Below are 230,686 nucleotides of genomic sequence, written 5' to 3' on the forward strand. Positions count from 1 at the left end.
TACTCATCCGTTCGGCTGGTTGCCGATGCTGTCGTCGGTGCTCGGTTCAGCGACGTTGGTGCGCAGCGCCGCGGGTGGTCGCGGTCTGGTGTACGCGGTGATCCGCCGCGAAGACATCGGAGATTTGCGCTCCGAGGAAATCGAGAGTGTCGTCGACATCGTGCGGACCACAGCGGAAGCCGAGGTTGCCGCGGTTCTGAAGGAGTCGGACACCGGCAGTTGGTCGATATCGTTGCGCGCGAAGACCGATGTCGACGTCTCCGCTGTTGCGGAGAGTCTTGGTGGCGGTGGTCATCGACTCTCTGCGGGCTACACCTCGACCGATTCGAGTGAGCAGACGGTTGCAGCGTTGATTGCCGCATTAGGGTGAGGGTCCGATCGTGACCGCATCCGACAGCGCTGCGACAAAGTCCGGCGCGGATGTCGACGTGACCGGCCGTCGCATCTTCGGGTTGGCGTTGCCCGCGTTGGGTGTGCTGGCAGCAGAGCCGCTCTATCTCCTGTTCGACATCGCGGTCGTGGGTCGGCTCGGAGCTCTTCCGTTGGCGGGTCTGGCGGTGGGCGGGCTCATCCTGTCGTTGGTGAGTACTCAGTTGACGTTCCTGTCGTACGGAACGACGGCTCGTGCCGCTCGACTGCATGGCGCAGGTCGCGATCGCGAGGCGATCGGTGAGGGTGTTCAGGCAACCTGGTTGGCGTTGGCCATCGGGTTGTTGTTGGTGGCAGTGGTGCAGGCGGTTGCCGGGCCGTTGACGTCGGCGGTGGCGGGCGGTTCCGATATCGCGGATGCGGCAGAGAGTTGGCTGCGCATCGCGGTGCTGGGTGTGCCGCTCATTCTGGTAGCCCTCGCCGGCAACGGCTGGATGCGAGGCCTGCAGAACACAATCCGTCCGCTGCGCTTCGTTCTTGTGGGACTGGGGATTTCGGCAGTTCTGTGCCCGATCCTGGTTCACGGACTGTGGGGTGCGCCGCGCCTCGAGCTCGAAGGTTCGGCAGTCGCGAATCTTGTCGGTCAGAGTATCTCCGGGATTATGTTCGCGTGGGCATTGTTCCGTGAACCCGTCTCGGCCAGACCACGTGTGTCGATCATGCGCGCGCAGATGGTCATGGGCCGCGATCTGATTCTGCGCAGCCTCGCATTTCAAGCCTGTTTCGTATCGGCTGCGGCGGTTGCGTCGCGATTCGGAGCAGCAGTGGTGGGTGCGCATCAGGTGGTTCTGCAGTTGTGGAACCTGGTTGCGCTGCTTCTCGATTCATTGGCAATAGCCGCGCAGACGCTCATCGGGGCCGCATTGGGCGGCGGATTTGCGGCCGCTGCCAAGAAAATGGCGTGGCGGATCACAGTGTGGTCGACGGTCTTCGCAGTGCTGTTGGCCGTGGTGTTCGCCGCCGGGCATTCGGTGATTCCACAACTGTTCACCGCTGACGACGACGTGCTTGCGCAGATGTCGATCGCCTGGTGGTTCTTTGTCGCGATCATGCCGGTGGCGGGCATCGTGTTTGCGCTAGACGGAGTTCTCCTCGGAGCCGGTGATGTCGCCTTCATGAGAAATGCCACCATGGCGTGTGCGGTGATCGGATTTCTGCCGGCGATCTGGATGTCGCTGGCCTTCGACTGGGGGTTGGCCGGAATCTGGGCGGGCCTGACCGTGTTTGTCGTACTGCGGATGATTGCGGTGTCGTGGCGTGCGCTTTCGGGCAAGTGGGCTGTGACGGGAACCGAGACAACTGCGCATGCAGTCGAGCGTTCAAGTGAGGAAGCTGAGGGATCGTGGCAGCAAAGCTGATGGCAGTGAGCGACATTCATGTCGGTCACAACGGCAACAAGCCGATGACGGAGGAACTGTTCCCGGATTCGCCGGACGATTGGTTGATCCTGGCCGGCGACGTATCGGAGAAGACCGACGACATTCGCTGGGCGCTCACGCTCCTGCGCTCCCGCTTCGCGAAGGTCATCTGGATTCCCGGAAACCACGAACTGTGGACGACGGCCAAGGACCCGGTACAGATTCACGGCGCTCCGCGCTACGAGTATCTGGTCAACATGTGCCGCGAGATCGACGTCATCACGCCGGAGGATCCGTTCCCGGTGTGGGAGGGCGAAGACGGTCCGGTGACCCTCGTGCCGATGTTCCTGCTCTACGACTACTCGTTCCTGCCCGTCGGGGCGCGAGACAAGGAACACGGGCTCGAGATCGCGCGGGACAAGAACGTCGTCGCCACCGACGAGTTTCTGCTGTCGTCGCAGCCGTACGCAACCCGCGACGCGTGGTGCCGTGCCCGTATCGCGTACACGCAGGAGCGTCTGGACGCGTTGCCCGAAGGCACGAAGACCGTGCTGATCAATCACTTTCCGTTGGTTCGTCAACCAACGGACGTGCTCATCTATCCGGAATTTGCGCTGTGGTGCGGTACGACGCTGACCGCGGACTGGCATGTGAAATACAACGCCGTGTGTTCGGTCTACGGGCACCTGCATATTCCGCGGACCACCTACTACGACGGCGTCCGCTTCGAGGAAGTGTCGCTCGGATATCCACGAGAGTGGCGTCGGCGCGGCCTGCCGGAGAAACTGTTGCGGCAGATTCTGCCGGTGCCGGAGTATCCGCCGGGAACGCTCAACAAATGGGGCGGCCACTTCAAGGTGACGCCGGAGCAGGAAGCCGAAGTCGAGCGTATGCGCTCGGGTCGCTAGAAAGGCACGACACGTGATCGAACAGATTCTGCCCGGCGGCATCGCCATTGCCGAGGCGTTCGAGGATCCGCCGGGGCTGCTCCCGCATCCCAGCGAAGAGGCGCTGATCGGCCGCGCGGTGGAGAAGCGTCGTCGTGAATTCGTGACGACGCGCAATCTCGCCCGCACCGCGATGGGGAAATTGGGTGTCCCGGCGGCCCCCGTCATGCGCGGGGAGCGGGGAGCGCCGTTGTGGCCGAAAGGTGTTGTCGGCAGCCTTGCACACTGCGACGGATATCGCGGCGCGGTGCTGGCGTACTCGATGCAGGTCCGTTCACTGGGGATCGACGCCGAACCCCACGGACCTCTGCCGGACGGGGTGCTTCCGGCCGTCAGTATCGAGGACGAGCGAACCTGGCTGGGCGAGCAGGCCGGCGACGGTCCAGTTCACTGGGATCGAATCCTGTTCTGCGCCAAAGAAGCCACGTACAAGGCGTGGTTCCCGCTCACACAGCGGTGGTTGGGGTTCGAGGACGCACACATCACGTTCGAATCCGACTCGGATACGTCTGGCACGTTCCGCTCGAAGTTGTTGGTCCCGGGAGAGACGACGTCCGGTGCGCCGCTCACCGAATTCGACGGCAGGTGGATGGTCTCCGACGGGCTGATCCTGACGGCAATTTCGGTGCAGTGAGTCCGGCTGGCAGAATCGATACACGTGTCAGCTCGCGAAAAGCCTTCCTCCGGACTTGTCGGCGCCGGAATCCTGATCGTCGACAAAGAAGCAGGCCTCACCAGCCATGACGTAGTGGCCCGGTGCCGCAAGCTGTTGAATACCCGCAAGGTCGGGCACGCGGGAACGCTTGATCCGATGGCAACGGGTGTGCTGGTTCTCGGTGTGGAGCGTGCCACCAAACTGCTCGGCCTCTTGGCACTGACCACCAAGGCGTATTCGGCGACCATCCGGTTGGGGGCGTCGACGACTACCGACGACGCGGAAGGCGACGTGCTCACCACGGCAGACGCGTCGGCCGTGACGGACGAGGAGATCGCCGCAGTCGTGGCGACGCTGACCGGTGACATCGAGCAGATCCCGGCCAGCGTCAGCGCGATCAAGGTGGACGGTCAGCGGGCTCATGCTTTGGTGCGGGCCGGCGAAACAGTCGAGCTCGCCGCGCGCCCGGTGACGGTCTCGACCTTCGAGATACTTGCCCGGCGCAACATCGAGGGCGGATTTGTCGATCTAGACGTCGACGTGGAGTGCTCGTCGGGAACGTACATTCGCTCGCTGGCGCGTGATCTCGGGCGGGCGTTGGGCGTCGGCGGACATCTGACGTCACTGCGTCGTACGCGCGTCGGACCGTTCACTCTCGAACATGCACGCACACTCGAGGATCTTGCCGAGGCGCCCGGCGTGAGTCTCGACATCGATCAGGCAGCCCAGACTGCGTTCCCGCACCGCCAGATCACGGCGGCGGAGGCGGAAGCCATCAGTCAGGGGCGTTGGCTCGAACCGATCGGGCTCAAAGGCATCTACGCGGCCATCGAACCTGGCGGCCATACGATTGCTCTGCTGCAGGAAAAGGGAAAGCGTGCCAGTTCGGTGATGGTCGTGCGTCCTGCGACTCTGCGTCAGGATCAGTAGTACGTCAGGATCGGTAGTACATCAGGGCTGGGTTAATCAGACCAGCCAGATGGCTTGGGCGACAGGGCTTCCCAGATCTATACAGTCCGGACTGTCGCCCAGGCGCACAGACACGGTGCCGGCAAAATCGCGACGCTCCTCCACGGTGATCTCGACGTCGAGGGTGACGCCGACGGAATCGAAGTAGCGAAGCATCTCGGGATCGGAGTCGGAAATACGCGCAACCCGCCCGCGCTCACCGTTCGCGAAATCGCTGAGTTGGCGTGCCGGGGGAGTGGGAATCGACCCGTCGGCGGCCGGGATGGGGTCGCCGTGCGGATCGCGTTCGGGGAAGCCGAGTTTGGCATCGATGCGCGAGATCATCAGGTCGGAGACGGCGTGCTCGAGAATTTCGGCTTCGTCGTGGACCTCGTCCCAGCCGTAGCCGAGTTCGTGAACGAGATACGTTTCGAGCAGTCGGTGGCGTCGCACCATGGAGACAGCCGCCGCACGGCCGGTGTCCGTCAATGCGATCGATCCGTACCGGGCGTGATCGACCAGGCCCTGATCGGACAGTTTGCGAATCGCTTCGGACACCGTGGACGCGGAGACGCCCATCTTCTCGGACAGCAGCTTCGTGGAGATGCGTTCGAGTGACCACTCCTGAATGGTCCAGATCACCTTCAGGTAGTCCTGCGCGACCGAGGACAGCGCCAGGGTGTCGATCGATCCGTCCGGGTTGGAATTCGTGTCGCCGGATTCGGCGACACCTTCCGGCGCGGAGTGTGTATCGGAGGGTCCAGTCTTGTGAGCTGCCACGACACTTAGCTTAGGCTACGAATTCGGGAAGTTCCGTACCTGCGACGTCGTGCATGGGCATCGGCACCCGGGGTCCGACCGTCGCGTGGTGTCGGGGTCCGACCGAAACTACCGGCGGTGCGCCCCGTAGGCTGCCTTTCGTGCTGAGGTGGCGTGGTCTCGACGAAGTTCCGGCCGATTGGGGTCGTTGTGTACTCACTATCGGTGTGTTCGACGGTGTGCACCGTGGGCATGCCCAATTGATTGCACGGGCAGTAGCCGCTGCGCGCGAGCGTGGGGTTCCCAGTGTGCTCATGACGTTCGATCCGCACCCCATGGAGGTTGTGCGACCGGGGAGTCATCCGGCTCAGTTGACGACGTTGGCGCGTCGTGCGGAGCTGGCCGAGGAATTGGGTATCGACGTCTTCTGCGTCATGCCGTTCACCGCGGATTTCATGAAGCTGACTCCGGAGCGGTACGTCCACGAAATTCTGGTGGAGCGCTTGCACGTTGCCGAGGTCGTCGTGGGTGACAACTTCACGTTCGGCAAGAAAGCCCTGGGTAACGTCGATCTGCTTCGTGAAATGGGCGATCGATTCGGATTTGCCGTCGACGGCGTCCAATTGCTCGCCGAGCATGCAGTGACGTTCTCGTCGACCTACATTCGCTCGTGCGTCGACGCCGGCGACATGGCTGCGGCTACCGAGGCGCTCGGTCGGCCGCATCGCGTCGAAGGTGTTGTGGTGCACGGCGACAAGCGCGGCCGTGAACTCGGATTTCCGACGGCAAATGTTGCGCCTCCGGTGTTCTCGGCAATTCCGGCCGACGGCGTCTACGCGGCGTGGTTCAGCGTTCTGGGGGCCGACGAGGAGTTGGGCACGCTCGTACCGGGAAAGCGGTACAAAGCGGCGGTGTCTGTCGGTACCAATCCGACGTTCTCCGGTCGCACTCGCACCGTCGAGGCTTTTGTTCTCGACGCCGACGCCGACCTGTACGGACAGCATGTTGCCGTCGACCTGGTGGCGCGGATCCGCGGTATGGAGAAATTCGATTCCATCGAGTCGTTGATCGCGGAAATGAATCGCGATGTCGAGCGCGCCCGCGAAATCCTGGACAGTGATTCGCAGCAGAGCGTCGGCTGACGCCTGGCGGCAGAGTGTCGGCTGACACACTTGCGGTCGACCGGTAAATCGATCGCAACGGTCCTGGTAGAATCTCCTCTCGATGCGTGCTGCGGTTTGCGGCGGCCGCGTCCGATCTAGTTCCTTTCACGCAAACGTCATCACAGGAGTGAATCAAGTGGCATTGACCACGGAAGAAAAGAAGGCCGTTCTCGGCGAGTACGGCTTGCACGAGACCGACACGGGATCACCCGAAGCTCAGGTGGCAATGCTCACCAAGCGCATCACCGATCTCACCGAGCACCTCAAGACCCACAAGCATGACCACCACTCGCGTCGTGGACTGCTCTTGATGGTTGGTCGTCGTCGTCGTCTGCTCAAGTACGTGGCAAAGACGGACGTCGCTCGTTACCGTGCGCTCATCGAGCGCCTCGGCCTGCGTCGCTAGATTTTTCTCACGACGCTGATCGAAAGCAACACGGCAGGCTTCGGTTTGCCGAACACTCCGTTAGCCGGCGAAGCCACGCATATACTGGGCTTCGCTGGCTTTCGGCGTTAGCTGCCGCAAGGCAGTTTCCGCTGTCGGCGCTATGCACAGTTGTCTAGACGCAGTTGTCTATACGCAGTTGTGCAGTGCGCAGTCAGCACACCGTATGCATCAGAGAACGTGGTGTCGGTTGTCGGTAGTGGTTCTCCGGACCGGGCAAATGCCCTGTGGTTCCGGCGAACTTCGATCGACGGCCGCCCCGAACGTCAGTGACGTCCCGAAGCAGAGACCAGTTCGCACGTAGGAACTTCTGCAATTCAAGAGGGGGACGTCCCTCGGTGCGCAGTTTCCACCAGGAGGGTGGGAACGCCCGCGCGGGTACGGCGAAGACGAGAGGGAAGTGAAGATAAAAAGATGACAGAGAATTCTGTAGTAGAGGTCGACGAAGGCGTGTTCGAATCCACCGCCGTGATCGACAACGGGTCCTTCGGTACCCGCACCATCCGTTTCGAGACCGGACGCCTTGCTCAGCAGGCCGCCGGTGCCGTCGTTGCCTACCTGGACGACGAGACCATGCTGCTGTCCGCCACGAGCGCCAGCAAGCACCCCAAGGAGCATTTCGACTTCTTCCCCCTGACGGTGGACGTCGAAGAGCGCATGTACGCGGCGGGCCGTATCCCCGGCTCGTTCTTCCGTCGTGAGGGACGCCCCTCCACGGACGCGATCCTGACCTGCCGCCTCATCGACCGGCCGCTGCGTCCGTCGTTCGTCGACGGTCTCCGTAACGAGATCCAGGTCGTCGTCACGGTCATGAGCCTCAACCCGCAGGATCTGTACGACGTCGTGGCTATCAATGCCGCATCCGCGTCGACGCAGATCGCGGGCCTGCCGTTCTCCGGACCCGTTGGTGGCGTGCGTGTTGCACTCATCGTCTCCGAGGACAACAAGGCCGGCCAGTGGGTTGCATTCCCGACGGTCGATCAGCTCGAGAACGCCGTCTTCGACATGGTCGTCGCCGGCCGCGTCGTGTCCGGCAGCGGTGACAACGCCGACGTCGCGATCATGATGGTCGAGGCCGAGGCCACCGACAACGTCATCGCGAAGATCGCCGACGGCGCTCAGGCTCCCACCGAGACCATCGTCGCCGAAGGCCTCGAGGCTGCCAAGCCGTTCATCGCACGCCTGTGCGCAGCGCAGGCAGCACTGGCATCCAAGGCTGCAAAGCCCACGGGTGACTACCCGGTCTTCCCGGCGTACCAGGACGACGTTTTTGCTGCCGTCGAGGCTGCTGCGTCCGAAAAGCTCAATGCCGCACTGACAATCGCCGGCAAGCAGGAACGTGACGACAAGACCGACGAGGTCAAGGTCGAGGTTCTCGAGCAGGTTGCACCGAACTTCGAAGGCCGCGAGAAGGAACTGGGAGCAGCGTTCCGCTCGCTCACCAAGAAGCTGGTTCGCCAGCGCATCCTGCGCGATCAGTTCCGCATCGACGGCCGCGGCGTCACGGACATCCGTTCGCTGTCCGCCGAGGTTGCGATCATCCCGCGCGCACACGGCAGCGCACTGTTCGAGCGCGGCGAGACCCAGATCCTGGGTGTCACCACACTCGACATGGTGAAGATGGCTCAGCAGGTCGACTCGCTCGGCCCCGAGACCAGCAAGCGCTACATGCACCACTACAACTTCCCGCCGTACTCCACCGGTGAGACGGGTCGCGTCGGTTCGCCGAAGCGTCGCGAAATCGGTCACGGTGCTCTCGCTGAGCGCGCTCTCATGCCGGTTCTGCCCAGCGTCGAAGAGTTCCCGTACGCGATTCGCCAGGTCTCCGAGGCTCTGAGCTCCAACGGTTCCACCTCGATGGGCTCGGTGTGTGCTTCCACGCTCGCACTGCTCAACGCCGGTGTGCCGCTGAAGGCTCCGGTTGCCGGTATCGCCATGGGCCTCGTCTCCGACCAGGTCGACGGCGAAACCCGTTACGTGGCACTGACGGACATCCTCGGCGCCGAAGATGCTTTCGGTGACATGGACTTCAAGGTTGCCGGTACCAAGGACTTCGTCACGGCTCTGCAGCTGGACACGAAGCTCGACGGCATCCCGTCCAAGGTCCTCGCGGGCGCACTCGCGCAGGCCAAGGATGCTCGCACCACGATCCTCGAGGTCATGGCCGAGGCCATCGACACCCCGGACGAGATGAGCCCGTTTGCGCCTCGCGTGACGGCCATCAAGGTCCCGGTCGACAAGATCGGCGAGGTCATCGGCCCCAAGGGCAAGATGATCAACTCCATCACCGAGCAGACCGGTGCCAACATCTCCATCGAAGACGACGGCACCGTGTTCGTCGGCGCCACCGATGGACCGTCTGCACAGGCCGCGATCGACATGATCAACGCCATTGCCAACCCGCAGCTCCCCAAGGTCGGCGAGCGGTTCCTGGGCACGGTCGTCAAGACCACCGCCTTCGGTGCCTTCGTTTCGCTCCTGCCGGGTCGCGACGGACTGGTGCACATTTCCAAGCTGGGCAGCGGCAAGCGTATTGCCAAGGTCGAAGACGTGGTCAACGTCGGATCCAAGATCCGTGTCGAGATCGCCGACATCGACGCTCGCGGCAAGATCTCGCTGATCCCCGTGGAAGAGGGCAACGACGACGCTGCCGCTCCGGCTGCTGAAGAGGCTGCTTCCGAGTAGCACTACTTCTCGGTTTGTTCGATGCGGCCCCGCGCGGATTTCCGTGCGGGGCCGCATCTGTACTGTCTGTAGACACATACTTTCCGGACCTGATCATTCTCCGCACCGAGGACTGCTGAACTTTTTCATGGCCAAGACCCCAGGCAAGACCACTGCCAAGACATCCGGCACGACAACTGCCAAGAATGCTGCGAAGAAGACGCGCAGCCGTAGTGCTGCACTCGCAACACCGATCGACGCTCTTCCCGAATCCGGTGTTCAGCGGACAGTTCTGCCTGGCGGACTCCGAGTCGTCACCGAGTTCATTCCGGGTGTGCGCAGTGCGTCTGTCGGCGTCTGGGTGGGTGTCGGATCGCGCGACGAGCAGCCCAGCGTTGCCGGCGCGGCCCATTTCCTCGAGCACCTGCTCTTCAAGTCGACTCCGTCGCGTACGGCGCTCGACATCGCTCAGGTCATGGACGGGGTGGGCGGCGAACTCAACGCCTTCACGTCCAAGGAGCACACGTGCTTCTACGCGCACGTGATCGACGAGGATCTGTCGATGGCGGTTGATCTTGTCGCCGATGTCGTTCTGCGCGGCCGGTGCCGGTCGGCAGATGTCGATGTCGAACGGCAGGTCGTCCTCGAAGAGATCGCGATGCGCGACGACGATCCGGAAGATCTCCTCGGTGATGCCTTTCTGACGGCTCTGTTCGGTGATCATCCGGTGGGTCGTCCCATCATCGGTAGCGTGGATTCCATCGAGTCGATGTCCCGCAATCAGTTGCATTCCTTCCATGTGCGTCGGTACACGCCGCAACGGATGGTTCTCGCGGTTGCCGGAAATGTCGATCACAAGCAGGTGGTGACGTTGGCGAAGCGCGCATTTGCCGGTCACCTCGAGCGTGGTGTGAAGCCGGCTCCGCGCCGTGAGGGAACTCTGCGTCTGCGCACGATGCCGGAACTGAGTTTGACGCACCGCGACAGCGAACAGGTTCATCTTGCGCTCGGTGTGCGGGCTTTCGGCCGTCACGAAGGTCATCGGTGGGCGCTGTCGGTGCTCAATACAGCGGTGGGCGGCGGCTTGAGTTCGCGTCTGTTCCAAGAGATTCGGGAACAGCGTGGTTTGGCGTATTCCGTGTACTCCGGAGTGGACACATTTGCGGACACGGGTGCGTTCTCGGTGTACGCGGGCTGTCAGCCGGAGAACTTGGGCGAAGTCACCACGGTGATCCGCGAGGTTCTCGCTCAGGTGGCGGCCGGTGGTATCACGGATGCGGAAATCGCGCGATCCAAGGGCGCTCTTCGGGGCAGTCTCGTTCTCTCGCTTGAAGATTCAGGTTCGCGGATGAACCGCATCGGCCGTAGTGAATTGAACTACGGCAATCACCGCAGCGTCGCGCAGACTTTGGCGTCCATCGACGCCGTCACCGCGGAAGAAGTTCTCGAGGTGGCGCAGACACTGCTGACAAGGCCGTTTGCCGCCGCAGTCGTGGGTCCGTACAAGCGTGTCCGGGATCTGCCGGCGTCAGTGCGTGGGATTGTTCGATAGTCGATAACTAGCGAAATCAGGGTGCGCAGTTGAAGATTCGCGGAGCAGTTCTCGAAGAAATCGGGCGGAGCCGGCCGTACGCGTCGTCGATGCCGATTACCGTGTCGGAACTCGAACTTGATGCTCCCGGGCCCGGTGAGATCCTCGTGAGGATCGAGGCAGCCGGACTGTGTCACTCGGATCTCTCCGTCGTGGACGGTAATCGTGTCCGCCCCGTGCCGATGCTGCTGGGGCACGAAGCTGCCGGTCGGATCGAGCACGTCGGTGACGGCGTCGAGGATCTGCGGGTGGGGGATCGTGTTGTCATGACCTTCCTGCCTCGGTGCGGCGAGTGCGCCGGCTGCGCAACCGACGGCCGGATGCCGTGCGCGGTGGGCAGCGCGGCAAACAACGACGGCAGTCTTCTCGGCGGTGCGCACCGATTGCGGCGCGACGGTGCGAGCGTCAAGCATCATCTCGGAGTGTCCGGATTTGCGACGCACGCGGTCGTGAATGCCAAGTCGGTGGTGGCCGTGGACGACGACGTACCGCCGGATGTTGCGGCCGTGCTGGGTTGCGCGGTGCTGACCGGTGGCGGTGCACTACTCAATGCGGCAAAGCCCCGTCCTACCGACACTGTGATGGTTGTCGGTTTGGGCGGCGTCGGTATGGCGGCAATTCTGACTGCCCGAGCATTGGGTGTCGCGACGGTCATCGGTGTCGACGCGCTCGAGTCGAAGCTGGCTCAGGCCCTGGAGTTGGGTGCGACCGAGGTCTTCACGCCGTCCGGATTGTCCGAAAGTGGGGTCCGTGCGGACATAGTAGTGGAAGCGGCCGGTAATGCGCGGGCGTTCGAAACCGCAGTGGCCGCCACGGCTGCGGGTGGCACTACGGTGACGGTGGGTCTGCCCGCGCCCGACGCGCGCTCGTCGATTTCGCCACTCGGACTGGTCGCGGAAGCTCGGACCGTCATCGGCAGCTATCTCGGATCGGCAGTGCCGGTCCGAGACATCCCGATCTACGCGCAATTGTGGCGCGACGGACGGCTGCCGGTAGAGAAGCTCATCTCGTCACGAATCGAGTTGGCCGACATCAATTCGGGGATGGACGAACTGGCGGACGGGAAAGCAATCCGACAGGTCATTATTTTCGGTTCAGAGTAGGGCTGAGCAGGGATTTTGTCGATCGAGAGCTCGCGCTTTGCTCCCGATTCCGGTACTCGCAGCCCTGGCACATCGTTAACCGATGTAACGCTTCTTCCGAACTGGACGACTACTCGAATGACGTTGCGTGACGCCCCGGGGGTCGGTCGTACGTTTTCCGAAAGTGGATTGGGGAGAAAATATGCCGGTTCGTGGGTTCTTGTCACGACATCGAATACTTGCGGGCGCACTGGCGCCTGCAGCGCTCGGCGTTGCAGCGCTGGTAGCTGTAGCGGTAGCAGTGGACGCACCGCAGTCCAGCACGATCGAGACGCAACTGACGTCGTCGGTCACCGAATGCCACGACATGGTGAGCATCGCAGTTGCCGGTCGGCACGACACACCGGACGCGAACACGGTCAAGATGCTGCTCGGCGCAGACGGAAAGCCGCTTCCCGCCGCACTGTCGGGTGACTACACGAGCGACCGCGTCGATCAGGTGATCAACCCGGCCGGTTCGGTCAACACGACCAAGCCCGACTCTTATGCGGCTGTCTATATCGCCTACCCGGCAAACATGGCGTCGTACGAGGATGCCGTTGCTGCCGGCGCGGCAAACACCCAGTCCGTCATGAGCGCGATCGCGAAGGAATGCCCCAAGACGCAGTTCTCGATCGTCGGGTACAGCGAGGGCGCTGACGTCGTCCGCCGTGTTGCCATGGACATCGGCAACCAGGAGAACAATGAGTTCGGGGTAGAGGCGGACAAGGTTGTCGGCGTGGTCCTGCTCGCGGACGCAGGGCGTCTGGCCGGCGACGGCACATTCATCGGTGCTGCCAATCCGTTCACGAACCCGGATAACTTCGATACGAAGTATCAGACCGGAACGTTGGCGACACCAGGTCAGGGCGTTCTCCCCGACACTGCGGGCAGCTTCGGCAAGTTGAACGGCAAGGTCGCCTCGTTCTGTTCCGACGGTGACTTCACGTGCTCGGCTCCGAGCAATATTTCGCTCCTGCTCCTGGCTGCGAACGTCGGCCGTCAGTTGAACATCGACGATCTCGAATCCCAGGGACTCACCCCGACCACCGGCATCAATGTTGCGGTTGTGCTCGGCCAGATCGTCTTCGAGGCATTCAACGACATTTCATCCAACCCTGATTGGATGCAGAGCGACGAGACCTTCCTCCAGGTGATGCTGAAGGTATCGGATCCGGACTACAAGCCGGGTACCACCACCACGGTTACCACGGTGGCCGACGAAGACACGATCACCGCTGAGAAGGTGTCTCCGCTGGCGTACCTGCCGCAGAAGCTCTTCAAGGAGATCGTCGGACTGATCGCCACCAACCAGAACACGATCCCGGTGATCATGAGTGATCCGTACCAGATGACGCTCGGTCCGGACGTCGGACATCACTTCGACTACTGGCGCGACGCCGACGCCGCGAACGGCAAGCCGTTGACTTCAGCGCAGTACGCGGCAGCGTGGCTCACGTATCTCGCGCAGCAGGCCAAGGACGGCAAGCCCGTCGATACGACGGCCAAGCCCACAGCAGTAGAGCTTGCCGCTGCCGTCGACGCGTACATGGCTGACGACACTGCAGAAGGCGATGTTGCTGCAGCCGAAGGCACCGAGGGTCAGGCTCCTGCCGGCACCACGGGTTCGACGGATTCCGCAACCGCGCCGGGAACGTCTCCGGTTGCTCCTGCCGCAGGAGATGCTTCCGCGACGTCAGGTGCGGTCGCAACGCCGACCGAATCGGTAGTTCCCACCACGGGCGCAGCAGTCTCGAGCGCTCCGACATCGGAGACAGCGACTTCGGATGCGGCGGCCGCTACCACCACTACGGTGACGTCCACGACGACGACCACAACCAAACCGTCGACTCCGGGCCAGTAACCCTTTCTCGGCAAGCATCAGGCTGCGATCCGCGTGTACACGCGGATCGCAGCCTTTTTCATGTTTCTATGCCCGGGACTGCCCAGCTCGACTCTGTTGCCCGGTTCTCCACTCTGTTGCCTGGGTGATGTGGCGCTTATCGTGGAATGCACGTTCCCTTCACGTGTGAATTGCGGGCCAGCCGTGCATGAACTGTCAATTGCCCAGAGTGTGGTCGATGCCGTGTGCGAGAAGGCCGGGGCGAGACGGGTATGCGGTGTCCGACTCGAAGTGGGACGACTGTGTGCGGTTGTGCCCGATTCGTTGTTGTTCTGCTTCGACGTCGTGACGGCGGGTACTCGGGCCGAAGGCGCGAGTCTGCGCATCGACGAGATTGCGACGAGTGTGCGTTGCCATGAGTGCGGTGAGGTTTTCTCGCCGCCGGACATGATCCTGCTCTGCCCCTGTGGCAGCGCCGACGTCGAGATCCTTGCGGGGCGTGAACTACGGATACTGTCGATGGAAGTGAGCTGATCATGTGCGCAACGTGCGGCTGCGGCGAGGGCGCGGGGGTGCGAATCTCCGGTGAATCGGAGCACAGTGAATTGGGGCACGGTCACGAGCACCCGCACGATCATGAGCACCCGCACGATCATGAGCACCCGCACAGTCATTCGCCCAGCACAACCGTTGTTCTGGAACAGCAGGTGCTGGCGAAGAACGACGACATTGCCACCCGTAATCGCGAGTGGATGCGGCGGCGCGCGATTGCCGCGCTCAATGTCATGAGTTCGCCGGGTGCGGGTAAGACAACGTTGCTGGTTCGCACGATCAACGACTTGCGTGGCCGGTTTCCGATTGCCGTTATCGAGGGGGACCAGGAGACTGCGCTCGATGCCGAGAGAATTCGGTCGACGGGATCTCCTGTTGTCCAAGTGAATACGGGCGCCGGTTGCCATCTGGACGCCGAAATGATCGATCGGGCGATTACCGTCAACCGCCCGCCCGACGGTTCGCTTCTCTTGATCGAAAATGTGGGAAATCTAGTGTGTCCCGCGCTTTTTGACCTCGGCGAGGAAGGCAAGGTTGTCCTAATTTCTACGCCGGAAGGCGCCGACAAGCCAATGAAGTATCCGCATATCTTTACCGCCGCGGACCTTGTCATTGTCAACAAGATCGATTTGCTTCCCTATGTGGATTTTGATGTCGAAGAATGTATCCGTCAGGCAAAATCGTTGAATCCTGCTGTGCGCGTTGTGGTTTTGTCGGCGACAACGGGTGAGGGTTTGTCGCAGTGGTATGACTGGATCGATACTCGCATGGCGCTTTCCTGAGTTGTCGTTGACAACTGATCTGCTCGGGTACTTAATGAAATGAGTGGGTGCCACGTTGCGGGCCGAATATCGGCTCGGGTGGTGTTCGATACCGGCGGCAGGAATCCGGTGGAACCAGACCCGGTGTAGCAAGTGGTGCCGTCGCACACGTGAAAGCGGCTGATATGAATACTCGGAATGCGACTGCGGACACCGCAGCAGCGAAGGCGGAAGAAACTCTCATCCATGTTTTGTGGATCAACGCCGGGCTCAGTTGTGACGGCGATTCGGTGGCGTTGACCGCGGCCACGCAACCAAGCATCGAAGAGATTGCACTCGGTGCGCTGCCCGGCTTGCCACAGGTTGCGGTGCATTGGCCACTGATCGACTTCGAATGTGGGCCGGAGGGTGGTGCCGACGATTTCCTGGAATGGTTCTGGAAAGCCGATCGGGGTGAACTCGAACCGTTTGTCCTTGTTGTCGAGGGGTCGATCCCGAACGAGAAACTGCACGACGAGGGTTACTGGTGCGGATTCGGCAACAATCGGGAAACGGGTCAACCGGTTACCACCAGTGAGTGGTTGGACAGGTTGGCGCCCAAAGCGACTGCGGTTGTTGCCGTTGGTACCTGCGCGACGTACGGCGGTATTCACGCCATGGCGGGAAATCCGACCGGAGCGATGGGTGTACCGGACTATCTGGGATGGACGTGGAAATCCAAGGCGGGCATCCCGATCGTGTGTGTGCCGGGATGCCCGATCCAGCCGGACAATCTGTCCGAGACACTGACGTACCTGTTGTACATGGCAACCGATCAGGCGCCGATGATTCCGCTCGACGAATCGTTGCGGCCGCAATGGCTGTTCGGTGCGACGGTGCACGAGGGCTGCGATCGCGGTGGCTACTACGAGCAAGGAGAGTTTGCCACCGAATACGGTTCACCCAAGTGCATCGTGAAACTGGGCTGTTGGGGTCCTGTCGTGAAATGCAATGTGCCCAAACGTGGTTGGATCAACGGAGTGGGTGGATGCCCCAATGTGGGCGGCATCTGCATTGGGTGCACCATGCCGGGGTTCCCGGACAAATTCATGCCCTTCATGGACGAACCGCCAGGCGGCAAGCTCTCGTCCACCGCTGTGGGTATGTACGGCAGCGTGATTCACAGCCTGCGCCGGATCACCGGTCACACTTTGGACAAGGAACCGCATTGGCGCGAACGAGGTTCGAAGTTGCTCACCGGCGCCACGCGTACGTGGTGAACGACTCGCGAAACATCGACCTCGCGTTACATCGATACTGGGAGGCACTGACATGACGGCCATCGTTCCCGAACCCACCTCCACCGCAGATCGTGACGGTCTGGTGGAGATGGCGTGGGATCCCATCACCCGCATCGTCGGAAGTCTGGGCATCTACACCAAGATCGACTTCGCGAACCGGGAGGTCGTGGAATGCCACAGCACGTCGTCGATCTTCCGTGGCTATTCCCTGTTCATGAAGGGGAAAGACCCGCGCGACGCGCATTTCATCACCAGTCGAATCTGCGGGATTTGCGGCGACAACCACGCGACGTGCTCGTGCTACACCCAGAACATGGCGTACGGAGTCAAACCGCCACATCTGGGCGAGTGGATCGTCAATCTCGGCGAAGCAGCAGAATACATGTTCGACCACAACATCTTTCAGGAGAATCTTGTTGCGGTCGACTACTGCGAGAAGATGGTGTCCGAGACCAATCCCGGTGTCCTGGCGCAGGCTGAGAACACCCGCTGCCGGCACGAGGATCAGCACGGTTACCGCACCATCGCCGACATCATGCGCACCCTCAATCCGTTCACCGGCGAGTTCTACCGTGAGGCCCTTCAGGTTTCGCGTTCCACCCGTGAAATGTTCTGTCTGATGGAGGGACGTCACGTCCACCCGTCGACGCTCTATCCGGGCGGCGTCGGCACAGTGGCCACCATCGAACTGATGACCGACTACATGACGCGGTTGATGCGCTACGTCGAGTTCATGAAGAAGGTCGTGCCCATGCACGACGATCTGTTCGATTTTTTCTACGAAGCCCTGCCCGGCTACGAGAAGGTAGGTCTGCGTCGAACACTGCTCGGTTGTTGGGGGTCGTTCCAGGATCCGGAAGTCTGCAATTTCGAGTACAAGGACATGACGGAGTGGGGACGCAAGATGTTTGTGACCCCCGGCGTCGTGGTCGACGGCAAACTGGTCACAACCGATCTGGTCGACATCAATCTCGGTATCCGAATCATGCTGGGCTCTTCGTATTACGAGGACTGGAAAGACCAGGAGATGTTCGTCAAGACCGACCCACTCGGTAATACGGTGGATCGGCGTCACCCGTGGAACCAGCACACCAATCCCCATCCTCAGAAGCGTGATCTGGAGGACAAGTACAGCTGGGTGATGTCGCCTCGATGGTTCGACGGAAAAGACAATCTTGCTCTCGACACCGGCGGCGGTGCGCTCGCCCGCCTGTGGAGCACGGCGCTGGCGGGGTTGGTCGACATCGGCTACGTCAAGTCAACCGGACACAGCGTGCAGATCAATCTGCCCAAGACTGCATTGAAGGGTCCGGTCAGCCTCGAGTGGAACATCCCCGAACACGGGAGCAACACGCTCGAAAGGAATCGTGCACGTACGTATTTCCAGGCCTACGCGGCTGCGTCCGCACTACATTTTGCGGAGAAGGCCTTGGTGGAGATTCGTGCCGGCCGAACCAAGACGTGGGAATCCTTCGAAGTTCCGGACGAGGGTATCGGCTGTGGCTTCACCGAAGCCGTCCGCGGAGTTCTCTCCCACCACATGGTGATTCGGGACGGCAAGATTGCGAACTACCACCCGTACCCGCCAACTCCGTGGAACGCGAGCCCACGAGACAGCTACGGCACCCCCGGACCGTACGAGGATGCGGTGCAAGGTCAGCCGATCTTCGAGGAGAACGATCGGGACCATTTCAAGGGTATCGACATCATGCGCACAGTCCGCAGTTTCGACCCCTGCCTGCCGTGTGGCGTGCACATGTATCTCGGTGGGGGTAAGACCATCGAGAAACTGCATTCGCCGACACAATCCGTGACGGGGGAGTAGCCCGTGGAGCACGGTGAGAACGAGAGCGGTGCGCCGCCGGGTGACTATTGGCGAGGAGCGGGCGAACGCATCGAAACGCTGTTGCAGGCCAGCGCAGGTGGCGGGCCGGTAGCACGTGATCGTGCCGAGCAACTGGTGCGCGAAGTGGTGCAACTTTACGGCGCGGCTCTCGAACGCACTGTGCAGCTTGCAGACTCCGCGATGATCGATGCGATGACTCGCGACGATCTGATCTCGAGTCTTCTGCTTGTGCATGGTCTGCATCCGCACGACGTGGAGACCCGTATACGCACCGCACTGGACAGCGTGCGACCGTACCTCGGCTCGCACGGCGGCGACGTCGAATTGATCGACGTATCCGGTGGTGTGGTGCGATTGCGGTTGCTCGGTAGCTGCAACAGTTGTCCGTCGTCATCCGTCACCCTCGAATCGGCGGTGCAGGACGCCGTGACGGCCGCGGCGCCCGAGACGAGCGGCATCGAGGTCGAGACCCCGACAGAACACGAGCCGAAAGCTGGTGTGATTTCAGCGGAATCGCTGTTCTCGCACATCCATCACGACACCGCCAGTCACTGGATCGGGGTGCCGGAGTTTGCCGAGGTCGGCGAAGGTGACGTGGCAGGCTTTCGTGTCGAAGGCGCAGATCTGTTGGTATGCAGGCTCGGCGACACGTTGTACGCCTACCGCGACCACTGTCCGGTCTGTGATCGGTCGATGGCGGGGGCGGTGCTGGAGCGCATGATGGGACGACCCGCGAGCAGTGGGGTGGTGTTGACCTGTCCGACCTGCGGAACTCACTACGACGTTCGCACTGCGGGCGCGCGTGTCGGTGCCGGTGTTGACGACGGGGCAGAACACCTTGCTCCGCTACCGCTCTTACCTCGCGACGGGGTCCTGTCGGTGGCGGTGCCAGGGAGTGCTGCGCCGGGCAATTCGACACCGGGCAATTCGACACCGGGCAATTCGACACCGGGCAATTCAACGCCGGGCAGCTCGTCGGCAGACGTTCAGGTATCGGTGATGTAGTGGCAAAATCCACTGTGGGAGAGGTTCTCACGAGAATAGCGTCGGCGCGATCGGTGCCAACCGGCCCGCGCTGCGAGATGTGCGCGGTCGATATCGGCGACGACCATCAGCACGTCGTGGATGTCTCGGTGCGAAGCCTGATGTGCGTCTGTCGACCGTGTTACCTGCTGTTTGCCCCCGTAGACGCTGATCTGCGATACAAGGCAGTTCCGGACCGCTACGAGGAACTCGACGATTTCGAACTGGGTCCGGGCCGATGGGAATCGCTGGAGATTCCGGTGAATCTGGCGTTCTTCTTCCGCAATTCCGTGTTGGACAAATTCATCGCATTTTATCCCGGTCCGGCCGGGGCCACGGAATCGGAACTGCCCATCGATGCTTTCGAGGCAGTGCTGCGCGAGAATCCGCGATCGAGCACCATGCGAGCAGACGTCGAAGCCTTGATCGTTCACATTGTTCCGGGAGAGCAAGTTCCTCGATGTTTCATCGTGCCGATCGACGCCTGCTACGAGTTGGTAGGGCGATTGCGGAAGGTGTGGCGCGGTTTCGACGGCGGGCAGGATGCACACGCCGAGATCACGGAGTTCTTTCGCACGGTCGAGAAGCGGGGATCGCGATGACCGCATTGGAGTTCTCCGTCGTGGACATCGTGGTCGACCCGTACGCGGTGACCCCCAATCTCATAGTGAAACTGAAGATCTCGGAGTCGACCGGAACACCCGTCCGGGCGCTGGCTGTTCGAGCGCAGGTTCGGATCGAACCTCACAGACGTCCGTACTCCGCCGCGGAAGAAGAAGCGCTGCTCGATTTGTTCGGTCGGCGTGAACGGTGGTCGAGCACTCTGCGAACCTTCCTGTGGATGGAATGCTCGACGGTGGTCCAGGGGTTCTCCGGAGTCACCGTCGCCGACCTGCCTATGCCGTGTACGTACGACGTGGCGGTGACCGCCTCCAAGTACATGCATGCCCTGCAGGACGGCACGGTGCCGGTAGTCGTGCTACTGAGCGGCACCGTCTTCACCGACGGCAGTCGCGGATTCTCGGTCGAGCAAATTCCTTGGGACAGATCGGCGTCGTACGACATGCCCGTGGACACGTGGAAGCGCATGGTCGAGACGCATTACCCGGGTTCGGGTTGGGTACGCCTCGATCATGACACCATTGCCGAACTCACCCGATTCAAAGCCGCACACGGCTACACGGACCTGGAATCCACGGTCGGCGCGCTCCTGGCGGGAAGCGAGGTGCCGCAATGACACACACGGGTGTCGACCATGACGTTCGGGCCGTAGCCGACGCCATCCTGTACGAGGGGTACTTGCTCTACCCGTACCGGGCGAACTCGGGAAAGAACCAGTCGCGGTGGCAGTTCGGTGTGCTCGGACCACCGGGTGCAGCAGAGTTGGGTGTCGGTGAGGAATCAGGGATGTCGGCGCAAGTTGTCGTGGCAGCCGATGCCGGCGACCTACGTGTGACATTGCGGTTTCTCCACCTACAGCGCAGGACAGTCCAGCGGCGTGTCGATTCGGATGGCTGGGAGTCGATGCACCACGTGACTTCCGGTGACCAAGAATGGATTTCGTGGGACGAAGCAATTGAATGTGAGATCGAGTCGGGTCCGCACCGCCTCGCGAACCTGAGCGAGACGCGAAGCCTGGCTTTCGAGGTTCCCGCCTTTTCCGAAATCGAACCGATCCTGGATGCGGAGGGCGCATCCATCGGTCGGATTGTGCGCACACGGGTCGCGCTGTCAGGCGTCGTTGATCTTCAGGCCGCGCCGGGTAGATCGGATCAGGTTGTGCTGTCGATAGAGGTTCGAAACACCACCGAGATCGTGACCGTCGACAAACAATCGGCGCCGGCGTATTCGATGCTCGGGGCGCATGTGATCGCGGTGTGCGACACACCGTCGTTCATCTCGCTTTTCAGCGTGAACGATTTCGGTGTGAACGACGAGGAGGCACACGAGTACCCGTTGATTCAGGATCGTTGCTATCCGGTGCTAGCAGGTACCCCGATTCCGGAGTTGCCTGACCGCTCGACCACGGTGCTGGTATCGCCGATCATTCTCTACGACTTTCCCGTGATCGCCGGGCAGAGCGAAGGATCGCTGTTCGATTCCACCGAAATCGACGAGATCCTGTCGCTGCGCATTCTGACGATGACAGACGAGGAGAAAGCGCAGGCGCGGGCGACGGATCCGAAAGCAGCCGAGATCATCGATCGTTGCGAGGCCCTGACCCCTGAAGGTTTTGCCGACCTTCACGGAGTGCTTCGTGATCCTCATGCCGGGCAGGAAAACGGGCCGGGAAACGCGGCACCCATGCTTCCCGAGGTACCCGACGGGGTCGACTGGTGGTCGCCCGAGGCCGATACGACGGTGGCACCGCGAATCGACGGAATCTTGGTGGGCGGGGTGCGGATAGCCGGGGGAAGCACGGTGCGCTTACATCCGTCGCGGCGCGCCGACGCTCAGGACCTGTTTTTCGACGGCAGGCTCGCGCGCGTCGCCACCATCCACGAGGACGTGGACGGCGACATTCACGTGGGTGTGACGATTCTCGACGATCCCGCCGCGGACCTGCACAACTGGTACGGCCGCTATCTGTATTTTGCTCCGGACGAGGTGGAACCGGTGCCCGCAGTCCAGACGCAGAGAGCGCAGACACAGAGTTATCGAGAGGAGAACACACTATGAAGGGCATGGGAATGCTGTCGACGGTACTTCTCGGCGCTACAGCGATCGCTGCCGCGGTCGTGTTGGTGGTGTCGATGCCGGATATTCAGCGGTACTTGCGGATGCGAAAGATGTAGTCACGCATGCGCGTTCTGGTTGCGGGTGTCGGAAACATCTTCCTCGGAGACGACGGGTTCGGATCCGAGGTTGTGCGGGCGCTACAACGAGAACAACTGCCGGAGGGAGTGCAGTTGGTGGACTACGGAATTCGAGGCGTGCACCTGGCCTATGACCTTCTGGAACCGTGGGAGGCCTTGGTACTGATCGACGCGCTGCCGCCAAGCGGGAAACCCGGCGCGGTCGAGGTGTACGAGCTGGAGGCCGAAACCGGTGACGGCACTATTTCTTCCGGCACTGTTTCTTCCAGCGCTGTTGAATCCGGTACGGCAAGTCTCGATGCGCATTCGTTGGATCCGAACTCCGTGTTCGCCAGTTTGCGGGCTCTTGGTGGAACACCGCCGCGAACGTTTGTTGTCGGTGCACATGTCGAATCGGTGGAGGAAGGGATTGGATTGACACCAGTTGTTCAGGACGCGGTGACCGGCGCCGCGTCGGTGGTTCTCGGTCTCGTCGGGTCGATGGCGGCAGATGCCGCGACCGCTGATCAGGGGGCATGAACCATGTGCCTCGGTATCCCTGGACGCGTCGTGGCGCTGCTCGACGGATACGGCGGGCAGCTCGCGCTCGTCGACGTGGAAGGTGCGACCCGCAAGGTCAATATCGGAATGCTCGACGAGAATACCGTCGGCGCTGGTGACTGGGTTGTCATCCACATGGGCTTTGCTGTCGAGAAGGTGGACGCGAAGGGTGCCGCCGAGGCGCTGGCGGGCCTCGAATTGATGGGTCGATCGCGCCCTGCGGATGAGGGCGAGCCATGATCACCGCCATCCGACTACAGATCCAGGGAGTGGTTCAAGGAGTTGGATTCAGGCCGTTCGTGTATTCGCTCGCAACCGAATTGGGGTTGACGGGCACAGTGGGGAACTCGCCCTGTGGAGTGGTGATCGACCTGGAGGGTGAAGATCTGGCGCTCGCGGAGTTCGCGACGGAACTGCAGGTGCGCCGGCCGCCGTTGGCCAGGATCGACTCGGTGGAGTGTGAGCCGGCCCAGGCGTGCGGGCGGTCCGGGTTTCGGATCGTGGACACGGACACGACGACCGCTGGGCGGACGTTGGCACCGCCTGATGTCGCGACCTGCGACGATTGCCTCCGTGACATGGTCGATCCTGGGAACAGGCGGTATCGGCATCCGTTCGTCACGTGCACCAACTGCGGTCCGCGGTTCACGATAATCGAAGAACTTCCGTACGACCGGGCAGCGACAACGATGCACGGGTTTCCGATGTGTTCGGAATGCGCAGCCGAGTATGCCGATCCCGGTGATCGGCGCTTTCACGCTCAGCCGATTGCGTGCCCGCAGTGTGGTCCGACCCTGGCTTTTGTTGATACAGATGCAGATACAGATGCAGATGCCGAAGTCGTGACCGGCGAGAATGCTGTGCAACGGGCGCGAGAGTTGTTGCGCGCCGGAAAGATTGTTGCTGTCAAAGGCATCGGGGGGTATCACCTGGCCTGCGATGCAGGAAACGAATCGGCAGTGCACGAATTGCGACAACGCAAGCATCGCCCTGGTAAGCCGCTTGCGGTGATGGTGCGAGAGATGAATAGCGCGCACGCGGTTGGGCGGATCAACGAGGCGCAGTCGCAGGCTCTGACCGAATGCTCGCGCCCGATCGTGCTGGTGGACAAGGCGTCGACATACGACCTTGCGCCTTCGGTGGCTCCGGGAATTCCGGATATCGGAATCATGCTGGCGTACAACCCGATCCAGAACCTCCTGCTCGGCCTTCCCGGTGATGCGGCCGGGCCGACAGTGCTGGTGATGACGTCGGCAAATCTCGGCGGTGAACCAATCCTGTTCCGAGGCAGTGATCTGGTGAGGGTATCCGAGCTTGCGGACGGGGTTCTCACCCACGATCGCCCTATCCGGGTGCCGTGCGACGATTCGGTTCTCCGTGTAGTCGATGGTCGCCGAGTGATGCTTCGCCGCTCCCGTGGGTATGCGCCGCTGCCGATTGAACTGCCGTTGGACGTGGCACCGATTCTGGCGGTGGGCGCAGATCTGAAGAACACCTTTGTGATGGCGGACGGAAGATCCGCCTGGCCGAGTCAACACATCGGGGACATGGGCGATGTTGCAGTGCTGGACGGTTTTACGGCGGCGCAGACGCACTTCGAATCGATTACCGGCGTCACCCCGAGTCAGGTTGTGTGCGACGAACACCCCAGATATCACTCGTCGGCGTGGGCGAGAAAGCATGCGGCGGGGCGGCCGGTGCGAACCGTGGGCCACCATCACGCGCATATCGCCGCGGTGATGGGCGAGAACGGCTGCGACGGCGCCGAGCCGGTCATCGGAATGGCCTTCGACGGAACAGGCTACGGAGCAGACGGTTCGGTATGGGGCGGGGAGATGCTGCTCGCAACGTACAAAGGTTTCCGTCGTCTTGCGCATCTCGGTTACATAGCCTTGCCGGGTGGTGACGCCGGAGTGGAACGGCCGTACCGAATGGCGCTGTCGCATCTGCGTTCGGCGGGAATCGGCTGGGACAGTGACCTTCCGCCGGTTGCTGCCTGCTCGGCGCGCGAACGTTCCGTCCTCGATCATCAGTTGGAGACGGGCTTCGGCTGTGTGGAGACATCGAGTATGGGACGGCTGTTCGACGCCGTCGCCGCACTTGCCGGTGTCCGCCAAAGTGTGGCGTACGAGGCGCAGGCAGCAATCGAATTGGAAGGTGTGACTCGGGGAATCGACTGCGGTAGTGAGTACTACATTTTCGGCGAACGCGAAGATACCGTCGGGGCGTGGATTGCGGATCCGGGTCCGGTCATACGTTCCGTGGTTGCGGACCTACGCGATGGTGTGTCGGCAGGTGTGATCGGTGCGCGTTTTCACGAGGGCGTTGCGCGTTTGGTGGTGACCTGGGCCCAAGCAGCGCGCGCTGCGGCCGGCGTTGACGACGTTGCCTTGAGCGGAGGGGTCTTCCAGAATCCGTTACTCCTGGCGCGGACGCGGGTATTGCTGTCGGACGCCGGTTTCCGCCCGCTGACGCACCACGAATTGCCACCGAACGACGGTGGTCTTGCGTACGGCCAAGTGCTGGTCGGGAGTTCGCTATGAGGTCAGGAGGGTAGCCATGTGTTTAGCCGTACCGGGACGTATCGAATCGCTCGAGGATCGTGACGGAACCACGATGTCCATCGTCAACTTCGGGGGAGTCCGCAAAGAGGTATGCCTCGAGTACATTCCCGGCGCCGCGGTCGGAGAGTACGTCGTTGTCCACGTCGGCTTCGCAATTCAGAGGCTCGACGAGGAATCAGCACAACGCACACTTGCGGAGTTCGAGCACCTCGGCGTGCTCGACGAGGAATTCGGCGACGGATTTGCTCGCGCAGCAAAGGCTCTGGGAGTCGATCAGAAGGAGAATCAATCATGAAGTATCTGGACGAATTCTCCGACCCTGAGTTGGCCGGCAAATTACTCGATCAGATTCGAACACTCGCCACTCGTCGATGGGCGATCATGGAAGTCTGTGGTGGTCAGACACATTCGATCATTCGACACGGAATTGACCAATTGCTTCCCGAGCAGATCGAGATGATTCACGGGCCGGGATGCCCGGTCTGTGTCACGCCGCTGGAGATCATCGACAAAGCGCTCGAGATCGCTGCACGCCCGGATGTGATCTTCTGCTCGTTCGGTGACATGTTGCGCGTGCCGGGTAGTGCGTCGGATCTCTTTCGGATCAAGAGCGCTGGTGGTGATGTGCGCGTCGTCTATTCGCCGCTCGATGCGCTGACCATCGCGAAGGAGAATCCGGATCGGGAGGTTGTGTTCTTCGGGATCGGGTTCGAAACTACCGCGCCCGCAAACGCGATGACCGTGTATCAGGCAAACCGACTGGGCATCAAGAACTTCTCGTTGCTCGTCTCCCACGTTCTCGTCCCGCCGGCGATGGCGGCGATCATGGACTCCCCGGAGTGCCGGGTGCAGGCGTTTCTCGCCGCAGGTCATGTGTGCAGTGTGATGGGAACTTCGGAGTACCCCGCACTGGCGCAGAAGTACCGGGTTCCTATCGTCGTCACGGGTTTCGAACCCCTCGATCTGCTCGAGGGCATCAGAAAGACCGTGCTGCAGTTGGAAACCGGCAGATACGAAGTGGAGAACGCCTATGCGCGGGCTGTGACAGCCCAGGGCAACGTCGCCGCCAAGGCGATGCTCGACGACGTGTTCGCGGTATCCGACCGGACCTGGCGCGGCATCGGTCCCATCCCGGACAGTGGGTGGCAGTTGGCGCCGAAGTATGCGGAATTCGATGCGGAACAACGGTTCTCGGTTACCGATATTCATACCGACGAGTCGTCGGTCTGCCGTTCCGGGGAAGTGCTCCAAGGCTTGATCAAGCCGAACGAGTGCGCTGCCTTCGGAAAGGAGTGCACGCCGCGCAATCCGTTGGGGGCCACGATGGTGTCGTCCGAGGGCGCGTGCGCCGCCTACTACCTGTACCGACGCTTGGAATTGCAGGAGGCGGGTCATGGGAGCTGACAACAGCGCGGTGGTAGATCCGGGGGCGTGGGTCTGTCCGTTGCCGCTCCGCGATTCGCCGAACATCGTCATGGGGCACGGCGGCGGTGGAGCGATGTCCGCCGAGCTGATCGAGCATCTGTTCCTCCCGGCATTCGGCGACGCGGCCGACGCGGAACTCGGCGATTCCGCTGTGCTCGACATCGGCGGTGTTCGGGTGGCGTTCTCGACGGACTCGTACGTGGTCAAACCGATGGTGTTTCCGGGTGGAAACATCGGCGATCTGGCAGTCAACGGCACGGTCAACGACCTCGCTATGGCAGGCGCACAGCCACTGGCAATGTCGACCGCCTTCATTCTCGAGGAGGGAACACCGCTCGCCGATATAGCGACGGTGGCGGCGACACTGGGCGACGCGGCTCGCCTAGCGGGAGTTCGACTGGTGACAGGCGACACCAAGGTGGTCGACGCCGGTCACGGCGACGGAGTTTTCGTCAATACTGCGGGCATCGGCATCGTTCCCGCCGGCGTCGACATCCGGCCGACCCGGGCCGAAGTCGGTGATGCCGTGATCGTCAGTGGTGACATCGGAGTTCACGGCGTGGCGGTGATGAGTTGCCGTGAGGGCCTGGAGTTCGGCACCGAGGTGCGCAGCGACTGTGCCGCACTGAACGGCCTGGTAGCCGCCATGATCGCCACCGGCGTGGACATCCACGTCCTTCGCGATCCGACGCGCGGCGGGGTTGCGGCCACGCTCAACGAGATTGCCCAGGCGTCGAATATCGGGGTTGCGCTCGTGGAACGGAACCTGCCGATTCCCGACGCCGTTCGGGATGCCTGTGGGTTGTTGGGCTTGGATCCGCTGTACGTGGCCAACGAAGGCAAACTGGTTGCGTTTGTAGCGCCCGGCGACGTCGACCGCGTGCTGGACGCCATGCGTGGACACTCACTGGGTGTCGGTGCAACGGTGATCGGGGAGTGCGTGCGTGCGCATGCCGGAATGGTGGTTGCCCGAACCGCGCTGGGTGGCAACAGGGTAGTGGATCTCCCTGCCGGTGAACAGCTTCCGCGGATCTGTTGATGACCGGCGTTCACGTGGCCGGCCCGGCACTGTTTGCGAGGTACGCGTATCCGCCGAACGAATTGGGCTATTGCGGGGCTGATGATGCGTCGGCGCTGTTGCGTCAGGCGACGGGAACGGTCACCGATCAGGACCGCAGCCGGGCGCAACAATTCGACGGTGCGTGGCCGTATCTCGCGGCGCTGGCCCGGGGAGTGGGTGTCGACGATCCACTCGATCCGCGAGTGATCGAGGCTTACTGGTTGGGTGGGCCACTGCTGGATTCGGTGAATTCGGAACAGTTGGTGGCGCATCTCCGACGCGAATTCGGGAAGCGCAACGACACGGGATTGCTCTCGGATCTGGATGGCCGCGATCGTGCTCTTGCGCATCACAGTTTCCATGTTCTAGTCGTGTATCCGTGGGCGCGGCTTCTTCGGAAACACGGTGCGGTGCCACTTTCAGTCCTGCAGAACTGCCGAATCAGGTGGGGGGAAGTGCGCGAAGTAGGCGACGAGTATGCGGAGGTGATGTCGTCGCCGCTCGTATTCGACGGTAACCAACTCCTCCGCGGCCCCGAGGCGGTTGAACCCGTGCGGTGGAATGTCGACGGCATTCCGCTTGGTCCCGATCCTGTGCGAGGGACCTTGGTGGCTCTGCACTGGGATTGGCTGTGCGACACCATTTCGGTGACGCAAGCCGGTGCCTTGGATCTTGCCGAAGAGTCAGCGCTCGAGATCGTCAACCTGCGGCTACGGGCGCGCGAAGTCTAGTCGCGTGGTGGTTTGTTCCGGTGGCGGATCAACTCGCCTGGAATGTCCAGAATTTCCTATTCGCTGTTTCGGCTCGTAACTTTGTCCTGGAGTCGTCCGTGTCACGGGGCCGAGACGGCATCCAGGAAGGGACTGTTCGGTATGCGCACCGGCATCAGAGATCTACGACCTTCAGAGTCCACTGAGCCAGGCAATCGCGTTGACCGGCAGTTTCCCACTCGATGGTCCACGCTCGGTGTTGTTGTCCTGGTATCCGTCGCGGCGACGGTTTTGCTGTTCACGACCGTGAATCCGCGGACGCCGTTGACCGGTTTGTTCATGGGTGGTGTCGATCTGGACGTGTACCGCGATGGCGCCCGTCGCGCGATGTCAGATCTCCCGCTCTATACCGAACCTGTCATCCATGACCTTCTCTACACCTACACGCCGTTCTCGACGTTGATGTTCGTGCCGTTCGGCTTCCTGCCGGGTGGGGCCGACAAGTACATCTGGATGGGATTCAACGTCGTTCTGCTCGTCGCGATCATTGCGCTGTGCTGGCGAATGCTCGGATATCGCATCGACCGCACCATCGTTGTGGCCTCGGCCTTGTTGGCGGCTGCATCCGTATTCTTCGAACCAGTGCGGTCGACGCTGTACTTCGGACAGATCAATCTCGTGCTGATGGCACTTGTGCTCTGGGACGCCTCGCGCGGTGAGCAGAGCCGTCTCAAAGGCATCGGCGTCGGCATTGCGGCCGGGATCAAACTGACCCCCGCGTACTTCGTGCTCTACTACCTTGCTCTCCGGCAGTGGCGCGCCGCAGCGGTTGCCACCATGACGATCGCCGCGACCGTCGGGGTGAGTTGGGCCGTGCTGCCGAAGGATTCGTGGCAGTACTGGAGTGAGACGTTCTTCGACTCCACGCGCATTGCCGACGAAGGTCACGCTGCAAACCAGTCACTGCGCGGGGCACTCACACGGATTATCGGTGGACCCGCACCTACCTGGTTGTGGTTGCTTCTCGCAGTGGTGATCGTCGCCGCGAGTATGTGGGTAGTGGCGCGTCTGCATCGGTCCGGAGAGAATCTGCTTTCGGTCACCGTTGCCGGTTTCACGGCAGTTGTGGTCTCGCCGTTCTCGTGGAGCCATCACTGGGTGTGGTTTGTTCCACTGCTTGTCTGGTGTGTGCACCGAGCTCTGACAAACGCGTGGTGGTGGCTGGGCGTGGTGGCGCTGTTCGGTGTTGCGGGATCGTGGGCGTATCAATTCCCGGGCAGGTTGGTTGTCGGGTTCTATCTGTTCCCGGGAACGTGGGTGCCCTGGAACGTTGTTGTGAACCTTTACCTCTTGGTCTATCTGGCGGTCCTCGCTGTTGCCGCCGTTGTTGCCATTCGCTCGACTCGGGATGGTGCGCAGAACCTTGCACTCGCCGAGACCGTGCAGGCACCCGACGTAGGAATTGTCGCTCCCGTGCCCAAACCTACTGGCGAGATTCCCGCCTGATTCTCCCCTGATGTGAGGCGATGCGCATGGGTGTTGGCTTCGCATCGTCTGGCTGGTGATGCGAAGCTTGCACACGGTCTGTGCTTCCGGCTGAGCCGGTTTCAGTCTCGGTGGATGGGGCCTTGGCAGGTGGTGGAGCGTCGGCGTCGCTGTTTCGGGTCGATCGCGGCCGGTGGGATGAACCACGGTTTGTGATCGGAACCCATTTTGATTTCCCAGATTCCGCGGAACCCGCTGGTGCTGTGCATCAACGTGTGGTGGCTCCGACAGAGCAAAGCGAGGTTGTCCATGATCGTCAAACCGCCTGTTGACCACGGTTTTATATGGTGTGCGTCGCACCAGGCCGGTACGGCATCGCAGTTGGGGAAGGCGCAGCCTTTGTCTCGGGCGATCAGCGCGATGCGTTGTTCGGCTGTGACGAGGCGTTTGAGTGGTGTCGCATCCAGCGGTGCGCCCTTGCCGTCCATCAAGACGGTCGAGAGCATGCAATCACACGCGAGCATCCGGGCTTTACTCACACTCAGCGGGCCCATCCACGGCATGTAGCCGACATCGAGATCCTCGAAATCGGGTTCATCGTAGTCTGCTCGTTTGGTGGCGCATTCACGATGCTCCGCAAGGTCTTTCGCGGTGATATGCACATTCACATGCGGACGCTGACCACCATCCACCCCGGTAACAGCATTATCCAAATATCGTCGAATCAACTCCGTGAACGCATCGGCGGTACGTTTAGCGGCCGACCGCTGATCCGGAGTCCCGTCCGCCGCCGGTTTCGGCATCGACAGACCCGACAGCGCAGACAGGAGCATTTCACCGGTCAACGCGTCGAAATCGCCCTTGATCACGACCCGACCATTCAATGTCGGCGCGATCCGTAACGCATTCAGGTCGTTATCCTCGCCAGGCGGGGGCTCGTCGGATTCAAAGATCCGCTCCAAAACAGCAATCGCGTACCGCACCTTGACAGTCGTAGCCTCTACCCCGGATGCGGCGGCGAGAAGTGTTTTCAGGCTTGGCATTAATGCGATGTCCGGCATCCCCTTTGGTGGGGATTCGCAGAACGCGGCGATCAATGCCGCATCGTCGAGTGAGAGGTCACCCGCTTCGAATTGCGCAGCAATATCGGGGAACGATCGCAGTGCGGCACCGAGGGCGGCGATCTTGTTGCCGGCCGAGTTCTGCAGCATCGTATTGGCCGCCAACCACCGACCGACACCTCGGTAGCAGAGCACTTGCTCGTCGGGATTTAGTGCTAACTCGTCGACTGCGGCAACCCGAATCGCTTCCAGCCGAAGAATTTCCGCCGATGCAGTGACGGCCACGTCCCGAACCTCGGACGGACGTAACTGCCACAACCTGCCGCGCACACCCACAGCCGAACCGGCTACAACATCCCCCACCGCAATTGAATCGCTAACTATGGTCATCAAGGCCTCCCCACCCGTGACCTAATTATACTCGAACGTCTATTCGAATCAAGGGATATATCGGGCACATTTGGCCCAGGGTGCTATGTCGACGTGGTCAATGATTTGAGACGAATGATGTTCGCATTCAAGAGTGTTGGCAGCAGTTTCGGTCAGTCCAACGACGCACACGCGGTGCACCATGGCCGACCATCGACACCGTCGATTCGATGTGACGGATCGATGCGCGCGGCAAGAATGCAGCTCTCGTTGTCGTGGTAGACATCGAGATCGGAAGGAACCGTCGAGTGAAACGCCGGGACCTTCATGTGCACCTCCGTTGTGGCTCGTCAGGATTCGAGCCGAATCTGTTAATGGTCCCACTGCCGGGATCGTTTCGCTCGGCGCACGACGCGAGCCGTCGGGTGCTTTCCCTCACTGGGGTTGTGATGTGTGATCCCTCCCTCTGTCTCGGGGGATCGGCACACGCGGAACTTCAGGTCTCATTCGGACAATTGCATTGAGAGGCATAGGGAGTGAGCATGGACGACGACGTCCTCACAGGTGTTTTCGCCTCGGTCACTATTTTCGCTTCGGTCATGTTGAGAGATATTCCGAGTGTGCGGCCGTGCTGTTCTCGCGTACTAGGTAGGTCATTGACTAGTTAATATCTGTCAGCCCCTCCGGGGAGGTTAGTGTGGCGGTTAGACCTGCGAAGAGGATATCGAGGCCCCGTTCGAGTTCGGCGGCGCCGTCATAGGACGCAAGAACCTGTGCGAGAGCACGAACCCGCGGGAATTCGCCGATTGGTAGCCGATGTAGCCCCAGTCGCAGCACGTTGTCGGTTTCGTCTGGCCGTTCTACACGCTCCTGCAGTTCTTCTAGGACATGTCCGACAAGAAACCCGAACAGGGCCCGGTAGACGCGCAACGCGTCGGTGGCATTGAAACCCGTTCGGTTGAGCAAATTCAGGATGTCTTCGAGTGGACGCAGGGTTCCTAGCGGTCGCATTCCTAGGGGCGTCGCAAGGGGGCGGGTGACCAGCAAAGGGACCACGTGAGGATGCGCCAGCGTCAACTGACGAAAGTCCCGGGCGATCGAGCGAAGCTGGGTGATCCAGTCGCTTGTGTCGTCGGGGTCGACGACAAGCTGCTCGAGGACTTTCTCGGCGACTCCGTCGAGGAGCGCCGCTTTGTTGGGTGCATGACGGTACAGAGTCATCGGATCCCGTCCGAGTGCTTTTCCGAGTCGTCGCATAGAGAGTCCGTCGATGCCGTCGCGGTCGAGGATCTCGAGTGCGGACACAAGAATTCGCTCCTTGGTGAGCGCCTCACCGTCTGAATCGTCGCCGGAACCCGTGCTGCGATGTGCAGGGGGCTTCGCCATCGCGGTCTCCTTTCGACTACCCACCACTGTAGGCCGAAAGTGTAGATATACAGCGTTGACAGCCGAGGAGATGCGGCGTTCACTGGATAGTGGAATTGGGGTTAGAAGATGCGTTCGGGCTTGGAAGATGACATGTGGCGCCCCCGAATCCGCCGACGACGCGGTGTGCCTGCGCATTGCGTCAACCACGAAATCAGGTAATTACCATGATCATTCTCGGTATCATCCTCGCCATTGTCGGCGTAATCATCAGTGTCCCCGTTCTGTTGTACGTCGGGATCGCACTCGTCGTCATCGGAGCGGTGATGGAGATCATGGGCTCGACGGGCCACGCAGTTGCCGGTCGACGCCATTACTACTGAGTATCCGTTAGGTACGGCGCCGTCATGACCTCGGCGCCTGCGGTAACTCACTGAAGAAACACACTGATGGCAATCTCGGATATCAAAGAATACGCACACCTCGCCGCAGCAGACGTCGAGTCACTCGGTGACGAACTGAACAGCATCCGGCGTACAGTCACGGAATCGCTCGGCGAAGCAGACGCCTCCTACATCCGCCGCGCCATCGCTTTTCAGCGTGTGCTCGAAGTCTTTGCGCGGCTGACTATCCACGGCGGCAGGACAAGATCCGCGTGGATAGTCGGAGCTACGACTCTCGGGGTAGCCAAGACTATCGAGAACATGGAGATCGGGCACAACGTCTCGCATGGTCAGTGGGACTGGATGAACGACCCTGAAATCCACTCCGGTACATGGGAATGGGACATGGTCGGACTCTCCTCACAGTGGCGCTACTCTCACAACTATCGCCACCACATGTTCAGCAACGTCGTCGGGGTGGACGACGACCTCGGCTACGGCGTGCTCCGCATCACGCGGGACCAGCCGTGGCAGCCGGTAAATCTCCTGCAGCCGATCCGGAATCTGTTGCTGGCAGCCATGTTCGAATGGGGGATAGCCCTGCACAGTCTGTACTCCGAACAAGGAAACGCCCGTACCGACTCGGAAAAGTCTGCTGAAACCCGAGCGCTAGTCGGTAAGATCGCCCGCCAAGTGGGCAAGGACTACCTGTTGTTTCCCGCCCTCAGCGGACGTCGCTGGCGACGAACTCTGACGGCGAACTTGTCCGCCAACCTGCTGCGGAATGTGTGGTCGTACGTGGTGATTTTCTGTGGTCATTTCCCCGATGGCGCCGAGAAATTCACGCTGGCGGAACTCGAGAACGAGACCCGGGCGGAATGGTATCTGCGGCAGATGCTCGGCGCAGCCAATTTCCGTGCCGGCGCAGTGATGGCGTTCCTGAGTGGCAACCTCTGCTACCAAATCGAGCATCACCTATTTCCGGACCTCCCCAGCAACCGCTACGCGGAGATCTCCATCAAGGTCCGCGCACTGTGTGAAAAATACGATCTGCCCTACACTACTGGTTCCCTTGTGCGGCAGTATCTTTTGACCCTACGAACCATTCACAAACTGTCTCTGCCTGACCGGTTTCTTCTTGCGACGTCCGACGACGCCCCTGAGACTGCGTCCGAACTCAAGTTCCGCACTACCGTGTCAAAGCCCGAGAGTTCGGCTCGAAACCCTCGGGTTGGGCTGCGAAGCGCGCTGCGATCGTCGCCTGGCAACCGTTGGGTACATGGACGGAGAAGCGCGCTTTTCAACGGCGTGACCACAGCCCTTGGCGTCGGCTTTTTTCGGAAGCGCCAGCAGATTCTCCGTAGGAGTCGCACGACAGCGTGACGGACCGCCTGAGGATTGGCACTCCAGGTCACCTTGTTGGGTCGCTTCCGGGGCGCGGTTGCCTCGGGGATCGCCGTCGCCTCGGGGATCGCCGTCGCGGTGGAAGGACCGCTCGCCGGGCGTTTCACGAGGCGTTCGCGCCCGAGCCCTGGTTTCCCGGTGGCTTGAACGCGCAATTCGCGTGAAATTGCGGACCGGACACTCGGATTCCTCTGCGAGGGAACGTCGTACCCGTTGCGGACGCCGAAGGCGTCGTTGCCGACACTCCGAAAATTCGACGCGGAATCGTCCCGGAACCGAGGGCTGAAGCGGGCGGCGCTAGGCTGAACAAATGCGCGGAGAGTACAAAGTTCCAGGCGGCAAGCTAGTTGCCGTCGATGTCGAGGTCGAGGACGGGCAGCTGTCCCACGTCGCAGTTTCCGGTGATTTTTTCCTCGAACCGGACAGTGCGCTGGACGACATCAACGGAGCGCTGACGGGCATGCCGGCAGATGCCAATGTCGAACAGCTCGCGGATGCCATCATCGCCACCCTCGACGAGTCTGTGTCGATGATCGGGTTCACCGCGGAGTCGGTTGGCATCGCGATCCGCCGCGCCCTCGGTCACGCCACCAGTTGGGCGGACCACACGTTCGACGTCATTCCGCCCGTGGTCCTCGATCCTGCGATGCACGTGGCGTTGGACGAGGTCATCGCGCGGGAGGTGGCGTCCGGTGTGCGTCCCCCCACTTTGCGTTTCTGGGACTGGGATTCGCCGCTGGTCGTGATCGGCTCGTTCCAATCCGTACGCAATGAGGTCGACTCGGAGGCCGCTGCGCGCCACGGTATCGGTGTTGTGCGCCGAATCTCAGGCGGCGGTGCGATGTTCATGGAGCCGGGCAACTGCATCACGTACTCGTTGGTGGTGCCCGCGTCGCTGGTGGAGGGACTGAGTTTCGAACGGTCGTACGCCTTCCTGGACCAGTGGGTGATGGGCGCACTTGCCGAAGTCGGAATCACCGCGCGCTACGTGCCACTCAACGACATTGCTTCGGACAAGGGCAAGATCGCGGGCGCCGCGCAGAAGCGGTTCGCCGACGGGACGGTTGTGCATCACGTGACCATGGCCTACGACATCGACGCGGAGAAGATGGTGCAGGTTCTGCGAATCGGCCGAGAGAAGATGTCCGACAAGGGAACCAAGAGTGCGGCCAAGCGGGTAGACCCGCTCCGCTCCCAGACCGGAATGACGCGCGCTGCGATCCTGACTTCGTTCGAGAATTACTTCCGATCGCAGCACGACACTCGCACCAGTGCGTACACCGAATCGGAACTCGCACAGGCACGTGAGCTGGTGGAGACCAAGTTCAACACCGAGAAGTGGACGCACCGCGTGCCGTAGGGTGCGTCCACCAAACCCGTGTGTCTAGCAAACCCGTGTGTCTAGCAAAGCTGGGGTGTCTAGCTCGAGTTATGCAGTGTGAGGAGCGGGTTGCTCCGCAGCGGATGGCGTGACGCCCGCCGCGGCACTGCGACGCGTCACGGTGAATGTTGCAGCGACGCACAGAATTGCGATGACGAAGCACGCCAACGTGTACCAGAGATTCCCGATCGGGTCTCCATTGCTGGTGGAACCGTCGACGGCACCGAAGAACTCAGGTAATGCCGTCGCCCAGAGAAATGCGAAGATGCACAGGTACACCACGCTGTAGTACTGGACAAACTTGTTGGTGTACGGGGGAGCGTCTGACGGTTGCGAGCGCAACCGCGTCCATTGGCGGACGAGAAGCACAATCGCAACAACTGTGAGAACCGCCAGTTCTGCGGCGTAGAGGAACCCGCGGAGGGTGTCGCTGCCCGCGCCGAATACCGTCGCGGGTATCGGCAGGATGAAAGTGCCCAATGATGCCAGGACGCCGATGACGATTGTGCGCCAGACCAATTGGAGTCCGGTGAAGTGTTTGCCGCTGTCGACGTGTCGGCCGACGAAGAATTGGACGCAGAACGCCAGCGACATCGGCCACAAGGCTGCGAACACAACCACGCTCGGCAGCGGAACAGCATCGAACATCGGTTGGTTGATCGGGTTTTCCGTCGACCATTCCCACCAGCGAAGCTGCGGTCCGAGGTGGTCGAAGATCTCGTAGAACGCGTGGTGGACGAAGCCTACGCAGACCGCGCCGGCGAGCACACCGTAGCGGCGGAAAACGCCCAGCATCTTGACGATTTCGAAGGCCAGCGTCGCCATAAGCGGATAGATTGCGATGATGTAGAGGGGGAGTCTGCCCCACAGGAAATCTACGGTGAACACGTTGTGCGCAAACATCGTATCCACGTGCTGTTCGATTCCGAATGCCGCGGGAAAGTACAGCGGCGGTTCGATGATGAAGAGATAGGCCGTGGCGCCGAACCAGAGCACGAGGTTGGTGGGATCGCCGGCTCGACGCAAACGCACTATCGCGAGAATCAGCGCGAGCACCGAGCCGATGATGATGGTCCACTCGAGGGCTGGCAGGGTCCAGTTCTCCAGCCCGAATGGGTTGCGGAACTCGACCAGTCCGCCCGCTTCTGCGCAGGAGAAGCCGAGCTCTGTAGCGAGTTGATCGAAGGTGGGTGAACAGAGGTCAGCCATCAGTCGACCGCCCTGCGGTAGTCGATTCAGCGCTGTTCGATTCAGCTGTGTACCAGCGTGTTACGTCGTAGCCGGCTTCGAAACGTTTGAACCATACGTCGGCCAAGGCGGGCAGATTCTCGTTGGCAGGGTTGTGTTTGGGCAATTGGCTGCGGATGACACCCTTCAAGGCAGTGAGTTGCTCGCCGAGTGGCAAGACGTCGAACGCGCGAGACATCGGGCCGTTGTCCTGCGCTTCGAGCATCGGCAATCGCTTGCGTAGAAACTGCATGTTGCGGTACGAAGCGAACATCGCCATTGCGTCGACCTGCCGATCTTCCAGGGGCACATGCTTGTTGAAGCCCAGCGAGGCCAGTCGGATCACCTTCATGACGTGCTGGAAGATCGACGGTGCCATGCGCATTCGGTAGAGATCGCTGCCGACAACGGAGTCGAAGATGATGAGCGCGGAACTCCGGTGTTCGACTTCCTCGACGAAGTGCCAGATGAACAGCGAAGCAACCCGGTCGTCTCCGGGGCGGAAGAGTGCTGATTCGTTGTCGAGCATCAGTTTGAATACCGAGGTGAAGGTGGCTTCGAGGTCAGCGGTATACGCCAGTCGGTAGTTCAACGATTTCTCTGCCGTGAGCTTGTCGAACTCTCCGATAACTTCGTCGAGAGTTTCCTGCAGGCCCGGATATCGCCTGATCAGACCCTTGACGTGCTGACGATGCGCCGAAGAGTGCTGCCCCTCTTGCCGCATGAACGCGTCGGCTTCCTCGGCGACTGCTCGATCCTTCAATAACGGTTTTGTCTGCAGGATGAGCTTGACGATCATTTTTTCGAAACCGATGGCCAGGAACGAGACGGCATTTGCCATGCTCGAGAAGGCTGGGTTCTCTTCGTTCCACAGGAAGGGGACGTCGTAGTCCTCGAATGCAAAATTCATCTTTCGGACGTGTAGATCAGTCACTTCTCGAAACCTCGTCTTTCCGGAGGAGCGGGTAGGTGGCCACCTGGATGCACCGAAAGCCACGCATTTATTGTGACCATACACAAATCGACTGTTGTGTATGGTCACAATTCCGTGATGCGCACAGAATTGGTCTGGACGGGCAGTGTTAGCCTGGGTTTCTCGATTCGAGTGAGGAATGCACGCAGTGGCGCGAAGACGTGGGTGGGGCGGAAATCCGCCAGTCGACGATGACGACGCAACTCATCGAATCGTCACCGCAGCAGTCGATTTGATCGGACAAACCGGTTCGGCAATCAGCATCGCCGATATTGCGGAGTCGCTGGGCGTGATCCGTCAGACGGTGTATCGGTACTTTCCCAACTCGGATGCACTGATGCGCGCAGCGGCAATCGCATCGGTCGCCGGATTTCTCGATCGGCTCACCGCACATGTGAGCGGCATCGAAGATCCCGTGGACGCGATGACCGAGGGCGTTGTCTACACGCTGACCGAGGTCCGCAGAATCCCGCATCTCGGCATCTTGCTGACGGGAACGTATTCGAATCTTCACCCCGACGGTCTTACATCTGACGAGGCTCAGGCCTTCGGCATCGCGATGATCAACCGCTTCGACGTTGACTGGGAGCAATACGGGTACGACGACGCGGCGCTTCGCGAACTCGTCGAGTACGTCCTGCGCACCATGCAGTCGTTTTTCATCTCTCCAGGCAATCCGCCGCGGAGCGACGACGAACTACGGCGATACCTGCGCCGCTGGATGGGCGCCGGGATCACTGCCCAATCAAAGTCCTGAACAACCACATTCTCAGATGACGGTCAGGACGATCGCTCCGGCGCACGCGATAACGACGATGGTGATAGCCATCAGATCGGCTCGACGCGGGCGCTTCGGGTAGGCGGCGATCAAGCCGGTTCCGCCGCGTGCGGAGATAGCCTCACCCATTTCGGCAGACCTGCGGATCGCCACCGACATCGTTGTCGTGATCAGATCGATGATCGTGTTGTCGGACGCGCTGTGCACGACACCCTTAGGCCGGAGCCTGCGAGCAGCGGCGAGGGTGACCATTTCTTCGATCAGAAGAGGGAGTGAGCGAATGCAGAGCGCTGCCGTTATTGCCCACTCGTCCACCGGGATTCGTAGGAACCGTAGCGGTCGGCCCAAAGTCGCCAGTGCCGGAGCGACATCGCTCATCGATGTGGTCCACGCCAACATCAGTGAGGCGCACAGCAATACGATTCCGAAGGTGACTGCCCGAAGGTAGAGATACACCGCGTCGAGACCGATGGGGAGATTGACCAGGGCTCCGCCCAGGAGCAAGAGCCCGATCCACCACGGTGGCCGCGGGATTGCCGTCGGAGGAATATGGCCGATCGCAGCGGTGACGACCAGCAGTCCGGTAATCACGGCAATGGACGGCCACGACGGTGCAATCACCATGACCAGGCTGATGAGCACCACGGCAATGATCTTCGTGCCCGCCCACAGTCGGTGGATCGGTGACGTAGTGGGAACTTCGCGCAGGAGTGTAGTCATCGCCGGGTCTCCTCCAGGGTGACGGGGTTTTCGGTCAGGACACCGTCAGCGAGATGAATTGTCCTGCTGCACACACTGTCCATGCCGTCGACGTCATGTGAGATCACAACCAGCGCGGTGCCGTTGCGCCTGATCCAGGTCAGGACGTTCATGATGGCAGCGCGCCCGGGCGGGTCGAGGCCGGCGAGTGGTTCGTCGAGAATAAGCATTTGGGGTTGGCGGACGAGCAGACCGGCGAGCACCACTCTGCGCATCTGCCCGCCGCTGAGTTGATCGATGCTGCGACTGGCGATGCGGCGGTCGAGCCCGACGGCGTCGAGTGCCCAGGAAACCTGAGTGGAGCCGATTTCGGGCCCGCCTGCGGCTTCGATGTCTTCTGACACTGTTCGACGTTGCAGTTGCAGTCGCGAGTGCTGGAACGTCAGGCCCACCGAACCCACCTGGCGGGCAATAGGTTTGCCGTCGAACAATGCCGTGCCGGACGTGGGGACCGTCAATCCGGCCATGATCCAGGCCAGCGTGGACTTTCCGGAGCCGTTGCCGCCCAGTACCAATACGCCGTCACCTGAGCCGATGGTCAGATTGACGTCGGACAACGCGGTACGCGACCACGGAGTGCGATTGTTGTAGGTGTGCGAGAGATTCTCGATCTCGAGGAGAGCTTTGGTGCTGGGCTGCCAGTAGGCGGGTGAAGCCGGCTGTCCGGTGCCGACCATCCAACCCGGCTCGTGCTCGATCTGCCGACCGTTCTGCAGCTGGACAACGCGGTCGGCGCGGCGAGTGTCTGCCTGATGATGGGTGACCAGGACAACCGCCATGTTGTGGCGACGGGGGAGAGTTGCCAACAGTTCCACCAGTTCTTCGCGTCCGGTGCGATCGACCATCGCGGTAGCTTCGTCGGCGATGAGCAACGCGGGACGACGAGCGAGGGCAGCGGCGACGGCCAGACGCTGCATCTCGCCACCCGAGAGTGACGACGTTTCACGCATCGCCATTCCGCCCAGTCCGACCTCGGTCAAGAGTGCCTCGATGTCCGGAAGGTGCTCGGGTTGTAGGCCCCACACCACGTCGTCGGCGACGCGGGTTCCGAGAATCTGGCTTTCGGGTCGCTGCAGGACCACCGCTGTACCGCCGTGGTGTCCGAGGCCTGCGGCGCCGGGTCGCACCAGGAGGCCGCTCGACGGTGCCCGACCAGCGAGAAGGCGCGTCAGAGTCGATTTTCCGGAACCGTTGTGGCCGACGACGGTGACAAATTCGCCGCGGTCGATCGAGAAGTTGATGTCCGTCAAGGCCGGTGACGGTGAACCCGGGTAGGTGAAGCCGACGTGTTCGAGTGTCAGCGGCAGCGGGTTGATCGTCCGGTCGTCTGGCGTCGTTGCCAGCGGATCCACCGTGGGCAGTGCAGCCAACCGATCGAGAACGGCGCCGAGAACAAAGTAGGAGACGACGGTACTGATGATTATGCCCAGCGTGGCGGACGCGGCAATCCAGATCCACCAGTAGTCGATGACGGCTCCGATGCTGCTTTCGATCCCTTCCGCGATCCCAACCAAAGACGGAGATCTTTTGAGAATTGCCGCGACACCGCGAACTGTGTTGTCGAGTGAATCCAACAAGAGGTTTCGCAGCGGCGAGAGAATGAGCAGTAGAACTATGGAGAAGAGGGACAGGAGCGGCCCGACAACACACGCCGCCAGTAGCGCGGAAAGGAATCCGCGTCCCCGCCTTTTCACATTGCCGATAATTCCGCCCAGCAGGGCGCAGAGTGCAACCGCAGAGGCAGAACCCGAACCGGCGGCAACAAACGCGACCGCAGTGGCAGCAACGCCGGACGCGACGACAGCGCGGATCCGGAACCGTTGAGCAACGATGCCCATCGGAACAGCGGCAACAAGATGGAGTGCACTTGCCAGAGGAATAACTGTCGCGATGACGGAAAGAGCGACCGTGAATCCAGCCATCACGGCACCGGTCGCCACCTCGAGTGGACGCAAGTTGCCGGTTGGCTGAATTTCTGGGCGGTTGCTCACCAACTCCAGTGTGCCAGTCGTGACGAAACTCCTGTTGCACTGATGGTGAGCCCATCTGCCCGGTTGCGTAGGCTTTACCTCACAACAATGCATCGGACGGAGCGTGGAAGACGTGAGTGCAGCACCCATCAGGGTTGGGGTTCTGGGAGCCAAGGGCAAGGTCGGCCAGGCAATCTGCGCAGCAGTCGAGGCTGCAGCTGATCTGGAACTGGTTGCGCAGGTAGATACCGGCGATCCGATCGAGACGTTTGTCGACACCCGCACTCAGGTCGTGGTCGACTTCACACATCCCGATGTCGTGATGGGAAACCTGGAGTTTCTCGTAGCCAATCGCATTCACGCCGTGGTCGGCACCACGGGCTTCGACGAGAGCCGCCTTGCCGCGGTGCAGTCGTGGGTCGACGCCCAGCCCACCACCGGCGTACTGATCGCCCCCAACTTCGCGATCGGCGCTGTGCTGTCGATGCGCTTCGCGGCCGCTGCGGCCCGGTACTTCGATTCGGTCGAAGTTATCGAACTGCATCATCCCTACAAGGCTGACGCCCCGTCGGGCACCGCGTACCGAACGGCGGCGATGATCGCAGCGGCACGCGCCGCAGCTGGTGTCGGCCCGAGTCCGGACGCCACGACCACCGAACTCGACGGTGCCCGCGGCGCCGACGTCGACGGTGTTCGCGTGCATTCGGTGCGCATGGCCGGGATGGTTGCACACCAGGAAGTCATTCTGGGCACGCAGGGCGAGACACTCACCATCCGTCACGATTCCATCGACCGAACCTCGTTCGTCCCTGGAGTGCTGCTCGGTGTTCGCGAGATCGCGGCCCGTCCCGGACTCACCGTTGGTATCGATTCGTTCCTGGATTTGTGAGCACTACAGACTTGTGAGCACTACGAACATGAACAACAAGACCACCCGCACACTCATCTTGATCACGGCGATCTGCATTGCCCTTGCCGTGTACTTCGTGCTGCTCGGTCAACGCGGAATCCAGCTCATCCAAGATGGGGGCGGCGCGGCTATCGGCCTGGGAATCGGTGTGCTCATCCTGCCGTTCCTCGGGCTGTGGCTGGTAATTGCGACACTGCGGGCGGGATTCACCCACCAGCGCCTGGCTCAGCAGATCCACGACGAAGGTTTGGCCGTCGACGCGTCGACGCTCCCGAAACTGCCGTCGGGCCGGATCGAACGTGCTGCCGCCGACGAGTTGTTCGCGAAGATCAAGGTCGATTGGGAAGCTGATCCCGACAACTGGAAGCAGAACTTCCGTCTCGCGCGCGCCTACGATTACGCGGGTGACCGGAGCCGTGCCCGCGAAACCATGCGCCGGGCAGTGGAATTGGAACGACGCGAGCGCGGCAAGTAGACCCGTCTACTCCGGAACGGTGGTGGGGGACGCCGGATCCGGAGTGGTGGGATCGAACGGCGGCGGGTTGTCGGGGTTGAAGATCGACGGCGGAATCGAGCACGTAGCTCCCACTTCGGGATACGTTGCGGGATTGAGCCGAAGTGCCGAGATGAACTGATCGATTCGGATGTCGGAGGCCTGGTCGAGTTTGAGCTGATGTCCCCACGACTGCAACGAGATCGGTGCGTCGAGCGTCGGATACGGAGACATCAGCATGTGGCTGGTTCCACTGACCCGTTCGGCGAGGACGTCGATATCGCCGGCGGAAATAAGATCAGGGTTGTACGTGATCCAGACCGCGCCGTGTTCGAGTGAATGAACAGCATTCTCAGTCCGGATTGCTTGCGGATACACAACTCCGGTGCACTTAGCCCACACCCCGTCGTGCCGACCGCCGAACGGTGGCGAATATGTGTATGCCACACGTTCATTGGGTCCGACGTGCAGCGCCGCCGGGTATTCGACAATCGCAACACCGTCGATGGCTTCCGACGGATCGGGGTTTTCGATGCTCGGAACAAACGAATCGGGGCGCGGCGTGCCGTCGAGGGTGTTCGCGCACCCACCTGTCACAACGACAGCTGTGCAGGCAAACGCAGCGCCGATTGCCCGAATTCGTGTATTCACTCAGCGATGATAGCGGGTGTCGATCGTCGAGAATTACGCAGCGACAACCGCTCACGCCCAACTGTAGAAGAACCCACGGTCCCGGTTGATCCCCAAAAGAGTGGTTGACAGGCAGATCCCTTCCTTGACGAACGCACCCAAGCGGCCGGAGACGACCAGCCTCGCTGAGACATCGGAGCGGGTAATGCGCTGAAACACCGCCTGCGAGCGTCCAAGACTGATGCACTGCCCGACGAACTTGGGAATTACCGGAGTCGGCATTGAACCCTGGAGTCTGAGTTCGACGGTTTCCGCGGCGTGAACTCCCAGAGGAATCGCAGCCTGGCAGCTCATTCGTAGAGAAAGATCACTGATCACCATTGCATCGCCCGCGCCCACGATGTTGGGGTGCGTCGTGCATTCCAGGTGTCGGTTGACCTGCAACCGGCCACGGCCGTCGACGGGTAGCCCACTGTGGCGTGCGAGTTCCGGGACGCCGAATTCCGTGGCGAGTACAGCACAATCGGTCGCGATGGTGCGACCGTCGTCAAGCGTGCACGACTTCTCGTCGATACGTACTACGCGCGATCCGGTGACAATGCGGATGTCGAAAGCCATCAGTGCCCCGGCGATACGTGATCTGGCCTTCTTTGAAAGCTCCGGGGCGATCTCGCTTCCCGTGACCAATGTGGTTCGACCCGTGCGATTCTCGGCCAATTCTGCCGCAGTCTCGATTCCGGTAAGTCCACCACCGACGACGGTGATCGCGGCATCGGTGGGTAGTGTCGTCAGCCTCGATTTCAGACGAACGGCGTCCTCGTATTCGGAGACTGCGAAACCGTGGGTGGCAGCACCGGCAATTGTGCTGCCTGTGTGGTGGCTTCCCGGGGCGTAGACAAGATAGTCGTAGGGGAGTGTGTCTCCGTCTTCGAGAATGAGATGGTTTGTGGCAGTGTCGATTCTGGTCGCTGTTGCGATGACGAGGGTTGCCTGCGGTGGCAGCGCCGCTTCCAGCGGAACCGTCACGTCGTAATTGCCGGCGATCATCTGATGCAGGCGAATTCGTTGTACCAAATGCTTCCTCGGATTTACGACGGTCACCGTGATGTCAGTCGGTTTGTGCAGCAGTCGTTTTGCTGCCATGACCCCTGCATAACCAGCGCCGACGATAACAACGTGCGCACCCATGGTTCCCCGTTTCGCCACTTGCCATGCGAGCCAAGATCTTGTTCGGCGACACTACAAAGGAAGCATTAGGTAGCGCTATGGTGAGCGACACATTTCTCCAGATCTGTGTGCCACATCTCCATAATTGATTGTGCCTGAGGCTACGAACCCGTCGAACCTAGCGATCCGGCTGAGCCGCCTGCCTCGGCAAGGGCGGTCGCCCCGCGAAGGATGAGCAGCGGCGGTAACGGACCCTGATAGGCCTCGGATCCGCTGATCAGATCGCCGTCGTTGTTGAACGTGATTGCCTCGCCCTGTGGCTCGTTCGGGAGGGGAACTCGAACAGCTTTGGTGGACAGGGCTTTCACTACGTCGCCGTCCGGTGCTGAATACAGGTAGACGTCGGTGTAGGTGCGCAGAGCGACGACGGTGCCGTCGTCGCTGACCGCGCCGCCAGTGACGGCCATTGTTCCCGCTCCGTTAACCGGGCCGCCCGGAGTGGTGGTCGGGGAGAATTGCAGGTGCCCGACCTTGTTCAGTTGTGTCGGAACTGTGGTGCTCAGGTCATGCACACTCTGGTTACCGACAGGGGTGTAGACATCGCTCGATCCGAGATAGTCCTTCGTCACGATGACAGGGAGTCCGTCGTTCGAGATGAGTAATGTTTCGGCGTCATGGGCGCCGTCCGGATATGTCAGCACACGTGGCGTGGCCGCTTCGGCACCGGTCGGATCGAACCCGATCAATGCGACGGATGGACGGACCTTGTTGTTGTCCCCGATGTCGGCAAGCCACAGGATCCCGTCAGGAGTGGAATCGAGATCTTCGACGTCGTATGTCGGAGTCCCCACCGGTATCCAGCGAGTGACCTGGCAGGTCGGATCGAGTTCGGCAACGCGGTCGTCGGCGCCGCTGTCGCCGAGTGCGTACATTCCGGCGCCCGTGTCTGCCAACCCGGACAGCTCTGTGAGACCGGTGTCAGTCGGGGTGCACAACACCTCGAAGGTTGGAGATACTTGCTGGGCAGTCGCGGTTCCGAACTGAATGCCGGTGACGAGAGCGGTCACTGCGCCGGCGATGATCGCGGCGCGGCAGGTCGACGCGTGTTGTCGATTCACAGGTGATCCTCCAGGCGAGAGGCCAAGGGACAAATTCGGACGTAGTACCCAAAAGGGTACTGAACGACCGACCTGTTGGTATCAAAATGAGTCTATCGACTGGAAGCGGGTCACTAGTCGGCTATTTCTTCGGTCAGGTCGAATGCACTGAGAATGGTCCGGAACTTGGTACTCGTTTCACGCAATTCCGTCTCGGGATCCGACGACGCAACTATTCCGCCACCTGCATAGGCCTTCGCCGACAGGCCGTCGGCCGCGATCTCAGCGCATCGGATGGCAACCATCCATTCTCCGTCTCCGGTCCGGTCGCACCACCCGATGGCGCCTGCGTAGAAACCGCGATCGTTCTCGGTCTCGGTGATGTGATCGCGAGCGGCATCGGTCGGCGTGCCGCAGATTGCCGGCGTGGGGTGGAGCGCGAGCGCGAGCTCGAGTGCCGTTATTTTCGGGTCGGCCAGTACGCCTTCGATTTTGGTTCCGAGGTGCCAGAGTTGAGGCGTGCGAAGTAGTTCGGGGGTGCTTGGCGCTGAGAATGATCGGCACAGCGGTGCGAGAACCGCGCTGATCGAATCGACGACAAATTTGTGCTCGGACAAATCCTTGGTGGATGCCAGGAGTTCCTGGGCGTGTTCTTCGTCGCGCTTCGAATCAGGTTGTCGTGCAATCGAACCCGCGAGCGGGTGACAGGTGACGATGTCTCCGCGACGTTCGATCAGGACTTCCGGCGTCGAACCGACCAAGGCTCGTCCGCGGTATTTCCCACCGGCGGGAGATAGGTCGACGCAGAACCCGTTGTGCGAGTGATCGAGCTCGATCAATTTCCTCGTCAGTGCAGTGGGCGAGATCGGCGATTCGGTTTCGATCGCGAGCGTGCGTGCAAGAACAACTTTGTCCAATTCGCCCGCCCGCAGTCGCGTGATCGCACCGCGGACTCGTCGGGTGTGCTCGAGGTGGCTCGGTTCGAATCCGGCAACTTCGGCAGGAGGAAGATCAACCGCGCCGGAGTGATGTAGATCACCCCGAATTCGGGTGAAACTGAGCGGCGCGGTCAGTGCGCACGGGGTTGACGGAGCGAACGGAATGGCGCCGACGACTGAGTCGATCCGCCCGGTCTTGAGTGCCTCCACGGCGTCGAATGCCGAGTCGAATTCTTCCACAACGCCGGAGGTTTGAACCGAGGTCTGCCTGCGGGAGAGCAGGAAAACTGAATCCGCCCCGTTGTCGGTTCGGTTGGTGTGCAACGGGTATTCGGCGACTTCGGCCAGTGCAAACATGGACGCCCTTCCAGATTGTCCGGAACTATTGCTATGTTGAGGCTAGCCTTAGTTGGGCGAGAATTGTGTGTCCAGTTCCCAGTTGGGTACTAACGTACCAATATGGTTAGGCTGACCTAAAGTTCAATTTTCGTACCAGGCGAGGAGACCGATGAGCAGCAGTGTGGACCGAGCCAGGATCGTGCGTGACGTCGCCGAAGTTCTGTCGATGAGGGTAGAACAACTCGGCGACGACACGGATCTGACCGATGAAGGCCTGGACTCGGTGCGGCTCATGATGCTGGTCGAACAATGGCGCGCGGACGGCGCGGATGCGGATTTTGCCGAGTTGGCGGAAGAGCAGACCATTAACGCCTGGGTTGAGGTTCTCTGCCCGCAGTAAGAGTCGTCGTATTCTCGTGGGCGTGAAGACTTTGTTGGTAGTTCACCATTCGCCCTCGCCTGCGACGCATGAACTGCTTGATGCCGTGCTGGCCGGCGCCCGTGATCCGGAGATCGAGGGCGTCGAGGTTATCGCGGTCCCGGCATTGGCGGCGACGGTGCCCGATGTACTCGGTGCTGACGGCTATATTTTCGGAACTACCGCGAACTTCGGCTATATGTCCGGAGCACTGAAGTATTTTTTCGATACCACGTATTACCAGTGCTTGGGCGCTGTTTCGGAGCGTCCGTACGGATTGTGGGTTCACGGAAACAATGACACTGCCGGCGCTGTGTCGTCGGTGCGGGCACTTGCAACCGGTCTGGGGCTGGTTCCGGTGGCCGCCCCACTCGAAGTGATTGTGCCCGTGGACAAATCCGTCCGTGAGCAGTGCTACGAGCTGGGTGGAACCGTCGCTGCCACGGTGATGGGCTGACGCGTTCTATTTTCAGCTTTTTTGTTATCGAGGCCAATCCCACATTTTGATACAACAACGGCTCGGCTCGAAATGAAGTAGTTGCTACTTCAATAAGATTCGGCATTTCACCTGCGGTAATGGATGGAATACGTCCGCTAGGCGCAAGTTGTGAAAATTGTCGTGAATGAATCTTCCACTTTGCCGCATATTTAGTTTAGGCTGCCCAAAATGAGGTTAGGCCACCCTTGCGTGGCATGTCCACGGCGAAGGGATCAGTGTGAGCGTTTTTCCAGGTTCGAACTCCATCGAGGCGAGCGAAAATTTGCTTGCATTGACAGGAGCTCAGCTCGGAATCTGGAACGCGCAGAGACTTGATCCGGAATCGCGGAGTTATCTCGTCGGCGAGGTGCTGGAGATTACCGGCGACGACGCTATCGACACCGCACTGCTGTCGGATGCCATCAGAGCGACGATCGGCGAGGCCGAGACCATGCGGCTGCGCATGATCGAGACGCCGGACGGGCCTCGTCAGATTATTTCCGACGCTCCCGTGGGGGATATCCCCGTTGTCGACCTGCGGGCGGAGCGCGACCCCGTTGCGGTTGCGCATGCTCTTGTCGACGCCGAACGTGGTCGGGCGTCGGAGTTCTGCCGGGCGATGGTGGAACGCCCGCTGTACACGTACTCGCTGATCAGACTCACAGATCGCGAAGTCTGGTGCATCCAGCTCTATCACCACCTGATCGTCGACGGATACAGCGCCGCAATGATCTCGCGTCGAGTGGCCGACCACTACACCGCACGCAAGCGCGGAAGTGACATAGCGCCAACACGATTCGGCTCGATCGAACAGCTGATTGCCGAGGACGAGGAATACCGCGGCGGTGAGCAGTTTGCCGAGGACCGGGACTACTGGCGTGACGCCCTGACTCCGTTGCCGGCGTTGGACGGTCGAGGTAAGCAGGTTGCCGGGCCCGCAGAGCGCACAATTGCGGTCCGCAGCGTGATGTCTGCCGACACCCTGACCCAACTCAAGGCAGTAGCTGCCAGGACCGGGACAACCTGGGCCGAAGGCCTCATCGCCTGTTATGGAGCCTTCCTGCACCGTCTGCTGGGCGAGTCGGATGTGGTCATCGCGATGCCGCTCATGGCCAGGGTCGGGCGCACGGCACTCCGGACTCCTGCGATGGCCGTCAATGTGCTGCCATTGCGCCTGACGGTCCGCAGCGGTGACCGACTCGGTGACCTGAGCCGGCAGGTCGCGGCGTCGATGAAGGGTATGCGTGCCCATCAGCGTTACCGCGGAGAGAACCTGGCCCGCGATCTCGCGGTGGCCGGCAGTGGCGCGTTGCTTCACGGAATCGGTATCAATCTCAAGGCATTCGACTTCGCCTTGGATTTCGCAGGCGGTGTGGGCGTGCTGCGTAACGTTGCGGGTGGACCGCCTGAGGACCTCGGCTTGACCGTCACTCCGATTGCAGACGGTGAAGTGCTCCTCGGGTTCGAGGTGGACGCTCGCACCAACACTCGGGAATCGGTGGAACGACGGCTAGCGGGATTTGTCAGCATCATCGACGCGATGGTGGGGGAGAACGACCCGGCCGTCGGGCAGGTGGACATACTTTCCGCGGCCGAGAGCGACCGACTCCTGGTCGACCGCGGCAGCGCGCCGACCGCCGAACCGATCGACCACGTCGTGGATGTGTTCGATCGTGTTGTCGCCCAACAGTTCGAGGCGACTGTCCTCGTGTGCGGCGACGACCGTTTGACCGGCGGCGAGTTGGGCGCTCGGGTGTACCGTCTGGCTCGCGCGTTGCGAGCCCGCGGCGTCGGACCCGACGACATTGTCGGGATCGCACTGCCGCGTACGGCGGACATGGTTGTCGTGCTTCTTGCGGCGCTTGAAGCCGGCGGCGCCTACGTCGCACTTGATCCGGAGCATCCGGTGGAGCGGCTGCGGGTTCTGATCGACGATGCGAAACCGAAGGTTCTGCTCACCACAGATGCTCTGGCGGAGCAGCTTTCGGGGGATTCCCGGCCGGATCCATTGGCCGTGGACTCCGAATCGCTGCGAGACGAACTCGCGGATTACTCCGATCGTCCTCTCGCCGCGAGTGAACTGGCTGCCTCGCGCCACGCGGACCACCTTGCTTACGTCATCTACACGTCCGGATCGACCGGGACACCGAAAGGTGTTCTGGTGCGCAGCGGCGGCCTCGCGCATTTGCTGCATCACCACAGTGCAACGATCTACCGTGACGCCGCGAATCGAGTGGGCGAGCGCCAACTGCACACTGCTCATACGGCGTCGTTTGCCTTCGATGCATCGCTCGACCAACTGCTGTGGCTCCTGTGTGGTCATCGCGTACACGTGTACGACGAAGAGCTTCAGAAGGACGCAGACGCACTGGTTTCCGCGTTCGCGCGTGATCGGATCGACGTCGTCGACACCACGCCGTCGATGGCTACGGCACTGGTCGAGCATGGATTGCTGACCGGCGCGCACCCGCTTGCCTTGTTGGTTGTCGGCGGTGAAGCGGCGCCGCCCGCGCTCTGGGACGCCATCATCGCCGCGAACGTGCCGGCCCAGAACCTGTACGGACCCACGGAAGCGACCGTCGACGCGATTGCTACTGCCGTTCAAGGCGCCGAACCCCGAATTGGCTACCCGCTCGCGGGAACCCGCGCGTATCTCCTCGACAGTGCGTTGAAGCCGGTGGCGGACGGCGAGCGCGGGGAGCTCTATCTGGCCGGCCCTCAGTTGGCCAGGGGATACCTCGGGCGGGAAGCCGCGACGTCCGAGAGATTTGTCGCAGACCCCTTCGGTGCTCCCGGTGATCGCATGTACCGGGCCGGCGACCTTGCCCGTTGGGTACCGGGGCGCGGATACGAGTTCATCGGCCGCGGTGACAAGCAGGTCAAGATTCGTGGTCATCGCATCGAACTCAGTGAGGTCGAAGCGATTCTGGGTAGCGTGCCCGGCATCGGCGGTGCTGCCGCCGTTATCCGCACGGACGGCGGACGGCCGAGTTTGGTCGGCTACGTCGTGGCAGTGGCCGGTGCCACTCTGCCGCCGCAGGACGAATTACGCCGTGATCTTGCGACCCGGGTGCCGGATCATCTGGTGCCGTCAGTTGTCGTAGTGTTGTCTGAACTTCCCGTCACTGTCAACGGGAAACTCGATCGTGCGGCGCTACCCGCTCCGATTCTGGAATCGGAAGGACGCGCAGCATCCACGCCGCGTGAGCAGATTCTCTGCGCTGTTGTCGCAGAAGTTCTGGGACGAGAACGAGTTGGTGTCGACGAGGACTTCTTCGGTCTCGGCGGCGACAGCATCACTGCGATCAGCGTCAGTAGTCGGCTACGTGCCCGCGGAGTGATCGTTGCTCCGAAAGAACTTCTGGCGCAGCGCGATTTGGGGACCATCGCAGCGGCAGCCCGTGAGGTGGACGAGGACGATAATCGTGTTGCTGCAGTAGTCGATGTTGCGACGGGCATGGTCATCGCGCCACCGATTGTGCGCGCACTGACCGACAAGAACCTCACAGACGAGTCGATTGCGGGCTATGCACAGTGGACAGCCGTGCGCCTCGACGAGGTGGTCGCGTTCGACGACATCCGATCAGGGGTCCAGACGATCATCGATCGTCACGATGCATTGCGACTTCTGCTGCGACGGGGATCCGACGGCGGCACTACCGAATTGATCGTTCGCGATTCCGGAGCGGTGGTCGCAGAGGGGCTCGTCGGTGAAATAGCCGGAAGCGGTGACGCTGAACTGATCCGGCGCACCGCCGAAGAATCCGCGGCGCAACTCGATCCGCGCGCGGGCAACCTCCTGCGCGTCGTGTTGCTGCGAACCCCCACCGATCAGCCTGATCAGTTGATCGTCATTGCGCACCACTTGATAGTCGACGGCGTTTCCTGGCGAATTCTGCTACCCGACCTGCACGAGGCAACCGATGCTGCGCGCGAACGCCGATCTGCCAAGCTCGGCGCCTCAGGAAGTTCGTGGCGTCGACACGCGGGCCTGCTCGCGGAGTTCGGGGCCGCTGGCACACTGCGATCAGAACTCGACTACTGGAAATCGGCTGCCGGCATTTCGGTAACCGGCGGCGCGCACACTGCACCGATCGGCGCTCGTCGACTCGATCCCGCGACAGATACCGTCAGCACCGCGGCTCGCACCGTAACCGTGGCGTCGGCTGCAGTGACCGAAGCGGTCCTGACCAGGCTTCCTGCGGCGTACCGGGCGCGGGTGGACGAACTCTTGCTGGCAGCGTTGATGTTGGCGGTCCGGTCGTGGCAGAACAGCCGTGGGCAGGAACTGGGTGATGCGCAGACAGTGACGGTCGAAGGACACGGGCGTGATCCGCTGACCGACGACACCGACTTCGCCGGGACGGTCGGCTGGTTCACCAGCGAGTTCCCCGTATCGGTTCCCACCGACGCGATCTCGAGCCGCGACGCACTTGCCGACGCTCTGAGCGGCGGAGCGGCGGCCGGGGCATTGCTGCGTAGCGTCAAGGAGTCGAAGCGTGCTGTTCCGGGCGGTGGCGTCGGCTACGGTGTGCTGCGCTACCTGGATCCTGTTGCAGCGCCGGAATTCTCCGATGTTGTTTGTCCTGAACTGTTGCTCAATTATTTGGGGCGCTTCCCGTCGTTGCCGGGGACCGGGTGGAGGTTACCCGAGCAGGACGCGTTCTCCGTGATCGAACCGGCATCCAAGGCGATGTCGGAAGTACTGGCGCTCAATGCGTTTGTGCGCGAGGACGGCGACCCCCAGCTTGCTGTCGAGTGGACGGCAGCGAGTCAGGTGCTGGGCGCCGCGGCCGTCGATGAACTGCAGAGGCATTGGGACCAGGCTCTCGCGGCGCTCACCGCGCATGCGGCGCTCTGTGCCGGTGGATTGACCCCCTCCGATTGCTCGGCTGATTGGGTCGATCAGGACGGCATCGACGAACTGGAGTCGGTTCACGGCCCACTCGCCGATCTTCTCCCGTTGTCCCCGTTGCAGGAAGGTTTGCTGTTCCACGCTGTTCGTGACGGCGTTGCCGACGTCTACACCCTCACCGCTCGATTTGATCTCACCGGTCCACTGGACGATGCGCGACTGGCCGACGCATTCGAGACGGTGATCGACCGGCACCCGAACCTGCGCGCCGCGTTCCACTACGAACAGTTCGATCGGCCGGTACAGGCAATTCCGCGTTCGGCCAAGGTCTCCTGGAGATCGGTCGATCTGTCAGCGGTGCCGAAGACGGCGGCGCTGCGGTCGGCGCAGCGGTTGGAGGACGAGGCTGCCGAGCACATCTTCGACGTCGGAAGGCCACCGCTGTTGCGCGCCCTCCTGATTCGGCTACCCGGTGACGTCCATCGGTTGATCCTCAATGCACATCACCTGCTCACCGACGGCTGGTCGACTCCCATCGTCCTGCGCGAGTTGATGAACGTCTATCACGACGGTGATGCTGGTCTGCCGGCGCCGACTCCGTACCGGGACTACCTGGCGTGGATCGCCGACCGTGACGAGGATGCGCAGCGGGCAGCGTGGAGCGAGCGTCTGCGTGGGCTGACCTCTCCGACGCTCGTGGCAGATGGGCGACCGGAACGAGGCGTGCCGGTGCAGGTCCCGGTTCCACTGTCGGAATCGGACGCCGCAGCGTTGATCGAACTCGGACGCGTCCGCGGTTTGACTGTCAACACTCTGGTCCAAGGGGCCTGGGCTGCAGTCCTTGCCGAGCTGACGGGGCAGTGGGACATTGTTTTCGGAGCCACAGTCTCCGGTCGGCCCGCAGATCTTTCCGGTGTGGAAGCAATGGTCGGATTGTTCAGCAACACGATTCCCGCGCGGCTCGACATTGTTGCCGACGTGCCTCTTCTCGACCAGTTTGCCGGTCTGCAGAACGCACAATTCGATATCCAGGACATCGAGCACGCGAGCCTCGCGGAGATCGAGCGAATCGCGGGAATCGGGCAGCTGTTCGACACTCTTCTCGTATTCGAGAATTTCCCGAATTCCGGAGCCGGTCAGCCCAGTTCGCACGAGCTGCGAGTCAGCAGCTTCACGAACCGTGGTGTCACGCACTACCCGATGACGCTGATGGCGCCGCCGAGCCTGGGCCTTGATCTTGTGCTCTATCACGATCCGGCTGCCATTCCCGCAGCAATCGCTGCGCGGGTGGTGACGCGGTTGGGTGAGATTCTGACCAGTGTTGTCCATTCGCCGTCGTTGCCAGCGGGGGACCTCCTTGATGTCGTGAAGCGCGCGCCGGTGCGCAGACCTTCCGCGCCGCCGATTGTGTCGGACGAGGTTGCTCCCCGCGTCGTCGACCCTGTCGTCGTGGATGTGTTGTGCCGTTGCGCTGCAACGGTGTTGGATCTTCCTGTGGTGAGTCCGGCCGACAACTTCTTTGCGCTCGGCGGCCATTCACTGACCGCCATGCGCCTGGTGGGAAGCCTGCGCAAGTTGGGCTTGCGGGTGTCGGTATCGGATGTGTTCGATACGCCGACCCCGTTGGGGCTGGCCGCAGTCGCGCGGATTGACAACGTAAAGTTTGTCGGGCTCGAGCAGGGCTCGGCTGTGACACCCGCTGTGGACGTCGTCGAGGTTCAGAGCGAGGTAGGGCGTAGCAGTGCAGCGCCGGGAAATCCTGACGACGAACGGTATTGGGTTCAGGCGCTCGGTGACCTGCCACTCGAAATGGAACTTCCGTACGATCGAACGCCATCTGCGGCATACCGCGCCCACACGTATATTCGGCACCTGGGCGTGACCGTCGACCGCGATTCGGTGCTGCTCGCCGCTGTAGCCACCACACTGAGTACCTTCGGCGCGGGACGCGACTTCGCTGTCGAGTTGGTGGACGCCGAAGCGGAGTCGATCATTCGGGTCGACCTGAGTGGCCGACCGACCTTTGCCCAGATCGTGGACCGCGTCGAGGATGCCATATCCGGCGCCCGCGCCCATAGTGATGTGAGTGTCGATCGACTCGCCAACCTCCTGGGTCGCTCGCGGGTGAGTCTGTGTGCCGCTCGCGTGGGTCGTACGGGTGAGGCTGTCGTCGATCTCGAGTTCAGCCGCGCAGGCTCCGAGGTTCACCTGACCGTCAACGCCGAGGTATTCGACGGATCGACCGCTGATGCGCTACTCGACACCGTGATGTCGGTACTCGAACACGGTGCTCGATGCGCGGATGTTGCTGTCGCCGAATTGCTACCGACAGGCGCTCATCCGCATGACGACCCGCCGCGGCGGCTCGAGGCTCCCGCCGGAATTTCGATCCAGTTCGAGCGGAACGTCGCCGCGGCGCCCGATATGGTCGCGCTGGTCTCCGGCGAGTCGACGCTTACCTACCGCCAATTGTCCCGACGAGTAGACGCCTTGGCGCGCGAACTTGTTGCCGCCGGTGCTGGGCCGGAGCAGGTAGTTGCCGTTGCCCTGGACCGATCCGCGGATCTGGTGGCAGGACTGCTGGCGGTGCTGCGCATCGGTGCGGCATACCTACCACTCGATCTCGATTACCCGGTCGAGCGGCTCGAATTCATGATCGAGGACGCGGCGCCTGTCTGCGTTCTGACGAGTTCGGATGCCGCAGGGCAACTTCCGTCGAGTACCCCGGCGGTGGTGCTCGTGGACGGCGCACTGACGGGTTCGGATGTTGTCCTTGCAGATCCACGACCGGCCGGCGAGCACCTTGCCTACGTCATTCACACCTCGGGTTCGACGGGCCGACCCAAGGGCGTGATGGTCAGCACCGCCAATCTCGCGGCATTCGCGGAGACCGTGATCGGCGATCATTGGATCAGGCCAGGTGATCGCATTGTTGCGGTGACCACGGTGTCGTTCGACATCGCCGCGCTGGAACTGTTGTGTCCGCTGGCAGCCGGTGCCACCGTTGTCCTTGCCGACCGCGGAACTGTCCGTGATCCGGATGCCCTGCTGGACTTGATCACGCGAAGCGGCGCCACCGTCATGCAGGCAACTCCGTCGCTGTGGCGAGTTGTCACGGAGCACGAGCATGCCTACCGACTTCGGCAGGTTCGAGCGTTGGTGGGAGGAGAAGCACTCCCACAGGATTTGGCAGACGATCTCGTGACATTCTGCGCCTCGGTGCGCAACGTGTACGGACCCACGGAAGCGACTGTGTGGGCGACGTCGGCGGTACTCGAACATGATGATCGGGTCACAATCGGGCGCCCGTGGACCGACGTCCACGTACGGGTGCTCGACGACGATCTGCGGAACGTTCCGGAAGGTGTTGCCGGCGAACTGTATCTGGGCGGTACGCAGGTTGTTCGTGGATACCTGAACCGGCCGGATCTGACGGTGGCCAGATTTGTGGCGGATCCGAGTGTGCCGGGTGCCCGCCTGTACCGCACGGGTGATCTGGTTCGGCGCAGGAACGGTGTCTTGCACTTCCTGCGGCGGGCAGACGATCAGGTGAAGGTCCGCGGATTCCGTATCGAACTCGGTGAGGTCGAGGGCGCTCTCTGCGCGGTGAGTGGCGTATCCCGCGCCGCAGCCACGGTCCGCCTGGACGCCGCCGGCATCGGAAGTCTGCACGGATATGTTGTGGCCGAAGCAGGTACCGGCCTCGATTCGGGCCTGGTTCGTAAGGAAGTTGCGTTGCTGCTTCCCGAACACATGGTGCCGCAGACACTTACGGTGTTGGACGCGCTTCCGCTGACGCTCAACGGAAAAGTCGACCGCAAGGCGCTTCCCGAAACGGCGCCGGAACGGTTGCGCCGGCCGTTGGTGACCGTCGACTCCGATCGGCGGGCACGACTCGACATCCTCAGCCCCGGTTGGTGGGATGTGTTGCCTCTCGGTCCGTTGCAGGAAGGCATGTACTTCCAATCGGTACTCGACGGCGCCGGCGGAACTGACGTCTATCACATGCAGCCGCGGTTCGAGTTCTCAGCGGAAGCCGATGTCGACGTGTCCGCGCTGCGTGCGGCGGGAGATGCACTTCTGCGTCGTTACCCGAACCTACGTGCCGGCTTCACTCACGCGGGGTTCGACGCACCGGTTCAGTTTGTTCCGCAGGCAGCCCGCATGCCGTTCCGAGAAGTTGATCTGAGCGACACCTCGGTCGGCCAGATCGACAGTGCAGTACGGGCACTCGACGAAGCAGAGTTCGCCACCGTTTTCGACCTGAACGCTCCACCGTTGATCCGAATGGTGCTCGCGTGGTTGCCCGGCGGCGGCGCGCACCTCGTCTTCACCCAGCACCACCTGCTGACCGACGGTTGGTCACAAACGCTGATGTACGCGGAACTGTTTGCGCTGTACGAATATGCTCGTTCGAACGGCACAGATCCGGTCCACCTGGATTCGGCGTTGGAAACTCCGGCAGATTTCCGTGATCACCTGCGCTGGATCGCCGAGGCAGATCGCCCGGAGGCGCTTGCATCGTGGAAGAGTTATCTGGCCGACCTCGAACAGCCGACTCTCGTCGGCGGTACCGGCTCAGGCGGTAGTGCGCCGCTTCCGGTGTTCACCCGAGTTGTTTTGGACCAGAGCATCAGTCGTGACGTGCGGGACCTTGCCCGCAAGACAGGTGTGACTCTGTCCACGGTTGTCTCCACGGCGTGGGGCCTGGCGCTGCGCGCGGTGACCGGTCGCGACGACGTGGTCTTCGGTTCGACGGTGTCAGGGCGCACGCCTGAGGTGGACGGCGCCGACCGGATGGTGGGTTTGGCGCTCAACACCATTCCGGTGCGCATGAATGTCCGGCCGGGGGAGCGGATTTCCGACCTGCTCGGACGATTGTTCCGCGAGCAGGGATCACTGCTCGAGCATCACCACGTGGGGCTCGGCGACGTTCAACGCGCTGCCGGATTTGCCGCACTGTTCGACACGCTCTACGTATTCCGCAATACCCCCCGCGATGAGCAGGCACGCCAGGACACGTTCGGGCGCAGCGGAATCGTCGGATTCGACGCGGTAGACGGCACCCACTACGCACTCACACTGGACGTTGATCCGGGTGTAGGCGACGCGTCGATGGCCCTTGTTCTCGAGAACCGACCGGACCTGGTTCCGGACGACGTGGCGCACGACGTTCTGGCTCGAACCGAATCCATCCTCGAACTGATGGCACGTTTCGATGCGGCGACGGTGGCCGACACGGCTGTTCCGCGTGCACAGACGCCCACCGAGTTCATGTCGCAGCGCGTCACGATGCCCCTTCCCGGCGAGCCCGGCGGCAGCGTAGACGCGTTGCTGCGAGAACGCGCGAGCGCAACACCTGACGACACAGCACTCGTATTCGGCGACGTCACATTGAGCGCCGCGCAGATGAACATGCGAGTTGATCGGCTGGCGCGAATACTGGCGTCGTCCGGTTCGGGTCCGTCCAGCGTCGTTGCGCTCGCACTTCCGCGTACAGCGGATCACGTCGTGGCGATCTTTGCCGTCATGCGAACCGGAGCTGCTTACCTTCCGCTGGATCTGGCGCATCCCACTGCCAGGCTGCAGGAGCTGATCGAAGACAGCAATGCTGCCGTGGTGATCACTACGGCCGATCAACGCGATCTCATCGCTGCCGAGGGGCGGACAAGCATTGTCATCGACCTGCCGAATGTCGCTGACATCCTTGACGGCCGCGTAGGCGCACCCACTGTTGCCGATGCAGCTGTAGGCGGTCCGACATCGGCGGATCAGCCTGCATACGTGATCTACACGTCCGGCAGCACCGGAAAGCCCAAGGGCGTTGTGGTGGGCCACCGCGGACTGACCACGATGTACCACAACCACAAGGTCGAAATCTTCACGCCGGCCGAGAACAGTGCTGCGGGGCGACGCTTGCGCATCGCGCACACGGTGTCGTTCTCGTTCGACATGTCGTGGGAAGAGCTGTTCTGGCTCCTCGCCGGCCACGAGGTCCATGTGATCGACGAGCAGGCGCGGCTCGATCCCGTGTCGTTGGTCAAGCACTACCAGTCCGTCGGCATCGATGTAGTGAACGTGACGCCCTCGTACGCACGGGAATTGATGGCGGCCGGACTTCTCGACGGTGATCACACTCCGGCGCTGGTCATGCTCGGCGGCGAAGCAGTTCCCGCGGAACTGTGGTCGCGACTGCGAGATCAGGACGGCGTCGACGGCTATGACCTGTACGGACCCACCGAGTTCACGATCAATGCGATGGGCTCGCCGGTTCGGGCAAGCGCCACTCCGTGCTTGGGCCGGCCGATTCTCAATGCGTCGGCGCGGGTGCTTGATTCAGGCCTGCGCGAAGTCCCGATTGGCGCCGCGGGGGAGTTGTACATGTCCGGTGACGGAACAGCACTGGGCTACCTCGATCGGACTGCACTGACGTCGTCGGTGTTTGTCGCGGACCCGTTCAGTATCGGCGGGCGCATGTACCGGACCGGCGACGTAGTGCGCCGACGACGCGACGGAGAACTCGAATATCTCGGACGCGCAGACCATCAGGTGAAGATCCGAGGAATCCGGATCGAGTTGGGAGAAGTGGAATCTGCACTGGCAGCGTGCCCAGGAGTGCTTCGCGCCGCGGCAACCGTTCGGCGTGACAACGGCGCGGCTCCACGGCTGGTCGGCTATGTGATACCTGAAACAGGTTGTGTGCCGGTAGATCTCCGATCCGCACTGCGGGAACGTGTACCAGCGCATCTGGTTCCGTCGGATATTGTCACGGTCGATTCGATTCCACTGACACCGAACGGAAAGCTGGACCGGGCGGCGTTGCCCGCGCCGCCGACGAGGGCTGCGGCACGCGAGCCCCGAACGGAGACCGAAAGGCAACTGTGCCAGGTCTTTGCGCGTGTTCTCGGTGTCGACGGCGTCGATCCGGAAGAGAGCTTCTTCGACCTCGGTGGAGACTCGTTGCGCGCCATGCGATTGGTGGGGGAAGTGGAACACGAACTCGGAATCGGAGTCGGCGTGGGAACGCTGATGGCACGGCCGAGCGTTGCCGAACTTGCCGCCCATATTGCAGACTGTCCACCTGACATGGACTTGCGCCGTGATCACCTGGTGTCGCTCCGGGCCGAAGGCGCCGCCGAACCGTTGTTCTGTGTTCACCCGGCCGGTGGATTCGCGTGGCCCTTCGCTCCGCTGGCCGGTGTGCTCGAGGCTGACCGTCCGGTGTTGGGCCTGCAGTTGCCGACCCTCACGGGCGAAACCCTCGCGGCTACGAACGTGGATCAACTGGCCTCGATGTACGTCGAGACGATTCGCAGTGTGCAGCCAGACGGTCCCTATCACCTTCTCGGATACTCGTTCGGTGGCAACGTCGTTCACTCGATGGCGGCTCAACTGGTGACAGCGGGATACACGGTAGCGTTCACCGGGCTGATCGACACGCACCCGCTCGGAACGTCGCCACGTGAACACCTGGAAGACCGCGGCGCTGAACCCGATTTGGCCGCAGCCTTGCCGCCGGAGCTCCTCGCGCAAGCGCCCGCCCTGGTGGAGTTGGTGCACGCCGGGTTTGATGCCACTCGTTCACTGGCGTCCGGTTCGGTTGACCCGAATTACGCTGGGTCAGTTACTCTGATCACCGCCGACGCGGGTGTGTCCGGAGAAGTGCTGGCCGATCGCTGGCGCAGAATCCGGGGCGACCAGGAACTTTCAGTCCACCACCTACCGTTCGACCACGCCGGATTGGTGACCCCAGCCGGATGGGCGGCAATTGCGCCACTGCTCGACAGTCATCTGTCGCAGCCCACAAACCACACAGTTGGAAACACAATGGGAGTTGAATGATGAAGTCCACACCGCCCTTCGCGATTCGGAGTTGGCGACGATTCGTCGCGATTGCGGGCCTGTTGATCGTCGCCCTCGTCGCGATGATCGGATGCAGCAGCGCGTCCTCGGACGAGCCTGCCAAGGCAGATGAACCTACGACGCGCGTCATCGAAACCGAGAAGGGTTCCGTCACCGTACCGGCGTCGGCCGAACGCATCGTAGTGCTCAGCGGTGGCCTCGCCGGTTACCTGTACGCGCTCGACGCGCCTGTAGTTGCAACCGACACACGCGTTTTGGGTGTCACGAACCTCGACGGCGGCTTCCCGCCGGCCTGGTCGGACGCCGCAAAGGCTCAGGGCACCAAGGAATTGCCTGCCGGTGAGCAGCTCAGTGTCGAAGCTGTCGCGGCAGCTGCGCCCGACCTCATCATCGGTGGTGGACAGGGTGTCACTTCGGTGCAGGCTGAGGAACTCTACGACCAGCTCACCGCAATCGCACCGACCGTCTTGGTCCCCAGGACCGTTGCCGCGTGGGACAAGCAGCTCGAGATCGTCGCCGACGCAGCCGGCCGCTCCGACCAGGTCCCTGCCCTGATGGATGCCTACAACGCGAAGGTCAAAGAGGTCAAGGGCAAGATCAAGGTCCCCGAGGGCAACGTCGTCTACATCCTCTCGCTCGCGAACAACAAGCCGTACCTCGTTCCGCCGACGGCAGCTCTGCCCGCCATGCTCGCTGAACTCGGATTCAAGGCCGACGACGTCATGACGAAGGCCGGAAACCCGCAGCTCTTCGGTTCGGGTGACTCGTTCGAGGTCAGTCCGGAATTGCTGTCGCAGGTTGCCGATGCTCCTGTCGCGTTTGTCATTCCGGTGTCCGGTCGCCCGATGGCCGAACTTGCCACCGATCCGCTGTACTCGCAGCTGCCGTCCTTCCAGACCGGAAAGACGTTCGAGCTCCCCGCCACCAGCTACCGTCCTGACTACGACGGCGCAATGGCAACGCTCGACCTGATTGGTCAGACCTTCGGATGACCCGACTCGGTGGGCTGGTGATCGATATATCACCATTGCGGACCAGCCGTCCCTTCCGGTACGCGTTCTCCGCACGAATGATCTCGCTTCTCGGGATCGGATTACTTGTCGTAGCCGTTCCCGCGCAGACGTACCAGCTCACCAAGTCGACCTTGCAGGTTGCCGGAGTATCCACGGCGATGGCCATCGCCATGTTCGTCGGCAGTCTGTTCGGTGGGGTGCTCGCCGATCGATACGATCGGCGACGCACTATCCAACTTGCCCGCAGCGCTGCGGGTCTCGGTTTTGTGATCCTCGGGTGCAACGCCCTGCTTCCGGATCCGTCGATGTGGGTCATCTATGTCGCAGCGGCGATCGACGGCTTGGCCGGCGGTGTCAGTAGCTCGGCATTGATGGCCTTGATGCCGGCGCTGCTGCCTCGCGAGAAGATGGCGGCTGCCGGCGCACTGGTGGCGTTGACCACCGATGTCGGGACGATGATCTCCCCGGCAATCGCCGGCGTGATCATCGCTTCCGGCGGGATCCCGGTGACGTACTTCGTCGCTGCAGCGGCCACGGCGGGCACGGTCACTCTCTTCCAGGCCGTCGGACCGACGCCGGCACCCGGAACCAACCACGAAAGCCCGGTACGCGCTCTTGTCACGGGGGTGAAGTTCGCGGGAACCCACACCGTGATCCGGGGAATCCTGATCAGTGGATTGCTGGTCATGTTCGTCAGTGGTCCGATGGTCCTGCTTCCCGCCTTTGTCGACGACGTACTCGGCGGTGGCCCGACGATGCTGGGTCTGCTGTACGCGGCACCGGCAGTGGGCGCAGTGATCGGTTCGCTGACCAGCGGGTGGACCGGGCGCGTTCACCGCAGCGGCGCAGCCATGCTGATATCGGTGGCGCTCATGCCACTCGGCTTGGTGATTCTCGGGGCTTCGGGGGCGGCATTCCTCGCCTTCCTCGGCCTCGCCGGATTCGGGCTCGGCCGAGCCCTCAACGACATCTTGCGATTTGCCGTTCTGCAGCAGAACACCCCGGACGAATTGCGTGGACGCGTATCGAGTCTGTGGATGGTGCAGGCAGTTACGGGTACTGCGATCGGGTCCATGGCAGCGGGATTCCTCGGGCAGTGGCTCGAACCGGGAACTGCGTTGCTGGCCCTGGGTCTCGCAGGCCTGGCGTTGGGATTGATACTCCTTGCAACCTTGGGTTCGGTGCGGCGGGTAACTTCGGAGGTAATCGTGCTCGATCGCCCCGAAACTGCGGTGCAGGATATTGCGGTGCGGGAAAAGGAAGGTAGTTCATGAATCGAGGAGACCACCTCGCGACCATCGCCGATGTGCTGGCGGGAACCAGTGGCGCAAAAGTGCCGTACCCCATCGGCATTCGTGAGCTCGAGGTTGTTCGTAGCACCATGGTCGGATCGGGGTTGTTGCGGTTGACGTTGGGTGGACCCGAACTCGACGGGTTCGAGTCGCATGCCCCGGATGAACATGTGCGGCTGGTCTACCCGAACGCGGACGGAACGCTTCGTCTACCCGAGCGCGAGGGAGACATGCTGAAATGGCCGAGGCCGCTGCCTGTCTCGCGTGAATACACCGTGCGTCGCTACGACGCGGACTTGGCGGAGCTGGACATCGACTTCGCGCTGCACGAGGGCGGCTTCGCCTCCGATTGGGCGCAAGCTGTGACGCCGGGAACTCGCATTCATGTGGCGGGGCCGCCCGGTGGGGTCATCGTGCCGTGGACGTACGACCGGTACCTCCTCGCGGGCGACATCACGGCGCTGCCGGCGATCGCCCGATGGCTCGAGATGCTGCCGGAAGCTGCAGCCGGGTGGGCGTTCATCGAAATCGCCGACGCTTCACAGGAAATCGAGTTGGCTGTTCCCGAAGGTGTCGAAGTCCGGTGGTTGCATCGCGGTGATGTCCCAGCGGGACATTCCGATCTGCTCGAGCAGGCAGTACGAAGCGTCACCGTGGCCGAGGGCGAACGCGTCTACGCTTGGATTTCCGGGGAAGCCACCAGCCTCAAGCCGCTTCGCAAGATTGTTCGCGACGATCTGAAGTTGGACAAGGGCGACTACCTGATCACGGGTTACTGGAAGCGCGGCGTCGCCGATTTCGACGAGGACGACGAAGACTGAACCGAGAAAGGCGTCCCCGCGGGGACGCCTTTCTCCGGTTTTCAGAAGAACGTATGGACCGATCCCACGACTCGATAGTTCGTATCGACCTCGGGAATCAGTGACCACTTGTCGAACGTGGTGCATGGGTGCGAGATCCCGCACCCCAGGAGATCACCTACCTGCAAGTCGAAATCCGCCGGCAGGTCGACGTACGCGTGCTGGTCGTTGAGGGCAGTGATTGTCAGTTTCCGAGCCGGTTGATTGGAGCCGTCGCGCCGTCGCAGGAGGACTTTGGGAAAGCCGGCGTCGGAACCCACGTCGCGACGACCGAAGCCCAGAATCGCACGGCCTGGCTCCGGTAGCGAGAGCACAACACCCCAGACCTCGGCAGCTGCCCGCAAGGTGCGTGGACCATCTGCCCAGGGAGAGGTATCGGCGTAGAGGCCGTGATCGTGAGTGACGTAGCAACCACTGCGCAGTACAACGCGCACACCGTTGCTCGCTGCCCAGCGGCCGGCGAATTCGCGGACAACCAGATCGTGGAATGCGCTGCCGCCGAAGGTGACCAGGGGGAGCGGTGCTCTCGGGGAGGTGTTCTCGAACAGGTTCTCTGCCAGGCAGATTTCGGTGAACACCCGCGCGGATGCGAGATACGAATCGACGGAGATGCGGCGGGCAGCAACCGAAGCGCCCGGCATCATGCCCTCGAATCCTTCGACTCCGGTGAGGACTAGAGACTGCGCGTGTGACGCTGCGCGGGCAACGTCGAGAGCCTGATCGAGTGTGCGCGTCCCGGCGCGTCCATTGTCGTATCCGAGCTCGACGAGAACTCTGATGCTGCTGTTCGGTGAGACTCTTGCGATCAACCTTTCCATCAGCTGGATGCTCTCGACGGAGTCGACCAGGGTGGCGACGAAGAATTCGGGATCATTTTTCTGCTCGTCACAGATCCATCGAATACCCGCTGGGTCGAGTACTTGGCTCGCGATGATGATGGACTCGACGCCGAACTCGCGGAGAATGCGGGCCTGCGCAACAGTTGCCGCGGTCATTCCCCACGCGCCGGCGCCCAGTTGTCGGCGAACCAACTCCGGACTCATCGTGGTCTTGGCGTGAGGTGCCAGGTCTACGTCGTGGTCGGCACAGAACTGCGCCATGACAGCGACATTGTGTGAGATCGCTTCACGATTGAGCGTCATCAGCGGAAATGGCAGGTCGCCGTCGAGAGCGGAAATTCCCAGACTCGCGAGGTCGGAGCTACGCAAACCTTGGAGGTCGGCTCCGAAGGCTTTGTGCTCCCAACTGATCGGTGGGTTGGTGTGGTCGGTCATACCGTCGATGTTCATGAGTGAAAGACCTTCTTTTCCGGTCACGAGCGGCGAATTGGTCGACCCGGCAGTGCATCCTCGACAAGGATGCCTCCATCTACGACGGGTATTCCTCCGACCAGTACCCGGCTGATTCCACTGGAAGGCCTCGTACCGTCGACGTAGGTGGCGTTGTCGGTAATTCTAGCGGGGTCGAAAATGACGATGTCGGCGTCATTGCCTGGGCTGATGCGGCCCTTGGACGACATTGCGGGAACTGACTCCTCCAGAATTTGTGCGGGGATCAGTGAGCAACGCGCGATGGTTTCCGACAGCGACAGTAGTCGGCGCTCGCGGTACAGCGTGCGGATTGCACGTGCGTAGGTACCCGCGCCGCGCGGATGGCCGAGCGCAGTCGGGGGCAGCGGCCACCGCAGTGCATCGGCCGGAGTGCGCCTCGGCCAGGTCAGTGGCATGGCGTCGCTGGCTATTGCAGATCGATCGAAAGTCATTGCCCGTTCCAGGATCTCGCGTGTGGGATCCTCGTTCTCGTCGAGGAACTCGACGAGAACCAAAGCGCCGGGGTCGGTGGCACGCAAATGCTCCAGCTGCTTGCGGTCCGCGATACGTTCACCGGTGGGCACGAATGTCAGCGATCGTGGTGTCAGATTCATCAGGTGCAGCTTGTCTGGATCGAGAAACGCAGCTCCGACGGCAGTCGACCCGGAACCGTACGGATACGCCTCCGTCGTGACGCGCGATCCGGCCGCCTGGACCTGCGCCACCACCGACAGCGCATGGTCGACGTGCGCACCCGAGGTGCTGTTGACGTGGCAGTAGTGCATATGTGCGCCGGTTTCGGCTGCAGCACGGGCGATTTCGGCGGCGCCATCCACCGGGCTCGACGGATCCATCGAAATGAGCGGGCGTGCATGGGTATAGGTAGGCACACCCGCTCGGGCGGCGAGTGCCGCGACCTGCAGGTACTCGGTAGGATCGGATTTCGGAGCGTAGCCGACCACGACACCGATACCGAGAGCTCCTGCGGCAAGATCATTTTCGAGGAGCTCGAGAATGTGTGAGCGCTGGGACAGCGTCGGCTCGCCCTGCCAGCTCGGTGCACCGAGGTGATGCAGAAGTGTTCTGATATCACCGTCGGGATCGGCGCCGGCGAGCTCGATCATGCGGGCGTGTGCCCACGATGTTGCGTAACCGTAGTTGATCGGGCGTCCTTCGGACGCTGCTCGCGCGTACGCCTTCGCGACGGGTATGACGCCGGCCTCCAGTTCGAGGGCCGTAGTGACGCCGTCCATCGCCTGCAGTCGTTGTTCGGCGATTTCCTGTCCGTGGCTATGCATGTCGATGAATCCGGGGCAGATCACCTGACCCGTCACATCGATCGTCTGGAGGGCTTCGATCGTGTCGTGGCCCCATGCGGAAACCGTGCCGTCGGTGATCGCGATGCTGCGGACCTCGTCGATACCCGTTGCCGGATCGACCACGCGGCCGCCGGTGAACACGATGTCGTGGACCTGCATAAGCGTTGCACTCCTGTCGTCGGTCGCTAGTGTCCCGATGGTTTCACGGGCGCCGCTGCGGATTCTGGTGTGAACGTCCCAAATGGAGGCGTGCTCACCGTTCGACAGAACAAGATTCTGACGCGCACGAGTGTGAAGGTGAGGGGGATCGACCAACACGGCTGATTCGGATTTGATGGAGGGCACGAATGCACGTCTATATTTCGGTGGACATGGAGGGTATCGCGGGTATCGCGACGCTCGATCAGACGGTTCGCGGTGGTAGCGGATATTCGCGGGCACAGGCGCTCATGACCGCCGAGGCCAATGCTGCAATTGCCGGCGCGTTCGACGCCGGCGCGACAAGCGTCCTGGTCAACGACAGCCATGGAACGATGGACAACCTGATTCATGCTGATCTGGATCCTCGGGCTCGGGTGATTTTCGGTTCTCCGAAGTTGCAGTGCATGGCCGAGGGTTTGACGTCGGATCACGACATTGCACTTTTTGTGGGCTATCACGCGCCTGCGGGTGGGCCCGGCGTTCTGGCTCACACCTTCTCGAGTTTGTTCGCTGACGTTCGACTCGACGGTAAGTCGGTGTCCGAGACCGATGTCAACACTCTGTATGCAGCGACGCAAGGTGTTCCGGTAGGTCTGGTGACCGGCGACGACATCATCTGTGGGCTGGTGGACGCAGCTTCGCCGACGACGGAGACGGTGGAGGTGAAGAAGGCGCATGGTTGGTCGGCCACGAACTCGCTGCCCCCGTCCCTCGCGTGCGAGCACATCCGGGCAGGGGCGGAACGTGCGGTACGCAAGGCCGACACGCTGAAACCCGTTGCGCTCCGGGATGAATGGACGCTCGAGATCGTTCACCCCACGACTACCGCTGCCGAACTCGCGGAGGCTGTACCAGGTTCGAGGAGGATCGCGGACCGCACCATCGCGCACACACTGGGCAGTGTCGACGACATACTCGGTTTGATCACGGTCAACTCACGATTGGCATCGGTCGGGGTCCAGACGATCGTGACGGTTGCCAGTCGTACCTGAGACCGTGGCGAACCTGGGAATGCGGCGAACCTGCGAATTTGGTGACGTACGACGAATTCGAGTCGGAAGGACAGTAGTCCTGCACAAGATCTGCAGGGGTCAGTTCAGCCAGGCTTGACGGTAGTAGTCGATGGCAGTGACAGGAGTACCTGAGAGTGGACAAGAAGACAATGGTGGCGGACTTGGCCGCGTTGGTGAACGCCGAGTCACCGAGCTCGGATCTCGCAGCGGTCGACGCCTGTGCGGACGTGGTGGCCGAGATCGGGGAACGCCATCTCGGAGGTGCGCCGGAACGCATTCGTATCGACGGACGGCAACACTTGCGGTGGTCGTTCGGCGGCGAGCCGAAGGTCATGCTTCTGGGTCATTTCGATACAGTCTGGCCGCTCGGAACACTCGCAGAATTACCCTGGTCGGTCACCGGCAGCATCGCCACCGGACCCGGAGTCTTCGACATGAAGGCCGGCATCGTCCAGCTCTTTCATGCGCTTGCATCTCTCCCGTCGCTCGACGGGGTAGTCGTGCTCCTCAACTCCGACGAAGAGATCGGCTCGCCGACCTCGCGCGCACTGATCGAGGAGCAAGCGCGTCAGGTCGACGCGGTGCTGGTTCTCGAAGCCGCTGCCGATGGTGCGGTGAAGACCGCCAGGAAGGGCATGTCGCTGTACTGCCTTGATATCGAGGGACGCGCGGCGCACGCCGGTCTGGAACCGGAGCGGGGTGTCAACGCTGTCGTGGAACTCGCGCATCAGATTCTGGCTGTGGCAGCACTCGCGGATCCGGCGGCGGGAACGTCGGTGGTTCCCACAGTGATCAGCGGCGGCACCACAACCAATACCGTTGCAGCGCAGTCGCAACTGTGGTGTGACGTTCGGATGTGGTCCGTGAAGGAACAGGAGCGCATCGATCGTTCGATCCGCGAGTTGGCACCGGTACTGGCCGGAAGCCGAATTTCGGTGACCGGAGGACCCAACCGCGGCCCACTCGAGGCCGTGTCGTCGGAAAAGCTGTACTTTCTCGCCCATCAGATCAGTAGCGAGAGCGGGCTGGGGATGCTGCGCGACTGCGCGGTCGGCGGTGCCTCGGACGGAAACTTCACCGCTGCCGTCGGAACCCCCACGTTGGACGGCCTCGGTGCTGTCGGAGGTGGCGCCCACGCAGTTACCGAACACGTGGAGATAGATCAGATGATCCCGCGCGCCACGTTGTTGGCCGGTGTGGTGGCCCGCGTCCTGGAGGGAGGACTGTGACGATGACATCGCCGAACAATGTCCAGCGCCAGAGCGTTCGACTAGCCGGAGGTGTTGTGCCTTCGCGGATGCGGCACGCGATCAGCCAAGCTGAGCACGCCGCTCTCCTTGCGGGCGTCACTGTCGACACCGTCACCGGTCATGCCGAGTTGGAACAGGTATTCGGCCTGTTCGAGAAGGTATGGCAGCCGGAGAACGGAAATCCGCCCGTGCACCGGGACATGATGAAGGCGCTTTCTCACTCCGGTAATTACGTGGCCGGCGCTTTTCGTGGCGGAGACCTGATCGGTGGGTCGGTCGCATTCTTCGAGGAACCGCAGCACCGTTCGTTGCACTCTCACATCACGGGAATCCTACCGACCGTCCAGAACGGCCACATCGGCCTGGCACTGAAACTGTTCCAGCGGGCGTGGGCGCTGGAACGGGGAATTCTTCACGTGCGGTGGACTTTCGATCCCCTCGTTGCGCGCAACGCCTACTTCAACGTCTCGAAACTCGGCGCCTTCCCGATCGAGTATCTGCCGCGCTTCTACGCGCCGATGAACGACAGTCTCAATGGAGGCGCAGACAGCGACAGGTTGCTGATCGACTGGGCAATCGGCAGTAGCAAGGTTTCCGATGTGGTCTCCGGCGTGGGCAAGATCCCGACTCCCGAGTCCTTGGGGGCGAGTGAACTGCTGTCCGTCTCGGCTGCCGGTCTGCCCTTGCTGACGCCGACCGAGAATCGATTTGTCACCGTGGCCACGCCGAATGACGTTTATGCACTGCGTAAGTCAGACCCGGCAGCGGCGAACGATTGGCGACTGGCAGTTCGCGAGGCTCTCGGTGGCGTGCTCGCCGAGAACGGGGTGGTTGTCGCCGTCACCCGGACCGGGAAGTACGTCCTCGATCGTGCGCCGGGAGCAGAATGCGCCAGCGGTTGCGTCGGGATGGAGCGGCTGTGAAAAATCACTATGACACACTTCCTTCAGCGGACGAAGGAGTGATTGACGTGGGCACCGTGCGACCTCGCATCAGTTTGGTGCGGCTTCTCGAAGACGTGGGAACAACGGTGCTGAACCCGGTTGTCGGTGATCCTCAGTCGATGGACGAGGTTTCGTCGGTAGTCATTCACGATCCCGACGACGAATCGCCGTCGACATCAGACTCGATGGTATTGCTCGTCGGGATCAGCGGCGGTGAACGTATCGCGGAATTCGTCGTCGATCTTGCCGAGCGTGGTGTCAAGGTGGTGGTCGCGCGTGTCGGCACTGACCTGAGCACTGTGGACCGGGAGGCCATCGAATCCTCGGGAGCGGTCGTGCTGGCGCTGGCCAGGGGAGTCTCGTGGGTTCAGCTGACAAGCCTGCTCCATTCGGTGTTGGCAGCGCGCAACGAAGTCGGCCACATACATTCTCGTGGCGGCGGCCCGGCGGGGGATCTGTTTTCGTTCGCCAACGCCGTCAGCGCACTCCTGGACGCGCCGATCACGATCGAGGACAGAAGCTCACGGGTCATTGCGTTCTCCGGTCGTCAGGAGGAAGGTGACGGTCCGCGTATCGCGACCGTGCTGGAGCGGCAGGTCCCTGATCAGTACATTCGAGTACTCGAAGAGGCGGGGGTATTCGACCGGCTCTATCGCAGCGACGAACCGGTGTGGGTGCCGGCGGAGACCCTCGGTACCAAGATGGGACGTATCGCAGTGTCCATTCGGGCCGGCGACGAGTTCCTCGGTTCCATGTGGGTGGCACTCACCGCACCGCTGTCGGAAGACCGAACGCGCGCGTTGCTCGATTCGACAGGGTTGATCGCGTTGCAGATGTTGCGGCTACGCGGCGGCGCCGACGCCGAGCGGCGACTGCGCGCAGACCTGATCGCGACACTACTCGACGGCGGGTCCGGTGCGGTCGACGCGATGAATCGTCTCGGCCTCGGGAACGGTCCCGCACTCGTAATGGCCTTGGGCCGAAGGTCTTTCGAAGTATCCTCGAAACCGGATGACGCCGCCCAGGTTGTGCGGCTGACCGACGCTCTGGCCATGCACCTCGGTGCCGTCCACTCGCAGTCGGCGGCTGCCCTCGTCAACGGAACCGGCTACGCGGTGCTGTCGGTACGCGGACATTCCCCCGCAGAAGCCGAGCTACAGGCGTTCCGCGTGGCCTCGGATTTCCTGGACCGCACGGGAGCGTCCGGCGACACGATCATCGGGATCGGCCGCGTGGTGACCAGGCCGGCCCAGTTGAGCCGATCGAAGCGCGACGCCGAACACGCCCTCGAAGTGTTGTTGGCAGGACGAGCGTCGGGCAGCGTTGCTACTTTCAGCAGCGTCCACGTTGACGCCATTCTGTTGGAGATCGCGTCGGAGGCCGCAGCCGAAGGATTCTCGGACCTCGGACCCATCGAGGCGATCGCCAGTCACGACGCCGCGCACGCGACCTCGTTCGTCGACACCCTCGACGCGTGGCTCAACGCATTCGGTGACGTCGGTGACGCTGCGGCGTCATTGCACGTGCATCCCAACACTTTTCGGTATCGACTCAGCAAGCTGAAGGGTATGGCTGCGCTGGATCTCGATGATCCGGACGTTCGCTTCCGGTTGATGGTGCATCTTCGTCTGCGCGGACCGCGCTAGTTTTCAGCCGAAAAATGCGGGTCGCGTTGAATTCTCAGCGCGACCCGCATTCTTTGCATCAGCTGTTGTTACGGAGTGCTTCGACGGCGATACGGCCGACAGTTCCGATCGAGGCGTCGATTTTCGGTGCCCGTTTGGTGAGTTCGTGCGACTTGGTGAAGACGCCGACGGCGTAACGCTTGCCGTCCGGGTACGACACGACACCGGCTTCGTTTCGTACCAGTCCCAGGGTGCCGGTCTTGGCGGCGACAGTGACCTCGTCGGGGAAACCGGAAGAAAGGCGGTGCGGCCAGACCTGCTTGCTCATGATCGTTCGGACCTCGTCGCAGGCCGATGCCGGTCCGGCTTCGTCGCGCCAGATTGCAGCCAGCAACGCGGTGATCTCACGAGGAGTGCTCGAATTGGTGCGGGCCGGATCCATGACGGAAATCGTTCGAAGAATTTCGATCTCGGGGTATTCGAGCAAGGTACCTGCGTCGACCCCGAGATCTTCGTAGACCGTCTTGAACAAGCCGCGGCAGTCGCGGACCAGGTTGGTCTTCTCCAGACCCAGACCGCGCAGCGTCGAAACGATGTTGTCGAGTCCGAGTCGGTGGTAGATGAAGTCGGTGGCGGCGTTGTCGCTGAAGCTCATCATGAGCAGAGCGAGGTCTCGCCAGCTGGCGGTGACGTCATCGGCACAGCCGCCGACACCGATGCCACCCGAGCGGAACTCGGCGGTCACCGTGGCGTGCTCGGTCGGATCAAGGGTGCCGGCCGCTACCGCGCGGGCGTATTCGAGGACAACGGGAATCTTGAAAACGGAGGCGAGGATGACACCGTCGTCAGCGCCGTAGCCGAACTCCTCGCCGGAATCGATGTCACGTGCGTGCACGAACGCATCGGTCTTCGCTTCGGCCAGAACAGCAGTGATCTCCTGCTGTGCGCTGTCAACGTGGGTGGCAGTGTCGGTCATTCGAGGGGCCTTTCGTCGGTGTCCGTAGATTTGAGGATAGTGAGCTCGCGAAGTCCGGTCTTGTACGAATCAACGAAGCTTGGCGCTGAGTTCAGTGGTGATCTACGGACCGAAGTGCTGATCTACGGACTGAAAAGGTCCTCGACTACTTCGAGAAAAAGCCGGAGCGCGAGGTTCGGATTGTCTTCTCGGAATGCGAGACCGACCGTCAGATACATTGGCGGACCCTCGATCTCGCACATGTGAACTCCGGGAACCCGGTAGGTTGCGGCGCGTCCAGCGGGCATTGGCGCTACTCCGACACCGGCCGCTACCGCGTGCAGTACCTGCTCGTCATCGGCCTCGCGGCGGACCACATCCGGACCCCGTGTGGGCCAGAACATCTCGACGATAGCGTCGTACATGCCGGGACCGTTCGCCCGGGGCCAGAACACCACCCGCTCGTCGGCCAGTTGTGCCAGGTCGACTGCATCGAGTGCGGAGAACGGATGCCCGGACGGTACCGCGAGTAGGAGTCGCTCACGATCGAGAATCCGAACCGTCAGCTGCGACTGGTCGACCGGCGGCCTCACCACCGCGATGTCCACGGCGCCATCGGTGGCAAGCGCCGTGTTCCGGGTGGTGTAGCCGCGGTGCTCGGTGATCGCGACCCTGGGGTACTTGGCGCGAAATTGGTTGACTGCCAGTGCAACTGCACCGCCTGCCCAGGACCGTGTGTGGGCGATGCGCAGTTCGCCCTCGGACCCGAGCGCGGCGGCTCGGATCCGTTCTACGGCTCGGTCAGCTGATTCGAGTAGGAATTTGGCTTCGCGAACCGCGACGATTCCGGGATCGGTCAAGCTGATTCTGGGCCCTCGTCGATCGAATAGCACTACGCCGATCTCGCGTTCGAGCACTTTGATCTGCTGGCTCAGCGCAGATTGTGCAACATGGAGCTCAGCGGCCGCGCGTGTGAAGTTCAGGTGGTCGGCGATTGCCACCAGATATCGCGCCCGTTGCAGGTTCACGCTGTAACTATAAGTGAAGGTGATCGAATAAGCGGGAATGTGACTTGGACTTTCGTGTGTGCGCTGAGGCATGCTCGGTGCTGATCGGCCCGCTGTCGAAATTGGATGGGTCGAATCCCTCGCGGACCCCACCTGGCAGAAGACTCCCACGTGTACCTGCTGATCACGGTCATCGAATCACGTTAGGAAACAGCATGGACTACGACTTCACGATTACCGGGGGAACGGTCATCGACGGAACCGGATCACCACGACGAACGGCGGATGTGGCCATCGTGGGAGATCGGATCGCGGCGATCGGTCCGGGTCCGTTCTCCGCCGCCGAGACCATCGACGCGACCGGGTGCATTGTGACTCCCGGCTTCATCGACCTGCACTCGCACGCCGACTTCACTCTTCTCGGCCACCCCGGCGCCGAAACTCAACTGGCACAGGGCGTCACGACGCTCGTGACCGGAAATTGCGGGCTGTCGCCGTTCCCGGTGCCCGCCGCCGGGCAGGCAGAGGCTGCGTGGTCCGACGCCCGCGGGTTCGGTGCCGCGGTCACCGCCGCACGCCCAGCTGTCAACGTGGGCTTGCAGCTAGGGCACAACACGCTGCGGGTTGCGGTGATCGGTGACGAGGATCGGCCTCCGACGGCGGCCGAACTCGAGCAGATGTGCGCGATCATTTCCGAATCTGCGAGCGCGCCCGGCGTCGTCGGCTTCTCGACCGGCCTCATCTATATCCCCGGCCTTTTTGCCGAGTCCGACGAATTGCGCACTCTGGTGGCAGTCGCCGCGACCGCGGGATTGTTGTACTCGACGCACATGCGCAACGAAACGTCTGAATTGGCGGCTGCAGTCGAGGAAGCCATCGAGACCGCGGAGCGAGTCGGCGCCCGCTTGCAGATTTCGCATCTGAAGGCAATGGGACCGGAGAACTGGGGGTCAGTCCACCGCGCTCTGGAACTGATCGATCAAGCCCGGATACGCGGAGTGGACGTCACCGCAGATGTGTACCCGTACACCGCGTCGAGCACGGAACTGTCCTCGAGGCTGGCGAGATGGGCAGTCGACGGTGGCGTCTCGGCGCTGCTGGAACGGCTTGCGGACCCGGAGACCCGGATACGTATCGCAGACGAGTTGAGGTCGAGATTCGGCCGGGATATCGACCCGGCCGGCGTCGTGATCGCGGCTCTGTCCGGCGGCGAGTTCCACCGTTACATCGGGCACTCACTCTCCGAGATCGGCGCGGACCGGGGCACCGACGCCGCCGACGCGGCCCTTGATGTACTTGCTGCACATCAGGGTTCGGTGAGCATCGTGAATCACGCGATGAGTGAGGACGACATGCGGTCGGTGCTGACGCATCCGCAGGTATCCGTCGCCAGCGATGGCGCGATGCTCGCCCCGGACGGTCCCGGTCGCCCGCATCCACGCAGCTTCGGTACCTTCGCCCGAGTGCTCGGCCGGTATGTCCGCGACGAGCGCACTCTGACGTTCGAGGACGCTGTCCGGAAAATGACCTCGCTACCGGCATCTCGAATCGGTGTGACCGACCGCGGTATTCTCGCGCCTTCCGCGGCCGCGGACGTGGTGGTCCTCGACCCCGACACAATCGAGGACACTTCGACCTTCGATGCACCCTGGCAGCTCGCCCGCGGTGTACGCGGCGTGTTCGTGAACGGAATACCCACTGTGATCGGCGGAGACTTCACCGGCCGCCGCGGCGGGCGTCTCCTGGAGAGGAACACAGCGTGAGCACATCGACTACGACGCTCGTCGACGAACTCGCTCGCATCGTCGGATCGGCCCACGTCTTGACAGATCGCGACACGGTCGCGGGCTATGTCACCGACTGGACAGGGCACTGGCACGGCGCCACCGCCGCGGTGGTCAGGCCCGCTGATACCGGGCAGGTCTCGGCGGTACTCGCCTGTTGTCACCGCGCCGGCGTTGCCGTGGTGCCGCAGGGCGGCAACACCGGGCTTGTCGGTGGGTCGGTTCCGATGCGAGGTGAGGTGGTGCTCAGCACGACCCGTCTCGCTGCGATCGAGGAAATCGACGAGGTCGGTCGTACGCTGGCCGCCGGCGCAGGCGTCACCGTCGCGCGGGCGCAGCAGGCCGTCCGCGAACACGGGTTGGATCTCGGTGTCGATCTGGCCTCGCGTGATACCGCGACGCTCGGTGGGATTGTCTCCACCAACGCGGGCGGGGTGCGAATGATCAAGTACGGCAACACTCGATCACGGCTTCTCGGCGTCGAAGCGGTTCTCTCCGACGGCCGGGTGCTCACCAGATGGAAGGCCTTGACCAAGGACAATGTCGGCTATGATCTGCCGGGTCTGCTGACCGGCGCCGAGGGCACGCTCGCTGTTGTCACCCGTGTCCTGATGCGTCTGGTAGTTCCGGCCGCTGCGACTCAGGTCGTGATGATCGGGGTCGACTCGGTAGGGGCCGGTCTGGAGCTGATCCACAGGCTCGAGCGCGCGGGACTCACTCTCGAAGCTGCCGAGTTGATGACTCGCGCAGGTATCGGTCTCGTCCGGAAGCATCGGCAGTTGCGGCCGCCGCTCGACGCGGATGCGCCGTTCTACGTCCTCGTCGAGGTGTCCGGATCGGCGGGGGCGCAGTCGCTCCTGCTCGGCGTGCTCGCCGAAGCCGACGGCATGGTGCGCGACGCCGTCGTCGAGACTGGGCCGGCAACAAAGCTCTGGCAGTACCGTGAGAATCACACCGAATCGGTCAGTGCCGAATCATCCACCCCACCAGTGAAATTGGATATTTCGACCCCGCTGCGAGAAATCGAACCCTTCCTCGGGACCTTGACCGCAGGGCTTGCCGTCTCTTTTCCCAGTGTCTACCCGATTTGTTTCGGGCACATCGCCGATGGCAACATCCATGTCAATCTGCTCGACGTAGCGGACCACCAACGAGATGCCGTTACCGACTTCGTGCTTCGCTTGGTTACCCGACACGACGGCAGCATCAGTGCCGAACACGGAGTGGGCCGCGCGAAGGCTCCCTGGATCACACTCGGGCGAAGCGACGTGGACCTCGACCTCATGGCCTCGATCCGCACCGCGCTGGATCCGGCAGGCCTGCTCAACCCGCACATCCTCTCGGGATCATCTGACTCCGAGGGTAATTCAGCGATACAGCTCGAACGAGAGGTTGCCCGATGACTGGCACAACGACCTGGACCGACCGCATGCGGGATCTCCGCCTGACACTGCCACCGGTTGCGACACCGGCCGGCGCCTACGTGCCGGCTGTGCGCAGCGGGACCCTGGTTTATACGTCAGGGCAGTTGCCACTGGTAGGCGGCGTCAGCACCTGTACCGGCAAGGTGGGCGAGGACGTTTCGGTCGACGACGCCGTCGCGGCTGCGCGGTTGTGCGCACTCAACGGGCTTGCCGCGGTCGACATGCTCGTCGGCCTCGATCGCGTCGTCCGGGTAGTCAAGATCGTCGGCTTTGTCGCGTCCGGTCGTGGGTTCACCCTGCAACCGCAGGTCATCAACGGCGCCTCTGACCTGCTCAACGAAGTTTTCGGTGAGGCCGGTCGGCACGCACGCTCCGCGGTCGGGCTGGCCGAACTGCCCCGTGGTTGCGCCGTCGAGGTCGAATTCGTCTTCGAAATCGACGTCGACGGACTCTCGTAGCTGCATGCACGAGCACCCGCTGGTGCGTAGCGACGAGATTGTAGGAAGGTGGCGTAATCTCCGAGTGAGCGTGCAACAAGAGGGGGATCTCCGATGACGAAGCGAATCCTGAACGTGGTCACCAATGTCGGACACTACGATGATCCGTCACACGAGACCGGATTGTGGCTCTCCGAACTCACCCACGCCTGGCAGGTTTTCGAAGACCACGGCTTCGAGCAGACACTCGTCAGCCCTCGCGGTGGGGAAGTGCCCTTGGAGCCGCGATCTCTGAAATTTCCCAACTACGACAAGACCGCAAAAGCCTGGCGAGCGGACCCGGCGCGAATGGCTCTCCTCGAGACCACCGCCAGCCCGGATCAGATCGACTCGGCGCACTACGACGCCATCTTCTTCACCGGCGGTCACGCCGTGATGTACGACTTCCCCGACAGCGACGGCCTGCAGCGCGTCACCCGAGAAATCTTCGAGCGCGGAGGAATCGTCGCCTCTGTATGTCACGGCTACTGCGGACTCCTCAACACCACCCTCTCCGACGGCACGTACCTCGTAGCCGGACGACGTGTCACCGGATTTGCATGGCTCGAGGAAGTCCTCGCCCGGGTCGACAAGCTCGTCCCCTATAACGCCGAAGAAGAAATGAAGAAGCGTGGCGCACTGTACGAGAAGGCCCGATTGCCCTTCGTTTCCTACGCCGTCATCGACGGTAACCTCGTCACGGGCCAGAATCCGGGATCAGCAAAAGAGACGGCTCACAAAGTTGCAGGCCTTCTGTAACCTCTTGTATTCCACAATCGTTCGAGTGTCGCTTTCCTGAGGTCGGGCTCGTCGAATCGCACCATTTTCGGGTGCAAGTTCGGTGCAATCGACCAGGACGTGACTGCAACGAGGCTGAGATCATGGACTGATGGTTTTTCCGGACAGATTTTGTGAGACGTCCTGCGCCACAAAGTGGATCGCATCCACGCCATTGACTTCACGATCGAAGGAGTTCGACCAGTGACCGAATTGCCCAAGGACCTACTTGTCGCCCCGAAGTGGCAGGCACGCCTCGACGAACTGGCGCAGAAGCACTCGGTGCCGGGCGCCCAAGTGGGTGTGATCGCGCTCGGCGGCGACGGAACTGCGGATATCCGCGTGATCACTACCGGGCTGACCAGCTTGAACACACGCGTCGACGTCGATGCCGACACGCTGTTCCAGTACGGATCCGCGACCAAGATCTGGACGACAACTCTGATCATGCAGCTCGTCGACGAGGGCAAGCTGACGCTGGACACTCTGGTGGTGGAGGTCCTACCGGAGTTCACGATCGAAGACCCGTCCAACACGAAGGAAATCACGATCCGCCAGTTGCTGACGCACACCAGCGGCATCGACGGCGACCTGTTCAACGACACCGGCGACGGCGACGACTGTGTCGAGAAGTACGTCGACGAACTCGCGACCGCGATCAGCGTGACCAAGCCCGGCGGCCATCTGAGCTACAGCAACGCCGGCTTCGCAGTGGCCGGCCGCATCGTCGAGGTACTCCGTGAGATGACGTGGGACGACGCATTGGTGGAATACCTCTGGAAGCCACTCGGATTGACCCACATCATCACCAAGGCCAAGGATGCCCCGCTGTTCCGCACTGCCGTCGGCCACGTGGCAAACCCCGATCGGACGTCACCGGACACGGTTGTTCCGACGAAGCAGTGGCTGCTCCCACGCGGCATCGGACCGGCGGGCATCATCATCGGCTCCGTCAGCTCTCTGCTGACCTTCGGCGCTGCACACATGCGTGACGGCCTGGCTCTGACGGGCGAGCGCATCCTGTCCGAAGAATCCGCACGCCTCATGCGAACCCCGCAATTCGACCTGACAGCGGTGTCGAGCGTAGACCAGGCCTGGGGGCTGGGGTGGATTCTGTCCGACTGGGGCGGAGTGACATCCGCGCAGCACGGCGGCGCGACGATCGGCCAGATCACCCGATTCCACACGTTCCCCGAACTCGGCCTCGCCATGGCCGTCGTCACGAACGCACGTGGCGGCGGTGCCCTGGCTCACGACATCGAGAAGGAGATCGCTGCGGAGTTCGGCCTCGTTCTCCCCGAGCCGAAGCCCGAATCGGATGCGGCAGACATCGATCTGTCACCGATTCTCGGGACCTATGAATCGACAACCGTGCGAATCGAACTCACGCGCCGCGAAGAAGGCGGATTCCAGGTCCAGAACTTCGCCAAGGTGGAGATCGACGGTGAGCCCCCCGCGGCGCCCACCAAGGTCGTGCCGTTGTCCGGTTCCAGGTTTGCGGTCAGCAACGAGAGTGCCTCGGGCGAGATGGCTCACCTCACGATCGATGGTGAGGAATATTTGTACATGACAAGGCTTTTCAAGAAGATCTCGGAATAGCTGCGGTGAGATGATTCTCTCCGCTGAATGAAATCTCGGGCAGGTCGAGGGCGACGAGGGCCCTCGACCTGCCCGCACTACTTTCTCGAGGACAACTCATGCTGAAACCTCTCGCTCCTTTTCCGAATGTGAATCATCCTGCTGCACTTGATGCGTATGGTCTTGCCCCGGTTATCGACGGTCACAACGATCTGGCCTGGGCCGCTCGTGAGACTGCAGGATATTCGGTGGAAAACCTCGAGAAGGATTCCATCTTCCAAACAGACATCGACAAGCTCGGGCGCGGGGGAGTCGGTGCGCAGTTCTGGTCGGTGTACGCGCCGTGCGACATGACCGAACCCGAGGCAGTTCAGTACACCCTCGAACAGATCGACTACGTGTACCGGATGATCGAGCAGTATCCGGATACATTCGAATTCGCGCGAACCGGTGACGACGTGCGGCGTATCTGGAGCGAGGGCAAGGTCGCGTCGCTGATCGGCGCGGAAGGTGGCCACAGCATCGGCAGTTCCCTCGGCGTCTTGAGAATGATGGCGCGCCTTGGCCTTCGGTACCTGACACTCACTCACAACGACAACACCGGCTGGGCGGACTCCGCGACGGATTCTCGAGTTCACGGCGGTCTCACCGACTTCGGCCGGGAGATCGTACGAGAAATGAACCGGCTCGGCGTACTCGTCGACTTGTCGCACGTCTCGGTGGAGACCATGCGCGATGCCGTCGAGACGTCGTCGGCACCAGTGATCTTCAGTCATTCGTCCTGCTCGCAGCTGTGCGGGCACCCACGTAACGTTCCCGACGACGTCATGCGGTTGCTCGCTGCCAACGGCGGCGTGATCATGATCGCGTTTGTCCCCATGTTCCTGTCGGCCGAATACAACGAGTGGTTCACGGGCGGGCGTGTCGGCGATCGGCCGGCGATGACGGTCGACCATCTTGCTGATCACGTCGAACACGCCAGGCTGGTTGCCGGGATCGATCACATCGGCTTGGGCAGTGATTACGATGGATTCGACGACTTTCCGGACGGCATGCAGGACGTGTCGGGATTCGCCGTGTTGATCGACCGTCTCGCTGAGCGCGGTTGGTCTGCCGACGACTTGGCAAAGCTGATGGGCAACAACGTGTTGCGTGTGCTCGACCAGACCAGTGCGGCCTCGGTATCGAGCCTTTCCTAGTACCCGACTCCTAGTACCCGACGAAAACGAAGATGAGGATGAGAATGAAGAATATCCGAACTGTTGCGCTGAAAGCTCTTGCTTCACTGTCCGTAGTTCTGGTTGTACTTGTGTCGGTTGCGCTTGTATTCAACGCCGGTACCAGCAAGGCCAACGTCCCGAGCGGGGAAGCGGGCAACCAGTTCGTATCCGTCGACGGGAAGAACATGAGCGTGTCTGTTCGGGGGAACGGAGATCAGACCATCGTGCTCCTTCCCGGGTTCGGGACCTCCGCACCGATTCTCGATTTCACACCGCTGATCGACGAACTCGCGCCTGACTACCGGGTTGTTGCGATCGAACCCTTCGGCTACGGATACAGCGACGCAACGGACAAGGACCGCACCACGGAGAACATCGTCGAAGAGATACACGCGGCTGTGCAGTCTCTGGGGATCGATCGGTACATCCTCATGGGGCACTCCATCGCAGGAATCTATGCGCTGGACTACACCGAGAAGTACCGCGACGAGGTCACCGCGTTCGTGGGAATCGACAGCAGTGTGCCGGGGCAGCCGAACATGGACACGAAGTTTCCGATCGGAGCATTCAGAGTGGCAAAGCAATTGGGCCTCTCCGACGTTCTGGCGAAGTTCGCGGGTAACGAAGAATCAGACGCGTACCTCGATGACGCGGAAAAAGAAGAAATGAGCCGTCTGGTCGCGAAGAACAACTTCAGCGACACGTATCTCAACGAGATGGACCATCTTTCCACCAACTTCGCTGCGTCGATCGGCAAGACGTTCCCGGCCGATCTTCCGATTCTGTTGTTTGCCGTACAGAATTCGAAGGTCCAGGGTTGGACAGAGTTGCACGAAGGGCAAGCAGCTTCCGTCGATCATGGTGAGTTGGTGCTGCTGGACGGGGACCACTACCTGCACCACACCAAGTCGAAGGAGATCGGCGAACACGTCACGTTGTTCCTCGGCGAACTCGACTAGGTTCACCGGCAGTCGAGGTGGATTCACGGCACACGGTGAGCGGTGTTGGTCAGCACTACCTGACCAGCCCGACTCCGTAGGCGAAGATCACCGCGTGCACGCGGTTACGCAAATCGAGTTTGGTCAGGATGTTGCCGACGTGAGTCTTGACGGTGACCTCCGCGACCACCAACCTGTCTGCGATCTCGGTGTTGGACAGCCCGGTTGCCATCGCGAGCAATACTTCTCGCTCACGCGGGGTGAGTTGCCCGAGAGCGGCATCCGCTGACACTGTCTCGCCTCCCACCGCCGGCAGGCGAGGAGCGCAGACGTCGAGTAGTGACCGCGTCGCTCGCGGCGACACGACGGCGTCACCGCTCGCCACGGAACGGATTGCCCGCTCCAACTCGTCGACCATAACGTCCTTGAGAATGAATCCGCTTGCGCCGGCTCGCAACGCCGAGAACGCGTACTCGTCGAGGTCGAAGGTAGTCAGGACGAGTACCCGCGCCGACGCGTCGCGGGTCATTATCTGCCGCGTAGCCTCGATGCCGTCGAGGCCGGGCATTCGAATGTCCATGAGGATCACGTCCGGGTTCAGCTCGGCTGACAACCGAACAGCTTCGACCCCGTCCTGAGCCTCGCCGACGATGTCGATCTCGTCGGTCTCCTCCAGAATCATGCGAAACCCGGCGCGAATCAGAGCCTGGTCGTCAACCAACAGCACACGGATCCTGCTCACGGGGCATCCTCTACTCGAGTAGTGACGGGGAGGTGGGCGTGGATTCGCCAACCACCGGCGGAATCCGGACCGGCATTCACCGTGCCACCGTAAACTGCAGCTCGCTCCCGCATACCAATCACGCCGTGACCGGCGGTTTCGGCGCTGACACCCGAAGTGGCAGCGCCGTCGTCACGCACGTCTACCGTCACCGCGTCAGTCCCATAAGAGATGCCGATACGGACACTGCTGGCGTCCACGGAATGTTTGAGTGTGTTGGTCAGCGCTTCCTGCACGATGCGGTACACCGCCAACTCCGCGCTCGGCGGCAACGCGTCGGGAGCGCCTGTGACAGTGACATCGACATTCAAGCCCGTCTTTCGGACCCGCTCGAGCAGGGAGTCGATCTCCGCCACACCTGGCTGCGGCGAACGCTCCTGCGGTGCGGTTTCGGTGCGGAGCACTCCGAGCAGTCGTCGAATCTCCGTCAAGGTCTGCCTGCCTGTCGCCGATACCTGACGCATCGCTTCGCCGGCCCGCACCGGTTCGCGAGCCTGTTTCATCGCGGCTCCCTCCGAGAGAGTCACCATGACCAGAAGGCTGTGTGCCACAACGTCATGCATTTCCCGGGCGATCCGGGTCCGCTCCTCGGCCGCAGCGATCACAGCCTGCTGGTCACGCTCACGTTCCAACTGTTGTGCTCGTCCGACCAGCACGTCCAAGGAGTTTCGTCGGTGCCGCACGTACACGCCCAACAGTAGGGCTGCCACCACCGGCCCGGTCAGCAGAACGAGCATCTCCGTCCAATGCAGGTCGCGCGGCCATCGAATCGACGCCAGCAGCACACCGAACTCCATGACCACGCCGGCGAGGACTGCCACGCGCATCGGGTATCGACTGGCCACGGTATACAGGTAGACCAACAGAGTGATGTCGGCCGCCAACTCGAGGCCGACGATCCACTGAACCAGCGCGACTGCGGCAGAAAAAGCGAACGTGGACAACGGGAATCGTCGACGCCAGATCAGGGGTACCACCAGCAGTACGCTCAACAACAGATAGCCGAAGAACGACGATCCGGAATGCCGGGCGTGGTAAATCATTTGAGGGAGCGCCCACAAGCCCATGACCAGGGCGAGCGCCGCGTCGGTTCTCGTGGGATGGCGACCGATCAATGTCTTCACCGTCAGGTAGGCCGACGGGAGCCGACCGGACATTGCAGCTCGCGGTGCGTCGGAGATCCACTCACGCCACCAGGTGAGTACGCGGTCGGTCATGTCAGGCTCCCTTCAGCGACGCTCAGAGCAGTCCACCGTCGAAGAAGCCTACGAGGGCCGGGCCCGGATCGGCCGCGGTACCCATGTTGGCTAACGCTGTGACACCGGTGGCCAGCATCAGGAGAACCGACAGGATGCTGAACGAACCCAACACTCGCCTGGCCCGCCGATCTGCCGAATCCGTACGAACATACTTCCGTAGCAGCAGGGCACTCGAGCAGAGAAAGATGACAGCTACCACGGCCGCGATCACCGCCATCACCGCGTGGTACCACCCGAAATCGCTGTTCATCATGTCGATGACAGGCGAGGTTCGACCGGCAGCCAGTTGTGCTCGCACGTCGGAGAGAGTCGCTGCGAGGTCACCTTCGGCACCGCTCATGGGCAGCAAGGACAGCAGAGAGGAGAAGGGGGCCAGCGCGCCCTGAATATTGGCCATCAGAACCAAACCCGAGAATGCCGCGACCGTCGTGACCGAAACGCCGAACACCATAACGGCGCTGCGCCTACCGACTCCGACAGCGCCTGTATGGGAATAGGACTTCCACAGTCGCATCCCGAGCGGCACGGTCACGGCCAACAGCAGTGCCGCGATCACGGCCTTGGCGATGTGGAAGCGAGACCAGTAGTCGACCGCGCTCTCCAGTTGCGGCGGAAGTTCGGCGCTACCCAGATTCCAGTACTCGGCGAACCCGTCGCCGAGGGTGCGGGTGAGGCTCTCCTCGTCGAAGGTGTTGCCCGCCAAGAAGGTCGGAGCGGCGAACAGGGCGATGACGAGAACGGCGGAAAGAACGCCGAGGGAATGTACGGAGAGGCCTGCGGATCGCAGTGGGGATACGGTGAGATGCACGGAAATACCTTCCATCGAGCGTGGATGTGGCGGCTCGTCGGCCTGTGCACCAAGCCTAGAAATCTGCGCTCTCGCACACATCGGGCAACGGGAGGAACTTCCCCTCGGATCGGTCTCCGCCTTTAGTCGGAGATCCTCCACCTCACGAAGGAACACCGAGCCAACAGAAACAGCCACCTCCACCAGGTGACGGTGGAGATGGCTGTCGATGAAACTGTGAAATTTACAGAATCTCGGTTCCGACGGTGAAGCGATCCATGACGCCCTCACGTGGAGTCACACCGAAGCCGGGTCCCTGCGGCACGGCGATGTGGCCATCCTCGATCACAAATGGTTCGGTGATGTCTTCCTTGTAGAAGCGGTCGGACGCCGAGATGTCGCCGGGCAGCGTGAAGCCGTCCAGGGCAGCGAGAGCGGTGTTGGCCGCGCGGCCGATGCCGGTCTCGAGCATTCCGCCGCACCACACCGCAATACCGTGGGCGGAGGCGAGATCATGGATGCGCTTGGCTTCCAGGTATCCGCCGACGCGGCTCGGCTTGATGTTGATGACCGAAGCGGCGCCGAGTGTGATGGCGTCGGCGGCGTCCTTTGCCGACTCGACCGACTCGTCGAGGCAGATCGGAGTCGAGAGGGTCTGTGCGAGCTTGGCGTGCTGCACCAGGTCGTCCTCGGCCAGTGGTTGCTCGATGAGGAGCAGTGCAAATTCGTCCAGGCGGCGCAGCAGTTGTGCGTCGACGAGGGTGTACGCGGCGTTCGCGTCGACCTGCAAGGGGACGTCGTAGCCGAACTCCTTGCGCACTGCTGCTACGGGTTCGATGTCCCAGCCCGGCTTGATCTTCAGCTTGATGCGCACGTAACCCTGCGACAGATAGTTGTCGACGGTTTCGAGCAACTGCGGAATGCTGTCCTGGATACCGACGGATACGCCGGACGGAACCCGCGTGCGAGTGGCGCCGAGGTACCGAGCGAACGACTGTCCGCGAGCACGCAATTCCGCGTCGAGGATGGCCATTTCGATGGCCGACTTCGACATCTGATGACCCACGATGGGATGAAGCACGCTGCCGACGGTCTCGGCGGTGAGCGGCTGATCCGACTGCGACTTACGCAGCGTGGGAACAAGATACTCGCGCAGCATCGCCCGCGCCCCGGCGGTGTACTCCGAGTTGTAGTACGGATCGCTCAGCGAACCGCACTCGCCCCAGCCGACAGTCTCGACCGGGCCGTTGGGACCGTCGGTGGTGCCGCTCACCTTCAGGACGAGGGTGTTGCGCTCGAGCTGGGTGCTGAAGGACGTGGTGAAGGGGGAGACGAGAGGGATGCGCAGCTCGCGCAATTCGACGGACTCAATGTGCATGGACTTGCTCTTCTCCGGTTGTCTCGCAGATTCTTGTGAACATGTAATAGCCGCTCGGGTCGAAGCCGGTCGATTGCCATTCCTTCGAGGCGATCAGTGGCTCGAGGTACTCGCGAAGCGCGTGTCGCCAGGCAAATGCGCAGGCGCGGTCGACCGTTCTCAGACGCTCGATGTCTCGGGGTATTCCGACTGCAATGTCGATGCTGTCAGGTGGGATCGGGAGCATCCGAGGTGCTCCGTCCTCGGTGGGTTGGAGCACCTTGAATGTATCATCCACGGCCACAGCAGAACTCGGGTCTGCGTCGGCCTCGAGATTCCAGCTGACGAGCATGCGATCGCTGGCATCACCGGCATTGATGCCGTCCGCCATGGAACCGTAGAAATCCGGATTGTATTCTGCCGGTTGGGCACCGAGGCGTTGGATGTTGAAGTAGGCGTTTCGGGCGACGAGTGGATCGAACGTCCAGCGGATCGTCCTGACGCCGCGCTCGATGCACCAGTCTCGCTGATGATGCTTCAGAGCCCGGCCGATTCCCTTGCCAGCATGCCCCGGTAGAACTCCGGCGATGTGCGAGTGCAGGACCTCGCCGAGAGGCTCGACAAAGAATCCGACGCATCCGCCGATCATCTGACCGTCGGAAAAGGCTCCCACGACGTAATGTCCGCCGTGATGAAGTGCAACCAGCATTGCCGTGCCGAAATGGGCCGGTCCGGGACTGGTAGCCCAGATCTCGTCGAAAATTGCAGAGAGATCGGCTATTTCGCGATTGTCGACCAGTTCTCGAAATTCAATCGCAGTGCTTCTCGACACAAGTGCCCCCTTCACGTGTCACGGTCACGCCGCCGATGGAACCGATCACCTCGGCGAGAAGTTCGCCCGAAAGTGCGTCCATTGCGCCCCCGTTGGTTATCAGGACGGCAGAGATGCCGCGTGACGGGAGCAGCCAACTGATGCCCAGTGAATCGGCCGCCGCGTCACTGATTTCGAGGCATCCGTCGATCATGGCCAGATGGTTGGATCGTTGGAGCAGAACCGAGTCACCACTCTGGCCTCGGAGAACTTTGTCGATCGACTCCCTCTGGAACAATGCGTCACGAGTAGCCGCGGCGCCGGTGGTGATCACAGTGCGCTCGAAACCACTGCGAGTGGTGGTCACAATCCCCAACGAGGCACCGGCAACACCGTATTTCTCGGCGAGGGTGTCGAGGCGGTACTGCCAGTAGTCGGGGTCGACTGCCATCCGTGCAGGGGTCGGCGACAGGTGCCGCTCGATCCAGGCGACCAGACGCCGGCTGTAGTCCGACCGGTGTGACGGCCGGCCGGTGGAGACAAACGCGTGCGAGGCATCGGGGTAGACGACGAGTTCGGTGTCCACACCCGCGAGGCGCAGACCGGCGAACCACTGCTCGGCCTGGTTGACCGGGCATCGGACGTCGTTGCCGCCGTGGAGTACCAGCGTCGGTGTGGTTACCTCGGCGACTCGCCCGAGAGGTGAGATTTCCCGTATGCGAGGAGAACTGGAGTCGAATTCGACTGTCTGCAGCAGTATTCCCTCGTCGGAGGGACCGGCGGTATTCGCGATGTCGCACACGAGTCCACCGGCAACCGCGACGGCAAATCGGTCGGTGACGGACGTCAGCGCGCACGTCATGAATCCGCCGTAGCTGTAGCCGGTGAGTGCAAGCTGCTTCGGATCGGCGATACCCTCGGCGACAAGAGTGCCGACAGGTTCGAGTAGGTCGGCTCGGTCCAGCTCACCCCATCCGTCATGGACGCCGTCGAGGAACGAATTTCCGTAGCCGTCGCTCCCGCGCGGATTGAGAGTCAGCACTGTGTATCCGAGGCGCACCAAGTCCGCGTGGTACGCATGTGTCAAGGTCAGAGTGCCGGTCCAGGCATTGTGTGGTCCGCCGTGTACATCGAGTACCAACGGGCCTGCACTTGTGAGGCTCGGGTCACGCAGGATCCAGCCCTGAACGCGGGTTCCGTCACTGATGTCGAACCAGCGTTCGGTTGCCACGGGAAATGCGACCGACGATGTCAGCGTCGTGTTCACATCGGTGACCGTGTCGACGGACCGAGTATCGAGGTCCACGACAGCAATCTCGCCGAACGATGTTGCCGTTGACAGCGCGACCACAGCATGACCCGCAGTCAGAGCGAAGCCGGAAACAACTGTTTGCCCTCCGGCGAGGATCGGCACAACAGTGCCCGTCTCGAAATCGACCTTGTGAAGTTCGGTGGAACCGTAGTTTCGAACGCAGAACACAACGTGGCCGTCAGCAGTGAAATACGGTGCCCCGCCAGGATATCCGGCAAAGCCAGGCATCACGTTGCGGTCGAGATCCGCAGTAAGGCTGCGATCCGCCACTCGCAGGTCACGGTGGAGTACGAGAAGCTCGTTGTTGTGGACGATCGGAGAATGCCAGCCGACCGCGACGACGGCACCGCCATCGGGCGTCCATGCGAGGGGGCCGCAGATTCCCCGCGCGTGACCGAGCCTGCTCGGAGTGCCGAGACGATCGGCCAGCGAAATGGTCCAGGCCGAGCTGGCCCGAGTGACGTCGGCGTCGTCGTCGATCCTTGCGGTGAAGGCCAATTCGGTGCCCTCGTGGTTGTACACCGGATTCGATGCGTCCCAGTCGCCGTCGGTGAGCCGGCGAAGTGAACCCTCGACCAGATCGAGTTCGAACAGGTGCGAACGAACACTGCCCCGGACGCCGGCGCCGGCGCCGTCGACCTTGTAGCGCAGTCGTCGAGTCACCAGCGGGCGAGACGATCCGGTAGCAGTGCGGTCGACCGGCGCGCTGAAGGCGACCCGTGCGCCGTCGGGGGAGAACACGGGCGCACCGGCGCCGAGCGGAAGCTGCACTGCCGTGGTCAACTGGGTCGCCGCCCCACCGGCCGCGTCGATCTCCCACAGTTGCGGCGTGCCCGCGGAATCCGGCCGAACGAATATCAACTGCGTCGACTTCGGATGCCAGACCGGAGAGGTGTCCGATGGGCCTGCCGTGAGCTGCTGTCGGGGTGAAGCCAGCCAGATCGAGCGGTCGTTGGTGTCTTCGACCGGATTCGACTCGGTACGTACATAAGCGATGCGGCCCGAAGTGGATACGGCGACATCGCCAGGTGTGATCACCGATGCGTAATCCTCGATCGTCGCCGAGCGGCGCGACTGTGCACGCTGCTCGACGACCGGCGATTCGAGGGATATCAGCCTTTTCAGCATTGTCTGTGTTGTTTGCGTTGTCTGTGTTGTCTGCGTTGTCATCGGAACATCGGCTCTCCGAATTGCGGAATCGCGGACAACAACTTGGCGGTGTACGCCTCTCGAGGCGAATCGATCACGTCGAGAATCGGCCCGTGTTCGACGATCTCGCCGCCGAGCATGACTGCGACGTGGTCACAGACGTAGCGGATCACCGCGAGATTGTGACTGACGAAGAGAACCGTCAGACCCAGCTGTTTCTGTAGATCCACCAACAGATTCAGGACTGCGCCCTGCACGGAAACATCCAGCGCAGAGGTGATCTCGTCGGCGAGCAGCACGGAGGGCGCAGCGGCGAGCGCCCTGGCCAGTGCGACGCGCTGACGCTGCCCACCGGACAACGAACCCGGGTAGTCGTGGGCCTTCTCCGTCGGGAGTTGGACCGTGGTGAGCAACCGGGCCACCTCGGTGTCCCGCGCCGAACGGCTGCGCTTGGTCTTGTCGCGGCGTTCGGTGGAGCGCAGCGCCTCGGCCAGGGACTGGCCGATTGTCATGCGGGGGTCCAGGCAGGAGTAGGGATCTTGGAACACCATCTGAATTGTGTGCCGGAGGCGTGCCGTCGCCCCGCGGGCATGTGCAACATCGACGCCGTCGAGGAGTATCTGCCCGGAACTCGGCTCGGCCAGACCGACCGTAGCCCGTGCGAGAGTGGACTTTCCGGAACCGGATTCACCCACCAGTCCGACTATCGACCCCGAAGGGATGTCGAGGTTGATGTTCTTGACGGCGTGGAATCGTGTGTTGCCGTTTCCGAGATGGACGTTGACGTCGCGAAATTCCAGCCTGCTCATCGGATCTCCTCTGCGGCGGTAACCAGCTCTTCCAGTTCGGCGTCCAGGTTGTTCGCCGATGTACCGAGGTTTTCGACCTGCCAGGCCTCGTCGACGGTGGCGAGCGGCTTGTCACGATCGGTGGTCATCGTGGGGACGGCGGCGATGAGCGCACGGGTATACGGGTGCTGTGAGCGTCCGGCAACCAGATCGTCCACGGAAATGTCCTCGACGATGTTTCCGGCGAACATGACCAGGACGCGCGTGCACATTCCGGTGATGACGGCCATGTCGTGCGAGATGAGAAGGATTGCGGCACCGGTCTCTTCGCGAACGTCGTGCAGCAATCCCAGAACCTCGCGCTGGACGGTCACGTCGAGTGCGGTGGTGGGTTCGTCCGCGATGATCAGTGCGGGCTTGCCCATCAGACCCATGGCGATCATGGCGCGCTGACGCATACCGCCGGAGAACTCGTGCGGGTACTGCTTCGCCCGGCGGGGAGCGTCAGGGATCTTCACTGCGGTGAGACGGTCGACGGCAGCCTTCTTGGCTTCGGCCTTGCTCATTCCCTCGTGCAGCCAGCCGATCTCCGCGACCTGGTACCCGACCTTGAGGGACGGGTTCATCGAGGACATGGGGTCCTGGAACACCATGGACATCCGAGTTCCGAGTTGGCGGGCGATCTTGCGTGCGGCAGAACCTTCCGGCCGCTGTCCGTCCTTCATCAGGACGGTGCCGTCGAATTCGATCAGACCCGCGTCGACGACCGTCGGGTGATCGGTCAGCTGCGAGATCGCCATGCAGCTGAGCGACTTTCCGGAACCGGATTCGCCGACGATACCGACGGTTTCACCGCGGTGGACTGTGAAGCTGATGTTGTCGACAGGTCGACGCCATACGTTGCCCGCAGGAACCGCGACGGACATGTTCCGGACGGTGAGAACAGCGTTGTCGTCCACCGGAGCCGACTGTGCTGCACCTTCGGGCGGAGTGGAGGTGAACGCGCTCGTGGCCTTGTTGATCGGGTTCCACTTGGGGAGCTTGCTGCTGATCGGGCTGCGAACACCCGAGCCGCGGGCGATGGCCTCACCGACCAACGTGAAGGTCAGGCCGGAGAGCACGACGGCAATACCGGGTGCCAGTGCGGTGGCGGGGTTGACGAAGATCTTCGACAGACCCTCGTTGAGCATCCGACCCCAGTCGAAGGCCGGCGGCTGGATCCCCAGGCCGAGGAAGGACAGGCCGGCGAAGACGACGAGTCCGCTGCCGACGGAGATGCTGGCGTTGACGATGAGCGGTTCGCGGATATTGGGGAGGATGTGCCGGAACAGCAAGCCCGGCTTGGTGACTCCGAGGATACGTGCAGCGTCGATGAAGTCGCGGCCGTTCACCGAGGAGGACAGTGCGTAAGTCAGCCGGGCGAACGGTGACGCCATGGCAAGACCGATCGCTATCACGGCGCTACCGGAGCCCTGTCCGAGCACGACCAGCAGGAAGATGGCGAGGAGCAGTCCGGGAAAGGCGATGGCGAAGTTGAGGAACGCCACGACGAACCGACCGATCCAGCGGGGAGCGAGCAGCGGGAGTGTTCCGAGGAACAAGCCCAATGCGACGCCGAGGCCTACGGCGCTCAGTGCCATGAGGACGGACAACCGTGCCGCGGTCATGGTGCGGGCGAAGACGTCTCGTCCACCGGCATCGGTGCCGAAGATGTGTTCGGAACTCGGGCCCTGGGAGAGCGCCTTGGGGTTGCCGACGACAGCGGCGTCGCCCCAGATGATCGGTCCGAAGATCACCAGTGCGATCAGGGCTGTCAGAAAGGTGAGAGCCAGCATTCCCAGGGGTGTACGGAAAGTCTGGACCAGCCAGTGCCGGCGAGGAGGCGTCGTTGCGGCCGTTTCGACCGTAGGTGAGGTGCTCACTCAGTTCTCCCGGATGGTGGATCGTGGGTCGATCAGAGCGAGCACCACGTCGACGATGAAATTGATGAGGAGGACGATGCTGCCGTAGATCACGACCAGTGTCTGGGCCAGTGGATAGTCCTTCTCGGTGATGGCCTTGACCAAGGCCAAACCCATTCCCGGCCAAGCGAAGATGCTTTCGATGAGAACAGTTCCGGCGATCAGGCCGCCCAACAGGAGACCGGCCAGCGTCAGCGTGGAGGTCAGGAGATTGGGCATTGCGTGACGGAAGTACATGCGCGCCGCGGACATTCGTTTGGCGCGTGCCGTGCGGATGTAATCCATGTCCAACACGCTGAGAGCCTCGGCGCGCACGATGCGCGACATGGAGGCAATGGCGCCGATGGACATGGCGGCAACGGGGAGGATGTAGCTTTCCGGTCCGCCCCGTCCGGCGACCGGAAGGATCGGGAACGTGACGGCGAACAGGTAGACCAGGGCCGTGCCGAACATGAACTCCGGGATGACGGCGACGGTGCCCGACGTTGCGGTGTAACCGATTTCGACTCCGCGGCGACGACCGCCCCGGGTCAATGCCGCGAAGATGAGCCCGATCGGGATACCGATGACCAGCACGGTGACGACCGTGAGGAAGGCCAGTTCGAGTGTGGCGGGCAACCGGGTCCCGATCACCTCGAGGACCGGAGTCCTCAAGGTGATCGAGTCACCCGGATTGCCACTGAGTAGACCACCGATGAAACGGAAGTACTGCTGGTAGAGCGGAAGGTCGTAACCGAGTTGCGACCTGGTCGACTCGACAAGCTCGACCGGGGCGTTGAGTCCCAGAGCCAACCGGACGGGATCGCCCGGAATCAGCTGGAGCATCAGGAAGGCAGCCGTCACCAGCGCCCAGAGAGAGACCACGAACGTGCCTAGGCGGCGCAGAAGGTATGCAGGCCAGCTGCCTGACTCGAATAGCTTCTTTCGAGCCGAAGGTGCCGCTTGTGGTGTCGCGGCTTCAATTGTTTGACTCATGGGCTGTCTTTCCGAGGGGCGGGATGCTGGGACGGTGAATCGGCCTACTGGTAGACGCGCAGTGCGGACCCGATGTAGGTCTTACCGAAGGCGAGTCCGGACTTGGAGAAGTAGGTGTTGTTGACCGAGTTCGCGAACGGCACGGCGTCGACCGACTTGACGATCTCGGACTCGGCCGCTGCCCAGGCATCACACGCTGCGTCTCCGGTCAGGTTGGTAGCCTTGGCTGCGCCTGCTTCGTATGCGGCATTGCTGATCTCGGAGAAGTTCTTGCCCGCCGCCGGAACCGGTCCGGTGAAGAAGCTGGCGAACGCGCTGGGCAAGGTGTTGTTGATCTGAATCCAGCCGATGTCCCAGGCAGAGTTGTCCTTGCCGCTGACCATAACGTCGATGATCTTGTTGGAGTCGCCGCCGGTCACCTCGACCACTGCGCCGAGGGAATTCCACGCGGTCTGTGCCATCTCGACTGCTGCATTGCGCGAGTCGTCGACGCCGTCGTAGTACATGCGGAGCTTGAGGGCGGTGCCGTCCTTGCTGCGCTTGCCGTCGGAGCCGGCAGTCCAGCCTGCTGCGTCCAGGGTCGCCTTGGCAGCATCGAGGTCGGACTCCGGAAGGTTGCCTTCCACCGAGTCGTAGATGCAGGCGCGGGGTTCGAGGGCAACGAAGCTGGTCGCGCGGACGCCCTGTCCGGCGGTGAGAACCTGAGTGATGTCGTCGAGATCGACAGCCTGAACCAGAGCCTTACGCACGGCGGGGTCGCTGGTTGCGTTACCGGCGATGTGGTTGAAGTACATCTGACCGACCGGAACTGGACGCTCTACGACGGTCAGATTGGCGGAGTCGACACGGGCCTTGTCCGGTCCGCTGATCGGTGCTGCGTTGATTTCGCCGTTCAGCAGCTGGTTTGCCGCGGTGCTCACGTTCGGAATCATCGACGCGATCACCGTTTTGGGGACGCCCGGTGTTTCCGAGGTGGTGTCGTCCGGGCCCCAGGTGTAGCCGTCGCGGCGTTCGAATGTGTAGTGGTCGTTGGGAACGACCTCGGTGACCTTGAACATGCCGGTGCCGAGTGAAGCCTTGTTCGCGGCGGTCGGATCCTTCAAGGCGGCGTCGCAGACGATGGGCAGCCGGGAGAGGTTCAGGAGCAGGAACGGGCTGGGCGCCGGGGTGGTCACCGTGACCGTACGGGTCGCGAGGTCGGCCGTGGCCGTTGCTGTCGACGGCACGGTGGTGCCGCGCATCTGCGAGCTGTTGGCGGGGTCCGCGACGAAGTTGACGTTGTCGGCGACGGTCTGAGCGGTCAGGGTGGACCCGTCCGTACAGGTCACACCGTCACGAATGGTAAAGGTCGCCGACGTGGGCGTCTCTTCCCACTTTTCTGCGAGCCACGGTCCGACGACACTGGTTTCGGGGTCCTGGAAGACCAGGTAGTCGTACGCCAGCTTCGAGATCTCCGCAGTGGCCGTCGAAGCTGCCATGATCGGGTTGAGTGCGCCGGGGTCGGCTTGAAGTCCGAACCGGAACGTGCCGTCCGTGACGGGATCGCCACCACCGGAGCCGCCTGCAGTGGTACTCCCGGAGCCACAAGCGGACAACACGAGCGCGAGCCCGGCGACTGCCGCAAGGGTGGGATAGGACCGGTGTTTCATAGTGCCTCCGTGAACGTGCGTGGGCCCGAGAGAATCGGTTGGACGCGGGTTGACTTACTGACTGCTAAATCTTCACGACAGGCGTGACTTGTGTCTCGGCCGATTCTCAAGAAAATCAAGCCACTTTTCGTCCAGTCCCACCAAACCCGGCCGATGGTCTGCGGCGGTTGCCTGGTCGCTGGGGTCACGCATCTACAGGTCTCGAGAGTTATTGCAGAGACGTTGACGGTACTGGAGGACTAGACGATTCAGTACCTCAGGTTGAGTATCCCTGCACCGCAAACCGATGTGCAGAGGTGAGAATGCTGTTGAGATGTGAAAGTGCATTTCGACAACAATAGAAGGAAAGCCGCCCGCCCCGCGCTGGGGACAGTTGCCTCGCCAGTATGAGCATATCGCTGGCCTTGATACCACGCGATCCGGATAGGATTGAGCCACAGTCGATTACGGAGCAATGAAGCGTCAACGATCGCCGTAACCGGCCGTTCGGGTTGACGACGATTCGGGTTTGGTGGCACTCGACAAAAAATGGGTGGATCTTTTTGAGGATCGGCTGAGACACGTGTCACGCCGGCTGTCAAGATTTGGTAGGCACCGGTCGGTGGCAGACTGATCGGACCGCGTCTTCTGAACAAAGCTTGACGACAACGTTTTACACAATTTCGATCTTTTCCAAAAGCAGTTCCTCCGATTCGAAGGGCATACATGACCGACCGACCTCCTGTCCCCGACGACCGTCACCCCAGGTCTATCCCGACTGAAGAAGCAGCAACACAGAACGCCGGCGAAATCGAGGAATCAAAGATGCAAGAACAGTTGCAGGAACTGGTCGACCAGTGGCGGATCGAGGCGGACATCCCCGGCGTGTCGGTCGGCATCGTGCACGGTGACAAGGACATCGTCGTCACCAGCGGTATCGAGAGCGTCGAGACTCAACTTCCGGTCACCGACAAGACCATGTTCATGATCGGTTCCACCACAAAGGTTTTCGCCTCGACTGCTGCCATGGCACTCGTCGAGGACGGCTTGCTCGACCTCGACACCCCGGTGATCGAATACGTACCCGAGCTTGTCCTCGCCGATGAAGAAGCCACCCGCACAGTCACGATGCGCCACCTCCTCACCCACACCGGCGGATTCACCGGCGACGCCAGCCTCTCGGCAGGCTGGGGCGAAGATGCACTGGGGCACTCGGTTTCACGACTCGATGAGCTGCGGCAAGAATTCCCGGTCGGTGAGGTCTTCTCGTACAGCAACTCCGGTTTTGTTCTCGCCGGGCACGTCTTGGCCAAGATCAGCGGGCTGACTTTCGAAGAGTTGGTCAAACAGCGAGTCCTGGAACCACTCGACATGAAGGATTCGGCCTTCCTACCCTGGGACGTGATGACTCATCGGTTTGCACTCGGCCACTACATTCGCGACGGTGTCCCGTTCATTTCCAACGAAACCGGACTTGATCGCGGTATGACGCCCTGCGGCGGTATGTGGTCCTCGGTGCGGGATCAACTGGTCTGGGCGCGCTACGCACTGTCCGGTGAACACCCCGGAGAGGGCCGGCCGCTCGACGAGTCCACCCGGTTGCTGATGCAGGCGCCGCAGCGGCCGGCAGCGATGATGTTCGAAGAGGTCGGTCTGGGATGGCTGCTGACCAGATACGGCAGCACACAGGTAGTCCGTCACGGCGGAAACGTCAGCAATCTCCAGGTCTCGGAGTTCATGACGGTTCCCGAAAGGAACTTCGCCGTCACCGTGCTGACCAATGCGCTCGGTGGAGGAATCGCCAAGAAGATTGTCGATTGGTCCATGAGCAACATCGCGGAACTTCCCACGCCCGTGTCCCTCGACCTGGTGGACCTCACTCCCGCTGCGGTCGACGCGGTTCTGGGCAAGTATCAGGCCGGATCCCTGACAATGACGGTCGCCCCTGGTGACGAGGGAATCGGCATCCGGATGGGGGGCGCACAGGATCTGGGCGAGTACGAGGACATCGTCTGGCCGCCGGCGATCCCGATTGCCTTCGTCAACGGCAGCAACTTCGCGGCTCGTGCGGACACCACCCGGGCGTTGGGACGCTTCGTCACCGACGACACCGGACGCGCTGTGATGCTGGAATTCGGTGGCCGTACCGCCAAACGGGTGGCGTAGGCGAGTTCACGCAGGCCAATTCCATTCAGGCCAATTCCATTGTGGAACAATCCGATTGTTTCGGCGGAAGCGGGTAGCGTGGAGGATGCCGAGGGCACATCGAACATGCGCTGCCACGCCATGTCGTCCTCGGTGTCCACATCGGTCGGAAGTCGAACGGCCGAGAACGGAGAACCGTCATGGCTTCGAACCCGACTGATATGTCGAATTCCGCCGACGTTTCTCGGTCGCATGCCTCGCAGCAGGTAGCGGGATCGACAGACTCGGCGCCATCCTGCCCGGCCTGTGGGCACAGTCTGGATTCCCACGATGCGCTCGGAATTCGATTCTGCGGCGTGACCTCGGACCGGAACCTCGACCGAAAGTGCATCTGCCCCGAGGAACATGCGAGCACGCATCACTACACCCGGTACTGAATAAACGGCTACTCGGCTGTTGGGTTTGCGCGTGAAAACACAGCGACCAAGAAACCGGAATCGTCGGTGAACGGTCGCAGATCCCACGTGGAGAGCAGCAGATCAACCGCAAGCCCGCTGTCTGAGGCGTCGGCCAGGAAGTCCGAGAATTCGTAATCGCGGCCGGCGCCGAAACCGATGACGACTCGGCCGGTCGGACCGAGGTGGCGGGCAAAGCCGGCGAGCACTGTCTTCCTGGTGGACGGTGCGAGGAAGGCCATCACGTTGCCGGCGCAGACAATGACGTCGAAATCGGCCGCAATCCCGCGTGATGGCAGATCCAATTCGGCGAGGTCTCCCACAAGCCACGTCGGGCCCGGGTAGTCCTCCTGCGCCGCAGCGATCAGCACCGGGTCGACGTCAATACCGACAACCTCGTGACCGGCTTTGTGCAGGTGACCACCCAGTCGGCCGGGTCCACACCCCGCGTCGAGAACGCGACCGCCGCGGCCGAGCATTGCATCGATCAGTCGGGCCTCACCGACGATGTCGTTTCCCTCTGCCGCCATCGTGCGGAACCGCTCCACATAGCGCGACGAATGTGTCGGGTCAGCCGCGGTGATCTCTTCCCACTGGCTGGGGGTGCGCTCGCTGGGAGTCGGTGTAGTCATCTCCGGATGGTACCGAGAGATCAACCGGTCCCGGTCAGCGGCGCGGGGTCAGTGTCAGCGGACCACACGGGGTCAGTGTCAGCGGACCACCAGGTCGTGGTCGGTGGCGCTGAGGGTGATTGCCGCAATGTGCCGCTCGCGCATCCAGTCCCGAACGAACGCGTCCAGGGCGGGATTGGATCCGCGGGCTGCGTACGCGTCTTCGGGGATCTCGATCGCCCCGACGAGGTGGCGTGGATTGTCGTCGAGGCCGGGTCCGCGGGGTGTCATCCGGAGCCCGTCGGCGGTGTGCAGAATGACCGGTATACCAGTGCCGTCCGGTGCGGTCACCGTCGCTGTCCGGGTGGTGGCGACCGGGTCGAAGTGGTCCACGTCCAGTCGGTAACCGGACGGCTGTGCCTGCTGGCCGATCGCATCCAGCATGCGCGGGTCAAGCACCGTGTACGGAAATCCGATGTCGATCAGGGTCTGACCGTCGATGACGCCGTCGCGGGCCGGCAGGGTAGTGGACAAGTGCCAGGGGGCGGCTGGGGCCAGAGTGTCGGTAGAGCGGTTGGTCGACGCATTGTCGATCGGCGAGCCGAGGAAGGCCGCACCGGTCGGTGTGAACTCCCACGCGCCGCCAACGAGATCCTTGTGCCAGAAACCGGATTCGGCATCGCGGCGGCCCTCCACCCGCAATTCGCGCCGATTCGGCCCGGGGCCGAGGGAGTGCACGCTGATCGCGGACGTGATCTCGCCGGGAATCTTGGGTTGGTACACCCAATCCGGGGCCGGCAGCTGGATCGCGGCGGTGCTGCGGTCGAGCGTCTCGACGACGAGGTTGGGTGCGCTCGGCTTGTCCGACTGGTCATCCCAGCTGTAGCGGAAGAATATCGAGTCCGATCCCGAGGAGTCGAAATCGAAGGTGCGGGTGTACATGTCGCCGTACTTGTTCATCACGAACGTGGTCGATCCGGCCGCCGACAGCGATTCGGCCTGGAACCGTCCGCCGAGCGGCCCGCCGATCTCGTAGCTGTCGTCGTTCGGCAGCCACGGGTCCGCGTAAGTGATGCGGCTGCCGTCCCCGGTCAATGCGGGGAGCATCGTCATCTTGCCGAATCCTACGAAGTGGATTCGTCCCGCGATGTCCGCGAACGTCTGGGTGTCCCACGGCGACGACACACTCAGTGCCCATCCATTCGGCCGATCACCTGGCAGTTGCCGGCCCGGGCCGGCCCACAGGGGTGCTCCCCACGCGGACGTCCAGTTCCGCACCAGCGGATGCTGAGACGCGTTGTCCATCGTGTAGATCCAGCCGTTGTCGTCGACCGCGACGAGTTCGTCGTCGTCCAGCGATATCCCGACAAGTCGGCCGCGCAGGCACTCTGGCATCGGTACGAAACGCCAGGGCTCGGCCGTCGGCGCACCGGCATCCCGCGGCCGGGTGAGCAGGTCGTGGCCTACGAGCGCGAAGTCCCAGAACCTGTTGAATTGGGTGGTCGGCGTGCGAACCTCGACAGACACCGGGGCGGCTTCGCCGGTGAATACCGGCAGGAGGTCCAACCCCGCGCGGCCCCCACCGGAAGGCGCCCCAGGCGGCAGCTGCGCGGTCCCGAACGGTACACAGCCGGCCGGTGCGGTCGTCGTGGGCGTGGCCGCGGCGAGCGGGGTGGGCAACAGCAGAGCTGCGGCGACGAGGATGCCGACGCGTAGCAGTCGCGGTCGGTACGGGTGCAGGTTTCCACGGCTGGCGTCGTTCACTGTCCGAGTCTCGCACGATTCTGCGCGTCGACCGCGCTGATGGGCGATGTTCGGCGTTCGCCGCTCAGGATGCCGACCGTCAGGAGGAGCAGCGCCAGGACGTACGACGCCATGATCCAGATATCGGTGGGCTCTGGCTGCCACTTGTCTGCCTGGCCGAGCAGAATGACGGCGTCCGAGAAGAGGAAGAGCGCGCCACCCAATCCGGTGATCTTGTTGTAAGCCAACGACGTTGCCGCAGTTCCGACCAGGATTGCGGCGTAGATCGGGACGGGAATCTGGAGATCGCCCAGGCCGGACCAGGTGTAGACGACAAGGACGACAGCCGCGGCTACGTAGGCGAGGAGAACCCACGGGTTCTTACGGATCCCGTGCAATGCACCGCGGGAGATGAAGAATCGGATGAAGCAGATATGGCCGATCGCGAATGCTGCCATCCCGACGATGAAGGTGGCGTCCCAGAGGAGAAACAGATCACCGAAGGCGCACGCGACAAGTGCAGCGGCAATGATCTTCGGTCCGTGGTCCGCGAGAACCCAGGCGGCCAAGAGGGGAGCGAGCATTACTTTGGTGATGCCGTCCCAAGGCGCCACGTCAGCGCCGTTGAGGATGAGGTGCGCGGCGGCAACAATCGCGAAGGCGATGAACAACGGATTCCGCACGATGAGTTTCTCCACTGTCATCGATCCACCGTATCGGGAGTTAACGGACGAACTCCGCTGCACGCTCGGCAAGGTCGAGTGCCGGCTGCGGCAAGACTCCGAGAATCAGGGTGACTCCGGCGCCGAGGCCGATGACACTGCTGGTGAGCGCACTCGGAACAACGACGGTGGGGGCGTCGTCCACAGGATCGGTGAAGAACATCAACACGATGACCCGCACGTAGAAGTACGCCGCAATTGCGCTGCACAGAACACCCACAATCACGAGCGGGGCGGCGCCGCCCTCCGCGGCGGCTTGGAACACCGCGAACTTGCCGATGAAACCACTGGTCAAGGGAATCCCGGCAAAGGTCAGAAGGAACAGGGCGAACACCACGCCGATCAACGGGGAGCGTCGACCCAATCCCGCCCAGCGGTTCAGTGTGGCAACTTCGCCGTCAGCATCACGCACCAGAGTGACAACGGCAAACGCGCCCAGGGTACTGAATCCGTAGGCGAGGAGGTAGAACATCGTCGCGGACAGACCCGCATCCGAGTCGGCGACCACTCCCGTCAGGATGAAACCGGTGTGCGCAATAGCCGAGTACGCCAGCATTCGCTTCATGTCGGTTTGCGTGAGGGCGACAACCGATCCGACAACCATCGTTGCGATCGCAACGCCCCACATCAGTGGACGCCAATTCACGTACTCGTTGGGCAGCGCTACGTAGAAGACTCGCAGGATGGCCCCGAAGCCGGCGATTTTGGTGGCGGTTGCCATGAAACTGGTGATGGGGGTGGGTGCGCCCTGATACACGTCGGGAATCCACGAATGGAAGGGCACTGCACCGACTTTGAACAACAGGCCCACGGCGAGCAGTGCGGTGCCGAGCCACAGGAAGGAGTCGTTCTCCGTTCCGATCCGCGCCGCGTCGGCGATACCGGAGAGTGTGACCGTGCCGGCGTAGCCGTAGAGCAGGGCGATGCCGAAGACGAAAAACGCCGACGAGAATGCGCCGAGCAGAAAGTATTTCATTGCGGCTTCCTGCGACAGGAGACGGCGTCGTCGCGCCAATCCGCACAGCAAGTACAACGGAAGCGAGAAGACCTCGAGCGCAACAAACATCGTGAGGAGGTCGTTGGAAGCGGGGAAGAGGAGCATTCCGCCCACCGCAAACAGGGTCAGTGGGAACACTTCTGTCTGTGCAACACCGGCTTTGGTTGCTTCTTGTTCGGCAACGCTGCCGGGAACGCTCGACGCTTGAGGCGTGAAACTCCCCAGTGCGTCGTCGTGATTCTCTGCTGGCACGGTATCGCCTGATCCGCGTTCGCCGATCAGCAACACGGCCGGAATCGCAACGAGCAGAATCGTGCCCTGCAGAAACAGTGTGGGACCGTCGACGGCGACAGATCCGGCCATGGCCAGTGATCGGGTGCCCGCGAGCGCGATGACAGCCACAAATGCTGCAGCCAATCCGCCGATACCGAGAACCAATTGAACGGGGTAGCGCACCGCGCGAGGTGCAAAGGCTTCGACCAACACTCCGACCACCGCGACCCCGAACACGATCAGCATCGGTGAGAGCAAGCCGTATTCGACACTTGTGGAATGGGTTGCCGGCTCCGCGAGGAGAGTCAATCCGTCGAAGGAACTCATGGGTGGGCACCTTCCTCGGCGTGGGGATCGGCGATCACGGGTGTGGGCACTTCATCGACAACGGTGTGGTTGACCGCCGGTGTGATGATGTCGAGAGCAGGTTTGGGATAGATGCCCAGAAAGAGCAGGAGCGCAATCAACGGCGCCACCACGACAAGTTCACGGCGCACCAAATCCCGGATCTTGTCGGAGCCTTCCTTCTCGGGACCACCCATCACCCGTTGGTAGAGCCACAGGATGTAGATCGCGGACAAGACCAGTGCACTTGTCGCGACAATGGCAGCGACGTGATAGCGCGTGTACGTGCCGATCAGGACCAGGAATTCGCTGATGAACGGCGCCAGGCCGGGAAGCGAGAGAGTGGCTAGCCCCGCAATCAGGAAGGTGCCGGCCAGAACGGGCGCAACTTTCTGCACACCGCCGTACGCCGCGATGGCCCGTGTACCACGCTGCGAGACAAGGAAACCCGCGATCAGGAACAGGGCAGCCGTCGAGATTCCGTGGTTGACCATGTACAGAGCCGACCCGGCCTGGCTCTGACTGGTCATCGCGAAGATTCCGAGAATGATGAACCCGAAGTGCGAAATCGATGTGTAGGCGATCAGGCGCATGATGTCGGTCTGCCCGATCGCGAGAATCGCGCCGTAGACGATGCCGATCACGGCGAGCGTGATGATCCACGGTGCAAACGTCGCCGACGACTCCGGAAACAGTTGCAGGCAGTAGCGAATCATCGCGAAGGTGCCCACCTTGTCGACGACGGCCATCATCAGAACAGCCGTCGACGGTGTGGACTCCACCGCCGAATCAGGCAGCCAGCTGTGCAACGGCCACAGCGGTGCCTTGACGGCAAACGCAAACATGAAGCCCAGGAACAACGCGTTGAGGACGCCGGGTCCGACCCCCAGGTCGCCGTTCGCGGCCGCGGCGGCGATGGCTTGGAAGTCGAAAGTTCCTGAGGTGAAGGGACTTTCCGCACGAGCGGTCACAACGTAGAGGCCAACGACCGCTGCCAGCATGACCAACCCGCCGAGCAGGTTGTACAGCAGGAATTTGACGGCTGCACGCGAGCGGTTGGCGCCACCGAAACCGCCGATCAGGAAGTACATCGGTATCAGCATCGCCTCGAAGAAAATGTAGAACAGCAGAACGTCGAGCGCGCTGAACGAGAGCAGCACCATCGACTCGACTACGAGGATCAACGCAAAGTACGTGTGCGGCAGTCGTCGTGGTGGCTCGTCTGAGGTCTCTGAGGTCTCTGGGGTCTCCGACGGCACCGCGGGGACGTCGTTCCAGCCGGCAATCAGCAGCAGCGGCACCAGAACGGCCGTCAATAGAACGAGAACCAGCGCGATGCCGTCAAGCCCCAGGCTGTAGCTGGCCCCGAATGCGGGTATCCAACTGTGCCTTTCGACGAATTGGAACTGCTGCCCGCCGCGGTCGAACGTGATGCCGAGAACTACAGCGATCACGAGGACACCCAACGACACTGCAAGCGCAACGGATTTGGCGACATGAGACATCCGGGCCGGAAGCGCGACCACCACGGCGGCGCCAACCAGGGGGAGTAGCCACAAGATCGTCAGAGCGGGGAAACCGGTGTTTGCCACAGTTTCGTTCACCAGATTTTCGGTCACCACAGTGTCACCGCCATCATCGTCGCGACCACCAGCGCTGCACCCACGAACATCACCAGGGCGTAGGAGCGTACAAAGCCTGTCTGCAGCTTGCGCACCAGGGCAGAGATTCCGCTGACCGCCCCGGCAAAGCCGTTGACCGCGCCGTCGATGCCTTTGGTGTCGACTACCGCCAGAGTCTGGGTGAGTTGCTGTCCGGGCCTCATGAACACCGCTTCGTTGAATGCGTCGCCGTACAGATCACGACGGGCCGCGGTGGTCAGCGCCGATACGGTTGTCGGCGCCTCCACCGGGATCTCCCGAGTTGCATACTCGCGATAGGCAACTCCGACGCCCAGCGCGACCACGACCAGTGCCATCAGGGTGATGCTCCACGCGGGTATCGGCGGCTCCACGTGATGGGCCCCGACAACGGGTTCGAGCCAGTTCTGCAAGCTGGAGCCGATGGTCAGGAGTATGCCGGCGCCGACGGATCCCACCGCGAGCACAATCATCGGAGACGTCATCACCGAAGGGGATTCGTGTGGATTCTGGTTGTCCCACCGAGGTTTACCGAAGAACGTCATGAGCATCACGCGGGTCATGTAGAACGCGGTGAGCGCGGCGCCCAGCAACGTGACCACGCCGAGGACTATGCCCTTGACCCCGCCCTCTCCGATGGCAACCTCGATGATCTTGTCCTTGGAGAAGAAGCCCGCGAACGGTGGAACACCGATGATGGCAAGGTAGCCGAGTCCGAAGGTGACAAACGTCAACGGCATGAATGCGCGCAGTCCGCCGTAGCGCCGCATGTCGGTTTCGTCGTTCATCGCGTGCATGACCGAACCGGCGCCGAGGAAGAGGCCGGCCTTGAAGAATCCGTGGGTGATGAGATGCAGGATCGCGAACGCGTATCCGGCGGGTCCCAAACCGGCTGCGAGAACCATGTATCCGATCTGACTCATGGTCGACGCGGCGAGGGCTTTCTTGATGTCGTCCTTCGCGCAACCGATGATCGCGCCGAACAGGAGCGTGACCGCGCCGACGATCACCACCACCGTTTGGGCGTCGGGTGCCAGGTCGAAGATCGGATTGGAACGCACGATCAGGTAGACACCCGCAGTGACCATGGTTGCCGCGTGGATCAGCGCCGACACGGGAGTGGGGCCTTCCATCGCGTCGCCCAGCCAGGACTGCAACGGCACCTGAGCGGACTTCGCGCACGCCGCGAGCAACAGCATGAGGCCGATCGCCGTCAGAACTCCTTCACTTGCCCCCGAAGCGTTGCCGAAGACCGTGGTGAACGACAGGGATCCGAAAGTGTTGAACATCAACATCATTGCGATCATCAGGCCGATATCGCCGACTCGGTTGACCACAAACGCCTTTTTGGCCGCGGTTGCTGCTGTCGGCTTGTGCTGCCAGAAGCCGATGAGCAGGTACGACGCCAATCCGACGCCTTCCCAGCCGACGTACAGGCCGAGGAAATTGTCGGCGAGGACCAGGAGCAGCATCGCCGCCAGGAACAGGTTGAGGTAGGCAAAGAACTTGCGTCGCTCGGGGTCGTGGTCCATGTACCCGACCGAATAGATGTGGATCAGCGAGCCCACGCCGGTGATGAGGAGGACAAAGCACATGGAGAGTTGGTCCAGTTCGAGGCCGAACTGGACCTGCAGACTGTCAACGGGTACCCAGCTGAACAGGTGATCGTTGATGCTCCGATCGGCGGTGTCGCGGCCGAGCATGCTGACGAAGAACACCACTCCGACGGCAAACGACGCCAGCGCCATGACACACGCGAACAGATGCCCCCACGCGTTGGTGCGACGACCGGCAAGGAGTAGGACGGCTGCGCCGCACAGCGGCAGTGCAGGCAGTAACCAGATGGCGGACGTGATTCCTCCTGACATATCAGTACTTCAGCAGGTCTACGTCGTCGACGGATACAGAACGCCGAGATCGGAAGATAATCATGATGATTGCCAGGCCCACAACCACTTCCGCAGCGGCGACAACCATCGTGAAGAAGGCAAAGATCTGGCCGTCGAGGTTGCCGTGCATCCGCGCGAACGTGACAAACGCGAGGTTGGCGGCGTTGAGCATCAGCTCGATGCACATGAACACGACAATGGCGTTGCGTCGTAGGAGAACTCCGGCCGCGCCGATAGTGAACAGCAGAACCGACAGATACAGATAGTTCTCGGGATTCATCGATTGTTCTCCTCTCTGCTTGCCTGATCCTGCGCGCGCGGCGTGAGGGCGCTCGAGACCGAGATGTCCGACGGCGAACCGTCGGGAAGCCGCGCCGGTATGTCGACAGCGTTGTTCCGGGCGTAGACGCCGGGACTTGGAAGTGGTGTGGCCGAGCCTTTTTCGGGATTGTTCTCGTCGCTGCCCAAATACTTGAAACGCTGTTGTGAGAGTTCGCGTTGACTCATCGACGCCGCGATCTTCTCCCGATGTGCCAGCATCATCGCGCCCAGTGTGGCCGTGATCAGCAGCGCGCCGGTCAACTCGAAAGCCCAGACGTAGCGAATGAAAATCAGATCCGCGAGCGCATCGATGTTGCCCTGCTCCAGGTTGGTGAACCCGGTGAATCCCGAGATCGACGCGTTGCCGAGTCCGCCGATCAACAGCAGACCGAAACCGAGACCGATCACTATTGCGCTGATACGTTGCCCCCGCAAGGTTTCGACCAGTGAATCCGAGGAGTCCACGCCAACCAGCATCAGGACGAACAGGAACAGCATCATCACCGCACCCGTGTACACGACAACCTGAACAACTCCGAGGAACAAGGCGCCTTGAACTATGTAGAACACGGCCAGGATGATCATCGTCATCGCCAGGAACAGCGCTGAATACACAGCTTTCGGGGCCGCAACAACTCCGAGCGCGCTGATCACGGCGAGAGTGCCGAGAATCCAGAACTGCACGGCCTCACCCGTCGACGTCGACGTCAGTGTCTCCTGTGCGAGAACCGTCAGTGTTCCTTGTGCAACAACGTCAGTGGTGAGCGCGCCGATCATTGTTCCGGCTCCTGACCGGCCGCTGTGATATCGCCGCGGTAGTAGTCGTCCTGGGTGGTTCCCGGGCGCAACGCGTGCGGGGGCGCATCCATGTCGGGCTTCAGGGGGGCGAGCAATCGGTCCTTCTCGTAGATCAAACCGGCGCGATTGTCATCTGCCATCTCGTATTCGTTGGTCATGGTCAGCGCGCGGGTAGGGCATGCCTCCACACACAGACCGCAACCGATGCACCGTAAGTAGTTGATCTGGTACACCCGGCCGTACCGTTCGCCGGGGGAGTAGCGCTCGTCTTCGGTGTTGTCCGCGCCTTCGACGTAGATCGCATCGGCGGGGCACGCCCACGCGCAGAGTTCGCAACCGATGCATTTCTCGAGTCCGTCGGCATACCGATTAAGTTGATGGCGACCGTGATAACCCGGCGCAGTCGGCCGCTTCTCTTCCGGGTAGAACTCGGTTTCCGGCTTCTTGAACATTGTCGAGAGAGTCACGCCGAATCCGGCAAGGGGTCCGAGGAATTCAGGCATGGGAGTCCTCCGATGTTTCGGTGGGTACAACTGTTTCAGTGGATGCACTCCTGGTTCGGCTGAATGCGGAAACCGTTTGCCCGGGCATCGGCGGAACGGGGAAGCCGCCGGCCATGGCATTGAAATGTGCGGGCGTTGCAGGTGGTTGCTCGAGGTCGCGTCGACGGCCCCGGTAGAGACCGCCCAGTGCAACAAGAAGAACGCCGCCCAGAACCACGCCGACGCACAGCAGCACCAGCCAGGTGTTGTAACCCGCGTTGCGGAAGGCACGGACCGAGGCGATTGCCATGACCCACAACAAGGCTGCCGGAATGAGGATCTTCCATCCCAGATTCATGAACTGGTCGTAGCGCAACCTGGGAAGTGTGCTGCGGAGCCAGATGAAGACGAAGAGGAAGAACCAGACCTTGGCAACGAACCACAGCACCGGCCACCACCCCGAATTTGCGCCGTCCCAGAGATTGAACGGGAACGGTGCGTGCCAGCCACCGAGGAAAAGCGTGGTGGCGAGGGCCGAGACCGTCACCATGTTCACGTATTCCGCGAGCATGAACATCGCGAATTTGAGTGACGAGTACTCGGTGTGGAATCCGCCCACCAGTTCGCCTTCAGCTTCGGGCAGATCGAACGGTGCACGGTTGGTTTCACCGACCATGGCAACCACGTAGATGAGGAACGAGGGCAGGAGCAGGAAGACGTACCAGGATCCTTCCTGGGCGCTGACGATTCCGGACGTGGACATGGTTCCGGCGTAAAGGAATACGGCGGCAAACGACAAGCCCATCGCCACTTCGTACGAGATGACCTGCGCCGTCGATCGAAGAGCGCCGAGCAGCGGATAGGTCGATCCGGACGACCACCCGGCAAGAACAATTCCGTACACCCCCACGGAGGTGACGGCGAGGATGTACAGAACGCCGACGGGAAGGTCCGTGAGTTGCAGCGGCGACCACGTTCCGAAGATCGATACTTCGGGGCCGAACGGGACGACCGCAAACGCCATGAACGCGGGAACGACGGCGATAATCGGAGCCAGCATGTAAATCGGTTTGTCGACGTCGGACGGTGTGATGCCTTCCTTCAGAGCCAATTTCACGCCGTCGGCCAGGCTCTGCAGCAATCCACGCGGGCCCACCCGGTTAGGGCCGACACGCATCTGCATTCGGGCCATGACCTTGCGCTCGACATAGATCGCGATCAGCGTCGTGAGCAACAAGAACACGAAAATCACCAAGGCTTTGGCGATCACCAGCCACAGCGGATCGTGCCCGAACGCCGAAAGGTCCACGGGTTCAGCGATATGCGTGACGGTGCTCATTGCGGTACCTGATTCGAGATCGTGACTGTGTCACCCGGAGATACTCCCAGCGTTCGGTTGACCTCGCTGCCGGTCGAATTGAGGGGGAGCCAGACAACCCGCGGCGGAAGATCTGCAATGACCAGCGGCAACGTGATCGTTCCACGATCCGAGCTGACCGATACCGGTTGGCCGTCCGATGCTCCGATTTCCTCGGCGGTATCCGCGCACAGTCGCACAACGGGTGAGTGGGCTGTTCCGGCCAGGTTGGGATCACCGTCCTGAAGTCGCCCTCGGTCGAGGAGCAGGTGCCAACTCGCCAGGACGGCTTGACCGGGTTGCGGTTCGGGACGGACCGGCGCGGGCGAGTGAGGTGCGGGAACCCGCTTGCCCGACCATGTTCCGAGCGCCCGGATCTCGGCCCGCGCGGCATCGGCGTCGGGCAGTCCGAGATCGATACCCATCTCCGCTGCAATCGCCTGGAGGACGCGCTGATCGGGCATCACACCGGTAGTGCGCAGTGCGGTCTCGAAAGGACGTTCGCGGCCCTCCCAATTAAGAAATGTGCCCGGTTTCTCGGCGACGGGCGAGACCGGGAACACCACATCGGCCAGTTCGGTGACGCTGCTGTGCCGAATCTCGAGGCTGACGACAAAGCCTGCGGATTGGACGGCGGTGCGGGCCGCGTCGGTGTCCGGCATGTCGGCAAGATCGACCCCACCGACCAGCAGGGCGCTCAGCGGCGAGTCCGATCCCAACATCTGTTGTGCACTCAGTCCGTGCTCGGCGGGAAGTTCCGCCGACCAGATCGAGGAAATATCCTCTCGTGCAGCAGAATCGGATGTCGGTCTGCCGCCGGGAAGTAGACCCGGCACAGCGCCGGCGTCGAGGGCGGCTCGATCTCCGGCGCGACGCGGAATCCACGCGAGCTGGGCACCGGTGATGTCAGCCAATTGCAGTGCTGCCGACAGTCCGCCGTCGATTGCGCCCAGTCTTTCGCCGACCAGAATGACTGCGCCGGGTTGTCGCAGAAGCCGGCCGACCTCGCTGGTGGGATCACCCAGTGAATCCAGAAGGACGGGCTCATCACCTGGTGCCGCGCGCAGCAGTGTGCCTGCCATTTTCTCCAGTCCGCGGGTGGTAAACGGAGCGAGAGACAGAATCCGCGTCCGGTGCGTCCGCGCAGCCTTGCGGAGGCGGAGGAAGACGATGGGTGACTCTTCCTCCGGTTCGAGTGCCACGAGAAGGGCGACCGGGGCGGCCTCTAGGTCCGCGTATGTGACAGATTCATCGAGTGAACGTCCGGCCACCTTAGCGCCGAGAAACGCGGACTCCTCCGCAGACTGTGCGCGAATCCGGAAGTCGATATTGTTGGTACCCAGCGCGATACGCGCAAACTTACTGTAGGCGTACGCGTCTTCCAGCGTCGATCGTCCACCCACGAGCACACCAGCATCGCCACGCGATTCGGCGAACTTTCGGGCCACCAGGTCGAGTGCGAATGGCCACGACGCGGGAACCAGTGCACCCTCACGGTCGCGAATCAGGGGAGTGGTGATGCGATCACGTTGCGTTGCATAGGAGAAGGCGAATCGGCCCTTGTCGCAGTTCCATTCTTCGTTGACGTCCGGATCGTCCCCGGCGAGACGCCGCAGTACCTTTCCGCGGCGATGATCGGTCCGTTGGGCACATCCGTCGGCGCAGTGTTCGCAGACACTCGGACTGGACACCAGATCGAAGGGGCGAGCACGGAAGCGATACGACGTGTTGGTGAGAGCGCCAACCGGGCAGACCTGAATGGTGTTTCCGGAGAAGTACGACTCGAAAGGTTCGTTGGCATAGATTCCGACCTGCTGCAACGCGCCGCGCTCGAGGAGATCGATGAACGGGTCGCCGGCGATCTGCTGCGAAAACCGGGTGCACCGCGCGCACAGAACACACCGTTCCCGATCGAGCAGAACTTCGGACGAGAGGGGAATCGGCTTGGGGTACGTCCGCTTCTCCTCGCCGAACCGTGATTCCGTCCGGCCCGTCGACATCGCCTGATTCTGCAGCGGACACTCGCCGCCCTTGTCGCATACCGGGCAGTCGAGAGGGTGATTGATGAGGAGTAGTTCCATCACTCCGCGCTGAGCCTTCTCGGCAACGGGCGAGGTGAGTTGGGTGTTGACCACCATGCCGTCCGCGACCGTCGTGGTGCAGGATGCAAGCGGCTTGCGCTGGCCCTCGACCTCGACGATGCATTGGCGGCAGGCACCCACCGGATCGAGCAGCGGATGATCGCAGAATCGGGGAATGACGGTACCGATCATTTCGGCGGCGCGAATGATCAACGTGCCCTTGGGAACTTGGACGGTGGTGCCGTCGATGGTGAGAGTGACGAGATCTGTTGGCACCGCGTCGCCGGTCTCCACATCAGCCGCTGCAGTCATGAGGTATACGCTCCTGTCGCCAGAACGGACCGCGCGGGATCGAACGGGCAGCCGTCTTGATCGAAATGCTGCAGATACTCGTCGCGGAAGTACTTCAGCGACGACATGATCGGGCTTGTCGCACCGTCACCCAAGGCGCAGAAGGACTTTCCGAGAATGGTGTCGGAGATGTCGAGCAGTTTCGCCAGGTCGGACTCTGTGCCGCCACCACTTTCGAGGCGACGCAGAATCTGTACGAGCCAGTACGTGCCTTCGCGACAAGGCGTGCATTTTCCGCACGATTCGTGGGCGTAGAACTCTGTCCACCGCAGCACCGCCCGGACAACGCACGTGGTGTCGTCGAAGATCTGCAGAGCCTTGGTCCCCAGCATCGATCCGGCGGCGCCGACACCCTCGTAATCCAGTGGAACGTCCAGGTGTTCATCGGTGAAGATCGGTGTCGACGAACCGCCGGGAGTCCAGAACTTGAGAGTGTGGCCCTCCCGGACGCCGCCCGCGTAACCGAGCAGCTCGCGCAACGTGATGCCGAGAGGCGCCTCGTACTGCCCGGGAGTCGTCACATGGCCGGATAACGAGTACAGCGTGAATCCGGGCGATTTTTCCGTGCCCATCGACTTGAACCATTCAGGGCCACCCCGGACGATGGCCGGGACGCTCGCGATGGATTCGACGTTGTTGACCACTGTCGGGCACGCATACAGGCCCGCCACGGCCGGAAACGGTGGACGCAATCGCGGTTGCCCGCGGCGGCCTTCCAACGAATCGAGCAACGCGGTTTCCTCACCGCAGATGTACGCACCCGCGCCCGCATGCACCACCAGATCGAGGTCGAAACCGCTGCCCTGGATATCGCGCCCCAGGTAACCGGCCGCGTAGGCCTCCGACACGGCAGTCTGTAGGCGTCGTAGCACCGGGACAACCTCGCCGCGTACGTAGATGAACGCCTTGGCTGCGCGAATTGCGTACGCCGCGATGATGACTCCCTCGACCAAGGTGTGGGGAGTTGCCATCATCAACGGCATGTCCTTGCACGTACCCGGTTCGGACTCGTCGGCATTGACCACGAGGTAGTGCGGCTTGTTGTCGCCCTGCGGAATGAAACTCCACTTCAAACCGGTAGGGAATCCGGCGCCACCACGGCCACGGAGGCCCGCGTCCTTGACGGTTGCGATCACGTCGTCGGCTGTGCCCGCGAGTGCCTTGCGCAACCCCTGATAACCGTCGTGCCGCAGATAGGCGTCGAGAGTCCACGAATTGGGTTCGTCCCAGTACCGACTCAGTACAGGCGCAAGTGCCATGTCATTTCCCTTCGCCGGAGCTGGGATCGTCTGTGGACTCCGCCGCGGCCACTCGCAGTCCTGCGACACTGGCGGCGCCGCTGGTCTGAGCCTCGGCTGCTTCGACGCGAGAATCAGCGAAACCGGCCAGGGTGCGGGCGGTTTCGCGGAACGAACACAGCGTGGCGCCGCGGCTGGGAGTGACACGTTCGCCGCCACGGAGTGCATCGACCAACGTGCGTGCCGACTCCGGAGTCTGATTGTCGAAGAACTCCCAATTCACCATCACCACCGGTGCGTAGTCGCAGGCGGCATTGCACTCGATGTGTTCGAGAGTGACCTTGCCGTCCGACGTGGAGAGTGAATGTGACGCTTCGTCACGGGAGCCCGCCGATTCGAGGTGCTCCTCGAGAGCCTCGAAGATGGCGTCGCCGCCCATGACCGCGCACAGAGTGTTGGTGCAGACGCCCACCAGATACTCACCGGTGGGTCCGCGTCGATACATGGAGTAGAAGGTGGACACAGCGGCGACTTCGGCGCCGGTCAACCCGAGTTTGCGTGAACAGAAGTCGATTCCGGCCGGCGTGATGTAGCCGTCTTCGGATTGCACAAGATGCAGCAGCGGCAGCAGAGCGGACCTGCTGGTAATGGTCCCTTGGCCTGCCGAATCGTCACGGTATCGCGCAATGACGGCCTCGGCGTCGGCGTCGAGTCGCGCCAGGACATCGGCGGGGTAGCTGCTTCGAGCCCCTGGCCGCACCAACTGCGTCGGCTCGTCGGGCCGTGGACCGAGTTCGAGGAAGACGCGGGTACCACCGTTCGTCGTGGAGTCTGTCATCGGTCCACTCCGCCCATGACTGGATCGATGCTGGCCACCGACGCGATCACATCGGACACCATGCCTCCCTCGCACATTGCTGCCACCGCTTGGAGATTCGTGAACGACGGATCCCGGAAATGGACGCGGTAAGGACGGGTGCCGCCGTCGGACACCATGTGGACGCCGAGTTCTCCGCGCGGTGACTCGACAGCGGTGTACACCTGACCGGCCGGAACGCGGATACCCTCGGTCACCAACTTGAAGTGGTGGATGAGGCCTTCCATCGACGACTCCATGATCTTGCCGACGTGCTTCTGTGAATTGCCGAGCCCGTCCGCACCCACCTGGAGATCTGCCGGCCACGCAATCTTGCGGTCGTCGACCATGATCGGCCCCGGCGTCAGCTTGTCGAGGCATTGTTCGACGATCTTCAGGGACTCCTTCATCTCTTCCACCCGAATGAAGTACCTTCCGTAACAATCGGACCCGGTATGCGTGATGACGTCGAACTCGTAGTTCTCGTAACCGCAGTAGGGCTGCGCCCGACGCTGATCGTGGGGGAGTCCCGTTGCCCGAAGAATCGGACCGGTGATGCCGAGCGCCATGCATCCGGTGAGGTCCAGATACCCGATGCCGCTGGTGCGCGCTTTCCAGATCGTGTTGTCGGTGAGCATCAACTCCATGTCGCGCAAGCGATTCGGCAAAACCTTCAGTAGTTCGCGGATCTTCGGGATCGCGCCGGCGGGGAGGTCCTGAGCCAGTCCGCCCGGACGGATGAACGCGTGATTCATCCGAAGTCCGGTGATGGTCTCGAAGACGTCGAGAATCAGTTCGCGCTCGCGGAACCCGAACAACATAGCGGTGACCGCGCCCAACTCCATGCCGCCCGTAGCCAACGCAACAAGGTGCGAGGAGATCCGGTTGAGTTCCATCAACATCACGCGCACAACGGTGGCGCGTTCCGGTACGTCCTCGGTGATGCCGAGCAGCTTCTCGACGCCCAGGCAGTACGCGGTTTCGTTGAAGAACGGCGACAGGTAATCCATGCGGGTCACGAAAGTGACGCCCTGAGTCCAGTTCCGGTACTCGAGGTTCTTCTCGATTCCGGTGTGCAGGTAGCCGATTCCGCATCTCGCCTCGATGACCGTCTCGCCCTCGATTTCGAGAATAAGACGGAGAACGCCGTGCGTTGACGGGTGCTGCGGACCCATGTTGACGACGATGCGTTCGGCACCGGCATCGGATCGACCCGCTGCCGCCGCGGCGACAATCTGGTCCCAGTCCTGTCCCGAGGCGGTGTAGACCGTCTCCTGCGATGGTGTGTCAGCCGTGTTGTTCATCAGATGTACGACCTGCGCTCGTCGGGTGGCGGGATATGTGCTCCCTTGTATTCGACGGGGATTCCGCCCAGCGGGTAGTCCTTGCGCTGGGGGTGGCCCCGCCAGTCGTCCGGCATCTCGATGCGAGTAAGCGACGGATGGCCGTCGAAGATGATGCCGAAGAAGTCGTAGGTTTCGCGCTCGTGCCAGTCGTTGGCCGGGTAGGTGCCCACCAGTGAGGGGATGTGCGGATCGGCATCCGGTACAGACACCTCCAACCGGATACGTCGATTGTGGGTGATCGACGAGAACGGATACACCGCGTGCAGTTCGCGACCGGCGTCCTCGGGGTAGTGAACGCCGTTGACTCCGAGACACAATTCGAACCGCAAGTCCGGTTCGTCGCGAAGACGGCGCGCCACCTGGGGCAGGTACGAACGTTCGATGTGCAGCGTCATCTCGTCGCGGAAGATCACCACCTTCTCGACCGCATCGTCGAAGGCAGTTCCGTTGTCTGCCAGTGCGGCCGACAATCCGTCCGCGACCTCGTCGAAATATCCGCCGTATGGCCGTGTCGCGGCGTCCGGTGCAACGGCGGCGCGAGCCAACCGGTTGTATCCGGAGGTGTCGCCGCTGCCACGGGCGCCGAACATTCCGCGGCGGTCGAAGGGTTCCCCGGTCATCGCAGCAGCCCTTTGATGTCGATCAGGGGAGTGGACGCCAGAGCGGCGCGCTCGGCGGCAGCGCGCGCTTCTTCGCGGTTGACGCCCAGTGGCATGTCCTGAATCTTTTTGTGCAGTTCGATAATTGCGTTGAGCAGCATCTCCGGACGTGGCGGGCATCCAGGCAAGTAGATGTCGACCGGCACGATGTGATCGACGCCCTGGACTATCGCGTAGTTGTTGAACATTCCGCCCGACGACGCGCAGACACCCATGGAGAGCACCCATTTGGGTTCAGCCATCTGGTCGTACACCTGCCGCAGCACCGGCGCCATCTTCTGACTGACCCGGCCGGCGACAATCATCAGGTCTGCCTGCCGCGGCGACGCGCGGAACGCCTCCATACCGAAGCGCGCCAAGTCGAATCGCCCGGATGTGGTCGACATCATCTCGATGGCACAACAGGCAAGTCCGAACGTTGCCGGCCACAGCGACCCTTTGCGAAAGTACCCGGCCAGGCCCTCGACAGTTGTCAGGAGAAAACCGCTTGGAAGCTTTTCTTCAAGACCCATATTCGACTCGATTCGGTCGTAAGCGTTTTCGTCGTGTGAGAAATCAGGTCAATCCCAACTCAATCCGCCTCGTCTCCACTCGTATGCGTACGCAACCGAGACATTGACGATGAACAAACCCATGGCTGCCAATCCGAACAAACCGAGCGAATCGAAATGGACTGCCCAGGGATAGAGGAAGACGATTTCGATATCGAAGATGATGAACAGCATGGCTGTCAGATAGAACTTGACGGGAAACCGTCCACCACCGGCGGCGCGGGGTGCCGGTTCGATGCCACACTCGTAGGCTTCGAGTTTCGCGCGGTTGTATCGGCGGGGCCCGACGACAGAGGCAAGGACGACGGACACCACGGCAAAGGCCATCGCGATGGCACCCAGAACGAGAATTGGCACATACGCGTTCATGTCCGCACCGAACCCCTCTCCGTTTAGCGTGACGCCGGTGAATGGCGCTGCCCCAGAAGACTCTGCTGTTCCTGCCAGATCGATACTGCCAGCATCTCGCCGATCGTGTGACCTGTGACACTTACCCTAGGTGGTGCCCCCGACATTGGGGCTGATTTTCGAACTGCGGAGTTTTGCTCCCGAGATGCCGAAGTGCTCGCCGCCGCAACGGAAACTGTGTGCCCGTAACCGATCAGAGGTTCAGGCGAACGCGGAGCAAACGAATGACAGCCGACGCCAGTTCGATCGGGTCCAGCGGTTGGGAAACGGCAGCTTCTGCCCGTGACCACGACGCGAGCCACGCGTCATCGGGTCGACCGGTCAGAATCACGATCGGCGGGCAGTCGGCGATCTCGTCTTTGAGCTGCTTCGCGACGCCCATGCCCCCGGCGGGGCTGGCCTCGCCGTCGAGAATGGCGAGGTCGATGCCACCGCGGTCGAGTCGATCGATCACCACCGGTGCGGTGGCCACCTCGACGTAATCGATCGACGGGAGATCAGGATGCGGGCGCTCGCCGAGAGCGAGGCGGACCTGTTCGCGCGTGTGGGCGTCGTCGCTGAAGACGAGTACACGCACGGTCGGTGGGGTGCGAGGAGGAGCTGCCGCGTCGGACACGAGGCCGACGTTACCCCGCGACTATCCACCGCGGCGGTGAATCCTGAACTTCACCAAGGACTTTCCGTCCAACGCGATGATCGCCGGGCGCCCGTGAAAAGCCGCAACCCTCGCGTCCGGGCTGGCCGGAGGCGAGGGTTGCGTGCGAATGCTACTGGCGCTCAGAAATTTTCGACGAACTTCGTCAATCCCTTGCTCGCGGTCTCGAGTGCAGTCTTCTGAGCCTTCTTCACCAGGAATCCCGGCAGCGGGATCTTGGGGTCGATGGTCAGTTCGAAACTGATCTTGGTTCCGCCATCGGTCGGGGTCAGGGTGTACGAGCCGTCCTGCTGGTTTTGCTGCCCGCTCTCGACGAGCGTCCAGCTCACCTTCTCGTCGCCGTCGAAGGTGTAGTCCACAACCTGCTCGTCGTTGATACCGAGAATCGACACGGCCATCCGGACGCGATGCGGCCGACCGTCGTCATGCGTGGTTTCGATCGTGATCTTCTTGTGCGCCGACGACCATTCGGGCAACCGGTCCACCGCCGCTACCGCTGCCATGACCGTGGCCGGATCGGCCTTGATCTCGAATTCCTTGACGCCCGAAACGGCCATACGACTTACTCCTCCATGCCTGACGGCAACAATCTTGTGGACTTGCTCGGACGCAATTAGATCAGTCCATGCCGTTCTTACGCATCTGATCCCGCAAAGCGCCTTGCACAGCTTGCGACACCCATGAATTCAAGGAGACGCCGTTCTGATTTGCAGCTTCTTCGGCGCGGGCCTTGATCTGCTCCATCATGCGCAGGGTGACCCGGCTGATATCGCCGCTGACGTCGTCGAACGAGTAGGTGGATTCCTTGACGCCCTCCTCGGTGGTCGAATCCTTCGATACCTTCTGGACGTCGACCAGAATGTTGTTGCCGTCGAGATGGACCTTGACGTCGCGGTCCGCGATCTCGGCGCCGATTTCCTTGGCGAGCTCGGTTGCCGCGGCCAGCAGAACGAGGCGTATCGACGGTTCCATGGCCGCCGCGAGTGACGCCGCGATGCGACGGGTGTGGTCGTCGCCGAGTTCGGCTGCAGTGACGAGGTCATCGTGCAGCTTTGCGGTGTACTCCGAAATATCCATGACACCACAGTGACGTCAAATCTGACGTCAGTCAAGGTGTCATCTGGTGTCAGAGCTGCCCAGGTGGTTTCTGCCTATAGAGTTGCCGCGCAGCAAGGCCGGAAGCGTCCGGTTGGCCTGATCAGGTTTTCGAGGAGTAGTAGTGCCGCACACGGTGTCACTGAAAGTGCAGATGGTGGCTAAGTCCGAGTTCTTCCCGCCCGACGACATCGACTGGGAAACCGATGCCGACGGCGGTGAGGCACTTGCGGAATTCGCCGGACGCGCCTGCTACCAGAGTTGGTCCAAGCCCAACCCGCGCACAGCCACTAATGCCGGATACATTCGCCATCTCCTCGAAGTCGGGCACTCGTCCGTCCTTGAACATGCGACCGTCAGCTTCTACATCACCGGGATCTCGCGCTCCTGCACCCACGAATTGATCCGTCACCGCCACTTCTCCTACTCACAACTCTCTCAGCGGTTCGTCCGGGAGAACGATGCCAACGTCGTCGTCCCACCGGCCGTCGAAGGTGACCCGGAACTCGAAGCGTTGTTCCTGGCTGCGACCGAGGAAAGTCGACGGGCATACGGCGAACTGCTCGCAGCGCTGGAAGGAAAACTGCAATCCGTCCCCGGCGCGCCGGTGCGCGGGAAGCAAGCGCGTCAGGCCGCCCGCTCGGTCCTGCCCAACGCCACGGAAACTCGACTCGTCGTCAGCGGAAACTACCGCGCCTGGCGACACTTCGTGGATATGCGTGCGACCGAACATGCGGACGTCGAGATCAGGCGCGTCGCGATCGAGTGCTTACGGCAACTTCAAACCGCCGCACCAAATGTGTTCGGAGACTACGAGATTGTGCGCAGAAGTGACGGATCGGAAGTTGCCGTCAGCTCGTTCGCTGCCGAGTGAAGTAACGTTCGCGACTCGACGGAAGACTCGTGTGCAGAAGTAAGCGACTGACCGGGTAACCTTCTGACCATGACCTACGGTGATTCCGCTTCTCTCGTCGAGCGTCCGTTCGGCACCATTTCCGTTGCGATGGTGACCCCGTTCACTGCCGACGGGAAGTTGGACGTCGACACGGGTGTGCGCCTCGCAGCCCATCTCGTCGACAACGGCTGCGACGGCCTTGTCCTTGCCGGCACAACCGGTGAGTCTCCGACCACCACCGAATCGGAGAAGCTCGACCTGCTCCGCGCGGTGATCGACGCCGTTGGTGACCGCGCCAAGATCGTTGCCGGAGCCGGCAGCAACGACACTGCACACAGTGTCGAACTCGCCCGCGACGCGGCCCGCGTCGGCGCTCACGGCCTCCTTGTTGTCACTCCGTACTACTCACGTCCCCCGCAGGCCGGGCTCTACGCGCATTTCACTGCAGTTGCCGACGCCACCGACCTGCCCGTCATGCTCTACGACATTCCGCCCCGCTCCGTTGTCCCCATCGAGACGGAGACAATCCGTCGCCTTGCCGAGCATCCCCGCATCAAGGCCGTCAAAGACGCCAAGGGTGATCTCAACGCGGGTGCAGAATTGATCGGCACCACCGAACTTCAGTTCTTCTCCGGCGACGACCCGTTGAACCTTCCGTGGCTGGCAGTCGGAGCCACCGGCTTCGTCAGCGTCATCGGACACCTGGTTCCTGGTCGGTTGCGTGAGCTTCACACCGCATTTGTCACCGGCGATATCGCCCGTGCCCGCGAAATAAACCTCAGTTTGATCCCTGTGATCCGTTCCGTCGCCCGCTTGGGTGGCGTCAGCGCGTCGAAGGCGGGTCTGCGACTCATCGGTATCGATGTCGGAGAACCGCGCCTTCCGCAGGTTGCACCCACTAAAGAGCAGATCGACGGTTTGGCCGCCGATCTGCATGCGGCAGGAGTTCTGTAAATGACCCGTCCCCCCCGACGTCGTAGCGCCAGTCGCCAAGCCGGACCGCCCACGGTTCCGGCACCCGAATCAGCTACGCCGGCGACCCCGCCGGCAGCCCCGGCTCCGGTAGCAGCTGAGCCTGCCGCCGCGGCGTCGGCCCCGAAGAAGGCTGCAACGCAAAAAGCTGCAACACAAAAAGCCGCACCCCAGAAATCGGCGACACAAAACGCTGCACCGCAAAAGCAAGCTCGTAAGAGCGCAGCAGGCAACCGCCCGTCGGCCGGCAAGTCCGGTAACACGCGGTCCGCGAACAAGCGTCCCGAGAACCGTCCGCAGCTGGACCCGACCGCGCGTCTGGGCATGCCGCCCAAGGCGCCGGCCAGCGGACTTCGTGTTGTTGCACTGGGCGGTATCGGCGAAATCGGCCGAAACATGACCGTCTTCGAGCACAAGGGCAAGTTGCTGATCGTCGACTGCGGCGTTCTCTTCCCCGAGGACCAGCAGCCCGGCGTCGACCTCATCCTCCCGGACTTCCGCTACATCGAAGACCGTATGGACGACGTCGAAGCCGTCATCCTCACGCACGGTCACGAAGACCACATCGGCGCACTGCCGTTCCTGTTGCGTCTGCGCGCAGACATTCCCGTCATCGGTGCCAAGTTCACACTCGCGCTTGTGGCAGCGAAGTGCCGTGAGCATCGCCTGCGCCCCAACCTCGTCGAGGTTGTGGAAGGCGACTCCACCACGCACGGTCCGTTCGACTGCGAGTACTTCGCCGTCAACCACTCCATCCCCGACGCGCTGGCCATTGCCATCCGCACCGACGCCGGCGTTGTACTGCACACCGGTGACATCAAGCTCGATCAGCTTCCGCTCGACGGGCGTCTGACCGACCTCGCCGGATTCTCCCGGCTCGGTGACGAGGGCGTCGACTTGTTCCTCGTCGACTCCACCAATGCCGAGGTGCCGGGATTCGTCACTCCCGAACGCGAAATCGGCGGCGTGCTCGACAACGTCATCGGCAAGGCCAAGCAGCGCGTCATCGTGGCGTCGTTCGCCAGCCACGTGCACCGCATCCAGCAGGTTGTCGACGTAGCGGCACGGTACAACCGTCGCATTGTGTTCGTCGGCCGGTCCATGGTGCGGAACATGCAGATCGCCCAGGATCTCGGCTACCTGCGGGTGCCAGACGGTCTTGTCGTCGACATCGACACCGCAGCCACACTTCCCGACGATCGACTGGTTCTCATCTCCACGGGTTCGCAGGGCGAGCCGCTCGCAGCGCTCTCGCGGATGGCTCGCGGTGAGCATCGCCAGATCAACATTCGTGCAAACGACCTCGTCGTTCTCGCGTCTTCGCTGATCCCGGGCAACGAGAACTCCGTTTTTGCCGTGGTCAACGGCTTGGCCAAGCGTGGCGCCACCGTCGTCACTCAGCAAAGCGCCAAGGTCCACGTGTCGGGTCACGCGTCGGCCGGTGAGCTGCTGTATCTGTACAACGCGGTTCGCCCCACCAATGCCATGCCTGTGCACGGTGAATGGCGCCACCTGCGTGCCAACGCCGCACTGGCGAAGGCAACGGGTGTTCCGGAGGAGCGCATCGTGCTGGCCGAGGACGGCGTTGTCGTCGACATGGTCGACGGTCTCGCCGAGATCGTCGGACGAGTTCCGGTCGGACACGTCTACGTCGACGGTCTTTCCGTCGGCGATGTCGGCGAGCCGACGCTCTCGGATCGTCTGGTGCTCGGTGAGGGCGGCTTCATTGCCATCACCATCGTCATCAACGAGTCGACAGGCCGTGCGGTCAGCACTCCCGAGGTGTCCGGACGCGGATTCTCCGACGACCCGACCGCGCTCAAGGACGCTGCACAACTCGTGGAAGCGGATCTCCTGCGCCTCGCGGGCGAAGGAATCACCGACACACATCGCATCGCCCAGTCGGTGCGTCGCGTGGTCGGCCGTTGGGTTGCGGACAAGTACCGTCGTCGCCCGATGATCATTCCGACGGTTATCGCGGTTTCCTGAGCGACTTTTCGCGGTCCGCGGGACGCAGTCGCGTACGTTGGCGAAGGTGACCTTCGCACATGACGAACGACTCGCCCTGGTGGACAGCATGGTCGAATACGGCCCGGACGCTCCCACGCTGTGCGGGGAGTGGACGAACCGTGACCTCGCAGCACATCTGATCGTCCGGGAGCGGCGTCTCGACGCCGCTCCCGGAATCATGATCAGTGCCTTGGCCGGGCACACGGAGAGCGTCCGAAAAGCAGCCGCATCGCGCCCGTGGGAAGACTTACTGCACGACGTCCGCAGCGGGCCGCCACAGTGGTCGCCGATGTACTGGCTCGATTCTCAGGTCAACACCACCGAAATGTTCGTCCATCACGAGGATGTGCGTCGGGCGCATCAGCATTGGGTGGCCAGGCCGCTGCCACAAGCTCGTCAAACCGAGTTGTGGAAGTACGCACGCCAAGTGGCCAAGCTGGGGTACCGGAAGGCCGCCGTCGAAGTGATCTTCGAGTTGCCGTCGGGTGAAAGTGCCGTTGTGCACAAAGCGGATACGCGGACGGTAGTTCTGCAGGGGGAGCCGGCCGAGTTGTTGCTGCACGCTTTCGGACGCAGCGAAGTGTTGATCGAAGCCAAGGGCGAACTGGCCGACGTCCAATCCGTCATGGGCTTGGATCGCGGTTTCTGATTCGGCGCGCGGGCCCGTCCGGGAGGCGTAGTGAACATCACGATTCGCACGTATGAACGGTGTTGCTGGTGTTGCGGATGGTCCGGATGGGGTTGCACCGACTAGCCTGAACGTCATGGCAGGTAAGTCGAGCGCCCGAGGATCCGGTACAGGTTCGAGTACAAGCACGTCCGCGTCCAGGGCATCGACCAGGTCGTCAGCGTCAACTCCCGCGGCAAAGTCGCGAACACGAACAGTCTCCACCCCCCGCAATGTCACGACGGCGTCGCACGCCGGTGGCCGCGCGGGAGCGGGTAAGGGAGCCAAATCCACCCCGCGGAAAGCACCGGCGAAGAAGGCAGCACCCCGGAAGGCGTCCGGTGCGTCTTCGGCCGCGCGTCGTCCGGTCGCAAAATCGAAGCAGAGTGCAAGCCCGCTCGATGTAGTCGGCAAAGGCATCGCGGCCGGGTGGTCGCTGGCCGCGCGCGGCGTCGGCGCAACCACTCGCACGGTGAGCAAAGTCGGCGATATCGAGGCCGGACACCGACGTGACGGAATTGCCCTCGGGCTCATTGCTTTCAGTGTTGTCGTCGCGGGCAGTGTGTGGTTCGCGGCAGGTGGTCCGATCGGCGGCGGAATCGAGACGGCGGTTCGCGCGGTGTTCGGCGCTGTGTCTGCCGTACTGCCTATCTTGTGTGTCGGTATCGCAATCCTGCTGATGCGCACGGAACCACGTCCCGAGATCCGAACCCGTCTCATCATGGGTTCGCTGTTGGTGGGGCTACCCGCGCTGGGCTTGTGGCACATCGGTTCCGGTGCGCAGACAACTGCGGACACCCGTGAAATCGGAGCCGGATTCGTCGGCTCTGTAGTCGGCGGACCATTGACTAACGGTCTGACGGCGTGGCTGTCGGTTCCGTTGCTCGTGATCGCCGTCGGCTTCGGAATCTTGTTATTGACCGGAACCACCCTGCGCCAGGTCCCTGGCAAGTTTCAGTCGTTCTTCGGATCCCCGTCCGGCGACGACGACGAATTCGAGGACTACGGTAGCGAATTCGACGACGACAGCTACGGTCGCGACTACGGCGGAAGCTCGTACGAATCATCGGAGTTCGACGCCGACGGTTATCCCGTGGACACGTACGCGGAGCCTCCGCTGCAGCCGTCCAAGCGGTCCAGCCGCCGCGCGCCGATCGACAATTACCCGACGGACGAATTCCAGTCCGGCGACAAGAAGACCGAGATCCTCGACCTGTGGTCAGCGGATCCCGAGGAGGCTTCCCCGGTAGCAGACGACACCGCCGCGGCCGCGGAAGTACCGGTCGTCGAAAAGCCGGTCGCCCGGACCAGACCTGCCGCGCGATCGGTTCCGGTGGCGAAGCCGGTACCCAAGCCCGAACCGGAACCCGAAGAGGCCGAAAGCTTTGTCACGGATCGTGTGACGGACGGCGATTACAACCTGCCACCCACGTCGCTGCTGATCGACGGCGATCCGCCGAAACTGCGCAGTTCCGCGAACGACGCGATGATCGAGGCGATCAGCGAGGTTCTCGAACAGTTCAAGATCGATGCTGCGGTCACCGGATTCACACGCGGCCCGACAGTGACGCGATACGAAGTGGAACTCGGCCCCGGCGTCAAGGTCGAGAAGATCACCGCACTCGCGCGAAACATCGCGTACGCGGTGGCCACCGACAACGTGCGTCTTCTCGCCCCGATTCCGGGCAAGTCGGCTGTGGGCATCGAGGTGCCCAACTCGGACCGCGAACTGGTCCGCTTGGCTGATGTGCTGACGGCGCCGAGTATGCGGCGCGAACACCACCCGCTCGTGATCGGACTCGGCAAGGACATCGAGGGCGACTTCGTCCATGCGAACCTCGCGAAGATGCCGCACTTGCTGGTCGCCGGTTCCACTGGATCGGGTAAGTCGAGCTTCGTGAACTCGATGCTGGTGTCGCTGCTGACCCGTGCGACTCCCGACGAAGTGCGCATGATCCTGATCGACCCCAAGATGGTCGAGCTGACGCCGTACGAGGGCATACCGCACTTGATCACGCCCATCATCACCCAGCCGAAGAAGGCGGCGGCCGCGCTTGCCTGGCTGGTCGAGGAGATGGAGCAGCGATACCAGGATATGCAGGTCAACCGGGTTCGCCACATCGACGATTTCAACTCGAAGGTGAAATCCGGCGAGATCACCGCCCCGCTGGGCAGTGAACGGATCTATCGACCTTATCCGTACATCCTGGCGATCGTCGACGAGCTGGCAGACCTCATGATGACCGCTCCGCGCGACGTCGAAGAGGCCATCGTGCGCATTACGCAGAAGGCGCGTGCCGCGGGAATTCACTTGGTGCTCGCGACGCAGCGTCCGTCCGTCGACGTTGTCACCGGGCTTATCAAGACGAACGTGCCGTCCCGATTGGCGTTCGCGACGTCGTCCCTGACCGACTCGCGAGTCATCCTCGATCAGCCGGGAGCCGAGAAGCTCATCGGTATGGGTGACGGACTGTTCCTTCCCATGGGTGCCGGTAAGCCGACGCGTATGCAGGGCGCATTCATCACGGACGAAGAAATCACTGCGGTCGTGGATTTTGCCAAGAACCAGGCAGAACCCGAATACACCGAAGGGGTCACCGCCGCGAAGGCCGGCGAGAAGAAGGACGTCGACCCCGACATCGGGGACGACATGGACGTGCTGCTGCAAGCTGTCGAATTGGTGGTGACAAGCCAATTCGGTTCCACATCGATGCTGCAACGCAAACTGCGCGTCGGGTTCGCGAAGGCCGGGCGACTCATCGACCTCATGGAGAACCGTGGAATCGTGGGGCCGAGTGAAGGGTCCAAGGCTCGCGAGGTGCTCGTGAAGCCCGACGAGTTGGACGGATTGCTGTGGTCTATTCGCGGCGGCGATCCGGAGGACAGTTCATCCGACGACTAGTGACGGGGGTCGGCGGGTAACCGTCGGCAGACGACCGGAGGTTGCTCGTGCATGTGACACCGTTGACGTGGGTTATCACGATAGTGGTGATACTCGGCCTGTTTGTCTTCGATTTCTTCGCGCACGTCCGGACGCCTCATGCACCGACATTTCGTGAGTCGGCATTCTGGTCGACGGTCTACATCTCGATCGCGATAATTTTCGGTCTGATCGTGATGTGGATCTGGGGGACGACGTACGGCGGCGAATACTTTGCCGGCTACGTCACGGAGAAGGCGCTGTCGGTCGACAACCTGTTTGTGTTTGTCATCATCATGTCGACGTTTGCGGTGCCGCCCCAGTACCAGCAGAAGGTCCTGCTGATCGGCATTGTGCTCGCATTGGTGATGCGAGGGATTTTCATCGCGGTGGGCGCTGCGGCAATCAATGCCTACAGCTGGGTGTTCTACCTCTTCGGAGCTTTCCTGATCTACACCGCATACACGTTGGTCCGCGACCACGGGCATGAGAAGGAAGCCGAAGAGAAACGAGACAGCCGCATCATCAGCATCGTGAAGCGGGTGCTGCCCACCACCGAGGAGTACGACGGCGACAAATTGGTCACCAGGATCGACGGGAAGCGTGTTGTCACGCCGTTGATGCTGGCGCTCATCGCAATCGGATTTGCGGACGTGCTGTTCGCGCTGGATTCCATCCCGGCAATCTACGGTCTGACCCAGGAACCGTATATCGTGTTCGCCGCCAACGCCTTTGCGTTGATGGGCCTACGCCAACTGTATTTCCTCATCGGCGGACTGCTCGAACGACTGGTCTACCTCTCGTACGGGTTGTCGATCATCCTCGCGTTCATCGGCGTCAAGTTGGTACTGCACGCACTGCACGAGAACACGCTGCCGTTTGTCAACGGTGGGGAACACGTCAGCGTGCCCGAGATTTCGACGGCGTTGTCGCTGTCCGTCATCATCGGCGTGTTGGCCGTAACCACGGTCGCGAGCCTGTTGAAGACCCGCGACCGGGCTTGAGTCGGTCAGGCCAACTGACCCAGCACCGGTACCCACTCGGTGATCCGGACATTCGCGACCAGGTCGGCTTTGGCAAACGGATCGTGCGTGAACAGAAGCGCCACGGTGTCGGCGTCCGCCGTGTCGACGATGATGAGTGCTCCCGAGCCGTCGGCGAACGGGCCGGACGACACCACGATGTCACGCTCCAGAAGATCGCCGAGCCACGCTCGATGATCGGGGCGAAGGGCGTCGCGTTCGGCGTTCGTTTCGGGATCGTAGGTGTATTCGACGAGGAACAACGACATCGGGACCGCTTTCGGGATGTGAGTGACCAGATCAGAGCGTCAGAAGCATACGGGTATTTCCGAGGGTGTTGGGTTTGACGTAACTGAGATCGAGGAACTCGGCGACACCGGCATCGTATGACCGGCACATCTCGGTGTAGACCTCGGCAGTGACCGGAGTTCCCTCGATTTCGACAAACCCGTGGCGATGGAAGAAGTCGGTTTCGAAGGTCAACACGAACAACCGCTCCAATTCCAGTTCACGAGCAACCTCGATCAGTTTGTCGACGACCTGGAAGCCGGCACCTTGCCCCTTGACGGTGGGATCTACTGCCACAGTGCGAATCTCGCCGAGGTCAGCCCACAGGACGTGCATCGCCCCGCAACCAAGGATTTGGCCGTCCTTTTCGGCAACCCAGAACTCCTGCACAGCCTCGTACAACGTCACCAGGTTCTTTTCGAGCAGGATTTTGCCGGCATAGATGTCGATGAGGCGTTTGATTTCCGGGACATCGGATGTTCGTGCCCGCCGCACGATCAAGTGGCTCTCGGTATCGTTCGATGCGGTGGAAGTCATGTGGTGCACATTAGTCAATGGGTCTACCGATATTCTGAGTCGCGTGCCTGTCCGCTCCACGAAATACCCCGCCCGCCCGGTTACCGTCCGGGTTCGGCCCGTCTTCCGCGCGGTGATCCGATGAGTTCCCCGCGTGACCAAGCAGATGCCCATCGGGCTGCTGTAGGGCCGGGAGGAACCCCGGCGGACAAACCCGTCCCACTGTTCAACATCGCGAACATCTTGACGATGATTCGGATCGTTCTTGTTCCGGTCTTTCTCGTCGTGCTTTTTGTCGACCACGGTCAGACAACGTCGTGGCGTTTGGGCGCGATGGCGATCTTCATCGTCGCGGCGGTGACCGACCGGATCGACGGCCAGCTGGCCAGGAAATACGGTCTGGTCACCGACTTCGGCAAGTTGATGGATCCCATCGCGGACAAGGCACTGATCGGTGCTGCGCTTATCGGGTTGTCGATGCTCGGTGATCTGTCGTGGTGGGTGACCGGGGTGATCATCGCCCGCGAACTCGGAATCACACTGCTCCGTTTTGCGGTGCTCCGTCATGCTGTGATTCCCGCCGGCAAGGGCGGCAAGCTCAAGACGCTCGTCCAGGCCGTAGCGATCGGTTTCTACCTGTGCCCCTTGCCGAGCGGCTGGGACGTGGTCAGCTGGCTCCTGATGGCCGCGGCGGTTGTGCTGACCGTCGTCACCGGCCTCGAATATGTCGTGCAAGCCATCAGATTGCGTGCCGGCGTCCGGTTCGCCGAACGAGACGGACACTGACCTGTGCGCGATCCGCTGCTGGGCCTCGGTGTCGCCGAGTTGGTGGCCGCGTTGGCGGTTGCGGGGGAGAGCGTCGCTGCTGCGGAGTCGCTGACTGCCGGTCTGTTCACGGCTGCGGTGGCATCGGTTCCTGGATCGAGCCAAGTCCTGCGCGGCGGCCTCGTGGTGTACGCAACCGATCTGAAAGCGACGCTGGCGGGCGTAGACCCAGTCGAGTTGGCGCTCGACGGCCCGGTGTCAGCATCGACGGCGATTGCTCTGGCCGACGGTGCCCGCACTCGATGTGTCGCCGATTGGGGCGTCGGATTGACCGGTGTGGCGGGGCCGACCGAACAGGACGGGAACCCCGTCGGCACTGTTTTCCTGGGGATTGCCGGGCCCGACGGAACTCTGTGTGAGCGTCTGTCGTTGACAGGAGAGCGGTGGGAGATTCGAATCGCTGCAGTCGCGGCAGCCGTGTCGCGGTTATGTGATCGTGTTGAAGAGCGCCGGGCACGATAGGCTCGGGAACCAATCGGTCGAGTTCGGACGTTGACTGTTGTGAAGGTGTGCAACAGCCAAGGTGTCACGGCGGTATCGATGTGGTCAGTGACGGTGCGGACCTGTGAGATGACAGGCCCGGCACGACGGATGAAGGAGGAGCGAGATGGCGCTGCTATTGCGTGAGGCAATCGGTGACAGTCTCCGGCGTACGCGCGTTTCGCAGAGTCGCACGCTACGTGAGGTGTCGAACAGTGCGCGCGTGAGCTTGGGCTACCTGTCCGAGGTGGAACGTGGACGCAAGGAAGCGTCGAGTGAACTGCTGGCCGCGATTTGCGATGCGCTTGCCGTACCGCTGTCCGACGTGTTGGTCGACGTCAGCGAAACTCTGGCCACCAAGAAGTCCAACTCCGGGCTCGGTCGTCCGGTCTCCGGTGCCGCGGCAGCCGGTGCAACTGCTGCTGTGTCGGCGCAGGTGTCTGGTTCGCCGTCCATCGCCCGGGATACCCGAGTGGTGATTCCGGCGCCCAACGCGCGCAGTTTGGCTGCTGCGTAGCTACTGGCCGGTTGAACCCGATAGATTCTGTAGATATACCGGTATGGCAGTGCAGGGTCAGGGCAGTTGGAGCGCAGCCCTGATGTATTGGTGAGTTTCGGTGTGCGACGGTCGTTCACCGGGTCGCGTAGCGCGCGGCGCATCAGATGGAGGCAGGATCAAACCCATGGCTAATCCTTTCGTCAAGGGCTGGAAGTACCTGATGGCGCTCTTCAATTCGAAGATCGACGAGAACGCCGACCCGAAGATCCAGATCCAGCAGGCGATCGAGGACGCGCAGCGTCAGCACCAGGCGCTCTCGCAGCAGGCCGCGTCGGTGATCGGTAACCAGCGTCAGCTTGAAATGAAGCTCAGCCGTCAGCTCGACGAGGTCGAAAAGCTCAACGCCAACGCGCGTCAGGCCGTCAACCTCGCTGATCAGGCCGCCGCTGCCGGCGACAACGACAAGGCGATCCAGTACACGAATGCCGCTGAGGCTTTTGCCGCTCAGCTCGTCACCGCCGAGCAGGGTGTCGAAGATCTCAAGGCCCTGCATGATCAGTCTTTGCAGGCTGCCGCGCAGGCGAAGAAGGCCGTCGAACAGAACGCGATGACGCTTCAGGCCAAGGTTGCCGAGCGCACGAAGCTGCTCAGCCAGCTCGAGCAGGCCAAGATGCAGGAACGTGTCAGCGAGTCGCTGCGATCCATGGACAGCACGCTGTCGGCACCCGGCAACACGCCCAGCCTCGACGCCGTTCGCGACAAGATCGAGCGTCGCTACGCCAATGCCCTCGGTTCGGCCGAACTTGCCCAGAACTCTGTTCAGGGTCGGATGATGGAGGTCCAGCAGGCTTCCGTGCAGATGGCCGGGCACAGCCGACTCGAGCAGATTCGTGCGTCCATGAAGGGCGAGGCATTGCCCTCCGGTGGGTCGCAAGCTGGGACGCAAGCGGCACCGGCGCCCACATCCATCGAAAAGCAGCCGCCTGCTGCCGGAACAACCGGGCAGTAGAAAAGACGGTCTGCAGTTTCCAGAGATATACGATTCGACACACTGATGTTTTCTTCACGAGGTGGCCGGCCTGAGCGAGAGCCCAGGTCGGCCGCTCCTGTTTCCATGTCCGGCGCATTCGGCGCTCTGGGCCGTACTGCGGATTCGCTCCGCGAAGTGACGGCGTCCGCCGCCGAGGCAGCACGGCGGTGGCAGGATCCGCGGGCGAAGTTCGAGCGCAAACGAGCCCGTGCGAGGCGACGGGCTCAGCGCTGGGGTTTCATCTCCGGCGGAACCGTGATCGGCACTGCCGGGCTTGCGGTGGCGTCGGCGCCGGACTGGTCCGTTGTTGTCGCCGGTGGGGGAGCCGCACTGTTCGCGGTACCCGCCGTTGTTGCAGTCGGGCGCTACCGGTCGATGAATGCCGGGCCGCCGCCCGCTCCGATCCGGCGGCGACTGCCACCGTCGTCGTCGCAGGCATTTATTCCGATGTCGCGACTGGTCGGGGCAGAAACGTCGCTGTTCGAAATTCTTGGTGTGCTGCGGCGTGCAGACACCATCGATCCCGGCGAACTCGACGAGATCACTGTTACCGCGGATTCCGCATTGCGTGCGATGTTCGCGGTGTCGTCCGACATCGCGTCGATGGAACGGGCCGTGACATCGACCCCCAAGGTTGCCGAGACACTCGAACCGACTATCGCGGGCGCGGTACGTGAGCTACATGCCGGACTCGGTCAGTACGAGGATCTGGTCAATGCGGCCGCCACTTTGACGGCGCCGCATACTCCGTCCGCCCTGGTGGGATTCAACCGTGAGCTGTCGGCTCTGCATTCGGCTGCGGAGCGTCTGTCCAGCCTGGCCGACGCGATCGGTGAGGTTGACGAAATCACTCGGAAGTATCGCTGAACTGGTTCGGGTTCAGTCGTCGGCTCCACGCGCAGCCAGTGCCTCACCCATAGCGTCGGCGGTCATGAGGGTTCCGATGATGACGGGAACGGCAAAAGACCGAAGCGAGAAACCGAGTCCGCGAGCTTTCCGGGCTTCGGACACCTGAGTGATGACCTCGAACATCAACGGGATGCACCGGATGGTCATGGCCAGTAGCAGCGCGATTCTCTCGGGATTGACCCCGAAGCGGCGAAGCGGAGTGAGGAAGGCCGTGATCGCGTCGAGCATTTCCGAGATTCGGGTTGTCAGACCCATGAGCGCGGCGAGTGCGATCGAGAGAATCAGAACTCCGCACACTACCGCCGCGCGCTCCCACCCGGCGACGAGAATCTGGAAGCCGCCGATGAACAAGAGCATCCACAGCGCCGGGCGTAGATGGGCGATCGCGGTGCGCAGCGGAATCCGCGCGGCCACGTAGAGCGCAACGACAACAATCGTGGGTGGCACCAATTGCCAAGGGCTGCGCACGAATACCGACACCGCGACAATCGCGACGATGAGCGCGAGAAGTTTGTAGCCCGGTCGGGCCCGATGCAGGATCGAGGTTCCGGGGCGGTAGTGGCCGAGTGTCGTCACGAGACGAGGGAACGGTAGAAGTCGACCGAATCCGCCGGCGCACCGTCGGCAACCACACCTCCGCGATCGATCACCAGAACCCGGTCGAACGAGGCGAGCAGATCAAGTTGGTGGGTGACCACGATCAACTGCTGTTCGAGCGAAGCGAAGACAGAGCTGATGAGCTGTGAGTTACGCAGGTCGAGCAACGTCGTCGGCTCGTCTGCCACCAGTACCTTCGGCTCGGTCACCATGATTGCGGCGAGAGCAAGAAGTTGTTTCTGACCACCGGAGAGTTGATGGGTGGGATGGTCGCTGTGTGACGCCAGTCCGAAGCGCTCGAGAACGGACGTGACTTTCCTGGCTCGTTCAGCCTTGCCCAATCCGCTTCTCCGTAGCGAAAACTCGATGTCCTCGGCGACGGTGGGCATGACAATCTGATGATTGGGATCAGTGAAGACAAAGCCGACGTGCTTGCGTACGTCGCGCCCCTTCTTGGCGGTATCCAAACCGTCGATACGCACGGAACCTGTTGCCGGAATCACCAATCCGTTGATCATGCGGGCAAGCGTCGACTTGCCGCTGCCGTTTGCGCCGACGATCCCGATACGCTGCTCTGTCAGGACCAGGTCGACACGATCGAGCACGGTGCGTTCGCCGAAACTGTGTCCGACGCCTTCGAAGATAATCTCGCTCATCGAAGGATCAGTTCGCCGCTACTGTTTTTGCGCGGGCGGCGACGCTGTCACGTAGCAGCGCCGGGTACGCACGATGGACCTGAGCCGCGACTACCGCGGTGACAACGGCTTTGGCGGCGTCGAGGGGGATGAACGCTGCGTTGGCGGTCCACGCGGCAAGGAAGGTCATATGTCCCCGGATCATCATGCCGACGATGCCGAACAGGTAGAGAACAACAACACCGCCGAGAAGGTTGATGCCGATTCCGGGAATGATTCTGTACTTCGGGAGCATCTTCGTGGTCAGCCATCCGATGACAAACGCCGCCGGTATCCAGCCGATCAAGAACCCGGCAGTGGGACTCGACAGCGCAAACAACGCAGTCCGCCCGCCGGCGAGGACCGGCAGTCCGACCAGGCCGAGTGCGATCACGGTCAGTACCGCCAATACCGCCTTACGAGGCCCGAGGAGCGCGCCGGCCATCATCACACCGAGTGACTGAAGGGTGATCGGCACACCGGAGATCCCGATGTTGATCGCCCCCGGCAGACCCAATGCGATGATGAGGGCCGCGAACACTGCAATATGCGCGAGATCGCGGGCCGGAATTCGGGTGGTAGACACGGCGAACGTGCTCCTTAGGGCGTACTGGATGGAACTTCGCGAGTCTACGTCAGCGCCGCGGCGCGGCGGTTTGGATGCATGCCCAGTCTGATCATGGTTGATCAGGGTGAACCCTGATCTTTACCTGATCTTGCCGATGAGCTGCTGCTTTGTCCGGCTGAACGTGTCAGGCTGGTCTCACGGGCAGTCCCGGATACGAAGTTACGGCAAGCGGAGGTACGTCATGTTCTGGAAAATCGTGTTGGCTGTGGTCCTCGTGTGGATCGCGCTCGCAGTGGTCGGGGCCTTGATCAAGGGTCTGTTCTGGATTCTGGTGGTCGGCGCGCTGGGTGTCGGCATCTACTTCCTGGTGAAGGCGATGTCGGGCAACGATGAAAACTCACCCGTGTCCCGGATGTGACAGGCACAATCGTCCGGTATGGAACCATTCCCCGAGGACTGGCAGCGTGCGATTGTGGTCGTTGCCCATCCCGATGACATTGAGTACGGAGCGGCTGCTGCGGTAGCCCGATGGACCGATCAAGGCAAGGACGTCAGATACGTACTCGCGACGAGCGGGGAAGCGGGGATCGCGGGACTGCCACCGGAGGAGTCCGGGCCCGTCCGGGAGGAAGAAGAGCGTCGTAGCGCCGCTGCGGTCGGAGTGACCGAGGTGGAGTTCCTTGGTTTTCCGGATGGTCGGCTGACAGCCGGACTCGAACTGCGATCGGTGTTGGCGGCCGTGATCAGGCGTCACCAACCGGAACTGGTGGTGACGATGAACTTCTCGAACACCTGGGGTCCTGGTTATCTCAACAGTGCCGATCATCGAGCGTTGGGAATCAGTGTCCTCGACGCGACCTCGGATGCGGCCAACGAGTGGATCTTTCCGGAACTGTCGGACGGCCCGGAACCGTGGACCGGAGTTCGGTGGGTTGCTGTGAGTTCGATGACACCGACCCACGGCGTCGATGTGAGCACCACGGTGGCGCGCGCGGTGGATTCCCTCGCAGAGCATTCGCGGTATCTGGCGGCACTGAGTGACGTTCCGGTTCGTGAGCAGGCGCAGGCTCAGATCGACATGGTGTCGGGGCGGATACCTGGCTTCGCGGCCGACCGAGCAGTCGGGTTCGAGTTGTACTATTTCTGATAGTCGGAACACGCGGTGTCCTAGTCGCACTGCTCGGCGGCACGTCAGGTAGCGTGTTACACACGATGGCAATCCGTAACGCAGATGATCAAGTCCTGGCGCGAAAGGGCGACGGTCAGCGCACTCCAAACCTCGCGATCGACAATCTCATTCTTGATGCCGCCCGATCGTGCGTGCTCGATTTCGGTATGCAGCGCACCACGTTGGCCGAGATCGCTCGACGCGCCGGTGTTTCTCGGCCGACTGTCTACCGTCGTTGGCCAGACACGCGGGCTGTAGTCGCCGACCTCCTGACACGCGAAATTCGCGCGGTCCTCCCTGAAATAGAGACGACCGGTTCGGCGCGGGACCTACTTCTCGCTGCTCTGGTGGACGTTGTCGCCGAGATTCGTGATCATCCGCTGTTCGTGAAGATTCGATCGACCGACCAGGAATTGCTGACCACCTACATCGTGGATCGAATTGGTGCCAGCCAGAAGTCGATCCTCGATTTGATCACGGTTGTGGTCACTGCCGGGCAGCAAGACGGATCGATCCGTCACGGAAATACCGACGAGATAGCGTCGATGTTGTTGCTGATGGCACAGTCGGTGGTGTTCTCGGCCCCGACACTGCAGGAGCGACTCTCCGCCGACGCAGCAGTGCAGCAGTTGAGAATTGCGGTCGCGGCGTACCTGACGCCGACTGCGGGAACCGACGGATAGCGTCATGGCCGACAGTGATCGCACTGCACCGAATGCCGATCCGTCGGCGCTCAACGCCGCCCGTCGGACCCGCGAATGGGATGAACTCTCCGGCGGAAGTTCCGTGGACCTTCTGGTCATCGGCGGCGGAATCACCGGTGTCGGTGTGGCATTGGACGCCGTGACGCGTGGCCTGAGCGTGGTGTTGGTGGACAAGCACGACCTGGCCTTCGGCACCAGTCGGTGGAGCTCGAAGCTCGCTCACGGCGGACTTCGGTATCTTGCGTCGGGAAATATCGGTATCGCCCGTGAGAGTGCGGTCGAACGCGGAATTCTCATGACGCGCACCGCGCCGCATCTCGTGCGGGCGATGCCGCAACTCGTACCGTTGCTACCGCAGACGTCGTTCTTCGGAAAGTCCTTGGTACGGACCGGATTTACTGCCGGTGACGTATTGCGGGCAACAGCTCGGACACCGTCGTCGGTATTGCCTCGCTCGCGCGCAGTGAGCGCGTCTCGGGCACGGGAGTTGGTGCCGGCAGTGCGGCAGGCCGACCTTCGCGGTGCGCTGACGGCCTACGACGGTCAGTTGATCGACGACGCTCGGCTGGTTGTGAATATCGCCCGCACAGCGGCGTCCTTCGGTGCTCGGATTCTGACCAGGGTGGGTGCCTACGAGGTTTCCGGTACGTCCGCGACACTGCGGGACGAGTTGACCGGAACCGAGTTCCTGTTGCGTGCCCGGACAGTAGTGAACGCGACGGGCGTGTGGGCAGATCAGGTGGATCCCAGCATCACCCTGCGACCGAGCCGCGGCACGCATCTGGTGCTCGACGCGAAATCGCTGGGCAATCCCACTGCGGCCCTGACGGTTCCGATTCCAGGTGAGACCAATCGATTTGTCTTTGCGTTGCCGGCGCAACTTGGCCGGATCTATCTCGGCTTGACCGACGAAGCGGCGCCCGGGCCGGTTCCCGATGTGCCGCAAGCGTCGGATGCGGAAGTGGATTTCCTTCTCGCTACGGTGAATACGGCTTTGGAAGTTCCGTTGACCCGGGCCGATGTGCTTGGTACTTTTGCCGGTTTGCGACCGTTGCTGGACACCGGCGGGGGAGCGACTGCCGACCTGTCCCGTAATCATGCGGTGGTCCGGTCGGCGACCGATGTGATCACCGTTGTCGGTGGCAAGCTCACGACGTACCGCAAGATGGCGGAAGACGCCGTCGACTGCGCCGTCGAAGCCGGCGGATTGAACGCGGGTCCGTGCCGAACGCGCAACGTGCCGTTGGTCGGTGCCGCATCGCGCGCTGTGTTGGACAAAGTTCGAGCGCCCGCCGGATTGGTGGCGCGGTACGGCACCGAAGCCGAAGCGATTGCCGGGGTGGGCGGTGACGGACTTCGGCAGGTGGCCGGTCTGGATATCTGCGCCGCCGAACTCGCCTTTGCCGTCTCTCACGAGGGGGCGCTCGACGCGTCCGACATCCTGGACCGTCGGACGCGGATCGGCCTGGTGGCTTCCGACCGTGAACGTGCGTTGCCGGAGGCGGAGCGGGCATTCCGGGCGGTATGACCCGTCGTTGTGGCGTGTGACACGCTGATGCGGTGCGAGTAGCCGTTGTTGCCGGGCCGGACCCGGGTCATGCTTTTCCCGCAATAGCGTTGTCACTGGCGCTGATCGCCGCGGGCGACGAGCCGATTCTGTTCACCGGGTCGAGATGGGTGGAGAAGGCACGCGCCGCGGGAGTGAACACCGAACCTCTCAAAGGGTTGGCGCCGAGGCCCGGTGACGACGACCTTGACGCCGGCGCGCGGATTCATTCGCGAGCGGCATACATCTCGACGGAACTTCTCCCCGATCTCAAAGCAGTAGCCCCGGATCTGGTGGTCTCGGACATCCTCACTGCCGGAGGCGGATTGGCGGCCGAGCGGCTGGGAATTCCGTGGGTCGAGCTCTCGCCCCATCCGCTGTATTTGCCGTCCCGGGGCCTGCCGCCCATCGGTAGTGGGTTGGCTCCCGGCGTCGGGCTGCGCGGCCGCCTGCGTGACACCGTGATGCGAGCGGCAACGGGTCGTTCGATCAAGCAGGGGTTGGCCCAGCGATCCGACGCGCGCGTCGGGGTCGGGCTCCCCGCAGTGGATCCAGGTCCTCATGCGCGATTGATCGCGACGATTCCTGCGTTGGAAGTTCCGCGGCCGGACTGGCCTGCCCACGCACACGTCGTCGGTCCGTTGTTGTGGGAACCGACAACGGAGACACTGGAGGCGCCGCGTGGTTCGCAGCCGTTGGTCATGGTGGCGCCGTCTACCGCGCACACCGGTGCGGTGGGAATGCTCGAGCAAACCGTCGACGGTTTGGACGGGGCCGGGCTGCGACTGATCGCGTCGGTTCTGGACGGTTCGGACGCTCGGTATCCGGACTGGGTTCGTGCGGGGCTCGGCCGTCAGGATGTGATGCTGCGCGATGCTTCGGTTCTGGTGTGCGGAGGTGGGCACGGAATGCTGGCCAAAGCTCTGTCGGCCGGCGTACCGACGGTGATTGTTCCCGGCGGCGGCGATCAGTGGGAGTTGGCGAATCGTGCTGCTCGCGCCGGTAGTGCGGTGATCGTGCGACCGGCTGATGCCGGGTCCATCAGGGACGCCGTGCTGCGGGTTCTCTCCGAGCGCAGCTTCGCGGAAGCGGCCGGCGCTGCCGCGGCGACGGCTACGGACGTCCGCGACCCGGTGGCGGTGTGTCGGGAAGTCGTGGCCGGGGTAGCGGCGGCCTGACCTGTACGGAGTGTGCACAGCTGCCTGTGTGGACTACCGTGGCGCCCGTGCGATTGACCGAGTTTCACGAATTGGTACGAGAAGAGTTCGGGCAGGTGCGAGGTGACTCGATGCTGCTCGACCACGTCATCCTGAGTCTTGGCGGACTGACGGCCGCAGAGGCTATCGAGGCAGGCCAGGACCCCCGCGAGGTGTGGCGTGCGTTGTGCGCGGAATTCGACGTGCCGCCGTCGCGTCGCTAGTTTATTTCGGTAATGTGCGATCCTTACCTGTGTTTCGAACAGATGTTCGTCTATGCTGAGTGTGTTCGGTGGTAACTGCCGCTTCCGCAATGCAGGGTTCGGGTAGTTCGACACGACGAATCAAAAGTTTGTCGGTAGCCGGATCTACTCTGATCGCAACATCACTGAAGAGACTTGAGAATGGGGATCACGATGGCACCACAGGCACCAGATCGGGACAAGGCGCTCGACCTCGCGTTGGCGCAGATCGACAAGAATTTCGGCAAGGGTTCGGTGATGCGCTTGGGTGAAGGCGTCCGCCAGCCCATCGCGGTGATCCCCACGGGTTCCATCGCACTCGATGTCGCGCTGGGCATCGGCGGGTTGCCTCGTGGTCGAGTCGTCGAGATCTACGGCCCGGAATCTTCGGGTAAGACCACTGTTGCACTGCACGCGGTTGCCAATGCGCAGGCCAACGGCGGCATCGCTGCATTCATCGACGCGGAGCACGCACTCGATCCGGATTACGCGGCCAAGTTGGGTGTTGATACCGACGCACTGCTGGTCTCCCAGCCCGATACCGGTGAGCAGGCGCTCGAGATCACCGACATGTTGATCCGCTCCGGCGCTCTCGACATCATCGTCGTCGACTCCGTGGCCGCACTTGTTCCCCGCGCCGAAATCGAAGGCGAAATGGGAGACAGCCACGTCGGTCTCCAGGCTCGTCTGATGAGCCAGGCACTGCGAAAGATCACCGGTGCCATGAACAACTCGGGCACCACCGTTATCTTCATCAACCAGCTTCGCGAGAAGATCGGTGTGATGTTCGGTTCACCCGAAACCACCACCGGTGGTAAGGCATTGAAGTTCTACGCGTCGGTCCGTCTGGACATTCGCCGCATCGAGACGCTCAAGGACGGCACCGACGCAGTCGGTAACCGTACCCGCGTCAAGGTGGTCAAGAACAAGGTCGCTCCGCCGTTCAAGCAGGCCGAGTTCGACATCCTCTACGGCCAGGGCATCAGCAAGGAAGGCTCGCTCATCGACATGGGTGTCGAGCACGGGTTCATCCGCAAGTCCGGCTCCTGGTACACCTATGAAGGCGACCAGTTGGGCCAGGGCAAGGAGAATGCTCGAAAGTTCTTGCTGGAGAACACCGACATCCGTGACGAGATCGAGAAGAAGATCAAGGAAAAGCTGGGTATCGGTGCTGATGTCACCGCTACCGATGAAGCACCCGCCGATTTCTGAGCCCTGTCATGGAGTACATCGACGATGACGGTGGCGGCGACACCGGTTATCGACGGTCTCGCTCGCGGTCCGATCGGACAGGGAGCCGTGGTGGCAGCGACCAGCACGGTGAAGGCAGACAGCACGGTGGACGCAGGCAGCGTGGTGAAGGTGCCCGCGCTGAAGGCGGCACGGAGGCGCAGGCAAAAGATGCTTGCCTGCGCCTCCTGACAGACCGCGCGCGCAGTCGGTCCGAGTTGGAGAAGAAGCTGATCAGTCGGGGATTCGAGACCGACATTATTACCCGGACGCTCGACCGTCTCCAGGAGATCGGTCTCATCGACGACGCGGATTTTGCCAACCAGTGGGTGCATTCGCGTCATACCTATTCCGGCAAGGGCAAGAAGGCGTTGGCCGTCGAGCTTCGACTCAAGGGTGTCGATCAGGACGTGGCAACAGAAGCGTTGTCGCAGATCGAGCCAGAAGACGAGCGCGAGCGCGCAGCAGATCTTGTTCGAAAGAAGTTGCGCAACAAGCCGGTTGACGATCGCGACAAGGTGATGCGACGGCTGGTGGCGATGCTTGCGCGCAAGGGCTACTCGGCGAGCATGTCGTACGAGGTCGTCAAAGCCGAGATGGCTGCCGCAGAGTCGTAGGCAATGCAGAGTCATAGGCAACAAAAACGTGAAGCGGGGTGCGTCACCGAACTCGGTGACACACCCCGCTTCACGTTTCAGTGGAGCAGCAGGTCGATCAGCTCACGGCGTGGTCAGATCCATTCCTGGAACCGACACCGCAACATCGGCGACCGGCGGAGCGATCGGGCCCTTACCCTTACGCTTTCCTGATCGCAGACGCTTCTCCACCTTGGTTGCCAGGTAGGTCAGCGACGAGTTCAAGATGATCATGATGACTGCAGCCACCATGAGCGCAGGCAGGTAGTTCTGGAACGCCGCACCCAACTGGGTGGACTGTCGAACAAGTTCGGTGTAGCCGATGATGTAACCCAGCGCTGAATCCTTGAGTGCAACAACCATTTGCGAGATCAGTGCCGGCAGCATGGTTGTGACCGCCTGGGGAAGCAAGATTGTCACCATGATCTGAGATTTGCGCATGCCGAGAGCTTTGGCGGCTTCGCTTTGTCCGCGGGGGAGTGAGTTGATTCCCGAGCGAACGATTTCGGCGATCACCGATCCGTTGTAGAGCGTCAAACTCACGACGACGGCGGTGAGCGCAAGATAGTCGAGTTTGACGACCTTGTATTCGGCAAAAACTGCGTACATGAAGATGATCAGCAGAAGCACGGGAATCGCGCGGAACAACTCCACGATGACACCACTGATGATGCGTACGACGCGGTGATCGGACAATCTGCCGATACCGAGAATTGCGCCGAGGATCAGTGCGAGCACGATGGACAGTGCCGCCGCAACCAAGGTGCCCTTGATACCGGGAAGCAGATATGTCGACCAGACGTCTGCCTGTAGGAATGGATCCCATTTAGCCGAGGTCAGCTGTCCTTTGTCGTCAAGTGCGCGATACACGACAAACGCGATAGCGAGGGCGAGGACGGCTACGACAACCGAAGCGAGTCGGTACAGCGCCCGAGCCTTCGGGCCGGGTGCGTCGTAGAGGACCGTTGCTTGCTTAGTCATCGTGAGACCTCGAATTTCTTGGCGAGCTTGCCGAAGAGCAATCCGGTCGGCAGGGTCAAGATGACAAAGCCGACTGCAAAGATTCCTGCGGTCAAGAAGAGTGCGGCTTCGTTTTCGAGAATCTCCTTCATCAATTTGGATGCCTCGGACACGCCGATGACGGCGGCGACGGTGGAGTTCTTGGTGAGAGCGATCAGGACGCTACCGAGCGGTGCGATCACAGCGCGGAAAGCTTGCGGAAGAACGATGAGTCGGAGGTTCTGCAGGAAGGTCAACCCCAGGGACCGTCCTGCTTCTGCCTGTCCGGCATGGACAGTGTTGATTCCGGCGCGAATCGACTCGCACACAAACGACGCGGTGTAGATGCTCAGTCCGAGGATCGCCAAGCGGAAGTTGTTGTCGATCACGAACGTTGACGAACTGGTCGATGCCAGGCTGATGTCGAGAGTTTGGTACAGGCCGAACACACAGAAAAGCAGAATCAGGGTGAGCGGCGTATTGCGGAAGACAGTGACATAAGCGGCGCCGAGGAATCGGGCGACAGGTACGGGTGACACCCGCATCGCGGCAACAATCACTCCGAGTATCAATGCGCCGATCGCCGAGAAGATCGTGAGCTGGATCGTGGTCCAGAACGCTTCGAGGATCTGGCTTCCGTAATCGTCGAGTATTTTCACTTACCGTCTCCCCAGTTCATGGGTCGTTGTTGAAAGTGCTTGCCCAGGTGGGGTTTCCGGATATGGAAACCCCACCTGGAATGGCTACTGCTCAGTGGGGTCAGTACCGGTTGACGGTGGGCGGCGCGGGCATCGGGTAACCGGACGGGCCGACCGTCTCGGTGAATGCTTCTGCCCACGCACCGGACGAGATCATCTTCTCGATGGCGTCGTTGATCTTGCCGCGGCCTTCGGAATCGTCCTTGGCCAGACCGATTCCGTAGTTTTCGGTCGTGAACGGCTCACCGGCGATACGGAATGCGCCGGGGGACTGGGCCGCGTAGCCGGCGAGAATGATGTCGTCGGTCGTGACCGCGTCGACCTTGCCGTTGCGCAGCGCTTCGACACACGCTGAGTAGGTGTCGAACTCCTGAAGCTGAACATCCTTGGCGTAGGTGTCCTTCACCTTCTGCGCGGGGGTGGAACCAGCCACCGAGCACAGGATCTTGCCACCGTTCAGAGATTCGGGGCCGGTGATATCGGTGTTGTCGGCGTTGACGAGCAGCGACTGGCCGGCGACGAAGTACGGTCCCGCGAAGCTGACCTTTTCCTTACGTGCGTCCGTGATGGAGTACGTGGCGACGATGTAGTCGACCTCGCCGTTCTGGATCAACGTCTCGCGCTGGGCGGACGGTGACTCTTTGAACGTGATGTTCTCGGGCTTCACACCCAACTCGTTTGCGACGTACTTCGCGACCTCGACGTCGAAACCGGTGTAAGTGCCGTCTGCGTTACGCAAGCCGAGCCCCGGCTGGTCGAACTTGATACCGATGGTGAGCTTGCCGTCAGCAGCGTTCTCGCTGACGGTCTTGCTCTCCTCGCCGCCGCCACAGGCTGTGGCAGCGAACGCGATGGCCATGATTCCGATTCCGAAACGGACGGAACGATTGATCTTCATGGAGATCCTCTCAGTTGTGACGACGTTCGAATGTGTCGACATTCGAACTCTGAAGTCGAGACGGGTGTCGTGTGGACGTCGGTGCAGGACTTGATCAGTGCGTGAGGATCTTTCCGAGGAAGTCCTTGGCCCGATCCGACTTGGGCTGGGTGAAGAACTCTGTCGGGTTGGTGTCTTCGACGATCTGGCCGTCAGCCATGAACAGCACCCGATCGCCGGCTTTACGTGCGAAGCCCATTTCGTGGGTCACGACGAGCATGGTCATGCCCTCTTTTGCGAGGGAAGTCATGACGTCGAGGACTTCGTTCACCATTTCGGGGTCGAGGGCGGAGGTGGGCTCGTCGAACAGCATCACTTTCGGTTGCATCGCGAGAGCGCGAGCAATGGCGACACGCTGCTGCTGACCGCCGGAAAGTTGCGCCGGGTACTTGTCGGCCTGATTGGCAATTCCGACACGCTCGAGCAACTGAAGAGCGGTCTTCTTTGCGTCCTCTTTCTTGGCTTTGCGGACTTTCATCGGTGCGAGCATGACGTTCTCGAGGATCGTCTTGTGGGCAAAGAGGTTGAACGACTGGAAAACCATGCCGACGTCGGCGCGGAGCGCCGCGAGGGCCTTGCCTTCCTCGGGAAGGGTCTTACCGTCGACTGCGATGGTGCCTGAATCGATGGGTTCGAGCCGGTTGATGGTCCGGCACAGCGTCGACTTGCCGGAACCGGACGGACCCAGGACGATCACAACTTGGCCCTGGGGCACTTCGAGATTGATCTCTTGGAGCACATGAAGATCCCCGAAGTGCTTGTTTACCGAAGTCATCGAGATCATGGATGTGGAATCGCCGGAGGTGGTCGGCGTCTGCGCATCGTCGGCGTGGGTCATAACCGAGAACCTTAGGCGTAGTTTCCGTCTGTGCCCCGCATTTCGTCAGGGTTCTGCGTAACGGTAGTGAAAATTTTACGCCGCTGACGTTTATATGGTGCTTTGTCGGTTTACCTGGGCGTTATTACACGTCGTAGTGGACGTGAGCTAGGCTGAAGCGTGTCACTGATCGACGAAAAGACCCCCACCGCGCCTTCGGCTACCACCACTGAGGCGTCGGCTTCCAACACCGCTGAGGCGTCGGTATCCGACGCAGCGCCTCCTGCCCGCACCTACGAAGTGCGGACTCACGGCTGCCAGATGAATGTCCACGATTCCGAGCGCCTGTCGGGACTTCTCGAAGATGCGGGTTATCGCAAGGTGGAGTCCGGCGTCGATCCCGATCTGGTGGTCTTCAACACCTGTGCCGTCCGCGAGAATGCCGACAACAAACTGTACGGAACACTCGGTATGTTGGCGCAGAACAAGAAGGCCAAGCCAGACATGCAGATTGCTGTCGGTGGATGCCTTGCGCAGAAGGACCGCGAGACCGTCGTCAAGCGGGCGCCGATCGTCGACGTGGTCTTCGGGACGCACAACATCGGTTCGCTGCCTGCGCTACTCGACCGCGCGCGCCACAATCAGCGGGCCGAGGTCGAAATCCTCGACGCGCTGGAGGCGTTTCCGTCGACACTGCCGGCGAAGCGTGAATCTGCTTATGCCGGTTGGGTTTCCATCTCCGTTGGCTGCAACAATACTTGCACGTTCTGTATCGTCCCCGCCCTGCGCGGCAAGGAAGTTGATCGCCGTCCGGGCGACATCCTGGCCGAGGTGCAGGCGCTGGTGAACGAAGGCGTGTCCGAGGTGACATTGCTCGGTCAGAACGTCAACGCTTACGGCGTGTCCTTTGCCGATCCCGAGCAACCGCGCGACCGCGGGGCTTTTGCGTCCCTGCTGAAGGCCTGCGGAAACATCGAGGGGCTCGAGCGCGTCCGGTTCACATCGCCGCACCCCGCGGAATTCACCGACGATGTCATCGAGGCTATGGCGACCACTGCCAACGTGTGCCCGCAGTTGCACATGCCGTTGCAGTCCGGGTCCGACAAGGTCCTCAAGGCGATGAAGCGGTCCTACCGCAAGTCCAAGTATCTCGGAATCATCGAGAAGGTGCGGGCCGCAATGCCACACGCCGCGATCACCACGGACATCATCGTGGGCTTCCCTGGCGAAACCGAAGAGGACTTCCAGGAAACCCTCGATGTCGTACGCAAGGCACGGTTCTCGAACGCGTACACGTTCCAGTACTCCATCCGCCCCGGCACTCCGGCAGCAGAGATGGAAGACCAGATCCCCAAGGACGTGGTCCAGGAACGCTACGTGAGACTTCTGGCGGTGCAGGAAGAAGTCAACATCGAAGAGAACCGCAAACTCGTGGGCACCGAAGTGGAGCTCCTTGTTGCTGCCGGTGAAGGCCGTAAGAATGCGGCCACACACCGAATGAGTGGTCGCGCCCGTGACGGTCGGTTGGTGCATTTCCGGCCCGAAGGCAATGTGGACTCCTCGATTCGCCCCGGTGACGTCGTGACCGTAGTCGTCACGCACGGCGCGCCGCACCACCTCGTTGCCGACGACGGCGTGCTCACTCACCGGCGCACGCGTGCCGGAGATTCTTTCGACCAGGGGATCACGCCCAAGACCGCACCGATCGGTGTCGGTCTCGGACTGCCGAAGATCGGTGCCCCAGCCCCACAACCCGTTCAGATGGGATGCAATTCATGAGTTCAGCACACGACAACAGGACGTCGCCTTCCGGCGACGACGCTTCCTTCGAGGAATACCGTTCCGATCTGGATGCCGTCGAGCGAAAGATTGCCGGCGAAATCGATCCGGGTGTTCGGGCGATGGTTGTTGCGATAGCCGTTCTGGTGCTCGTCGGAACGCTTGCGCTTCCGCACGCCGGGGTCGCCAACGGCTGGGATGTCTTGGCGTTCAACCAGGACGCGGTTTCCGAGCGCATCGCGCTGTTCTCGCGCCTGTATGTGTGGTTTGTTGTGATCTTCGGCATCGGATTCTCGATGCTTGCCTTGGTTACGCGTCGTTGGTCGGTGGCCTGGATCGCGCTGGCCGGTAGTGCCGTCGCAAGTGCACTCGGCATGATGGCAATTTGGTCGCGTCAGACGATTCCCGAAGCGTTCCACGTAGCCGGACCGTCGATCGGGCTGGTCATCGGCTGGTTCACGGTCATGTTCTTGACGTTCCACTGGCTCAAGGTCGTCTGGGCGCGCACGACAATCCAGTTGGCTGCCGAGGAACAGCGACGCATCGCTGCCGCAGAAGCAGAGCAAAACCAGCAGTGGAACGCCGGCTGACCTCGCGGGGCGGGGCCAGCCGACGGGTAAACCCGCTCAGTCGTTGACTGCGCCTTCGGCTGCGTCCGCCCACTCTTGCCACTGCTTGGCCTGAGCGCGCGCCTTCTCCGCATCCTTGGTCTTGCCGGCAGCTTCGGCCTTGGCGGCCTGCTCCTCGAACTGCGTGACCCGTTCCTTGAACTGGGCTACGCGGGCGAGGGCCTCCGGGTCGGTACGACGCCACTGTGCGTCGACGGCGTCACGGACCTTGCTTTCCAGAGCCCTGAGCTTTGCCTCGAGATCCTGCATGCGATCGCGCGGGACCTTGCCGATGGCATCCCACTTCTCCTGCAGGTCGCGCAGTGACGCACGGGCACTGTCGAGGCCGTGCTCGGGATCGATGTTGGCGTGCGAGGCCAGGAGTGCTTCCTTGGCTTTCGCGTTCTCCTCGAACTCTGCGTCACGTTCTGCAGCTGCGGCATTACGCGCTGCAAAGAAGACGTCCTGCGCGGTCTTGAACCGTTCCCACAGTGTGTCGTCGGCCTCGCGAGGTGCGCGACCTGCGGCTTTCCACTCGGTGAGAAGATCGCGGAATTGGCCTGCCGTCGGTCCCCATTCAGTGGACGTCGACAGCTTTTCGGCGCGCTCGACCAGTTCTTCCTTGGTGGAGCGGGCGCTGGCGCGGTCTCGGTCCAATTCTGCGAAGTGGGCGCCACGTCGACGATTGAAGGATTCGCGGGCTTTGGAGTACCGCTTCCACAGCGCGTCGTCGACCTTACGATCGATACCGCGAATGGTCTTCCACTCGTCGAGGATTTCGCGCAGGCGATCGCCGGCGGTCTTCCACTGGGTGGACTGGGTGCCGATCTGTTCTGCCTCGACAGCAAGGGCTTCCTTGCGTGCAGTGTTGGTTGCCCGCGACTGCTCCTTCTCCTCCTTGGCGTGAGCTGCGGCTTCGTCCGAACCGGCGATGATGTGGTCGAGGCGTGCGGCAAGCGCGTCGAGATCGCCGATCACTGCTGCGGTGGGAAGCGTTTCCAGAATCGCAACGGCTGCGGCCTTGGTTTTCTTCGCATCACCGGCACCGGAGGTCAGGCGCGCTTCGAGGAGAGTGACCTCGGTGGCGAGGTCGTCGTAGCGACGACCGAAGTGGGCCAGGCCCTCGGCGGCGTCACCGGCCTGCCACGATCCGATCTGGCGTTCACCGTCAGCGGTCTTCACCCACGCGGTGCCGTCTTCCTCGACGCGGCCGAACTTGCTCGGGTCGCTTGCAGGGGTAGTCGGTACTGCCGGACGGCTGGCAGCCGGTCCTGGCCGTGGCGCGCCTGGTCGCGGTCCACCTGGTTTCGGAGCGCCGGGTTTCGGCGTCGACGCACTCGGCTTGGCAGCACCGGGGGTTGGTGTGCCGGGCGTCGAGCTTGTCTCTGTTCCGGTGGTGGGTTCGCTGTTCTCGGTCATCGGTCCTCGTCTCTGCCGCGCGTCACGGCTGCCTGATCGCATTCCTGGTTCCATTGAACCCGGTACTCACGTTCTAGGACTATTGAATCAGGTAACAGGGTGTCAGGTTGTCACCTCGGGTTGGACTAGCGTGGCATCTGTGTTCACAGCTGCCGCACTGGTCCCGTCACCCCCACTTCTTGTTCCCCAATTGTCGGGCGACTCGGCTCCGGCCGGCGAGGTCCGAGCGGCGACGCTCCGGGTAGTTCGGGAACTGGCAGCCACTGCTCCGCGATGGATCGCGGTGGGCGGCGACACCGAGAAAGTCCTGGAAATTGCGGGAACAGTAGGTGTGGGCCAGGGTGAGGTCGGAACCTTTGCCGGCTTCGGAGCTGATGTCCGCACCCAACTCGACGGTGATGCGCGGGGGCCGGTCAATCCGGAGTTGCCGTTGGCTGTCTTGGTTGCGGGTTGGCTCCGCGAGCAGAGCGGGCGGGAAGTGTCTGTCGACGTGCACCTGATTTCAACTACCGCGTCGGTGGACGAATGTCGCGCACTCGGCGCGAAGCTGCGCGAAATTCTGGACGCCGGAGACGAGCCGGTCGGCCTGCTGGTTCTCGCGGATGGAGCGTCGACCCTCAGTCCCAAGGCGCCGGGCAGCTTCGACGAGCGGGCAGCGCCAGTCCAGGCAGTGATCGACGCTGCGCTCGGGGCGGGGGATCGGGCGGCTCTTCTGGATCTGGATCCTGCGCTGTGCGAGGAGATAGGTGCGTCGGGCCGAGCCGTCTGGCAGGTGCTGGCGTCGGTGTTCACCGCGCAACCCGACGCTGTAGTGCACTACAGCAGTGCACCGCTGGGCGTCGGCTATCACGTCGGGATGTGGCGTCCATGAGCGTCAACGGTGATTGTCGACCCATTGCCGTGGTCGGTCCGACGGCTGCGGGTAAGTCCGATCTTGCACTCGACCTGGCGCAGGAGTTCGGCGGCGAGATCATCAATATCGACGCGATGCAGCTCTACCGCGGCATGGACATCGGCACTGCAAAACTTCCACTCGGTGAACGCCGCGGCATTCCGCATCACCTGCTCGACGTTCTCGACGTCACCGAGACTGCCACGGTGGCGCGGTACCAACATGACGCCATCACCATCGCGGAGCGGTTGATGGCGGAGGGGAAAGTGCCCGTCATCGTCGGTGGTTCCATGATGTACGTGCAATCGCTCCTGGACGAGTGGGCCTTCCCGGCCACCGACCCCGTGGTGCGTGCGCGGTGGGAAGCTGTGCTTGCAGAGGAAGGCATCGCAGCGGTGCATGCCGCGTTGGTGGCGGCGGATCCCGTTGCGGCTGCGTCGATACTTCCGACCGACGGCCGCCGCATGGTGCGGGCGCTCGAGGTGGTGGAGTTGACCGGACAGCCATTTGCGGCGTCAGCTCCCCAGATCGGTGAACCTCGTTGGGGTACAAGGATCTTGGGTGTCGATCGGGATACGGAACAGTTGGATGCGCGTATTCGGCTGCGGACGGAGTTGATGTTCGACACCGGATTGGTCGGTGAGGTCGAGGCGTTGATCGAACGAGGCCTCCGCGACGGCGTGACCGCGCCGCGAGCGATCGGCTATTCGCAGGTGCTGGCTCATCTCGACGGTGAATACGACCTCGCGGAGGCGCTCGAGCGCACCTTCATCGGGACTCGTCGATACGTTCGGCGTCAGCGGTCGTGGTTCCGTCGCGATGCGCGAGTGCAGTGGCTCGACGGCGGCGCTGACGGTTTGCTGGATGCCGCGCGCTCGGCCGTGCTGGGAGAAATGCACTAGTTGTGCGGACTGTTGTGTAACAAATTCCCGAAGTCAGCTATCTTACAGTTATGGCTATTGGTTACGATGGCTAGCTGACGAAGGGTGACGAGAACATGGTGGAGACCGCGGCGCACGCTCGAACGCCCCGCAAGCACAAGGCAACTCTGCCCCTGATTCTTCTCCTGGTCGTGTTACTGGCAGCGGGTGGAATCCTTGTCTACCTGGCTGTCAGTGCCGCGGGAAAACCGATCAGCGCACCATTGCCCGACGCTCCGTTCGAGGTCGGAACAGCGCCGGACCCCGGAATTGTCTGGGCTCCCGTACCGACCGACCTCCCGCCCAACACCCTCGCGATTCCGGACCTCGACGTGCGAGCCGACATCGTGACCAGCGGTCTGGGCGCCAGTCGCGGCATGATCCTCCCGCATCCCGACAAGGTGTCGCACTTCCTCAACGACGTGCACTTCGGCGAGCCGGACGGCACGAATCTTGTTGCCGGGCACGTCGACGACGGTGACCGCACCCACGGTGCGCTCTGGCCGTTGCATCAGATCAAACCGGGAACGCCGATCTACGCCACCGACGACGCGGGCACCATGTACACGTACACCGCGGCGAGTCTGAAGCTCTACGAGAAGGTGGCTTTGCCGGCTGAGTTCTTCGAGGACACCGGTGCGCCGAGGCTGGTGCTGGTTACCTGCGGCGGCCCGACGGTTCCGGATCCGTCGATGCCCTCCGGTTTCACGTACGAGCACAACCTGGTGGTCACTGCCTCACCGGCGTAGGGGTCCGGGCGGTCCGGATAAGATAGCGCCCATGGATTTCAGCAAGGGTCACGGCACTCAGAACGACTTTGTCGTGCTTCCCGATCTCGATGTCGCGATCGATCTCGCGCCGGCGCGCGTCGCGGCGCTCTGTGACCGTCGTCAGGGATTGGGTGCCGACGGCATCCTGCGTGTCGCGCGCGCCGGTGCACTTGCCGACGCTGGTGTCCTGAGCGAGATTCCGGCGGGAATTGCCGCCGACGACTGGTTCATGGACTACCGCAACGGCGACGGCTCGATCGCCGAGATGTGCGGAAACGGTGTTCGGGTGTTTGCGCATTACCTGACGGCATCCGGTCTCGAGAACCGTCGCGAGTTCGTCGTCGGTAGCCGGGCCGGTGCAAGGCCGGTGGTGGTTCATGCCACAGGCGCCACCGCGGGTGATGTCACCGTAGGCATGGGAACTGTCACCGAGTTGGGAACCAGCAGCGCCAGCATCGAGGGCCGGGCCTTCACCGGTCTGGGAATTGATGTCGGCAATCCGCACTTGGCCTGCGTCGAAAAGGACCTATACGCCGAGCAGTTGGCTGCGCTGGATCTGTCGATCGCACCGGCATTCGATCCGGCATTCTTCCCGCACGGCGTGAACGTGGAATTCGTGACGCCACTCGAAGACGGTGCCGTCGGCATGCGCGTGTACGAGCGGGGTGTGGGTGAGACACGTTCGTGTGGAACCGGGACTGTCGCGGCGGCGGCAGCGGCGTTGCGGCACGACGGTCGCAGTGAGGGCACTGTCACCGTCCGAGTTCTCGGCGGAGAGGTTCAGGTCGCGATCGAGCAGGGTGCCGCTGAGCTTCGCGGACCGTCGGTTCTCCTCGCAACCGGATCGATCAGTGACGACTGGTGGCGATCACTCGCATGAGCTGCGTATGCCGTGCGCGAAAAGCGGATGCGCCGCTGTGAGGTTTCGTGGGAACATGGATCTTGTATGACGAAATCACATGACAATCAAGAATCCACTGCAGACGAGTCTGCAGAATCGTTTGCTGCCGACTCTTCAACTGCAGGCTCCGGCGAGGAGTCAGGTTACGCAGGCTCCGGCGAGGAGTCCGATTACACAGGCTCCGGCGAGGAGTCAGGTTACGCTGCGTCTTCCGGTTCCGGAACGCCGTCGGTTGGCGAGATGCAGCTTTCCGAGCGTGGTGCATTGCGCCGCGTTGCGGGACTGTCCACCGAGCTGGAAGACGTCACCGAGGTCGAGTACCGCCAGCTGCGCCTCGAGCGTGTTGTCCTGGTGGGCGTCTGGACTCAGGGGACGGCGGAGCAGGCAGCGTCCAGTATGGCCGAGTTGGCTGCGCTGGCGGATACGGCCGGTTCCGAGGTTCTCGACAGTCTCGTTCAGCGCCGCGACAAACCTGACACCGCTACGTACATCGGTTCCGGCAAGTCTCAGGAACTGCGTGAGATGGTGCTCTCGACGGGCGCCGACACCGTGGTGTGCGACGGTGAATTGACACCCGCGCAGCTCACGGCGCTGGAGAAGATCGTCAAGGTCAAGGTCATCGACCGCACGGCCCTGATTCTCGATATCTTTGCTCAGCACGCTACGTCCCGCGAAGGTAAAGCTCAGGTCGCTTTCGCGCAGATGGAGTACATGCTTCCTCGTCTGCGTGGTTGGGGCGAGTCGATGTCACGCCAGGCCGGTGGTCGCGCCGGCAGTAACGGCGGTGTGGGTCTGCGTGGTCCTGGTGAGACCAAGATCGAAACCGATCGCCGACGCATTCGTGAGCGCATGGCAAAACTGCGGCGCGAGATCAAGGCCATGAAGGCGGCTCGCGACACCAAGCGGACGCGTCGACTGCGCAGCGACATCCCAGCCGTTGCCATCGTCGGCTACACCAATGCCGGTAAGTCGAGCTTGCTCAATTCGCTCACCGGGGCAGGCGTACTGGTGGAAAACGCACTGTTCGCCACCCTGGATCCGACTACCCGTCGGGCGTCGCTCGAAGACGGCCGCGAGTACGTCCTGACCGACACCGTTGGTTTTGTTCGGCATCTTCCCACCCAGTTGATCGAGGCATTCCGCTCGACACTGGAAGAGGTTGCCGACGCAGATCTGCTGATGCACGTCGTGGACGGTTCCGACGCGTTGCCCACCGAACAGATCAAAGCTGTTCGGGAAGTGATCACGGACGTTCTGCGCGAAACCGATTCGCCGGCGCCGCCGGAGTTGATCGTGGTGAACAAGATCGACGCCGCAGATCCGGTCACGCTCACGCAGTTGCGTGCATTGCTTCCCGGCGCTGTGTTCGTCTCGGCCAAGACGGGCGAGGGAATTGCTGAACTGCGGGCACACCTTGCCGAGGTATTGGTGCGCCCCGACGTGGAAGTCGACGTGCTGGTTCCGTATCACCGCGGTGATCTGATGGCCAAGATCCATTCCGACGGAACAATTCTGGACTCGGCTCACGAAGAGTCAGGCACCAGAGTTCACGCCCGAGTTCCACAGATGTTGGCATCGGCTTTGGTCGAGTACGCACCGAGTGCGTAGTTGGTCGAGTACGCACCGAGTGCGTAGTTCACTCGGCATAACCGCCGCGTGCACCGTGCTGGTGGCCCTCCTGTCCGGAAGTGCTGGAGCACAAGCGAATACACCTGTCCCGGAAGCGGGTGTATTCGAACCGCTCTGCACACCAGCCGATCCCGGACTCGAGGAACTGTCCGGCACGGTCGCCGTCGGTGACCGGATCTATGCCGTCGGCGACAGTGGGAACGACGAAGTAGTCCTGGAACTGGACGCCGATTGTGTTGTGCACAACCGGATTCCCGTGCCGATCGATCCGTACGACATCGAGGATCTGGCGTATCACGACGGTTCACTGATTCTCGCGGACATCGGCGACAACCTCCGGACCCGCGAGACCGTTGCGTTCATCACGCTTGACCTCGAGTCGGGTAGCGGCTCGTTGCATCGCGCAACCTACCCCGACGGACCACACGACGCCGAAGCAGTGCTTGTCGATCGCAATGGTCGCGTCTTTGTGGTGACGAAGGAACTTTTCGGGACGAGCAGCATCTACACCCCAGCACAGGGGCAGGCCATCTCCGCGCTGGCCGAACCCGGGCCGACACCCCTGACACGAGTCGGAACACTCAGCACCGGGGATGGATCGAGCGCCTCGATGTTCACGGGCGGCGCTGTATCTCCAGACGGCTCGGTGGTTGCACTGCGGAATTATTCGGACGTCTATCTCTACCGGGTCGGCGACGAAGGAATCGGCGCCGCACTCACCGAGGGCCGGCCGCTGCGCATTCCGACCCTGTATCAGCCTCAGGGCGAGTCGGTCACCTTCACTGATGCCGGCGATCTGGTGATCGGTTCCGAGTCGAGGGGCGGAGCGCTCCCGCCCCTGTACGTGTTGCGCGGCGCTGCCGCGACACTGGCGTCGCAGGACGATGGCGCGTACGTGGCCGACATTTCTGCCGGCGACCAGGTGGCCGAAGAGCCGAGTAACGCAGCGGTGTGGGGAATTGTCGGCGGCGTGATTGTGCTCGCCATTGGCGGTGGCTTGTTCGTTCGTATTCGGAAGCGCAGATAGACAACACAAAGCCGGACGCTCACACGAGCGTCCGGCTTTGGCGAAAGCCGATTCAGGCGTCGAGATCGGCAGCAACCAGCTCGGCAACCTTCTCGAGAGCGTCGATGTCGTCGGATTCGATGGTGACTTCGGCGCCCTTGGCGGCGCCGAGCGTCATGATCATCAGCGCGGAGCCGGCGTCGACGGGTTCTTCGCCGGCGACGGCAAGAGTCACGGTGGCTCCGGAGGCGCCCACTGCTTCGGCGATGAGGGCAGCAGGGCGGGCGTGGAGGCCGACTGCGGAACCTACGGCAACTGTCTTACTTGGCATGAGAACTCCTCAGGGTGGTGGTGGGTGTGATGTCGATCATGCCGCAGCTGGCACGATTTCGGGGTCCAACTCGGCGTCTGTCGGGCCACTTCGGATGAACTGTTTTGCGCCGATGACCGCCAGCGCGGCTACGACGGTTCCGGCGGCAAGGGAGATGAGGAACCAGCCGATTCCGCCGACTGCGAAGAATACGAAGATTCCGCCGTGAGGGGCGCTCAATGTGACGTCGAATGCCATGATCAGACCGCCCGTGATGGCGCCGCCGGCCATCATCGAGGGAATGACGCGGAGCGGGTCGGCAGCGGCGAAGGGGATGGCACCTTCGGAGATGAAGGCAGCGCCGAGCAACCAGGCAGCTTTTCCGTTTTCGCGTTCCGCTTCACTGAACAACTGGGGACGCAGGACGGTGGATGCCAGTGCCATCGCGAGCGGCGGGACCATGCCGGCTGCCATGACGGCGGCCATGATGCGCAATGACGCGGGGTCGTCGACGTTCAGGCCGGCTACAGCGAACGCGTAAGCAGCCTTGTTGACCGGTCCGCCCAGGTCGAAGCACATCATCAGGCCGAGGATGATGCCGAGGAAGATAGCGGAGCTACCCGAGAGTCCGTTGAGCCAGTCGGTGAGTCCGGTGGTGATCGCGGCCAAGGGGCGTCCGAGGACCAGGAACATCAGCGCGCCGACGATCATGGTGGCGAACAGCGGAATGATCACGACGGGCATCAATCCGCGGAGCCACTGCGGTACGGAGATCCGGCCGATGTACAGAGCGACAACACCGGCGATCAGACCGCCGACCAGGCCGCCAATGAAGCCGGCGCCGACGAAGACCGCCACCGCACCAGCTGTGAAACCGGGGGCGATGCCTGGCCGGTCGGCGATGGCAAACGCTATGTAACCCGCGAGCGCCGGTACGAGGAAGCTGAAGGCCAGCGAACCGATCTGGAACAGAACGGCGCCGAGGTACGTGGCGAGGCCACCGTCGGGCAGGTTGGTCAGTGAGTTGTTGAGAACGATGTCTCCGGCCGGACCGGAGATTTCGTAACCGCCGAGCAGGAAGCCGAGTGCGATGAGCAAACCACCGGCGGCGACAAACGGAATCATGTAGCTGACACCGGTCAGAAGGACCTGGCGCAGGTGCGTGCCGAATCCGACGTCGCCCGACTCGCCGTCATCCGCGCCGGCGGCTACGGACCCGTCCACCTTTGCGGCTGCGGGATTGTCCGCGGCGCGGAGTGCTTCGGCCAGCATCTTGTCCGGTTCGTTGATGGCCCGTTTCACTCCGGACGCCACGACGGGTTTACCGGCGAACCGCTCGCGACCCTTCACTCCGACATCCGTGGCGAAGATGACGGCCGCGGCACTTGCGATGAGCGACGGGGAGAGCGGTGTGCTTCCGCTGGAGCCCTGTGTTTCCACGTGGACCGTGACGCCGGCGCGCTCACCGGCGGCAACGAGGGAATCGGCGGCCATGTACGTGTGGGCGATACCGGTGGGGCAGGCAGTGACGGCAACTATGTGCCGCTCGGCAGCGGCAGGCGCGGCAGGCTCGGGTGCTGTCGGCTCGGCCGAGTGTTTCGCTGTGGAAACAGCAGCAGCGGCCGGCTCCGGAGTTGCGGGCTTTGCCGGTGCCGGGTTGAGCACCTCGTCCACCAATCGCACGATGTCGTCGGGTGTCGCTGCCTCGCGCAGGGACGTCACGAATGCGGGTCGCACCAACGCGCGAGCCAGTGATGACAGGAGCTTCATGTGTTCTGCGCCGGCGCCCTCGGGGGCGGCGATCAGGAACACCAGGTCTGCGGGACCGTCGGGGGCGCCGAAGTCGACCTTCGGATCGAGTCGCGCAAACCCCAGCGACGCCGATGTCACAGCCTCGGCGCGGCAATGTGGAATCGCGATTCCGCCGGGCAGGCCCGTCGCAGACTGCGCTTCGCGGGCCAGCGCTGCGTCGACCAGACCGTCGGCGTTGTCGGCACGTCCCGCCGCAGTAAGGCGTGCGGCCAGGGCGCGGATGACGTCCTCTTTCGAGGCGCCGAGGTTGGTGTCGAGTGAGATCAGTTCAGGGCTGATGATCGGGGAGCCGGAACTGCGTGCGGTGGGTTCGGACATGTCGATTTCCTTACGGCGTCAGGCGAGTTCGGTGGGCAGGGCGGGTGCTGATGTGGCAGACGAGATCGTGACGCCTGCAAGATCGACTTGTTGTGGCGTCGGGAGGGTAGTGCCGGGAAGGGACGCGGCAGCACTTCCGTAGGCGACGGCGTGGCGCAGGCATTCGCCCGGATCAGCCCCGGCGGTTGCCGCCAGGATGTATCCGGCAAGTGAGGAATCGCCGGCGCCGACGGTACTGACCGCAACGATCGGGGGAGCAGTGGCAATCCAGGCCCCTTCGGCGGTGACCAGGACTGCTCCCGCTGCGCCGAGGGTCGCGAGTACCGCGCCGACACCGCGTTCGACCAGAAGGGTGGCTGCTGCAATCGCGGGCCCCGGATCACCTTCTTGCGCAGCATTTTCCAGGGCATTGCCGTCGACACCGGTAAGTTGAGCCAACTCTTCGCCGTTGGGCTTGAGGAGATCCGGTGCTGTGAGCGGAAAGTTGTCCGCGAGAGCGGACAGCGGCGCGTCGGAGGTGTCGACCGCAACCTTGCACGGGTGATCACGCAGTGCGGCAACAAGTTCGCCGTACCAGCCGGGGGAAACGCCTGGTGGGATGGAGCCGGACAGCACGATCCAGCTGGCGACGTCCGCTCGTGAGACGAGTTCGCGCGCCAGGTTGTCGAGCGTCGAAGCTGGCAGAGCGGCGCCCGGTTCGTTGATCTTTGTTGTGGTTCCGTCCGGTTCGGCGACGGTGATGTTGGTGCGCGCGAGGCCCTCGGTTGCGACGCCGAGGTGGGGGATTCCGCCGGCGGCCAGTGCGCTGAGCAAGGGATCGCCCGGATTTCCGGGAAGGATTGCCAGGGTCTCGAGTTTTGCCGCGCTCAGAACTCGGGCCACGTTCACCCCCTTGCCGCCCGGATCGCTGCGGGTGGAGAGGGCTCGCAGGACTGAGCCGCGCTGGAGCGGTTGCTCCAGTTGTACGGTTCGGTCGATGCTCGGGTTGGCCGTCAGGGTGACGATCATGCGATGACTACCTCGATTCCCTGGTCGTGGAACTCGGACGTGTCTGTCGGGGTGATGTCCTCGTCGGTGATGAGGACGTCGATGCTGTCGAGCGGAGCGAAGCTGATGAGATGCTCGCGACCCACTTTGCTTGAATCTGCCAGTACCACTACGTGATTGGCGGCCTTGACCATTGCTCTTTTGACTGCTGCCTCCTCGCTGTCCGGGGTGGACAGTCCGTGCCCGAGGCTGATGGCGTTGGTGCCGATGAAGGCGACATCGACGCGCAAGGTGCCGAGCACTCGTAGTGCGTCCTCGCCGACCGAGGCTTGGGTGACTCCGCGGACCCGGCCTCCGACGAGGATCAGCGATACCGAGTTCATCGACGCGAGTCTCGCGCCGATCGGAACCGAATTGGTGACTGCCGTGAAATCGAGATCGGTCGGAATCTCGGGAATCATCCGACCGGTGGTGGTGCCGGCGTCGAAGAGTGCACTACCGCCGTTCGGCGGCAGGTACGACAGCGCGCACCGAGCGATGCGGTCTTTCTGTTCCGCGCGGGTTTGATCGCGTTCTGCCATGCCGGGTTCGGTGACGCGCAGTGAGGCGGTGGGTACCGCGCCGCCGTGGACGCGTCGTACCTGCCCGATTCGTTCGAGGAAGGCCAGATCACGCCTGACTGTTTCGGTGGTGACGCCGAAGGTCTCGGACAGTGCTGCGACGGACATGCGTCCGCGCTGCGACACCATCGTGCCTATCGCTTGTTGGCGTTCTTCCGCGTACACAGTCTCTCCGTTGTTTGGTGCCGGTCGTGATTCGCGGGTGCGGTGCGAGTCACAGTCAATGTTGCTTTATGTTGTTTTACGCCCGAGTGTGTTGACATGTCAAGAGTTGCGAGTAATCTTCGTCACAACAAAGCTGAACAGGAAGTCAGCGCGGCGTGGGACCTACGGTTGGTGGCCAGTCGGGCAAATCGTTTCTAGGAGGACCGATGACCGAACAGATCGATATCGCGAGTGTGCATGGAACACCGGTTGTTCCCGGGGTCGCATACGGCCCGGCAATCTGGCCTTCCCGGCGCCCCGAGTTGATCGCCGAAGCCCCACCACTGGACGAGTCGGTGCGTGCCGCCGCTCAGGACGATTTCATCGCAGCGGCCAAGGCAGTGGAAGGCCGACTGCTTGCACGGGCGGCCTCTGCGACCGGCGCTGCCGCTGAGGTGCTCACGGCCAATGCGGCCATGGCAGCTGACCGGGGCTGGATCGCAAAAGCGCAAAAATCCATCGCTGCCGGGGTTCCTCCGGTCCAGGCCGCCATTGCGGCGACCGAACAGTTCGTGACGATGTTCACGAAGCTCGGCGGGGTGATGGCAGAGCGTGTGACGGACCTCAAGGACGTTCGCGATCGGGTGATCGCCGAGTTGTCCGGACTGCCGGAACCCGGAATTCCCGCCCCCGAGACGCCGTCCGTTCTGTGCGCCGACGATCTTGCGCCGGCCGACACCGCTGGGCTCGATGCAACCAAGATCATCGGACTCGTGACCGTCCTCGGTGGACCCACCAGCCACACCGCGATCATCGCGCGTCAACTGGGCATTCCGTGCATCGTGGCCGTCAAGGATTTGGGCACGGTAGAAGCCGGTACGCCGGTGCTGATCGACGGGACCACCGGTGAGGTGATCAGCAATCCCGACGCAGACAAGGCAAAGGCGCAGGTCGAGCAATCCAGGCTCGAGCGTGAGCGGGTCAGCACCTGGGTGGGTCCAGGGAAGACGGCCGACGGACGGCCCGTCGACGTACTGGCCAACGTCCAGGATGGTGCCGGTGCCCGTGCGGCGGCGCTCACCGCTGCCGACGGCATCGGACTGTTCCGCACGGAACTGTGCTTCCTCGGGCGTGAGACCGAGCCGACGGTCGACGAGCAGGCGGCAATCTACGTAGAAGTTCTGGAAGCGTTCGCGGGCAAGAAGATCATCATCCGCACCCTCGACGCGGGGTCGGACAAGCCCTTGAAGTTCGCCAATCATCAGGAGGAAGCGAATCCCGCTCTCGGAGTACGTGGCGTCCGAATTGCGTGGCAGGACATGGGAATTCTCGATCGGCAACTCGACGCGATCGCGGCTGCGGCAGCACGGACGGGCTCGTCGCCGTGGGTCATGGCGCCGATGATCGCGACTCCGGCGGAAGCCAAGCGCTTTGCCGACGCCGTCCGAGCCCGTGGCCTGGTTCCCGGCGTCATGGTCGAGGTCCCGGCGGCGGCGTTGCTGGCTGATCAAATCCTCGAGCACGTCGAGTTTCTCTCGATCGGCACCAACGACTTGGCTCAGTACACGATGGCCGCCGACCGAATGTCGTCCGAACTCGCCGAGCTCACCGATCCGTGGCAGCCGGCAGTGCTCGCGTTGGTTGCGCGTACTGCGCAGGCCGGTCAGGCCGTCGGCAAGCGTGTGGGTGTGTGCGGCGAGGCGGCGGCCGACCCGTTGTTGGCGTGCGTTCTTGCCGGACTTGGTGTCTCGTCACTCTCGTGTGCGGCCGCGTCCGTTGCGGGCGTCGGAGCCAAGGTCGGTTCCGTCACGATGGAGCAGTGCGTCGCTGCGGCGGCCGCAGTTCTGGCCACCGGCGATCCTGCGTCGGCACGAAAGGCAGCTGCATTGGCCTTGAGTTGAACCGAATGAGGTCGCAGTACCTGCACTGACCTAGTATTTCGGGCTGTGACTAAACGAGAAACGACGACCGGGGCCAGCGGAATCGGTTGGACTGTCCACGGCGACGGTAAACGAATTGCCGACGGCGCCGTGGTGGGCCCGGACGAACGGCTCAGTTGGCCCCGAACCATCGGGATCGGAATGCAGCACGTCATCGCGATGTTCGGTGCGACGTTGCTCGTGCCGACGATTACCGGCTTTCCGGTCACGACGACTCTGCTGTTCTCGGGTATCGGTACCGCACTGTTCCTGATCATCACCAAGGGGCGGATACCGAGTTACCTCGGTTCGTCCTTTGCGTTCATCGCGCCCCTGACGGCGTCGGCAGGGTCCGGCCCGGCTGCGCAGCTCGGTGCGGTCATGGCGGTCGGCATCGTGCTGATGCTCATCGGTGTTGCCGTGCGCGTGATCGGCGGGCGCGTGATCGACGCAGTCATGCCCCCGGTGGTGACCGGCGCCGTCGTGGCCTTGATCGGTCTCAACCTAGCGCCGACCGCAGCTGGGTCGTATCAGTCTCAGCCCCTGATCGCGACGGTGACGCTGTTCTCGATTCTTCTGGTCACGGTTGTCGGACCTGGCCTGCTCGGCCGCCTCGGAATCCTTGTCGGCGTCGTGATCGGCTGGGTCTTTGCCGCGATCTACGGTGGCCTCGACAGCGAGCGCGTCACCGCGCTGCGTGAGGCCGACTGGTTCGGTGTTCCGAGCCTGCACGGTCCGTCGTTCGATTGGTCCGTCATCGTGTTGGCGTTGCCCGTCGTGATCGTTCTTGTGGCCGAAAATGTCGGACACGTCAAAGCTGTGTCGGCAATGACCGGAAAGTCGTTGGACGACCTTGCCGGAAACGCACTCTTTGCCGACGGTCTGGCAACTACTTTGGCCGGCGCGGGCGGAGGTTCGGGAACGACGACGTATGCCGAGAACATCGGCGTGATGGCTGCTACCCGCGTCTACTCGACTGCTGCCTACTGGGTCGCGGCGGCCACCGCGGTGGTTCTGGCGTTCTCGCCCAAGTTCGGCGCGCTGGTGTTCACGGTTCCGAACGGTGTCATCGGCGGCGCGACCATGGTCCTGTACGGCCTCATCGGCATTCTCGGTGTGCGGATCTGGATGGAGGCCAAGGTCGATTTCACCGATCCGGTGAACCTCACCGTCGCAGCTGCTGCACTGGTCGCCGGTATCGGCAATCTGACACTCACCATCGGCTCCGTCGAGCTCGGTGGCATCGCGTGGGGCTCGATCGGCATCCTCGTCGCGTACCCGGTCATGCGCTATCTGGCGAAATTCCGTACTTCGAGTAACAGTTAACCGGTACAGTCACGAATCGTGATCGTTCGGGTCATCGACGCACGGCATCCTTCGGTTCTAGCGTCGGTACGACAGTCAAGTGGGACGAGTGGACATCAGTTCGCCCACGATGCATCGAAGCAGTAGGAGCTGGCGTGGAACGTACCCTGTTCGAACCGGAGCATGACCTTTTCCGGGAGTCCTTCCAGAAGTTCTTGGCACAGCACGTCGCGCCCTTCCACGATCAGTGGGAAGAGCAGAACATCGTCGATCGCGGCGTGTGGGTCGAAGCCGGAAAGCAGGGCTTTCTGGGAATGGCCGTTCCCGAGGAATTCGGCGGCGGCGGCGTCAAGGACTTCCGCTACAACGCGATCATCACCGAGGAAGCCACCAAGGGTGGGTACAGCGGGCTCGGCTTCACACTCCACAACGACGTTGTGGCGCCGTACCTACTTGACCTGTGCAACGACGAGCAGAAGCAGCGCTGGCTCCCCGGATTCGCGTCAGGCGAACTGATCTCCGCGATCGCGATGACGGAACCAGGCACGGGCAGTGACCTGCAGGGCATCAAGACCAAGGCAGTCCGCGACGGTGACCACTGGATCCTCAACGGGTCCAAGACGTTCATCACCAACGGCATCAACGCTGACCTCGTCATCGTTGTGGCGTGTACCGATCCTGACAAGGGCGCACAGGGATTCAGCCTCTTCGTGGTCGAGCGCGACATGCCGGGCTTCGAGCGCGGACGCAATCTCGACAAGATCGGCATGAAGGCACAGGACACCGCAGAACTCAGCTTCACCGACGTTCGGGTTCCCGCAGCCAACCTGCTCGGCGACGAGGGAATGGGCTTCCTCTACCTGATGAAGAACCTTCCGCAGGAACGTCTTTCCATCGCAGTGGTGGCTGCTGCGGCCATGGAATCCGTGCTCGAGAAGACCATCCAGTACTGCCGTGACCGCAAGGCTTTCGGCAAGTCGATCGGCAGCTTCCAGAACACCCGATTCGTGTTGGCCGAATTGGCCACGGAGACCACGGCTGTCCGCGTTCTCGTCGACAAGTTCATCGAGCAACTCAACGCCGAGAAGCTGACCGTGCAGGAAGCCGCCATGGCAAAGTGGTGGACCACCGAGGCACAGGTCAAACTGATCGACCGTTGCCTCCAGCTCCACGGCGGCTACGGATACATGAAGGAATACCCGGTTGCCAAGGCCTACATGGATTCTCGCGTGCAGACCATTTACGGTGGCACTACCGAAATCATGAAGGAGATCATCGGACGGTCGCTGAACCTCTGATAGCAGCAGCGACAACGATGGCCCCGGCATCAGCCGGGGCCATCGTTGTTTTCAGCCTTGCTTCGTGTGCGCTAGATCTTGCGCATCACGGTGACAACCTTGCCGAGAATGACGGCGTTGTTACCGGAGATGGGTTCGAACAGGGGATTGTGCGGCATCAGCCACACGTCCTTCTTGACCCGCTTGAACGTCTTGACCGTTGCCTCGCCGTCGATCATCGCGGCAACGATGTCCCCGTTCTCGGCAACATTCTGCTGACGGACGACCACCCAGTCGCCGTCACAGATCGCAGCTTCGACCATGGATTCACCGACAACCTTGAGCATGAACAGCGAACCCTGCCCGACCAGCTCGCGGGGGAGCGGGAATACATCTTCGACAGCTTCTTCCGCGAGGATCGGCCCGCCGGCAGCGATGCGACCGAGGACCGGCACAAATGCAGGTTCCGGAAGCGGATCGCCCGCGGCGCTGCGAATCTCCGACGCGTGCCTTGTCACCGAAGCGATAGCGGTGTCGGCAGCAACCTCGTCCAGGCCTCGGACGTCCACCGCGCGAGGGCGATTGGGGTCGCGGCGAATGAAGCCCTTGCGCTCCAGCGTGCGGAGTTGATGTGCGACCGACGAGGTCGACGTCAACCCCACGGCGTCGCCGATCTCCCGGATGCTGGGCGGGTAGCCACGCTCGCTCACCGAATCCCGGATCACTTCGAGAACACGGCGCTGCCGTTGGGTGAGAGTCTCGGCTGACGTCGCGGCAACGCCTGCCGTTGCGGCACTTGTGGAGCGATCGTCCTTCATGGCGTTGAGCCTTCCGTGTTTGCAGTGAATTCTTGTCCGTGCAGTGAATATCAGGATTATGGCGGTGCTGTGATCAATCGGCCGAGCTTGTTATTCGGTGGAGCTTTCTTGTCGGTGGTGCGTGGTTCTCTGTGCATGTCGCCCCGCGAGTCTCAGTTCGGGATTCCCAGTTCGGAATTCCCCTTGTGTGACTTGACTGTGTGACTTGACACGAATCTAGTCGCATTTGCTCGCGGTTTCAAACATCTGTTCGACCTGTGTCGCTCGAACAGGAGACTTTGTCAGTCAGACGTGGTAGAAATTCGAACATGCGTTCCATCGAACGCAGGTTCGAACCGCTAACGAGTTCGAATGAGCCGGTGTAGATCCGCGGAGGTCAAGATGGGCAACGCAGCACTGAAATACGACGCAGCTTTCGAGTACGACCCAGCTTCTGATCAGGCACTTCCGCATTCTCCGGTGGCGCCGAAATATCACGCGTCGTTCTACGATGCCGCGCCGTACGACGAGGCCGTCGGGGCGATGGCCTACCGCGTCCGCCGTGAGGCGATAGACATTCGCGGACGTCGTGACGCTGTTCGTGAGCCGGCCGGTGATCGCCGATTCGATCGAGATTCGGATTCTTCGCGACCGCACAGCGGGAACTTCGACCATCGCAATCGGGTGGGAGTCTCGCGGGCGCCTCATCTCGTCGATGTCGATCGTGTCGATTCCGGTGGCGTCGGTTGGCGGAGTATGGCAACGGGCGTGCTGTTGACGGCCGTGACGGTGCTCGGTCTGGTGGGGCTCGCTGCTGTGTCCACAAGTGGTGCTTCGGATCCGGTCGGTGCTACCTCCGTTGTACGTGTTGCAGCAGGTGAATCGCTGAGCGACATCGCAGCCGATATTGCTCCCGGCCAATCGGTGGGTGTTGTTATCGAGCGGATCATGGATCTCAATGCAATGAATGATTCCAGGCTGAAGGTAGGTCAGACGCTGATTGTTCCTGTCGCGCAGGGGCGTTGAGGTCCGCGCAGTGCGATTCGAGGTTACGGTGTGCGCCGGTGTCGAGCACACCGCGGCCGGAGAAGGACCGAGCATGCGTTCGGGTGGTGTCGAACGAGTAAGCTGTGAGCTTGACAGTCACACCACCTCGGGTGGTCGCGCAACTGCTCTGTGAATCTTTCGAAGATTTGCAGTTGGTGGAAATTTCGATTGCGGCCATTTCCGGCAACGAAGAAGGAACCGCGATGCATTGCCCGTTCTGCCGGCACCCTGACTCCCGAGTGGTCGACTCGCGTGAGGCGGATGAAGGTCAGGCAATTCGCCGTCGTCGTTCGTGTCCCGAATGTGGCCGTCGCTTCACGACAGTCGAGACGGCGGTGCTGTCGGTAGTCAAGCGCAGTGGTGTCACCGAGCCTTTCAGTCGCGAGAAAGTGGTCAAGGGTGTGCGCCGCGCGTGCCAGGGCCGTCATGTCGACAACGATTCGTTGAACTTGTTGGCTCAGCAGGTCGAGGATGCCGTGCGTGCTTCCGGTTCGGCTGAGATTCCGAGCAACGAAGTGGGATTGGCAATCTTGGACCCGTTGCGAAACCTCGACGAGGTGGCATATCTCCGGTTTGCGTCGGTCTATAAATCCTTCAGCTCCGCCGAAGATTTCGAGCGAGAGATCACGGATATGCGAACCCGTGTGGATGCACAAGCGTCCGGCGAAGAAGTTGTCTCAGTCGACTGAGTCCTGTCGAGGGAGCATCCTTAGATAACGCTCCGAGAACAAATGGGGCTTTTGTCCCTATTCTCCGGCCCTAGACGCCTACGCTCGACGAGTACGTTCAGCGGTCCGAGTCGGAATCGCAGCATTCGGGCCGAAAGTCCGCATCTGTCGTTACGGAGGCGTTATGCCCTTGAACGGAATCCTCGCAGTAGTCAACAGCCTGGTCACGTTAGGTTTGGCCAATACTGTCGCAACGATCGGTGGCTCGGTCGCCAACGTGAACATTGTGCAGTGAACTCCTGACGATCAGCGTTTGATCGACTCGATTGCTTTGAGTACCCGCTTCTCCGAGACCGGAGTCGGGGTACCCAAGGACTGTGCAAACAATCCCACCCGAAGTTCCTCGATCATCCACGAGATGGCGTCGACATCTCGGGCGGTACGACGCTCTTCCGGCAGCGAATTCAACAATCTGTCGTATGCGGCGTATACCCGATCGAGAACGTCCATGGCCTGTTGGTCGCGATGAGCGCTTGCAGGAAGCGCTTCGAGTCGGAAGGTCGCGGCCGCCAAGTATCGGGGAAGCTCGCGTAGTCTCGCCGAACCCAATTCCGCGACAAATCCGGGGAAGAGGAGCGATTTCAGTTGCTCGCGAACGTCTTCGGCGGCTTCTCCGCTGGATCGGTGGAGGACGACATTCAAGCGGTGTGATTGTTCGAGAATGGGAACGATCATGCGCAGTATCGCGGACACGCGCCCGGCCAATTCCGATCGGGCCACTTTCACGAGTGCCTCGAATGCCTCGGGTGTCCGCACCGGTCCACCGTGGGCAGCGATGATCTCGTTGGCTGCGGCAACACGACAGTCCTCGACCAACGCTTCGAGGCTTCCGTCGGGATTCTGTCCCAGCATGAGCCGGTGTGTATTGGACAGCCCGGATGTCACTGCCTTGAGTTGTGTGGGTACAGCCGCGAGAAGAAGAGCGCGAGTGCCCTCTCGCATGGCTTGTGCCTGCGCTGCGGGGGTACTGAGAACCCGTACGGCCACGCCGCCGTTTTCCGGCACCAGCGCCGGGTATCCGGTGACCTGCTGGCCGCCGATGCTCCGGGTGATGGTCGACTCCAGCGCGCCCAGTGTCTCGGAAGTCCACACCGTCGCTGCTGCCCGCTCGGTGCCGGTCGCTGCCTTGGCAACTTCCTTCTGAACTCGCGGGGCGAGAGTGCGTCGCAATTGCGCCAGGTCCTTGCCCTTGGCCAAAACTTTTCCGGATTCGTCCTCGACCACAAACGTCATCCGAAGGTGATCGGGAATGGCGCTCGGATCAAAATCCTTGGCGTCGATGTGCGTTGCACCCAAACGAGACAACTCGCGTGCCATCGCGGTGAGCAGCGGTTCCGATCGTGGCTTTACCGAAGCCAGTGCTGCGGCTGCATAGTCCGGTGCCGGAACAACCTGTCGCCGGACGGTCTTGGGTAGCGTCTTGATCAATGCCGACACCAATTCGACGCGCATGCCCGGTACCAGCCAGTCGAACCCGACGGGTTGGAGTTGTGCGAGGAGGCCGACGGGAATGTGCGCGGTGACACCGTCGTCGTCCTTGCCTGGTTCGAATTGATAGGTGAGTGGCAACAGCATGTCGCCCTGACGCCAGGCGTCCGGGTATTCGCCGCCCAAAACCGTTGCGGCGTCGGAATTCACGACGGTTTCGGGTGTGAACGTCAGCAGGTTCGGATCTTGCCGGCGCGCAGCTTTCCACCACTTGTCGAAGTGGCGCGCCGACACAGCTTCGGCGCTGACGCGGGAGTCGTAGAACTCGTAGAGCGTCTCGTCGTCTACCAGGATGTCGCGTCGACGAGCTCGGTTCTCGAGTTCTTCGACATTGTCGAGTAGTGCGCGGTTTTCGTGGAAGAACTTGTGCTGGGTGGTCCATTCGCCCTGTACCAGTGCATGACGGATGAACAGTTCGCGCGAAATTTCCGGATCGATCGACGAGTAGGTGACAGCGCGCCCGGTAACCAGGGGTACGCCGTAGAGCGTCACGCGTTCGTAGGCCATGGCCGAACCGCGCTTGGATGACCAATGCGGCTCGGAATAGGTTCGTTTGACCAGGTGGGGGGCCAGTTTCTCGGCCCACTCCGGTTCGATGCGCGCGGACATACGCGCCCAGAGCCTGGTTGTCTCCACCAGTTCGGCGGCCATCACCCAGCGTGGTGGCTTCTTGAACAGGCCGGAGCCGGGGAAGATCGCAAAGCGGCTTCCGCGAGCGCCGAGGTAGTCGCGCTTTTCGCCTTCACGAAGTCCGATGTGGGAGAGCAGACCAGCCAGCAACGACTGGTGGATCGAATTCTCGGCCGCGGGTAGTTCATTGACCGACCAACCGAGTCCGCGTGTGATCTGACGCAACTGTCCGTGCAGATCTTGCCATTCGCGAATGCGCAGCCAGTGCAGGAACTCGTTGCGGCACATCTTGCGGAATTGGCTCGAGGACAGATCGTTTCGCTGCTCGCGGAGGTAGTCCCACAACTTCAGGTAGGCGAGGAAGTCGGAATTCTCGACCGTGAAGCGGGCGTGCTTCTCGTCGGCGGCCTGCTGGAACTCGGCGGGCCGCTCTCGTACGTCCTGAATCGACAGTGCCGCGACGATGACAAGCGTTTCGTGCAGTGCTCCGTTTGTCTTGGCTTCCACCAACATTCGAGCCATGCGAGGGTCGACGGGAATCTGGGCCAATTCGCGGCCGATCGGCGTCAGTTCCGGATGTGACGCGTCGGATCCTCGTGAGATTGCACCCAGTTCTTCGAGCAGGCCGATGCCGTCCTTGATGGCCCGCGAATCCGGTGGCTCGACAAAGGGGAATGCGGCAATGTCTCCGAGGTCAAGCGCCGTCATCTGCAGGATCACAGATGCCAGGTTGGTGCGCAGGATCTCCGGTTCGGTGAACGCCGGCCGGGCTTCGAAGTCCTCTTCGGAATACAGACGGATGCAGATACCTTCGGCGACACGGCCACAGCGACCGGACCGCTGACGCGCCGACGCCTGGGAAATCGGTTCGATCGGCAGCCTTTGCACCTTGGTGCGGACCGAATACCGCGAGATGCGCGCCGTTCCGGGATCGACGACGTAGCGAATGCCGGGAACCGTTAGAGAAGTTTCGGCGACGTTGGTGGCCAGGACAACTCGTCGACCGGTGTGCGGAGAGAACACCTTGTGCTGTTCGGCTGCCGACAGACGTGCATACAGCGGAACAATTTCGGTATTGCGAAGTCTGCGGTCGCGCAATGCATCTGCGGTGTCACGAATCTCGCGTTCACCGGACAGGAAGACCAGGATGTCGCCCTCGCCCTCGGCGCTGAGTTCGTCCACAGCTTCACAGACGGCGTCGACCGGATCTCGGTCGTAGCTGATGTCACCGGACTCGACAGTGAGTGGGCGGTAACGCATTTCCACCGGGAAGGTTCGGCCGGACACCTCGACGATCGGTGCGGGCTTCCCGTCGACGGCAAAGTGCTGAGCGAACCGCTCCGGGTCGATGGTCGCCGAAGTGATGATGACCTTGAGGTCGGGCCGGCGGGGGAGTAGCTGCGCCAGATACCCGAGGATGAAGTCGATGTTGAGGCTGCGTTCGTGAGCCTCGTCGATGATGAGAGTGTCGTAGCGGCGCAACATCTTGTCGCGCTGAATCTCTGCCAGCAGAATGCCGTCGGTCATCAACTTCACGTATGTGCGATCGGAAACCTGATCGGTGAATCGCACCGTGTAACCCACGGCGTCGCCGAGTTCGGTATCGAGTTCTTCAGCGATCCGCTCGGCGACCGTTCGCGCAGCGAGCCGGCGGGGCTGTGTGTGCCCGATCAGTCCTCGAACGCCGCGCCCCAGTTCGAGGCAGATCTTGGGGATCTGAGTGGTCTTGCCTGAGCCGGTCTCGCCGGCGACGATGACTACCTGGTTTTCGGAGATCGCACGAGCGATGTCGTCCTTGCGCTGGCTGACCGGCAGGGCCTCGGGGTACGACACCGCGGGCACGCGAGCCGCGCGTTCGGCCAGCCGGACACGTGCGGATTCGATCTCCTGGGCCAGTGCGGTCAAGTTTTCCGGAGTGCGGGCGCGGTCGAGTTTGCGCCGCAGACGGTTCTCGTCACGGAGTGAGACCTCGGACAGGGCGCGTTTCAGGTCGCTTCGTCGTGGTGAGAGCGGGGCCGGTGGTGTTGTAGACATGCTGACGAACAGCTTATCGAACGCCGGGAAAAGTCCCACCTGCAGAGTGCGTTGTGACACGATCGGGCAGTGACGACATTTGCGACATCCACTCCGCTGGCGGTAAGAATTCTGCGTCTTGCGTTTGCGGTCTACGGGCTGACCGCCCTGTTGTGGATCCCGCTACGCAATGCCGAGGGATTCTCGCTCGTCAACTACTTCAGCTATTTCACCATCGAGAGCAATATCGCTGCAGCCGTCGTACTGATTGTCGGAGGGTTGCGGGATCCGCAGTCGCGTACCTGGCAGACGGTTCGAGGTGCCGTGACGCTCTACATGGTGATCACGGGCATCGTCTACGCGGTTCTGCTGTCGGACGTCGATGTAACGCTGAACGACGCCTGGATCAATGCCGCCCTGCATCAAGTTCTTCCGTTGGTGCTGCTGGCCGACTGGGTGTTTTCGCCTCCACGCCACCGCATCTCCGAGGGATCGGCGTTGACGTGGCTCGCTTTTCCCGCGCTGTACGCCATGTATTCGCTGGTTCGCGGGGCAATCGTCGACTGGTACCCGTATCCGTTCCTGGATCCCCGGGCCCACGGTTCCGTGTCCCTGGTTGTCGGGCTTGTCGTTCTTGCAGTGGCGATGGCGTTGATGGCGTTGGCAGTCAACGCCGTCGGCAAACTGGGGGCGCGGTGGCGGTACGGCGATACCGAACGGGCTTCGGCCGAGCTGTGAGATTTGCTCTCGGACAGCTCAGCTGACGACGGTGCGCGCCCGCTACTGCGCTGGAACTTCCTGAAGTCCGAGGGTGTTGCCGGTGGCAAGAACCTGATCGAGACGGTCGATGTTGGGGTGCTTGCCCGGGTTCGCGCGCGCATCTTCGGTGTGCTCGGCAAAGATTGCCAGTGCAGCTGTTGCGGCTTCAGGGGTGATTGCGCCGTAGACCTGCGCCAAGTGGTTGTAGACCTTGACCGAACCGGACTTGCCCGGCTTGTTCTCCACGGTGTCGATGACTGTGCCGTCGGCGTCGAGCACGTTGATGGCGGCGAGGTGATCGATCGAGGGGAGGGCGGCAAGATTCTCGGCAAAAGTCATGGTGATGAGATTACGTGCCCAGCACGGGGACGCCCACGCTGGGCAGCATCACTCGGGGGCAGATTTGTGGTGTCGATATAGTTGCTGCACATCGTTTGCACACCAGCATCGTTGGTATTCGTTTGGACTCGAAGGGGAAAATGATGGCTTCGGCACTGTGGCACGGGTTCGCGGATATGGGCGCGGTCGAGAAGAACGGCGCATTTGTCGTCTCTCGCGGTGAAGGCGCGTACATCTGGGACTCGCAGGATAATCGATACCTCGACGCAACTGCCGGGCTCTGGTTCACGAACGTGGGCCACGGCCGCACCGAGATCGCCGACGCCGTTGCCGCTCAGCTGTCGAAGATCGCCCACTTTTCCAACTTCGGTGATTTTGTCCCCGAAACCACACAGGCATTGGCCGAGCGTCTCGCGAAGATCGCGCCGGTTCCCGGCAGCAAGATCTTCTTCACCTCGGGTGGTTCCGATTCCGTCGACACCGCAGCGAAGCTGGCGCGGCGGTACTGGCACGAGGTCGGCCAGCCCGACAAGAACATCATCGTCGGACGCCAGAAGGCCTACCACGGAATGCATGTTGCGGGAACAGCTCTCGCCGGCATCCCGGTCAACCGTGAGGGGTACGGCGAGCTGATGGCCGATGCTGCCACCGTCGGCTGGGACGACGCCAAGAGCCTCCTCGAATTGATCGAGAAGGTCGGCGCGAACAAGATCGCCGCATTCTTCGCCGAGCCCATCATCGGTGCCGGCGGCGTGTACCTTCCACCGGAGGGCTACCTGGCCGAGGTTCGTGACATCTGCCGTGAACACGACATTCTGTTTGTGGTCGACGAGGTTGTCACCGGCTTCGGACGTATCGGTGGCGAGTGGTTCGCCTCGACCCGTTTCGATCTGCAGCCCGACATGATGACCACCGCAAAGGGTTTGACGTCCGGATACGTTCCGATGGGTGCCGTGTTCATCGCTCCTCGCGTCGCCGAGCCGTTCTACAACGGCGCTTGGTGGCGTCACGGCTACACCTACGGTGGGCACGCCGGAGCGGCAGCCGCCGCCATGGCAAACCTCGACATCCTCGAGCGTGAGAACCTGCTCGCCGAGTCCAAGCGGCTCGAAGCGTCGTTGCACACACACTTGCAGCCGCTGGCCGAGCACCCGCGAGTATCCGAGGTCCGCAGTGGACTCGGCGCCGTCGCCGCGGTCCAGTTGGCAGACCCGGCCGAGGCACTGCCGTTCGTGAAGACGTTGCGCGAGCACGGAATCTCGGGTCGCGCGGCAGGTCAGGGAGCTATGCAGATTTCCCCGACCTTCGTGATGACGGACGATCAGGTGGCCGAGATGGCTGCGGGAATCCTCGCCGCTCTCGGATAAATTTTCGAACTAGCTGCGGCGTCGGAAGATTTTCTTCATCCGGCGCCGCAGTGTGCTCGGGACCGGTTCCAGTTCGATGGTGTCCTGCTCCGACGCCCTGGCATACGCCTGCGTGTATCGCTCGTGGAGAACGGAGCGAATCTCGTCGGGGGAGTACGCCCGACGCGCTCGCTCATTCCGCACGGCGAGTACACCGGTGGCCGCGACCCCCATAGCGCCGGCGAGGCCGACGAGCTTCCATACGTGCGAGGCGCGAAGTGTCATCCCTCTAGGCTAGAGGTTATGGACAGACGATCGCGCTCTCAGGTGACTCTCGACGAGGCTGCCAGTGTCACCCGCACTGGCGATATCTGGATCTTTCGCGGAGATTCCACGGCCGACAAGGCAATTCAGACGCTCACCAACAGCCCGGTCAACCACGTCGGGATGTCGGTGGTGATCGACGATCTGCCACCGCTCATGTGGCACGCGGAGCTCGGTCACTCGTTGCAGGACATGTGGACCGGTCGCTTCCAACGTGGTGTGCAGCTGCACGATCTGAAGGCGGCTGTGCAGGTGTGGGGAGCCAAGTACGGTCAGCAGGGTTGGCTTCGGCAACTCGACACTCCGGTCGCGCGTGAACAAGAGGATGCGTTGCTGCGCACCATTGCCCGCTTGGACGGCACGCCGTTTCCTTCCACCGCTAAGCTTGCGTCACGCTGGTTCGGCGGGCGCGTCCCGAAGTTCCGGAAGAAGCCCGAAGCGCCGGCGTCGGGCATCGAAAGCGCCTACTGTGCCGAAGTTGTCGCGCAGACGTACGAGGCAATGGGTCTGATGGTCGGGAACCGTCGCATCAACTGGTTCGACCCCGGCAAGTTCTGGAGTGGCGATCAACTGCCGCTCGCACCCGGAGTCGTGCTCGGCGACGAAATTGCCGTGACGCTCAGCGCCGCGGACCTCGAGGCAGGACGGAATCCGGCAGGGCAGTCACAAAGTTCGTGACTGCTCGGCAACCACGCGTCCGCCTACCTCCAGCCACCCATCGGGTGAGTAGGTGGTGTGCAGGATTGATCCCCGTCCCTGAGTGATCCGAAGTGATTTCCGGAGGTGATCGGTGATGCGCAGCGCTGCCGAGCCGGTAGCTTCGTCCTCGGGGATTCCCATTTCCGGTGCGAACATCCTTGAGCGGATGGAAGATTCGAGTTTGTCCTGCCACGCCCACAGGTAGGAGTGGTCGGTTTCGTAGTCCGACGGAACGGCGTCGATCACGTCGTCCACCGTTTCGAGAGGGTAGAGGGCAAACTCCGGCGCCCACTCGGCGCGGGCGCGAACCCACATGAGGTTGCCGCTGTGGCGCACATCGAGTTCGCCGGCGGGGACGCCCAGTGTTGTCACCGGTCGAGCCTGCTCGTGCAGCCACCAGGTGAGACCGACCGTGGGATGGCCGGCAAAGGGGAGTTCTGCTGCCGGAGTGAAGATCTGGGCGCTCGCTCGTGTGGCGCCCACATCGGGGAGATCGACAAAAATCGTTTCGCTGTACCCGAGTGCCTCGGCGACTTCTTGCCGTTCGGATAGTGCGACCAGTGAAGCGTCGACAATCCCGAGTGGGTTGCCGTGCTTTCCGTTTTCGTCCGTGAAAACCCGGACCACACTCACTTCGATGCCCATCGGTCCACAGTAGCGCGCGGGAAATACGACTAAACCCTCCCCACCATGGAAGGTGGGGAGGGTTTAGTCGACTACTGCGTCGGTCTGAGATCAGACCTGTGCGGCAGAGAGGATCTCGTTGGCCTCGACAGCCTGCGCGACACCCATGACGATGGAACCGGCACGGATCGCTTCGAAGATGACCTCGCGGGAAACGCCTTCCTGACGGAGGGTGTTCTCGTGAGCTTCGAGGCAATGGTTGCAGCCGTTGATCGCGGAAACCGCGAGCGACCACAATTCGAAGTCGGCCTTGTCGACGCCCGGGTTGCCGATGATGTTCATCCGCAGGCCCGCACGAAGGTCGTCGTACTTACCGTCAAGGTAGCCCTTGGTGCGGTAGAAGACGTTGTTCATGCCCATGATCGCCGCTGCGCCGAGCGCTGTGTTGTACGCCTCAGCAGACAGATTGTCTGCCGCCTCGGCTGCGATCTCCTTGAGCGTGGTCGCCGACTTGGTGGCAGCCGCGGTTGCGAGGAGGGTGCCCCACAGCTGCTGCTCGTTCAAAACCGTGGTGCGTGCAATGGAACTCAGGTTGAGCTTGAGATCCTTGGCGTACTCGGGAAGCGAATCTTTCAGGTTGTCGACGCTCATGATCAGACGCTCGCGTTCAGCAGCTCGCCGGCGTTGATCGTCGGGTCGCCCTTCTTCCAGTTGCAGGCGCACAGCTCGTCGCTCTGCAGAGCGTCGAGAACGCGGAGAACCTCGTCGACGTTACGGCCGACGGAACCGGCTGTGACGGAGACGAACTGGATCTCGTTGTTGGGGTCGACGATGAACGTCGCGCGGTCTGCAACGCCGTCAGCGTTGAGGACGCCGGTGGCCTCGGCAAGCTCGCGCTTGAGGTCCGAGAGCATCGGGAAGGGGAGGGTCTTGAGCTCGTCGTGCTGTGCACGCCACTGGAAGTGAACGAACTCGTTGTCGACGGAAGCGCCGAGAACCTGTGCGTCGCGGTCTGCGAACTCGTCGTTCAGCTTGCCGAATGCTGCGATCTCCGTGGGGCACACGAACGTGAAGTCCTTGGGCCAGAAGAAGACGATGCGCCACTTGCCGGCGTAATCGTCGCTCGTGATCTGAGTGAAGTAGTCGTCGGGCTGCTGAGCGTCGACCTTGGAGAGGTCGCCGCCGATAACGGCCTTCAGGTTGTATGCCGGGAACTGGTCGCCGATTGTCAGCAGAGCCATATGTCTCGTCCTCCTACTTGTCTTGTGAACAGGTTTTTCTCACACGCACGATCACGAATGACTGTGATCGAAAGTTCTCGATACCGCCGAAGCGGGTCTCACCGTCGTGGTGCATGACCGGCGCTTTTTGGTATGAGTCCATTCTGCATCAAAGTGGTCAAAAGGTAAAGGTGATAGGTGGCACTACACTGATAGGCATGGCTGATCAGACTTATCAACCTTCCTTGTCACAGCTGCGTGCCTTCGTCTCGGTGGCGGAACATCGCCACTTCGGCACCGCTGCAGCACGTTTGAGTGTGAGCCAACCCACACTCTCGCAGGCGTTGGCCGCGCTCGAATCGGGCCTCGGCGTGCAATTGATCGAACGCAGTACCCGACGCGTCCTCGTCACCGGCGACGGTCAGCGGCTCCTCAGCCAAGCGAAGCTGATCCTCGAAGCCGCCGACGGATTTGTTGCGAGCGCCGCCGGAATAGGGGATCGATTGGCCGGGCCACTTCGGATCGGGCTGATTCCCACTGTCGCGCCGTACATTCTGCCGTCACTGCTGCCGGCATTGCGGGCATCCATGCCGACGGTTGCCCCTCACGTCATCGAGGACCAAACCGCACGACTGCTCGACTCGCTGCGATCGGGTGCCCTCGATCTGGCCTTGCTCGCGCTGCCCGCCGGCGCGCCTGGGCTGATCGAGATACCGCTCTACGACGAGGATTTTGTTCTTGTCGTCCCAGTCGGCCACCCGTTGGCGGGGCGCAGTGATCTCACGGCAGACGTCCTCGACGAACTGCCCTTGCTACTTCTCGACGACGGGCATTGCCTGCGGGACCAGACGCTCGATCTGTGCCGCTCCGTCGACGCCCACCCGCTCTCCGGGGATACCCGGGCAACATCCTTGGCGACGATCGTGCAGTGTGTTGCCGGCGGCCTCGGTGTGACCTTGGTCCCCGAATCGGCTGTGCCGGTCGAGAGTCGGCGAGGTGAACTCGCCACGGCGACATTCACGGCGCCGGCCCCCGGCCGGACTATCGGACTTGTGTTCCGCTCGTCCAGCGGCCGTGCCGAAGGGTTCGGGCAGTTGGCGGAGGTGGTGAAATCCGTGGCGCCGGGGCAGACGATCACTCAGTGACGCTGTCATTGAGGCCGGCTTGATTCCCTCAGATCAATATTTGACGGGTTTGGCATCCGGAAACCCTGGAAGAAACTCCGGAGCCTTGTGGAAATTCCACAAGGCTCCGCGTTCGATAACCCTGGCGTCGAAGGTAGCCGGATTTGTCTCGAGGATTGGCCGGAGTCCATCGGCGACATTTGAGAGCGTGACGCCGACAGTGGTAAGGGTGACGATTGCGGTGTGTGCCGCGACATCGAGTGTGTCGAGTATGGCGCCGATGTTGTCCGCAATCCCTGGCCTTGCGCTCGCATCGGTGACAATGGCAGTCCCGATGGTGTCGACAATGCGCCGGCGGGCATCGGTGATCGTCTCGGCCCAGTCTTCGCACACAGTCGCCAGGTTCTCGTACTTTTCGTAGACGTCTCTAGCGGAAACGTAGACGCCGTTCATGTATGCCAGGGCATGTGGCACCTCGTCCGAGGCAAATTCTTCGATGTTGCCCCAGGCGTTGCCCGTTGTGCCGTTTGCATCGCGTAGACAATCGGAAGCCGTGCGCCATACGGAAGCGAGTGCGCGCAGTTTGTCAGGCTTCCCGTCGGGCCACTGACGCCCGTCGATTTGCCGGCTGATCAACTCCCATCCGTCCGGTGCGTCGGCGCCGCCGCCCACCGAGCCCTTGAATGACGGTGCAGGAGAAGCAGGAAGCTGTGGGGGAGCACTTTCGGCGGGTTCTGCTGGGATCTTCTCCGATCGCTCGATATTGATGTAGTTGACCCACGTCGCTGCAAGTAGGTCGTGCAGCTTCGCGGACGCGTTGGCGATGTTCATTCCGGCGGCAACGGCGTCGATAGCAGTGCGGTCGTAGCCCTCCGCCCAGTCTTTGCCGGCGTTGTCGCTCCCGGCGCACGCGGAGTATGTGTCGAGTGCTGTAGCAAGCCAACGGATTACGTCCTCGGTGTAACTTCTGATCGCGTTGTAATCTGTGGCCGCGTCGAGGAGGATCCGAGGCTCGAACGGTGTGGGCGGCATTAGGGCTACCTCTCTGCGTTGTGCTTGATTTTGGCGAGGTCTCAGTTGGGTGCATTCAGATCGCGCCGATCTTCGTGAATGTTCGGTTGGGCTCGAGGCCGGTAGGCACTCCACAGCAGCCCTGGCGAGTGAGATACGGCCGAAACTCAAGTGAATGTCTTGTTCAGTCGGCGAATAGGCCAACCTCGTATTCACAGTTTGGGTCTACTTCGATCGGTTCATGGATGTATTTTGCGAACTCGAGCACTTTGTCGTGAGGTACGCCACTCTGACCGGCTATGACTGGTAATTCGAAGTCGCTATCGTCGATGCCGAGAATTTCTTTTACGATTTCGACAGTCATATCGTGCAATAGGTATTTGGCGGTGCGTAGCTCGGTGTCGTTGTCGAAGGCTTCGAGATGCCACATGTCTCATCTTCCTGCTCTACGGCCAGGGTCGGAGGGTTTAGTCTGCGTTCCGGTGGCGGGATCGAATTCGCCTAGATGCGTGCCGTTCTTGCTGTATTTCTCGACGGCGCCGTGTGCCGACACGGTCGGAAGCTGCGACGCCGGCCCCTCCGGGGGCTCCGGCGGGTTGGTATTCGATCGCTCGGTGTTGGCGTGGTTGACACCGGTCGCCGCGAGCAGATCGTGCATTTTGCTGAACGCGTTGACAATGTTTGTTCCGGCGGCGGCGGCATCAAATGCGGCGGGGTCATAGCTCGCGGCCCACCCGGCTCCCGCGTTGTCGGTTCCGGCGCACCGCCAATTGATTTGGAGCGTTTCACCGAGCAGGCGGATCACACTGTCAGTGCTGTTGCTGACCGTTTTGTACTGTGCCGCAGCGTCGATGAGGACTGCGGGGTCCATCGTGATCGGCGCCATCAGGGCCACATCCCACTGTTGTGTCTCGCGTTGGCGAGATAGCGATCGTGCGCGCCCCTGGCCATCGATTCGAGTTCGGACAGGGCAGTGCGCATGTCGATCTGCTTCGCCCTGCCGCCGAGACCGAGGATCTGCTCGGTGTCGGCGGTATAGCGGCCCATCAAAAGTCCATGTTCAGTTGAACGGTGGAGATCCCGCCCGCGTTGTTGTTGTCGGTGGTGCGGTACTCGGTAGCTGCTTGATGCAGCAGTCCGGCGTCCTCGGTGAGTGCGCCCGCGACCTGCCGGGCGGAGTCGACCCACTCGGCCCACAGTGCGGCATGGGCGCGGGCGGCGTCACCGGTCCATTCGTTGGTCATCAGGGATTCGGCATCGCGGCGCAGCGTTTCCACGTCGTCCCAGAATTCGTCAGCGAGGTCTGATATTCGTGTCGCCGTCGCGTGCATCTGTTCGGGATCGCAGCGCATCAGTACCTGCCAATTGAATTCTGGTACAGGTAATTTGCCGCTTTGGTGCTGTTTATCCCCACGATGGATCTACGCATTTACTGGTCCCCCCGGTCAGTGTAAATCTCGACGGAGTGTAGACCAATGTGACTGTATGCCACCAATTCGTGGTGTTGACGGCGTGCGCACGCAGAGGTTTGGCAATGCGAATTTCGCCGCCGGGCGTCAGCAAAAGTGGACTCGCGACGCGTGACTATTTCGCAGCGATGACCGCGCCGGGATTGAGAATTCCTAGGGGATCAAGCGCATCTTTGATTTTCCGGTTCAACGCCATGACGTCCTCGCCCAGCTGAGCTGGTAACCAGTCGCGCTTGATCCGGCCCACACCGTGCTCGCCGGTAATGGTGCCGCCCAGTGCAATTGCGAGATCCATGACCCGACCGAATGCGATCTGGGCGCGCTCGGTCATATCGGGATCAGACGGGTCGAACACGATCAGCGGATGAGTGTTTCCGTCGCCGGCGTGCGCGACGGTGCAGATGAGGACATCCAGGTCCGCAGCGATTGCTTCCACCCCGGTGATCAATCGCGGCAGTGCTCGCATCGGAACGCCGACATCTTCGAGGAGCAGATTCCCCAACGCTTGAACGGCAGGAAACACCGCCCGTCGGGCCGCAGTGAAAGCATCACCCTCTGCCTTGTCGTCTGTCGCGAAAACTTCGGTAGCCCCGTTGTTTTCACAGGCCGCGACAATGCTCTCGATCTCGAGCTCGCCAGCGGCGCCGGGCGCATCGGATTGGGCCAGAATCAGTGCTCGAGCCTTCCGGTTGAGTCCCATCCGGACCGAATCCTCGACGGCATTGATGCTGGCGTGATCCATGAACTCGAGCATTGCCGGCCGAATGTTGCCGGTAATAGCCAACACTGCGTCCGCGGCTTCCTCGACAGAATCGAATGATGCCACCACCGTCGACGCCGGGGGCTGAGCGGGAATGAGGCGCAACGTCAGTTCCGTGATGATGCCCAGAGTGCCTTCGCTGCCGACAAACAGTTTCGTGAGTGAAAGCCCGGCAACATCTTTCAGTAACGGACCACCCAATGACACCGCGGTGCCATCGGCGAGTACTACCTTCAGGGCAAGCACATAATCGGTGGTGACACCATATTTCACACAACAGAGTCCGCCCGCATTAGTAGCGGCATTGCCGCCAATGGAACAGATCTCGAAAGACGACGGATCCGGTGGATACCAGAGTCCGTGCTCAGCGGCAGCGTTCTTGACCTCGGCATTCATCAGACCCGGCTGCGTGACAGCGACGCGAGCCACGGGATCGATCGTGATCTGACGCATCTTCTCGGTGCTGACCATGACACAGCCGTCGACAGCGCTCGAACCACCGGAGAGTCCTGAGCCGGCACCGCGCGGAACGACGGGAACACGGTGTTCGGTTGCCCAGCGCATCACAGCCTGGATGTCTTCGGTGCAGGTGGCCCGGACAACAGCCAAAGGGGTGCCGGCATTCGGATCTGCCGCCCAGTCCTGCCGGTAACCAGCCGTCAGGTCCGGATCGCTGACGAGCGCACCGTCCGGCAGTGCCGCGATCAGTTCTGCCAGGACCGTCGAATCAACCGAAGTCATGACTCCATCATGCGCGCAGAACTCCGGAATGCGAGGTGAGTTGGAGGAACTCCCCGCTAGCGGCCCTTCGGTTTGCCCGTGAACCGGCCACCCGAACTCTTGGTACCGCCGGACTTGCCGCTACCCGCCTTGCCACCGGCCTTCGCCTTACCGCTGCTGGTGTTGCGGCCCGAAACACTTTTTGCCGTTCCGCCACTCTTGGCTTTGTGGTCGGCTTTGGCCGCCTCGGCACGGCGTTCCTTTGCCGCTTGCTTTGCCTTGACCGAACCCTTGATCTTCTCGGCGGGTTGACCGTTGCGTCCGCGTGAACTCTGAGCAGTACGTCCGCGCACGATGCCGATGAGTTCTTCGACCAATTCTGTGGTCTTGGACTCCAACCATGCCAAGGCGATCGGAGACTCGGGAGCGCCGGCAACCGGACGGAAGGTCAGATCCTTGCGATGGTGCAACCGCGCCACCGAATGCGGGACAACAACAACGCCGATGCCGGCCGCAACCAACTCGATGGCGTCGGCGATCGTTTCCGGCCGCTCGGCTGCTGCCTTGCCCGGACGGGTCGGCCATTCGAGGGTGTCCTCGAGAGGATCGAGCACAATCTCCTCATCCAGATCGGCCACGGAAATCTGTTCTACAGCGGTGAACACATGATCCTTGGGAATCACCACGACGGGTGTCTCCGCATACAGGGATATCGCGCTGAGTTCGGTGCGATCGATCGGCAACCGAACCAGACCGGCGTCGGCTTCTCCCGCCCGCAGCGCTGCGACAACCTCGAGAACCGGAAACTGGACCAACTCCAGACGGACGTCGGGAAGCCGCTCGTGCCACACCCGAATCCACTTGGTCGGCGTTACCCCGGGGGCATACGCGAGTCGAAAAATTGCCGGACTATCCGCGTTGCTCACCCGCCAAGGCTACCGCCTTGGTAAAACGTGACGCGATGGCTGGCTACTCTTGACGCATGACGTCGAACAAAACGCCCCAGACGATGAAGCCGACGACGGCTGCCAAGAAGCTGGGTGTGTACCTGGAAGCAACACCGAAAGAGTTCCAGGAAGGCGACGTGACCCGTGAAGAACTGACCGCGCTTCAGATCGAAGCTCCGGAGTGGCTGCTGGAACTGCGCCGCACCGGCCCGCACCCGAAGCAGGTCATCGCCGCAAAGCTGGGCATCTCCATCGCCGGCCTTGCTCGCGGCGGTGTCGAAGAGGCACTCACCACGGATCAGGTTGCTGCCCTGCTGGAAGAAAAGCCCGAGTGGCTGGAGAAAGAACGCGCACTGCAAGCGGAGGTGCGCGCTGAAAACCTTCGTATCAAGGAAAAGCGCGCGTCGCGCCGCAATCAGCCGCGCAAAGCACGCCGCGGCTGAGCCCGCTGTGCGCCTTTGTCAACCGCGGGCGGTTAACAAAGGCGCACAGCAGTGCTAGCCCTCGACGATGCTGAGCTCGTCGAACACGATTTCACCCAACGCGTCGGACTCCGGGATGTCGACGACGCCGAGCAGTGCCCAGCCGTGATCACCCTCCGGGTCCTCGAGCACCTGACGCACTCGCCAGAACTCACCTTCCTCGACCACCTGGAACAACGCCGGCCCACGCGCTGACGGCCCCGTTCCGATCGAGTTGTACTCCTCGAAGTAGGGGAGTAGCTGCTCTTCCCACTCGGCGGCGTCGATACCGTCGTCGAGGTTTTCCAGTTCGTTCCACTGCCGCCGCGACGCGAGGTCGATCCGACGGAACATCGCGTTGCGCACCATGACGCGGAACGCACGCGGGTTGGCCGAGATCGGCCGGGGGATATCGGCGCCGAATGCAACCTCTTCGGTGTCGGCCTCGGCGCCTGGGTCGGTGAGAGACTCCCACTCGTCGAGCAGGCTCGAGTCGACCTGTCGGATCAACTCACCCAGCCACTCGATGATGTCTTCGAGTTCTTCGGTACGGGCCTCGGTGGGCACGGTCTGGCGCAGTGCCCGGTAGGCGTCCGCAAGGTAACGCAGAACCAGTCCTTCGGAGCGGGTGAGGCCGTAGTGACTGATCAATTCGGCAAAGGTCATCGCGCGTTCGATCATGTCGCGCACGACGGATTTGGGGGAGAGCGCAAATTCGGTGATCCACGGATGACCGCCGCGGTACATCTCGAAGGCAGGGAACAGTAACTCGGCCAACGGTTTCGGCCAGGTGACCTCTTCGAGGAGTTCCATGCGCTCCTCGTACTCGATACCGTCGGCCTTCATCTGCGCAACAGCCTCACCGCGGGCGAAGTGCTGCTGGCCCATCAATACCTGACGGGGGTCGTCGAGTGTCGATTCGATGATGGACACGACATCGAGTGCGTACGTATCGGATTCGACGTCGAGGAGTTCGAACGCGGCCAGTGCAAACGGCGAGAGCGGCTGATTCAAGGCGAAGTCGCGCTGCAAGTCCATCGTCAACCGCGCCATCCGGTCGTGCTCGTCGGGTTCGTCGAGGCGTTCGACAATGCCGGCGCTCAGCAATCCGCGGTACAGCGAGATCGCTTTGAGGATGTGCTTGCGTTGCGCCGGACGCGATTCGTGGTTGTCCTCCAGCAGATGTCGCATCGCGTCGAAGCAATTACCAGGTCGGGCAATAACATTGAGCAGCATGGAGTTGCTGACGGAGAACCGCGACACCAATGGTTCCGGTGATGCCGCAACCAGGCGGTCGAACGTGGCTTCGCTCCACGAGACAAATCCCTCGGGAGCCTTCTTGCGTTGAATCTTCTTGATCTTCTTCGGATCGTCGCCCGCCTTGGCGACTGCTCGCAGATTGTCCACCTCATGTTCCGGTGCCTGCACGACGACGGTGCCCATCGTGTCGTAACCGGCGCGACCGGCACGACCCGCGATCTGATGGAACTCACGAGCCTTCAGATGGCGGGTGCGGACGCCGTCGTACTTGGCGAGACCTGTCAGCAACACAGTGCGGATCGGAACGTTGATGCCGACGCCGAGTGTGTCGGTGCCGCAGATGACCTTGAGTAGGCCGTCCTGAGCCAGTACTTCGATGAGCCGTCGGTACTTGGGCAGCATGCCCGCGTGGTGAACGCCGATGCCGTGGCGAACCAACCGGGAGAGGGTCTTGCCGAATCCTGTTGTGAAGCGAAATCCGCCGAGTGCCTCGGCAATTGCTTCCTTCTCCGCTTTGGAGCAGAAGTTGACGCTCGTGAGCGCTTGCGCTCGTTCGAGAGCCGCTGCCTGCGTGAAGTGCACGATGTACACGGGAGCTTGGTTGGTGGTGACCAACTCTTCGATGGTCTCACCGACCGGAGTGGTCGCGTACGAGAACATCAGGGGGACAGGGCGTTCGGTACCGGAAACGACGGTGGTGGGCTTGCCGGTGCGACGCGTGAGGTCCTCGGAGAAGAAGTCCACTTCGCCCAGAGTTGCCGACATCAGCAAGAACTGGGCGTGCGGCAGTTCGATCAGCGGAACCTGCCAGGCCCACCCACGATCCGGTTCGGAGTAGAAATGGAACTCATCCATCACGACCTGGCCGATGTCGGAATCGGGTCCCTCGCGCAACGCGAGATTCGCGACGATCTCCGCTGTCGCACAGATGATGGGAGCCGACGAGTTGACGGCAGCGTCGCCGGTCATCATGCCGACGTTCTCCGCGCCGAACACCTCGCACAGGGCGAAGAACTTCTCGCTCACCAACGCCTTGATGGGCGCGGTGTAATACGTACGTTTGCCCTGGGACATCGCGTAGAAATGCGCACCGATCGCCACCATCGACTTTCCGGAACCGGTTGGGGTAGCCAAAATGACATTGGCACCCGAGACCAGTTCCATCACAGCCTCTTCCTGGGCAGGATAGAGCGTCAAACCACGCTCGATTGTCCAGGATAAGAAGGCGTCGAAAACGGAATCGGGATCCGCGTTGTCGGGGAGCAGTTCCGTCAGCAGCACTTGTACAGGTTAGCCGCTGGCGGTGATCAGGTTGCGCTGCGCTCGTCGGAGCCCATCGCATCGAGTACTGCCATGCGTGTCGACGACGAACCGGTGATGGTGTTTTCGCCAACCCCGGCAATGAGCATGTGCCGCCAGTGCGCCTCGTCGAATACTAGTGGCGCTGTGCTCGCGAGGAACTCTTCGATCACCTGAAGGAAATGCATGGGGTCGTCGCGGAAAGGGAAGTGCCCGGATCCACGGAAAACTTCGAGTCGGGAGTTGGGCATCGCCGCATGCGCGAGGTGCGCGTGCGAGACGGGAATCACGGAATCCTCGTCACCCCAGATCAACTGAACCGGCAAATTCTCCGTCAGATAACACCGATCGAGCATTGTGACGACCTGACCTCGCCAGTCGACCACTGCGCGCAACGTCCGCAAGTAGGCCTCGTAGGCAGTGGGGTCGGGAAGTTCGGCGAGAACGCGAATCAGATCGGGAGTGTCGTGCAGCATGGTTCCCGGCCGCAGGTTCGATCCGTGGACGGCGCCGGCGAGAGTACCGGCGAGGCGCACGATGGGCATCGCTCCGGGAATTCGCAGGAGTTTGAGAACCTCGTTTACCACCGGCACCGACATCAGCCGAAGAATCGGATGAACGTCCTTGGTGATGCCGCCGGTCGAGACCAACACGAGTCGATCGACCATGTCGGGGAACTGGTACGCAAATTGCATCGCCACACCGCCGCCGAGCGAATGCCCAACGACGCTGACGTGCTCGATGCCCAGAGTGGACAGCAAATCGCGCATGCCGTTGGCGTAGGCCGCTACCGAGTAATCGGCCCGAGGCTTGTCGGAGCGGCCGTGTCCGAGAAGGTCAGGGGCGATGACGGTGTAGTTCTTGGCCAGATGGGGGATGATCTCCGTCCACGTGGACGAGTTGTCGCCAATGCCGTGCAGGAGCAGAACTGCTGGGCCCTCGCCCGCAATGCGAAAAGCTCGACGGTAACCGTGAATCGTCCGAAACATCATCCGCGGTTCCTCGTCGGGAACTGGCCGGAGCTGCCGCGTTCGGGGTCTGCTCATGTCGCCTCCAGTATCAGCGCGTGACCGCTGTTGACTGAATCGCCCCGATTTGTTGAGCCGTCAACAAAAGTCACGCAGAATTTGAGGCTATCCGACAGATGTATCGAGAACAACATCTCAGGTAACGACGAGGTTGCGGAATGCGCACGATGTGCGCAATTCCGCAGCTCATATGTCAGTTTCGGTCGGATTCGCCGTCATCCGGCGTGTCGAACTCTCCGCTGCCTGCCTGTTCGGCCAGGAACCGCTCGAATTCGGCACCGATCTCGTCTCCACTGGGAAGGTCGGCCTCACCGGCGAGCAGCGACGCCTGCTGTTCCTGCGCCGTCACGAAGGTGTCGTACTGGCGCTCGAGAGCGTGGACTACAGTCTGAACTTCTTCGTTCCCGGCAATGTGCTCGTTAACCTGCTCGAGGACACGCGCCGAAGCCTCACCGAGGGCGGCGAGCGGCAATTCGAGCCCGGACACCGACGCCACATTTTCGAGCAAGGTCTCGGAGGCAGCCGGGTAATCGGTCTGTGCGAGGTAATGGGGAACATGAACGGAGAAACCGACGGCTTCGTGGCCGTGCTGGCTCATCCGGAATTCCAACAGCGACGACGCGCTGCCGGGAACCTGCAGTTCGCCGGACCAGCGCTGGTGATCGCCGATCAGGTCCTTGTTCGTGGAATGTGCAGTCAGGCCCAACGGACGGGTGTGCGGAATTGCCATCGGGATCGCATTGAGTCCGATGGTCTGGCGCACGCCCAACTGTTCGGCGAGCAAGCGGACAGCGGTGGTGAACCGTTCCCACTTGAGATCGGGTTCCATGCCGGCAAGCAGCAGGAAGGGTGTTCCCACCGTGTCACGAAGCGCGTAAAGGTTGATGGAAGGCGTGTCGTAGTCCGAGAAATGATCTGCCTTGAACGTCATCGTGGGACGACGTGATCGGTAGTCGATCAACTCGTCCACGGCAAACGACGCGACAAGTTCGGTTTCGAGGCTCTCACGCAAATGCTTCGTCGCAAGTTTCACGGCATGACCCGCGTCCGAGTAGCCCTCGAGTCCGTGGATGAGAACCGGTCCCTGGCCGTCGGCAGCCGACAACTGCGGTGCCGGGAATTCCAGCTCGTACATTTTCGACTGGTCGTCCATCGCAGTCCCCTTCGTTCACGGTGCTTGTTTCCAGTGTCCACTATCGGCCGTTGCCGATTCGCAGTGGAGTCGGCAGTCGAGTCGTCGTTTGCCGAGGTTCCTTTGGTGGAACGCGCTTCGTGTGCTCGGGCATTCCCGAATTCCGATGCGGATGCGTTCGCCAGGAGCGAAGCATGCCGTCCGGGTCGACACTCTCACCGAGAGGGCGGAGATCCACGACCCGGCAGATTGAGCATGGCAGAGTGTCGATGAGGTACTGCCGTGGTGGATTTCTCCCATTCGGCTGCAGCCGAATGGAGGCACACGTGATGGTCGGTCGGGGATCGCGCAGGTCGAGGCTCACAGGCGTCGTGACTGTCGTTGCCGCGCTGGGATTGGCAGTGGGGTGTTCCTCGTCGGTTCCCGGGGAGGCGTTGCCCGATGCCGGCGGACAGACACCCGCCGCCGCGGGGTCCGCGCCGACAAGCCCAGCGGGGTCCGCGCCGACCAGCGCAGCGGGATCGACCACTACGAGCGCCACCGCTTCAACCAAGGCCGCGCCGCTGGCGGACCTCCTGCTGACCCCTGCAGAGTTTCCGCCCCCATTCGACGCAGTAGTACTTCCCGCGCAGGCTGTTCCAATGGCCGCGCCGGATCTGGTGGGCGTTCCGCGCGGAGCGACCGTCGACCCGGCCGACTGTGCCCCACCCGAACAGGACTACGGACCTATGGGGACCGTGATGGCTGTGGGCACCGACAACGCGAGCAGATCGACAATCTCGGTGGAACTCACCCGGAGTGAGACCAGCCTGACCAAGTTGGAAGCGCAGACCGAAGATTGCACGTCGATGAAGGTGACCGCAAACGGTGTGACGTCGACGGTCACGACGGTCATCTTGCCGCCTTCGCCGATCAATGCCGATCAAACGTTGTCCTTGCGCCGCACGGTATCGACACCGTCCTCGGCTACCGGGGGCCAAACGATGTTGACCTTGATGGCCCAGGTGGGTGACGTGCGCATTGCCGTCACGCTGATGACATTCGGTGCAACCAAGCCGTCCACCGCGCCGCTGGACGAGGCATTTACCGCCGCTGTTCAGAAAGTGCGCGCCGGCAGCTGAGAATCATGCACGAGGCACCGACACGCATCGTGTACTCGGCGGTTGTGTTCGTGATTCATCCACAGCAAAATTGGTTCTCCACAGCCGAGCTTGACGTGCCATGTTTTGCAAGGTCGAGCGCCGCGGGTCGGTGGCCGCCCTTGTCATGGTTCTTCCATGACAACACCACCGTTTTCCCGGGAATTCGAATCCTCCGACGACCAGGTGCAGAGTTGGCCGTCGCCTGAGTCCGAACACCTCTCCGAACCAGGCGAGCTGATCGCCGCGATCCCAGCGTTGATGGGATTTTGCCCCGAAGATTCCGTCGTCGCGTTGTGCTTGATGGACACCACACCGAAAACGCTCGGACCGATCATGAGGCACGACTACTTTCCCAATATCGGCTCCGAGCTTGCTCCGGCGATGCACTCGGCCCTCGAACAATTTGTTCGAGTCTGCGCGACGGAAGGAACGGTAGCGGTGATCCTGGTGATGATCGGAGACCATCCGTTGGGGGAATTGTTCGACATAGCAGCGGAATTCAACGACATGCTGACCGGCAACGGCGTCGAACTCCTCGATGTGCTCGCCGTGCCGGTGATCGCGAGGGGCAGGGACTGGATGAGCATCCTTGCCCCGGATCGGTATGGGCGCCTGCCCGATCCGGGTTCGTCCTCTGTCGCGGCCGCCCAGGTCCTCGGGGGCCGTGTGATCAGAGCGTCCCGCAGCGAGTTGGTGCATTCGGTCCGTGGGCAATCGAGCAATCACGCGGCGATCGGATCAATGATCGACCGGGGGCGCGCACAGATCGCGTCGCTGCGATGTGCGGCACACTGTTCGAACGACCCCTTTGCTCAGGTGCGCCGGGAGGTCGAGGAAGTCCTGACGCAAGTCGAGCGGATGCGGCGCGGGATGTTTCCCGATCCCCGAGAATGTGCGCACCTGGCACTGGTGTTGTCCGACGTGCGCGTCCGGGACACCGTCATGGGTCTGGCCGCCACGGAGTACGCGGATGCTGCGGAAGCCTTGTGGGCAAACTTGACTCACGAACTTCCGGTGCCCGAATGTTCTTTTCCCGCTACGCTTCTGGGGTTCTTTGCCTATGCCCGCGGCGACGGCCCACTCGCTGGTATCGCGCTTGCGTACGCGCTGGAAGCGGACCCGGAATACTCGTTGGCCGGCTTGCTCGACAACTCGCTGCAAGCCGGCCTGAGACCGGACGGAATTCGTGCCTTGGCGGAAGTCGGACTCGACCTCGCCCGGGACTTCGACGTGAGTGCGATGCCCGAGGCGAGGTGAGTGGACCGAGTAGTGAGTGGACCGAGTAGTGACTGGACTTGAAGAGCCGCAGACCTACCGAGCAGAGTGCGATGCAGAACCGAGGTCCTGCAGGAACTGCCAAGCATCCGCGACGATCACGTCCAGATCGGTGCGCGTCGGTGTCCACCCGAGTTCGGCAATCGCCTTGTCGCTGGACGCGATCAAAACGGCGGGATCGCCGAGGCGGCGTGGAGCATCCTCGACGTTGATCGGAAGTCCGGTCACCCGAGCACACGACGCAATAACCTCGCGGACGCTGAATCCGGCGCCGCTACCGAGGTTGTAGATGCGATGCTCGGATGGTGTGGACTTCTCCAACGCGAGAAGATGAGCCTCGGCCAGATCGAGCACGTGGATGTAGTCCCGCACAGCAGTGCCGTCGGGTGTGGGCCAATCGGTGCCGAAGACCGCGATCTTGTCTCGCTGTCCAAGCGCAACCTGGAGGATCAACGGGATCAGATGTGTTTCGACAACCCGGTTTTCACCAGCAGACTTGTATGCACCCGCAACATTGAAGTATCGCAGGCTGGTGGCGGCTAGACCGTGCGCGACGGAATACGACGTGATCGCGTGGTCGATGGCAAGCTTGGATGCTCCGTACGGATTTGTAGGCCGAGTCGGCGCAGTCTCCATGATCGGAGTCTGCTCCGGCTCGCCGTATGTCGCCGCTGTCGACGAGAACACCAACCTCGGAGTCCGAGAGGCCCGAATGGCCTCGAGGAGCGCGAGGGTTGTGACTACATTGCCCTGCCAGTACTTTTCGGGATGGAGCACCGATTCGCCGACGAGTGACTGCGCGGCAAAATGCAGTACGCCGTCGAAAATCGGGGAGTTGCCGAGGACTTTCGCAGCCGTCTCCGCTACATCACCTTCGATGAAGTCGGCGCCGGCGGGGACGGCATCGGCATTTCCGGTGGAGAGGTCGTCGATCACAACGACCTCGTGTCCGCGTTCGAGTAGCACTGTGCTGCAGACACTGCCGACGTAGCCGGCACCGCCGGTGACCAAAAGTTTCATGAAATTCCTCAGACCAGCTTTACCTGTACGGCGTGCGCCATTTCTTCTGCCAACTCCACACCGTCGTGTCCGGGCACGATGATGGTGACCGAACCTGGGCGGGTCTCAACGGTCACTCGGGCATCCGGAACAACGCCTGCGTCACGCAGCTGCGCGATCACATCGGGATCGGACTGCACGTGCTCGGCGAGCCTGCGCACAACGACGGCCGTCGGCTTGCCCGCCGGAACGTCGGTGAGACGCATCAAGGTTTCGGCAGGATTGCTCGGGCCGTCGAGGCCCAGCTGATCCAGCCCGGGAATGGGATTGCCGTACGGCGATGTGGTGGGGTTGTTCAGCACGACGACGAGTCGGCGCTCGACGTCCTCGCTCATCACATGCTCCCAGCGGCACGCCTCGGCATGCACGTCTTCCCACTTCAAGCCGATGATGTCCACCAGCAGTCGTTCTGCCAAGCGGTGCTTACGCATGACCGAAACGGCCAGGTCGCGGCCCTTGTCGGTGAGCTCCAGGTGTCGATCGCCGGCAACCATCAGCAGTCCGTCACGCTCCATGCGCGCAACAGTCTGGCTGACGGTGGGTCCGCTCTGTTCGAGCCGTTCGGCGATCCGCGCCCGGAGTGGGACAACGCCCTCTTCTTCCAAGTCGTAGATCGTCCGGAGATACATCTCCGTGGTGTCGACTAGATCCTTCACACTCAACCCCTTCGTCAACGGTCATTCTACCGTTCGGTTCCGGAAACTTGTGCCGCTCGATCAGCGGCGAGTCCAGCTGCTCGGCCGGCGCCGACATCCCTGGTGCGGCGGCCTGCGCACTCGAGCTGAACAGTGTGGTGCACGGCACGAATCCAACACGAAGTAGCGTGTTCCCATGACCGCCTCGATCAGATCTGACGAGGACCCCACGACGCCTCGAGCAAATCGAGTTGTGGTGTGGAGTCCGGAGTACCTGAGTTATCGGTGGAGTAACGATCACCCGATGAATCCGACCCGCCTCGACCTGACGATGGAACTCTCCCGTGGCCTCGGACTGCTCGAGGGTATCGAGTTCCTCGAACCCACACCTGCCAGTGACGTCGACCTCCTCCGCATACACACGCCCGCGTACGTTGCCGCCGTCAAATCGGCCGGCCACTCTGCTTCCAACGGTGTTACCGGTGCGGATGTTCCCCACGGTCTCGGGACCGAGGACAACCCGGTTTTCCCACAGATGCACGAGGCGAGCGCAATTCTTGCCGGTGGTTCCCTGGCCGCTGCCAAGGAAATCGCGTCGGGTCGCACCCGTCGTGCGGTCAGCATCGGCGGCGGAATGCATCACGCGATGGCTGACTGGGCATCGGGATTCTGTGTATACAACGATGCGGCCGTCGCGATCTCCTGGCTCCTCGACAACGGGTACGACCGCATCGCGTACATCGACGTCGACGCACATCACGGTGACGGTGTGCAGCACGCTTTTCTCGGTGACCCACGAGTCTTGACGGTGTCCCTGCATCAGCATCCGGCAACACTGTGGCCGAATACCGGGTGGTCAAGCGAAGTCGGGGACGGCGCAGCGGAGGGAACAGCTGTCAACATCCCGGTGCTGCCGGGAACCGTGGACGCATTGTGGCTGCGGGCATTCCACGCGGTGGTGCCCGGAGCGATCGCCGCGTTCCGGCCGCAGATCATCATCAGCCAGTGCGGCGTCGACTCGCATCGGGAAGACCCGCTGGCCGATCTGGCATTGACCGTCGACGGTCAACGAGCTGCGTTTCTCGCGATGCGTGATCTCGCCGATCGTTACAGCGAAGGGCGTTGGCTCGCAGTCGGTGGTGGCGGATACGGACTGGTGCGGATCGTGCCGCGGGCGTGGACGCATCTCATCGCCGCTGCGCTCGATCGTGACATCGACGTGAATACGCCGCTTCCGGACGGTTGGAAGGAAACGACCGGGGCGATGGCGCCGGGCGTGGAACTTCCCGAGACCATGGGGGACGGCGGCGACATCAACTTCTCGAAGTGGGACGGGCCCGGCGGTACTCCCGAGACGGGAGTGGCGTCGGTGGACCGAGCGCTCACCCGCATCGATTCCGCCATCATCGCGACGCGCCGCGCTGCGTTTCCGCTTCTCGGACTCGACCCGGAGGATCCCCGTGACTGAACAGTCCGACCCCAAATCCGATACCGGCCCGAAGTCCGATACCGAAGCCAAGGCCGCCGCTGCGGTGGATGCGGCGCACAACTATCCCCATGAATGGGTTGTCGACGTGCTCGCGTCGGACGGCGGCGCAGTTGCCCTGCGGCCGATCGTCCCCGAGGACGCGGACAAGCTTGTCGAATTCCACGGCAAGCTCTCCGAGCGCACGCGGTACCTGCGGTACTTCGGCCCGTATCCCACGATGTCCAAGCGCGACGTCACGAACTTCACGACGGTCGATCACCACAACCGGGTCGCGTTTGTCATGATGCTCGGCGACGAGATCATCGCCGTCGGCCGGTACGAGCGGCTCCTCGACGTCGGTGACGGCAAGTCGGCTGAGGTGGCGTTTGTTGTTGCCGACGCTCATCAGGGGCGCGGTCTGGGCCCCATCCTGCTCGAGTATCTGGCTGCGGCGGCTGCGGAGAACGGGCTGACGATGTTCGTGGCCGAGGTTCTGTCCGAGAACCGCAACATGGTCACGGTGTTCCGCGAGGCCGGGTATCAGGTCAGTCGATCGTTCGACGGGGGAGTGCTGCGCCTCGAGTTCGCGATCGACCCCACGGAAGCCCTTGTTTCCGTGCGTAATTCCCGGGAACGGGCGGCTGAGGCCCGGAGTATGGGCAACGTGCTCAGTCCGCGGTCCGTGGCCGTGATCGGAGCGTCGGCCGACCCGGCGAAGGTCGGTAACGCCGTTCTGACCAACCTCCTGCGCGGCGGATTCACGGGTCCGGTCTATCCGGTCAACGCCGAACATCGTTCGGTGCACGGAGTTCGGGCCTACAAGACTGTTCGCGAGATTCCCGACGACGTCGACTTGGCGGTTGTTGCCGTCCCCGCCGAATCCATCAGCTCGGTGCTCGACGACTGCCTCGACAAGGGCGTCAAGGCTCTGGTCGTCGTGTCGTCGGGGTTCAGTGACAGTGGCCCGGACGGTCGCACGTCGGAGCGAAAACTTGTCCACGCCGCACGCGCGCACGGGATGCGTCTTATCGGGCCCAATGCCCTCGGAGTGGCAAACAACGATCCGGCGATCTCCCTGAACGCGACGCTGGCTCCGGTTCTTCCCGTCGCGGGTAACGTCGGCTTCTTCTGCCAGTCGGGCGCTTTGGGAATTGCGATCCTCGACGAGGCCGCGCGCAGTCGAATCGGGCTGTCGGCCTTCGTCTCTGCCGGTAACCGGGCAGACGTGTCCGGAAATGACCTTCTGCAGTACTGGGATTCGGATCAGACCACCGAAGTGGTGCTCCTGTACTTGGAGAGCTTCGGTAACCCACGAAAGTTCTCCCGAATCGCACGGCGGGTGGCACGCAAGAAGCCGATCGTCGCGGTCAAGAGTGGACGCCACGCAGTGCCGCCGGTGCTGGCGGCCACCGGAGTCGAGATCGACGATTCGGTCGTTCGCGCTCTGTTCGAACAGGCCGGTGTCATCCAGGTCGGGTCGATCTCCCAATTGTTCGACTGCGCACTGCTGTTCGGTTACCAACCGTTGCCGGCCGGTCCACGCCTGGCCGTCATCGGCAACTCCACCGCTCTCGGTGTGCTGGCCGCAGACGCGGCCCGCAGTGAAGGGCTCCAAGTCAGCGATCCGATCGACCTGGGAGCGCAGGCCAGCCCCGAGTTGTTCGCGGCCGCTGTGCGTGATGCCTTGGCGTCCTTCGACGTCGACGCCGTCATCGCGGTGTTCGTCCCGCCGGTCGCCATCCCGGTCGAACCATTCGCGAAGGCACTCAAGGATGCGGTCGAGGGATCGGACAAGCCGATTCTCACGACGTTCCTCGCCGCGGAAGGTGTGCCGGAGGTGCTGACGGTCCGTGACGACGCCGGAAATCCGACGCGCGGGTCGGTGCCGTCGTATCCGGGACCCGAACGTGCGGCACTGGCGTTGGCGCGGGCCTGGAGATACGCCGAATGGCGAAGTAAGCCCGCGTCCAAGGTGGTGCGGCCCGCCGGAATCGACTCCGAACGGGCTCGCCAGATGGTAGCCGCGTGGCTCGAAAACTCGCCCGGCCGTTGGCTTTCCGACTTCGAGGCGGCGGAACTTCTGGCGTGCTACGGCGTCGACGTCGTCGAATTCCGCTCGGTCCTGACCGCCGACGAAGCTGTGGAGGCGGCCGACGCACTCGGGTACCCCGTGGTGGTGAAGGCAACCGGTGAATTGTGGCGGCACCGCCCGGATCTTGGTGGCGTCCGCCTCGATCTGGTCGGACCGGACTCTGTTCGGCTCGCGTACAGCGACCTGGCCGCAGCTTCGGGGGAGCCGCTCCTGCACGTGCAGAAAATGGCGCCCAAGGGCATCGGGTGTGTTGTGGCCGTGCAGGACGACCCGTCGTTCGGTTCACTGATCTCGTTCGGTCTGGCCGGCGTGATCTCGGATCTGCTCGGTGATCGGGCCTACCGAGTGCTACCGCTGACCGAGGACGCCGCCACCGAATTGATCGACGCTCCCAAGGCCGCGCCGCTGCTCTCCGGATACCGCAATGCCGTCCCCGTCAACAAGGGTGCGCTGGTGGATCTGGTTCAGCGGATCTCGACGTTGGCCGACGATATCCCCGAAGTACGGGAGCTTGCCTGCGAGCCGGTGCTGGCGTCGGCTGTCGGTGCCGAGATCACGGATGCCCGCGTGCGCATCGGGCCGGAGCCGAGTGCCGTGGATCTGGGACCCAGACGACTGCGTTAACTGCTCGCGTCGGACACAGAAAACCGGCCACCGTACGTTCCCGATGGGAGAACATACGGTGGCCGGTGTGTATGTCACACGCCGCCGCGATCAGCTGGCGTAGGAGCGCAGCTTCTCGGCACGATCGCCGACACGAAGCTTGCCCATGACCTCACGCTCGATCTGACGCACGCGCTCGCGGGAGAGCCCGAAGAGCTTGCCGATCTGGTCGAGGGTGCGCGGCTGACCGTCGTCGAGGCCGTAGCGCAGACGGATGACCTGCTGCTCACGCTCGTCGAGGGTGCCGAGCACGCTGCGGACGTCGCTGTGCAGCAAACCGGCGATGACGGCGTTCTCGGCCGACGTTGCCTCGGCATCTTCGATGAAGTCACCCAAAGGTGCTTCTTCGTCGCTGCCGACCGGCATGTCCAGGCTTACCGGGTCGCGGCTGTGGTCGAGGAGATCGGCGATCTTGTGCGCCGGGATTCCCGACTCTTCCGCCAATTCCTCGTCGGTCGCTTCGCGTCCGAGCTGCTGATGGAGTTCGCGTTTGATGCGGGCCAGCTTGTTGACCTGCTCGACAAGATGGACTGGTAGGCGGATGGTGCGGCTCTGATCAGCCATTCCGCGCGTGATGGCCTGGCGAATCCACCAGGTGGCGTACGTCGAGAACTTGAAGCCCTTGGCGTAGTCGAACTTCTCCATCGCGCGGATCAGACCGAGGTTTCCCTCCTGGATCAGGTCCAGGAGCGGCATGCCGCGTCCGGTGTATCGCTTGGCCAGTGATACGACGAGTCGCAGGTTCGCTTCCAGGAGGTGGCTACGTGCCGACTCTCCCTCACGAACGATTGTTGCGAGATCCCTCTTCTTGGCAGCTGTCAGGCGCTTTCCCGTAGCCAGAACGTGGCTGGCGTACAGCCCCGCTTCGATTCGCTTCGCCAGTTCGACTTCGTCTGCTGCTGTCAGCAGTGCGGTGCGACCGATTCCGTTCAGATAGACACGGACCAGGTCTGCTGACGGGCTCTGGGCGTCCAGATCCGCAGCGCTCGGACGAATGCGAGTAGTGGTGCTGGGGCTTGTCATGACTTGCCTCCCTATCGGCGGTCTCTCACAAGGTTCAACGTGTGAGAGTTCCGAGATAGTTCCCGCAGCGATTTCGTCGAAATGGCTCTGACCTGCTGTGTTCCCGCGACTGTCCTGAGAAGTTGCTGAGAACCCGAAAATCTGCAACCCAATCGGAACTGAGTTACGTGACCGGCAACACCAATCCGTGACGTACGAGTGACACGAGCAGAGCGACGACGCCGGCACTCAGATCGTCGGGGTCTTCACCGTTCGCGGCGGCAAGAAGTTCCACCAATTCCCCGGCAACTAGTCCGTCTGCCCGCAGCCCGGCCAGTAGTGCGGCACCGAGGTCGTCGATCTCGTGCTGCCAGTGTGGTCCGTTGCCGCGGTGAATCCGTGTGACAACCTGCTGCCACCCTTCTTCGCCGGGCAGATAGACGCGTTCGAGGGCGGTGTTCGGATCGACGACAAACCGTTCCTGCAACACGTCGTGGTCACGCAGCCATGCGACGCGGTCGAAGTACGCGAGCGCCTCCGGTCCGAGTGGGTCGGAGAAACCGTGGAGGAGGTCCTCGGCCATCAAGTCCGTCGGAGCGTCCGTTCGGCGCAGGAAGACGAAGCCGAATCCCACTCCTTCTACGTTCGACTCCTCGAGATGATCGAGCCATGCATTGGCGCGCTCCTCGGTGGCTGGGTCCCGCGGGTCCTGGCCGCCATCCTTGAGCCAGGTCCCCACGTAGAGTGCAGGATCGGCGACATCACGCTGCACCACCCAGGCGTCGACGCCGTGTGCCGGGAGCCACGATGCGATCCGTGATCGCCAGTCTTCGCCTTCGATATGTACCCACGACGCGAGCAGAGCGGCAGTCCCACCGGGATTCAGATAGTCGACGGACCGCGAGATCATCAGTTCGCTGGCGCCGTCGAGATCGAGACCGGAATCTCGATAGGTGTGGTGAACGCGCGCCTCACCGACGACAAACGGGGGATTGGCGACAACTTGGTCGAAGGTTCGTCCTTCGATGGGTTCGAACCACGAACCCTGATGCAACTCGACGTCGAGGCCGTTGAGCGCCATGGTTGTGGCGGTGAGATCGATCGCGCGTTGGTTGATATCCGTCGCGGTGACGGAATCGGCGTAGGTCTTGGCGTGCAGGGCCTGGATTCCGCAGCCCGTGCCCACATCGAGAACACTTCCGACGCGAGAGGTCGGCGTTGCCTGCAGTAGTGACAGTGACGCGTGCCCAACGCCGAGTACATGGTCGCTGGTCGTGGACTGCTTCGGCCGAATTCCGCCGTCCAGGTCCGAAATCACCCAATGGTCGCCGGCGCCGACGTCGATGGGCCGCAGATCCACGGCGGCACGTACAGCGGAGTCGGCCGAGATTTCCAGCAGACCTGCCTCGATCGCATCGTCGACGGTCAGCGGCGCCAGTGCGGCGGCGACGTCGTCGCGAGCACAGTCGTCGGCCAGAAGGAACAACCGGATGAGAACACCGATGTCACCGTGCTCACGGCTCGCGCGTCGCACCGGAACCGGTTCACTGCGACCGAGCGCTGCGTGAACTTCCGGACCGAGCAGCTCGAGCAGGGTGTCGGTGTCGAACTGATTGCGCAGCAGCGCCGTGCGCAGCGCAGGGGTGATGGACAGGAGTGTTGTGCTCACCCGGACATTCTCGCAGGCGACAACTTTCGCCCGGGTGACGCGTCAACTCTCGATGATGTGATGTGGACTGGACTCGATCTCGCCGGCGTTGTGGCGTCGGCCGTCGTAGCGACTCGGTTCGTCCTTCGTGCGCGGTGGTCGATCATTTGCGATGAGGACCGCGATCCACGGAAGTGGGATGGACGCACCGATGATCAGCATCGAGACCCAGCCGTTCTCCCAAATGCCATAGGCGATAGCAGCCAGAATCAACGCGGGGAAACGGAAAGCCATGATCGTCATGTACTTCCGCACGCGCGCTTTGTGCTGCTCGTCGATGGACAACTGTGCTTCGGTGATCAGTACGGGATTGTCGGGTGTTCCGGCTTCGTCGGAGTGACCGAACGCGCCATTTCGTGCCATAGCTCCACTGTTCCACTCTCGGCCGACAATTGCACACGCGGCCCGACGGTCGCACCGCGCTCGTGGAGACGGCATTATTGGAGGTATGAGCACCCAAACCAAGGAACGCCCCGACGTCTCGACCGACGAAACGACCGATGACGACACCCCGAAGTTCTTTCACTACGTCAAGAAGAACAAGATCGCCGAAAGTGCAGTGATGGGCACGCATGTGGTTGCACTGTGCGGCGAGGTCTTTCCGGTCACCAAGTCGGCAAAGCCGGGATCGCCCGTGTGCCCCGACTGCAAGAAGATCTACGAAGGGCTTCGCAAAGGCGAATGACCGGGTAGTCGGGACCGGCCTCGCTGCGCCGGATCCGACCCGTAGTCCGAACTCGGCGACTCGACAGTGTCAGCGCAGTCGGTCGCCGAGTTCGTCTCTGCTCCCATGCCGTCGCAATCCTTGCCGTCCGGGTTGGCGCGCCGACTTCGCGGTCGACCGTACGTCGGCACTGCTGCCGGATCGGCTTTGTCACCCGATACTCGAATCGGACTGGTTGCCAGGTGCCACGTCAGAGTGGTCACGGGCCCCGCGCTGTTGTCGTCCTCCTGCTGTGCGGCCAGCCACTCACGGACCTGTTCCAGTCGCGTCGCTCGCGCCGGCCAGAATTCCTGCACCGTCGCGTTGAACTCGGCTCCGAGTACCACCGCAAAGCCGAGGAAGAACGTGAACAGCAGGAAGGCGATCGGCGTAGCCAAGGCTCCGTAGGTGTAGCCGGTGCCGGTGACAAAGCCCAGGTACCAGCGCAATCCGGTGCTCGCGGCCATGAAGAACACACCCGCGACCAGTGCGCCGGCAAGAAGTCGATGCCACGGCAGGGACTTCGGCAACGCGACTTTGTACAGCGTTGTCAGACCGATGATGACCAGCAAGCCAACGGCCGGGTAGTAAAACGTGTCGACGAGGTTCGAGCCCACGTCGTACCACGACGGCGGCAACACACGGCCGATCATCGTCGGACCCAGTGCGACCATCGGCAGGATGAACACTGCCAACCCGAGGAACATCACGTAGAGCAGCAGGGCAAAAATCCGTTGCCAGATCGGGTTACGTGCATCCTTCTGACCGTGCGCTTCGACAATCGAATCCACGAACGTCGAGATCGCCGACGAACCGGCCCACAGTGACAGCAGGAATCCGACCGAGATGATTTCCGGCCGGCCACGTTGAAGAACGTCGGTGACCGTCGGCCTGATGATCTGATCGACGACGTTTTCACTGAAGACAGTTCCGCTGAACGTGACGATCTTCGACTCGATGATCTCGACGGTGTTCGGTCCGAACCAGCCGCCGATGTAGCCGATCATGCCGAGCAACCCCAGCAGTAGCGGGGCAAGTGAGAGCGTCTGCCAGAATGCGGCCGTTGCGGCTTTGGCGAAGATCGAGTCATCCCAGGCCTTGCTCAGAGTGCGGCCGATCAGCTGCCCCGTGCGGCGCAGCGGATGCCATCTGCGGTGATGCAGATCACTTCCGTGCGTCGTCGGGCCCGCCTTGTCACTCATAATCACTCCAGCATTCCTGATGACACGCCCCGATGCCCAACCGCGGCGTCGCCGTGTCGCATATTTTTCCGCGGCGAGGGTTGCGCCTGCGATCTCGTGAAACCTCGCCGCGGGAGGGCATCGGTAGTGAATCCGGCCATGCCCGGGTGTTCGGGTGCGGCTTTCGTCGGTAGCGACAGTTAGGCTCGTCGCCGGACATTCATGAAAAATCTAGGAGCGCGAGGCAATAGTGCGATTCCAGTGGAGGCGCGCTTATGACGTCTGAGACAACGGCGACAGAAGTGACAGGGGCAGCCGAAGTGAACAACTCGACCGAGAGTGCCGGAGCGCAACCGACGGCATCGACGGGGTCGCTTCGCGCGTGGCAGCGGCGTGCACTCACCAAGTACTTGGCAAGCAGTCCTCGCGATTTTCTCGCGGTGGCAACCCCGGGTGCCGGTAAGACGACATTCGCGCTGCGGGTGGCGTCGGAACTGCTTCGCGACCGGACCGTCGACCAGATCACCGTCGTTGCTCCCACCGAGCACCTCAAGCATCAGTGGGCAGAATCGGCCCAGCGTTCAGGCTTGTCGTTGGATTCACGGTTCTCCAACTCCACCGGCCAGACGTCCAGCGACTATCACGGCGTCGTTCTGACGTATGCACAGGTTGCGGCGCATCCCACGAAGCACCGGGTCCGGACCGAAGGTCGCAAGACCCTCGTCATTCTCGACGAGATCCACCACGGCGGCGACGCAAAAAGTTGGGGCGAGGCAATCCAGGAGGCGTTCGGTGACGCCACTCGGCGTCTGGCGCTGACCGGAACTCCGTTCCGAAGTGACGACAGCGCAATACCTTTCATTCAGTACGAGCCGGACAAAGAGGGATTGCTGCGCTCCAAAGCCGATCATTCCTACGGTTACTCGGACGCGCTCAAGGACGGTGTTGTCCGTCCGGTTGTCTTCCTCGCATATTCCGGTGAGGCCCGCTGGCGCAACAACGCCGGCGAAGAATTCACCGCCAGACTCGGTGAGCCGCTCAGTGCAGAGCAGACCGCCCGAGCCTGGCGTACGGCACTCGACCCTGCCGGCGATTGGATTCCCGCCGTCCTGCAAGCAGCAGACACCCGTTTGGGGCAGCTGCGTTCCACCGGCATGCCAGACGCCGGTGGATTGGTCATCGCCACCGACCAGACTGTCGCTCGCGAATATGCCAAGGCGTTGACGGCAATCACGGGGGAGGAGCCCACCGTGGTTCTCTCCGACGACCCCACCGCGTCCAAGCGCATTGCGGAATTCGGTGCGAGCGATCAGAAATGGATGGTCGCGGTGCGCATGGTGTCGGAGGGCGTGGACGTTCCGCGTCTGGCCGTCGGCGTGTACGCGACCAGTGCATCGACACCGCTGTACTTCGCGCAGGCCATCGGACGATTCGTGCGTTCACGGCGAAAAGGTGAGACCGCCAGCGTCTTCTTGCCGTCGGTACCGGTCCTGTTGGACCTTGCAGCGCAGTTGGAGGCTCAGCGCGATCACGTCCTGGGCAAGCCGCACCGCGAAAAGGACGGTCTCGACGACGACCTCCTCGCGGACGCCAACAAGCAGAAGGACGAACTCGGCGAGGAAGAAAAAGCGTTCACGTCGCTCGGCGCCGACGCCGAGCTCGACCAGGTGATCTACGACGGCGCCTCGTTCGGAACCGCTACGTTCTCCGGCAGCGACGAGGAAGCCGACTATCTCGGGCTGCCCGGTCTGCTCGATCCCGATCAGATGCGCGCACTGCTGCGTCAACGCCAGGCCGAGCAGGTGAACAACAACACCGCCAAAGCGGCTGCTCCCGCGCCGACCGCCGCGGTGGTGGCGGAACGTGCCGCAACTGCCGACCAACTCGGTGCTTTGCGACGCGAGCTGAACGGCCTGGTCGCGATGAACGTGCACCGCACCGGACGGCCGCACGGAATCATTCATGCCGAACTGCGTCGCGTGTGCGGTGGCCCGCCGACGGCAATTGCCACGGTCGATCAGCTCACCGAGCGCATTGCGATTCTGCGTAGCTGGTAGAAATCCTGCAGACGGCAAAACGGGCGATCACAGTGATTGTGATCGCCCGTTTCGGCGTTCATGGTGCGCCTCGCGAAGAGGCCACCCCCGGCTGACAGGTTAGTTTGCGGGTTCGCTCTCGGAGACAACGGCATTCATCTCGCGAAGTCGATCCGCGTGTTCGGTTGCGTGGTGTCCGCAGAAGAGAAGCTCGCCGCCGGTGGGAAGCACGGCGCGTACGCGTGCTCCGGCACCGCACCGGTCGCACCGGTCGGCAGCGGTCAACTGTGGGCTGGTCAGTGTTCCGGGCATGACTCCTCCGTACTGGCTTGACGGCTTTCGTGCCGCGTGCCTGGGGCCTGGTCCGCCGCGTCGGAATGGCGCGGTAGATCCACTCTTACAGACGTTTGGCGTTCATGGGTTGTTCCCGGAAGAGTTTCTTAGTGTTGTGTCTCACTGGAAATGCGCTGGGCAGGCATTCTTCGGGCAGAATTGTTCGCTGAGAGCTGATTCAAATCCGCGTGTGCAGAGCGATATTCTGGGGCGATGAATCAGGAATCCGGAACGGACGTCGACGCATCGGTCGAGTTGCTCCATATGTGCACACAGGCCGAATGGGAGCGCGCGCGAGAGATCGGCCGGCGCGTCCCGGACGGATTTGCCGCTGAGGGGTTTGTGCACATGTCGACGCCCATGCAGGTTCATCTGCCGGCCAACCGGATCTTCGCGGGCCGAGACGACATAGTATTGCTCGCCCTGGATCCGGCTCTGCTGGGAGCTGAAGTGAAGTGGGAACCTGGCGTGCCGTCGGATCCCGATTCGATGCGTTTCCCGCATCTGTTCGGTCCGATTCCCGTCGCCGCTGTCACTGCCGTTACCGCGTACGTTCGCGACGAGAACGGTGCGTTTCCGGCGTTGCGCTGACGCAATCGAATCTGCCTCGCGGCGCCGGCCGACGATAATTTCGCCCTCCTGCGAAACTTGTCACAGATCGGCGCTACCGTTGATATATGAATGTAGAAGTCACCCCTCTGCCGGGCATCGGGACTCGTAAGGATTTTGTCCTCGCTTCCGGTCGCCGCGTGGGTGTCGTCACTCATCGTGACGGACATACGGACCTCATCGTGTCCAAGGAAAACGATCCTGATGCGTGCGCCGCGTCGTTGCCGCTCACCACGGAAGAGGCCGCTGCACTGAGCAACCTGCTCGGTGCGCCGCAGCTCGTGGCCCAGCTCGAAGACGAACACAGCGACATACCCGGGATCAGAACCAAACAGCTGTACATCAAGGACGGTTCCCGTTACGACGGACAGACACTCGGCGATACCGGGATGCGGACACGCACCGGCGTCTCGATCGTCGCTGTGATGCGTGCCGGCCAGGTGAATCCGTCGCCGAACCCCGACTACACGTTTACCGGAGGCGATCTGCTGGTGGCAGTCGGTACACCCGACGGCTTGGCTGCCGCTGCAAAAATTCTGACCAACGGCTGACGGGCAGGTGGATACAACCACACTTGCACTCATCGAACTGGGCGCGGTCTTCTTCGCGCTAGGACTTCTAGGAAGGCTCGCAGCACGATTCGGCATGTCGCCGATCCCGTTCTATCTGATCGGTGGCCTGTGCTTCGGTCAGGGTGGATTCATCCAACTCGGCGACATCGGCGAATTTGCTCACCTCGCAAGCGAAATCGGCATCGTGCTTCTCCTGCTCCTGTTGGGGCTCGAGTACACCGCTGCCGAATTGATGACCGGGCTCAAACGGTCGAGGGTTGCCGGCATCGTCGATATCGTTCTCAACGCCACGCCAGGCGCCGTAGTCGGTCTGATGCTCGGGTGGGGTGTTGTCGGTGCCACAGTCATGGCCGGCGTCACCTACATCTCGTCGTCGGGAATTATCGCCAAAGTTCTCAGCGACCTCGGACGCCTGGGCAACCGCGAAACACCGGTCGTCCTCTCGATTCTCGTGTTCGAGGATCTTGCGATGGCGGTGTACCTGCCGATCCTGACGGCGATGCTCGCGGGCGTCAGCTTCATGGGTGGACTCGAAGCTGTGGGAATTTCGCTGCTGGTCATCACCGTCGTGTTGGTGGTGGCCTTGCGATACGGACGGTATGTCTCGGCCCTGCTGGACAGTCCGGACAGCGAGACATTGCTGCTCAAGTTGCTCGGTGCCGCGCTGCTGGTAGCCGGCGTCAGTTCCGCAATGCAGGTCTCCGCAGCGGTGGGCGCCTTCCTGCTCGGCATTGCGATTTCGGGTTCGACTGCCCATAACGCCAGTCGGGTGCTCGAGCCTCTTCGTGATCTTTTTGCGGCGATGTTCTTCGTGGTGTTCGGACTCAGTACCGATCCGAGCACAATTCCACCGGTACTCGGGTGGGCCGCGATCCTGGCCGTCGTCACCGCGCTCACGAAACTGATCACCGGGGCATGGGCGGCCAAACGTCAGGGTGTGGCCAGGATGGGTCAGGCCAGGGCAGGCGCGGCACTGATTGCCCGCGGCGAATTCTCGATCATCATCGCGGGTCTGGCAGTGTCCGCGGGTGCCGTGGAACCGGAACTTGCTGCGCTCGCAACGGCGTACGTGCTTCTGATGGCCGTGATCGGTCCTGTTGCGGCGCGAGTTGTCGAACCGGTCACCTCGTTGTACATCAAAGTTCGCACAAAGTCCTGATTGCGACAATATTCTGTTCCGATGCCCAATGGATGCGCTCGCCCGGCCGCGACAGTGGCGTGTGCCCTCCTGATCGCGTGTGCTCCAGTTCCCGCCTTTGCGGGCGGGATGCCCACCGCGGACCAAGGCGTCTCGGTGCCGCAGGTGGTCGTCGATCGATCACTGCACCTCGAGGGCGCGTCGAATGCGCGAGACGTGGGTGGGTATCGAACTGCGGACGGGCACACCATCCGCATGGGACAGGTCTTCCGGACCAACGCACTCGACAAGCTGACCCCGTCGGATCTTGCGGCGCTGCAACAGCGCGGCGTGGCGTCGGTCGACGACTTCCGGACGGTCGTCGAACGCGCCATGTCCCCAGACCGCATTCCGGAGGGTGCGGGGAGCAATTGGTTCGACGTGATCGGGACCAACCCGGCGAACTTGCCGGCGCTGTTGGATATGCCGTCGATGTACACGTTGATGGTGAGTGATCCCGGGGCCGGCCGAGCATTCCACGACGCACTGGCGAACATCGTGAACACGGACGGCGCTGTCCTGTACCACTGTTCGGCAGGAAAGGACCGTACGGGCTGGATGACCGCGGTTCTGCTGACACTGCTCGGCGTGTCCCGCGAAGACGTGAACGCCGACTACATGCTGAGCAACCAGTACCTCACCGGTCCCCGCACCGGCATTGCCTTCGTCGACGGTGTGGAGCAGTCGTGGCTGGATACGTCGTTTGCGACAGTCGAGCGGCTGTACGGCGGTTTCGACAACTACGTTCGGGACGGACTGCAGTTGAGCGCGGACGATATCGCACAGCTCAAAGACAAACTCTTGGCCTGACACAGAAGCGAATCGAGACAAAAGAGCCGCCCCCCGGTGAACAGGGGAGCGGCTCTTCTGCGTGGAGCTGGTGTGACTAGTCGAGGTAGTCGCGCAGAACCTGCGAACGCGACGGGTGGCGCAGCTTCGACATCGTCTTCGATTCGATCTGGCGGATACGCTCACGCGTGACGCCGTAGACCTGTCCGATTTCGTCTAAAGTCCTCGGCTGGCCGTCGGTGAGGCCGAAGCGCAGCCGAACAACGCCGGCTTCGCGCTCGGAGAGCGTCTCGAGGACCGACTGCAGCTGATCCTGCAGCAAGGTGAACGAGACGGCGTCGACTGCGACAACAGCTTCCGAGTCTTCGATGAAGTCACCGAGCTGGCTGTCACCCTCGTCACCGATGGTCTGGTCGAGAGAGATGGGCTCACGCGCGTACTGCTGGATTTCCAGCACCTTCTCCGGCGTGATGTCCATTTCTTTGGCAAGCTCTTCCGGCGTGGGCTCGCGGCCCAGGTCCTGGAGCAGCTCACGCTGGATGCGGCCGAGCTTGTTGATGACCTCGACCATGTGCACCGGGATACGGATGGTGCGGGCCTGGTCGGCCATAGCACGGGTGATGGCCTGACGGATCCACCACGTTGCGTAGGTCGAGAACTTGTAGCCCTTGGTGTAGTCGAACTTCTCGACTGCACGGATAAGGCCCAGGTTGCCTTCCTGGATGAGGTCCAGGAACGCCATGCCGCGGCCCGTGTATCGCTTTGCGAGCGAGACGACGAGTCGGAGGTTGGCTTCGAGGAGGTGATTCTTGGCGCGGTTGCCGTCGCGGCAGATCCAGCTCATGTCGCGACGCTGAGCGGCGGGCAGCTTTTCGCCCTTGTCAGCAAGATCCTGCATGATCTGCACGGCATACAGGCCGGCTTCGATGCGCTTGGCGAGTTCGACTTCCTCTTCGGCGTTGAGGAGTGCGACCTTGCCGATCTGCTTGAGGTACGCGCGAACGGAGTCGGCGGACGCCGTGAGTTCGGCATCCTTACGAGCCTGGCGAAGTGCCTCGGACTCTTCCTCGTCCCAGACGAAGTCGCCGGACGCCTTGTCCTTGTCGGTCGGTTCCTCGGTGGCGGGCTCTTCGTCCTCGCCGACTGCGACGACCTCGACCTCTTCGAGGTCTCCGTCCGTGATGTCGATGTCTTCCAACTCGACGTCGCCGTCTTCTACATCAGGATCCCCGGCCTTCTTGGGACCGGCCTTCTTTGCTGCGGCTTTCTTCGCCGGAGCCTTCTTGGCGGGGGCCTTCTTAGCTGCTGCCTTCTTGGCGGGGGCCTTCTTAGCCGGTGCCTTCTTGGCGGCCGGAGCTGTGACGGTGGCCGCCTCCACGGCTGAAGATTGTGGCTCTGACTCTGATGGAGAATCAGCAGTCTGACGTGTATCGGTGGCTGCCACGTACGCCCTTTCGTGACGGTGTCGTGCGGCGTCACGCCAGAGTGGTGATCCGGCGGAGAGGTCAATGGTTGTGGCCGGCGCGCAGCCGGACTCCACCATTGTAACGACTCTCAGGAAACTCTTACGTCACGACGGGCGTTAACGGCTTTTTTCGCACGGGATTAACCCCCGTTTTCACCCTTTCGCTTGACCCGCCGCCGGCGGAATCAGCCTAAATTTTCGACGCGGCCAAGGCGGCGCCTGCGATTCCGGCGGTGTTGAGAAGTGCGGCCGGAACGACCGGTGTGCGATTGGTGAGGAGCGGAATCCACTTCTCGTGCTTACGGCTGATGCCGCCGCCGGCGATGAACAAATCGGGCCATGTCAGGTCCTCGATCGTGGTGAGCACCTTGGAGACCTCGACGGCCCACTGCTTGTAGCTCAGCTCTTTTTTCTCTTTCACCGACGACGCAGCTCGGTGTTCGGCTTCCTTGCCGTGCACTTCGAGGTGGCCGAACTCGGTGTTGGGCAACAGAACTCCGTTGTGCAGAATCGCCGACCCGATGCCGGTTCCGAAGGTCAGCAAGATGACAACTCCCGACGCGTCCTTGCCGGCGCCGTAGGTGTCCTCGGCGATACCTGCGGCATCGGCGTCATTGAGAACGGTGACGGTGCGGCCGCCGAGTGCCTTGCCGAACAGTGCAGCAGCGTCGGTTCCGATCCACGACTTGTCGATGTTGGCGGCACTGCGAGCGATGCCGCCGGTGACCACCGACGGCAGTGTGATGCCGACGGGGCCGTCCCAGCCTGCCTGCTCGACGATCTGGGTCACAGTCGCGGCAATCGCGTCGGGTGTCGAGGGTTGCGGGGTCAGGATCTTGATGCGCTCACCGATCATCTCGCCGGTGCTCAGATCGATGAGTGCGCCCTTGACTCCACTGCCGCCTACATCGATTCCGAAACCTGTCGTTGTCATCGTCCTGCGCTCCTGAGGGCTCGAATTCGAATGTCGCGATCTGACCGAATAGAACACTAACCCGAACGGGTGCGCGTGGTGCGGCACAACTATGGATGTGTTGCGATGGTGGTGTGCGCCCACAAGAGATTTCCCTGTCCGAGTTGTCCACAGATTCGCTTGATCCGGCCGAGCTGAGAGTGGTGGCGGTTGCCGTCGCGGAACGTGCTGCAGCGCACGTTCGAGCCCGTCGTCCGGAAGTGTTCGGCGTCGTCGGTTCGGGTGAGAGCGCGAGTGGTTCCGACGCCGAAGCGGTTGCGGCCAAGAGCACACCGACCGACCCGGTCACGATTGTCGACACCGAGACGGAACAGGTGATCCGAGATCTGCTTGCGACGCTTCGGCCGCACGACTCGATTCTCGGTGAGGAAGGTGGCGGCGACGCCGGCGACGTCGTCGGGGTCCGCTGGGTCGTAGACCCTATCGACGGAACTGTGAACTTCCTCTACGGGGTTCCGGCGTTCGCGGTGTCGGTGGCGGTGCAGATCGACGGAGTTTCCGTGGCCGGCGCGGTGGTCGACGTGTCGGCGCGGGCGACGTACTCGGCGCACCGCGGTGGCGGCGCCACGATGACGACCGAGGACGGTGCGGTCAGTGAGCTCGCCGTCAATCCGGTGACCGAGCTGTCAATGGCGTTGGTGGCTACCGGTTTCGGATACGGCGCGCAGCGACGCAAGGCGCAGGGGCGGATCATCGCGGAAATTTTGCCCCAGGTGCGCGACATCAGGCGGATCGGTTCTGCGGCGCTGGATCTGTGCATGGTCGCGACCGGTCGCGTCGATACTCATTTCGAGCACGGACTGAGCCCGTGGGATTGGGCTGCCGGTTCGTTGATCGCCGAGGAAGCCGGTGCCGTGATCAGTATTCCGGGCCCGAATTCGACGTCTGCGGCTGGTGACATCGTCTATGCGTGCGCCCCGGGGATCGCCGACGAGTTCGCGAGGATGCTCTCTGCGTGCGGTGCTGATCGCCCGATCAGCACCTAGCGGTTCGCGCTGCTTTCAGAAGATCGATGTCCATTGCGGCGGCTTCGGCATTGGCGGGTTGCTCGGAGAGGGCGCGGAGCACCTCGCCGGCGTCGGTGTTGGGGGAGATCTTGCCGAAGTAGGTGCCGAGCGCAAGATCCACTGTGTCGTCGGTGCGGCCGTCCTTGATCAGTTCGGCGCACGGCGCGACCAGCCATACGGCGCTTGCTGCAGCGATTCCGTTCTCCCCGAACCGGATCTGGCCTTGGCATTGCATGTTCTGATCCACGTAGACCGGGTCGTTGCCCACCTGTACGTCGGGAGCGCTGGCAAAGCCGTAGTCCTTCAACTGGGCGGCTACCTGCGAGGCCTGGCCGCTTTCGCCGTTGGCGTTGAAGACTCGAACCTTGGTCGCGGCCAGCGGTGCCGGTTCCACGTCGAGCAGCGTGGTTCGGTCCACCACCGAACCGAGGGGCATCGGCTGTGGCGCGGCCGGATCGGACGACGCCTGCGGGCGGTTGCATGCGACCGTGTCGCTGATTTTTGCGTCAGCCGTGAGGATCTTGATCCACAGAGCGCTGCCGAGTACTGCGAGTACCGCGAACACCGCGACGACCGGCCACACGCGTCGGCGCCGGAACGGACGACCCTGGTCGTCGGTCGCGCTGCCTTCGGTGATCAGAGAAACCACGGTATCCCTCGACTTTCTGGACGAGTTGGAGCTTCGTCGTCAAGCCGAGCAAGAGCGGGCGTGACGTTCGGTGCCTACCTTAGAGGGCGCGCGGTTCAATCCCGTTCACGTGTGTGGTGACTTGCCGACAACCGAATTTCGCCGAGTTGATACGTCGGTGCTGCCGCGGTGATACCGAGGTGATTTCACGGGCGTTTTGGGGGTCGAAGATCACAAAATGCTGTGTAGTTGGTGACGATTCGCAGACTTTTTTCGGAAATGACCGAATGGGTTACTACTTTCGTGCTTACTTCGGCTACTGTCTGGCGGCCCAGGTCGTTCGACTGGGCGTCGGCTCCATGCCGTAATGACAACCAAATGAGGCACAGATCACGTTCTCGGGAGAAGTTTCCGGGCACTTTTCCGCCGGCTGCCACGTTGTGCAGCGACAGGGAATGATCTCCATGCCACGGCGGTTTCCATGCGCATGACGGGATCTACCGGATTCCAGGCGTTCATGGGACCGGGATACACGAGAAGGATGAGGGGTAAGCGACATGGCAACTGACTACGACGCACCGAGGCGTACAGAGTCCGACGAGGTTTCGGAGGATTCGCTCGAAGAGCTGAAGGCGCGGCGCAACGAGGCGCAGTCGGCTGTCGTCGATATCGACGAGACCGACACTGCAGAATCCTTCGAGCTGCCCGGTGCAGACCTTTCCGGCGAAGAGCTGTCGGTTCGGGTCGTCCCGAAGCAGGCCGACGAGTTCACGTGTTCGAGCTGTTTCCTGGTGCATCACCGCAGCCGTTTGGCGAGCGATGCCAACGGACAGCTCGTGTGCATGGACTGCGCAGCCTGATAGTCCTTCGCAGCGCTACATTGCGTCCCGGCGGTCGACCCGATGTCTTCGGGTCGACCGAGGGATCACGGCGGCCACAGAATCAGGTCGCCGCACATCAGGTCGCTAGACGCTCAGTGCTTTGACCAGCTCGTCTGGTCGACGTGAGCTCACGAGCCAGTACGGCGTGGGGTCTTCCGGATCGTCGAGGACGATCAGAACCATGGTCTTGACCCACGGCCGGTGCTGAACGAAAGCCGACGGGTCGAGCTGGCGACCCATCGCGGCACTCTTTGCCGAGGCCGGTACCGCAGCGGCCCGGGAGATCAGATCTACCGGAATGTGCGCACGGCCCACATGCAATTCCTTGACCCCGCCGGTTTCGACAACCGCCAGGCGGGAGCGGCTGAGCCAGAACGACAGCCAGATCGGGATGGGCAGCAGCAACACATACGCGAGCAAGGGCAGCAGCCCGGAACGCCCCATGTGAAACTCAGCTGCCAGGAGCGCGGCAACCGCGACTCCGGCAATCCACCATCCGACGGGCAACCAGAGGCGCTCGGAATAGAGCGTCGTGGACGCAGGGGTTGTGGCAGCGACGTCAGGTCGAGATGTTTCGGGCACGAGTCAAGGATAGTCCGTCGCGCCGAGTAGTCTTGGCCGACGTGAGCGATCATCTCTCCATCGCCTTGAAGCGACTGGACCCAGACCTGCCGGTTCCGCAGCGTGCACATCCCGGTGATGCCGGTGTGGATCTGTGCTCTACCAGCGATGTCACTATCGAGCCCGGCCGTCGTACCCTGGTTGGTACAGGTATCGCGATTGCCTTGCCGGTTGGCACCGTCGGACTCATCCATCCGCGTTCCGGACTTGCCGCAAAGTCGGGTTTGTCCATCGTGAATGCGCCGGGCACCGTGGACGCGGGCTATCGCGGCGAACTCAAGGTGTGTCTGATCAATCTCGACCCGGACACAGCCGTCGAGATTCGTCGAGGCGACCGAATTGCGCAGCTCGTGGTCCAACGCGTCGAGCTACCGGTATTCGAGGAAGTGGATTCGCTCGACGACACCGCCCGCGGTACCGGTGGATACGGTTCGAGCGGTGGACACGCGATACTCGACACCGATGCAGGTGTCAGTCCTGTCGTAGAGGGAGTCTGAAATATGTTCGGACGTAAGAAGAAGTCAGATGTAGACGAGGAGCCGACAGGTTTCTTCGAGGACGAGGATCTCGACCAGGCCGACGAGGTCGACGACGCGGATGATGCGGTGAGCGAAGAGTCGGAAGGCCCGTACGACATCGCTGACCTGGAGTCCGACGATCCCACTGCCGGTCGCAACGGTCAGCGGCTCGATCTCGGTTCTGTTCTGGTTCCCATGCCTCCCGGCGGTCAACTGCAGGTGGAGATGGCGCCTAACGGGTCACCTCAGGCGGTGCACCTGGTCACCGAACACGGGCGAGTCACTGTTGCCGCGTATGCGGCGCCTAAATCGCCCGGGCAGTGGCGTGAGGTCGTCGCCGAACTGGCGCAGTCCCTGCGTGACGACAATTCGCCGGTCAGCATCGAGAACGGTCCGTGGGGTCGTGAATTGGTCGCCGAGACCGCTGCCATGGATTTGCGTTTCATCGGCGTCGACGGTCCCCGGTGGATGGTTCGGTGTGTTGTGGCGGGTCCCAGTGGATCGACGGCCGCCGGTGCACCGCTGGTGGCTATTGCGCGCGACATTCTGCGCGATACCGTCGTCAATCGCGGATCGGAGCCACATCCAGTGCGGACACCGCTGCCGGTCGTGCTGCCGCAAGCTTTGGCGGAGCAACTCGCCGCCGCGCACGAGCAGCAGATGGTCGCGCAGCAGCAGGCCGCAGCTCAGCAGCAAGTCGATCAGCAGATCGCTGCGGGCCAGCAGGCCCAGCAACAGCCGCCCACCCCGCCGGTTCCGCCGCAACGCCGCGGCGAATCCGGTTCTGCCATGCAGCAATTGGGTCAGTAACGCACGTTTACTTCGAAGCGCTCGCTGCGGTGTCGGTTTCGGCCGCCGTGAGCGCTTCGAGGCACGTTGCCCCGAGTATCGCGGCGTTATGGCCGATCTGTTCGAGCTCGAGCGTGCCCACTTCGGCGCGGGGGAGCGCGGCCGCCCATTCGTAAGCCACGGCTGCCGGATGAACCGGATCGTCGAGCGCTACCGCAATTCCGACGGGGACGTCGATCTCCGCGAGAGCCGCTTCGGTCAGTGAGTAGTACGTCGCGGCTTCGTCGAGCGCTGCGGGCAGATCCGGCCACTGCGAACGCCACGAGCGCTCCAGTTCGCGTCCCAACCAGGCCGGGCTGGATGCGAGCATCGCCGCAATCACCGATTCCAGGCCGTCGCTGCGTAGTTGTGACGACGTGAACCGTGCGCTTGCCGCCGCCGGTGCGTGATCCGGCGCTCCGGTCCACGGTGGCAACGCCGCCAACACCCCCGACGTCTTGTCCGGATTGAGCGCTGCCCACTGCAATGCGACGGCAGCACCGATGGACACACCCCCGACAAGGATTTGTCCGTATTCGGTGGCTGCGGCATCCATCGCGTCGAGGTAGCTTCCGACGACACGCCGAGGGTCCGGTTCGATTGCGATGGTGCGCACACTTCGGGCAGCGAGGGGTCCACGGAACGCGTGGTCCACGAAGTGGGCGTCAGAGCCCGTACCAGGGAGAACGACGGCAACTGATGGTGAGTGTGTGAGCGCCATTACCTGATCTTGCCTGGTGCCCCGAGATCACCGATCGACCGGTGTGGTTACCGGGTCGTAATGGGGCTACAGTGGCGAACACACAGCCCTTCCGTGACGCGAAACCCGTGCGTCACATTTGTTCGCAGGAGCGCGCAATGGCACCCGCCGCCGCAGGATATTTTCGCCGATTGACCCGTCGCCTCACCGAGGATGTCGATCAGTTGGATGCACAGGAAATGACCGAGTCCATCGAGGCCGTGGGAGGCCGGAAGGCATGTGACTGTCGGCGCGGTGAAGAAGTCACGATGGAGGGTCGACTCCGTAGCGTTGACGCATGTCCGAAGTCGGGCAACGCCAGCATCGAAGCGGAATTCTTCGACGGCACCGAGGTCATCAACCTCGTCTGGATCGGCCGACGCCGTATTCCGGGCATCGAAACCGGCAAGACCATCCTGATCCGTGGCCGAGTCGGCGAGCGGGACGGGCGTAAGGCAATCTTCAATCCGTACTACGAGCTGCGCGGCGAGTAGACGCAGCCCTAGGACCAGACACAGCGCATTTGCCGCATACCGCGGCGGGTGTGGCACCCTCGACAGGTGAGCGAACCCAAACAGCAATCGGTGATGGACCAACTCGGTGGTGTGAGTGGTCTCGTCTACACGTCGTTGCCGATTCTGATCTTTGTTCCGGTCAACAGCATCTGGAACCTCACCGCTGCCATCTGGGCGGCCGTGGGCGTGGCCGTGGTGATCGCCGCATGGCGGGTGTTCCGCAAAGAGTCGATCCAGCCGGCAATTTCAGGTGTTCTCGGTGTCGCGGTATCCGCGTTCATCGCCCATCGCACCGGAGATGCCAAGGGCTACTTCCTGTTCGGGATCTACACCAGCCTCGCCTACGGTGCCGCATTTGTGGTGTCGATACTGGTTCGATGGCCGCTGGTCGGCATCATCTGGGGATTTCTCAACGGTCATGGCAACCTCTGGCGCCGGCACAAAGGCGCGGTGCGGGCTTACGACATTGCTACCGCAGCATGGGCGTTGGTGTTCGGTGCCCGGTACGTCGTTCAGTCGCAGTTGTACGACACCGATCACACGGGTTGGCTCGCCGTGGCGCGAATCGCGATGGGGTGGCCGCTCGCGGGACTGGCTTTCCTGGTCACCATTTGGGCTGTGCGCAAAGCAGATCGGATTGTCGAGCCCCCGCCTACCGCGAGCGAAATCGAAGCGGTAGGCGAGGAGCCAGGCGATCAACCCGATCAGCGCGACGTCAGCTGATCAAATCCTGATATTCGGGGTGCTTGCCGAGGAACTTCACGACGTACGGGCACACCGGATGCACTTTGAGGCTGCGCGTGCGCAGTTGGTCCAGCGCGCCGCTCACCAGAATCGAGGCAAGTCCTAATCCCTCGAAACGGGGATAGATCTCGGTGTGGTTGAACGAGAGCACGTCACCGGCGGTGGTGTAGTCCTCGATTCCGGCAAGATCGCCGTCGACATGAATCTCGAAGCGGCTCTGATCCGGATTGTCGACGACAACGGTATTTTCGGGTGCAGCGGTCATGAGTGTCTCTTTCGTTGTGTGATGTCGGTGTCAGGCGTCGAGACGAAGTGCTGTTCTGAGCTGATCCTCGGTGTCGATTGCCGCGACGAAGAGAAGTTCGTCGCCGCCTTCGATGGGGTCGTCGAGTTCGGGAACTATGACGCGTCCACCGCGCAGGATCGTCACGAGTGCGCAGTCTCGGGGGAGTTCGAGTCGCTTGACGGGCTTACCGGCGAGGGGAGTGTTGTCGGGCAGCGTGATCTCGACGAGGTTGGCCTGACCCTGACGCAGAGTCATGAGTTTGACCAGATCACCGACCGAAACGGCTTCCTCGACCAGCGATGCCAGCATCCGGGGGGTGGAGACGGCAACGTCGACGCCCCACGACTCGTCGAAAAGCCATTCGTTTCGCGGATCGTTCACTCGGGCGACAACGCGGCGGACGCCGAATTCCGTTTTCGCGAGCAAACTCAGCACGAGGTTGGCTTTGTCGTCACCGGTCGCGGAGATGACCACCTCGTAGGACTCCAGTGAGGCTTCCTCGAGCCGGCTCAGCTCACAGGCGTCGGCATGCACCCAGGTGGCTTCGGGTACGGACTCGGGCTCGACGTGCTCGATCTTGCGTTCGATCAGCATGACGTCGTGATTACTGCGAATCAGCTCGCGCGCAATGGAGCGACCTACGGCACCTGCGCCGGCGATGGCGACCTTCACCTGGAACTTCCAATCACGTTGTGGTGCATCATGTTTTTGGGCTGTGCGCTCGGGTGTGGTGTGTACATTGCTGCCACCTCAGTCGTCGCTCGGCGGAGGATTGCCGGCGAGTGCGATCGCTTCGGCGACAGTCCCGGACACTGCGGCGACGTAGACCTGGTCGTCGGCCTGGATGACGGTCTTGCGATCGGGGAGGACGCCGGTGCCGAAGCGGATGATGAACGCCACCCGGGAATTGGTCGCGCCTTCGAGGACCGCGATGGATTTGCCGGCCCAATCCTCGTGTAGCGCAAGTTCGGTGATGGCTACGTTTCCCGACGGGTCGCGCCACTTCGCGGTCTGGCTTTCCTTGGTCAGCGTGTGCAGGAACCGGTCGGTCGACCACGGAACTGTTGCCACGGTGGGGATGCCGAGTCGCTCGTACACAGCGGCGCGCTTCGCGTCGTAGATTCGTGCGACGACGCGTTCGACACCGAAGGTTTCGCGCGCAACCCTGGCCGCGATGATGTTGGAATTATCACCCGACGAGACGGCTGCAAAGGCGTCGGCGCGCTCGATCCCTGATCGAATCAGCACATCGCGGTCGAAGCCCATGCCGAGAACCGTGGTTCCCGTGAAATCATGGTCGAGACGCAGAAATGCACTCTGATCGCGGTCGATGACCGCAACTTCGTGTCCGATCCTGGTCAGGGACGCGGCGAGGGAAGATCCCACACGACCGCACCCCATGATGACGACATACACGACCTACTCCGTTCATGGACTTTCCGACGCGATTGCACGTCGAAACGAACGGTACATCGCCGGGCGGGAAGAGCAAGTTCCGACTGGCGTAATACTGCTGTGATCGCACCGATGACGATGGAGTTCTGCTGCGGATGACTCGATATCGGGCGCGACGGCTTACGCTTTGCACGTGTCTAAGCTCTCGACCGCGACCAAGCGGCTCTTGCTCGGCCGGCCGTTCCGAAGTGACAAACTCGGGCACACGCTGCTACCCAAGCGGATTGCGCTCCCTGTATTCGCGTCCGACGCCATGTCGTCCGTTGCCTATGCCCCCGAAGAAATCTTCCTGGTTCTCTCCGTTGCGGGCATTTCGGCGTATGCGTACACGCCGTGGATCGGCCTGTCGGTCGCCATCGTGATGGCTGTCGTGGTGGCGAGTTACCGCCAGAATGTCCACGCATACCCGTCCGGTGGCGGCGACTACGAGGTGGCGACGGTCAACCTCGGTCCGACAGCGGGTTTGACGGTCGGCAGCGCGCTGATGGTCGACTACGTGCTCACTGTTGCTGTATCGATCTCGTCGGCGGCGTCCAACATCGGTTCGGCGCTGCCGTTCGTCGCTCAGCACAAGGTGCTGTTCGCGGTGGCGGCGATCGTTCTGCTGACGGCGGTGAACTTGCGCGGTATCCGAGAGTCGGGAACTGCGTTCGCGATTCCGACCTACGCCTTCATCGTCGGCATGTTCCTGATGCTGGGGTGGGGTTTCTTCCGGATCTATGTGCTCGGTGAGGATGTTCACGCGGAATCGTCGTCGTTCACCCTGAATGCTGAGGATTCGCACCTGTACGGAATTGCCTTTGCGTTCCTGATCGCGCGGGCGTTCTCCTCGGGTTGTGCCGCGCTGACGGGCGTCGAGGCAATCAGCAACGGTGTGCCGGCCTTCCAGAAACCGAAGTCCCGCAACGCGGCGACCACATTGCTGTTGCTCGGTTCGATCGCCATCGTCTTGCTGATGGGCATCATCATCCTGGCTCAGAAGATCGGCATCGTCTATGCCCACAATCCGCAGGAACAGTTGGTCGGTGCGCCCGAGGGCTACCACCAGAAGACCCTGATCGCGCAGATCGCCGAAGCCGTGTTCAACGGGTTCCCGATCGGGTTCTTCTTCATCGCCATCGTGACCGCGCTGATCCTCGTGTTGGCAGCGAACACCGCGTTCAACGGATTTCCCGTCCTCGCGTCCATCCTGGCTCAGGATCGCTACTTGCCACGTCAGCTGCACACCCGCGGTGACCGGTTGGCGTTCAGCAACGGCATTCTGTTCCTGTCGGCTGCTGCCATCGCCTTTGTGGTCATCTTCGGCGCTGAAGTCACCAAACTGATCCAGCTGTACATCGTCGGTGTCTTCGTCTCGTTCGTGCTCAGTCAGACCGGCATGATCAAGCACTGGACGCGCCACCTGAAGTCCGAGACCGACAAGGCGCAGCGCGCGCGTATGCAGCGCTCCCGGGTCATCAACTCGATCGGTCTCGCGATGACCGGTGCTGTGCTGGTCATCGTTCTGATCACCAAGTTCGCTGCAGGCGCCTGGATTGCCATCGTCGCGATGATCGCGATCTTCATCGTGATGAAGATGATCCGCAAGCACTACGACAGCGTTGCCGCCGAACTCGAGGAGCAGGAGTGGGACGGCGTACTGCCGAGCCGCACGCACTCGATCGTGCTTGTCTCGAAGCTTCACATGCCGACGATGCGCGCCCTGGCCTATGCGCGAGCAACACGACCGGACACGCTGGAAGCAATCACCGTCAACGTCGACGAACCTGACACCCGTGCACTGGTTCGGCAGTGGGAGAAGAGCGATGTGACCGTGCCGCTCAAGGTGATCGAATCGCCGTACCGCGAAATCACGAAGCCGGTTCTCGACTACGTCAAGCGAGTGCGACGCGACGCGCCCCGCGATGTGGTCACCGTGTTCATCCCCGAGTACGTGGTGGGCCATTGGTGGGAGCAGATCCTGCACAACCAGAGCGCATTGCGACTCAAGAGCCGGCTGCTCTTCCAGCCCGGCGTGATGGTGACGAGTGTTCCGTGGCAGCTGAGTTCGTCGGCAAAGGCCAAACCGCTCGATATCGAGAAGACCGCAGGCGCAACCCGACGGGGATACGACGCAGGCGAGAAATGATTCGGATACGACGCAGGCGAGAAATGATTCGGATACGACGCAGGCGAGAAATGATTAATCAAGAAAATAGAACGGCAGGCGTAGTTCGTTGAGTGAGAATTGGACCGGGCAGAGCTTCGAGGCCGAACTGGGGAAGCCCGGTCACGGCGGGTTTGTTGTTGCCCGCCACGAGGGCCGCGTGGTGTTCGTCCGTCACGGTTTGCCGGGGGAGCGGGCTCTGGTTCGGGTCACCGAGGACAAGGGCGGATCGTTTGCGCGCGCCGACGCGGTGTCCATCCTCGAGGCGTCGCCGCATCGCATCGACCCGACGTGCCCCGTCGCGGGACCAGGGGGAGCCGGTTGCTGCGACTACTCGCACGCCGACCTCGAGATCCAGCGCGAGATGAAATCTCTGGTGGTGGCAGAGCAATTGCAGAGACTGGCGGGCGTCGAACACGACGTGCAGGTGGAGGTTCTGCCGGGCACCGGCGACGGCACCGGGTGGCGGACTCGCGTTCGGCTTGCCGTCGACGGCAACGGCGAGGCGGGGTACCACGCGTTTCGCAGCAATCGCATCGTGACGGATCTGCGATGCACCCAGATCGAGGAACGTGCCTACGACGGTTTGGCCGGTCCGCAGTGGTCTCCGGGCAGTGAACTGCAGGTAGTCCTCGACGGTGCGGGTGCCAGGCATGTTGTCGAGATCAGTGCGCCCACCATCGCGAAGGCGGGGCGTCGTGCGACCGGTCGGCGCGGGGCGACAGCCCGCCGTGCTGCCGGCAGTGGCCCGCGGAAGACGCGTGTTGCGATAGGCAGTGACACCGTGCGTGAGCGCGTGGGTGCCCGCGAGTGGGAACTCTCTGCGACGGGCTTCTGGCAGGCGCATCGTGGTGCGGCGCAGGCATATTCGGACGTTGTGCGGGACTGGTCCGGCGTTGGCTCCGGCGCTACGGCGTGGGATCTGTACGGCGGGGTTGGGGTGTTTGCGGCAGCACTGGCGGATCTTGTCGGACCGGACGGGGTCGTGGAATCCGTGGAGTTGTCTGCGCGTGCATCGTCGGACGGACGGGCAGCGTTGGCCGATCAGAAGCAGGTCCGATTCCACACCGACCGGGTCGAGAAGATCGTGGCTGCCGCGTCGTTGGCGGCGTCGCCGGGTGTGGTTGTTCTGGATCCACCGCGAGCGGGTGCCGGACGCCCGGTGGTGGAGGCGATCGCGTCGACCGGAACCGAGCGCGTGATCCATATCGGGTGTGATCCGGCGTCGTTCGGCCGCGATATCGGGTTGTACCTCGAGCAGGGGTTCCGCATCGGTGGGCTTCGCGCGTTCGACGCCTTTCCTCAAACGCATCATGTGGAATGCATGGCCCTGCTCGAGCGTTGAGCCCTATCGGAATGTGATCGCTGTCGGTTAGCTGATTCCCGAATTCGATGTGACTCTTATCGCGTCGCCGGAGGTTGCTTGCACTATGCAACTAAATGTATAGTTGTGCTCTGCAAGTAGTTTTCGCGTAGATCGTTGTCAGGGGTTTTCAATGTCAGTGCAGCCGGAGACGGCCCAAGCTCTTGTCGACACGGTTTTCCTGTTCGGCAGATCCTTGCGCGCCGTGGTGACACACAGCGCTGAAAGCGTGCTTCCGCCGGCGCTGGTCAGTGTGCTTTTCATGCTGGCGGCAAAAGGGGAATGCAGACAGAACGAGTTGGCAGTGGACCTTTGTGTCAGTCAGTCCTCGCTCAGTCGGCAGATGTCCGATCTCGTGGATGCCGGGTATGTCGAGCGAAGTCCCGACCCCGCAGACAAGCGAGCGTTCCGGATCCGAGTCTCGGACGAGGGGCACAGCGTTCTCGAGGAAACGAAACAACGGCGAGCGGCGCGATTGCGCAGCATGCTCGAAGACTGGAGCCAGGAAGAGGCCGTGGCCGCAGTGTCGTCGCTTCAACGTCTCAACGAGACGTTCGGCGCAGCGATCCATCGTCAGGCCTCACCTGCAGTCCCGCACACGGCCATGCCGGTCGCGGGCGTAGAAACTATTGGGAGATAAGCACATGTCAGCCACAGTTGGAGAAACTCGGGCAAGTACCGGGAGCGGTGCGATGACGCACAGCGAAATTTTGAGAGTCCTGACCGGACTCATCGCGGCACTCTTTACCGCGCTGCTGAGCAGCACCATCGTCTCGACGGCACTCCCGACCATCATCGGTGAATTGCACGGGACGCAGACGCAGTACGCCTGGATCATCACGGCAGCATTGCTCGCGACAGCCGCGTCGACGCCCATCTGGGGCAAATTGTCCGACCTCTTCAACAAGAAGTTACTGGTCCAGACGTCGATCGTGATCTTCGTGATCGGCTCCATCATTGCCGGCGCAGCACACAACGTGCCGCTGCTTCTTGGTGCCCGTGTGATTCAGGGCATCGGCATGGGCGGCTTGACTGCCCTCGTCGTCGCGATCATCGGCTCCATCATTCCGCCGCGTGATCGTGGTCGGTACTCCGGTTACATGGGCGCTGCCATGGCTGTCTCGATGTCCGGTGGACCCGTACTCGGCGGTGTCATCGTCGACACGATCGGCTGGCGCTGGTGCTTCTACGTGTGTGTTCCGTTGGCAGTCATCGCACTGTTCCTCCTTCAGCGCACCTTGCACATCGAGACCGAGAAGAAGGACAACGTCTCGATCGACTGGTTGGGCGCCACCCTGCTCACCGCAGGCGTCAGCGTTCTGCTGATCTGGGTTTCCTTCGCCGGTCAGGATGACTACTACGCCTGGTTCTCGATGCAGTCGCTGTACTTCGTCTTCGGCGGACTTGCGTTGCTGGCTCTGACGATGTTTGTCGAATCCAAGGTCAAGGATCCGATCCTGCCGATCAAGATCATCACCGAGCGCACCACCGCGTTGGCAATCATCGCTTCGGTAGCAGTGGGTGTCGGCCTGTTCGGTGCGACGACCTTCCTGACGCAGTACTTCCAGACAGCTCGCGGTTTCGATCCGACTGCTGCCGGACTGCTCACCATTCCCATGGTGGCCGGCATGCTCGTCGCCTCGGTCGGCTCCGGACAGTTGATCACCAAATTCGGTCAGTGGAAGCCGTTCGTTGTTTCCGGTGCTGTCCTGCTCGTCGTCGGTTTCGGTCTTCTCTCCACGATCGACCATGCGACCAACCTGTGGGTCATCGGAATCTTCATGGCGATCGTCGGTATGGGTACCGGCATGTTGATGCAGAACATCGTGCTCGCGGTCCAGAACACGGTCAGTGTCGAGAACATCGGCGCGGCAAGCAGTATCGTTGCGTTCTTCCGTACCTTCGGTGGCGCGATCGGCGTCTCGGTTCTGGGTTCCATCCTGGCAAGTCGCGTCGGCACCCTGACCAAGGAATCCGTGTCCGCACTGCCGCCCGAGCAGCAGATGGTTGCAGGCAAGAGCTTGCAGGACGGACTCGACCTGAACAACATGCCCGACTTCGTCGGACAGATCGTTCGATTCGCGTACGGCGACGCAACGGGACGCATCTTCCTGGTCGCAGCCGTTGTTGCCATCGTGACCTTGGTAGCGGTTTCCTTCATCCCGAACCGGGCACTGCGGACCACGATCGACATCGTTGTACCCGAGGCGGACGAGGTCAACCTCGAAAAGTCGGCTTCACGCTGATCACGCCATAGACCATCGAACACGGATCGAGATCGTTTCCTCGATCTCACCGTGTTCGACGGCTAGCGGAGCAGAATCTGCCCGAGCCGCGGCAAATACACCGTGCACCGGGACCATCTGGTCGGCGCCCTCGACAATCTCGAGGGTGTCGACCAGATTTTTCCGTGCCAGGGCCGCGAACTGTGCGGCTTTTGATTGTGCTGACGCCCAGGCAGATTCGCGGGCGAGCTCGGCCAGCGCCGTTCGATCCTCGAGGTCGAATGCCACGCTGTCGAGTCGGATCGCGTCGCCGGAGGCGGACACACAATCAGCGATAACCGCGGCGGGAGAATGCGAGCTGTTCGCACTCAACTCGCGCACTACTATTCGAAATGTCGTCGACGCAGTGAAACCGGTGGTTTCTGCTCGGCCGCCGTCCACCCACTGAGTCTGCGGGTGGATGCTCAATCCTGTTGTCACGAGGTCGGCTCCGCGGATGCCGTGTGCGTGCAGTACGTCCGTCAATGCGGTCGAGTGCCTGGCCAGGGCACCGAACGCGTCGGCAACTGCCGGGTCTGTCACCGAGATGCCAATCGACAACCGGGCAATGTCGGGAGTGGCTGTTGCGCGGCCGATTCCACTGACCGTCACGCTGGTCGCGTCCGACTGTTCCGAATGAGTGAAGGTCATTGGGCTTCTCCGATCAGATGCGTCCTGCGCCGATAACACTGCGCAAGGTCATGTCGAGTTGTTCGTACGCGCCCGATGCCAGGCTCTCGAGCAGCGCAAGTTTGAGCTCCGGTGCCGCAGAGGTCAGTTCGTTGTACCGCGCAGTCGTGAGGACAGCCACAACCACAGTGGTGTCGGCCCGGACGTCGTTGAGGAACCGGGAGTTCAGGAACATCGTCATCTCGCCGAACGTCATTCCGGCGGACAACGTCGCGATCCGGTGCGTGAGGCCTTGAACGTCGGTGAACGTCGTGCTGACCTGTCCTTGCAGAATCAAATAGAACCCTGACGCCGCATCACCGCGGCGGGCGATAGTTTCGCCCCTGGCATACGTTCGGCTCTCGAGCTGAGACACGAAGGCAGACACCTGTTTCGGTGACAACGCGTCGAGGACGGGGTGATCCTCGATCGACATGCTCGCCGGCTGACGCTGCTGTGAGCAGTGGAGCGTCAGGAGAGCGTCCTCGCACCACGCCATCGCCGCGTCGAGGTCGGCAAAAACCCGTCCGCCGCGTTGCGCGGGATTGATGCTCGAACTTGCCTGTCCGAGAAGCCCGCTCGGATCCACCAATGCCACGGCGCAACCCTTGTCGGCCAGTTGGGTCCGCAGAGCCGTGATCATGCGAATCGCCACGTCGCTGGCGTCGTCGACCCGTCGTACGTCGATCACGACCACTTCGAGTCCTTCGTCCACCGAACCGATCTCGCGAACGGCGGACTCCGCGCCGGTGAACAGGAGATCGCCGTGCAGTTCGTAGATCCGGCTCCGCTTGCCGACGTCTTCGAGAACAGCCTGTTCGGTGGGTGTCCGCCGCACCCGCGACGGAGCTTCGGTCACGGTGTACCGCGCGCGAATCGAGGACCTCGACGCCCGCGTCACATGGAGGAAGTGAAGTTCCAACTCCTTGGACAGCGCCTTTGCCGCGGCCACACCACGAACGCTGTTTCCGTGAGCATCGAGTCTGGGGGAGTAGACGGCGATCCCGATCTGCCCGGGAAGAACTGCCATGACGCCGCCGCCGACGCCACTCTTGGCGGGTAACCCCACTTCGACCAGCCACTTCCCGGCGCCGTCGTACATTCCACACGTCGACATGACACTGAGGACCTGTTCGACGCCGACGGCGGTGAGCGCGCGCTCACGGGTCAGCGGATTGACACCGTTGTTTGCCATTGTTGCGGCCATCAGGCTCAAGTCGCGACAGGTCACGTCGATGGAGCACTGACGAAAGTACAGGTCGACGGCGTCGTTGGGGTCGCCGGAGATCACGTCGAACGAGCGCAGCATGTGTCCGATAGCGCGATTGCGATGTCCGGTGCGCGCTTCGGAGTCGTAGACGGCTTCGTTGAACGACAACTGCCGGCCCGCGTAGCGCGAATACGCTGCGCGAATGCGTTCGAAGCGGGTTGCCTGATCTGCGCCTGTCACCAATGAGGCCGCGGTGATAGCGCCCGCGTTGATCATCGGATTCCGCGGGCGTTCGGTCAGGGGATCGAGACTGATTTCGTTGAACGGCTCACCGGATGGTTCGACGTCGATCTTCTCGGCAACCGCGTCGGCGCCGCGATCGGCGAGAGCCAGCGCGTAGGTAAAGGGCTTGGAGATCGACTGGATCGTGAACGGTTGCCGGGAATCGCCGATTTCGTAGACGTATCCGTCGATAGTGGCGAGACAGATCCCGAACGAATCGGGGGCGACTGCGGCGAGTTCGGGAATGTAGTCCGCGACTTCTCCGGCATCAAGTGATCGGACTTCGTCGAAGACTCGGGCGATCAGGTCGTCTACCACGTTTCCCATAGGAAGACTGTAAGCCGACGGGTTCGACAATTTGTGGTTGCAGAGCGGGCGAAGACAAGATCTGTCATCCGTTTTGTCTGTGATTGCGATCACGAACGGTCGGCCGGCAGTGCTGTTACCCGAAGTCACAGGTGAATACCGCCGAGTCCGCGTGTCGGTTCGCTACAACGCTCCGTAGACTGACAGAACTGTCGCACAGACAGCCGCGGCGCGCACCGGTGCAGCTGTGAAGCACGGAAGGAGCGATCTCGTTGGGTGTTCTTGCCCGCATTCAGGGTCCTGACGATCTGCGTCAGTTGAGCCACGCCGAGGTTTCGGAGTTGGCTGACGAGATTCGTGAGTTCCTGGTGCAGAAGGTCGCTGCTACCGGTGGTCACCTCGGCCCCAATCTCGGAGTTGTCGAACTGACACTCGCCCTGCATCGAATTTTCGATTCTCCGCAGGACGCCATCATCTTCGACACCGGACATCAGGCGTATGTCCACAAGATCCTCACCGGCCGCAAGGATCAGTTCGACACCTTGCGCAAACAAGGCGGTTTGTCGGGGTACCCCTGCCGCGCGGAGAGTGAACACGACTGGGTCGAGTCCTCCCACGCATCAGCCGCACTGTCCTATGCAGACGGTTTGGCCAAGGCGTTTGCGCTGACCGGTCAAGATCGACACGTCGTCGCCGTTGTCGGCGATGGTGCGCTCACCGGCGGAATGTGTTGGGAAGCCCTCAACAACATCGCGGCCGGCAAAGACCGCTCCGTGGTGATCGTCGTCAACGACAACGGTCGCTCGTACGCGCCCACCATCGGCGGACTTGCCGACCACCTCTCCGCGTTGCGGACCGCCCCGAGTTACGAGCGGGCGCTCGACAACGGTCGCAGGATGGTTAAGAAGCTTCCGTGGGTGGGACGCACGGCGTACTCCGTCCTGCACGGAATGAAAGCCGGCCTCAAAGACGCGGTCAGCCCGCAGGTCATGTTCACCGACCTCGGTATCAAGTACCTGGGCCCCGTCGACGGACACGACGAGCCGGCCATGGAATCGGCGTTGCGCCGGGCCAAGGCCTACGGCGGACCGGTGATCGTTCACGCCGTCACCCGCAAGGGCAACGGTTACGCGCATGCCGAGAACGACGTCGCGGATCAGATGCACGCAACCGGGGTTATCGATCCCGTCACCGGTCGGTCGGACAAGACGCCGGCACTCGACTGGACGTCGGTTTTCTCCGCCGAGTTGATCGAGCAGGCTTCGCGGCGCGAGGACATCGTGGCCATCACAGCCGCGATGGCCGGACCCACCGGCCTGGCCGCGTTCGCGGAGAAGTTCCCCGACCGCATGTTCGACGTCGGTATCGCCGAGCAGCATGCAATGACGTCAGCGGCCGGGCTGGCGCTCGGCGGGTTGCACCCGGTGGTCGCAATTTACGCGACGTTCCTCAACCGCGCCTTCGATCAGTTGCTCATGGATGTTGCACTCCTGAAGCAGCCGGTGACGGTCGTTCTCGACCGCGCCGGCGTCACCGGCGTCGACGGCGCGAGCCACAACGGTGTCTGGGACCTGTCCCTGCTCGGCATCATTCCCGGAATTCGTGTTGCGGCCCCACGCGACGCTGTCACGCTCCGTGAAGAATTGGACGAGGCCCTCAAGGTCGACGACGGTCCGACCGTCGTCCGGTTCCCGAAGGGTGCTGTCCCCGAGGGGATTCCGGCGATCAAGCGGCTCGACGGAATTGACGTGCTTCGCGAATCCGAGGGCGATCGCGGCGATGTGCTGCTCGTTGCTGTCGGTCCATTTGCCTCGTTGGCACTCGCGATCGCCGAACGCCTCGACAAGCAGGGCATTGCAGTGACCGTCGTCGATCCGCGCTGGGTTCTGCCAGTCTCGGACGCGCTGGTCAAGATTGCCGACAAGTTCGCGCTTGTTGTCACTCTCGAAGACGGCGGGGTGCACGGTGGTATCGGTTCGACGGTCTCCGCAGCGTTGCGGGCTGCCGGTGTTCACACCGCGTGCCGCGACATGGGTGTGCCGCAGCAGTTCCTGGACCACGCCTCCCGTGAAGCCATCCACCAGGAATTGGGCCTCACGGCGCAGGATCTGTCGCTGAAAATTACCGGTTGGGTGGCCAGTATGGGTGGCTCGGCCGTTCATGTTCAAGGCGATGCGCCCGCGCGTGGCGACGCCCCCGCCCAGGGCTGAGTAGAAACGTCAAACGGTATCGGCACTGCTGAGAATCGCTTCTCAGCAGTGCCGATACGTTTATGGCGGGTACGTTTAAGGCGGGGGCGTGGCGTGCGGTAGCTATTGCACCGATTCGAGTGTGCTGCCCCGCGTTTCCTTCACGAATCTCAGCACCACGAACAGCGACAGTAGTGCCATCACCGCGTAGCCGCCGTAGGTGAGCGACAGATTCCAATCGGCCAGCGACGGGAAGGTCCAGGACACCAGGAAGTTCGCGACCCAGTTTGCTGCAGTGGCGAGTCCGACTGCGGTGGCACGTACGCGGTTGGGGAACATCTCGGAGATGAGGACCCAGACGACCGGTCCCCACGACAGCGCGAAGAAGAACACGAAGGCGTTTGCACCGATGAGGGCGATGGTGGCGTTGGCGCCGCTCAGTGTCGCGACGGATTCGCCGATCTCGTTCTTGGTCACTGTTGCCGAATGGAAACAGATGGCCGCCGTTCCGAGTGAGATCGCCATACCGGCGGAACCGACCAGCAGCAACGGCTTGCGTCCGACGCGGTCGATGACGGCAATCGCGACGAAGGTGCCGATGATGTTGACCAGTGCACTGACGACGCTGATCAGGAGCGAGCGGTCCGCGCCGAATCCGACGGCCTGCCACAGCGTGCTGGAGTAGTAGAAGATGACGTTGATTCCGACGAACTGCTGAAGCGCGGCCAATGCGATGCCGAGCCAAACCAGGTACGAGACGCCGAGGCGCTTCGAGAAGAGCTCACGCACAGTGGTTTTGGCCTGCTTGAGTTTGAGGGACTCGCGAATCTCGTCCATCCGGCCGGTGACGGCGTCATGGTCGCCGCCTTCGAGGTCGGAGATGATCTTGCGGGCACGGTCGTCCTTGCCCTGAGCGACGAGGAAACGAGGAGATTCCGGGATCGTGGTCGTCATGACGAGGTACAGCAGCGCGGGTACTGCCTCGAGCATCAGCATCCACTGCCAGGCTTCGAGGCCGGCAATCTGATTGCGAGCGCCACCCGCCGCGGCTTGGAGTGCGTAGTTGACCAACTGCGACACCGCAATTCCGAGCACGATGGCCAGCTGATACATCGAACCGAGGCGGCCACGGATAGCGGCCGGTGAGATCTCCGCGATGTATGCCGGTGCGATCACCGACGCAAAACCGACAGCCACACCGCCGACCACACGCCAGAACGTGAGGTCGTAGACGCTGAACGGAACGGCAGAACCGACGGCGCCGACAACAAAGAGCACTGCCGCGATCTGCATGACGCGGATGCGACCGAGCCGGTCGGCGAGTGATCCCGCTATCCACGCGCCCAAGGCTGCACCGAGGAGGGTCAGTGAGACGGTCAGGCCGGTGGCGCCGGCACCGATGTCGTACTTGTCGCGGATCGCTCCGACGGCTCCGTTGATGACAGCTGTGTCGTATCCGAACAGGAACCCGCCGAGCGCGGCGGCGCCGGCAAAGAGAACTGCATGTCCGACGGCAGCGCGTGTAGCGCCGGAACCGCCACTTCCGGTCGTTTCGCTGAATGCCATTCCTGCCCCCTCCGGGCCAAGTGAACTACGCCCCGATGCGTCGTCCGTGTATGAAGCACTCTGGACGCTACGCCCACCGTGGGCGATTTGGCGGCTAGTCGAGTCTTGTTATCCACCTGAGTTGTTCGGGACATTCGTCCAGACGTCGATCACGCGTCAGGTTTATGCGCTCCGTTCGGCCTTTGCCGCGAAGTCCGCAAGGTCTGCGGCCATCATCTTTCGGGTGATCCGAAGTCCGAGGCGTCCGAATACGGCACCGAGGACTTTGGACACGGTGGACTGGGATTCGGAAACGCCGGCGAAGTTCATTTCGAGCAGTGTGCCGCCGGGTACGGGTTTCAGCGTGAACCCGGACGTGTAGTCCATACCGTTCGAGTGTGCCTTCACCACGGTGCGGGTGGGAGCGTCGACCTCTACGACCCACATTTCCTCGGATGCTTCCTTACCCATCAGCTTTCGGGTTTCACGCCACCGGGTGCCAACGGCGTATCCCTCACCGGCGAGCCGTTCGATACGGGTCACGCCGGTGAGGGTGTCGACGGCACCGTCGAGGTCGGTGACGACCTTCCATACGGTGTCGATGGGTGCATGGACGACTCTGGTCACGGATGTCGCTAGTTCAGCCATGCGGAGAGCCTAGGTCGCGGCACCGACAACCGCGCGACTACTTCAGCCGAAGACGGCGCCGGCGATCAGTCGAACTGGCAGCCACTGACCGGTACGCCGTTCAATCGATCCCGGAGGTAGTCGAACGCGTTGTTCGGGCCGAATCCGTCGATGATCTCCGGACCGAAGTGATTGGCAAACGTTGTGCCGGGCGCGATCGGTGGCAGGGTGTTGGTTCGGAACGTGACCGTGGCACCCCGCGAACACCATGTCTCGGCCAGTGTCCGTGCCTGCGCATAGGGAATGGTGTCGTCGTTGATTCCGCTCGTCACGAGAACGGGGGAGGTGGGCGTCAGGTTGCCGATCTGTTGTTCGTCGAGAATGGCTGCGGCTTCGGGGATCTCGTCGAGATGATCGAGGAGTGGTCGGCCGTCGACGGTCAGTGCGTCGGTGCGCATGAAGGGGTGCTTCACGATGATGTCGCCGACACATTCGGTGGACAGTTGATCAAGAAGGGCGCGCCCTTGCGGGGTGATTCGCTGGTCCAACGACGCATTCAGTTCGGGATAACGCGCGAGCAGCCCGTTGATGTTGAATCCGACGACGCCGCCGATCAGGTTGCCGTCGATCTGCCCGAGTACCGATCGCAGATCGGCCGGGGGAGCGCCGGCCCAGGTTCCCGCGAGGTTGAGTTCCGGTGCGTAACTGGGCTGGAGTTCGGCCGCTGCGGCAGCCGCTCCGCCGCCTTGCGAATATCCCCAGAACGCCAGGGGAGTATCGGAGCCGGTTCCACTGAGAATGTTTGCCGCCCGGGCGGCGTCGAGCATTGCGTGCGCTTCTTCGATTCGATTGACGTATGTGTCGACGCCGGGGGTACCCAGACCGATGTAGTCAGTGATAAAAACGCGGGCCCCCAATGCATTCCAGGTTCCGGCGGAGAACAGTTCCTGATTTGCGGACAGCGACAGCGGATCGGTCTGGATCAGCAATGCGTCGGGAAAAGCACGCGACGGCGCGCATTGGTCACCTTGACCCATTGTGCCCGGTCCGATGACAACAGTGGGTCGCTCGCCGGTGCCCTGCCACGGTTTCGACGTGTCGATGTAGGTGCCCGTGACCGCAGTGGGCGTGCCGTCCTGAAGCCGTGAGGTGTACATGACTCGTTGTGCTGCGGCCGGCCACGGACCGTTGTACTCGGGCAGTGATGCTCGGAGCGTCATCGGCTCGGTGCGAATGACGCTGCCGGGAAGGGTCGAGAAATCTTCGGGCGGTTGATAGAACTCGGGGATCGCCGGAGCGGCTGCGGCAGGGCTGATCGCCGTGACGGCACAGAGTGATGTTGCAACGACGGACATGCCGACCAGTGCGGCAACCCGCAACCGTCGAGTGGACGTGCGCCGAAACGCTGCGGACAAATTGTTCATGAATGCCTCTCGATGCGTGGCGAAAACAGCGCGCGCGTTGCTGCGGTCGACCTGAAGAAGTGTGAAATACGGTCCTCGACAGAGTCCCGCTTGCCGTGTCGGAGCGCCGTACGCATAGTGCGGCAATCGATCTCGGCGGTGCTCGGAAGTGTGGTGCGGAGCTCACCCCTATGAGCTACCGGCGAGTAACAACATAGCCCATAATTTCGTGAACTGGGTCACGAAAGTGTGATTTCGCCCAGAAATCTTCCCGAACGGTTCGTAAATCGTCGTGACCTGCGGGCTTGTCGCAATACAGGTTTGGGTGAATCGGGTGCTGATAGGCGATAATTTCCCGGTGCGGTCGCAGCAGAAGATCCTGAACGCCACGCTTCGACTGATCGAGGGTGGCGGGTTCGAGGCCGTCAACATGGCTGCGATTGCTCACGAAGCCGGTGTGTCGCGCCAAACCGTCTACTCCAATTTCGGGTCCCGCGAAGAAGTGGTGTCCAGGGCGATGTCCGATCTCACGGTCGAGATGTTGAGTGGCATCAAAGCGCGACTGGATGCGGTGGAAAGCGCCTGCGAGTACGTCGTCGAGTTCATCGTGGCCTCGCGGGCGGAGGTGCGGGCTCATCCAGTACTGACGACATTGTTGCTGGCCGAACGGGGTGATCCGGTGTTCTCGGCCGAGATGATGGATCGGGCTAAACCTGTTGCGCACGAGTTTCTTTCACCCATCGTGGAGCGAGGGCTCGCAACGGAGGAGGAGTTGGACGGCGTTATCGAAATTTCCGTCCGCCTGGGGTTATCGGTCATCGCGTTCGACAGTAAGTCCATTCACTCCGACGACGATCTGCGAACTTTTCTCACTCGGTGGCTGCAGCCCGCAATGGGTTCCACTGCCTGAGTTGTAGCTTTCTCTTCAACTATTCTTGACACTTTTCCGGCAAGTGTCTAGTTTTGGACTCGCTCGGTTGTTCTGTCCATACGGAAATAGGCACTGCCCCCTGATTTTCTGGTGCCCCGTGAATTTTCGCCGCCGGCTGATTCGGCGAGTCGCCAAGGGAGCACAGCTATGTCTGCCACAGCTATGTCTGCACTGAAACGGCGAGCCTTTCTGTCCGGGGCTGCCGCGGCCATGGCCGCAGTGGCTGTACCGAGTGTTGCGCGGGCCGGTACCGCTGTCAGAGCGGTGGGAGTGCCGCTCACCCGCGAAGACCACCGCGTTGTGGTGATCGGTTCGGGATTTGGCGGCGGCGTGACCGCGCTGCGGCTGGCCGAGGCCGGAGTTCCGGTTACTGTGCTGGAGAGGGGAATTCGGTGGCCGTCTGGCCCGAATGCCGAGACGTTTCCCCATCCGGCCAATCCTGACAAACGGATCCTGTGGCACCAGTCCAATCCGACGCTTTTCGGGAGACCGGTTGCATTCGAGCCGTACGTCGGGTTGCTCGAGACGGTGTCCGGGGAGAACATGACCTCGATCTGCGCCGCTGGAGTTGGCGGTGGATCGCTGGTGTACCAGGGCATGACACTGCAACCTGCAGAATCCGTCTTCAATGCGCACTTTGCCGAGCAGTTGGACTACGCGACGATGGATCGCGTCCACTATCAGCGCGTTGCATCCATGCTGCAACTCGCAGTAGCGCCGGACGAGTTGGTTGAGAGCCCGAATTACGAGGCTGCCCGTGTATTCGCCCGCAATGCAACGCGTTCCGGACTTCCGGTGTCGAAGATTCCGATGCCGATCGACTGGAACTTTGCGCTGGCCGAACTGCGCGGGGAAATGAAAGCCTCGTACACCAATGGCGATGGCGCACTAGGCGTGAACAACGGCGGCAAGCACTCGGTGGACGTCACCTACATCGCTGCCGCAGAAGCCACAGGATTGGTGAACGTCGAGACGCTGCATCAGGTTACCGATGTCGAACGCGCGGAAGACGGCCGGTGGCGGGTATACGTGAATCGAACCGACACATCCGGGCGGGTACTCGAGAACAAGATCCTGACGACTAAGGCGCTGGTTATGGCCGCAGGTAGCGCCAACACCACAAAGTTGCTTGTGCGGGCCGGTGCGCAGGGGCGGATTCCCGATCTGCCGGACGAGTTGGGCGGTGGCTGGGGCACCAATGCCGACCGCATCTACATCTGGTCCGACCCCACCGAGAATTTCGGTAGCACCCAGGGCGGTCCCGTTGTCTACGGAAGTCGGAACTGGGACGATCCGAACTCCGCGTTCACCGTCATTCAGGCGTCGTTCCCGCCGGTGCCGTTCGATGCGCACAGCACAGTGATGGTCGGATTCGGTGTCAGCAAAGACAGAGGCCGGTTTGTGTACGACTTCGCGCGGGACGAGGCAGTGCTCCGTTGGCCGAAGGCCGGCGACTCTGCGATCCAGCTAGGCCACATCGGGCCGGCGGCCCACAAGATCGCCGGGAACACAGGCATCCTCACCGACACGAATGCGCTGCTGTCGTCGACGTGGCATCCGCTCGGCGGCGCGTGCATGGGAACGGTCTGCGACCTCGAGGGCCGAGTACATGGCCAGCGTGGGCTGTACGTGCTCGACGGTGCCTTGATGCCCGGCACTGCCGCCGCCTGCAATCCGTCGATGACTATCGCGGCCGTCGCTGAGCGGGCCCTCGACTACATCGTGAAAGAGGATGTCGGAACGGTGTTTTGAGTTACTGGCTGGTTTGAGCTGTTGCACTGACGCGAACGGCGCACCCGGAAAAGTTCGGGTGCGCCGTTCGACTTTGTCTATGCGAGAAGATCAGACGCTGGCAACACCAGGCGCGAGGAAGCGCTTGCCGTTGACTGCTTCGGAGGTGCCGGTTCGGTCCAGGTACGGCGTGATTCCGCCGTTCCAGAATCCGAATCCGCCGCCGAGCAGCAGGCAGAGGTCGATGTCCTCGGCTGCCGCTACAACGCCCTCGTCGAGCATGATCTGGATTTCCTCGGCGAATGCACGACGTGTGCGCTCGAGGACCTCTTCCGAGGTGGATGCCTTGTCGCCCTGCGGCCACAGTGCGGCAACC

At 62.3% G+C, this 230,686-nt stretch carries 211 protein-coding genes (2 of these 211 only partly in view); 113 read left to right on the top strand and 98 right to left on the bottom strand.

Annotated elements, in window-relative coordinates; all coding sequences use genetic code 11:
• The 5 genes in view from FFI94_RS11955 to truB are tightly spaced (at most 24 nt apart) and all read left to right on the top strand, a layout consistent with a single transcriptional unit that may run on beyond the window.
• Positions 1–370, top strand: the 3' end of a protein-coding gene (locus FFI94_RS11955; protein ID WP_138873121.1) for a bifunctional oligoribonuclease/PAP phosphatase NrnA. It extends 635 nt beyond the left edge of the window; 370 of the gene's 1,005 nt are visible here — the last part of the coding sequence; its start codon lies beyond the left edge, outside the window; its stop codon occupies positions 368–370.
• A 10-nt stretch (positions 371–380) separates the two neighbouring features.
• Entirely contained in the window at positions 381–1,787 is a 1,407-nt protein-coding gene (locus FFI94_RS11960) for an MATE family efflux transporter (protein ID WP_138873122.1), read from the top strand.
• A complete protein-coding gene (locus FFI94_RS11965) occupies positions 1,772–2,695 on the top strand; it encodes a metallophosphoesterase (RefSeq protein WP_138873123.1) in 924 nt (307 codons plus the stop codon). Before FFI94_RS11960 ends, FFI94_RS11965 begins: the two co-directional genes overlap by 16 nt.
• A gap of 13 nt (positions 2,696–2,708) precedes the next feature.
• Positions 2,709–3,368 carry a 4'-phosphopantetheinyl transferase gene (locus FFI94_RS11970; RefSeq protein ID WP_138873124.1) on the top strand — a complete coding sequence of 220 codons (660 nt, stop codon included), beginning with the start codon at positions 2,709–2,711 and terminating at the stop codon, positions 3,366–3,368.
• Positions 3,369–3,392: 24 nt separating this feature from the next.
• A complete protein-coding gene (gene truB / locus FFI94_RS11975) occupies positions 3,393–4,319 on the top strand; it encodes a tRNA pseudouridine(55) synthase TruB (protein ID WP_138873125.1) in 927 nt (308 codons plus the stop codon).
• A gap of 36 nt (positions 4,320–4,355) precedes the next feature.
• Here truB and FFI94_RS11980 read toward each other — a convergent pair whose 3' ends face one another.
• The gene (locus tag FFI94_RS11980) at positions 4,356–5,117 is read right to left on the bottom strand and encodes a metal-dependent transcriptional regulator (protein ID WP_138873126.1); all 762 of its coding nucleotides are present in this window, start codon (positions 5,115–5,117) and stop codon (positions 4,356–4,358) included.
• A gap of 140 nt (positions 5,118–5,257) precedes the next feature.
• On the opposite strand from FFI94_RS11980, the gene FFI94_RS11985 reads away from it, so the two are divergent.
• The 23 genes from FFI94_RS11985 (at position 5,258) to FFI94_RS12090 (ending at position 30,006) form a co-directional block, all read left to right on the top strand.
• Complete coding sequence (locus FFI94_RS11985; RefSeq protein WP_138873127.1) at positions 5,258–6,238, top strand: bifunctional riboflavin kinase/FAD synthetase; 981 nt, start codon at positions 5,258–5,260, stop codon at positions 6,236–6,238.
• A 157-nt stretch (positions 6,239–6,395) separates the two neighbouring features.
• Complete coding sequence (gene rpsO / locus FFI94_RS11990) at positions 6,396–6,665, top strand: 30S ribosomal protein S15 (RefSeq protein ID WP_033234901.1); 270 nt, start codon at positions 6,396–6,398, stop codon at positions 6,663–6,665.
• 453 nt (positions 6,666–7,118) lie between these two features.
• Positions 7,119–9,389, top strand: a complete 2,271-nt coding sequence (locus FFI94_RS11995) for a polyribonucleotide nucleotidyltransferase (RefSeq protein ID WP_033234900.1) — start codon at positions 7,119–7,121, stop codon at positions 9,387–9,389.
• A 127-nt stretch (positions 9,390–9,516) separates the two neighbouring features.
• A complete protein-coding gene (locus FFI94_RS12000) occupies positions 9,517–10,920 on the top strand; it encodes a pitrilysin family protein (RefSeq protein ID WP_260684022.1) in 1,404 nt (467 codons plus the stop codon).
• Between the two features lie 29 nt (positions 10,921–10,949).
• The gene (locus FFI94_RS12005) at positions 10,950–12,062 is read left to right on the top strand and encodes an alcohol dehydrogenase catalytic domain-containing protein (protein ID WP_138873128.1); all 1,113 of its coding nucleotides are present in this window, start codon (positions 10,950–10,952) and stop codon (positions 12,060–12,062) included.
• 181 nt (positions 12,063–12,243) lie between these two features.
• Positions 12,244–13,944 (top strand): cutinase family protein, encoded by a 1,701-nt coding sequence (locus FFI94_RS12010; RefSeq protein ID WP_138873129.1) that lies wholly within the window; start codon positions 12,244–12,246, stop codon positions 13,942–13,944.
• Between the two features lie 183 nt (positions 13,945–14,127).
• Positions 14,128–14,457 carry a hydrogenase maturation nickel metallochaperone HypA gene (gene hypA, locus FFI94_RS12015; RefSeq protein ID WP_185993178.1) on the top strand — a complete coding sequence of 110 codons (330 nt, stop codon included), beginning with the start codon at positions 14,128–14,130 and terminating at the stop codon, positions 14,455–14,457.
• Positions 14,458–14,459: 2 nt separating this feature from the next.
• Entirely contained in the window at positions 14,460–15,257 is a 798-nt protein-coding gene (gene hypB, locus FFI94_RS12020; RefSeq protein ID WP_138873131.1) for a hydrogenase nickel incorporation protein HypB, read from the top strand.
• Positions 15,258–15,421: 164 nt separating this feature from the next.
• Positions 15,422–16,495, top strand: a complete 1,074-nt coding sequence (locus FFI94_RS12025; protein ID WP_138873132.1) for a hydrogenase expression protein HypE — start codon at positions 15,422–15,424, stop codon at positions 16,493–16,495.
• A 52-nt stretch (positions 16,496–16,547) separates the two neighbouring features.
• Positions 16,548–18,341, top strand: a complete 1,794-nt coding sequence (locus tag FFI94_RS12030; RefSeq protein WP_138873133.1) for a nickel-dependent hydrogenase large subunit — start codon at positions 16,548–16,550, stop codon at positions 18,339–18,341.
• A gap of 3 nt (positions 18,342–18,344) precedes the next feature.
• Positions 18,345–19,367, top strand: a complete 1,023-nt coding sequence (locus FFI94_RS12035) for a NifU family protein (protein ID WP_138873134.1) — start codon at positions 18,345–18,347, stop codon at positions 19,365–19,367.
• A gap of 14 nt (positions 19,368–19,381) precedes the next feature.
• On the top strand, positions 19,382–19,987 hold the full coding sequence (locus FFI94_RS12040) for a DUF5947 family protein (RefSeq protein WP_138873749.1): 606 nt from the start codon (positions 19,382–19,384) through the stop codon (positions 19,985–19,987).
• Entirely contained in the window at positions 19,984–20,622 is a 639-nt protein-coding gene (locus tag FFI94_RS12045; RefSeq protein WP_138873135.1) for a DUF6084 family protein, read from the top strand. Before FFI94_RS12040 ends, FFI94_RS12045 begins: the two co-directional genes overlap by 4 nt.
• Positions 20,619–22,064: a hypothetical protein gene (locus FFI94_RS12050; protein WP_138873136.1), complete on the top strand. Its 1,446-nt coding sequence runs from the start codon at positions 20,619–20,621 to the stop codon at positions 22,062–22,064. Before FFI94_RS12045 ends, FFI94_RS12050 begins: the two co-directional genes overlap by 4 nt.
• Positions 22,061–22,180, top strand: a complete 120-nt coding sequence (locus FFI94_RS34705) for a DUF6893 family small protein (RefSeq protein ID WP_397495438.1) — start codon at positions 22,061–22,063, stop codon at positions 22,178–22,180. Before FFI94_RS12050 ends, FFI94_RS34705 begins: the two co-directional genes overlap by 4 nt.
• Before the next feature lie 6 nt (positions 22,181–22,186).
• A complete protein-coding gene (locus FFI94_RS12055; protein ID WP_138873137.1) occupies positions 22,187–22,720 on the top strand; it encodes a hydrogenase maturation protease in 534 nt (177 codons plus the stop codon).
• A 3-nt stretch (positions 22,721–22,723) separates the two neighbouring features.
• Complete coding sequence (locus FFI94_RS12060; RefSeq protein WP_138873138.1) at positions 22,724–22,981, top strand: HypC/HybG/HupF family hydrogenase formation chaperone; 258 nt, start codon at positions 22,724–22,726, stop codon at positions 22,979–22,981.
• Complete coding sequence (gene hypF, locus FFI94_RS12065) at positions 22,978–25,284, top strand: carbamoyltransferase HypF (RefSeq protein WP_138873139.1); 2,307 nt, start codon at positions 22,978–22,980, stop codon at positions 25,282–25,284. The genes FFI94_RS12060 and hypF overlap by 4 nt, the downstream gene beginning before the upstream one ends.
• 16 nt (positions 25,285–25,300) lie before the next feature.
• The gene (locus FFI94_RS12070) at positions 25,301–25,600 is read left to right on the top strand and encodes a HypC/HybG/HupF family hydrogenase formation chaperone (protein ID WP_138873140.1); all 300 of its coding nucleotides are present in this window, start codon (positions 25,301–25,303) and stop codon (positions 25,598–25,600) included.
• On the top strand, positions 25,597–26,709 hold the full coding sequence (hypD, locus tag FFI94_RS12075) for a hydrogenase formation protein HypD (protein ID WP_138873141.1): 1,113 nt from the start codon (positions 25,597–25,599) through the stop codon (positions 26,707–26,709). The genes FFI94_RS12070 and hypD overlap by 4 nt, the downstream gene beginning before the upstream one ends.
• Positions 26,699–27,769, top strand: a complete 1,071-nt coding sequence (gene hypE, locus FFI94_RS12080; protein WP_138873142.1) for a hydrogenase expression/formation protein HypE — start codon at positions 26,699–26,701, stop codon at positions 27,767–27,769. The genes hypD and hypE overlap by 11 nt, the downstream gene beginning before the upstream one ends.
• Positions 27,769–28,521, top strand: a complete 753-nt coding sequence (locus FFI94_RS12085) for a DUF6390 family protein (protein ID WP_138873143.1) — start codon at positions 27,769–27,771, stop codon at positions 28,519–28,521. The genes hypE and FFI94_RS12085 overlap by 1 nt, the downstream gene beginning before the upstream one ends.
• Before the next feature lie 141 nt (positions 28,522–28,662).
• Positions 28,663–30,006 carry a glycosyltransferase 87 family protein gene (locus FFI94_RS12090; RefSeq protein WP_138873144.1) on the top strand — a complete coding sequence of 448 codons (1,344 nt, stop codon included), beginning with the start codon at positions 28,663–28,665 and terminating at the stop codon, positions 30,004–30,006.
• Between the two features lie 101 nt (positions 30,007–30,107).
• Here the strand turns inward: FFI94_RS12090 and FFI94_RS12095 are convergent, their stop codons facing one another.
• The 3 genes from FFI94_RS12095 to FFI94_RS12100 form a co-directional block, all read right to left on the bottom strand.
• Positions 30,108–31,436 (bottom strand): HNH endonuclease signature motif containing protein, encoded by a 1,329-nt coding sequence (locus tag FFI94_RS12095; protein ID WP_144298287.1) that lies wholly within the window; start codon positions 31,434–31,436, stop codon positions 30,108–30,110.
• A gap of 152 nt (positions 31,437–31,588) precedes the next feature.
• On the bottom strand, positions 31,589–31,744 hold the full coding sequence (locus tag FFI94_RS33630) for a hypothetical protein (RefSeq protein ID WP_185993179.1): 156 nt from the start codon (positions 31,742–31,744) through the stop codon (positions 31,589–31,591).
• Between the two features lie 331 nt (positions 31,745–32,075).
• Entirely contained in the window at positions 32,076–32,801 is a 726-nt protein-coding gene (locus FFI94_RS12100) for a TetR/AcrR family transcriptional regulator C-terminal domain-containing protein (protein ID WP_138868080.1), read from the bottom strand.
• 206 nt (positions 32,802–33,007) lie between these two features.
• Between FFI94_RS12100 and FFI94_RS33635 the strand changes: the two genes are divergently transcribed.
• The 3 genes from FFI94_RS33635 (at position 33,008) to FFI94_RS12110 (ending at position 35,927) form a co-directional block, all read left to right on the top strand.
• Positions 33,008–33,163 carry a DUF6131 family protein gene (locus FFI94_RS33635; protein WP_185993180.1) on the top strand — a complete coding sequence of 52 codons (156 nt, stop codon included), beginning with the start codon at positions 33,008–33,010 and terminating at the stop codon, positions 33,161–33,163.
• A 66-nt stretch (positions 33,164–33,229) separates the two neighbouring features.
• Entirely contained in the window at positions 33,230–34,546 is a 1,317-nt protein-coding gene (locus tag FFI94_RS12105; RefSeq protein WP_138868081.1) for a fatty acid desaturase, read from the top strand.
• A gap of 331 nt (positions 34,547–34,877) precedes the next feature.
• Positions 34,878–35,927 carry a biotin/lipoate A/B protein ligase family protein gene (locus FFI94_RS12110; RefSeq protein WP_138868082.1) on the top strand — a complete coding sequence of 350 codons (1,050 nt, stop codon included), beginning with the start codon at positions 34,878–34,880 and terminating at the stop codon, positions 35,925–35,927.
• Positions 35,928–35,996: 69 nt separating this feature from the next.
• On the opposite strand, the gene FFI94_RS12115 is transcribed toward FFI94_RS12110, so the two are convergent.
• Both FFI94_RS12115 and FFI94_RS12120 read right to left on the bottom strand, forming a co-directional pair.
• On the bottom strand, positions 35,997–37,157 hold the full coding sequence (locus FFI94_RS12115) for a hypothetical protein (protein WP_138868083.1): 1,161 nt from the start codon (positions 37,155–37,157) through the stop codon (positions 35,997–35,999).
• Positions 37,150–38,109 carry a metal-dependent hydrolase gene (locus tag FFI94_RS12120; RefSeq protein WP_138868084.1) on the bottom strand — a complete coding sequence of 320 codons (960 nt, stop codon included), beginning with the start codon at positions 38,107–38,109 and terminating at the stop codon, positions 37,150–37,152. The genes FFI94_RS12115 and FFI94_RS12120 overlap by 8 nt, the downstream gene beginning before the upstream one ends.
• 187 nt (positions 38,110–38,296) lie before the next feature.
• Between FFI94_RS12120 and FFI94_RS12125 the strand changes: the two genes are divergently transcribed.
• Positions 38,297–38,905, top strand: a complete 609-nt coding sequence (locus FFI94_RS12125) for a TetR/AcrR family transcriptional regulator (RefSeq protein ID WP_138868085.1) — start codon at positions 38,297–38,299, stop codon at positions 38,903–38,905.
• A gap of 12 nt (positions 38,906–38,917) precedes the next feature.
• On the opposite strand, the gene FFI94_RS12130 is transcribed toward FFI94_RS12125, so the two are convergent.
• Together FFI94_RS12130 and FFI94_RS12135 are read right to left on the bottom strand one after the other, a co-directional pair.
• Complete coding sequence (locus FFI94_RS12130; protein ID WP_138868086.1) at positions 38,918–39,646, bottom strand: energy-coupling factor transporter transmembrane protein EcfT; 729 nt, start codon at positions 39,644–39,646, stop codon at positions 38,918–38,920.
• Complete coding sequence (locus tag FFI94_RS12135) at positions 39,643–41,676, bottom strand: ATP-binding cassette domain-containing protein (protein ID WP_138868087.1); 2,034 nt, start codon at positions 41,674–41,676, stop codon at positions 39,643–39,645. Before FFI94_RS12135 ends, FFI94_RS12130 begins: the two co-directional genes overlap by 4 nt.
• Positions 41,677–41,779: 103 nt before the next feature.
• Here FFI94_RS12135 and dapB point away from each other — a divergent pair, with 103 nt between their 5' ends.
• Positions 41,780–42,544, top strand: a complete 765-nt coding sequence (dapB, locus tag FFI94_RS12140) for a 4-hydroxy-tetrahydrodipicolinate reductase (protein WP_138868088.1) — start codon at positions 41,780–41,782, stop codon at positions 42,542–42,544.
• A gap of 28 nt (positions 42,545–42,572) precedes the next feature.
• On the top strand, positions 42,573–43,040 hold the full coding sequence (locus tag FFI94_RS12145; protein ID WP_138873146.1) for a hypothetical protein: 468 nt from the start codon (positions 42,573–42,575) through the stop codon (positions 43,038–43,040).
• Between the two features lie 6 nt (positions 43,041–43,046).
• Here FFI94_RS12145 and FFI94_RS12150 read toward each other — a convergent pair whose 3' ends face one another.
• The 4 genes from FFI94_RS12150 to FFI94_RS12165 all read right to left on the bottom strand — a co-directional run bounded on the left by FFI94_RS12150 (position 43,047) and on the right by FFI94_RS12165 (position 47,247).
• Positions 43,047–43,655, bottom strand: coding sequence for a DUF3105 domain-containing protein (locus FFI94_RS12150; protein WP_260684477.1), 609 nt, complete (start codon positions 43,653–43,655; stop codon positions 43,047–43,049).
• Positions 43,656–43,760: 105 nt separating this feature from the next.
• Positions 43,761–44,876 carry an NAD(P)/FAD-dependent oxidoreductase gene (locus tag FFI94_RS12155; RefSeq protein ID WP_138868089.1) on the bottom strand — a complete coding sequence of 372 codons (1,116 nt, stop codon included), beginning with the start codon at positions 44,874–44,876 and terminating at the stop codon, positions 43,761–43,763.
• Positions 44,877–45,016: 140 nt separating this feature from the next.
• On the bottom strand, positions 45,017–45,973 hold the full coding sequence (locus FFI94_RS12160) for a hypothetical protein (protein WP_260684026.1): 957 nt from the start codon (positions 45,971–45,973) through the stop codon (positions 45,017–45,019).
• 113 nt (positions 45,974–46,086) lie between these two features.
• Positions 46,087–47,247, bottom strand: a complete 1,161-nt coding sequence (locus tag FFI94_RS12165; RefSeq protein ID WP_138868090.1) for an isochorismate synthase MenF — start codon at positions 47,245–47,247, stop codon at positions 46,087–46,089.
• A gap of 151 nt (positions 47,248–47,398) precedes the next feature.
• Between FFI94_RS12165 and FFI94_RS12170 the strand changes: the two genes are divergently transcribed.
• From FFI94_RS12170 to FFI94_RS12195, 6 genes are all read left to right on the top strand, one after another.
• Complete coding sequence (locus FFI94_RS12170) at positions 47,399–47,629, top strand: phosphopantetheine-binding protein (protein ID WP_138868091.1); 231 nt, start codon at positions 47,399–47,401, stop codon at positions 47,627–47,629.
• Positions 47,630–47,651: 22 nt separating this feature from the next.
• Entirely contained in the window at positions 47,652–48,104 is a 453-nt protein-coding gene (locus tag FFI94_RS12175; protein ID WP_138868092.1) for a flavodoxin family protein, read from the top strand.
• Between the two features lie 259 nt (positions 48,105–48,363).
• Complete coding sequence (locus FFI94_RS12180) at positions 48,364–60,822, top strand: non-ribosomal peptide synthetase (RefSeq protein WP_138868093.1); 12,459 nt, start codon at positions 48,364–48,366, stop codon at positions 60,820–60,822.
• The gene (locus FFI94_RS12185) at positions 60,822–61,835 is read left to right on the top strand and encodes a Fe2+-enterobactin ABC transporter substrate-binding protein (protein WP_138868094.1); all 1,014 of its coding nucleotides are present in this window, start codon (positions 60,822–60,824) and stop codon (positions 61,833–61,835) included. The genes FFI94_RS12180 and FFI94_RS12185 overlap by 1 nt, the downstream gene beginning before the upstream one ends.
• A complete protein-coding gene (entS, locus tag FFI94_RS12190; RefSeq protein ID WP_313905526.1) occupies positions 61,832–63,130 on the top strand; it encodes an enterobactin transporter EntS in 1,299 nt (432 codons plus the stop codon). The genes FFI94_RS12185 and entS overlap by 4 nt, the downstream gene beginning before the upstream one ends.
• The gene (locus FFI94_RS12195) at positions 63,127–63,969 is read left to right on the top strand and encodes a siderophore-interacting protein (protein ID WP_138868095.1); all 843 of its coding nucleotides are present in this window, start codon (positions 63,127–63,129) and stop codon (positions 63,967–63,969) included. The genes entS and FFI94_RS12195 overlap by 4 nt, the downstream gene beginning before the upstream one ends.
• A 41-nt stretch (positions 63,970–64,010) precedes the next feature.
• Here the strand turns inward: FFI94_RS12195 and FFI94_RS12200 are convergent, their stop codons facing one another.
• Both FFI94_RS12200 and FFI94_RS12205 read right to left on the bottom strand, forming a co-directional pair.
• Positions 64,011–65,297 (bottom strand): alanine racemase, encoded by a 1,287-nt coding sequence (locus FFI94_RS12200; RefSeq protein ID WP_138868096.1) that lies wholly within the window; start codon positions 65,295–65,297, stop codon positions 64,011–64,013.
• A 23-nt stretch (positions 65,298–65,320) separates the two neighbouring features.
• Positions 65,321–66,982, bottom strand: a complete 1,662-nt coding sequence (locus FFI94_RS12205) for an amidohydrolase family protein (RefSeq protein ID WP_260684029.1) — start codon at positions 66,980–66,982, stop codon at positions 65,321–65,323.
• Between the two features lie 2 nt (positions 66,983–66,984).
• Here FFI94_RS12205 and FFI94_RS12210 point away from each other — a divergent pair, with 2 nt between their 5' ends.
• The 4 genes from FFI94_RS12210 (at position 66,985) to FFI94_RS12225 (ending at position 71,691) form a co-directional block, all read left to right on the top strand.
• Positions 66,985–67,830 (top strand): M55 family metallopeptidase, encoded by an 846-nt coding sequence (locus tag FFI94_RS12210; RefSeq protein WP_138868097.1) that lies wholly within the window; start codon positions 66,985–66,987, stop codon positions 67,828–67,830.
• 155 nt (positions 67,831–67,985) lie between these two features.
• Complete coding sequence (locus FFI94_RS12215; protein WP_138868098.1) at positions 67,986–69,080, top strand: M20 family metallopeptidase; 1,095 nt, start codon at positions 67,986–67,988, stop codon at positions 69,078–69,080.
• A gap of 2 nt (positions 69,081–69,082) precedes the next feature.
• Entirely contained in the window at positions 69,083–70,024 is a 942-nt protein-coding gene (locus FFI94_RS12220) for a GNAT family N-acetyltransferase (RefSeq protein ID WP_260684030.1), read from the top strand.
• 47 nt (positions 70,025–70,071) lie between these two features.
• Positions 70,072–71,691: a CdaR family transcriptional regulator gene (locus tag FFI94_RS12225; RefSeq protein ID WP_138868100.1), complete on the top strand. Its 1,620-nt coding sequence runs from the start codon at positions 70,072–70,074 to the stop codon at positions 71,689–71,691.
• 58 nt (positions 71,692–71,749) lie between these two features.
• Here the strand turns inward: FFI94_RS12225 and FFI94_RS12230 are convergent, their stop codons facing one another.
• The gene (locus tag FFI94_RS12230; RefSeq protein WP_138868101.1) at positions 71,750–72,646 is read right to left on the bottom strand and encodes a serine hydrolase; all 897 of its coding nucleotides are present in this window, start codon (positions 72,644–72,646) and stop codon (positions 71,750–71,752) included.
• 122 nt (positions 72,647–72,768) lie between these two features.
• Positions 72,769–73,653 (bottom strand): LysR family transcriptional regulator, encoded by an 885-nt coding sequence (locus FFI94_RS12235; RefSeq protein WP_221937746.1) that lies wholly within the window; start codon positions 73,651–73,653, stop codon positions 72,769–72,771.
• A gap of 194 nt (positions 73,654–73,847) precedes the next feature.
• Here FFI94_RS12235 and FFI94_RS12240 point away from each other — a divergent pair, with 194 nt between their 5' ends.
• The 7 genes from FFI94_RS12240 to FFI94_RS12270 all read left to right on the top strand — a co-directional run bounded on the left by FFI94_RS12240 (position 73,848) and on the right by FFI94_RS12270 (position 81,850).
• Positions 73,848–75,395 carry an amidohydrolase family protein gene (locus FFI94_RS12240; RefSeq protein ID WP_138868103.1) on the top strand — a complete coding sequence of 516 codons (1,548 nt, stop codon included), beginning with the start codon at positions 73,848–73,850 and terminating at the stop codon, positions 75,393–75,395.
• Positions 75,392–76,819: an FAD-binding oxidoreductase gene (locus FFI94_RS12245; RefSeq protein ID WP_138868104.1), complete on the top strand. Its 1,428-nt coding sequence runs from the start codon at positions 75,392–75,394 to the stop codon at positions 76,817–76,819. The genes FFI94_RS12240 and FFI94_RS12245 overlap by 4 nt, the downstream gene beginning before the upstream one ends.
• Positions 76,816–77,298 carry a RidA family protein gene (locus FFI94_RS12250; RefSeq protein ID WP_138868105.1) on the top strand — a complete coding sequence of 161 codons (483 nt, stop codon included), beginning with the start codon at positions 76,816–76,818 and terminating at the stop codon, positions 77,296–77,298. Before FFI94_RS12245 ends, FFI94_RS12250 begins: the two co-directional genes overlap by 4 nt.
• Before the next feature lie 93 nt (positions 77,299–77,391).
• On the top strand, positions 77,392–78,075 hold the full coding sequence (locus FFI94_RS12255; RefSeq protein WP_138868106.1) for a type 1 glutamine amidotransferase domain-containing protein: 684 nt from the start codon (positions 77,392–77,394) through the stop codon (positions 78,073–78,075).
• A 222-nt stretch (positions 78,076–78,297) separates the two neighbouring features.
• Positions 78,298–79,692 carry a serine hydrolase gene (locus FFI94_RS12260; RefSeq protein ID WP_138868107.1) on the top strand — a complete coding sequence of 465 codons (1,395 nt, stop codon included), beginning with the start codon at positions 78,298–78,300 and terminating at the stop codon, positions 79,690–79,692.
• Between the two features lie 98 nt (positions 79,693–79,790).
• Positions 79,791–80,870, top strand: coding sequence for a dipeptidase (locus FFI94_RS12265; protein ID WP_138868108.1), 1,080 nt, complete (start codon positions 79,791–79,793; stop codon positions 80,868–80,870).
• A gap of 44 nt (positions 80,871–80,914) precedes the next feature.
• Complete coding sequence (locus tag FFI94_RS12270; protein WP_138868109.1) at positions 80,915–81,850, top strand: alpha/beta hydrolase; 936 nt, start codon at positions 80,915–80,917, stop codon at positions 81,848–81,850.
• Between the two features lie 55 nt (positions 81,851–81,905).
• Here FFI94_RS12270 and FFI94_RS12275 read toward each other — a convergent pair whose 3' ends face one another.
• The 10 genes from FFI94_RS12275 to FFI94_RS12320 form a co-directional block, all read right to left on the bottom strand.
• A complete protein-coding gene (locus FFI94_RS12275) occupies positions 81,906–82,571 on the bottom strand; it encodes a response regulator transcription factor (protein WP_260684031.1) in 666 nt (221 codons plus the stop codon).
• Entirely contained in the window at positions 82,568–83,827 is a 1,260-nt protein-coding gene (locus FFI94_RS12280; RefSeq protein ID WP_138868110.1) for a sensor histidine kinase, read from the bottom strand. Before FFI94_RS12280 ends, FFI94_RS12275 begins: the two co-directional genes overlap by 4 nt.
• A 22-nt stretch (positions 83,828–83,849) precedes the next feature.
• Positions 83,850–84,677, bottom strand: coding sequence for a hypothetical protein (locus tag FFI94_RS12285; RefSeq protein WP_138868111.1), 828 nt, complete (start codon positions 84,675–84,677; stop codon positions 83,850–83,852).
• A gap of 223 nt (positions 84,678–84,900) precedes the next feature.
• The gene (gene menC / locus FFI94_RS12290; protein ID WP_138868112.1) at positions 84,901–86,034 is read right to left on the bottom strand and encodes an o-succinylbenzoate synthase; all 1,134 of its coding nucleotides are present in this window, start codon (positions 86,032–86,034) and stop codon (positions 84,901–84,903) included.
• Positions 86,024–86,845: a GNAT family N-acetyltransferase gene (locus tag FFI94_RS12295; protein WP_138868113.1), complete on the bottom strand. Its 822-nt coding sequence runs from the start codon at positions 86,843–86,845 to the stop codon at positions 86,024–86,026. The genes menC and FFI94_RS12295 overlap by 11 nt, the downstream gene beginning before the upstream one ends.
• Positions 86,823–89,264, bottom strand: coding sequence for a S9 family peptidase (locus FFI94_RS12300; protein ID WP_138868114.1), 2,442 nt, complete (start codon positions 89,262–89,264; stop codon positions 86,823–86,825). The genes FFI94_RS12295 and FFI94_RS12300 overlap by 23 nt, the downstream gene beginning before the upstream one ends.
• A 38-nt stretch (positions 89,265–89,302) precedes the next feature.
• Positions 89,303–90,094 (bottom strand): ABC transporter ATP-binding protein, encoded by a 792-nt coding sequence (locus FFI94_RS12305; RefSeq protein ID WP_138868115.1) that lies wholly within the window; start codon positions 90,092–90,094, stop codon positions 89,303–89,305.
• The gene (locus FFI94_RS12310) at positions 90,091–91,995 is read right to left on the bottom strand and encodes a dipeptide/oligopeptide/nickel ABC transporter permease/ATP-binding protein (RefSeq protein ID WP_260684032.1); all 1,905 of its coding nucleotides are present in this window, start codon (positions 91,993–91,995) and stop codon (positions 90,091–90,093) included. The genes FFI94_RS12305 and FFI94_RS12310 overlap by 4 nt, the downstream gene beginning before the upstream one ends.
• Positions 91,996–93,009, bottom strand: a complete 1,014-nt coding sequence (locus tag FFI94_RS12315) for an ABC transporter permease (protein ID WP_138868116.1) — start codon at positions 93,007–93,009, stop codon at positions 91,996–91,998.
• Positions 93,010–93,053: 44 nt separating this feature from the next.
• Positions 93,054–94,658 carry an ABC transporter substrate-binding protein gene (locus FFI94_RS12320; RefSeq protein WP_138868117.1) on the bottom strand — a complete coding sequence of 535 codons (1,605 nt, stop codon included), beginning with the start codon at positions 94,656–94,658 and terminating at the stop codon, positions 93,054–93,056.
• Between the two features lie 804 nt (positions 94,659–95,462).
• On the opposite strand from FFI94_RS12320, the gene FFI94_RS12325 reads away from it, so the two are divergent.
• Positions 95,463–96,803 (top strand): serine hydrolase, encoded by a 1,341-nt coding sequence (locus FFI94_RS12325; protein ID WP_260684033.1) that lies wholly within the window; start codon positions 95,463–95,465, stop codon positions 96,801–96,803.
• Positions 96,804–97,003: 200 nt separating this feature from the next.
• Positions 97,004–97,219: an RGCVC family protein gene (locus tag FFI94_RS34025; RefSeq protein WP_260684478.1), complete on the top strand. Its 216-nt coding sequence runs from the start codon at positions 97,004–97,006 to the stop codon at positions 97,217–97,219.
• Positions 97,220–97,227: 8 nt separating this feature from the next.
• Here the strand turns inward: FFI94_RS34025 and FFI94_RS12335 are convergent, their stop codons facing one another.
• From FFI94_RS12335 to FFI94_RS12430, 20 genes are all read right to left on the bottom strand, one after another.
• Positions 97,228–97,869 carry a bifunctional 2-polyprenyl-6-hydroxyphenol methylase/3-demethylubiquinol 3-O-methyltransferase UbiG gene (locus tag FFI94_RS12335; protein WP_138868120.1) on the bottom strand — a complete coding sequence of 214 codons (642 nt, stop codon included), beginning with the start codon at positions 97,867–97,869 and terminating at the stop codon, positions 97,228–97,230.
• A gap of 78 nt (positions 97,870–97,947) precedes the next feature.
• A complete protein-coding gene (locus FFI94_RS12340) occupies positions 97,948–99,567 on the bottom strand; it encodes a hypothetical protein (protein WP_397495559.1) in 1,620 nt (539 codons plus the stop codon).
• A gap of 41 nt (positions 99,568–99,608) precedes the next feature.
• Positions 99,609–100,295 (bottom strand): lysoplasmalogenase, encoded by a 687-nt coding sequence (locus tag FFI94_RS12345; RefSeq protein WP_138868121.1) that lies wholly within the window; start codon positions 100,293–100,295, stop codon positions 99,609–99,611.
• A gap of 19 nt (positions 100,296–100,314) precedes the next feature.
• Positions 100,315–101,910, bottom strand: coding sequence for an NADH-quinone oxidoreductase subunit NuoN (gene nuoN, locus FFI94_RS12350; RefSeq protein WP_138868122.1), 1,596 nt, complete (start codon positions 101,908–101,910; stop codon positions 100,315–100,317).
• Entirely contained in the window at positions 101,907–103,547 is a 1,641-nt protein-coding gene (locus FFI94_RS12355) for an NADH-quinone oxidoreductase subunit M (protein WP_397495439.1), read from the bottom strand. The genes nuoN and FFI94_RS12355 overlap by 4 nt, the downstream gene beginning before the upstream one ends.
• Complete coding sequence (nuoL, locus tag FFI94_RS12360; protein ID WP_138868124.1) at positions 103,544–105,436, bottom strand: NADH-quinone oxidoreductase subunit L; 1,893 nt, start codon at positions 105,434–105,436, stop codon at positions 103,544–103,546. Before nuoL ends, FFI94_RS12355 begins: the two co-directional genes overlap by 4 nt.
• A 1-nt stretch (position 105,437) precedes the next feature.
• On the bottom strand, positions 105,438–105,737 hold the full coding sequence (nuoK, locus tag FFI94_RS12365) for an NADH-quinone oxidoreductase subunit NuoK (RefSeq protein ID WP_033234863.1): 300 nt from the start codon (positions 105,735–105,737) through the stop codon (positions 105,438–105,440).
• Complete coding sequence (locus tag FFI94_RS12370) at positions 105,734–106,555, bottom strand: NADH-quinone oxidoreductase subunit J (protein WP_138868125.1); 822 nt, start codon at positions 106,553–106,555, stop codon at positions 105,734–105,736. The genes nuoK and FFI94_RS12370 overlap by 4 nt, the downstream gene beginning before the upstream one ends.
• Positions 106,552–107,079: an NADH-quinone oxidoreductase subunit NuoI gene (nuoI, locus tag FFI94_RS12375; RefSeq protein ID WP_138868126.1), complete on the bottom strand. Its 528-nt coding sequence runs from the start codon at positions 107,077–107,079 to the stop codon at positions 106,552–106,554. The genes FFI94_RS12370 and nuoI overlap by 4 nt, the downstream gene beginning before the upstream one ends.
• Positions 107,072–108,397, bottom strand: coding sequence for an NADH-quinone oxidoreductase subunit NuoH (gene nuoH, locus FFI94_RS12380; protein WP_138868127.1), 1,326 nt, complete (start codon positions 108,395–108,397; stop codon positions 107,072–107,074). The genes nuoI and nuoH overlap by 8 nt, the downstream gene beginning before the upstream one ends.
• On the bottom strand, positions 108,394–110,808 hold the full coding sequence (locus tag FFI94_RS12385; RefSeq protein ID WP_138868128.1) for an NADH-quinone oxidoreductase subunit G: 2,415 nt from the start codon (positions 110,806–110,808) through the stop codon (positions 108,394–108,396). The genes nuoH and FFI94_RS12385 overlap by 4 nt, the downstream gene beginning before the upstream one ends.
• The gene (gene nuoF, locus FFI94_RS12390) at positions 110,805–112,106 is read right to left on the bottom strand and encodes an NADH-quinone oxidoreductase subunit NuoF (protein ID WP_138868129.1); all 1,302 of its coding nucleotides are present in this window, start codon (positions 112,104–112,106) and stop codon (positions 110,805–110,807) included. The genes FFI94_RS12385 and nuoF overlap by 4 nt, the downstream gene beginning before the upstream one ends.
• A gap of 1 nt (position 112,107) precedes the next feature.
• Entirely contained in the window at positions 112,108–112,923 is an 816-nt protein-coding gene (gene nuoE, locus FFI94_RS12395; RefSeq protein ID WP_138868130.1) for an NADH-quinone oxidoreductase subunit NuoE, read from the bottom strand.
• The gene (gene nuoD / locus FFI94_RS12400; RefSeq protein WP_138868131.1) at positions 112,920–114,245 is read right to left on the bottom strand and encodes an NADH dehydrogenase (quinone) subunit D; all 1,326 of its coding nucleotides are present in this window, start codon (positions 114,243–114,245) and stop codon (positions 112,920–112,922) included. The genes nuoE and nuoD overlap by 4 nt, the downstream gene beginning before the upstream one ends.
• Positions 114,245–114,907, bottom strand: coding sequence for an NADH-quinone oxidoreductase subunit C (locus FFI94_RS12405; RefSeq protein WP_138868132.1), 663 nt, complete (start codon positions 114,905–114,907; stop codon positions 114,245–114,247). Before FFI94_RS12405 ends, nuoD begins: the two co-directional genes overlap by 1 nt.
• Positions 114,904–115,458, bottom strand: a complete 555-nt coding sequence (locus tag FFI94_RS12410; RefSeq protein WP_033234854.1) for an NADH-quinone oxidoreductase subunit B family protein — start codon at positions 115,456–115,458, stop codon at positions 114,904–114,906. The genes FFI94_RS12405 and FFI94_RS12410 overlap by 4 nt, the downstream gene beginning before the upstream one ends.
• 48 nt (positions 115,459–115,506) lie before the next feature.
• The gene (locus FFI94_RS12415) at positions 115,507–115,866 is read right to left on the bottom strand and encodes an NADH-quinone oxidoreductase subunit A (protein WP_045067371.1); all 360 of its coding nucleotides are present in this window, start codon (positions 115,864–115,866) and stop codon (positions 115,507–115,509) included.
• 232 nt (positions 115,867–116,098) lie between these two features.
• Positions 116,099–116,521: a response regulator transcription factor gene (locus tag FFI94_RS12420; protein WP_138868133.1), complete on the bottom strand. Its 423-nt coding sequence runs from the start codon at positions 116,519–116,521 to the stop codon at positions 116,099–116,101.
• 161 nt (positions 116,522–116,682) lie between these two features.
• Positions 116,683–117,117 (bottom strand): SRPBCC family protein, encoded by a 435-nt coding sequence (locus FFI94_RS12425; protein WP_033234851.1) that lies wholly within the window; start codon positions 117,115–117,117, stop codon positions 116,683–116,685.
• Between the two features lie 61 nt (positions 117,118–117,178).
• On the bottom strand, positions 117,179–117,637 hold the full coding sequence (locus FFI94_RS12430; RefSeq protein WP_138868134.1) for a toxin-antitoxin system HicB family antitoxin: 459 nt from the start codon (positions 117,635–117,637) through the stop codon (positions 117,179–117,181).
• A 142-nt stretch (positions 117,638–117,779) separates the two neighbouring features.
• Between FFI94_RS12430 and thyX the strand changes: the two genes are divergently transcribed.
• The 6 genes from thyX (at position 117,780) to FFI94_RS12465 (ending at position 126,123) form a co-directional block, all read left to right on the top strand.
• Positions 117,780–118,529, top strand: coding sequence for an FAD-dependent thymidylate synthase (gene thyX / locus FFI94_RS12435; RefSeq protein WP_138868135.1), 750 nt, complete (start codon positions 117,780–117,782; stop codon positions 118,527–118,529).
• 69 nt (positions 118,530–118,598) lie between these two features.
• Complete coding sequence (gene dapA / locus FFI94_RS12440) at positions 118,599–119,504, top strand: 4-hydroxy-tetrahydrodipicolinate synthase (protein ID WP_033234849.1); 906 nt, start codon at positions 118,599–118,601, stop codon at positions 119,502–119,504.
• Positions 119,505–121,511 (top strand): ribonuclease J, encoded by a 2,007-nt coding sequence (locus FFI94_RS12445; RefSeq protein WP_138868136.1) that lies wholly within the window; start codon positions 119,505–119,507, stop codon positions 121,509–121,511. It abuts the gene before it with no gap.
• A gap of 46 nt (positions 121,512–121,557) precedes the next feature.
• Positions 121,558–122,181 carry a TIGR03085 family metal-binding protein gene (locus FFI94_RS12450; RefSeq protein ID WP_138868137.1) on the top strand — a complete coding sequence of 208 codons (624 nt, stop codon included), beginning with the start codon at positions 121,558–121,560 and terminating at the stop codon, positions 122,179–122,181.
• A gap of 115 nt (positions 122,182–122,296) precedes the next feature.
• Positions 122,297–125,101 (top strand): DNA translocase FtsK, encoded by a 2,805-nt coding sequence (locus tag FFI94_RS12460; RefSeq protein WP_185993181.1) that lies wholly within the window; start codon positions 122,297–122,299, stop codon positions 125,099–125,101.
• 47 nt (positions 125,102–125,148) lie between these two features.
• On the top strand, positions 125,149–126,123 hold the full coding sequence (locus FFI94_RS12465; protein ID WP_138868138.1) for a TerC family protein: 975 nt from the start codon (positions 125,149–125,151) through the stop codon (positions 126,121–126,123).
• Positions 126,124–126,128: 5 nt separating this feature from the next.
• On the opposite strand, the gene FFI94_RS12470 is transcribed toward FFI94_RS12465, so the two are convergent.
• Together FFI94_RS12470 and FFI94_RS12475 are read right to left on the bottom strand one after the other, a co-directional pair.
• Positions 126,129–126,410 carry a YciI family protein gene (locus FFI94_RS12470; protein ID WP_138868139.1) on the bottom strand — a complete coding sequence of 94 codons (282 nt, stop codon included), beginning with the start codon at positions 126,408–126,410 and terminating at the stop codon, positions 126,129–126,131.
• A 31-nt stretch (positions 126,411–126,441) separates the two neighbouring features.
• A complete protein-coding gene (locus tag FFI94_RS12475) occupies positions 126,442–126,966 on the bottom strand; it encodes an amino-acid N-acetyltransferase (protein WP_138868140.1) in 525 nt (174 codons plus the stop codon).
• Positions 126,967–127,086: 120 nt separating this feature from the next.
• On the opposite strand from FFI94_RS12475, the gene pgsA reads away from it, so the two are divergent.
• From pgsA to FFI94_RS12500, 5 genes are all read left to right on the top strand, one after another.
• Positions 127,087–127,731: a CDP-diacylglycerol--glycerol-3-phosphate 3-phosphatidyltransferase gene (pgsA, locus tag FFI94_RS12480; RefSeq protein ID WP_138868141.1), complete on the top strand. Its 645-nt coding sequence runs from the start codon at positions 127,087–127,089 to the stop codon at positions 127,729–127,731.
• Positions 127,732–127,734: 3 nt separating this feature from the next.
• Positions 127,735–128,232: a CinA family protein gene (locus FFI94_RS12485; RefSeq protein ID WP_138868142.1), complete on the top strand. Its 498-nt coding sequence runs from the start codon at positions 127,735–127,737 to the stop codon at positions 128,230–128,232.
• Between the two features lie 145 nt (positions 128,233–128,377).
• Positions 128,378–128,767 (top strand): helix-turn-helix domain-containing protein, encoded by a 390-nt coding sequence (locus FFI94_RS12490; RefSeq protein ID WP_138868143.1) that lies wholly within the window; start codon positions 128,378–128,380, stop codon positions 128,765–128,767.
• Between the two features lie 166 nt (positions 128,768–128,933).
• Positions 128,934–129,758 (top strand): PspA/IM30 family protein, encoded by an 825-nt coding sequence (locus FFI94_RS12495; RefSeq protein WP_138868144.1) that lies wholly within the window; start codon positions 128,934–128,936, stop codon positions 129,756–129,758.
• Positions 129,759–129,863: 105 nt separating this feature from the next.
• Positions 129,864–130,646, top strand: a complete 783-nt coding sequence (locus tag FFI94_RS12500; protein WP_260684037.1) for a phage shock envelope stress response protein PspM — start codon at positions 129,864–129,866, stop codon at positions 130,644–130,646.
• Positions 130,647–130,658: 12 nt separating this feature from the next.
• Here the strand turns inward: FFI94_RS12500 and FFI94_RS12505 are convergent, their stop codons facing one another.
• The 3 genes from FFI94_RS12505 to FFI94_RS12515 are packed head-to-tail and all read right to left on the bottom strand — an operon-like array spanning position 130,659 to position 132,545.
• Positions 130,659–131,264, bottom strand: a complete 606-nt coding sequence (locus FFI94_RS12505; RefSeq protein WP_138868145.1) for an energy-coupling factor transporter transmembrane protein EcfT — start codon at positions 131,262–131,264, stop codon at positions 130,659–130,661.
• Positions 131,261–131,941 (bottom strand): energy-coupling factor ABC transporter ATP-binding protein, encoded by a 681-nt coding sequence (locus FFI94_RS12510; RefSeq protein WP_138868146.1) that lies wholly within the window; start codon positions 131,939–131,941, stop codon positions 131,261–131,263. Before FFI94_RS12510 ends, FFI94_RS12505 begins: the two co-directional genes overlap by 4 nt.
• Before the next feature lie 7 nt (positions 131,942–131,948).
• Positions 131,949–132,545 (bottom strand): biotin transporter BioY, encoded by a 597-nt coding sequence (locus tag FFI94_RS12515; RefSeq protein WP_138868147.1) that lies wholly within the window; start codon positions 132,543–132,545, stop codon positions 131,949–131,951.
• A gap of 223 nt (positions 132,546–132,768) precedes the next feature.
• Between FFI94_RS12515 and FFI94_RS33640 the strand changes: the two genes are divergently transcribed.
• From FFI94_RS33640 to recX, 8 genes are all read left to right on the top strand, one after another.
• Positions 132,769–132,945 (top strand): hypothetical protein, encoded by a 177-nt coding sequence (locus tag FFI94_RS33640; protein ID WP_185993182.1) that lies wholly within the window; start codon positions 132,769–132,771, stop codon positions 132,943–132,945.
• 18 nt (positions 132,946–132,963) lie between these two features.
• Positions 132,964–133,674: a PIG-L deacetylase family protein gene (locus tag FFI94_RS12520; RefSeq protein WP_138868148.1), complete on the top strand. Its 711-nt coding sequence runs from the start codon at positions 132,964–132,966 to the stop codon at positions 133,672–133,674.
• Positions 133,675–133,739: 65 nt separating this feature from the next.
• Positions 133,740–134,378 (top strand): TetR/AcrR family transcriptional regulator, encoded by a 639-nt coding sequence (locus FFI94_RS12525; protein ID WP_138868149.1) that lies wholly within the window; start codon positions 133,740–133,742, stop codon positions 134,376–134,378.
• Between the two features lie 4 nt (positions 134,379–134,382).
• Positions 134,383–135,927 carry a glycerol-3-phosphate dehydrogenase/oxidase gene (locus FFI94_RS12530; protein WP_138868150.1) on the top strand — a complete coding sequence of 515 codons (1,545 nt, stop codon included), beginning with the start codon at positions 134,383–134,385 and terminating at the stop codon, positions 135,925–135,927.
• 32 nt (positions 135,928–135,959) lie between these two features.
• The gene (locus FFI94_RS12535; protein ID WP_138868151.1) at positions 135,960–137,123 is read left to right on the top strand and encodes a glycosyltransferase; all 1,164 of its coding nucleotides are present in this window, start codon (positions 135,960–135,962) and stop codon (positions 137,121–137,123) included.
• Between the two features lie 47 nt (positions 137,124–137,170).
• Positions 137,171–137,365, top strand: a complete 195-nt coding sequence (locus FFI94_RS12540; protein WP_033235000.1) for a DUF3046 domain-containing protein — start codon at positions 137,171–137,173, stop codon at positions 137,363–137,365.
• A gap of 192 nt (positions 137,366–137,557) precedes the next feature.
• Complete coding sequence (gene recA, locus FFI94_RS12545; protein ID WP_033234999.1) at positions 137,558–138,595, top strand: recombinase RecA; 1,038 nt, start codon at positions 137,558–137,560, stop codon at positions 138,593–138,595.
• A gap of 8 nt (positions 138,596–138,603) precedes the next feature.
• Positions 138,604–139,230 carry a recombination regulator RecX gene (gene recX, locus FFI94_RS12550; protein ID WP_138868152.1) on the top strand — a complete coding sequence of 209 codons (627 nt, stop codon included), beginning with the start codon at positions 138,604–138,606 and terminating at the stop codon, positions 139,228–139,230.
• 102 nt (positions 139,231–139,332) lie between these two features.
• Here the strand turns inward: recX and FFI94_RS12555 are convergent, their stop codons facing one another.
• The 4 genes from FFI94_RS12555 to gluA form a co-directional block, all read right to left on the bottom strand.
• A complete protein-coding gene (locus FFI94_RS12555; RefSeq protein WP_138868153.1) occupies positions 139,333–140,229 on the bottom strand; it encodes an amino acid ABC transporter permease in 897 nt (298 codons plus the stop codon).
• Entirely contained in the window at positions 140,226–140,906 is a 681-nt protein-coding gene (locus FFI94_RS12560) for an amino acid ABC transporter permease (protein WP_138868154.1), read from the bottom strand. The genes FFI94_RS12555 and FFI94_RS12560 overlap by 4 nt, the downstream gene beginning before the upstream one ends.
• 100 nt (positions 140,907–141,006) lie before the next feature.
• Entirely contained in the window at positions 141,007–141,843 is an 837-nt protein-coding gene (locus tag FFI94_RS12565; protein ID WP_138868155.1) for a glutamate ABC transporter substrate-binding protein, read from the bottom strand.
• Between the two features lie 94 nt (positions 141,844–141,937).
• Positions 141,938–142,666, bottom strand: a complete 729-nt coding sequence (gluA, locus tag FFI94_RS12570) for a glutamate ABC transporter ATP-binding protein GluA (protein WP_138873154.1) — start codon at positions 142,664–142,666, stop codon at positions 141,938–141,940.
• A 333-nt stretch (positions 142,667–142,999) separates the two neighbouring features.
• Between gluA and miaB the strand changes: the two genes are divergently transcribed.
• Both miaB and FFI94_RS12580 read left to right on the top strand, forming a co-directional pair.
• Entirely contained in the window at positions 143,000–144,478 is a 1,479-nt protein-coding gene (miaB, locus tag FFI94_RS12575) for a tRNA (N6-isopentenyl adenosine(37)-C2)-methylthiotransferase MiaB (RefSeq protein WP_260684479.1), read from the top strand.
• Positions 144,475–145,068 (top strand): hypothetical protein, encoded by a 594-nt coding sequence (locus FFI94_RS12580; RefSeq protein ID WP_138868157.1) that lies wholly within the window; start codon positions 144,475–144,477, stop codon positions 145,066–145,068. The genes miaB and FFI94_RS12580 overlap by 4 nt, the downstream gene beginning before the upstream one ends.
• Before the next feature lie 36 nt (positions 145,069–145,104).
• Here FFI94_RS12580 and FFI94_RS12585 read toward each other — a convergent pair whose 3' ends face one another.
• Positions 145,105–146,505, bottom strand: a complete 1,401-nt coding sequence (locus FFI94_RS12585; RefSeq protein ID WP_138868158.1) for a DUF349 domain-containing protein — start codon at positions 146,503–146,505, stop codon at positions 145,105–145,107.
• A gap of 139 nt (positions 146,506–146,644) precedes the next feature.
• Between FFI94_RS12585 and FFI94_RS12590 the strand changes: the two genes are divergently transcribed.
• The 6 genes from FFI94_RS12590 to FFI94_RS12615 all read left to right on the top strand — a co-directional run bounded on the left by FFI94_RS12590 (position 146,645) and on the right by FFI94_RS12615 (position 152,644).
• Complete coding sequence (locus FFI94_RS12590) at positions 146,645–147,376, top strand: class III extradiol dioxygenase subunit B-like domain-containing protein (protein WP_138868159.1); 732 nt, start codon at positions 146,645–146,647, stop codon at positions 147,374–147,376.
• A complete protein-coding gene (gene miaA / locus FFI94_RS12595; protein WP_138868160.1) occupies positions 147,373–148,299 on the top strand; it encodes a tRNA (adenosine(37)-N6)-dimethylallyltransferase MiaA in 927 nt (308 codons plus the stop codon). Before FFI94_RS12590 ends, miaA begins: the two co-directional genes overlap by 4 nt.
• A gap of 95 nt (positions 148,300–148,394) precedes the next feature.
• Positions 148,395–149,066 carry a class F sortase gene (locus FFI94_RS12600; RefSeq protein WP_138868161.1) on the top strand — a complete coding sequence of 224 codons (672 nt, stop codon included), beginning with the start codon at positions 148,395–148,397 and terminating at the stop codon, positions 149,064–149,066.
• Positions 149,067–149,097: 31 nt separating this feature from the next.
• Positions 149,098–149,967: a diaminopimelate epimerase gene (dapF, locus tag FFI94_RS12605; protein ID WP_138868162.1), complete on the top strand. Its 870-nt coding sequence runs from the start codon at positions 149,098–149,100 to the stop codon at positions 149,965–149,967.
• A gap of 66 nt (positions 149,968–150,033) precedes the next feature.
• Entirely contained in the window at positions 150,034–151,596 is a 1,563-nt protein-coding gene (gene hflX / locus FFI94_RS12610) for a GTPase HflX (RefSeq protein WP_138868163.1), read from the top strand.
• A gap of 19 nt (positions 151,597–151,615) precedes the next feature.
• Entirely contained in the window at positions 151,616–152,644 is a 1,029-nt protein-coding gene (locus tag FFI94_RS12615) for a hypothetical protein (protein WP_138868164.1), read from the top strand.
• A 52-nt stretch (positions 152,645–152,696) separates the two neighbouring features.
• Here the strand turns inward: FFI94_RS12615 and FFI94_RS12620 are convergent, their stop codons facing one another.
• The 4 genes from FFI94_RS12620 to FFI94_RS12635 are packed head-to-tail and all read right to left on the bottom strand — an operon-like array spanning position 152,697 to position 156,835.
• Positions 152,697–152,954, bottom strand: a complete 258-nt coding sequence (locus FFI94_RS12620; protein WP_033234824.1) for an HPr family phosphocarrier protein — start codon at positions 152,952–152,954, stop codon at positions 152,697–152,699.
• 36 nt (positions 152,955–152,990) lie between these two features.
• Positions 152,991–155,063: a fructose-specific PTS transporter subunit EIIC gene (locus tag FFI94_RS12625; RefSeq protein WP_138868165.1), complete on the bottom strand. Its 2,073-nt coding sequence runs from the start codon at positions 155,061–155,063 to the stop codon at positions 152,991–152,993.
• An 18-nt stretch (positions 155,064–155,081) separates the two neighbouring features.
• On the bottom strand, positions 155,082–156,071 hold the full coding sequence (locus FFI94_RS12630; protein ID WP_138868166.1) for a 1-phosphofructokinase family hexose kinase: 990 nt from the start codon (positions 156,069–156,071) through the stop codon (positions 155,082–155,084).
• On the bottom strand, positions 156,068–156,835 hold the full coding sequence (locus FFI94_RS12635; protein WP_138868167.1) for a DeoR/GlpR family DNA-binding transcription regulator: 768 nt from the start codon (positions 156,833–156,835) through the stop codon (positions 156,068–156,070). The genes FFI94_RS12630 and FFI94_RS12635 overlap by 4 nt, the downstream gene beginning before the upstream one ends.
• Before the next feature lie 206 nt (positions 156,836–157,041).
• Between FFI94_RS12635 and FFI94_RS12640 the strand changes: the two genes are divergently transcribed.
• From FFI94_RS12640 to FFI94_RS12650, 3 genes are all read left to right on the top strand, one after another.
• The gene (locus tag FFI94_RS12640; RefSeq protein WP_138868168.1) at positions 157,042–158,715 is read left to right on the top strand and encodes a phosphoenolpyruvate--protein phosphotransferase; all 1,674 of its coding nucleotides are present in this window, start codon (positions 157,042–157,044) and stop codon (positions 158,713–158,715) included.
• 45 nt (positions 158,716–158,760) lie between these two features.
• Positions 158,761–160,059, top strand: a complete 1,299-nt coding sequence (locus FFI94_RS12645; protein WP_185993183.1) for a uracil-xanthine permease family protein — start codon at positions 158,761–158,763, stop codon at positions 160,057–160,059.
• Positions 160,060–160,193: 134 nt separating this feature from the next.
• The gene (locus FFI94_RS12650; RefSeq protein WP_138868169.1) at positions 160,194–161,336 is read left to right on the top strand and encodes an acyl-CoA dehydrogenase family protein; all 1,143 of its coding nucleotides are present in this window, start codon (positions 160,194–160,196) and stop codon (positions 161,334–161,336) included.
• Positions 161,337–161,407: 71 nt separating this feature from the next.
• Here the strand turns inward: FFI94_RS12650 and lexA are convergent, their stop codons facing one another.
• The gene (gene lexA, locus FFI94_RS12655; protein ID WP_138868170.1) at positions 161,408–162,133 is read right to left on the bottom strand and encodes a transcriptional repressor LexA; all 726 of its coding nucleotides are present in this window, start codon (positions 162,131–162,133) and stop codon (positions 161,408–161,410) included.
• Between the two features lie 351 nt (positions 162,134–162,484).
• Between lexA and FFI94_RS12660 the strand changes: the two genes are divergently transcribed.
• Positions 162,485–163,138, top strand: coding sequence for a LysM peptidoglycan-binding domain-containing protein (locus FFI94_RS12660; protein WP_260684047.1), 654 nt, complete (start codon positions 162,485–162,487; stop codon positions 163,136–163,138).
• A 224-nt stretch (positions 163,139–163,362) separates the two neighbouring features.
• Complete coding sequence (nrdR, locus tag FFI94_RS12665; RefSeq protein ID WP_138873156.1) at positions 163,363–163,848, top strand: transcriptional regulator NrdR; 486 nt, start codon at positions 163,363–163,365, stop codon at positions 163,846–163,848.
• A gap of 285 nt (positions 163,849–164,133) precedes the next feature.
• Here nrdR and hrpA read toward each other — a convergent pair whose 3' ends face one another.
• Positions 164,134–168,039 carry an ATP-dependent RNA helicase HrpA gene (gene hrpA, locus FFI94_RS12670; RefSeq protein ID WP_138868171.1) on the bottom strand — a complete coding sequence of 1,302 codons (3,906 nt, stop codon included), beginning with the start codon at positions 168,037–168,039 and terminating at the stop codon, positions 164,134–164,136.
• Between the two features lie 69 nt (positions 168,040–168,108).
• On the opposite strand from hrpA, the gene FFI94_RS12675 reads away from it, so the two are divergent.
• On the top strand, positions 168,109–168,756 hold the full coding sequence (locus FFI94_RS12675) for a Pr6Pr family membrane protein (protein ID WP_138868172.1): 648 nt from the start codon (positions 168,109–168,111) through the stop codon (positions 168,754–168,756).
• A 42-nt stretch (positions 168,757–168,798) separates the two neighbouring features.
• On the opposite strand, the gene FFI94_RS12680 is transcribed toward FFI94_RS12675, so the two are convergent.
• Positions 168,799–169,116, bottom strand: a complete 318-nt coding sequence (locus FFI94_RS12680; RefSeq protein WP_138868173.1) for a DUF2322 family protein — start codon at positions 169,114–169,116, stop codon at positions 168,799–168,801.
• Between the two features lie 140 nt (positions 169,117–169,256).
• Between FFI94_RS12680 and FFI94_RS12685 the strand changes: the two genes are divergently transcribed.
• A complete protein-coding gene (locus tag FFI94_RS12685) occupies positions 169,257–170,483 on the top strand; it encodes an aspartate aminotransferase family protein (RefSeq protein ID WP_138868174.1) in 1,227 nt (408 codons plus the stop codon).
• Positions 170,484–170,492: 9 nt separating this feature from the next.
• Here FFI94_RS12685 and FFI94_RS12690 read toward each other — a convergent pair whose 3' ends face one another.
• On the bottom strand, positions 170,493–170,747 hold the full coding sequence (locus tag FFI94_RS12690) for a hypothetical protein (RefSeq protein WP_138868175.1): 255 nt from the start codon (positions 170,745–170,747) through the stop codon (positions 170,493–170,495).
• A gap of 18 nt (positions 170,748–170,765) precedes the next feature.
• Here FFI94_RS12690 and FFI94_RS12695 point away from each other — a divergent pair, with 18 nt between their 5' ends.
• Positions 170,766–171,464, top strand: coding sequence for a hypothetical protein (locus tag FFI94_RS12695; RefSeq protein ID WP_138868176.1), 699 nt, complete (start codon positions 170,766–170,768; stop codon positions 171,462–171,464).
• On the opposite strand, the gene FFI94_RS12700 is transcribed toward FFI94_RS12695, so the two are convergent.
• The 3 genes from FFI94_RS12700 to FFI94_RS12710 all read right to left on the bottom strand — a co-directional run bounded on the left by FFI94_RS12700 (position 171,450) and on the right by FFI94_RS12710 (position 173,350).
• The gene (locus FFI94_RS12700; RefSeq protein WP_138868177.1) at positions 171,450–172,130 is read right to left on the bottom strand and encodes a PhzF family phenazine biosynthesis protein; all 681 of its coding nucleotides are present in this window, start codon (positions 172,128–172,130) and stop codon (positions 171,450–171,452) included. The two genes, FFI94_RS12695 and FFI94_RS12700, sit on opposite strands and share 15 nt — an antisense overlap.
• 90 nt (positions 172,131–172,220) lie before the next feature.
• Positions 172,221–172,760 (bottom strand): carboxymuconolactone decarboxylase family protein, encoded by a 540-nt coding sequence (locus FFI94_RS12705; protein WP_138868178.1) that lies wholly within the window; start codon positions 172,758–172,760, stop codon positions 172,221–172,223.
• Positions 172,761–172,762: 2 nt separating this feature from the next.
• Positions 172,763–173,350, bottom strand: coding sequence for a peroxiredoxin (locus FFI94_RS12710; RefSeq protein ID WP_033234808.1), 588 nt, complete (start codon positions 173,348–173,350; stop codon positions 172,763–172,765).
• 197 nt (positions 173,351–173,547) lie between these two features.
• Here FFI94_RS12710 and FFI94_RS12715 point away from each other — a divergent pair, with 197 nt between their 5' ends.
• Positions 173,548–174,474, top strand: a complete 927-nt coding sequence (locus tag FFI94_RS12715) for a LysR substrate-binding domain-containing protein (protein ID WP_138868179.1) — start codon at positions 173,548–173,550, stop codon at positions 174,472–174,474.
• A gap of 33 nt (positions 174,475–174,507) precedes the next feature.
• Here FFI94_RS12715 and FFI94_RS12720 read toward each other — a convergent pair whose 3' ends face one another.
• The 7 genes from FFI94_RS12720 to FFI94_RS12745 form a co-directional block, all read right to left on the bottom strand.
• Complete coding sequence (locus FFI94_RS12720; protein ID WP_138868180.1) at positions 174,508–175,485, bottom strand: hypothetical protein; 978 nt, start codon at positions 175,483–175,485, stop codon at positions 174,508–174,510.
• 163 nt (positions 175,486–175,648) lie between these two features.
• Positions 175,649–175,894 (bottom strand): hypothetical protein, encoded by a 246-nt coding sequence (locus tag FFI94_RS12725; RefSeq protein ID WP_138868181.1) that lies wholly within the window; start codon positions 175,892–175,894, stop codon positions 175,649–175,651.
• A gap of 3 nt (positions 175,895–175,897) precedes the next feature.
• Entirely contained in the window at positions 175,898–176,350 is a 453-nt protein-coding gene (locus tag FFI94_RS12730; RefSeq protein WP_138868182.1) for a colicin E3/pyocin S6 family cytotoxin, read from the bottom strand.
• Complete coding sequence (locus FFI94_RS33645) at positions 176,350–176,511, bottom strand: hypothetical protein (RefSeq protein WP_185993184.1); 162 nt, start codon at positions 176,509–176,511, stop codon at positions 176,350–176,352. The genes FFI94_RS12730 and FFI94_RS33645 overlap by 1 nt, the downstream gene beginning before the upstream one ends.
• On the bottom strand, positions 176,511–176,885 hold the full coding sequence (locus FFI94_RS12735) for a WXG100 family type VII secretion target (RefSeq protein ID WP_260684480.1): 375 nt from the start codon (positions 176,883–176,885) through the stop codon (positions 176,511–176,513). Before FFI94_RS12735 ends, FFI94_RS33645 begins: the two co-directional genes overlap by 1 nt.
• A gap of 163 nt (positions 176,886–177,048) precedes the next feature.
• Positions 177,049–178,434 carry an FAD-binding oxidoreductase gene (locus tag FFI94_RS12740; RefSeq protein ID WP_138868184.1) on the bottom strand — a complete coding sequence of 462 codons (1,386 nt, stop codon included), beginning with the start codon at positions 178,432–178,434 and terminating at the stop codon, positions 177,049–177,051.
• A 56-nt stretch (positions 178,435–178,490) separates the two neighbouring features.
• The gene (locus FFI94_RS12745; protein ID WP_138868185.1) at positions 178,491–179,339 is read right to left on the bottom strand and encodes a LysR substrate-binding domain-containing protein; all 849 of its coding nucleotides are present in this window, start codon (positions 179,337–179,339) and stop codon (positions 178,491–178,493) included.
• 56 nt (positions 179,340–179,395) lie between these two features.
• On the opposite strand from FFI94_RS12745, the gene FFI94_RS12750 reads away from it, so the two are divergent.
• Positions 179,396–179,803 (top strand): DUF5997 family protein, encoded by a 408-nt coding sequence (locus FFI94_RS12750; RefSeq protein WP_138868186.1) that lies wholly within the window; start codon positions 179,396–179,398, stop codon positions 179,801–179,803.
• 54 nt (positions 179,804–179,857) lie between these two features.
• Here the strand turns inward: FFI94_RS12750 and FFI94_RS12755 are convergent, their stop codons facing one another.
• The 3 genes from FFI94_RS12755 to FFI94_RS12765 all read right to left on the bottom strand — a co-directional run bounded on the left by FFI94_RS12755 (position 179,858) and on the right by FFI94_RS12765 (position 184,561).
• A complete protein-coding gene (locus tag FFI94_RS12755; protein ID WP_138868187.1) occupies positions 179,858–182,362 on the bottom strand; it encodes an RNA helicase in 2,505 nt (834 codons plus the stop codon).
• Positions 182,363–182,388: 26 nt separating this feature from the next.
• On the bottom strand, positions 182,389–183,426 hold the full coding sequence (locus FFI94_RS12760; protein WP_138868188.1) for an alpha/beta fold hydrolase: 1,038 nt from the start codon (positions 183,424–183,426) through the stop codon (positions 182,389–182,391).
• Between the two features lie 175 nt (positions 183,427–183,601).
• Positions 183,602–184,561, bottom strand: a complete 960-nt coding sequence (locus FFI94_RS12765) for a proteasome assembly chaperone family protein (RefSeq protein WP_138868189.1) — start codon at positions 184,559–184,561, stop codon at positions 183,602–183,604.
• 350 nt (positions 184,562–184,911) lie between these two features.
• Here FFI94_RS12765 and FFI94_RS12770 point away from each other — a divergent pair, with 350 nt between their 5' ends.
• Positions 184,912–185,661, top strand: a complete 750-nt coding sequence (locus FFI94_RS12770) for a DUF5642 family protein (RefSeq protein WP_260684054.1) — start codon at positions 184,912–184,914, stop codon at positions 185,659–185,661.
• Positions 185,662–185,817: 156 nt separating this feature from the next.
• Positions 185,818–186,939 (top strand): DUF4192 domain-containing protein, encoded by a 1,122-nt coding sequence (locus FFI94_RS12775; RefSeq protein WP_138868190.1) that lies wholly within the window; start codon positions 185,818–185,820, stop codon positions 186,937–186,939.
• A 54-nt stretch (positions 186,940–186,993) separates the two neighbouring features.
• Here the strand turns inward: FFI94_RS12775 and galE are convergent, their stop codons facing one another.
• Both galE and FFI94_RS12785 read right to left on the bottom strand, forming a co-directional pair.
• The gene (gene galE, locus FFI94_RS12780) at positions 186,994–187,977 is read right to left on the bottom strand and encodes a UDP-glucose 4-epimerase GalE (RefSeq protein WP_138868191.1); all 984 of its coding nucleotides are present in this window, start codon (positions 187,975–187,977) and stop codon (positions 186,994–186,996) included.
• A gap of 8 nt (positions 187,978–187,985) precedes the next feature.
• Positions 187,986–188,672 (bottom strand): metal-dependent transcriptional regulator, encoded by a 687-nt coding sequence (locus tag FFI94_RS12785; RefSeq protein ID WP_033234793.1) that lies wholly within the window; start codon positions 188,670–188,672, stop codon positions 187,986–187,988.
• Between the two features lie 175 nt (positions 188,673–188,847).
• Here FFI94_RS12785 and FFI94_RS12790 point away from each other — a divergent pair, with 175 nt between their 5' ends.
• Complete coding sequence (locus tag FFI94_RS12790; RefSeq protein ID WP_138868192.1) at positions 188,848–190,119, top strand: acetoin utilization protein AcuC; 1,272 nt, start codon at positions 188,848–188,850, stop codon at positions 190,117–190,119.
• A 64-nt stretch (positions 190,120–190,183) separates the two neighbouring features.
• Positions 190,184–192,835 carry a bifunctional GNAT family N-acetyltransferase/acetate--CoA ligase family protein gene (locus FFI94_RS12795; RefSeq protein WP_260684481.1) on the top strand — a complete coding sequence of 884 codons (2,652 nt, stop codon included), beginning with the start codon at positions 190,184–190,186 and terminating at the stop codon, positions 192,833–192,835.
• Between the two features lie 90 nt (positions 192,836–192,925).
• Here FFI94_RS12795 and FFI94_RS12800 read toward each other — a convergent pair whose 3' ends face one another.
• The 3 genes from FFI94_RS12800 to FFI94_RS12810 form a co-directional block, all read right to left on the bottom strand.
• A complete protein-coding gene (locus FFI94_RS12800; RefSeq protein WP_138868194.1) occupies positions 192,926–193,897 on the bottom strand; it encodes a sigma-70 family RNA polymerase sigma factor in 972 nt (323 codons plus the stop codon).
• 163 nt (positions 193,898–194,060) lie between these two features.
• Positions 194,061–195,545 (bottom strand): class I SAM-dependent methyltransferase, encoded by a 1,485-nt coding sequence (locus FFI94_RS12805; RefSeq protein WP_138868195.1) that lies wholly within the window; start codon positions 195,543–195,545, stop codon positions 194,061–194,063.
• Positions 195,546–195,587: 42 nt separating this feature from the next.
• Positions 195,588–195,947, bottom strand: a complete 360-nt coding sequence (locus FFI94_RS12810) for a DUF3099 domain-containing protein (protein WP_138868196.1) — start codon at positions 195,945–195,947, stop codon at positions 195,588–195,590.
• An 85-nt stretch (positions 195,948–196,032) separates the two neighbouring features.
• Here FFI94_RS12810 and FFI94_RS12815 point away from each other — a divergent pair, with 85 nt between their 5' ends.
• Positions 196,033–196,269 (top strand): DUF3039 domain-containing protein, encoded by a 237-nt coding sequence (locus FFI94_RS12815; RefSeq protein ID WP_138868197.1) that lies wholly within the window; start codon positions 196,033–196,035, stop codon positions 196,267–196,269.
• Here FFI94_RS12815 and FFI94_RS12820 read toward each other — a convergent pair.
• Positions 196,242–197,489, bottom strand: a complete 1,248-nt coding sequence (locus tag FFI94_RS12820; protein WP_138868198.1) for a YihY/virulence factor BrkB family protein — start codon at positions 197,487–197,489, stop codon at positions 196,242–196,244. The genes FFI94_RS12815 and FFI94_RS12820 overlap by 28 nt on opposite strands.
• A gap of 254 nt (positions 197,490–197,743) precedes the next feature.
• On the opposite strand from FFI94_RS12820, the gene FFI94_RS12825 reads away from it, so the two are divergent.
• Positions 197,744–199,525 carry a DEAD/DEAH box helicase gene (locus tag FFI94_RS12825; protein ID WP_138868199.1) on the top strand — a complete coding sequence of 594 codons (1,782 nt, stop codon included), beginning with the start codon at positions 197,744–197,746 and terminating at the stop codon, positions 199,523–199,525.
• A gap of 99 nt (positions 199,526–199,624) precedes the next feature.
• Here FFI94_RS12825 and FFI94_RS12830 read toward each other — a convergent pair whose 3' ends face one another.
• Positions 199,625–199,816, bottom strand: a complete 192-nt coding sequence (locus FFI94_RS12830; protein WP_033234784.1) for a hypothetical protein — start codon at positions 199,814–199,816, stop codon at positions 199,625–199,627.
• A 234-nt stretch (positions 199,817–200,050) separates the two neighbouring features.
• Here FFI94_RS12830 and FFI94_RS12835 point away from each other — a divergent pair, with 234 nt between their 5' ends.
• The 4 genes from FFI94_RS12835 to FFI94_RS12850 all read left to right on the top strand — a co-directional run bounded on the left by FFI94_RS12835 (position 200,051) and on the right by FFI94_RS12850 (position 203,005).
• The gene (locus FFI94_RS12835) at positions 200,051–200,428 is read left to right on the top strand and encodes a DUF952 domain-containing protein (RefSeq protein ID WP_138868200.1); all 378 of its coding nucleotides are present in this window, start codon (positions 200,051–200,053) and stop codon (positions 200,426–200,428) included.
• Between the two features lie 86 nt (positions 200,429–200,514).
• A complete protein-coding gene (locus FFI94_RS12840; RefSeq protein WP_033234782.1) occupies positions 200,515–200,997 on the top strand; it encodes a cation:proton antiporter regulatory subunit in 483 nt (160 codons plus the stop codon).
• Positions 200,998–201,004: 7 nt separating this feature from the next.
• A complete protein-coding gene (locus FFI94_RS12845; RefSeq protein ID WP_138868201.1) occupies positions 201,005–202,177 on the top strand; it encodes a cation:proton antiporter in 1,173 nt (390 codons plus the stop codon).
• Between the two features lie 21 nt (positions 202,178–202,198).
• The gene (locus tag FFI94_RS12850) at positions 202,199–203,005 is read left to right on the top strand and encodes a tyrosine-protein phosphatase (RefSeq protein WP_138868202.1); all 807 of its coding nucleotides are present in this window, start codon (positions 202,199–202,201) and stop codon (positions 203,003–203,005) included.
• Positions 203,006–203,081: 76 nt separating this feature from the next.
• On the opposite strand, the gene FFI94_RS12855 is transcribed toward FFI94_RS12850, so the two are convergent.
• Both FFI94_RS12855 and ppgK read right to left on the bottom strand, forming a co-directional pair.
• Positions 203,082–204,527 (bottom strand): RNA polymerase sigma factor, encoded by a 1,446-nt coding sequence (locus tag FFI94_RS12855; RefSeq protein ID WP_202025569.1) that lies wholly within the window; start codon positions 204,525–204,527, stop codon positions 203,082–203,084.
• 112 nt (positions 204,528–204,639) lie between these two features.
• On the bottom strand, positions 204,640–205,383 hold the full coding sequence (gene ppgK, locus FFI94_RS12860; protein WP_138868203.1) for a polyphosphate--glucose phosphotransferase: 744 nt from the start codon (positions 205,381–205,383) through the stop codon (positions 204,640–204,642).
• Between the two features lie 95 nt (positions 205,384–205,478).
• Between ppgK and FFI94_RS12865 the strand changes: the two genes are divergently transcribed.
• The gene (locus FFI94_RS12865; RefSeq protein WP_138868204.1) at positions 205,479–206,408 is read left to right on the top strand and encodes an inositol monophosphatase family protein; all 930 of its coding nucleotides are present in this window, start codon (positions 205,479–205,481) and stop codon (positions 206,406–206,408) included.
• Here the strand turns inward: FFI94_RS12865 and cei are convergent.
• Positions 206,398–207,078 (bottom strand): envelope integrity protein Cei, encoded by a 681-nt coding sequence (cei, locus tag FFI94_RS12870; RefSeq protein ID WP_138868205.1) that lies wholly within the window; start codon positions 207,076–207,078, stop codon positions 206,398–206,400. The two genes, FFI94_RS12865 and cei, sit on opposite strands and share 11 nt — an antisense overlap.
• Before the next feature lie 536 nt (positions 207,079–207,614).
• On the opposite strand from cei, the gene FFI94_RS12875 reads away from it, so the two are divergent.
• The gene (locus tag FFI94_RS12875; RefSeq protein WP_003942593.1) at positions 207,615–207,917 is read left to right on the top strand and encodes a DUF4193 domain-containing protein; all 303 of its coding nucleotides are present in this window, start codon (positions 207,615–207,617) and stop codon (positions 207,915–207,917) included.
• Between the two features lie 105 nt (positions 207,918–208,022).
• On the opposite strand, the gene FFI94_RS12880 is transcribed toward FFI94_RS12875, so the two are convergent.
• Entirely contained in the window at positions 208,023–208,520 is a 498-nt protein-coding gene (locus tag FFI94_RS12880) for a DUF3093 domain-containing protein (RefSeq protein ID WP_138868206.1), read from the bottom strand.
• A 41-nt stretch (positions 208,521–208,561) separates the two neighbouring features.
• Here FFI94_RS12880 and dut point away from each other — a divergent pair, with 41 nt between their 5' ends.
• Both dut and FFI94_RS12890 read left to right on the top strand, forming a co-directional pair.
• Positions 208,562–209,056, top strand: coding sequence for a dUTP diphosphatase (gene dut / locus FFI94_RS12885; protein ID WP_138868207.1), 495 nt, complete (start codon positions 208,562–208,564; stop codon positions 209,054–209,056).
• A 3-nt stretch (positions 209,057–209,059) separates the two neighbouring features.
• Complete coding sequence (locus FFI94_RS12890; RefSeq protein WP_138868208.1) at positions 209,060–209,887, top strand: DUF3710 domain-containing protein; 828 nt, start codon at positions 209,060–209,062, stop codon at positions 209,885–209,887.
• A gap of 7 nt (positions 209,888–209,894) precedes the next feature.
• Here the strand turns inward: FFI94_RS12890 and FFI94_RS12895 are convergent, their stop codons facing one another.
• Entirely contained in the window at positions 209,895–210,626 is a 732-nt protein-coding gene (locus FFI94_RS12895) for an alpha/beta fold hydrolase (protein ID WP_138868209.1), read from the bottom strand.
• Positions 210,627–210,763: 137 nt separating this feature from the next.
• Between FFI94_RS12895 and FFI94_RS12900 the strand changes: the two genes are divergently transcribed.
• A complete protein-coding gene (locus FFI94_RS12900) occupies positions 210,764–211,138 on the top strand; it encodes an OB-fold nucleic acid binding domain-containing protein (protein WP_033234775.1) in 375 nt (124 codons plus the stop codon).
• 66 nt (positions 211,139–211,204) lie between these two features.
• Positions 211,205–211,882: a DUF3159 domain-containing protein gene (locus FFI94_RS12905; RefSeq protein ID WP_138868210.1), complete on the top strand. Its 678-nt coding sequence runs from the start codon at positions 211,205–211,207 to the stop codon at positions 211,880–211,882.
• On the opposite strand, the gene FFI94_RS12910 is transcribed toward FFI94_RS12905, so the two are convergent.
• The 3 genes from FFI94_RS12910 to FFI94_RS12920 all read right to left on the bottom strand — a co-directional run bounded on the left by FFI94_RS12910 (position 211,875) and on the right by FFI94_RS12920 (position 213,605).
• Positions 211,875–212,168, bottom strand: coding sequence for a GNAT family N-acetyltransferase (locus FFI94_RS12910; protein WP_138868211.1), 294 nt, complete (start codon positions 212,166–212,168; stop codon positions 211,875–211,877). The two genes, FFI94_RS12905 and FFI94_RS12910, sit on opposite strands and share 8 nt — an antisense overlap.
• A gap of 30 nt (positions 212,169–212,198) precedes the next feature.
• Entirely contained in the window at positions 212,199–212,861 is a 663-nt protein-coding gene (locus FFI94_RS12915) for a TrkA family potassium uptake protein (RefSeq protein ID WP_138868212.1), read from the bottom strand.
• Positions 212,862–212,939: 78 nt separating this feature from the next.
• Positions 212,940–213,605 (bottom strand): TrkA family potassium uptake protein, encoded by a 666-nt coding sequence (locus FFI94_RS12920; RefSeq protein ID WP_138868213.1) that lies wholly within the window; start codon positions 213,603–213,605, stop codon positions 212,940–212,942.
• A 172-nt stretch (positions 213,606–213,777) separates the two neighbouring features.
• Here FFI94_RS12920 and FFI94_RS12925 point away from each other — a divergent pair, with 172 nt between their 5' ends.
• The 4 genes from FFI94_RS12925 to FFI94_RS12940 all read left to right on the top strand — a co-directional run bounded on the left by FFI94_RS12925 (position 213,778) and on the right by FFI94_RS12940 (position 219,399).
• A complete protein-coding gene (locus FFI94_RS12925) occupies positions 213,778–215,772 on the top strand; it encodes an APC family permease (protein ID WP_138868214.1) in 1,995 nt (664 codons plus the stop codon).
• An 88-nt stretch (positions 215,773–215,860) separates the two neighbouring features.
• On the top strand, positions 215,861–217,135 hold the full coding sequence (locus FFI94_RS12930; RefSeq protein WP_138868215.1) for a class I SAM-dependent RNA methyltransferase: 1,275 nt from the start codon (positions 215,861–215,863) through the stop codon (positions 217,133–217,135).
• 151 nt (positions 217,136–217,286) lie between these two features.
• Positions 217,287–217,793 (top strand): MarR family winged helix-turn-helix transcriptional regulator, encoded by a 507-nt coding sequence (locus FFI94_RS12935; RefSeq protein ID WP_138868216.1) that lies wholly within the window; start codon positions 217,287–217,289, stop codon positions 217,791–217,793.
• Between the two features lie 4 nt (positions 217,794–217,797).
• Positions 217,798–219,399 (top strand): MDR family MFS transporter, encoded by a 1,602-nt coding sequence (locus tag FFI94_RS12940; RefSeq protein WP_138868217.1) that lies wholly within the window; start codon positions 217,798–217,800, stop codon positions 219,397–219,399.
• Here the strand turns inward: FFI94_RS12940 and FFI94_RS12945 are convergent, their stop codons facing one another.
• Positions 219,400–220,068 carry an SIMPL domain-containing protein gene (locus FFI94_RS12945; protein ID WP_095886084.1) on the bottom strand — a complete coding sequence of 223 codons (669 nt, stop codon included), beginning with the start codon at positions 220,066–220,068 and terminating at the stop codon, positions 219,400–219,402. It abuts the gene before it with no gap.
• A 13-nt stretch (positions 220,069–220,081) separates the two neighbouring features.
• Positions 220,082–221,905 carry a glutaminase A gene (gene glsA, locus FFI94_RS12950; protein WP_138868218.1) on the bottom strand — a complete coding sequence of 608 codons (1,824 nt, stop codon included), beginning with the start codon at positions 221,903–221,905 and terminating at the stop codon, positions 220,082–220,084.
• 251 nt (positions 221,906–222,156) lie between these two features.
• Here glsA and dxs point away from each other — a divergent pair, with 251 nt between their 5' ends.
• The gene (dxs, locus tag FFI94_RS12955; protein ID WP_138868219.1) at positions 222,157–224,094 is read left to right on the top strand and encodes a 1-deoxy-D-xylulose-5-phosphate synthase; all 1,938 of its coding nucleotides are present in this window, start codon (positions 222,157–222,159) and stop codon (positions 224,092–224,094) included.
• A 102-nt stretch (positions 224,095–224,196) separates the two neighbouring features.
• Here the strand turns inward: dxs and FFI94_RS12960 are convergent, their stop codons facing one another.
• The 3 genes from FFI94_RS12960 to FFI94_RS12970 form a co-directional block, all read right to left on the bottom strand.
• Entirely contained in the window at positions 224,197–225,639 is a 1,443-nt protein-coding gene (locus FFI94_RS12960) for a sugar porter family MFS transporter (RefSeq protein WP_138868220.1), read from the bottom strand.
• A 162-nt stretch (positions 225,640–225,801) separates the two neighbouring features.
• Positions 225,802–226,266 (bottom strand): SRPBCC family protein, encoded by a 465-nt coding sequence (locus FFI94_RS12965; protein WP_138868221.1) that lies wholly within the window; start codon positions 226,264–226,266, stop codon positions 225,802–225,804.
• Between the two features lie 65 nt (positions 226,267–226,331).
• Complete coding sequence (locus tag FFI94_RS12970; protein ID WP_260684061.1) at positions 226,332–227,669, bottom strand: lipase family protein; 1,338 nt, start codon at positions 227,667–227,669, stop codon at positions 226,332–226,334.
• Between the two features lie 337 nt (positions 227,670–228,006).
• Between FFI94_RS12970 and FFI94_RS12975 the strand changes: the two genes are divergently transcribed.
• Positions 228,007–228,558, top strand: coding sequence for a TetR/AcrR family transcriptional regulator (locus tag FFI94_RS12975; protein WP_138868222.1), 552 nt, complete (start codon positions 228,007–228,009; stop codon positions 228,556–228,558).
• A gap of 183 nt (positions 228,559–228,741) precedes the next feature.
• A complete protein-coding gene (locus FFI94_RS12980) occupies positions 228,742–230,331 on the top strand; it encodes a GMC oxidoreductase (RefSeq protein WP_138873159.1) in 1,590 nt (529 codons plus the stop codon).
• 90 nt (positions 230,332–230,421) lie between these two features.
• Here FFI94_RS12980 and FFI94_RS12985 read toward each other — a convergent pair whose 3' ends face one another.
• Positions 230,422–230,686, bottom strand: the 3' portion of a protein-coding gene (locus tag FFI94_RS12985) for a 3-hydroxyacyl-CoA dehydrogenase NAD-binding domain-containing protein (protein WP_138868223.1). It continues 1,841 nt past the right edge of the window; 265 of the gene's 2,106 nt are visible here — the last part of the coding sequence; the start codon falls outside the window, past its right edge; it ends in the stop codon at positions 230,422–230,424.

It is taken from the genome of Rhodococcus sp. KBS0724, from assembly GCF_005938745.2.
Lineage (GTDB): Bacteria > Actinomycetota > Actinomycetes > Mycobacteriales > Mycobacteriaceae > Rhodococcus_F.

Coding starts and splice junctions, on each gene's coding strand:
- FFI94_RS34025 (WP_260684478.1), top strand. CDS start 97,004: ATGTCGAATTCCGCCGACGTTTCTCGGTCGCATGCCTCGCAGCAGGTA.
- FFI94_RS12445 (WP_138868136.1), top strand. CDS start 119,505: ATGACCCGTCCCCCCCGACGTCGTAGCGCCAGTCGCCAAGCCGGACCG.
- FFI94_RS12600 (WP_138868161.1), top strand. CDS start 148,395: ATGGTGGAGACCGCGGCGCACGCTCGAACGCCCCGCAAGCACAAGGCA.
- FFI94_RS12230 (WP_138868101.1), bottom strand. CDS start 72,646: ATGACCGACACTGCCACCCACGTTGACAGCGCACAGCAGGAGATCACT.
- FFI94_RS12710 (WP_033234808.1), bottom strand. CDS start 173,350: ATGGCTCTGCTGACAATCGGCGACCAGTTCCCGGCATACAACCTGAAG.
- FFI94_RS11995 (WP_033234900.1), top strand. CDS start 7,119: ATGACAGAGAATTCTGTAGTAGAGGTCGACGAAGGCGTGTTCGAATCC.
- FFI94_RS12830 (WP_033234784.1), bottom strand. CDS start 199,816: ATGCCCGGAACACTGACCAGCCCACAGTTGACCGCTGCCGACCGGTGC.
- FFI94_RS12520 (WP_138868148.1), top strand. CDS start 132,964: ATGGAACCATTCCCCGAGGACTGGCAGCGTGCGATTGTGGTCGTTGCC.
- FFI94_RS12495 (WP_138868144.1), top strand. CDS start 128,934: ATGGCTAATCCTTTCGTCAAGGGCTGGAAGTACCTGATGGCGCTCTTC.
- FFI94_RS12510 (WP_138868146.1), bottom strand. CDS start 131,941: ATGAGCGAGATTATCTTCGAAGGCGTCGGACACAGTTTCGGCGAACGC.
- gluA (WP_138873154.1), bottom strand. CDS start 142,666: ATGATCTCGATGACTTCGGTAAACAAGCACTTCGGGGATCTTCATGTG.
- FFI94_RS12890 (WP_138868208.1), top strand. CDS start 209,060: ATGTTCGGACGTAAGAAGAAGTCAGATGTAGACGAGGAGCCGACAGGT.
- FFI94_RS12370 (WP_138868125.1), bottom strand. CDS start 106,555: ATGATCGGCGCGCTCACCACTGACGTTGTTGCACAAGGAACACTGACG.
- FFI94_RS12030 (WP_138873133.1), top strand. CDS start 16,548: ATGACGGCCATCGTTCCCGAACCCACCTCCACCGCAGATCGTGACGGT.
- FFI94_RS12085 (WP_138873143.1), top strand. CDS start 27,769: ATGACCGGCGTTCACGTGGCCGGCCCGGCACTGTTTGCGAGGTACGCG.
- recA (WP_033234999.1), top strand. CDS start 137,558: ATGGCACCACAGGCACCAGATCGGGACAAGGCGCTCGACCTCGCGTTG.
- hypE (WP_138873142.1), top strand. CDS start 26,699: ATGGGAGCTGACAACAGCGCGGTGGTAGATCCGGGGGCGTGGGTCTGT.
- FFI94_RS12000 (WP_260684022.1), top strand. CDS start 9,517: ATGGCCAAGACCCCAGGCAAGACCACTGCCAAGACATCCGGCACGACA.
- FFI94_RS12690 (WP_138868175.1), bottom strand. CDS start 170,747: ATGACACTTCGCGCCTCGCACGTATGGAAGCTCGTCGGCCTCGCCGGC.
- hypF (WP_138873139.1), top strand. CDS start 22,978: ATGATCACCGCCATCCGACTACAGATCCAGGGAGTGGTTCAAGGAGTT.
- FFI94_RS12810 (WP_138868196.1), bottom strand. CDS start 195,947: ATGGCACGAAATGGCGCGTTCGGTCACTCCGACGAAGCCGGAACACCC.
- FFI94_RS12660 (WP_260684047.1), top strand. CDS start 162,485: ATGAGCCGGTGTAGATCCGCGGAGGTCAAGATGGGCAACGCAGCACTG.
- FFI94_RS12970 (WP_260684061.1), bottom strand. CDS start 227,669: ATGAACAATTTGTCCGCAGCGTTTCGGCGCACGTCCACTCGACGGTTG.
- ppgK (WP_138868203.1), bottom strand. CDS start 205,383: ATGACAACGACAGGTTTCGGAATCGATGTAGGCGGCAGTGGAGTCAAG.
- nuoN (WP_138868122.1), bottom strand. CDS start 101,910: ATGAGTTCCTTCGACGGATTGACTCTCCTCGCGGAGCCGGCAACCCAT.
- FFI94_RS12705 (WP_138868178.1), bottom strand. CDS start 172,760: ATGAGCGTCGACAACCTGAAAGATTCGCTTCCCGAGTACGCCAAGGAT.
- FFI94_RS12385 (WP_138868128.1), bottom strand. CDS start 110,808: ATGACTGCAGCGGCTGATGTGGAGACCGGCGACGCGGTGCCAACAGAT.
- FFI94_RS12460 (WP_185993181.1), top strand. CDS start 122,297: ATGGCAGGTAAGTCGAGCGCCCGAGGATCCGGTACAGGTTCGAGTACA.
- FFI94_RS12025 (WP_138873132.1), top strand. CDS start 15,422: ATGAATACTCGGAATGCGACTGCGGACACCGCAGCAGCGAAGGCGGAA.
- FFI94_RS12250 (WP_138868105.1), top strand. CDS start 76,816: ATGACTGGCACAACGACCTGGACCGACCGCATGCGGGATCTCCGCCTG.
- FFI94_RS12790 (WP_138868192.1), top strand. CDS start 188,848: ATGACCGCCTCGATCAGATCTGACGAGGACCCCACGACGCCTCGAGCA.
- FFI94_RS12300 (WP_138868114.1), bottom strand. CDS start 89,264: ATGCTGAAAAGGCTGATATCCCTCGAATCGCCGGTCGTCGAGCAGCGT.
- FFI94_RS12695 (WP_138868176.1), top strand. CDS start 170,766: ATGGACAGACGATCGCGCTCTCAGGTGACTCTCGACGAGGCTGCCAGT.
- FFI94_RS12725 (WP_138868181.1), bottom strand. CDS start 175,894: ATGTGGCATCTCGAAGCCTTCGACAACGACACCGAGCTACGCACCGCC.
- FFI94_RS12730 (WP_138868182.1), bottom strand. CDS start 176,350: ATGGCGCCGATCACGATGGACCCCGCAGTCCTCATCGACGCTGCGGCA.
- FFI94_RS12055 (WP_138873137.1), top strand. CDS start 22,187: ATGCGCGTTCTGGTTGCGGGTGTCGGAAACATCTTCCTCGGAGACGAC.
- nuoK (WP_033234863.1), bottom strand. CDS start 105,737: ATGAATCCCGAGAACTATCTGTATCTGTCGGTTCTGCTGTTCACTATC.
- FFI94_RS12210 (WP_138868097.1), top strand. CDS start 66,985: ATGCACGTCTATATTTCGGTGGACATGGAGGGTATCGCGGGTATCGCG.
- FFI94_RS12820 (WP_138868198.1), bottom strand. CDS start 197,489: ATGAGTGACAAGGCGGGCCCGACGACGCACGGAAGTGATCTGCATCAC.
- FFI94_RS12335 (WP_138868120.1), bottom strand. CDS start 97,869: ATGACTACACCGACTCCCAGCGAGCGCACCCCCAGCCAGTGGGAAGAG.
- FFI94_RS12415 (WP_045067371.1), bottom strand. CDS start 115,866: ATGAACGCGTATGTGCCAATTCTCGTTCTGGGTGCCATCGCGATGGCC.
- FFI94_RS34705 (WP_397495438.1), top strand. CDS start 22,061: ATGAAGGGCATGGGAATGCTGTCGACGGTACTTCTCGGCGCTACAGCG.
- FFI94_RS12490 (WP_138868143.1), top strand. CDS start 128,378: ATGGCGCTGCTATTGCGTGAGGCAATCGGTGACAGTCTCCGGCGTACG.
- FFI94_RS12565 (WP_138868155.1), bottom strand. CDS start 141,843: ATGAAGATCAATCGTTCCGTCCGTTTCGGAATCGGAATCATGGCCATC.
- FFI94_RS12775 (WP_138868190.1), top strand. CDS start 185,818: ATGACAACACCACCGTTTTCCCGGGAATTCGAATCCTCCGACGACCAG.
- pgsA (WP_138868141.1), top strand. CDS start 127,087: ATGAGTTCCCCGCGTGACCAAGCAGATGCCCATCGGGCTGCTGTAGGG.
- FFI94_RS12850 (WP_138868202.1), top strand. CDS start 202,199: ATGCCCAATGGATGCGCTCGCCCGGCCGCGACAGTGGCGTGTGCCCTC.
- FFI94_RS12500 (WP_260684037.1), top strand. CDS start 129,864: ATGTCCGGCGCATTCGGCGCTCTGGGCCGTACTGCGGATTCGCTCCGC.
- nuoI (WP_138868126.1), bottom strand. CDS start 107,079: ATGCCTGAATTCCTCGGACCCCTTGCCGGATTCGGCGTGACTCTCTCG.
- FFI94_RS12580 (WP_138868157.1), top strand. CDS start 144,475: ATGAGTTCAGCACACGACAACAGGACGTCGCCTTCCGGCGACGACGCT.
- FFI94_RS12165 (WP_138868090.1), bottom strand. CDS start 47,247: ATGTTTGCACTGGCCGAAGTCGCCGAATACCCGTTGCACACCAACCGA.
- FFI94_RS12630 (WP_138868166.1), bottom strand. CDS start 156,071: ATGATCGTCACCCTGACGGCCAACCCGAGCATCGACCGAACCGTACAA.
- FFI94_RS12620 (WP_033234824.1), bottom strand. CDS start 152,954: ATGCCAAGTAAGACAGTTGCCGTAGGTTCCGCAGTCGGCCTCCACGCC.
- FFI94_RS12980 (WP_138873159.1), top strand. CDS start 228,742: ATGTCTGCACTGAAACGGCGAGCCTTTCTGTCCGGGGCTGCCGCGGCC.
- FFI94_RS12320 (WP_138868117.1), bottom strand. CDS start 94,658: ATGAAACACCGGTCCTATCCCACCCTTGCGGCAGTCGCCGGGCTCGCG.
- FFI94_RS12010 (WP_138873129.1), top strand. CDS start 12,244: ATGCCGGTTCGTGGGTTCTTGTCACGACATCGAATACTTGCGGGCGCA.
- FFI94_RS12910 (WP_138868211.1), bottom strand. CDS start 212,168: ATGACCGCTGCACCCGAAAATACCGTTGTCGTCGACAATCCGGATCAG.
- FFI94_RS12475 (WP_138868140.1), bottom strand. CDS start 126,966: ATGACTTCCACCGCATCGAACGATACCGAGAGCCACTTGATCGTGCGG.
- FFI94_RS12070 (WP_138873140.1), top strand. CDS start 25,301: ATGTGTTTAGCCGTACCGGGACGTATCGAATCGCTCGAGGATCGTGAC.
- galE (WP_138868191.1), bottom strand. CDS start 187,977: ATGAAACTTTTGGTCACCGGCGGTGCCGGCTACGTCGGCAGTGTCTGC.
- FFI94_RS12680 (WP_138868173.1), bottom strand. CDS start 169,116: ATGACTTTTGCCGAGAATCTTGCCGCCCTCCCCTCGATCGATCACCTC.
- FFI94_RS12255 (WP_138868106.1), top strand. CDS start 77,392: ATGACGAAGCGAATCCTGAACGTGGTCACCAATGTCGGACACTACGAT.
- FFI94_RS12170 (WP_138868091.1), top strand. CDS start 47,399: ATGAGCAGCAGTGTGGACCGAGCCAGGATCGTGCGTGACGTCGCCGAA.
- FFI94_RS12220 (WP_260684030.1), top strand. CDS start 69,083: ATGACATCGCCGAACAATGTCCAGCGCCAGAGCGTTCGACTAGCCGGA.
- FFI94_RS12145 (WP_138873146.1), top strand. CDS start 42,573: ATGAACAACAAGACCACCCGCACACTCATCTTGATCACGGCGATCTGC.
- FFI94_RS12935 (WP_138868216.1), top strand. CDS start 217,287: ATGTCAGTGCAGCCGGAGACGGCCCAAGCTCTTGTCGACACGGTTTTC.
- FFI94_RS12405 (WP_138868132.1), bottom strand. CDS start 114,907: ATGACCGGGGAACCCTTCGACCGCCGCGGAATGTTCGGCGCCCGTGGC.
- FFI94_RS12470 (WP_138868139.1), bottom strand. CDS start 126,410: ATGTCGTTGTTCCTCGTCGAATACACCTACGATCCCGAAACGAACGCC.
- glsA (WP_138868218.1), bottom strand. CDS start 221,905: ATGGGAAACGTGGTAGACGACCTGATCGCCCGAGTCTTCGACGAAGTC.
- FFI94_RS12090 (WP_138873144.1), top strand. CDS start 28,663: ATGCGCACCGGCATCAGAGATCTACGACCTTCAGAGTCCACTGAGCCA.
- FFI94_RS12200 (WP_138868096.1), bottom strand. CDS start 65,297: ATGAACATCGACGGTATGACCGACCACACCAACCCACCGATCAGTTGG.
- FFI94_RS33645 (WP_185993184.1), bottom strand. CDS start 176,511: ATGGGCCGCTATACCGCCGACACCGAGCAGATCCTCGGTCTCGGCGGC.
- lexA (WP_138868170.1), bottom strand. CDS start 162,133: ATGAAGGACGATCGCTCCACAAGTGCCGCAACGGCAGGCGTTGCCGCG.
- miaA (WP_138868160.1), top strand. CDS start 147,373: ATGAGCGTCAACGGTGATTGTCGACCCATTGCCGTGGTCGGTCCGACG.
- nuoL (WP_138868124.1), bottom strand. CDS start 105,436: ATGTCAGGAGGAATCACGTCCGCCATCTGGTTACTGCCTGCACTGCCG.
- FFI94_RS12305 (WP_138868115.1), bottom strand. CDS start 90,094: ATGAGCAGGCTGGAATTTCGCGACGTCAACGTCCATCTCGGAAACGGC.
- hypD (WP_138873141.1), top strand. CDS start 25,597: ATGAAGTATCTGGACGAATTCTCCGACCCTGAGTTGGCCGGCAAATTA.
- dapF (WP_138868162.1), top strand. CDS start 149,098: ATGGATTTCAGCAAGGGTCACGGCACTCAGAACGACTTTGTCGTGCTT.
- recX (WP_138868152.1), top strand. CDS start 138,604: ATGGAGTACATCGACGATGACGGTGGCGGCGACACCGGTTATCGACGG.
- FFI94_RS12800 (WP_138868194.1), bottom strand. CDS start 193,897: ATGACAAGCCCCAGCACCACTACTCGCATTCGTCCGAGCGCTGCGGAT.
- FFI94_RS12825 (WP_138868199.1), top strand. CDS start 197,744: ATGACGTCTGAGACAACGGCGACAGAAGTGACAGGGGCAGCCGAAGTG.
- menC (WP_138868112.1), bottom strand. CDS start 86,034: ATGCACATTGAGTCCGTCGAATTGCGCGAGCTGCGCATCCCTCTCGTC.
- FFI94_RS12060 (WP_138873138.1), top strand. CDS start 22,724: ATGTGCCTCGGTATCCCTGGACGCGTCGTGGCGCTGCTCGACGGATAC.
- entS (WP_313905526.1), top strand. CDS start 61,832: ATGACCCGACTCGGTGGGCTGGTGATCGATATATCACCATTGCGGACC.
- FFI94_RS12815 (WP_138868197.1), top strand. CDS start 196,033: ATGAGCACCCAAACCAAGGAACGCCCCGACGTCTCGACCGACGAAACG.
- nuoD (WP_138868131.1), bottom strand. CDS start 114,245: ATGAACAACACGGCTGACACACCATCGCAGGAGACGGTCTACACCGCC.
- FFI94_RS12410 (WP_033234854.1), bottom strand. CDS start 115,458: ATGGGTCTTGAAGAAAAGCTTCCAAGCGGTTTTCTCCTGACAACTGTC.
- FFI94_RS12685 (WP_138868174.1), top strand. CDS start 169,257: ATGATGGCTTCGGCACTGTGGCACGGGTTCGCGGATATGGGCGCGGTC.
- FFI94_RS12700 (WP_138868177.1), bottom strand. CDS start 172,130: ATGGGCATCGAAGTGAGTGTGGTCCGGGTTTTCACGGACGAAAACGGA.
- FFI94_RS12100 (WP_138868080.1), bottom strand. CDS start 32,801: ATGGCGAAGCCCCCTGCACATCGCAGCACGGGTTCCGGCGACGATTCA.
- nuoF (WP_138868129.1), bottom strand. CDS start 112,106: ATGGCACTTGCGCCTGTACTGAGTCGGTACTGGGACGAACCCAATTCG.
- FFI94_RS12430 (WP_138868134.1), bottom strand. CDS start 117,637: ATGGATATTTCGGAGTACACCGCAAAGCTGCACGATGACCTCGTCACT.
- FFI94_RS12045 (WP_138873135.1), top strand. CDS start 19,984: ATGACCGCATTGGAGTTCTCCGTCGTGGACATCGTGGTCGACCCGTAC.
- FFI94_RS12525 (WP_138868149.1), top strand. CDS start 133,740: ATGGCAATCCGTAACGCAGATGATCAAGTCCTGGCGCGAAAGGGCGAC.
- FFI94_RS12895 (WP_138868209.1), bottom strand. CDS start 210,626: ATGGCGCTCACACACTCACCATCAGTTGCCGTCGTTCTCCCTGGTACG.
- FFI94_RS12960 (WP_138868220.1), bottom strand. CDS start 225,639: ATGGCATTCAGCGAAACGACCGGAAGTGGCGGTTCCGGCGCTACACGC.
- FFI94_RS12765 (WP_138868189.1), bottom strand. CDS start 184,561: ATGGACGACCAGTCGAAAATGTACGAGCTGGAATTCCCGGCACCGCAG.
- FFI94_RS12095 (WP_144298287.1), bottom strand. CDS start 31,436: ATGACCATAGTTAGCGATTCAATTGCGGTGGGGGATGTTGTAGCCGGT.
- FFI94_RS12945 (WP_095886084.1), bottom strand. CDS start 220,068: ATGACCTTCACTCATTCGGAACAGTCGGACGCGACCAGCGTGACGGTC.
- FFI94_RS12750 (WP_138868186.1), top strand. CDS start 179,396: ATGACGTCGAACAAAACGCCCCAGACGATGAAGCCGACGACGGCTGCC.
- FFI94_RS12185 (WP_138868094.1), top strand. CDS start 60,822: ATGAAGTCCACACCGCCCTTCGCGATTCGGAGTTGGCGACGATTCGTC.
- FFI94_RS12050 (WP_138873136.1), top strand. CDS start 20,619: ATGACACACACGGGTGTCGACCATGACGTTCGGGCCGTAGCCGACGCC.
- FFI94_RS12585 (WP_138868158.1), bottom strand. CDS start 146,505: ATGACCGAGAACAGCGAACCCACCACCGGAACAGAGACAAGCTCGACG.
- FFI94_RS12315 (WP_138868116.1), bottom strand. CDS start 93,009: ATGAGTCAAACAATTGAAGCCGCGACACCACAAGCGGCACCTTCGGCT.
- FFI94_RS12240 (WP_138868103.1), top strand. CDS start 73,848: ATGGACTACGACTTCACGATTACCGGGGGAACGGTCATCGACGGAACC.
- hflX (WP_138868163.1), top strand. CDS start 150,034: ATGACGAAATCACATGACAATCAAGAATCCACTGCAGACGAGTCTGCA.
- dapA (WP_033234849.1), top strand. CDS start 118,599: ATGACCTACGGTGATTCCGCTTCTCTCGTCGAGCGTCCGTTCGGCACC.
- FFI94_RS12875 (WP_003942593.1), top strand. CDS start 207,615: ATGGCAACTGACTACGACGCACCGAGGCGTACAGAGTCCGACGAGGTT.
- FFI94_RS12855 (WP_202025569.1), bottom strand. CDS start 204,527: ATGGTGGAGTCCGGCTGCGCGCCGGCCACAACCATTGACCTCTCCGCC.
- FFI94_RS12715 (WP_138868179.1), top strand. CDS start 173,548: ATGGCTGATCAGACTTATCAACCTTCCTTGTCACAGCTGCGTGCCTTC.
- nrdR (WP_138873156.1), top strand. CDS start 163,363: ATGCATTGCCCGTTCTGCCGGCACCCTGACTCCCGAGTGGTCGACTCG.
- FFI94_RS12625 (WP_138868165.1), bottom strand. CDS start 155,063: ATGTCCGAACCCACCGCACGCAGTTCCGGCTCCCCGATCATCAGCCCT.
- hrpA (WP_138868171.1), bottom strand. CDS start 168,039: ATGTCTACAACACCACCGGCCCCGCTCTCACCACGACGAAGCGACCTG.
- FFI94_RS12345 (WP_138868121.1), bottom strand. CDS start 100,295: ATGACAGTGGAGAAACTCATCGTGCGGAATCCGTTGTTCATCGCCTTC.
- FFI94_RS33635 (WP_185993180.1), top strand. CDS start 33,008: ATGATCATTCTCGGTATCATCCTCGCCATTGTCGGCGTAATCATCAGT.
- FFI94_RS12965 (WP_138868221.1), bottom strand. CDS start 226,266: ATGGCTGAACTAGCGACATCCGTGACCAGAGTCGTCCATGCACCCATC.
- FFI94_RS12640 (WP_138868168.1), top strand. CDS start 157,042: ATGACCGAACAGATCGATATCGCGAGTGTGCATGGAACACCGGTTGTT.
- FFI94_RS12325 (WP_260684033.1), top strand. CDS start 95,463: ATGCAAGAACAGTTGCAGGAACTGGTCGACCAGTGGCGGATCGAGGCG.
- nuoE (WP_138868130.1), bottom strand. CDS start 112,923: ATGACAGACTCCACGACGAACGGTGGTACCCGCGTCTTCCTCGAACTC.
- FFI94_RS33640 (WP_185993182.1), top strand. CDS start 132,769: ATGTTCTGGAAAATCGTGTTGGCTGTGGTCCTCGTGTGGATCGCGCTC.
- FFI94_RS12940 (WP_138868217.1), top strand. CDS start 217,798: ATGTCAGCCACAGTTGGAGAAACTCGGGCAAGTACCGGGAGCGGTGCG.
- FFI94_RS12110 (WP_138868082.1), top strand. CDS start 34,878: ATGCGCGGAGAGTACAAAGTTCCAGGCGGCAAGCTAGTTGCCGTCGAT.
- FFI94_RS12265 (WP_138868108.1), top strand. CDS start 79,791: ATGCTGAAACCTCTCGCTCCTTTTCCGAATGTGAATCATCCTGCTGCA.
- FFI94_RS12270 (WP_138868109.1), top strand. CDS start 80,915: ATGAAGAATATCCGAACTGTTGCGCTGAAAGCTCTTGCTTCACTGTCC.
- FFI94_RS33630 (WP_185993179.1), bottom strand. CDS start 31,744: ATGAAGGTCCCGGCGTTTCACTCGACGGTTCCTTCCGATCTCGATGTC.
- FFI94_RS12105 (WP_138868081.1), top strand. CDS start 33,230: ATGGCAATCTCGGATATCAAAGAATACGCACACCTCGCCGCAGCAGAC.
- hypB (WP_138873131.1), top strand. CDS start 14,460: ATGTGCGCAACGTGCGGCTGCGGCGAGGGCGCGGGGGTGCGAATCTCC.
- FFI94_RS12155 (WP_138868089.1), bottom strand. CDS start 44,876: ATGGGTGCGCACGTTGTTATCGTCGGCGCTGGTTATGCAGGGGTCATG.
- FFI94_RS12280 (WP_138868110.1), bottom strand. CDS start 83,827: ATGACCGACCGCGTACTCACCTGGTGGCGTGAGTGGATCTCCGACGCA.
- FFI94_RS12720 (WP_138868180.1), bottom strand. CDS start 175,485: ATGCCGCCCACACCGTTCGAGCCTCGGATCCTCCTCGACGCGGCCACA.
- FFI94_RS12835 (WP_138868200.1), top strand. CDS start 200,051: ATGAATCAGGAATCCGGAACGGACGTCGACGCATCGGTCGAGTTGCTC.
- FFI94_RS12555 (WP_138868153.1), bottom strand. CDS start 140,229: ATGACTAAGCAAGCAACGGTCCTCTACGACGCACCCGGCCCGAAGGCT.
- FFI94_RS12130 (WP_138868086.1), bottom strand. CDS start 39,646: ATGACTACACTCCTGCGCGAAGTTCCCACTACGTCACCGATCCACCGA.
- FFI94_RS12760 (WP_138868188.1), bottom strand. CDS start 183,426: ATGAGCAGACCCCGAACGCGGCAGCTCCGGCCAGTTCCCGACGAGGAA.
- nuoH (WP_138868127.1), bottom strand. CDS start 108,397: ATGAGCACCGTCACGCATATCGCTGAACCCGTGGACCTTTCGGCGTTC.
- FFI94_RS12530 (WP_138868150.1), top strand. CDS start 134,383: ATGGCCGACAGTGATCGCACTGCACCGAATGCCGATCCGTCGGCGCTC.
- FFI94_RS12195 (WP_138868095.1), top strand. CDS start 63,127: ATGAATCGAGGAGACCACCTCGCGACCATCGCCGATGTGCTGGCGGGA.
- FFI94_RS12840 (WP_033234782.1), top strand. CDS start 200,515: ATGAATGTAGAAGTCACCCCTCTGCCGGGCATCGGGACTCGTAAGGAT.
- FFI94_RS12865 (WP_138868204.1), top strand. CDS start 205,479: ATGTGTTGCGATGGTGGTGTGCGCCCACAAGAGATTTCCCTGTCCGAG.
- FFI94_RS12115 (WP_138868083.1), bottom strand. CDS start 37,157: ATGGCTGACCTCTGTTCACCCACCTTCGATCAACTCGCTACAGAGCTC.
- FFI94_RS12900 (WP_033234775.1), top strand. CDS start 210,764: ATGGCACCCGCCGCCGCAGGATATTTTCGCCGATTGACCCGTCGCCTC.
- FFI94_RS12740 (WP_138868184.1), bottom strand. CDS start 178,434: ATGACTTCGGTTGATTCGACGGTCCTGGCAGAACTGATCGCGGCACTG.
- FFI94_RS12425 (WP_033234851.1), bottom strand. CDS start 117,117: ATGGCCGTTTCGGGCGTCAAGGAATTCGAGATCAAGGCCGATCCGGCC.